The organism is Liquorilactobacillus oeni DSM 19972 (assembly GCF_001436275.1).
GTDB lineage: Bacteria > Bacillota > Bacilli > Lactobacillales > Lactobacillaceae > Liquorilactobacillus > Liquorilactobacillus oeni.
This window is the reverse complement of record NZ_AZEH01000039.1, coordinates 115,344-297,031: the sequence shown is the minus strand read 5'-3', so window position 1 is coordinate 297,031 and position 181,688 is coordinate 115,344. Positions and strand designations below refer to the sequence as shown.

General features: G+C 37.4%; 175 protein-coding genes, 2 tRNA genes, 1 pseudogene, 1 CRISPR repeat array, 1 riboswitch and 2 other annotated features (1 of these 182 only partly in view). Of the genes and pseudogenes, 36 read left to right on the top strand and 142 right to left on the bottom strand.

The genetic code is table 11. The annotated features are described in order from the left end of the window. The first annotated feature begins 950 nt into the window (after positions 1-950). The 15 genes and pseudogenes from FD46_RS06610 to FD46_RS06535 all read left to right on the top strand — a co-directional run bounded on the left by FD46_RS06610 (position 951) and on the right by FD46_RS06535 (position 13,011). Positions 951-2,147, top strand: a complete 1,197-nt coding sequence (locus FD46_RS06610) for an MrcB family domain-containing protein (RefSeq protein WP_057896371.1) — start codon at positions 951-953, stop codon at positions 2,145-2,147. Positions 2,148-2,193: 46 nt separating this feature from the next. Beyond that, positions 2,194-4,065 (top strand): RNA-directed DNA polymerase, encoded by a 1,872-nt coding sequence (locus FD46_RS06605; RefSeq protein WP_057896370.1) that lies wholly within the window; start codon positions 2,194-2,196, stop codon positions 4,063-4,065. A 21-nt stretch (positions 4,066-4,086) separates the two neighbouring features. After that, complete coding sequence (locus tag FD46_RS06600) at positions 4,087-4,440, top strand: DUF961 family protein (RefSeq protein ID WP_057896369.1); 354 nt, start codon at positions 4,087-4,089, stop codon at positions 4,438-4,440. Position 4,441: 1 nt separating this feature from the next. Further along, entirely contained in the window at positions 4,442-4,837 is a 396-nt protein-coding gene (locus FD46_RS06595; RefSeq protein WP_057896368.1) for a DUF961 family protein, read from the top strand. A 10-nt stretch (positions 4,838-4,847) separates the two neighbouring features. Beyond that, a complete protein-coding gene (locus tag FD46_RS06590; RefSeq protein ID WP_057896367.1) occupies positions 4,848-6,248 on the top strand; it encodes an FtsK/SpoIIIE domain-containing protein in 1,401 nt (466 codons plus the stop codon). A 171-nt stretch (positions 6,249-6,419) separates the two neighbouring features. Further along, positions 6,420-7,241: a replication initiation factor domain-containing protein gene (locus FD46_RS06585; protein WP_057896366.1), complete on the top strand. Its 822-nt coding sequence runs from the start codon at positions 6,420-6,422 to the stop codon at positions 7,239-7,241. Beyond that, positions 7,210-7,452: a replication initiation factor domain-containing protein gene (locus FD46_RS06580; protein WP_057896365.1), complete on the top strand. Its 243-nt coding sequence runs from the start codon at positions 7,210-7,212 to the stop codon at positions 7,450-7,452. Before FD46_RS06585 ends, FD46_RS06580 begins: the two co-directional genes overlap by 32 nt. Before the next feature lie 270 nt (positions 7,453-7,722). After that, positions 7,723-8,886: an FRG domain-containing protein gene (locus tag FD46_RS06575; RefSeq protein ID WP_057896364.1), complete on the top strand. Its 1,164-nt coding sequence runs from the start codon at positions 7,723-7,725 to the stop codon at positions 8,884-8,886. 293 nt (positions 8,887-9,179) lie between these two features. Then, positions 9,180-9,857: a conjugal transfer protein gene (locus FD46_RS06565; protein ID WP_057896362.1), complete on the top strand. Its 678-nt coding sequence runs from the start codon at positions 9,180-9,182 to the stop codon at positions 9,855-9,857. 2 nt (positions 9,858-9,859) lie between these two features. Then, positions 9,860-10,108 (top strand): TcpD family membrane protein, encoded by a 249-nt coding sequence (locus FD46_RS06560; protein ID WP_057896361.1) that lies wholly within the window; start codon positions 9,860-9,862, stop codon positions 10,106-10,108. Positions 10,109-10,114: 6 nt separating this feature from the next. Further along, positions 10,115-10,525 (top strand): TcpE family conjugal transfer membrane protein, encoded by a 411-nt coding sequence (locus FD46_RS06555; protein ID WP_057896360.1) that lies wholly within the window; start codon positions 10,115-10,117, stop codon positions 10,523-10,525. Beyond that, a complete protein-coding gene (locus FD46_RS10610) occupies positions 10,525-10,659 on the top strand; it encodes an antirestriction protein ArdA (protein WP_162257997.1) in 135 nt (44 codons plus the stop codon). The genes FD46_RS06555 and FD46_RS10610 overlap by 1 nt, the downstream gene beginning before the upstream one ends. Further along, positions 10,641-11,414 (top strand): ATP-binding protein, encoded by a 774-nt coding sequence (locus FD46_RS06550; RefSeq protein ID WP_083479382.1) that lies wholly within the window; start codon positions 10,641-10,643, stop codon positions 11,412-11,414. Before FD46_RS10610 ends, FD46_RS06550 begins: the two co-directional genes overlap by 19 nt. Positions 11,415-11,609: 195 nt before the next feature. Further along, a pseudogene (locus FD46_RS10750) lies at positions 11,610-11,861 on the top strand (site-specific integrase); the annotation flags it as partial. A 46-nt stretch (positions 11,862-11,907) separates the two neighbouring features. Then, positions 11,908-13,011 (top strand): IS30 family transposase, encoded by a 1,104-nt coding sequence (locus FD46_RS06535; RefSeq protein WP_420805347.1) that lies wholly within the window; start codon positions 11,908-11,910, stop codon positions 13,009-13,011. 506 nt (positions 13,012-13,517) lie between these two features. Here the strand turns inward: FD46_RS06535 and lepB (FD46_RS06530) are convergent. The 5 genes from lepB (FD46_RS06530) to FD46_RS06510 all read right to left on the bottom strand — a co-directional run bounded on the left by lepB (FD46_RS06530) (position 13,518) and on the right by FD46_RS06510 (position 17,095). Continuing rightward, positions 13,518-14,117, bottom strand: a complete 600-nt coding sequence (gene lepB / locus FD46_RS06530; protein WP_057896356.1) for a signal peptidase I — start codon at positions 14,115-14,117, stop codon at positions 13,518-13,520. Between the two features lie 80 nt (positions 14,118-14,197). Next, positions 14,198-14,644 carry a hypothetical protein gene (locus tag FD46_RS06525; RefSeq protein ID WP_057896355.1) on the bottom strand — a complete coding sequence of 149 codons (447 nt, stop codon included), beginning with the start codon at positions 14,642-14,644 and terminating at the stop codon, positions 14,198-14,200. Positions 14,645-14,765: 121 nt separating this feature from the next. Beyond that, positions 14,766-15,605: a sugar phosphate isomerase/epimerase gene (locus FD46_RS06520; RefSeq protein ID WP_057896354.1), complete on the bottom strand. Its 840-nt coding sequence runs from the start codon at positions 15,603-15,605 to the stop codon at positions 14,766-14,768. Between the two features lie 111 nt (positions 15,606-15,716). Then, the gene (locus FD46_RS06515; protein ID WP_057896353.1) at positions 15,717-16,580 is read right to left on the bottom strand and encodes a DegV family protein; all 864 of its coding nucleotides are present in this window, start codon (positions 16,578-16,580) and stop codon (positions 15,717-15,719) included. 92 nt (positions 16,581-16,672) lie between these two features. Beyond that, on the bottom strand, positions 16,673-17,095 hold the full coding sequence (locus tag FD46_RS06510) for a MarR family winged helix-turn-helix transcriptional regulator (protein ID WP_057896352.1): 423 nt from the start codon (positions 17,093-17,095) through the stop codon (positions 16,673-16,675). A gap of 192 nt (positions 17,096-17,287) precedes the next feature. On the opposite strand from FD46_RS06510, the gene FD46_RS06505 reads away from it, so the two are divergent. Beyond that, the gene (locus FD46_RS06505; RefSeq protein WP_057896351.1) at positions 17,288-18,997 is read left to right on the top strand and encodes an Rqc2 family fibronectin-binding protein; all 1,710 of its coding nucleotides are present in this window, start codon (positions 17,288-17,290) and stop codon (positions 18,995-18,997) included. Between the two features lie 429 nt (positions 18,998-19,426). Here FD46_RS06505 and parC read toward each other — a convergent pair whose 3' ends face one another. Together parC and parE are read right to left on the bottom strand one after the other, a co-directional pair. Then, the gene (gene parC / locus FD46_RS06500) at positions 19,427-21,865 is read right to left on the bottom strand and encodes a DNA topoisomerase IV subunit A (RefSeq protein ID WP_057896350.1); all 2,439 of its coding nucleotides are present in this window, start codon (positions 21,863-21,865) and stop codon (positions 19,427-19,429) included. A 2-nt stretch (positions 21,866-21,867) separates the two neighbouring features. Then, positions 21,868-23,871: a DNA topoisomerase IV subunit B gene (parE, locus tag FD46_RS06495; protein ID WP_057896349.1), complete on the bottom strand. Its 2,004-nt coding sequence runs from the start codon at positions 23,869-23,871 to the stop codon at positions 21,868-21,870. Positions 23,872-24,121: 250 nt separating this feature from the next. Here parE and plsY point away from each other — a divergent pair, with 250 nt between their 5' ends. Next, a complete protein-coding gene (gene plsY, locus FD46_RS06490) occupies positions 24,122-24,745 on the top strand; it encodes a glycerol-3-phosphate 1-O-acyltransferase PlsY (protein WP_057896348.1) in 624 nt (207 codons plus the stop codon). A 71-nt stretch (positions 24,746-24,816) separates the two neighbouring features. Here plsY and FD46_RS06485 read toward each other — a convergent pair whose 3' ends face one another. The 18 genes from FD46_RS06485 to dapB all read right to left on the bottom strand — a co-directional run bounded on the left by FD46_RS06485 (position 24,817) and on the right by dapB (position 43,400). Next, on the bottom strand, positions 24,817-25,695 hold the full coding sequence (locus FD46_RS06485; RefSeq protein ID WP_057896347.1) for an aldose 1-epimerase family protein: 879 nt from the start codon (positions 25,693-25,695) through the stop codon (positions 24,817-24,819). Between the two features lie 42 nt (positions 25,696-25,737). After that, positions 25,738-27,165 (bottom strand): ATP-dependent protease ATPase subunit HslU, encoded by a 1,428-nt coding sequence (gene hslU, locus FD46_RS06480; protein WP_057896346.1) that lies wholly within the window; start codon positions 27,163-27,165, stop codon positions 25,738-25,740. 26 nt (positions 27,166-27,191) lie between these two features. Beyond that, positions 27,192-27,737, bottom strand: coding sequence for an ATP-dependent protease subunit HslV (hslV, locus tag FD46_RS06475; RefSeq protein ID WP_057896345.1), 546 nt, complete (start codon positions 27,735-27,737; stop codon positions 27,192-27,194). Positions 27,738-27,786: 49 nt separating this feature from the next. Next, entirely contained in the window at positions 27,787-28,686 is a 900-nt protein-coding gene (gene xerC, locus FD46_RS06470) for a tyrosine recombinase XerC (protein ID WP_057896344.1), read from the bottom strand. 112 nt (positions 28,687-28,798) lie between these two features. Further along, positions 28,799-30,901, bottom strand: a complete 2,103-nt coding sequence (gene topA / locus FD46_RS06465) for a type I DNA topoisomerase (protein ID WP_057896343.1) — start codon at positions 30,899-30,901, stop codon at positions 28,799-28,801. 78 nt (positions 30,902-30,979) lie between these two features. Continuing rightward, positions 30,980-31,846: a DNA-processing protein DprA gene (dprA, locus tag FD46_RS06460; RefSeq protein WP_057896342.1), complete on the bottom strand. Its 867-nt coding sequence runs from the start codon at positions 31,844-31,846 to the stop codon at positions 30,980-30,982. 66 nt (positions 31,847-31,912) lie between these two features. Continuing rightward, a complete protein-coding gene (locus FD46_RS06455) occupies positions 31,913-32,683 on the bottom strand; it encodes a ribonuclease HII (protein WP_057896341.1) in 771 nt (256 codons plus the stop codon). Between the two features lie 18 nt (positions 32,684-32,701). Next, positions 32,702-33,547 carry a ribosome biogenesis GTPase YlqF gene (gene ylqF / locus FD46_RS06450; RefSeq protein ID WP_057896340.1) on the bottom strand — a complete coding sequence of 282 codons (846 nt, stop codon included), beginning with the start codon at positions 33,545-33,547 and terminating at the stop codon, positions 32,702-32,704. Between the two features lie 15 nt (positions 33,548-33,562). Then, positions 33,563-34,129 (bottom strand): signal peptidase I, encoded by a 567-nt coding sequence (gene lepB / locus FD46_RS06445; protein ID WP_187329030.1) that lies wholly within the window; start codon positions 34,127-34,129, stop codon positions 33,563-33,565. Between the two features lie 369 nt (positions 34,130-34,498). Beyond that, positions 34,499-35,941 (bottom strand): S41 family peptidase, encoded by a 1,443-nt coding sequence (locus tag FD46_RS06440; protein WP_057896339.1) that lies wholly within the window; start codon positions 35,939-35,941, stop codon positions 34,499-34,501. A gap of 30 nt (positions 35,942-35,971) precedes the next feature. After that, positions 35,972-36,196, bottom strand: a complete 225-nt coding sequence (locus FD46_RS06435) for a YozE family protein (RefSeq protein WP_057896338.1) — start codon at positions 36,194-36,196, stop codon at positions 35,972-35,974. A gap of 13 nt (positions 36,197-36,209) precedes the next feature. Next, positions 36,210-36,836 (bottom strand): YpmS family protein, encoded by a 627-nt coding sequence (locus FD46_RS06430; protein ID WP_057896337.1) that lies wholly within the window; start codon positions 36,834-36,836, stop codon positions 36,210-36,212. Next, complete coding sequence (locus tag FD46_RS06425; RefSeq protein ID WP_057896336.1) at positions 36,833-37,780, bottom strand: SGNH/GDSL hydrolase family protein; 948 nt, start codon at positions 37,778-37,780, stop codon at positions 36,833-36,835. Before FD46_RS06425 ends, FD46_RS06430 begins: the two co-directional genes overlap by 4 nt. Positions 37,781-38,002: 222 nt before the next feature. Then, positions 38,003-38,506: a dihydrofolate reductase gene (locus FD46_RS06420; RefSeq protein WP_057896335.1), complete on the bottom strand. Its 504-nt coding sequence runs from the start codon at positions 38,504-38,506 to the stop codon at positions 38,003-38,005. 17 nt (positions 38,507-38,523) lie between these two features. Further along, positions 38,524-39,480 (bottom strand): thymidylate synthase, encoded by a 957-nt coding sequence (locus tag FD46_RS06415; RefSeq protein ID WP_057896334.1) that lies wholly within the window; start codon positions 39,478-39,480, stop codon positions 38,524-38,526. An 18-nt stretch (positions 39,481-39,498) separates the two neighbouring features. After that, positions 39,499-41,388, bottom strand: a complete 1,890-nt coding sequence (locus FD46_RS06410; RefSeq protein ID WP_057896333.1) for an ABC-F family ATP-binding cassette domain-containing protein — start codon at positions 41,386-41,388, stop codon at positions 39,499-39,501. A 12-nt stretch (positions 41,389-41,400) separates the two neighbouring features. Beyond that, a complete protein-coding gene (locus FD46_RS06405; protein ID WP_057896332.1) occupies positions 41,401-42,615 on the bottom strand; it encodes a CCA tRNA nucleotidyltransferase in 1,215 nt (404 codons plus the stop codon). After that, complete coding sequence (gene dapB, locus FD46_RS06400) at positions 42,612-43,400, bottom strand: 4-hydroxy-tetrahydrodipicolinate reductase (RefSeq protein WP_057896857.1); 789 nt, start codon at positions 43,398-43,400, stop codon at positions 42,612-42,614. The genes FD46_RS06405 and dapB overlap by 4 nt, the downstream gene beginning before the upstream one ends. Before the next feature lie 167 nt (positions 43,401-43,567). Here dapB and FD46_RS06395 point away from each other — a divergent pair, with 167 nt between their 5' ends. Next, positions 43,568-44,470: a YitT family protein gene (locus tag FD46_RS06395; RefSeq protein ID WP_057896331.1), complete on the top strand. Its 903-nt coding sequence runs from the start codon at positions 43,568-43,570 to the stop codon at positions 44,468-44,470. Positions 44,471-44,731: 261 nt separating this feature from the next. Next, positions 44,732-46,346: a CRISPR direct-repeat array (repeat unit 29 nt; unit sequence AGGATCACCCCCACATACGTGGGGAATAC). 29 nt (positions 46,347-46,375) lie between these two features. On the opposite strand, the gene cas2e is transcribed toward FD46_RS06395, so the two are convergent. Genes cas2e through FD46_RS06355 form a run of 8 tightly spaced genes read right to left on the bottom strand, consistent with a single transcriptional unit; the run spans position 46,376 to position 55,796 of the window. Further along, entirely contained in the window at positions 46,376-47,266 is an 891-nt protein-coding gene (gene cas2e / locus FD46_RS06390; protein WP_057896330.1) for a type I-E CRISPR-associated endoribonuclease Cas2e, read from the bottom strand. After that, on the bottom strand, positions 47,263-48,216 hold the full coding sequence (gene cas1e, locus FD46_RS06385) for a type I-E CRISPR-associated endonuclease Cas1e (protein WP_057896329.1): 954 nt from the start codon (positions 48,214-48,216) through the stop codon (positions 47,263-47,265). The genes cas2e and cas1e overlap by 4 nt, the downstream gene beginning before the upstream one ends. A gap of 3 nt (positions 48,217-48,219) precedes the next feature. Continuing rightward, the gene (gene cas6e / locus FD46_RS06380; protein ID WP_057896328.1) at positions 48,220-48,888 is read right to left on the bottom strand and encodes a type I-E CRISPR-associated protein Cas6/Cse3/CasE; all 669 of its coding nucleotides are present in this window, start codon (positions 48,886-48,888) and stop codon (positions 48,220-48,222) included. A gap of 13 nt (positions 48,889-48,901) precedes the next feature. Beyond that, on the bottom strand, positions 48,902-49,645 hold the full coding sequence (gene cas5e, locus FD46_RS06375) for a type I-E CRISPR-associated protein Cas5/CasD (protein WP_057896327.1): 744 nt from the start codon (positions 49,643-49,645) through the stop codon (positions 48,902-48,904). Beyond that, the gene (cas7e, locus tag FD46_RS06370; protein ID WP_057896326.1) at positions 49,626-50,708 is read right to left on the bottom strand and encodes a type I-E CRISPR-associated protein Cas7/Cse4/CasC; all 1,083 of its coding nucleotides are present in this window, start codon (positions 50,706-50,708) and stop codon (positions 49,626-49,628) included. The genes cas5e and cas7e overlap by 20 nt, the downstream gene beginning before the upstream one ends. A 41-nt stretch (positions 50,709-50,749) precedes the next feature. Continuing rightward, positions 50,750-51,313: a type I-E CRISPR-associated protein Cse2/CasB gene (casB, locus tag FD46_RS06365; RefSeq protein ID WP_057896325.1), complete on the bottom strand. Its 564-nt coding sequence runs from the start codon at positions 51,311-51,313 to the stop codon at positions 50,750-50,752. Between the two features lie 9 nt (positions 51,314-51,322). Then, complete coding sequence (locus FD46_RS06360; RefSeq protein WP_057896324.1) at positions 51,323-53,044, bottom strand: type I-E CRISPR-associated protein Cse1/CasA; 1,722 nt, start codon at positions 53,042-53,044, stop codon at positions 51,323-51,325. Continuing rightward, positions 53,034-55,796, bottom strand: coding sequence for a CRISPR-associated helicase/endonuclease Cas3 (locus tag FD46_RS06355; protein WP_057896323.1), 2,763 nt, complete (start codon positions 55,794-55,796; stop codon positions 53,034-53,036). Before FD46_RS06355 ends, FD46_RS06360 begins: the two co-directional genes overlap by 11 nt. 1,273 nt (positions 55,797-57,069) lie before the next feature. On the opposite strand from FD46_RS06355, the gene FD46_RS06350 reads away from it, so the two are divergent. Beyond that, a complete protein-coding gene (locus FD46_RS06350; protein WP_057896322.1) occupies positions 57,070-57,288 on the top strand; it encodes a hypothetical protein in 219 nt (72 codons plus the stop codon). Between the two features lie 89 nt (positions 57,289-57,377). On the opposite strand, the gene FD46_RS06345 is transcribed toward FD46_RS06350, so the two are convergent. The 19 genes from FD46_RS06345 to dnaE form a co-directional block, all read right to left on the bottom strand. After that, positions 57,378-58,643 (bottom strand): tetratricopeptide repeat protein, encoded by a 1,266-nt coding sequence (locus tag FD46_RS06345; protein ID WP_057896321.1) that lies wholly within the window; start codon positions 58,641-58,643, stop codon positions 57,378-57,380. A 472-nt stretch (positions 58,644-59,115) separates the two neighbouring features. Next, positions 59,116-59,391, bottom strand: a complete 276-nt coding sequence (locus FD46_RS06340) for an HU family DNA-binding protein (RefSeq protein ID WP_057896320.1) — start codon at positions 59,389-59,391, stop codon at positions 59,116-59,118. A gap of 249 nt (positions 59,392-59,640) precedes the next feature. After that, positions 59,641-60,951 carry a ribosome biogenesis GTPase Der gene (der, locus tag FD46_RS06335; RefSeq protein ID WP_057896319.1) on the bottom strand — a complete coding sequence of 437 codons (1,311 nt, stop codon included), beginning with the start codon at positions 60,949-60,951 and terminating at the stop codon, positions 59,641-59,643. A gap of 113 nt (positions 60,952-61,064) precedes the next feature. Further along, positions 61,065-62,273 (bottom strand): 30S ribosomal protein S1, encoded by a 1,209-nt coding sequence (rpsA, locus tag FD46_RS06330; protein WP_057896318.1) that lies wholly within the window; start codon positions 62,271-62,273, stop codon positions 61,065-61,067. Between the two features lie 80 nt (positions 62,274-62,353). After that, positions 62,354-63,034 carry a (d)CMP kinase gene (gene cmk, locus FD46_RS06325; RefSeq protein ID WP_057896317.1) on the bottom strand — a complete coding sequence of 227 codons (681 nt, stop codon included), beginning with the start codon at positions 63,032-63,034 and terminating at the stop codon, positions 62,354-62,356. 51 nt (positions 63,035-63,085) lie between these two features. Continuing rightward, on the bottom strand, positions 63,086-63,727 hold the full coding sequence (locus FD46_RS06320; RefSeq protein WP_057896316.1) for a LysM peptidoglycan-binding domain-containing protein: 642 nt from the start codon (positions 63,725-63,727) through the stop codon (positions 63,086-63,088). 94 nt (positions 63,728-63,821) lie between these two features. After that, positions 63,822-65,282, bottom strand: a complete 1,461-nt coding sequence (locus FD46_RS06315; protein ID WP_157047099.1) for a RecQ family ATP-dependent DNA helicase — start codon at positions 65,280-65,282, stop codon at positions 63,822-63,824. Beyond that, complete coding sequence (locus FD46_RS06310; RefSeq protein WP_057896315.1) at positions 65,272-66,309, bottom strand: helix-turn-helix domain-containing protein; 1,038 nt, start codon at positions 66,307-66,309, stop codon at positions 65,272-65,274. Before FD46_RS06310 ends, FD46_RS06315 begins: the two co-directional genes overlap by 11 nt. 346 nt (positions 66,310-66,655) lie before the next feature. Beyond that, positions 66,656-67,234, bottom strand: a complete 579-nt coding sequence (locus FD46_RS06305) for an ECF transporter S component (RefSeq protein ID WP_057896314.1) — start codon at positions 67,232-67,234, stop codon at positions 66,656-66,658. Positions 67,235-67,336: 102 nt separating this feature from the next. Beyond that, a riboswitch (FMN riboswitch) is annotated at positions 67,337-67,457 on the bottom strand. A gap of 60 nt (positions 67,458-67,517) precedes the next feature. Then, complete coding sequence (locus FD46_RS06300) at positions 67,518-68,237, bottom strand: pseudouridine synthase (RefSeq protein WP_057896313.1); 720 nt, start codon at positions 68,235-68,237, stop codon at positions 67,518-67,520. After that, on the bottom strand, positions 68,227-68,844 hold the full coding sequence (gene scpB, locus FD46_RS06295; protein WP_057896312.1) for an SMC-Scp complex subunit ScpB: 618 nt from the start codon (positions 68,842-68,844) through the stop codon (positions 68,227-68,229). The genes FD46_RS06300 and scpB overlap by 11 nt, the downstream gene beginning before the upstream one ends. Next, the gene (locus FD46_RS06290) at positions 68,819-69,604 is read right to left on the bottom strand and encodes a segregation and condensation protein A (protein ID WP_057896311.1); all 786 of its coding nucleotides are present in this window, start codon (positions 69,602-69,604) and stop codon (positions 68,819-68,821) included. The genes scpB and FD46_RS06290 overlap by 26 nt, the downstream gene beginning before the upstream one ends. Next, positions 69,594-69,953 carry a GNAT family N-acetyltransferase gene (locus FD46_RS06285; protein WP_057896310.1) on the bottom strand — a complete coding sequence of 120 codons (360 nt, stop codon included), beginning with the start codon at positions 69,951-69,953 and terminating at the stop codon, positions 69,594-69,596. The genes FD46_RS06290 and FD46_RS06285 overlap by 11 nt, the downstream gene beginning before the upstream one ends. A 78-nt stretch (positions 69,954-70,031) precedes the next feature. After that, on the bottom strand, positions 70,032-70,919 hold the full coding sequence (gene xerD, locus FD46_RS06280; protein WP_057896309.1) for a site-specific tyrosine recombinase XerD: 888 nt from the start codon (positions 70,917-70,919) through the stop codon (positions 70,032-70,034). A gap of 128 nt (positions 70,920-71,047) precedes the next feature. Next, positions 71,048-71,917 carry a CvfB family protein gene (locus tag FD46_RS06275; protein ID WP_057896308.1) on the bottom strand — a complete coding sequence of 290 codons (870 nt, stop codon included), beginning with the start codon at positions 71,915-71,917 and terminating at the stop codon, positions 71,048-71,050. A gap of 18 nt (positions 71,918-71,935) precedes the next feature. Continuing rightward, positions 71,936-72,394 carry a DUF441 domain-containing protein gene (locus FD46_RS06270; protein ID WP_057896307.1) on the bottom strand — a complete coding sequence of 153 codons (459 nt, stop codon included), beginning with the start codon at positions 72,392-72,394 and terminating at the stop codon, positions 71,936-71,938. A 263-nt stretch (positions 72,395-72,657) separates the two neighbouring features. Next, entirely contained in the window at positions 72,658-74,418 is a 1,761-nt protein-coding gene (gene pyk, locus FD46_RS06265; RefSeq protein WP_057896306.1) for a pyruvate kinase, read from the bottom strand. 124 nt (positions 74,419-74,542) lie between these two features. Continuing rightward, the gene (gene pfkA / locus FD46_RS06260; protein ID WP_057896305.1) at positions 74,543-75,505 is read right to left on the bottom strand and encodes a 6-phosphofructokinase; all 963 of its coding nucleotides are present in this window, start codon (positions 75,503-75,505) and stop codon (positions 74,543-74,545) included. 116 nt (positions 75,506-75,621) lie between these two features. Continuing rightward, positions 75,622-78,969 (bottom strand): DNA polymerase III subunit alpha, encoded by a 3,348-nt coding sequence (dnaE, locus tag FD46_RS06255; RefSeq protein WP_057896304.1) that lies wholly within the window; start codon positions 78,967-78,969, stop codon positions 75,622-75,624. A 134-nt stretch (positions 78,970-79,103) separates the two neighbouring features. Between dnaE and FD46_RS06250 the strand changes: the two genes are divergently transcribed. Both FD46_RS06250 and FD46_RS10710 read left to right on the top strand, forming a co-directional pair. Then, positions 79,104-79,295, top strand: coding sequence for a YjzD family protein (locus FD46_RS06250; RefSeq protein WP_057896303.1), 192 nt, complete (start codon positions 79,104-79,106; stop codon positions 79,293-79,295). Between the two features lie 313 nt (positions 79,296-79,608). Further along, positions 79,609-79,938 carry an MFS transporter gene (locus FD46_RS10710; protein ID WP_338040985.1) on the top strand — a complete coding sequence of 110 codons (330 nt, stop codon included), beginning with the start codon at positions 79,609-79,611 and terminating at the stop codon, positions 79,936-79,938. Between the two features lie 114 nt (positions 79,939-80,052). Here FD46_RS10710 and FD46_RS10705 read toward each other — a convergent pair whose 3' ends face one another. Then, positions 80,053-80,196: a hypothetical protein gene (locus tag FD46_RS10705; RefSeq protein WP_338040984.1), complete on the bottom strand. Its 144-nt coding sequence runs from the start codon at positions 80,194-80,196 to the stop codon at positions 80,053-80,055. 71 nt (positions 80,197-80,267) lie between these two features. Between FD46_RS10705 and FD46_RS10700 the strand changes: the two genes are divergently transcribed. Further along, positions 80,268-80,762 (top strand): MFS transporter, encoded by a 495-nt coding sequence (locus tag FD46_RS10700; RefSeq protein ID WP_338040983.1) that lies wholly within the window; start codon positions 80,268-80,270, stop codon positions 80,760-80,762. A gap of 302 nt (positions 80,763-81,064) precedes the next feature. On the opposite strand, the gene clpB is transcribed toward FD46_RS10700, so the two are convergent. From clpB to rpsU, 17 genes are all read right to left on the bottom strand, one after another. Beyond that, positions 81,065-83,674: an ATP-dependent chaperone ClpB gene (clpB, locus tag FD46_RS06240; RefSeq protein ID WP_057896302.1), complete on the bottom strand. Its 2,610-nt coding sequence runs from the start codon at positions 83,672-83,674 to the stop codon at positions 81,065-81,067. Positions 83,675-83,784: 110 nt separating this feature from the next. Continuing rightward, the gene (gene pepT / locus FD46_RS06235; protein WP_057896301.1) at positions 83,785-85,032 is read right to left on the bottom strand and encodes a peptidase T; all 1,248 of its coding nucleotides are present in this window, start codon (positions 85,030-85,032) and stop codon (positions 83,785-83,787) included. A 27-nt stretch (positions 85,033-85,059) separates the two neighbouring features. Beyond that, positions 85,060-86,175, bottom strand: coding sequence for a Nif3-like dinuclear metal center hexameric protein (locus tag FD46_RS06230; protein ID WP_057896300.1), 1,116 nt, complete (start codon positions 86,173-86,175; stop codon positions 85,060-85,062). After that, complete coding sequence (locus tag FD46_RS06225) at positions 86,168-86,866, bottom strand: tRNA (adenine(22)-N(1))-methyltransferase (RefSeq protein WP_057896299.1); 699 nt, start codon at positions 86,864-86,866, stop codon at positions 86,168-86,170. Before FD46_RS06225 ends, FD46_RS06230 begins: the two co-directional genes overlap by 8 nt. A 179-nt stretch (positions 86,867-87,045) precedes the next feature. Further along, the gene (locus tag FD46_RS06220; protein ID WP_057896298.1) at positions 87,046-88,185 is read right to left on the bottom strand and encodes a trans-sulfuration enzyme family protein; all 1,140 of its coding nucleotides are present in this window, start codon (positions 88,183-88,185) and stop codon (positions 87,046-87,048) included. A 13-nt stretch (positions 88,186-88,198) separates the two neighbouring features. Beyond that, positions 88,199-89,116 (bottom strand): PLP-dependent cysteine synthase family protein, encoded by a 918-nt coding sequence (locus FD46_RS06215; protein WP_057896297.1) that lies wholly within the window; start codon positions 89,114-89,116, stop codon positions 88,199-88,201. Between the two features lie 280 nt (positions 89,117-89,396). Next, positions 89,397-90,524, bottom strand: coding sequence for an RNA polymerase sigma factor RpoD (gene rpoD / locus FD46_RS06210; protein ID WP_057896296.1), 1,128 nt, complete (start codon positions 90,522-90,524; stop codon positions 89,397-89,399). Between the two features lie 12 nt (positions 90,525-90,536). Further along, complete coding sequence (gene dnaG, locus FD46_RS06205) at positions 90,537-92,381, bottom strand: DNA primase (protein ID WP_057896855.1); 1,845 nt, start codon at positions 92,379-92,381, stop codon at positions 90,537-90,539. A gap of 137 nt (positions 92,382-92,518) precedes the next feature. Beyond that, positions 92,519-94,597 (bottom strand): glycine--tRNA ligase subunit beta, encoded by a 2,079-nt coding sequence (gene glyS / locus FD46_RS06200; protein WP_057896295.1) that lies wholly within the window; start codon positions 94,595-94,597, stop codon positions 92,519-92,521. Positions 94,598-94,599: 2 nt separating this feature from the next. Further along, positions 94,600-95,517: a glycine--tRNA ligase subunit alpha gene (gene glyQ / locus FD46_RS06195; RefSeq protein ID WP_057896294.1), complete on the bottom strand. Its 918-nt coding sequence runs from the start codon at positions 95,515-95,517 to the stop codon at positions 94,600-94,602. 284 nt (positions 95,518-95,801) lie between these two features. After that, the gene (gene recO / locus FD46_RS06190) at positions 95,802-96,581 is read right to left on the bottom strand and encodes a DNA repair protein RecO (protein ID WP_057896854.1); all 780 of its coding nucleotides are present in this window, start codon (positions 96,579-96,581) and stop codon (positions 95,802-95,804) included. Between the two features lie 40 nt (positions 96,582-96,621). Continuing rightward, positions 96,622-97,524 (bottom strand): GTPase Era, encoded by a 903-nt coding sequence (era, locus tag FD46_RS06185; RefSeq protein WP_057896293.1) that lies wholly within the window; start codon positions 97,522-97,524, stop codon positions 96,622-96,624. Between the two features lie 18 nt (positions 97,525-97,542). Then, positions 97,543-97,938 carry a diacylglycerol kinase family protein gene (locus tag FD46_RS06180; protein ID WP_057896853.1) on the bottom strand — a complete coding sequence of 132 codons (396 nt, stop codon included), beginning with the start codon at positions 97,936-97,938 and terminating at the stop codon, positions 97,543-97,545. Then, positions 97,922-98,401 (bottom strand): rRNA maturation RNase YbeY, encoded by a 480-nt coding sequence (gene ybeY / locus FD46_RS06175; RefSeq protein WP_057896292.1) that lies wholly within the window; start codon positions 98,399-98,401, stop codon positions 97,922-97,924. The genes FD46_RS06180 and ybeY overlap by 17 nt, the downstream gene beginning before the upstream one ends. After that, complete coding sequence (locus tag FD46_RS06170; protein WP_057896291.1) at positions 98,401-99,384, bottom strand: PhoH family protein; 984 nt, start codon at positions 99,382-99,384, stop codon at positions 98,401-98,403. Before FD46_RS06170 ends, ybeY begins: the two co-directional genes overlap by 1 nt. Before the next feature lie 195 nt (positions 99,385-99,579). Next, entirely contained in the window at positions 99,580-100,023 is a 444-nt protein-coding gene (locus tag FD46_RS06165) for a GatB/YqeY domain-containing protein (RefSeq protein ID WP_057896290.1), read from the bottom strand. 22 nt (positions 100,024-100,045) lie between these two features. Next, positions 100,046-100,231, bottom strand: coding sequence for a 30S ribosomal protein S21 (gene rpsU, locus FD46_RS06160; RefSeq protein WP_003690207.1), 186 nt, complete (start codon positions 100,229-100,231; stop codon positions 100,046-100,048). Positions 100,232-100,454: 223 nt separating this feature from the next. Between rpsU and FD46_RS06155 the strand changes: the two genes are divergently transcribed. Next, positions 100,455-101,264, top strand: coding sequence for a pyruvate, water dikinase regulatory protein (locus FD46_RS06155; RefSeq protein ID WP_057896289.1), 810 nt, complete (start codon positions 100,455-100,457; stop codon positions 101,262-101,264). A 10-nt stretch (positions 101,265-101,274) separates the two neighbouring features. On the opposite strand, the gene FD46_RS06150 is transcribed toward FD46_RS06155, so the two are convergent. From FD46_RS06150 to hisS, 6 genes are all read right to left on the bottom strand, one after another. Then, entirely contained in the window at positions 101,275-102,288 is a 1,014-nt protein-coding gene (locus tag FD46_RS06150; RefSeq protein WP_057896288.1) for a lipoate--protein ligase, read from the bottom strand. Between the two features lie 121 nt (positions 102,289-102,409). Beyond that, a complete protein-coding gene (locus tag FD46_RS06145) occupies positions 102,410-103,312 on the bottom strand; it encodes a deoxyribonuclease IV (protein ID WP_057896287.1) in 903 nt (300 codons plus the stop codon). 41 nt (positions 103,313-103,353) lie between these two features. Then, the gene (locus FD46_RS06140; protein ID WP_057896286.1) at positions 103,354-104,229 is read right to left on the bottom strand and encodes a YitT family protein; all 876 of its coding nucleotides are present in this window, start codon (positions 104,227-104,229) and stop codon (positions 103,354-103,356) included. A 40-nt stretch (positions 104,230-104,269) separates the two neighbouring features. After that, positions 104,270-104,800 carry a peptide-methionine (S)-S-oxide reductase MsrA gene (gene msrA, locus FD46_RS06135; RefSeq protein ID WP_057896285.1) on the bottom strand — a complete coding sequence of 177 codons (531 nt, stop codon included), beginning with the start codon at positions 104,798-104,800 and terminating at the stop codon, positions 104,270-104,272. 147 nt (positions 104,801-104,947) lie between these two features. Then, positions 104,948-106,711 carry an aspartate--tRNA ligase gene (gene aspS / locus FD46_RS06130; RefSeq protein ID WP_057896284.1) on the bottom strand — a complete coding sequence of 588 codons (1,764 nt, stop codon included), beginning with the start codon at positions 106,709-106,711 and terminating at the stop codon, positions 104,948-104,950. 18 nt (positions 106,712-106,729) lie between these two features. Then, entirely contained in the window at positions 106,730-108,019 is a 1,290-nt protein-coding gene (gene hisS, locus FD46_RS06125; RefSeq protein WP_057896283.1) for a histidine--tRNA ligase, read from the bottom strand. A gap of 414 nt (positions 108,020-108,433) precedes the next feature. Between hisS and FD46_RS06120 the strand changes: the two genes are divergently transcribed. After that, positions 108,434-109,300 carry an N-acetylmuramoyl-L-alanine amidase family protein gene (locus FD46_RS06120; protein ID WP_057896282.1) on the top strand — a complete coding sequence of 289 codons (867 nt, stop codon included), beginning with the start codon at positions 108,434-108,436 and terminating at the stop codon, positions 109,298-109,300. Positions 109,301-109,559: 259 nt separating this feature from the next. On the opposite strand, the gene FD46_RS06115 is transcribed toward FD46_RS06120, so the two are convergent. The 9 genes from FD46_RS06115 to FD46_RS06075 all read right to left on the bottom strand — a co-directional run bounded on the left by FD46_RS06115 (position 109,560) and on the right by FD46_RS06075 (position 117,311). Next, the gene (locus tag FD46_RS06115) at positions 109,560-110,177 is read right to left on the bottom strand and encodes an HAD-IA family hydrolase (protein ID WP_057896281.1); all 618 of its coding nucleotides are present in this window, start codon (positions 110,175-110,177) and stop codon (positions 109,560-109,562) included. Positions 110,178-110,192: 15 nt separating this feature from the next. Continuing rightward, the gene (locus FD46_RS06110) at positions 110,193-111,167 is read right to left on the bottom strand and encodes an alpha/beta hydrolase (protein WP_235805586.1); all 975 of its coding nucleotides are present in this window, start codon (positions 111,165-111,167) and stop codon (positions 110,193-110,195) included. Positions 111,168-111,179: 12 nt separating this feature from the next. Continuing rightward, entirely contained in the window at positions 111,180-111,632 is a 453-nt protein-coding gene (gene dtd / locus FD46_RS06105; protein WP_057896280.1) for a D-aminoacyl-tRNA deacylase, read from the bottom strand. Positions 111,633-111,645: 13 nt separating this feature from the next. Then, on the bottom strand, positions 111,646-113,865 hold the full coding sequence (locus tag FD46_RS06100) for a RelA/SpoT family protein (protein ID WP_057896279.1): 2,220 nt from the start codon (positions 113,863-113,865) through the stop codon (positions 111,646-111,648). A gap of 71 nt (positions 113,866-113,936) precedes the next feature. Further along, positions 113,937-114,263, bottom strand: a complete 327-nt coding sequence (locus tag FD46_RS06095; protein ID WP_057896278.1) for a hypothetical protein — start codon at positions 114,261-114,263, stop codon at positions 113,937-113,939. 33 nt (positions 114,264-114,296) lie between these two features. Further along, positions 114,297-115,052 carry a 16S rRNA (uracil(1498)-N(3))-methyltransferase gene (locus FD46_RS06090; RefSeq protein ID WP_057896277.1) on the bottom strand — a complete coding sequence of 252 codons (756 nt, stop codon included), beginning with the start codon at positions 115,050-115,052 and terminating at the stop codon, positions 114,297-114,299. A gap of 1 nt (position 115,053) precedes the next feature. Beyond that, entirely contained in the window at positions 115,054-115,953 is a 900-nt protein-coding gene (gene prmA / locus FD46_RS06085; protein WP_057896276.1) for a 50S ribosomal protein L11 methyltransferase, read from the bottom strand. 26 nt (positions 115,954-115,979) lie between these two features. Then, positions 115,980-116,477: a DUF3013 family protein gene (locus tag FD46_RS06080; protein WP_057896275.1), complete on the bottom strand. Its 498-nt coding sequence runs from the start codon at positions 116,475-116,477 to the stop codon at positions 115,980-115,982. Between the two features lie 153 nt (positions 116,478-116,630). After that, on the bottom strand, positions 116,631-117,311 hold the full coding sequence (locus FD46_RS06075; protein WP_057896274.1) for a TetR/AcrR family transcriptional regulator: 681 nt from the start codon (positions 117,309-117,311) through the stop codon (positions 116,631-116,633). A gap of 225 nt (positions 117,312-117,536) precedes the next feature. On the opposite strand from FD46_RS06075, the gene FD46_RS06070 reads away from it, so the two are divergent. The 4 genes from FD46_RS06070 to FD46_RS06055 all read left to right on the top strand — a co-directional run bounded on the left by FD46_RS06070 (position 117,537) and on the right by FD46_RS06055 (position 120,215). Beyond that, entirely contained in the window at positions 117,537-118,496 is a 960-nt protein-coding gene (locus tag FD46_RS06070) for a nucleoside hydrolase (RefSeq protein ID WP_057896273.1), read from the top strand. Positions 118,497-118,518: 22 nt separating this feature from the next. Further along, entirely contained in the window at positions 118,519-118,866 is a 348-nt protein-coding gene (locus tag FD46_RS06065; protein WP_057896272.1) for a hypothetical protein, read from the top strand. A 363-nt stretch (positions 118,867-119,229) separates the two neighbouring features. Next, positions 119,230-119,553 (top strand): heavy metal-binding domain-containing protein, encoded by a 324-nt coding sequence (locus FD46_RS06060; RefSeq protein WP_057896271.1) that lies wholly within the window; start codon positions 119,230-119,232, stop codon positions 119,551-119,553. A gap of 440 nt (positions 119,554-119,993) precedes the next feature. After that, positions 119,994-120,215, top strand: a complete 222-nt coding sequence (locus FD46_RS06055; RefSeq protein ID WP_187329024.1) for a CsbD family protein — start codon at positions 119,994-119,996, stop codon at positions 120,213-120,215. 688 nt (positions 120,216-120,903) lie between these two features. Here FD46_RS06055 and lepA read toward each other — a convergent pair. From lepA to FD46_RS05930, 25 genes are all read right to left on the bottom strand, one after another. Beyond that, complete coding sequence (gene lepA, locus FD46_RS06050; protein ID WP_057896269.1) at positions 120,904-122,730, bottom strand: translation elongation factor 4; 1,827 nt, start codon at positions 122,728-122,730, stop codon at positions 120,904-120,906. 149 nt (positions 122,731-122,879) lie between these two features. Then, positions 122,880-124,013 (bottom strand): molecular chaperone DnaJ, encoded by a 1,134-nt coding sequence (dnaJ, locus tag FD46_RS06045; protein ID WP_057896268.1) that lies wholly within the window; start codon positions 124,011-124,013, stop codon positions 122,880-122,882. Between the two features lie 114 nt (positions 124,014-124,127). Continuing rightward, positions 124,128-125,987, bottom strand: a complete 1,860-nt coding sequence (gene dnaK / locus FD46_RS06040; RefSeq protein ID WP_057896267.1) for a molecular chaperone DnaK — start codon at positions 125,985-125,987, stop codon at positions 124,128-124,130. A gap of 33 nt (positions 125,988-126,020) precedes the next feature. Next, positions 126,021-126,632, bottom strand: a complete 612-nt coding sequence (gene grpE, locus FD46_RS06035; protein WP_057896266.1) for a nucleotide exchange factor GrpE — start codon at positions 126,630-126,632, stop codon at positions 126,021-126,023. A 15-nt stretch (positions 126,633-126,647) separates the two neighbouring features. Next, positions 126,648-127,682, bottom strand: coding sequence for a heat-inducible transcriptional repressor HrcA (hrcA, locus tag FD46_RS06030; protein WP_057896851.1), 1,035 nt, complete (start codon positions 127,680-127,682; stop codon positions 126,648-126,650). Positions 127,683-127,794: 112 nt separating this feature from the next. Then, the gene (gene ribF, locus FD46_RS06025) at positions 127,795-128,736 is read right to left on the bottom strand and encodes a riboflavin biosynthesis protein RibF (RefSeq protein WP_057896265.1); all 942 of its coding nucleotides are present in this window, start codon (positions 128,734-128,736) and stop codon (positions 127,795-127,797) included. A 5-nt stretch (positions 128,737-128,741) separates the two neighbouring features. Then, positions 128,742-129,668: a tRNA pseudouridine(55) synthase TruB gene (gene truB, locus FD46_RS06020; RefSeq protein ID WP_057896264.1), complete on the bottom strand. Its 927-nt coding sequence runs from the start codon at positions 129,666-129,668 to the stop codon at positions 128,742-128,744. An 84-nt stretch (positions 129,669-129,752) separates the two neighbouring features. Further along, the gene (gene rbfA / locus FD46_RS06015; protein ID WP_057896263.1) at positions 129,753-130,109 is read right to left on the bottom strand and encodes a 30S ribosome-binding factor RbfA; all 357 of its coding nucleotides are present in this window, start codon (positions 130,107-130,109) and stop codon (positions 129,753-129,755) included. A gap of 35 nt (positions 130,110-130,144) precedes the next feature. Beyond that, entirely contained in the window at positions 130,145-132,490 is a 2,346-nt protein-coding gene (gene infB, locus FD46_RS06010) for a translation initiation factor IF-2 (RefSeq protein ID WP_057896262.1), read from the bottom strand. Positions 132,491-132,557: 67 nt separating this feature from the next. After that, on the bottom strand, positions 132,558-132,866 hold the full coding sequence (locus FD46_RS06005) for a L7Ae/L30e/S12e/Gadd45 family ribosomal protein (RefSeq protein ID WP_057896261.1): 309 nt from the start codon (positions 132,864-132,866) through the stop codon (positions 132,558-132,560). Next, a complete protein-coding gene (gene rnpM, locus FD46_RS06000; protein ID WP_057896260.1) occupies positions 132,853-133,158 on the bottom strand; it encodes an RNase P modulator RnpM in 306 nt (101 codons plus the stop codon). The genes FD46_RS06005 and rnpM overlap by 14 nt, the downstream gene beginning before the upstream one ends. A 15-nt stretch (positions 133,159-133,173) precedes the next feature. Continuing rightward, positions 133,174-134,298, bottom strand: a complete 1,125-nt coding sequence (nusA, locus tag FD46_RS05995) for a transcription termination factor NusA (protein WP_057896259.1) — start codon at positions 134,296-134,298, stop codon at positions 133,174-133,176. 25 nt (positions 134,299-134,323) lie between these two features. After that, positions 134,324-134,797, bottom strand: coding sequence for a ribosome maturation factor RimP (gene rimP / locus FD46_RS05990; RefSeq protein WP_057896258.1), 474 nt, complete (start codon positions 134,795-134,797; stop codon positions 134,324-134,326). A 142-nt stretch (positions 134,798-134,939) separates the two neighbouring features. Continuing rightward, positions 134,940-139,274 (bottom strand): PolC-type DNA polymerase III, encoded by a 4,335-nt coding sequence (locus tag FD46_RS05985; RefSeq protein ID WP_057896257.1) that lies wholly within the window; start codon positions 139,272-139,274, stop codon positions 134,940-134,942. Positions 139,275-139,370: 96 nt separating this feature from the next. Beyond that, positions 139,371-141,095, bottom strand: a complete 1,725-nt coding sequence (locus FD46_RS05980) for a proline--tRNA ligase (RefSeq protein WP_057896256.1) — start codon at positions 141,093-141,095, stop codon at positions 139,371-139,373. Positions 141,096-141,143: 48 nt separating this feature from the next. Further along, a complete protein-coding gene (rseP, locus tag FD46_RS05975; protein WP_057896255.1) occupies positions 141,144-142,421 on the bottom strand; it encodes an RIP metalloprotease RseP in 1,278 nt (425 codons plus the stop codon). 29 nt (positions 142,422-142,450) lie between these two features. Beyond that, on the bottom strand, positions 142,451-143,236 hold the full coding sequence (locus FD46_RS05970; protein WP_057896254.1) for a phosphatidate cytidylyltransferase: 786 nt from the start codon (positions 143,234-143,236) through the stop codon (positions 142,451-142,453). 7 nt (positions 143,237-143,243) lie between these two features. Continuing rightward, the gene (locus tag FD46_RS05965) at positions 143,244-144,023 is read right to left on the bottom strand and encodes an isoprenyl transferase (protein WP_057896253.1); all 780 of its coding nucleotides are present in this window, start codon (positions 144,021-144,023) and stop codon (positions 143,244-143,246) included. A gap of 185 nt (positions 144,024-144,208) precedes the next feature. Next, the gene (gene frr, locus FD46_RS05960; protein ID WP_057896252.1) at positions 144,209-144,772 is read right to left on the bottom strand and encodes a ribosome recycling factor; all 564 of its coding nucleotides are present in this window, start codon (positions 144,770-144,772) and stop codon (positions 144,209-144,211) included. Positions 144,773-144,777: 5 nt separating this feature from the next. Then, complete coding sequence (gene pyrH / locus FD46_RS05955; RefSeq protein ID WP_057896251.1) at positions 144,778-145,500, bottom strand: UMP kinase; 723 nt, start codon at positions 145,498-145,500, stop codon at positions 144,778-144,780. 283 nt (positions 145,501-145,783) lie between these two features. Further along, positions 145,784-146,662 carry a translation elongation factor Ts gene (gene tsf, locus FD46_RS05950; RefSeq protein ID WP_057896250.1) on the bottom strand — a complete coding sequence of 293 codons (879 nt, stop codon included), beginning with the start codon at positions 146,660-146,662 and terminating at the stop codon, positions 145,784-145,786. 88 nt (positions 146,663-146,750) lie between these two features. Then, on the bottom strand, positions 146,751-147,551 hold the full coding sequence (gene rpsB / locus FD46_RS05945) for a 30S ribosomal protein S2 (RefSeq protein ID WP_057896249.1): 801 nt from the start codon (positions 147,549-147,551) through the stop codon (positions 146,751-146,753). A 173-nt stretch (positions 147,552-147,724) separates the two neighbouring features. Then, positions 147,725-148,714 carry a D-2-hydroxyacid dehydrogenase gene (locus FD46_RS05940; protein ID WP_057896248.1) on the bottom strand — a complete coding sequence of 330 codons (990 nt, stop codon included), beginning with the start codon at positions 148,712-148,714 and terminating at the stop codon, positions 147,725-147,727. A gap of 92 nt (positions 148,715-148,806) precedes the next feature. Then, positions 148,807-149,118, bottom strand: coding sequence for a GIY-YIG nuclease family protein (locus FD46_RS05935; protein ID WP_057896247.1), 312 nt, complete (start codon positions 149,116-149,118; stop codon positions 148,807-148,809). After that, complete coding sequence (locus FD46_RS05930) at positions 149,108-149,821, bottom strand: tRNA1(Val) (adenine(37)-N6)-methyltransferase (protein WP_057896246.1); 714 nt, start codon at positions 149,819-149,821, stop codon at positions 149,108-149,110. Before FD46_RS05930 ends, FD46_RS05935 begins: the two co-directional genes overlap by 11 nt. Positions 149,822-149,943: 122 nt before the next feature. Here FD46_RS05930 and FD46_RS05925 point away from each other — a divergent pair, with 122 nt between their 5' ends. Further along, positions 149,944-150,576 carry a lysophospholipid acyltransferase family protein gene (locus FD46_RS05925; RefSeq protein ID WP_057896245.1) on the top strand — a complete coding sequence of 211 codons (633 nt, stop codon included), beginning with the start codon at positions 149,944-149,946 and terminating at the stop codon, positions 150,574-150,576. Positions 150,577-150,600: 24 nt separating this feature from the next. On the opposite strand, the gene FD46_RS05920 is transcribed toward FD46_RS05925, so the two are convergent. Next, complete coding sequence (locus tag FD46_RS05920; RefSeq protein ID WP_057896244.1) at positions 150,601-150,825, bottom strand: YneF family protein; 225 nt, start codon at positions 150,823-150,825, stop codon at positions 150,601-150,603. Positions 150,826-150,912: 87 nt separating this feature from the next. Further along, entirely contained in the window at positions 150,913-151,161 is a 249-nt protein-coding gene (locus FD46_RS05915) for a DUF896 domain-containing protein (protein WP_057896243.1), read from the bottom strand. 154 nt (positions 151,162-151,315) lie between these two features. On the opposite strand from FD46_RS05915, the gene lexA reads away from it, so the two are divergent. Further along, positions 151,316-151,939, top strand: coding sequence for a transcriptional repressor LexA (lexA, locus tag FD46_RS05910; RefSeq protein ID WP_057896242.1), 624 nt, complete (start codon positions 151,316-151,318; stop codon positions 151,937-151,939). Between the two features lie 169 nt (positions 151,940-152,108). Here lexA and recN read toward each other — a convergent pair whose 3' ends face one another. The 15 genes from recN to FD46_RS05835 all read right to left on the bottom strand — a co-directional run bounded on the left by recN (position 152,109) and on the right by FD46_RS05835 (position 162,849). Next, complete coding sequence (gene recN, locus FD46_RS05905) at positions 152,109-153,797, bottom strand: DNA repair protein RecN (protein WP_057896241.1); 1,689 nt, start codon at positions 153,795-153,797, stop codon at positions 152,109-152,111. A 52-nt stretch (positions 153,798-153,849) separates the two neighbouring features. Next, positions 153,850-154,302 (bottom strand): arginine repressor, encoded by a 453-nt coding sequence (locus tag FD46_RS05900; protein WP_057896240.1) that lies wholly within the window; start codon positions 154,300-154,302, stop codon positions 153,850-153,852. An 89-nt stretch (positions 154,303-154,391) separates the two neighbouring features. After that, the gene (locus FD46_RS05895; protein ID WP_057896239.1) at positions 154,392-155,207 is read right to left on the bottom strand and encodes a TlyA family RNA methyltransferase; all 816 of its coding nucleotides are present in this window, start codon (positions 155,205-155,207) and stop codon (positions 154,392-154,394) included. Next, the gene (locus FD46_RS05890) at positions 155,204-156,112 is read right to left on the bottom strand and encodes a polyprenyl synthetase family protein (protein WP_157047098.1); all 909 of its coding nucleotides are present in this window, start codon (positions 156,110-156,112) and stop codon (positions 155,204-155,206) included. Before FD46_RS05890 ends, FD46_RS05895 begins: the two co-directional genes overlap by 4 nt. After that, positions 156,099-156,335: an exodeoxyribonuclease VII small subunit gene (locus tag FD46_RS05885; RefSeq protein ID WP_057896238.1), complete on the bottom strand. Its 237-nt coding sequence runs from the start codon at positions 156,333-156,335 to the stop codon at positions 156,099-156,101. The genes FD46_RS05890 and FD46_RS05885 overlap by 14 nt, the downstream gene beginning before the upstream one ends. Next, positions 156,328-157,680 (bottom strand): exodeoxyribonuclease VII large subunit, encoded by a 1,353-nt coding sequence (gene xseA / locus FD46_RS05880; protein WP_420805346.1) that lies wholly within the window; start codon positions 157,678-157,680, stop codon positions 156,328-156,330. Before xseA ends, FD46_RS05885 begins: the two co-directional genes overlap by 8 nt. Continuing rightward, positions 157,649-158,527: a bifunctional methylenetetrahydrofolate dehydrogenase/methenyltetrahydrofolate cyclohydrolase FolD gene (gene folD / locus FD46_RS05875; RefSeq protein ID WP_157047097.1), complete on the bottom strand. Its 879-nt coding sequence runs from the start codon at positions 158,525-158,527 to the stop codon at positions 157,649-157,651. Before folD ends, xseA begins: the two co-directional genes overlap by 32 nt. A gap of 198 nt (positions 158,528-158,725) precedes the next feature. Continuing rightward, positions 158,726-159,151 (bottom strand): transcription antitermination factor NusB, encoded by a 426-nt coding sequence (nusB, locus tag FD46_RS05870; protein ID WP_057896235.1) that lies wholly within the window; start codon positions 159,149-159,151, stop codon positions 158,726-158,728. Continuing rightward, entirely contained in the window at positions 159,148-159,582 is a 435-nt protein-coding gene (locus FD46_RS05865; protein WP_057896234.1) for an Asp23/Gls24 family envelope stress response protein, read from the bottom strand. The genes nusB and FD46_RS05865 overlap by 4 nt, the downstream gene beginning before the upstream one ends. A gap of 19 nt (positions 159,583-159,601) precedes the next feature. Next, positions 159,602-160,159, bottom strand: a complete 558-nt coding sequence (gene efp, locus FD46_RS05860) for an elongation factor P (RefSeq protein ID WP_057896233.1) — start codon at positions 160,157-160,159, stop codon at positions 159,602-159,604. Between the two features lie 263 nt (positions 160,160-160,422). Continuing rightward, the gene (locus FD46_RS05855; protein ID WP_057896232.1) at positions 160,423-161,490 is read right to left on the bottom strand and encodes a M24 family metallopeptidase; all 1,068 of its coding nucleotides are present in this window, start codon (positions 161,488-161,490) and stop codon (positions 160,423-160,425) included. A 98-nt stretch (positions 161,491-161,588) separates the two neighbouring features. After that, complete coding sequence (gene rpmA / locus FD46_RS05850) at positions 161,589-161,870, bottom strand: 50S ribosomal protein L27 (protein ID WP_057896231.1); 282 nt, start codon at positions 161,868-161,870, stop codon at positions 161,589-161,591. A gap of 22 nt (positions 161,871-161,892) precedes the next feature. Continuing rightward, positions 161,893-162,213, bottom strand: a complete 321-nt coding sequence (locus tag FD46_RS05845; RefSeq protein WP_057896230.1) for a ribosomal-processing cysteine protease Prp — start codon at positions 162,211-162,213, stop codon at positions 161,893-161,895. A gap of 19 nt (positions 162,214-162,232) precedes the next feature. After that, positions 162,233-162,541, bottom strand: a complete 309-nt coding sequence (gene rplU, locus FD46_RS05840) for a 50S ribosomal protein L21 (RefSeq protein WP_057896229.1) — start codon at positions 162,539-162,541, stop codon at positions 162,233-162,235. Positions 162,542-162,557: 16 nt separating this feature from the next. Next, positions 162,558-162,648 (bottom strand) — a sequence feature (ribosomal protein L21 leader region). 127 nt (positions 162,649-162,775) lie between these two features. After that, positions 162,776-162,849 (bottom strand) — tRNA-Arg (locus FD46_RS05835). 174 nt (positions 162,850-163,023) lie between these two features. Between FD46_RS05835 and FD46_RS10680 the strand changes: the two genes are divergently transcribed. Beyond that, positions 163,024-163,155, top strand: a complete 132-nt coding sequence (locus FD46_RS10680) for a hypothetical protein (RefSeq protein ID WP_268872847.1) — start codon at positions 163,024-163,026, stop codon at positions 163,153-163,155. 432 nt (positions 163,156-163,587) lie between these two features. On the opposite strand, the gene FD46_RS05830 is transcribed toward FD46_RS10680, so the two are convergent. The 4 genes from FD46_RS05830 to FD46_RS05815 all read right to left on the bottom strand — a co-directional run bounded on the left by FD46_RS05830 (position 163,588) and on the right by FD46_RS05815 (position 167,273). Continuing rightward, positions 163,588-164,076 (bottom strand): dUTPase, encoded by a 489-nt coding sequence (locus FD46_RS05830; protein ID WP_235805583.1) that lies wholly within the window; start codon positions 164,074-164,076, stop codon positions 163,588-163,590. 7 nt (positions 164,077-164,083) lie between these two features. Further along, a complete protein-coding gene (locus FD46_RS05825; protein WP_057896227.1) occupies positions 164,084-165,085 on the bottom strand; it encodes a hypothetical protein in 1,002 nt (333 codons plus the stop codon). Next, entirely contained in the window at positions 165,078-165,968 is an 891-nt protein-coding gene (locus tag FD46_RS05820) for a hypothetical protein (protein ID WP_057896226.1), read from the bottom strand. The genes FD46_RS05825 and FD46_RS05820 overlap by 8 nt, the downstream gene beginning before the upstream one ends. 102 nt (positions 165,969-166,070) lie before the next feature. Then, positions 166,071-167,273, bottom strand: coding sequence for a hydroxymethylglutaryl-CoA synthase (locus FD46_RS05815; protein WP_057896225.1), 1,203 nt, complete (start codon positions 167,271-167,273; stop codon positions 166,071-166,073). A 326-nt stretch (positions 167,274-167,599) separates the two neighbouring features. Between FD46_RS05815 and FD46_RS05810 the strand changes: the two genes are divergently transcribed. Next, the gene (locus tag FD46_RS05810) at positions 167,600-168,352 is read left to right on the top strand and encodes an NADPH-dependent oxidoreductase (RefSeq protein WP_057896224.1); all 753 of its coding nucleotides are present in this window, start codon (positions 167,600-167,602) and stop codon (positions 168,350-168,352) included. A 346-nt stretch (positions 168,353-168,698) separates the two neighbouring features. Here the strand turns inward: FD46_RS05810 and FD46_RS05805 are convergent, their stop codons facing one another. Both FD46_RS05805 and FD46_RS10600 read right to left on the bottom strand, forming a co-directional pair. Next, positions 168,699-169,229 (bottom strand): GNAT family N-acetyltransferase, encoded by a 531-nt coding sequence (locus tag FD46_RS05805; RefSeq protein ID WP_057896223.1) that lies wholly within the window; start codon positions 169,227-169,229, stop codon positions 168,699-168,701. Positions 169,230-169,340: 111 nt separating this feature from the next. After that, positions 169,341-169,511, bottom strand: a complete 171-nt coding sequence (locus FD46_RS10600) for a hypothetical protein (protein ID WP_235805582.1) — start codon at positions 169,509-169,511, stop codon at positions 169,341-169,343. 507 nt (positions 169,512-170,018) lie between these two features. On the opposite strand from FD46_RS10600, the gene FD46_RS05800 reads away from it, so the two are divergent. Continuing rightward, the gene (locus FD46_RS05800; RefSeq protein WP_057896222.1) at positions 170,019-170,234 is read left to right on the top strand and encodes a DUF378 domain-containing protein; all 216 of its coding nucleotides are present in this window, start codon (positions 170,019-170,021) and stop codon (positions 170,232-170,234) included. A gap of 366 nt (positions 170,235-170,600) precedes the next feature. Continuing rightward, the gene (locus FD46_RS05795; RefSeq protein WP_057896221.1) at positions 170,601-170,912 is read left to right on the top strand and encodes a hypothetical protein; all 312 of its coding nucleotides are present in this window, start codon (positions 170,601-170,603) and stop codon (positions 170,910-170,912) included. Positions 170,913-171,637: 725 nt separating this feature from the next. Here the strand turns inward: FD46_RS05795 and FD46_RS05790 are convergent. From FD46_RS05790 to FD46_RS05750, 9 genes are all read right to left on the bottom strand, one after another. Continuing rightward, positions 171,638-171,725 (bottom strand) — tRNA-Ser (locus tag FD46_RS05790). 539 nt (positions 171,726-172,264) lie between these two features. Then, complete coding sequence (greA, locus tag FD46_RS05785; RefSeq protein WP_057896220.1) at positions 172,265-172,741, bottom strand: transcription elongation factor GreA; 477 nt, start codon at positions 172,739-172,741, stop codon at positions 172,265-172,267. Between the two features lie 34 nt (positions 172,742-172,775). After that, positions 172,776-173,429 (bottom strand): uridine kinase, encoded by a 654-nt coding sequence (udk, locus tag FD46_RS05780; RefSeq protein ID WP_057896219.1) that lies wholly within the window; start codon positions 173,427-173,429, stop codon positions 172,776-172,778. After that, complete coding sequence (mltG, locus tag FD46_RS05775) at positions 173,429-174,565, bottom strand: endolytic transglycosylase MltG (RefSeq protein WP_057896218.1); 1,137 nt, start codon at positions 174,563-174,565, stop codon at positions 173,429-173,431. The genes udk and mltG overlap by 1 nt, the downstream gene beginning before the upstream one ends. A gap of 119 nt (positions 174,566-174,684) precedes the next feature. Next, a complete protein-coding gene (gene pheT / locus FD46_RS05770; RefSeq protein WP_057896217.1) occupies positions 174,685-177,093 on the bottom strand; it encodes a phenylalanine--tRNA ligase subunit beta in 2,409 nt (802 codons plus the stop codon). Positions 177,094-177,100: 7 nt separating this feature from the next. After that, positions 177,101-178,147, bottom strand: a complete 1,047-nt coding sequence (gene pheS, locus FD46_RS05765) for a phenylalanine--tRNA ligase subunit alpha (protein ID WP_057896216.1) — start codon at positions 178,145-178,147, stop codon at positions 177,101-177,103. 57 nt (positions 178,148-178,204) lie between these two features. Beyond that, positions 178,205-178,409: a binding site (T-box leader), on the bottom strand. A 41-nt stretch (positions 178,410-178,450) separates the two neighbouring features. After that, positions 178,451-178,789 (bottom strand): winged helix-turn-helix transcriptional regulator, encoded by a 339-nt coding sequence (locus tag FD46_RS05760; protein ID WP_057896215.1) that lies wholly within the window; start codon positions 178,787-178,789, stop codon positions 178,451-178,453. A gap of 78 nt (positions 178,790-178,867) precedes the next feature. Next, positions 178,868-179,368, bottom strand: coding sequence for an HD domain-containing protein (locus tag FD46_RS05755; protein ID WP_057896214.1), 501 nt, complete (start codon positions 179,366-179,368; stop codon positions 178,868-178,870). 105 nt (positions 179,369-179,473) lie between these two features. Next, positions 179,474-180,247: a TrmH family RNA methyltransferase gene (locus tag FD46_RS05750; protein ID WP_057896213.1), complete on the bottom strand. Its 774-nt coding sequence runs from the start codon at positions 180,245-180,247 to the stop codon at positions 179,474-179,476. A gap of 96 nt (positions 180,248-180,343) precedes the next feature. On the opposite strand from FD46_RS05750, the gene FD46_RS05745 reads away from it, so the two are divergent. Next, a complete protein-coding gene (locus tag FD46_RS05745; protein ID WP_057896212.1) occupies positions 180,344-180,616 on the top strand; it encodes an acylphosphatase in 273 nt (90 codons plus the stop codon). Between the two features lie 359 nt (positions 180,617-180,975). Next, positions 180,976-181,688: the 5' portion of a membrane protein insertase YidC gene (yidC, locus tag FD46_RS05740; protein WP_057896211.1), read on the top strand. The gene runs 235 nt beyond the window's last position; the window shows 713 of its 948 coding nt (coding positions 1-713); the start codon lies at positions 180,976-180,978; the stop codon falls past the right edge of the window.

Below are 181,688 nucleotides of genomic sequence, written 5' to 3'. Positions count from 1 at the left end.
AGACAAAAAATGCATGAAATTGATCGAACCTTTGGTTATAAACAACATTTAAGATGCTCTAAAAACACTAAAAAACGGTGATTTAAAACAAATTTCATCAAAACTAATTAGTAAAATCCGTAGCAAGATTTACGTGTAAATCACAAAAAACAATGTTTTTTACATGAAAATCAAAAATAATCGTCAAAATTTATAACCAGCAAAAATAATTTGATTTGCTAGCCAAATTTTGACGATTATTTTTTCTACTGATTTTTTGCAATTTTTTTGAATTTATTTTTCTTTTTCAAATTTATTTTTTTGTTTTTGATGCGTTAAAACGTTGTTTTAACAGCACTTTCGGTCATGTATAAAAATAAGAGGGGGCTTAGGTTAAAATTCAGACTTGACCGCAGATGTCAAAATAGCAATATACGAAAGGGCTTTAAACATATACCACAGCAGCAATTAAACTATTTGATTGTTTAGTTAGATTTTGCCTATTTTCATGAAAATAATGAGTCTTTTATGAAAAGAACAATCTCTTAGGTTTATAAATTATCCGTTCATTTTCATGTATAAACTTTCGTATTTGTACTTTGACAACTGCATATCGAAGTAGAATTCGTACTTCACTGGTTAGATTACCAGATTCAAAAGTTAGTCATGGATAGAAACAATGCATGCTACGTCTCTGAGAGGCTCGTTGGTCAGTGGCCTACACATGCCAGCATAGCTGGGTGCGAAGCGCGATGATCCAAAAAATTGGGGAGCGAACAACAAAAACCAAGTTAACATACTATGCTATTTATGAAGAATAGATGATATTTTTATATAAATTTGAGATAAATGTATTAAATACTCTATTAAAATGGGAAGAGAATTTAATTGCTTTACTGATATTGTCAAATTTTCATTAAGTTATAAAATTAACTTAAAAACCAAATGATTTGGTCAAAGGAGAATATTTTATGACATTGCATGAAGTGATTGATAAAGTCCTTAATGAGTACTTAGATGAGAAAAATGGGCCAATCAAAAAAAACAATTTAGCCAAGATATTAAGAAATGGTTTAAATGAAGTTGTCAGTGATGATTTAATTGGAGGAAATTTAATATCAAAAGGTTCAGCCGGCGAAGGAACCTGGGCTACAGTACCTTGGATTGGAATTTTTGATAAGGATATTTCAACTTCAGCTCAAAAAGGATTTGACATTGTTTACTTATTTTCCCCTGATATGAAAGATGTATATTTATCTCTTAATCAAGGGTGGACCTTTTTTAAAAATAATTTTGGAAAAAAAGCATCAACTCATATCGAAAAGGTTTCTAGTTATTGGCAGACTACTCTCAAGGCCAGATCAAGTAGGATGACTCCTGCCTCCATTAATTTAACAAGAGGCTTAACAGGGAACACAAACTTGCCCAAAGGTTATGAATTAGGTAATATTTTGAGTGTTCATTATAAAAAGAGAAACTTGCCATCAAATGAACAGATGCTAATTGATTTAAAAAACATGATTTTTTGTTTAAATGAATTAAAAAATAATCTAATTGATAGTAGTAATTTTTATCAAAATATCAATTATATCTTATCTCTCAACATTGATGTAAAAGCTCCTGTTACTAGAAGCATAATAAAAACAGTCTCGAGAAAGACACCATCAATAAACTTAGTAGAAAGAAAACTAACAAATATTTCTTCAAAATTTCAGGGTCGAAAAAAAGATTTTAATGAAATAAATCAAAACAATTCTAAGATTGGATTTTTGGGTGAACAGGTAGTTTTTGAAAACGAGAAGAAAAAACTTGCTAATTTTCCTAATTTAAGAAATAAGGTAGAACACGTTTCACAAACTAAAGGTGATGGGTTAGGATATGATGTGCTATCTTTCGACGAAAAGGGAAATAAAATGTATATCGAAGTCAAAACAACTACAAAAAGTCAAGATGCTCCTTTTTTTATTAGCAGAAATGAATTAGATTTCTCCAAAACACATGGGAATGAATATTGCCTATATAGAATCTTTAATTTTGAGAAACTTGTTAATTCAAACAATGTTGAATTCTTCAAACTAAAAGGTGATATTAGTAAAATTCTTAGTTTTACTCCGGTTAGTTATCTTTCTTCTTTTGATAAAGATATTAAACTTTCTAACATTGATTAGTTAAATGATATAATGATTTTATTAACTAGTAGTGGAGGAAATGAACTTGACCGCAGAAACCAACCTATATAACCAGTTATTTACACTTAGTTTTCTTCTACGTTTCGGCTACTATGATGCTATTACAAAAAGCTCAAATAATGTTGCATCAGCTTATGCTAGGGCCGATGGTATTCTTCCAGATATCTTTAACATGAATGATTTTGCTAGTTATTTAGAACTTCATGTTGAATTCGATGAAAAATTTAAATACGAATTTAAGAACAAATTTTTCTCCCGAAAGTCTTGCGAAAACTGTGTGCGAACTGAACCGATTTCTTTTACAATACCTAAAACTGATATATCTAGACGTGAATATAAAATGCCAAATGTATATAGTTACTTAGAATTAGCTTACTATTTATCGTCTAAAAGTAGCTGTTTTGTAAAAATATTTACTGAAAACAATCATTCTACGTCTAAGTACTTTGGCCAATTAAATTTTGATTTTAAAACAACAAATGAAATTAAGCAAAATCAATTGGCTGGTGATAATAAATTATTACATGTCGATTTATCAAATTTTTATCCATCACTTTATACCCATACATTACCGTGGATAGTAAATGGTAGAAATAATGCAAAAATCGAAACAAGTGGAGGCTTTGCAAACTGTGTAGATAGCCTTATTCAAAACTGTCAGTTTGGAGAAACACATGGTATTCCAACTGGTAATTTAATAACTAGAATTATTGCTGAATTATATATGTGTTTTTTTGATAAAAGGCTGGAGGACAAAATAGGGAGTAAAATTAGATTTTCTAGATATGTTGATGACTTTTCATATGCATTCACTTCGGATGAACAACGAGATAAGTTTTTGCGCAGTTTTAGGTTTGTATGTCGAGAATATTGTCTTATAATAAATGAACACAAAACCGAAGTTACTACATTTCCTTTTTCACATAAAATGGATAAAGATACTATATTCAATTACTTTAACGAAAAATCTTTGACTAACAAGGGCAAACCTAAATATTGGATCAATGATATTTCCTCTTTTATCGATTTATGCGTTAAAGAAGAGAATTCGGGTAACAAAGGATCAATCAAAAGCTGTTTCCCCGTTATTATAAATACTTTGCATAAATTGCAAATGCAAAAAGTACTAACAAAATCTGATGTTAACTATATTTTCTCATTTAAAAATAAATTAACGAGTTTTAATGTTTTTAAAAAACTGATAAGCCTATCTTTGCATGATTCAAAATTAACAAATAGATTTATAAGTTTCACAAAATCAATTATAAAATTAGGCTTTAGCAAATTACAAGTCAAAAAATTAGTTAAAGAATACTTCACAGATAATAAAGAAGTCTTAGCAGACAAAGTAGTATTTTATAAAGAAAATCGTTACAATCAGGAAGTTTACCAAATATTGCTATATTTAGTTTTTTTTGGCTTTTATGATTTTTTTGAGGAAAAAGAATTACTTGCTTTTATCAATGGAGAATATGACGATTATACAATTTGCCTTAGCATAATTCTGTATTTAAAAAAGTTCAAATTTCAAACAAACAATCTAATTAATTGTATCTATAATGTATTTTTAGAAACAAATAGTTATTATAATGTTAATCATTACGATGTTAACAAAAAAACTCCTATTATGGCTGAAAAGTTTTGGCTTTTCAGATATTTTGTTTATGATTTAATAAAAAATAACTATATTAGCGAGAAGTGCGTTAATAATTTTTGCAGGAAAAAAAATCCTAATATTAAGAATTTTAAACGTGGTGGTCTTAAAACTTTATTAAATTACAAATATGCATTGATAGCAAATAAACAGTCAGAAATTAATAACTTTTATAAACTTTTATTAGAAAAAGATATTCATTTTGTTTCATTTGGAAAAAACAATAATTTTGATTATCTGTAATTTTTGTGCAACCGATCAAGGTTGCTTTTTTATTACTCAAAATTTGAAAGGAAGGTATTAAATACGCCATTAAAATATGTTATTCCGACTATCGAAACTTTCGGTAAATTAACTTTTGAAGGAAAAGATCGTGAAGTTACTAGCGGTCGTTCTCGGATTGCGACAGGAGTAGTTTATAACCTCTTGTCAGAAAAACAAGCTGAATTAATCGAAGTTCAAATTCCAGCAAGAGCTGGTTCTAAAACCTTTGAAACTGATACTGAGATTGAGTTGGTTAATCCAAAACTTGAACCTACTGGTCGTTCAACAGGTGACGAAGCAATCGCATCGTGGAAATTAACAGCCGAAAACATCAAGAAGAAGGGGGACAAGTAGTATGGTTAAGATCTTAAAATTGCGCAATGGTATTGAAATTGATGAAGAAAAATCATTAGGAAAATTAAAATTTTTGGATAAGAAATCTCCGTCATTGATCTTGGGTGAAGATGGTGAACCAACCGGGGAGATTAAAGATCGGCGTTATGATATTTTGTCTAAGCTGCAACATGATTCTTTTACAGTTGTTTTGCCAGCTGAAACTGAAGAGAAAGATTTTCCGTTCAATTCCAGTGTTAAATTAATCAATCCAGTAGTTGAGAATTATGCTATTCCAAATGGTCGCTATGTTGATGCCGGAATTCGAGTAACAGCTGATGATATTATTTTAGATGATAAGGGGGCGGTTATCGAAACAAAACCAAGTAAACCAACAACCAATCCATTAAAAAAATAGGGTGATTTAAATGTTCAAATATAAAGGAATTCGCATCAGGCGGTTTCATCGGGATATTGTGTTTATCTACTTATCCTTGATGTCACTGCCTTTTACTTTACTTTCAATTTCATTTCTCTATCTTATTTACGCTAGAAGTCCAGATGAACTTGTTTGGGCTACATTAGCTGCTGCTATTTTTGCTTTTTGTGGCGCAATTATCAGCTTTGCAGTATACAAGAGAAACGACAATCACAATGGCTTTTTTACTCGGGTAAAGCATAGACAACTACTTGCCAGAATGATTATTGATAATAAATTGTATCTTGCAAAAAATAGAAATCGTAATAATCCTCGACAGAAGATTATCTATTTTCCAAAAGTTTACTATCACTATAAGGAGTTGATTATTACGGTTAGATTCCCAATGGATCTTCAAAAAAATCAAGATAAGTTTAATCGGATTGGTGAACAGCTTGAACAGGCATTGTTTGCTGATCTTTTTGATATTGTCGACGAAAAAGGTTTTAAGGCATATAAATTAATCAATGATCCAATCCAAAATAGAATTAACATTACCGATATTAAACCTGATTCTGGAAAACTAGAATTAATGCAAGGCTTTACTTGGAATTATAATAAATTTCCACATGCTTTGATTAGTGGTGTTACCGGAGGTGGTAAAACTTATTTTATTCAAGCTCTCCTAAAATCATTTATTGATTTAGGTGCTGATTGTTATATCTGTGATCCAAAGATGTCTGATTTATCACAATTGGATCAAGTACCAATTTTAGAAGAGAGGGCCTTTTCAAGTACAGGACAAATCAATAAGTGTGTTCGTGAATTCTATGAACAAATGGTTGACCGTCAAAAAGAATACAAAGAGTTATTAAGGAAAGTAGGTGACATCGGCAAAGATTATCGCAGTTTTAATATGCAACCAAAGGTTTTGTTCTTTGATGAATATGTAGCCCATATGAGTAATTTAGATTTCAAGGAACAGGAGAAAACTCTAGGGTACATGAAACAGATTATTTTGTTGGGCAGACAATTAGGCTTTTTCTTGGTTGCTGGTATGCAAAGACCTGATGCCAAATATTTTGAAGATGGTATGCGTGACCAATTTGGATTAAGGGTTTCTTTAGGTCAAATGTCACGTTCTGGCTACATCATGATGTTTGGCGAGTCCGACAAAAATTTCAAGGTTCAAAGTGACGAGGTACATGGCTGGGGCTATGCTTCCATTGGTGGAGCTTATGTTCGAGCCTTTTTTGCACCCTTTGTGCCGCCAGAGTTTTCATTTTACAATTATCTACTCAACAAAGACGAGCCCTCGCAGTTGAGCGATCAGAGCCGACAGGCGATAGCGGAGCGTGGGCGTGGAACGCCCAGCGAGGCTGCGCGGGCGAAGTCTGGCGTGAGGAGCTGAAAGCTCCGAGCGCCAAATGTTTACCCCCGGTTGCTAACAGGGGGGTAACAAGGACGAAAACAAGTCAACCAAGGTAACGCTAGATGTTGATTTGACAGGAATAACTAAGTTTTGCAAAACTTCACTACGAAGTCGCAAAAGTGAAGTCCTGTTAAGGAGGTAATATTTTGAGTGAAAAAAGCCAAATATGAATGGCCAAATGAATATGTTAGAAGCCTTAGGCTTCAACAAGGATTAACACAACATCAAGTTGCTAAGGAAATTAGTATTTCAACCAGAGCATATATTAATTTTGAACAAGGACGAAGTCAGTTCAGAAAGCCAACACGAGAAAATATTGAAGCTTATTTTAAAAATCGTTTAACTCATGAAACCAAAATGGAGGTAATCATTGATTATTTAAGAATCAGAATACCCTTGCATGATTTGAATATAGTTTTCAACGAAATTTTAAAAATAAATCGCAAAGCTTTTGTCTTAGATGAAGTTAAACGATACGGTTATGTAGGGCGTTATAGTATTGATTTGATTCAAGTTTATCAATCAGTGCCAAACGATAACCGTGGAATTTTGATTGAATTTTCGGGCCAGGGCTGTCGCCAATTTGAAACTTTTCTCAAACAGCAACAACGAAGTTGGTTCAGCTTCCTCAAGAACTGTTACGCATTTCAAGCAAATGTGACTCGCATTGATATTGCAGTCAATGATTATAAAGAAGCCTTACCATTGAAAAGACTATTGCATAAAATGGAACGAAAAGAGTATAAATCAAAGTTTAAAACGTGCAGCTATCATTGGGGTACTCAAAGAAATGAAATTACAGATAAACTTCAAGCAGCTGGGCTTAGCTTGTATTTTGGATCAATGCAAAGCGAGTTTTACATGTGCTTTTATCAAAAAAATTATGAAATTGCTAAAAAGAAACACCTAAAGGTGCAAGAAACTCCTGTTAAGAATCGTTATGAGCTGCGTTTTAGTTCATCGAGCAGTTAAACAACTAATCAATGTTGAAGATCCAGTTAATATTTGCGATTTAGTTTTTGGATATATAAGCGAATATGTTACTTTTTTACAACCAGTTAAAGGAAAAGCCCGAAATAACTGGAATATTTATTCTGCTTGGTCATTGTTTCTGGGAGACGTCTCAACTTTAAAGCTTGTCACTGATCCAAAAGAATTATCCTTTGAACGGACTAAAACATGATTACAAAATCAAGTAATGCCAACGTTAAAGGCCTTCAAAATAATTGATGATACCTTTCAAACAGAAGAAATTGAGTCCATGTTAGCAGAGGCAAATTTAGGCGATAGACATAAAAAATTCATACAAAGCATGATTAATCCGGATTGTTCCATCACTGAGTAATTAAGAAAATTAAGTTCATTAAAATATTTTATATTTGCTTGGTGTTTTAAATACATTAAATTTGTACTACGATAAATTGTGTATATACCAATTAAAGAAGGTAATTTTATGTCCAAGTATCAAGAAAAAAATGTTGAAAATGTTTATTTTAATAAAGATAGTGCTAATTTCAACAAAGATGGAGAAACATTTTCCATGAAAATAGATTCTGTTGGGTCCTATATTAATGCTATTATGCAAGCAGGTATAGAAACAGAAAATAATGAACTTTTTAACCATAGTCAAGAGCAACGCATAGGCCATAAAGAATTTCAACCAAATAGATTAACAGAAAATCCTCATAATATACTTGCACCTGAGGATGTTCATGAGAAAATGAAAAAAAAAATAGGCTCATATTTGTTCTACAGAGGAGAATCTCAAAAATATGAATATACTAGGCCTTCAATTTTCAAAGAAAAAGATGGAGCTTTTTTAATGAAAAAAGAAAAAGAAATTTTAAAAAAAATGACTAGTATTTCCCCAGAATTGCAGAATGAAAAATATAGTACTTTTGATAAATTAGCTATTATGCAGCATCACGGTGTCCCTACCAGACTTTTAGATATATCATCAAATCCACTTGATGCTTTATACTTTGCAGTTTGTCAAGACGAAGGAGACGGTTCTGTACAAATATTTAAGCCATATCCTAACTCAGATAGCGATAAGAATAGAGTCAATTACCCAGATGGTGATAAAGTTGCTCTTTTATCTGCACTATCTCAGCTTTCGTTTAATGAACAAGTTCAAGTTTATAAAGATTGTCAAGAGTTAAATTCTGAACATAAAGAAATACTAAAATCAGAAAATCTTGCCCATGGTTTATCTAAAGGATCTATTAATCTCTATCATGCTATCTCTAAAAATAGCGGTAATTTTGAAAATAGAATAGAAGTAAAAGATTTAATAAGTCCCTTAATTGTAGTACCTAACAAAATTGATTCAAGAATTTCAGCACAAAATGCTGCATTTTTACTAATGGGATTAGTAAAAATTGATTATAACACTCCTCAAGAAAACATTTTGAAATTAATAAACGATAAACTACAAGAATATAGAGTAGGCTGTTTTAATTCAACTAAAAATATTTTAATAAGGATAGTTATTAAACAAGAATATAAAAAATTTATAAGAACAGAGCTTGAATTATTAGGAATCAATGTAGGTACTATCTATACAGATATGAACAATAAAATTTCTGCTATAGAAGATCAATTTTATTCTAAATAATTAAGGGGGGCATTTACAATTAAAATCGGAAATTTTGAATTTAAGAGACGAAGCTTTCGTCAAGTTGATGAAATTCCACGTAAGAAGAAAAAAGTAAATATGAAATCAGCTAGGATCATTGTTTGGATAACAATGATCTTTATTTTTTGTAGCGGAGTTATGGCTTTTTTATTAAAGCTAGTAATGTTTCCCAAACCAATCACAAATTACAAAAAGAAGTTCAAACTTATCAAACAAAGCTCGATCAAGCTTCAACTAATATTAATGGCTACAGCCCATGATTAAATAATTACATGCAAAAATTTTTAAAACTTTATCTTACTTATCCAAATAATACTGATGCCATGGATAAAAGAAATCAGACTTTGTCTGCTTACTGTGCGACTAACTTAACGGCCAGTGATCAAGCTGGAAAAGATAATCAGACTTTTAATAAAGCTTATATCCAAAGTATTTATACGCAACAAGGTGTCGAGATTGCACAATATTACGTCAATTACTCAGTTAATAATAACCAAACCAATGGCTACTTAAACATTCCTTTCAAGGTAAAGAATAGTAAATTCACTGTTGTTAGTTATCCATACTTTTCTAACAAAATTGATCCAGTTGGTCATATTGGCAAACTGCAAAGCAAATATACCAAAGAAAATCAAACGACTTCTGTTAGCTTAAATAACCGGGTCATAGATTTTACTAAGTCATTCTTGAAAAAATATGTGGCCGCTAAAACGAGTGATATGAAATTTATTATGGCTAGACCACAAGGATTAGCTGGCAAATATAAAGTCGCTAATATTCAGAACTTGTATGTTTATGGCACTAAAAATAAGCCAATTGTTCAATGCCTATTAACTTTAAAACGCAGCGATTCAGATATTGAACACTCAGAAAACGTCACTTTAAAACTTTCAAAACAACAAACAACTTATTTTGTTGATCAATTTAATCATAATATTGGAGGGGATTAATTATGCAACCTATTTTTTTAGCTTCTGAATTACCATCTTTAGGCAATGTTTCTGATTGGGTCGTTACACAAGGTAAATATGCGATTACGATCATTATCGCTATCTTGCTGGTCAAATTCATTTTCCGTCAAGAATTAGGTAGAGCGATTGGAATTGCTTTATTGACTGGTTTAACTTGGTTTGTCATTTCCAATTCACAAACTGTTTTTACTGCGATTGGTAATATTTTCAAAACAATTTTTGGGAGTTGATGATTATTGGAAAAACACAATTATAACTATCGCAATGTGTTTAACGAACCAATTAAGATTAAACAGTTAACACAAAATTTCTCACTACCATATTTCATTAAATTACGTGATGTTTTGATTTATCTGCTGACACTATTTAGTCTCTTTATTTTTTTTCATTCAATCGTAAGCTTTATCAGTTTATATGTTCCACTGTTTACCATGTTGTTTTATGTTGGTGTGCCGTACCTAACAGTACGTTTAGTTGAAAAAGTTCAACCTGACGGAAAGAATATTTTCTGGTATTTATTGGATTACGTAATCTTTTACTTTGAATATCTACAAAGTAAAAAGAAGATTTGTCATAATATTAAAGTCAATTATACTGATAAACCAATTGTTTTTGATGAATTTAACTACAGAAAGAAGGGCAAATAATGGAAAAAGAAATTAGTATCTTTGTTGAAAATCTTGCTCGGCGAAATGCTGGGAACACTAAAGGTGCTTGGTTCACTTTACCAGTTCCATTTAATACAATTGCTCGCAAAATCGGATTAAGTCGGCTATTTTAAAAGCTATTAAAAAAGTTATCAACCAACGTGAATTAGGTAAAAAGGTTGGCATGTTAAACGTTATTGAGATTTTAAAGGCTGCTGATGATCCGGAAATTAAAGGTGCTGGCAATCTTCTTTATCAAATGGTAACTGATTCTGTTTTACAGCTGGGTTTTTCTGATGGTTCAAATGATGGTGTCAATCTAGCAGATCGAATCAATATCCTAGAAGTATCTGGTTTAGAGCTGCCAAAGGAAGGTGATAATCCCGATAATTACTCTGATCTAGAGAAAAAATCGGTTGCTTTAATGATTCCACTAGGCAAGTTCTGTGAGAAATTTGGATCAAACGACAGTAATTCTTATACCGCTGAAATATTTGATGAAGCTTGGATCTTCTTCAATGTTGCAAAAAGTGGTAAGAAAATCCTCAAATCTATGAAACGTGTTGGTCGTTCGCAAAATAACATGTTGTTGTACGCCACTCAATCGGTGGCGGATATTTCCGACCAAGAAGACCATGGTCAGTTTGGGGTACTTTTTGCATTTGATGAACCCAGCGAACGTGAAGCAATCTTAAACCACGTTCAACTACCAATCAATGAAGAAAATCTTCATTGGTTATCTAATATGATTAAAGGACAATGCTTATTTCGTGATATTTACGGGCGCGTTGGGAAAATTGCTGTTCATTCACTTTTTGATGAAATGACTAGTTCTTTTAAGACTATCAACAAATCGGCTTCATCCAAGAGTGAAGAAACGTATCGCTAGGGGGGGTGACTATTTGAAAAATAAATTCAAAACATTTGGACTAGTTAGTGGTACCACACTGATTAGTCTTTTAATTTGCAAAATTTCCGTTCTGGCAACCACTAGTTCATCAATAAAGGACATTTTAGCTGGTTACGATATGAACAAAATCCTTTCCACTTTGGATTCTTTTAATCCTTATAAGGAGTTGAAATTATGAAACAGATTGTTATGCCAATTAAAGATTCAAATGTCTTGCAACAAGTTCAGAAATGTTTGCTAGAAGATTTTAAAGCTGGTCAGCGTAACTATATGATTTTTCAAGTTGGTAAAGCTACGCTTTTACGAGTAAGTGATATTATGCGCTTAAAGTACTAGGATATTTATAGTCCTGATGGTTCAATTAAACATAATGCCTATATTCGAGATAAAAAGACTGGTAAACCTAATACTTTATATTTAAAGCCAGCAGCGAAAACAAGCTTATCACTTAACGCCATTTGAGCGTGGTCAAATTGATTATTTATGGAATACCGAGGGAATTCATAATCAAGCCGAAATTGCGCGACGGTTACACCGAACAGTTATGACGATTAATAATGAACTCCGTCGGAGTCAACGCTTTTCGGATTATAAATTGAGACCACGTAAATGGCATGCTTATCGTTATAATGCCGAAGAAGCTCAACAATATGCCGACTTAAGAAAAGATCGGATTGGTACTAAAAAAAAGTATTCAAAGAAAAAAGCGCGGATTATTGCTAAAAGGATTTTAGATGATAAATGGTCACCGCAAATGATTGCTGAAACTCATAAAGAATTGAAATTGAGTCGTAATACAATTTATAACTGGATTTATCGAGGTATGATTCCTGGTGTTTCTGAATCTAATTTGCGTTATCGCCATAAATATCGAAGGGGGAGACCACAACGAACAGCTGAAATGGATACTAAAGAAAAGAGGGCGGCCGAATTAAAAGCTGAGAGAAAAAGGGTGAAACAAAAAGAAAAACAGCTGATTCGACCACTTAAACATTCAATTGAAGAACGCCCAGTAGGTGTTGATAAGCGTAAAATTTTCGGTCACTGGGAAGTTGATTGTGTTCTACCAAAAAGGGGCTATAAGCAAGTCTTTGTGACGTTTTGCGAACGTAAAACCCGTTATTATATTGTTTTAAAGGCTAAATCTCAATCTGGAAAAGCGGTATGTAAGGTCCTAGAGCAATTTATGGGCTTATTTGGTAGACGTGTGAAAAATATTGTTCAGTCATTCACATTTGATAATGGATTTGAATTTGCCAATCACTTTGTGATTAATAAAGTGCAACGTGAATACGAACTTATGGCGTATTTTGCGCATCCATATAGTCCGGCTGAACGTGGTTCGAACGAGAATGCTAATCGGATGCTGCGCGAATATTTTCCAAAGAGAACACATTTCGAATATGTTAACAATGATGATATTCGCCGGGTATTACATAAGATTAATAAACGGCCAAAGGCTGTTTTAAACTATAAAGCACCGAGAGATGTATTCAGACAAAAAATGCATGAAATTGATCGAACCTTTGGTTATAAACAACATTTAAGATGTTCTAAAAATACTAACAAACGTTGATTTAAAGCAAATTTCAGCAAAAATAATTAGTAAAATTCGTAGCAAGATTTACGTGTAAAATTCAAAGAAATCATTGAATAAATCACTAAAAAACATAATTTTTACATGAAAATCAAAAATAGTCGTAAAAATTTAGCTAGCAAACCAAATTATTTTTGCTGGTTATAAATTCTGGCGACTATTTTTTTTACTCATTTTTTACTATTTTTTTGCTTTCTATGCGTTAAAACGCTGTTTTAACAACACTTTCAGCGATGTATAAAAATAAGAGGGTACTTAGGTTAAAATTCGGACTTGACAAATTCTTTATTTTATCTAGTTTACATAATATATATTATCGAAAGTAGAGTTAAAAGTAAAAAGCCGCTTCTATGATTTTATTTGTTCTAAGATCATGTTTTTTAATGAAAAAGTGCAAAAAAATAAATAACTTACACAGTTATTTATTTTTCCAGCAACAAATTATTTTGCCACTTTTGCTACTAAAGAATATTTTAGAGAATATTTTAGTTTGCTGCTAAACCAGAATAAGAATTAATCAATTTTGCCTTAGAATTCCAAAAAGTTACTTTAACTACTCCAAAGACTTTGCTTTTAGGTACAAAACCATAATAACGGCTATCGTTAGAAACCTTTCGATTATCCCCTAAAACAAAGTACTTGCCCTTTGGAACCGTAAATGACTGATTAGATCCTAATGTCACGCCAGAAGCCTTTTTCAGCGTAAGTGTCAGTGTTCCTACCGTACGCTGTTTTTTTGAAATGTAGCCTTGCGGAAGATGTTTATTGTTAACATATACCTCTCCATTATTGCGATATTCAACCTTATCACCCGGAAGACCAATAACTCTTTTTACATATTTTGTATCTTCTTTTACAGTTGGGTTATTATTATCAACCCCTTTAGCATCAAAGACAATGACAGTGTTATGTGTTATATTAGCCTTTTTTAAAAGCATTACACGTTCCGTATCCTGCAGATTTGGTGCCATGGAATCACCCTCAACCTTGACAATTCCAAACCATAACTGACGTACAACCAAAGCAATCAGAACACCAATTACTACGGGCATAACCCAGCTCAAAACTTCCTTAAGTGCCTTCACTTAGTTTTCTCCTTCTATCCCTGTTCATTTTATTTTATACTTGTAATTATAATATAACTCTATTTTTACATATAGTTTATTTATTTGCTATTAGTTTTTAAATGATGTCCTTTGGAAACTGGAAAAAGTGCTTGACCAAGCCGCAAGTTATTCTCTTTTTTTTTCAATAATCTTAAATAATTCCAAAATAATCCGCAAAATAAAAGCTCATACAAGAGAAACCAAGCATTATTAACATATAAAAATGGCATGAACATTGCTATACAGTTAAAGAAAATTTTAAACAAGAAATTACCTTGCATAAAGTAAAACATATTACTAAAAATAGCAAGGAACCCAAAAATAACTAGGAAAATAGTCAATATTATAATTGTTGAAAAAATATCTACACTATTTGTTATCTTTTCCGCTGTCTGGAGAGAATATCCTTGATGACGGTATAATTTTATCATCAGCCTAAAATAGGTGTCGTTCAAAACGTACATGACGCCCAGACCACCGACAACAACATTAAAAAACTTGTTCAAACTTTCATCTCCTTAAACAACAAAGTTATTAACAACAAATTTCTCTTTTATAATCACCTTGTATTATATACTTTGGAAACTTGGAAAAAAGAATTAGAATATTTTTTAAACTAAATTTAAATTATTGAGCCTGCTTTGAGTTCAATTCATTATAGATTTTCGTAAGATACTGATGGCTTGCAACTTGTTCCTTTGCATCGTTTTCGTTATTAAGCTGCACTTCATAAATACTGGAAGCTTGCGGATTCAAACAAGGCAGAACATTTCTCCAGTCAATTGATCCCTTACCAAGTTGAAGGCTGTCATGGCTTTTACCAAGCGAATCAACTAAGTGGTAATGGACCACATGGTCTCTCAAACGCAACAAAGAAGCAGTAAGCTGTTCGTTTGAACCCTTATCCTTAATAAAGCAATGACTAACATCAAATGCCAGACGATAGCCCTTATTAAAGATATACTGATCCTCATCCTCTTTACCATAGTAAAAGAGCGGTGAAAATGAATTTTCAAACATAATATGCTTTTTTCCTAACTGAGCATACTTATCTAATTGATCATACACGTAGGCGCGTGCTTTTGCTTGCGAGGGGTAAAGTGAGATCATTTTTAAGGTGTGGCGCGCATAAGAACCGTGCAGGAGCGTCTGCACATCATGATCAAAGGATAATTGCAGCAACGCATCCGTACTACGCTGAACAAAATGACAAAGATCCGGAAAAATTGTTTGCGGTGCTACAAGTTCAGTAAATTCTCCCTTAAATCTCATCGGATGATGGAGCACTATCTTTGAAGTTGCTTCATTTTTAACCAGTTCGATCGCATACTCCAGTCTTTTCAGTCCCTCTGTTGTAAAATCATTTTCACTGGTAAAAAATTCAAAGACTTTTGGATGGTATTTCAGCCTGTTTGTAATTTGTTCTTTACTGCTGCTTGCCTTTAGACCTAACTCAGGTTTTTTCACTTCTTGTATCTCCTCTAAATTAATTAGAAATATTGAAGGCTGGGACAAATCTTTGATTGCCCCAGCCCGCTTAAAACTTATTAAAATAATTGCTAAATTATAAAAACCGCTTTATTTATCGATATCTTTCATCCAGGCGAGCGCTAAGGCCTTTTCACCTAAATGAACTCCTACTACAGGTCCGATATAACTTAAATCAACCTGGTAATCAGGGTACTTTTTTGCTAATTCTTTCTGCCAAAGCAGAGCGGCATTTTTGTCATTTGCATGAATCACGATTAAGCGAAGCGGGTAACTCACTTTTTGTTGTTCTTTATCAAATACGCTCTCTGCCCTTTTAATGGCTTTTTTCATGGAACGTACCTTATCAAAAGCTATAATTTTATTTGTCTTCCGATCAAAGGTCAGCAAAGGCTTAATTTTAAGTACACTCCCGATAAAAGCAGAAGCATTTGAAAGTCTTCCTCCACGAACAAGATTCTGTAGATCGTCTACAATAAAGCACTCATTTGTAGTATCCCGCAACTTGCGCAGATGTTCAAGGATCGTCTCAACATCAGCTCCCTTTTTAGCCATTCGAGCAGCCGCAATAACCATGTTGCCCATCAGCATAACAGTGATTTTAGAATCAAACGGATAAACCTTTGTTTCTTTAATTTCACCAGCCATACTTTTTAATGACTGTACAAAACCGGAGATTGATGCTGCCAAGTGAATACTGATAACTGCATCGTATCCTTTTTTTCCAAGTTCTTCGTAAAATTTAATCATTTCTCCAATTGGAGGCTGCGAAGTACTTGGAAATGTTTGAGATGTTCTTAGCTTTTGATAGAATTCTTCAGTTGAAATATCCACGCCTTCTTTGTAGACATGATTATCTATAATCACAGGTATTGGGATTACATAAATGTCATTTTCAGCAATCTGTTCCTGTGACAAGTATGCTGTACTGTCAGTAACAACAGCGATTTTCATTAAATGTGCACCTACTCTTTGCATTTTCTTTATATCAGTTATCATACCATAAATCTATTTACTGGGCTAGGACACCCAAACAGCTGTCCTTATCAGATACGTTCCATACTGGTATTTAGTCGATTTAATAAGATTTTCAAAAGATCTTGCTCTTCTTTTGACCAGTGTCTGAAAAGTTTTTCATTAAAGTTCTGGAACTCTTTTTTCATTTGAAAAATTGCACCCGTACCTTTTTTTGTTACTTCATAAACAAAATACCGTCTCCCGGGTTTCCCTTCGTCTTGAGAAGACTTGACCACAAATTCTTTTGCGGTGAGACGTGCTAATTGTCTGCTTAAAGTTGAAACGTTCAGTTGCATCAGCATAGAGAGCTTTTCTTGTGTAGCTACTTTTTTATCGATGTTTACTAATAACTGCCATTCAGCAAACGTTAAACCGACTTTTCGTGTCAAACCGACTACTCTTTCATGATACTGCCGTTCAAGTTCAAGCAAACTTTCTATACAAGATTTCATGAAAATATTTCTCCTTCCAAATTATAATATGTAATATGCAAATAACTTCTCCATTATTACGTATTGTCATATTTCTGGCAACTCAAAAGCTCAAAAGCAAAAAATATTTCTTCGTTTTGCTTCTTTGCGCATTTGGGACAATAAAGGTACAATTATATTCAGCAAATTTGTTAAGAAAGAGAGTTGAGTTTAATGCCCTTTGATGGACTTTTCACGCGTGCAATGATTAACGAGTTGGACGCACAATTAAGCAGTGGTCGTGTTGCTAAGATTTCACAACCTTTTCCTAACGAAATAATCTTGACAATCCGCGCGCAACGGCATAATTATCCATTATTGCTTTCTGCTCACCCAAGCTATGCGAGATTTCAAGTAACCACACTTCCGTATAATAACCCACCAGTTCCTACTAATTTTACAATGATGCTGCGTAAGTATCTAGAAGGCGCAATCTTGACAAAAATTTCCCAATTAGATAATGATCGAGTTGCGTACTTGCATTTTAACACTCGCAATGAACTAGGGGATCAGTTCTCACTTCTTTTAAGTATTGAGATCATGGGAAGATACAGCAACATCGTCTTAATCGATCAAAGAGAAGAAAAAATCATTGATACAATTAAACATATCGGGCCTGGTCAAAATAGATATCGTACGCTTCTTCCAGGTGCACGGTACCTAGAACCACCAAAACAAGATAAGCTTAATCCTTATACAGATCAAAGCAAGAGGTTCGAACAGTTGATGAAAACATATCCTAATAGAGAAATATTAGCTGTACAACTTCAAAAAAATTATCAAGGTTTTTCTCGTGAACATTCCCTGTTCTTTGCTGACAAGCTGCATGAGTATGCAGCCTCGCCGGACCAGGGCTGGAACATATGCTTGAATTATGTTAAAAGACCTACTCCCGTGATAGTTGCAGAAGGCAAAAAAAAATCATTTTCATTTTTACCTTATGCAAAAATTGTCATTCAAGCAACTGCTCCTACCTTAAGCAGCCTGTTAGACTTGTACTACCAAGATAAAGCCACTGCTGATCGTGTACAGCAGCAAGGTGCACAACTTTTTCATCTCGTTAAGCTTAATCTGCAAAAGAATAAGAAAAAGTTGAAAAAGCTGAAACAAACACTGGCCTCGACACAAAAAGCAGACCAATTTCGTGTCAAGGGAGAATTGCTTACTACCTATCTCAATCGGGTTAAGCGAGGAATGAAAGGCATTGAATTACCGAATTTTTATGATAACGAAAAAAAAATAACTATTTCACTTTCAAATCAGCTTTCACCTTCTCAAAACGCGCAAAAATATTTTAAAAAATATCAGAAACTAAAAAATGCTGTGGTTTATGTCACAAAACAAATTACTCTTGCCCAAAAAGAACTTGAGTATTTTGAAGAACTTGAGACGCAGCTGGAGCTTGCTGATCCCCAGGACCTCCCGGATATTAAGTTGGAACTGCAACAGCAAGGATATCTCAAAGCTCAAAAACGCAATAAAAGCGGTAAGACGCGTAAAAATAAACCCAGTTCTCCAGCTACTTTTTTTGCAAGTGATCATACTAAAATATCAGTCGGTAAAAACAACTTACAAAATGACCGGTTGACATTAAAAGTTGCCCATAAGAACGATATTTGGCTCCATGCCAAGAATATTCATGGAGCGCACGTTATTATTCATAGTGAATCTCCCAGTGAAAAAACGTTGCTGGAAGCAGCAACACTTGCAGCTTATTACTCTAAGTCACGATCTTCAGCCAATGTACCGGTAGATTACGTTACAGTTCGCAAAGTCCATAAACCTAATGGGGCTAAACCAGGTTTTGTAATTTACGAAGGTCAGCAAACCCTTTTTGTAACTCCATCCGCGGAAAAAATCGCAGGACTACAAAAAAATAAATAGAATTGCTGGGTAACTTTTAACCATAGTTCATCATTAGTGTCTCAATAAATCCTAAAACAGGGACTAATTCAAAAGTTAACTTTCAAATCAGCCCTTGTTTTTAATTTGAAATATACGAATTATAAACATACTTTGGCCTTAACTATGAGTAATTCGTGGTTAATGCTCCTCAAAGCCTAACGGCTATCGGCATATTTTCTTAGCTTCTTGAGGTTCAAATCTTTCATTTTCGGTGTTGGTACCCTAGTTAAAGTCATGTTTTTTCTTTTCTATTTATCTCTTTCACATAACAAAAATAACTAAAAAAGATCTAGTTTAAAGGAGTGAACTTAATCAATTCTTTAAGGCTAGATTTTTTTAATTTTTCTATGGACCAAATACTAATCTATCGATCAAATACTAAATAGATCAGTGTTGGTTATGCAGTTTTTATTCTTTTAGCTCTGGAAACCAATTTACAGAAACAGGATTTCCTTGTGAAAGCGGATCAAGTATAAACGAGCCGTTTGAATAACGATCTCCAAATGGATGTGTCAGTGGAGCTAAAGTAACTTTCTGACCTTTATCCGTTATAATTTCCATTTTAGAAGCTGATTTTAATTCTATAACAATCTCAATGCGATGCGGATTACGTTTAAGTTCACGCAGAATCTGTACACCCTTCCTTGCACGCGTGGTGGCAGAGACTTCCGCAACTTTCATCCGCTTGAAGGCTCCACGCTGAGTAATAATACCCAGTTGAGCATCCTCGTCTACTATCAAAGCTGCAGCAAGATAATCATCTTTTAATGAAATTGCACGAACACCAGCTGCTCTAGGACCGTTTACCGGAACTTCATCTAAAGGATAACGCAGCCCATAGCCATTATGAGTAGCTGCAAAAACAAATTTATTTGCAGCTACCTCTTCTGGGACATAGGTCACATTCAAAAGCTGATCACTTTTTGTCTTAAGTTTCATACACATACTTGCACGTGTTCTATAAGTTCTGCCTGGTTTCAAGTCTGAAAGTACAGTCTGCTTAATAAGCCCTTCCTTAGTCACTAGTACAAAATTTCCCTTTTCCTCAAAACTTTTAAAACAAAAAGCTGCTAAAATACTTTCATCTGCCGCTAATCCAACTGTTTGAGAAAGATGCTTACCGGTATCTTTCCATTTATCCTCCGGAATCTCATGAATTGGACGATAAATCAGATTACCTTCATCTGTAAAAATCAAGAGGTTGTCTAAAGTATTTACTATTCCTTGGTAAATTACTTTATCTTCTTCTTTTAATCCATTCTCCCTTGGACCTGAAGCCTTGAATGAACGCAGTGAACTGCGTTTTAAATAACCATCGCGACTGACCAGCAGCATCACATCTTCTGGTGCAACCATTACTTCAGTTTCAATTTTAAGTTGCTGTACCTCTTTTTGAATAATTGTTTTTCGAGCCGTTGTGTATTCTTTATCAACTATCAGCAGTTCTTTTTTTATAACTTTATCAAGTTCATTAGGATCGCTTAAAATCAACTCGAAATTGCTAATTTTTTTATGAAGTTCCTCGTATTCAGCTTGTAAAGCTGTTACATCAGTGTTCGTTAACCGATAAAGCTGTAACGACACGATTGCTTCAGCCTGTTCTTCGGTAAAATCATATTGAATAACTAAATTATCCTTTGCGTCTTTTTTATTTTTGCTGGCGCGAATTGTTTTGATTACTTCATCCAAAATAGATAAAGCTTTAATTAAACCTTTGACAATATGTTCTCTTTGCCTTGACTTTTCGAGGTCGAATTCCGTTCGTTTGCGGGTAACTGTCCTTTGGTGCGCCAGATATGCATCTAGAATGTCCTTCAAACCGACAAGTTCCGGACGTTTGTTGTTGATTGCTACCATGTTGAAGTTATAAGAAATCTGCAGATCAGTATTCTTAAATAAATAGTTCAGAATTCCTTTAGTATTGGCATTACGTTTTAACTCAACTACAACCCTTAGGCCTTCACGATCACTTTCGTCACGAACCTCTGCGATCCCTTCCACTTTTCTTAAAAGACGGATTTCATCCATTCTTTTTACTAAAAGAGCTTTGTTAACTTCGTATGGAATCTCATTAATAACAATCTGCTCCTTGCCTCCGCGCAGCTGTTCAGTCTGCGTTTTAGCACGTAAGACAACCTTACCGCGCCCAGTAGTATAAGCTTTGATAATTCCATCAATTCCTTGGGCTATGCCGCCGGTAGGAAAATCAGGTCCCTTTACAAACTCCATCAGCTTTTCTAAGCTGGCATTCGGGTGTTTCATTAGGTAAGTTAGCGCTTGAATCGTCTCATGCAGATTATGCGGTGGAATCTCTGTTGCATATCCTGCAGAAATTCCAGTAGCTCCGTTGACCAGTAAATTAGGAAAACGAGAAGGCAGGACAGTTGGTTCCATTTCTGTATCATCAAAGTTAGGCACGAACCCAACCGTCTTTTTTTCAATATCGCGAAGCATCTCAGTTGAAATCTTGCTTAAGCGTGCTTCTGTGTATCGCATTGCTGCCGGCGGATCTCCATCCATGGAACCGTTATTACCGTGCATCTCTATTAAGGGTTCACGTAGTTTCCATGACTGGCTCATTCTAACCATCGCTTCATAAATAGAGCTATCACCATGCGGATGAAAGTTGCCCATTACATTACCCACAGATTTAGCAGACTTGCGAAATCCTTTTTCATAGGTGTTTCCGTCTTGGTTCATTGCATACAAGATTCTTCTTTGAACGGGTTTCAAACCATCGCGAATATCCGGCAGAGCCCGTTCTTGAATAATATATTTGGAATAGCGTCCGAAACGTTCGCCCATAACTGATTCAAGCGAAAGTTCTTGGATATTATCTTCTTGCATAACTAAAGCCCACCTTCTTCTTCAACACTTGACTGGTTATCATTTTGTATTCCATGAGCACCCTCTACTACTGCATTATCTAAGAGGCTGCCATCTTCTTCTAAAGTAAACTTTACGTTCTTTTCAATCCACTTGCGCCGCGGTTCAACCTTATCTCCCATCAAAGTAGTAACCCGTTTTTCAGCAAGCGCATCATCTTCAATCTTAACGCGTACCAAAGTTCTTGTATCAGGGTTCATAGTGGTTTCCCAAAGCTGGTCGGCGTTCATCTCACCCAACCCTTTAAATCTTTGCAGAGTGTAACCCTTTTTCATTTCTTTACTTGCGTGATGCAATTCTTCATCTGTCCAAGCATACTTGATTACTAGCTTGTTTTTGACCTTCTTTTGCAGTTTGTACAACGGTGGAAGCGCGATATAAACTTTGCCGGTTTTAATCATCGGACGCATATATTTATAAAAAAAGGTAAGTAAGAGGGTTTGAATATGAGCCCCATCTGTATCTGCATCAGTCATAATAATGACTTTATCGTAATTGGCATCTGCTAAGTTGAAATCTGTACCGACACCGGCACCGATGGTATAAATCATTGTGTTGATTTCTTCATTTTTCATTATTTCTGGTAATTTGGCTTTTTCAGTATTTAAGACCTTGCCACGAAGCGGCAATATAGCCTGAAACTTGCGATCACGTCCCTGCTTAGCAGAACCGCCGGCAGAATCACCTTCAACTAAAAACAATTCATTGCGCTTAGCATTTTTTGACTGAGCTGGAGTCAGCTTGCCTGAAAGAAGACGTTCCTTTTTATGTTTACGTTTACCAGTCCGGCTTTCATCCCGTGCTTTGCGTGCTGCTTCACGAGCCTCACGGGCTTTCAAAGATTTGCGTACCAGTTCTTGTGCAAACTCACCATTTTCCATCAAATAATAGCCCAGCTGCTCGCTAACAACACTATCAACAATCGAGCGGGCTTCCGGAGTACCTAATTTACTTTTTGTCTGCCCTTCAAACTGCAGCAATTCTTCGGGAATTCTGACAGAAATTACTGCTGCCAATCCTTCTCGAACATCGCTTCCTTCAAGGTTCTTATCTTTTCCTTTTAAAAGTTCAACTTGGCGTGCGTAGTCATTAAAAGCCTTGGTCCAAGCAGATCGCATCCCTGCTTCATGTGTTCCGCCATCTTTTGTACGTACATTGTTGACAAATGACAGCAAGCTTTCAGAATAGCCATCATTATATTGTGCTGCAACCTCAACTTCAACACCATCTTTAATGCCATCAAAATACATGACACCTCCCAGCGTATCCTTATCTTCATTCAGATAAGCAACAAATTCTTTAATTCCTTCAGCAAAATGGAATACGTCTTCTTTGCCGGTACGCTCATCATTCAAAGTAATCTTGACGTTTTTCAGCAAAAAAGCAGATTCACGTAAACGCTCTGCTAAAATATCGTAATTATAATTGACAGTTGTAAAGAGTGCAGGGTCAGGTTTAAAAGTTACTGTTGTTCCAGTAGGCTTTTTAGTTTTCCCGAGTTTACGCAGAGTTCCCACTGGATGGCCGCCATTTTCAAAGTCTTCCTCATACTCGTTGCCATCCCTAATTGTTTTAACACTCAAACGGGTAGAGAGCGCATTAACAACGCTTGCCCCCACACCATGTAATCCGCCTGAGGTCTTATAGCCTCCTTGACCAAACTTTCCTCCCGCATGCAAGACAGTAAAAATGACCTCAACTGTGGGAATACCCATAGAGTGCATTCCCACAGGCAAGCCACGACCATGATCGACCACTGTAATACTATTATCCTTATGAATGATAACATTGATTTCATCTCCGAAACCTGAGAGTGCTTCATCAACTGCGTTATCTACTATCTCATACACCAGATGATGCAAGCCGCGGCTATCAGTTGAACCGATATACATCCCTGGTCGTTTGCGAACTGCTTCAAGTCCCTTTAAAACTTGAATAGAATCATCGTTATACTTATTTTTAACCATCTTTAAACCTCTTTGATTTTCTAAATATGTTCACCACTGCATAATTAATAGATCCGTGCATTTAATATGGTTATCTTTATCTATACAGTCCATATGATTACCAATCAATATCATACCCTATCAAATCAGTACCTGTAAAGTTATCCATGCACCCGCTTGTAATTTCGATTAGAAGTATAAAATAAAAATTGTAGCTGAAAGTAAAACAGTGCTAAAATAAGTCGTGTTACTTAAAGGAGGTTACACTGGGGTGGATTCAACAATAATTATTATGCTGGTGATCGCTTATCTTCTAGGATCAATCCCATCTGGTGTCTGGATCGGCAAGATATTTTATGGTAAAGATATCCGCCAATACGGAAGCGGTAATATGGGATCAACCAATACATTCCGCGTTCTAGGCAAAAAAGCAGGGATTGTTGTTCTTTTAGCCGATATGCTGAAGGGAACACTTGCTGCTTGTCAGCCCTATTTTTTTGATTCCCATATCAATGTGCTGATCATTGGATGTGCGGCAGTCATTGGTCATGTCTTTCCGCTTTTCGCGCGTTTTCGTGGCGGCAAAGCAGTTGCTACAAGTGCGGGGATCCTGCTAGCGTATAGCCCGCTTTTTTTCTTAGTTGCATGGATCATCTTCTTAACTACTCTTTATTTTTCAAGCATGGTAAGTATTGCCAGTATGGTTGGAATGACACTGATTACCTTGTTATCAGTATTTTTCTTTCATGACTATATTCTGACAACGATCGCGCTGATCTTAACGATTTTCGTTTTCTACCGCCACAAAGGGAATCTGGAACGAATTCGTAAGGGAAAAGAAAATCTGGTTCCTTTTGGTTTAGTTTACAAGCATCATCAAAAAGGAAAAAAGTAGTTTCTAAAATATTAAAAGACTGAGCTTTTCAAGAGCTCAGTCTTTTTTAAACGATCCGCTAAGAATCCTTACTAAAATACCGTAATAGCATAATTTCCAGTAAATTTTGCATAAGCGGGAAGAGCATGGATAGCTTGCTTTTCGCTTAATTTACCGCTTGCAGTCAAATCATCTGCCAACCCCCACCAAGGTTCGAGACAAACGAACGGTGCATCTGCCGGATATGGAGACCAAATACCGCAATACTGGGCATCTTCCATTTGCAAACGGACACCGCAGTCTTCTTTTTTATTAGTCAGCAAGAGAGTTGTCTGTTCTTCTTGCAACTCCAAAATCACTGCATCTTTGGAAAAAGTTTTTCGACTAAGCGCAATTTGGGCGATATCTTTTATCTGTGCATGGGCTAAATCTGTATAGTTTCCAACCAATCCAATTTGCTTGCGCTTTTTGTACGGTAAAATTTCAACATGATAATTCTCAAAAGAGTCTCCTTCTTTGGTTAAGGGAACGTTAAAAGCTGGGTGTCCCCCGATTGAAAAGTAAAGCTCCTTTGAAGATGGATTTTCAACATTATAACTGACGCTAACCTTATCGCTATATAGCTGGTAAGTAACGCGCAAAATAAAATCGAAGGGGTATTTGCTTTTTGAAACTTCAGAAGAGCTTAACGTGAAAGTAACAAGCTCAGCAGTTTTCTTCGTAAGTGAAAACTGCTGATCACGAGCAAAACCATGCTGATGAAGCTCATAAGATTGTTCTCCAAAACGATAGTGGTCGTCTTTTAAACGACCAACGATTGGAAATAGCACTGGAGCATGTCTACCCCAGAATTTGGGGTCGGCTTGCCAGAGATATTCAATCCGTTTTTCTTTTCCAAAGAGACTGACCATTTCTGCTCCGTTTTCAGTGAAAACAGCTTTAAGTTGTTCGTTCTCCAGAGTAACTGTCACTGTTAACCACACCTGCTTTTCATATTAACATTAGATTAGATACTATAAGATATATTGACTGAGGTCCTTATCCGCAGCAACGTCACCGATTTTATCATTAACGTATGCTTCAGTGATCGTGATTTCTCCCATTTGCATATCCGGTCCTTCAAACAAGATTTCGCCCAACAGTCTTTCAAGAATTGTATGCAAACGGCGAGCCCCTATATTTTCATTTTCATGATTTACACGATAAGCAATTTCTGAAATTCTGCGAACTGCTTCTATCGTAAAAGTAATTTTAATATTATCAGTACCGATCAATGCAATATATTGCTTAATCAAAGCATTGTTAGGCTCTGTTAGAATACGGACAAAATCCTCAGTCTTCAGTTCATCCAGTTCAACCCGAATTGGAAAGCGGCCTTGAAGTTCTGCGATCAAATCGCTGGGTTTGCTTTCATGAAAGGCACCTGAAGCAATAAACAAAATATGATCAGTGTTAACTAGCCCATACTTAGTCTGAACCTGAGAACCTTCCACAATTGGCAGAATATCGCGCTGAACACCTTCGCGAGAAACTTCACCGGCATTTTTTTGCGATTGAGAAGTTACCTTGTCAATTTCGTCAATAAAGATAATTCCGGTATTTTCAGCACGCTTCAAAGCTCGTTCAGCGATGTCAGCTGTATTTACAAGCTTTTCGGATTCTTTTTTAATTAATGCTTCACGTGCCTGTGCAACTGTCATTGTCCGCTCAACTTTCCTAGTTGGCGTTAACGAGCTTAATGCGTCTCCCAAATCAATTCCCATTTGGTTCAGCATCCCGTTTTGTCCTTGAAACTTACGGGTTGGATCATCAACCTTAAGCGTTACTTCCTGGTTCTCCAATTGACCGCGTTTAAGCTGCTCGCTTACAGATAAGCGTTCGTCGCGTACCTGGTCTGTGACTTCTTCTTCAACCGGCTGTCCTTGACCAAAGTTAGCAGGCATTTTTCCGCTTTGCAAATCCTGCAGCATTTGCACAAAGTTTTGCTGTTCGTTATTTTGCTTTTTCTTTTCCTTTCTTTTGGCCGGCACAAGCAGTTTAATTAATTGTTTTTCCGCATTTCTGCTTGCTTCGGGGCGGACCTGCTTAAATTCACTTTCTTCTTCTATTTTATATGAAACTTCTACTAAGTCGCGTACCATTGATTCTACATCACGTCCAACATAGCCGACTTCAGTAAACTTTGTTGCTTCGACCTTAACGAAGGGTGCCTGTACGATTTTAGCCAGACGGCGAGCAATTTCAGTTTTCCCGACCCCAGTAGGCCCGATCATTAAAACGTTTTTGGGCGTAATCTCTTCTTGCATCTGCCCGGATAACTGCATTCTGCGATAACGGTTACGTAAAGCAACTGCAATTGCCTTTTTAGCTTCATCTTGCCCGATTACATATTCATCAAGTTCTTTAACTATTTGTTTAGGTGTTTTATCAATCGGATTCATTTAACAAAGTCCCTCCTACATCAATTTTAAAGTTCTTCAGCAATAATATTATGGTTAGTAAAAATATCGATATCGCCAGCAATTCCAATCGCTTCTTTGGCAATTTCAACGGCACTCATCTCAGCAGAATGCTTCTTCATTGCTTTAGCTGCCGCCAATGCATAATTTCCACCAGATCCAATCGCGAGTATCTCGTCATCAGGAGCAATTACTTCCCCGCTGCCTGATACCATCAACAACTCATTCTTATCCATAACGATTAAAAGTGCTTCCAGCTTTTGCAAAGTCTGGTCACTGCGCCATTCCTGGGCCAATTCGACAGCTGCACGCTGCAAATTGCCGCTATATTCATTCAGCTTTTTTTCAAAACGTTCTTCAAGGTTAAAGGCATCGGCAACACTTCCGGCAAAACCGACTACAACTTTATTGTTATATATTCTGCGAACTTTACGTGCCGTTCCCTTCATCACTACTTTTTCACCCATTGTGACCTGTCCGTCTCCTGCCATTGCAGTATGTCCATTATGACGAACTGCACAAATTGTTGTTGCGTGAAAAGAAATTCCTGCCATCTTTATTTCCTCCTAAAATGTTCAACTGTTTTTCGTTTGTCATCTGTTCTTAAGCTCGTGGGAAAAACTTGCGATAATCCCGTTGCAGATGCTCTTTAGTAACATGTGTGTAAATTTGTGTGGTTGATAAACTGCTATGTCCCAGAAGCTCCTGTACTGCACGCAGATCTGCACCATTATTCATCATGTGGGTTGCAAACGTATGCCGCAGTTCGTGTGGATGAATTTGAGTTGTTAAACTGCTTCTGGAAACGATTTTTCTTAAAATATATGCTACTCCAGCAGTCGTTAACGGATCACCATAGTGATTTATAAAAACTGCATCATGTTCTCTGTGATATTTCTCCATCAATGGGGTTCTTGTTACGGTAAAATACCGCTGCAAAGCGCGTTGACAATATCCTCCAAAGGGAACATAGCGGTCCTTGCTGCCCTTTCCGTGAAGAAGCATTGCTTTCATCTCCATATCAACAGCCTGGACTGTCAGTCCTGTACATTCACTTACTCGCATACCGGTATCGTAAAGAGCCTCAAGCAAGGCATTATCACGAATCAGCATCGGTTCGTCTCCTTGAGTCGCTTCAAAAAGAGCGTTCATCTCTTTTTCATAAAAAAAATGCGGTAAGGGGCGCGGATGGCGTTTAAGCTGGACATAAGAAAAGGGATTATGGTCAGCATATCCGTTTTTTTCAAGGAAATGGTAAAAAGACCGCAGACTAGAAAGCATCCTAGCAATTGAAGTAGCTTGATAATCACAATCATACAAATAACTCATAAAAACGTGGACGTCAAAGCGGGTAATATTCTTAAAAGAAGAAACTCCGCCATTTTCTGCAATAAAACCACAAAATATTTTCAAATCATCAGTATACGCCTTGAGCGTATCAGGCGAATAACGACGTTCCACACTAAGATATTGTTTAAAATCATTAAGCCATTCTTGCTCCATCAAAAAACCTCCATCTTAACGCTACTACTTTAGCATAAAAAATGGAGGAACGCCTTATCTTAGGCATAATTTTATAAAGAACTAAGAAACGTTTTTTATTTAAAGAAAGCGACTACTTTTGAATGGCTTCAGTATAATCACAGTGGCTGCACTTGACTTGAAGACCTTTTTTAAGTTTCTTTTCCACCAAATAATGCTGGCATTTAGGGCAATTACGCCCAACTGGTTTATCCCAAGATACAAAATCACATTCTGGATAACGTGAACATCCATAAAAAACCCGGTTCTTTTTAGACTTGCGTTCCAAAATCTGACCTTTGTGACACTGCGGACATTCAACTCCAATTTCTTTTGTAATCGGCTTAGTATTCCGACAATCCGGAAAACGGCTGCATGCATAAAACTTTCCATAGCGTCCCATTTTGATTACTAATGGCGCTCCGCAAATATCACAATTAATTCCAGCTGGCTCATCCTTAATTTTAACTTTAGCCATTTGTTCATTTGCTTCTTCGACTTCTTTTGAAAAAGGATGGTAAAACTGGTCAATTACCTTCACCCATTCTTGTTTTCCCTCTTCAATCTCATCTAGCTGATCTTCTAATTGTGCTGTAAAATCAACATTTAAAATATCTGGAAAACATTTTTCAATCATAGCATTTACAATCTCACCCAACTCGGTAGGCTCGAACTTGCGTGCCGTGAGTTTAACATAGTAGCGTTTTTGAATAGTTCCAAGGGTTGGTGCATATGTGGAAGGCCGGCCAACACCATTTTCTTCCAGTGTTTTAATTAAGGCAGCTTCGCTATAACGTGCGGGTGGGAGCGTAAAATGCTGATTAGGCTGATTTTGTACCAGCTTGACTGTTTCACCCGTTGCTAAATCCGGCAAAATGTTATCCTTGCGTTTGCTTTCAGCATAGACTTTTGTAAAACCTGGAAATTTCATTTTTGAACCTCTGGCCCGATACATGACCTTATTTTGTTCTATGTCAACACTCATTGTATCAACGATCGCCGGGGTCATTTGACTGGCAACAAAACGTGACCAGACTAAAGAATAAAGTTTGAATTGATCCCTGCTCAAAAAATCTTTTAAAGATTCTGGAGTCCTGTTTACTGAAGAAGGCCGAATTGCTTCGTGGGCGTCCTGTGCGCCTTCTGCCAACTTGCCCTTGCGTGGTTTGACTGCTGCATACTCAGGTCCATGAGTCTCTGTAATAAAAGCTGCTGCTTCGTGCTTAGCAATATCAGAAATTCGCGTTGAATCCGTACGCATATAAGTGATTAAACCAGCAACGCCACCCTTACCGATATTAATTCCTTCGTAAAGCTGCTGAGCAATCATCATTGTTTTTTGTGTCCGAAAATTCAGCGTATTATTAGCAGTCTGTTGCATTGTACTGGTAGTAAACGGCAGTGCTGGGAACCGTTTACGTTCCTTCTTTTCGATCTTTGTAATAGTAAAAGGTTTCTTTGGTTCTATTCTTTTTACTACCTGCTGAACTTCTTCGTTATTATTTAATTTGAGTTTTTTGCCGTTAATTCCATAAAAATCAGCTTCAAACTTTGTTCTGCCATGCTGGAACTGTGAATCAATCGTCCAGTATTCCTGCGGTTTAAAGGCTCGAATTTCCTTTTCCCTTTTAATAATAAGATTAAGAGCAATCGATTGTACCCGCCCGGCACTTAAACCTTTTTTAATCTTAGACCATAAAAGCGGACTGATTGAGTATCCGACCAGACGATCAAGAATCCGTCGGGCTTGTTGTGCGTCAACGAGATTCATATCAATTGCACGCGGATTTTTAAAAGAATTTTTAACTGCATCTTTTGTAATTTCGTTAAAAACAACCCGGTTTTTATCTTTTGGATCCAGCCCAAGAATATAGGAAAGATGCCACGCAATTGCTTCTCCTTCACGGTCAGGATCGGCTGCCAGATAAACACGCTGGGCTTTTTTGGCTTCTTTTCTAAGCTCTTTTATTACATCGCCTTTTCCACGAATAGAAATGTAGTGCGGTTCATAGTCTGCATCAACATTGACACCCATTTTGCTTTTAGGCAGATCACGAATATGTCCTAGACTGGCCATTACCTTATAGCGAGTGCCTAAATATTTTTCAATTGTTTTAGCTTTTGAAGGTGATTCAACAATCACCAAATTCTTTTTTGTTTTTCTTCTTGTTTTTGTCTTTTTCTGGACCTTTGGCATAGACCAAACTCCTTTGATTATAATTCATTTTAACTGATAAAAATCGGTAATAATGTTATGCTATTAAGCCCATTTTTGTCAAGTATTAAGAAATTCTTCGATAATGTCTTGCGCTTTAAGTACCGGTTTTGCACCAGCTAAAATAAGTTCATTCGTACCTACTGAAAGCGTAGAAGTAATTGGACCCGGCACTGCCAAAACATTGCGATTTTCTTGCAATGCCAGATTGGCGGTAATTAAACTGCCGCTATGATGTTTTGCCTCAACTACCAGTGTTGTTTGTGCTAGACCTGCAATAATTCGGTTGCGGGCTGGAAAATGATATTTTCTAGGCTGCACTCCTAATCCATATTCACTCAGCAGCAAACCGGAGCGTGCAATCTGCTGTTGCAGTTCACGATTCTGCTTTGGATAAAAAACATCCAAACCGCTCCCTATAACCGCTATTGTTTTTCCGCCGTTAAAAATAGTTTGCCGATGGCAAAGACTGTCGACTCCATTTGCTAAACCGCTAAGGGTTACAATACCAGAAGAAATAACTTCTGGCAACAAAACACGTAAGACAGTCTGCGCATAATTCGAGTTTTGACGGGCTCCAACGATTGCCAAAATCAAGGGTTTATTAAGTAACCCAAGGTCACCCCTGCAAAATAAAACATTCGGTGGATCATATATTTCACGTAACTGTGGCGGATATTCCTTATCAAATAAGGTAATAATATGGCTATGATAATAATTTCGATCCACCATCAGTTCAAATTCTGATGAAGAAAATTTTTTCCAAAAAGAAAAGGTTGCAGCAGCACTAAGTCCCAAAATGGTTTCCAATTCTCTTTTTTGCGGGATCCGTTGCTTGTCTTTGATCCAAATGTAAACATGGTTAAGCGTTCTTGTCCCAACTATGCTACTTAGGTGAAGTCGTATGAATAATTCTTTTGCGTCCACTAAAAAACTCTCCTTTGCGTTGTTTAAGATAAGCTACGCAAAAGAGAAGATAACCGCAAAAAGCTATTACAAAAAGTGTGAACGAAGCGGTTCAAATGTTTTCCGATGAAGCGGTGTAATCCCATACTTTGCAACTGCCTGCAAATGTTTTGGGGTCCCATAACCGTCGTTATGTCTAAAATCGTATTCGGGATAAATCCTATCATAAAATGACATAAGATGGTCACGACAAACTTTTGCAACGATACTCGCAGCAGCAACACTTATACTCTTAGAATCTGCTTTAACAAGTCGCAATTGCGGCAGTTGGCTGTCAATCTGCATTGCATCTATGATCAGCTGTTGCGGTTGAATTCTTAAAGCCTCGACTGCATGCAGCATAGCAACTCTGGTAGCCTGATAGATATTGATTTGATCAATCATTTGGTTACTGACTGTCCCAACAGCGACAGCTAGCGCCTGATTTAAAATCTTATCATAGAGCTCTTCTCTTTTACTAACAGACAAAGTTTTAGAATCATTGACTTCTATTAAGTCGAAATCATGCGGTAAAATGACAGCTGCGGCTACAACCGGTCCTGCCAGCGGTCCTCGACCGACTTCATCAATTCCCGCAACAAGCCGATATCCTTGTTTCCAAAAACTTCGTTCATATTCAAACCGTTTTTTGAAAGCTTTAACACGCTGTGCGGCTTTCAGCTTTTTTTTTGTATAACATACTAATTGTTGTTGTACACCTTTACGTGAATCAGTTTTTAACTGGGTTAAAAAAGCAGCTGATGGTTCTTGTGTCAATTTTTCTTTAACTTCTGCAATTGTTAATTTAACATTTACCATTCGTTCATCTTCTCTTAATTAACTATCTTGCGGAACCTGATCAAGAGTATATCTGCCCAATTTTCCCCTGCGGCAGTCTAAAATCATGCGTTCGCTTGCTCGGTCGTAATCATCTCGCATGCCAATCTTTTGTGTAATCAGCAATAAAAGCTCCGGCAAACTTTCTTCAAGATCTTGGTTCTCAAGTTTATACCGTTCCTGCAGCTTTTTAGGAGCATCTGTGATAAAGTGTTCGAGCATATATAACGCCACATCATCTTTTGCATAGAGCGTGTCTTTGATGGCACCAGTTAAAGCTAATTTTTTCCCCACTAATGGATCTTCAAATTTAGGCCATAAAATACCTGGTGTATCTAGCAATAAGAGGTTTTCACCTGCTTTAAGCCACTGTTGTGCTTTGGTAATCCCCGGCCGGTTCCCTACTTGAGCCGCTCTTCGTTTCAACAATTGATTTAACAAAGTGGATTTGCCAACATTAGGAATTCCGATACACATTGCTTTGATTCTTTTGTGAACGATTCCCCTCTTTCGTTGGGTTTCTAATTTATCTTTTAAAACTGTGTAGATTTTTTGCTCTAAGGTATGCAGGTCTCCCTTTTGACTATTTACTGCAATTGCTGGTTGCTTTTTACCCTCATAATAATTTACCCAGCGATGTGTAATCTGTGAGTCTGCTAAATCCGCCTTCGTTAAAACCATAATACTGGGCTTATTCTGCAAAATTTCCACTAGTTGCGGATTTCGAGAAGATTCCGGAAGCCGCGCATCAACCAGTTCGAGTACGATATCAACCTGTTTCACATTCTCCTTGACTTGACGCAATGCTTTAGCCATATGTCCAGGGAACCATTGTATAACTGCCATAATATTATTCTCCTTTTAATTGTGTCCGATCCGCCTCAGCCTATTTATAGGCCAATAAATGATAATTGCTTTTCCTTTTATCCAATTATCTTTTACAGGACCGAAAGTTCGTGAATCTTTGCTGATCTTTCGATTATCACCTAAAACAAAATACTCGTTTGCCGGTACCCGGCTTGTTCCAATCAACTCCTTCAGTTTGAAATCTGAAGTGTAGGGTGAGTGCTTTCCTTTCAAAATTGACCGTAAAAACTTTTCTTCACGTACCTTGCCGTTGATATATAATTGATCGTTGCGATACTCAAGTTCATCTCCAGGCATACCTATTACTCGTTTAATATATGTCTGCCCGTCTGGCATCTTAATTGTTACAACATCAAAGCGATGAATCTTGCCGAAGTTCATCACCAATGCTTCCTCTTTTGAATACAATGTCGGCTGCATTGAATTGCCTTCAATCTGCAAAGGGACAATCAGATAGGTTTTCATGAAAAGAGCTGCCATAAAAGCAAAAAAAATTAATGGAAGCCAATAATCTAAATGCGCTTTTTTACGAAACCTTTTCAAGCTGTGTTTCAATGCCATATCCTCCGATTGTTTAAAGTTGTTTCTCATCCTTATTCATTCTATCAACTACTTCAACTGCTGGCAAAATTTAATTTAAAACAATCTTGCCTAAAAATAAGTTACAAAGTTTAAAAATAAACTTCAAATTAAGCTTCACATAAAATAAAGAATGGAAGTGTGCCAATGATCGTTAGGCTTTGAGTATTAACTGTGAATTACGAATATACGTCCGAATTTGACTATGAGTAATTCGTGGTTAAACGGGAAAGACTGACTATTGAAACACATTAACATGGAAGGCGCAAAAGAATACAAAAAAAACTGAGCCAAAACATAAGCTTTGACCCAGCCCACTCTCCTTCTTAAAAGTCTTCAAGTATTTTTACTTTAATTTTGTGTTACTTGTTTAACAGCAGTTTTATAAGCATTGTCACTGTTTGCGGCTTTGCTTGCGGCCAGCTCCTCCAGCTTTTCGACTGTATTCTTATCAGCCTTGGAACTTTGATCGAGTTTATTATCAGCTTGGAACTTCTTAAGCGCATCAGCAGTTTCTTGACTGAAATAGCCATTTTCTTTTCCTGGATTATAGTCTAAAGCCGTCAGCAAAGTTTGAACCTTTTTAATCTGCCCAGATACCTCACCCAATTGATATGTTTTTTTAGTATCAATCGCAGTTTGATACACGTAGCTGGGAAAATCAGCTTTAATATTCGGTTGCAGGCCCTTGTGATGTATCCATGAACCATCAGGTGTCAGCCATTTTGCAATTGTCATTTTCAGTTCTGTTTTATCGTTAAACGGCAAAGTATTTTGTACCGTCCCTTTCCCAAAGGATTTGGTTCCGATTAATTTAATGTTTGCCGATTGATTCAAAGCTGCTGAAAAGATTTCAGCTGCACTTGCACTGCCGCCGTTTATCAATACTACTGTTTTTTCATTAACTTTAAAACCACCATCATATTCTTTGCCGGCCTTGTAGATCTGTGCAGCTTGATCACGAGGCTGGACTTGCAGAATTGTTTTCCCATTCTTTACAAACATAGAAGACATCTTTAATGCCTGATCCATCAAACCGCCAGGATTATCCCGCATGTCTATTACAAACGACTTGGCTCCTTGTTTACGCAGTTTCTTTATTTCACTTTTGAATTCAGCAGCTGTCTTTTCTGAAAAAGTCGAAACTTGAATGTAGCCAACTGTTTTATGATCCTTATCAAGATGCCCAGTAACGGTTTTTACGGGTATCTTGGCACGCGTTAAGACTTTCGTGAAAGTTTCATCTGAACGACGGATCTTTAAAGTTACCTTTGTTCCCTTCTTGCCTCTAATCAAAGAAACAGCTTTGCTCAAAGAAACGCCTGTCATTGACTTGCCATCGATTTCTTCGATAATATCATTAGCTTTTAAGCCTGCCTTTTTAGCTGGAGTATTATCTATGGGTGCAATAATTTCAATATGTGAACCGTTCTTCCTGACCTCTGCTCCAACTCCTGTAAAACTGCTAGAAATTGTATTGTTCAAAGATTCAGTCTCAGTTTTTGACATGTACTCCGAAAATGGATCGCCCAAAGCATTTACCATTCCTGATAAAGCACCATTTTCTAGTTTCTGTCGACTGACCTTTTTATAGTAATTACTATACAAGGCAGAATAAACTGCCTCGATTTTTCCCATTGAACGGTTAGTTTGAACAGCTGCTTGCAGACGCTGATTCATAAAAGCAAAGACACCGGCTCCACCAATTAAAAGAGCAATAAATGCCGTAATAACAAGCGTCAGCAACTTGAACCTGCGCGGATTCTTTTGAGATTTATTATTTTTTTTGAACATACTAGAGCCTCTTATTCATTCAATTTATTTTTATTGCATCTTTTCAAGATATCGCTGCCAAGCACTATCAAAGATAGTCATTGTTGGCAGATAATTACCATTTAGTTCCAAATACTGGGATAATTTTTCATAGTTTTCAGAAAGTTTCGGGAAACTCTGATCATAAAAAGCATTGTTGGCAAATTGAGCAATCTCATCACTGCTGTCAGGATTTCGTTCAGTCATTAAAAACTGATAGAAGCTTTTTCGATACATCTTTATCCTTCTTTCACTTAGTCTGTTCAAGGGGAATATCTACTTGAAAACGAAAATCATCCTTGGACAAATCAATTTTTTGTGCACGTATGCGAATACCTTGTTTTAATGACATATCGTTTAAGTTTATTCTGATCGTTTTAGATTTGCTGTTAATTGTTGTCCATTTACCCAAATTGTAATTGTTTTTAACATAATTTAAAATAAATGAAGGCGGTGCGCTCAAAGATCCGATCGCTACTGATTTTGCATGCAGCAAAATATTCCCAGAGGAAGTGACTGTCGGATCAGTATAGAGCGAAAATGAAACGTTTTGTCCAAGAACCTTAGTTGTTCCTACCAACGCAACCGAATTTCCAACATTAAAAAAGTATTTAATCTGCTTTTTCTTCTGCTGCTGTACCAAATAATGGTTGATGGCTGCATTTAACTGTTCTTTATTCATCCGCACATTGATCGTAGTATATTTGCTGTTATCAAAATTTTGCTGTGCTACTTGTCTTTGAGCACTCGTAGTAGTAGTTGCTTGATGAAATAAGAACAGTAATGTTCCTAAAACCAACGCTAATAAAACGACGAAAGCCCATTTCCAATAATTCATTTTCTTCTTTTCTTTTTTTTGAGTTCGTCTATACATCATCTTGACGTTTCTCCTTTTTGCAATAACCAAGTGGTCTTATGCGTCAACATGGCAGCATATAGCCTGTCTGTCATGTAACCATAACCGCGAAGGTTTGGATGGAAATGATCACTCGCTGACAGATATTTATTTTTTTCTTTCTGATTCTTTAAAATCTTATCTAATTGAGTAGTGTTGACAGTATTAAGGTCTGTCAAGGTTGTTTGCTTAAGCTGGGCAGTCTTTCCTTGATATTGTCCTTCAGAAAGTTTTTGAGAAATATTTACCGGATAAACCTTCTTTTCTTTAGCAGCAAGAGATGCTGCCGTTTTATTCCATTCATCAGTGTACTGCTGCAGCTGTGTAAAGCTGGGAAAATAGACATAAAACGGATTGTACACACTGAATAAGAAAATAGGTGCTTTGTTATTGTAGCTGCGAACTTTAGTTAGTAATCTTTGTAAATTTTGCGCATACCTTTTTTGTGCACCGGGCATTGCACTTGCAAGTTCATTAGTAGTCAACAAAGAAAAGTTTTGCTGCAAGACTTGCATCAAGTCGTTACCACCGACAGTCATCACGATCACATCGGCTTTTTCTAATCGTTGCTGAAAAACAGTTTGCTGCTCAAGTCGTGTTAAGATTTGATCACTACGATCACCTGCTTTGCCAAAATTTTGAGTTTGAACGCTAACATCCTGTTTTTTTTGCAATCGCTCTTTAATTAGATTTACATAACCACCTTCTGCTGTCGGGTCCCCAACTCCTTGTGTAAGAGAATCCCCCAGTGCAACTAAACTGAGATGCTGTTTTTTAACCTTTACTTTCTTTACAGTCTTTAAACCTGTCGATTCAGTATGAGAATGTTCACCATTTCCAATTAAGAAACCAAGTATCATATAAACAAAGGCCGTGAGCACCGCAAGAATAAGCAAAAGGGCTAAAGAATTCTTTAAAACTTTCACATGTGCTCCTTTCTCACGTTAAGTTTCTAACTCGTGAATGCTGTTTAATTTTTTTATAAACGATATAAGTATACCAAAAATTCAGCATGATTTCTTTATAAAAGAGTTAAGTTAGAAAATGCTTAGTTATATTTTTAAAACATAACACAATTATCTTTAAAGATAAAAAAACAGCTGTATTTTAAGGGCTCCGTGCCGAAATACAACTGCCTTATTACTATACTAATCTTTCCTGCGATAAACTTTAAAAGTATGCGGATAACGATTCTTTTTGTCAACGATGCCCTCTTCTTGAGACAATAATTCAAAGTCTTCCATCTTAAGCGGCGGCATCGTCACATCTGCAGCAAATTGCGCATCAATCTGGGTTACATACAGATAATCAACGTCAGAAGCAAATTGTGCAAATAAGGATGCGCCGCCGATAATAAAGACAAGCCCGCTTTCTTCATTCATTTTTTTACGCAGCTCTTCAACGCTATGAACAATGCTAATTTGTTCATTCTTTTTATACTTCTGTGCAAAGGACTCCGAACGAGTAAGTATAAAGTGATGTCTGTGCGGTAAAATACCTGGCAGACTCTCAAATGTTTTGCGCCCCATTGCAATAGGATGATTCGAAGTCATTTTTTTAAAGTAAGCCAAATCAGCCGGTAAACTCCAAGGAAGGTGTCCAGCAATTCCGATATGATGATTACGGTCTTCTGCCCAAATATATGCCAGCATATTTCATCCTCCTTAAATTAAACAGCGACAGGGGCTTTAATCCCTGGATGAGGTTCATATCCTAAAACTTTAATATCTTCCATTTCAAAATCAAAAATATTCTTTTTTGATGGGTTAAGCCACAGCTTAGGAGCATCTTTTGCATCCCTAGCAAGCTGCTTTTTTATCTGTTCAAAGTGATTGTTGTAAATGTGTGCATCACCTAATGTGTGTACAAATTCTCCAACTTCAAGTCCAGTTTGTCTGGCAATCAGGTGTGTAAGAAGTGCATAGCTTGCAATGTTAAAGGGGACTCCCAAAAAGACATCCGCACTTCTTTGGTACAGTTGACAGCTCAATTTACCATTAGCAACATAAAACTGAAAAATAGTATGACAGGGCGGCAACGCACTTGCAGGCACGTCCTCAGGATTCCAAGCAGTCACTATTAGACGACGAGAATCGGGTTTTTCTTGAATATTAGTAATTACATTCTGAATCTGGTCAATTGTTTTTCCATCACGTGTTTTCCAGTGGCGCCACTGTGCACCATAAACATCACCTAGTTCGCCGTACTTAGAAGCAAAATCATCATTATTTAAGACCTGTTCGCAAAAAAAGTTCTTTTGCTTTTGATATTCAGCAGCAAAAGCGCTATCTAAAAGTGCACGATGACCGAAGTCTTGCATGTCAGGGCCAGAGTAATCTTTACTTTCAACCCATCTTTTAAAGGCCCATTCGTCCCAAATGTGATTATTGTGCTGCAGCAGATAGCGGATATTTGTATCACCACGCAAAAACCATAGCAGTTCACTCTTCACTAAACCAAAAGCCACTTTTTTGGTAGTTAATAGAGGAAAGCCCTTGCTAAGATCAAATCTCATCTGGTAACCAAAAAGACTGCGGGTACCCGTTCCGGTACGATCGTTCTTGGGATGCCCCTTTTCTAAAATATCACGCGCAAGCTGTAAATAAGGTGTTTCCACAATAGCCATTTTTACATCCCCCTGTTATTATTCAAATTGACTCAGATAATCCCAGCGCTGCATTTTTTCTTCTATTTTTTGATCTGTTTCTTCCACCTTATGCTGCAAGTCGCCGAGCTTTGTAAAATCGTCACCTGGTAAAACTGCCATTTCGTCTTGTAGTTTTGTTTTCTTTTGTTCAAGCCCATCAATCACACTTTCAACTTCTTTTAACTCAACCTTTTCAGCATAAGTCAGTTTAGTTTTTTCTTGCACAGCCTGTTCTTTATCTGGAACAGCAGGCTTTTCTTTTTTGGCAGTCGGTTGATATTTTTCAAAGTCTTGATGATCTTTAAGATAGTCGCTGAAATGCCCAGCGGCTCTTTCTATGTGCCCATCACCAGAAAAAATCAATAGCTTATCTGCAACCTTATCTAAGAAATAACGATCATGTGAAACAGTAATAACCGCTCCGTTGAAAGTGCTAAGATAGTCTTCTAAAACCGTTAACGTTGCAATATCAAGGTCATTTGTAGGTTCATCCAGTAAAAGAACATTGGGACTGCTCATCAACAATTTCAGTAGGTATAGACGTCTTTTTTCACCGCCTGAAAGTTTACGAATCAAGGTACCATGCATAAAGCGGGGGAAGAGAAACTGCTCCAACAGTTGCGTTGTACTGACATGCTGACCATTATCATCAACAACATTTTGTGCGTAATCATCCAGATAGCTGATCATTCTTTTATCTTCTGGAATAGGTTCAATCTGTTGTTTATAATATGCCATCTTGACTGTCTGACCAATCTCAAGCATACCTTGTTTCAGCGGTATCTCCCCAGCTAAAGCATTAAGGAAACTTGTTTTACCGGCACCATTTGCCCCAGTTATTCCAATCCGATCTTTTGCCTGCACAAGAAGATCAAAATTCTTAATGATTTGATGTGTCCCGATTTTAAGTGAAGCATTTTTTAACTCTAAAACCTTTTTACCAAGACGCTGTTGGCTTAAATTAATGTCAACCTTTTCTTCAAGGTGAGTTGCATGCAATCCACTTTCAAGTTCGTTAAAGCTGTTTATCCTAGCCTGCTGCTTAGTGGTACGAGCTTTAGCGCCAGTTCGCATCCAAGCCAGTTCTTTTTTATAAAGCTGTTGTTCCTTATGAGCAGTTCCTTCTTCCAATGCCACTCTTTCAGCCTTTTGCTGTACAAAATCCTGATAATTTCCAGTATAGCTAAACAAGGAACCGAAAGACAGCTCCATAATCTGAGTAGCAATTTGGTCTAAAAAGTAGCGATCATGAGTTACTACCAAGAGTGCTCCTTTATAATTTGCCAAATAGTCTTGCAGCCAATTAATCGAATCAAAATCCAGATGGTTAGTCGGCTCGTCTAAGACTAAAAGATCTGGAGCCTGAATCAATACCTGAGCCAAGCCAATTCTTTTTTTCTGGCCGCCTGAAAGTGTAGCAATTTTTTGATCCAGCTGTGTCAGATGCAACTGAGTCAGGATAGTCTTAACGTCACTTTCTGCACTCCAAGCATTCTCGCGATTCATTGCTTCTTCTGCATTTACATATCTCTGCTGTGTTTTCTTATCTTCAGGATTTTCTCCGTAAATCTTCAACGCTTCTTCATAATTACGAATAGTTTGAAAAACGGGGGCTGCACCTTCAAAAATAGCAGATAAAACAGAAACATGTTCGTCAAGCTCAGGATTCTGCTTTAAGTAACTGATACGGTAATTGCGCGGAGCAATTAGTTTACCACTATCAGGTTCATCACACCCAGTCAAAACATTTAATAAGGATGTCTTTCCCGAACCGTTTGTTCCGATCAGTCCTATTCTGTCGTGTTCGTTGATTATAAAATTCAGTTTATCGAACAGTGTTTTTTCCCCGTACGTTTTGCTGAGGTTTTCAACCCTTAATGTCTGCATATTGCCACTCTTTCATTCTAAATGATTTTGCACTGCAACTGCCGCTTGCAACAGTATCTTTCGTTCATTTGAAAGTTCACCTAAAACAACATTTCGTTCCAGCTGATCAAGTATTTGGCCCACAAAAGGACCAGGCTTGATACCTAAAAATCGGATCAAGTCTGAACCGTTAATTGCCAATTCGTGTTTGTTCTTGATTGGCAGCTGCATATACCTTTGCGTGATTGCTGCTATGCTTTGCCCTTTGCCTAAAATAGAAGCAGCTTCATTTGCGTATAGCAAACAATTCAACCCAGCCAGATATTCATCCCATGCTGACAAAGGCCCTTCTTCTTCCAGCCGCAGAATATGCAATGTTTTATAAATAGTGCTGATCAGGTCATTAGAACTCTTCCAAGCCTTTAGTAATTTAGCTGCTCTTCGATCTGAAAAATTACCAAGGAAAAAGAAAAGAGTCCATGCGCCTTCTTCAGTTTCCAAAGTAAAAGAAGGCAGTTCCAGCAATTTTTGCAGAAGTTTTTCCTTATCAAAAAACAAGGGGCAAAACTGATAGAGTTTAGTTTTAAGAAAAGCATTCAATCCGCGTTGCGGATTCTTGCCAAGCATTAACTTAGCCCATTCTACATGAATTCGCTCAACCGCGATTTTCTCTAGCAATTTTGCATTTGTTTGAATAGCTGCTAATGTTCTTTCTTCAATTTTAAAATCAAGTTTACTGGCAAAACGCACTGTCCGCATCATTCTTAAAGCATCTTCATGATAGCGTTCCTTAGGATTACCGACCGCTCGGATAACCTTATTTTGCAGGTCTGAAAGTCCTGTAAACATATCAATTACCGTACCATTTAAGTTCATTGCCAACGCGTTGATTGTCAAGTCACGACGTTTCAAGTCTTCTGCTAATGAGCGTACAAACTCAACCTTATCTGGGCGACGAAAGTCTTGATAAGTCGATTCAGTCCTGAAAGTAGTTATTTCATAAGCCCTTCCATGATCCATTACTGTCACAGTACCATGTTCAATTCCCGTATCGATAGTTTTCTTAAAAATCTGCTTAACTTCTTGAGGATACGCGCTTGTAGCGATATCGACATCATGCAAAGGTACATTCAGCAAAGTATCACGCACACAGCCTCCTACAAAATAGGCTTCGAATCCAGCTTGCTGGATTCTTTGCAAAATAATTTTTGCACTTTGAAACTGAGTGGGTAGATTTTGAATTCTCATAGGATATTCTCAAGCCCTACAAAAAGTTCGTTATAATTTTGAATTTTTGAAACTGCTACTGCTACACCGGACATGAACGAAATGCGATCAAATGAATCCTGTCTAATAGTTAGGGCCTCGCCTTGTCCGCCGAAAAGAACCTGTTCATGAGCAACGTAGCCAGGTAGACGTACACTGTGGATTTTCATTCCTTCATAATCAGCCCCTCTAGCACCCGGAAGCACTTCTTTTTCTTGAGGGTTGCCCTGTACCTTTTCTTTGCGTACTTTTGAGATCAGCTTTGCAGTATTCAATGCTGTTCCGCTAGGAGCATCCAGTTTATTGTTATGATGCATTTCAATTATTTCAACATCTGGCAGATATTTTGCGGCTTGCTGTGCGAACTGCATCAGCAAGACAGCCGAAATTCCAAAGTTAGGAGCAATCAAGCCACCAATTTTTTCCTTCTTTGCAAGTGCTTGCAGCTGTGAAACTTGATCGTCAGTCAAACCTGTAGTTCCGACAATAGGAGAGATTCTTTGTTCAAGAGCGTATTTTACATTTTCGAATACTGAATCGGGTGAAGTAAAGTCAATCCAGACATCGACTTCAGCACCGTTAATTTGCTGTAATTGATTATAAACAGGCACATCAAGTTCTTGATAGTCTGAAACTTCGTTGAGATTACTCTCCGTTGCCCTTGGGTCATAAACAGCGGTTAGTTCAAAATCTTTGTTCTTATTTACCATCTGTACTGTAGTGTTACCCATTCTACCCTTAAATCCTGCAACTAATACTTTTATCATGGCAATCATCCTTTTTCTTTTGATTCTCCCCCTTATTCTAACAGATTGTTTTGCTGCTTGCATCATCTCGCGGATAACGAAAAAGATCGGCGAAAAGCGCACTTCGGCAAAATTTGTGTTATGCTTTCCTGGAAGCTTTTAAAAAGACGTACAGGGGGAAAAATTTCATGTACCAAACTAATCTTAAAGTCCGTTGGCTGGACTTCATGATGATCTCACTAGGTTGTGCGCTATATGCGTTTGGACTTGTTAAAATTAATATTGCAAACAAATTAGCTGAAGGCGGAATAACCGGAATTACTTTGATCATTCGCTATTGGTTTCACATCGATCCTGCGCTTTCAACTATTGTACTTAATCTGCCGTTAATTATAATCGGTTATCGTTACCTTGGGAGAACTGCTCTTATTTATACTTTGTACGGTACGCTTTCGCTCTCTTTTTTTATTTGGTTTTGGCAACGGATTCCTTTCCAGTTAAATATTAACCATGATCTTTTTATCGCAGGCATCTTGGCCGGACTATTTGGAGGCATAGGTTCAGGCATTGTCTATCGCTTTGGCGGCACGACCGGCGGGACCGATATAGTCGCCCGGATCTTTGAAAACAGCCATGGAATTTCCATGGGTAAAACCCTGCTTTTTCTTGACGCACTTGTTTTAAGCGCATCGCTTAGCTACGTTGATATTCGTAAAATGATGTATACGCTGCTTGCTTCATATGTCTTCTCAAAAATCGTTACTTTCACACTAGAGGGCGCTTATGCGGCTCGTGGTGTTGTTATCATCAGCAGGCAGTATGATAAAATTGCCCAAGAAGTTATGTTGAAATTGGGACGCGGAGTCAGTTATCTGCAGGCAATGGGCGGCTACTCTAAGGAACAGTACCAAGCCATTTACTGCGTAATCAGCCCCAGCGAATTAATGACACTAAAGCATATCATAAATGATAACGATAAAAGAGCATTTGTCTCTATCCTGTCAGTTAACGAAGTACTTGGCGAAGGCTTCTCGTTTGATGTTCCGAAGTCAAAATTGAGTCTAAGAAAAAAGAAAAAAACCTATAAATAAGCAATTTTATTAAAAATAAGCTCATCTCATTTTAGAGATTGAGGCATAACCCCAAAAGTTTAAAGTAAGGGCTTTAACTCTGGAGGTATTTCTCAGATTGAGCTTATTTTTATTTATTTAAGCAAAATTTCTTTCCAATTTAAAGGAAAACCATACTCAGTACCTTTCACTTGCCTCTTATGCTTAAAATAACGATTTAGTTTATTTATATTGTAATTAAAGGGAATACCAAGTTTGTTGTACTTTACTGCAAAATCTTCGAGGATCACCCCCACATACGTGGGGAATACCTGCTACAACACAGCCAGCAGGCTAAATTTTAGGGATCACCCCCACATACGTGGGGAATACTCTTCATAATCTAAGAACAAATAAGCATTTTTAGGATCACCCCCACATACGTGGGGAATACTCATCTTTAAAGCATAATTTTACTTTAGTTACAGGATCACCCCCACATACGTGGGGAATACCTTACTTCTATCAAGACAAAATTGATAGTCATGGGATCACCCCCACATACGTGGGGAATACATGACTACATCCGTTGTATAGACTGTTTGACCAGGATCACCCCCACATACGTGGGGAATACTTTGAGTCATCTGCCTCCAATAATTTTGGATTAGGATCACCCCCACATACGTGGGGAATACGCAAGGTCTGTCTGCATACCTGAAACAGTGCTAGGATCACCCCCACATACGTGGGGAATACTGGAAAGTGTGATTATTGCAAGTCAGTCAAGCAGGATCACCCCCACATACGTGGGGAATACAAAGAAAAGATACCCGACAAAATGGCAATCAAAGGATCACCCCCACATACGTGGGGAATACAAGGATATATTAAACGAAAAACCGGTATTATAAGGATCACCCCCACATACGTGGGGAATACAATCAATGAAGTCACCCTCACAAGCAGCGGCAAGGATCACCCCCACATACGTGGGGAATACCAGAAAGCTCTTAAAGAATCTAATGCAACTAAGGGATCACCCCCACATACGTGGGGAATACTTAATTTACTAGATGATCCGCCTTTCATCTTTAGGATCACCCCCACATACGTGGGGAATACAATCATCCGAAATGTGGAGCTATACATCAGGTGGGATCACCCCCACATACGTGGGGAATACAGTGCATATGCAGATTTAACTCAAGATGGCACAGGATCACCCCCACATACGTGGGGAATACACCTCTATAGGATTTAACAAATATAATCTAGTAGGATCACCCCCACATACGTGGGGAATACGTGTATTACTCTGCTAATGGTAAAAATAGAACAGGATCACCCCCACATACGTGGGGAATACTAACAGTTTCTAAGAATAAGCTATCCATCATTAGGATCACCCCCACATACGTGGGGAATACAATGCTTTTCGACAAACTTCAGCAGCTCTTACAGGATCACCCCCACATACGTGGGAAATACCATTCTTGACTTGGATCCTATCGTTGATGAGCGGGATCACCCCCACATACGTGGGGAATACCTGAAAGGTTAGCAATCATTGCATCTTTGATTAGGATCACCCCCACATACGTGGGGAATACCTCGGTAAGAACTTTACAAGCCGTTATATGATAGGATCACCCCCACATACGTGGGGAATACTTAAAGCACAAATAGGTTCGGATTTAACAAGTAGGATCACCCCCACATACGTGGGGAATACTCTCTCTTATAAATCCTCTTCCTTGCAATATCAGGATCACCCCCACATACGTGGGGAATACTTTGCTATTGCTTTAGGGCTGTCCGAAAGGACAGGATCACCCCCACATACGTGGGGAATACCCTTTTAAAAGGTTAGTTCCTACTGCAGAATTAGGATCACCCCCACATACGTGGGGAATACACTAAACGATTCCCGTCATAACAGCATTTCTAAATTAGTAAATGTCCATTTTCTATGAGTTTGGTCTCCAATTCAAGGGTTGCTTGAGCATCAGATAATGCATGATGTGGTTTTGAATTTCTGACTGAGTATTCTTTAAGTACCGTACTTAAACGATAATTATCAAGAAATTTATTTGTTTTTTTTACAACTGGCATTAGATCTACCATTTGATTGGATAGGCCTGGTTGACCAATTTTCTTGAAACCATAGGACAGAAATTCTTGATCAAATCGCAAATTATACCCCACAATGACTGATTGTCCAACAAACTCTTTTAATTGTTGCAATGCTGAATCCAAATTAATTCCCCTTGTCTTTAGCAAGTCAGAAGAAATCCCTGTTAAGGTCGTTATTTTCGTTTGAATGTTATCGTTAACCTGAATAAGTTTATAAAATTGATCAATTTCACCATTTTCGACTTTTTTGACTGCGCCAATAGAAATAATTTTATCAGTTGCTACCTTTAGCCCGGTTGTTTCAAGGTCAATTGCCGTTACTTGTTTTTGAAGCTTATGTGCCCTTTTTCTATCAGTTCTATGTGTCATAACTTTGGCTCGATGAAATTTGGCTGCGTTACTGAATCCATGTTTAACAGGACCGGGAGTTGTGTTAAGGCGCATCATTAATGGAATTCCATCATAATCAATAACTTGGTAGTCTTTTCGGGTCGTTTCCATTTGATAGCCCAATTCACTGTTGGTATTGTAAACCATTGTTGCTTCACCATTGCCAATATTTTTCATGATTCGATCCCAAAGTAAGTCCCTGATTCTAGCACTAACGTTGCCGACATAAACGCCTGTTTGAACCTCCTGATACCACTTAGTCAAATCTCCCCGTAAGGATTGAGGAACTTTTGTCAGTGTGATGACAATCATGCACCATCATCTTCTTCAAATTCGTGATATTGAACACCAAATTTTTGCAAGCCCATTTTATCATCCCAGAGATTAATAACATCGACGCTAATATCAGTTTCAGTCACACCCAGAATTGATTTTAAATCTTTGACCATTCGCACTAATAACTTACCATTAGCAAAAGCATCTCGCATTGCTAATCGGGTCCTAGAACCAATGTCCCTATCATGACTGTATTTTGCGGCAATCTGAAAAGCAATTGGAATTGAAAATTCTGCTTTATACAAATCGGCAAAATCGTAAACAAATGATAAATCATGACCGGTATGGACAAACCCCAAACCAGCAGAGGCCCCCAGCGCTACAATCACACTATAACTCAAGCCATACAAAGCTTGGTGAGCAGCTGTAAGAGCCTTATTAATTGGTGTTCCTGCTTCGAAATTATCTGGATTATATTCCCGACGTGACCACTGGACTTTTGTTTTTTGAGATTGCATACGATACACGCCTCGCACCCGACTACCTTCCTTCCCGCGAAGCTCTTGCATTGATAACTCCGATACATCATCATCCGGGAATCGCATTTGGTACATTTTTCGTGCAACTGCAACGCGTGCCCGTTTATTCGAAACTAATCTTGCCTGAGCTTGAAGTAGTCGCGAAGAATGATTTAAAGATCGCCCATGAGCATATTGTCGGACACCTTGTTCGCCAACCCAGACAGCACCCATTCCAGCATCACCAATTAGTTCCATTGCTCGATGAGTAATGTCGACACCGGGACCAAGCAGCAGTACGCTAACAATTGCAACTGGCACAAAAACATTGCCCCGATTATCCGAAACCATAATGGCACTGTCTTGGCGATTCAATTTGGCGTGTTCAAGATAAAGAAACGTAATTCGGTCCCGCACCCGACTTAGTTCCGACAATTCAGGCTTTTTGGCACCCATATTTTTATTCATGATTTAACCTCTTGGAATAACTGTCATTAGGCCCATTCCAAAGGCCCTTTCGCGTCCAACTCCATTTTCCAATGTTTGTTTAAACTTTTCCAAATTTTTGACTCTTAAAAGGCCTTCAAAAGTAACCCGACTCAAACGAATTCTTCGACCACCATGTCGCAAAATCGGCCAATCTCGGTTAATAATATCAAATGCTGCCAGCTCTGGAACGCTCGAAAGCCTATCTTGATTTTGCTCAACTAGTTGAAATCCCAGCTTGTCAGCCCGATCAGCTAACCACTTTCCCTGCTGCTGAATTGTAATGTGAGGAACAATCCGTGGCTGTTTACTGTCTTGGCGTTTGATAGCATGGGTTGGATTGGCTGTTAATCGGAACTGCATAATTTGTCCTTCTTGAATTTGCATTAAAAATGGATCATAAGCCCGTGACATTGTTGTTTGGGGAACCCCATATTTTACAAGTTCAGTTAAATCCGGCCTTTCTTTGCTTAATAACAATAGGTACTTTTTATCAGCTAATTGATCAATTCGCCATAAATGGCGATAACGATTATGAGCCTTTATTTCATCTGGAAAGCAGTGTTCAATCCAGTCATGAAAAGCTCCAAGATGGGTTAGGTCCTTAGTTTTTTGACGATTATTAACGTCAATTTGAACTCTTGATAGATACATATTGCACTCCTTTCTAGAGAAATTGCATTGGATCATGATGGGTATTGGGATCTTGCGGATTAATTGCGGCTTGTGCTCGTTCAACATAGGGGTTCTTTAACCTAACCTCTTCAATAGCGATTGGCCTAAATCCGTGTCTTCGATTTCGTTGATCAAAAGATTCCACTTGGTCTTTTGCTAGTATGCTTCTTTTTTGGGGTAATAAATTGGCGTCGGCAATAATTTCAATGTGTTCCACAAATTCTTGCTTGGTTTGCCACCACTTTTTTTCTTGATACCATGGTGAAGCTTGCCACTTCAGTTCTTCTAAAGCCATAATTGGATTGGTATTAGAAATTGCTTTTAAATCTAGGATTCCAGCTGGCACATTCGATCGTCGTCCAAGAAATAATTGAAACTTTGGGTTTCTTAAGGCCTGTTCAATTTTATCAATCATTGCTTCATTTTCATGACCAATTCCAACCATAAATACTGCATCCTGCAAATAATTACGATACGTAATTTTTCGGGTATTTTTCTTCCACTCTACGGTTTGAAAATCGGTCAGATTTTTGCCGCGCTGATCGACTCGAACGGCAAAGCTTAATTCATTTAATTTAGAAATACGTTGATCATCTCGTCTGTACCCTAAAGCTGCCGCTATCATGCCAACGACAGCACTTTTGGATGGATAGTCTCCACTTGTTCTTCGAGCAAATGATGCTTCATTTCCATATGATTGCAATGGTGAAGTTAATCTAATCGTTAGCGTTTTCATCCTGTACCACCTCTGTTAACGTCTTGGTAACTTTATTGAGGAGTTCACCCAAGTTGGTAACTGATTCAGCAAGTTGAGAGTCATACTTACCATTTATTAAAACAACATTTAACGCTGGCTTGTTAATCAGCCCACTTTTCTGAATTGACTGATACTCGTCTTCAAGACCTTTAATTGATTTTTCAACATATCCATGATTTGACCTAACCGGATCTTCAAAAGCCGAAACTAAGTTAACGGGCGTATCTGTCCGAATAGTTATCATAATGTAGTTTGGTAGAGTCTTATTGGCAAAGGTATTCTGTTTACCGGTTGGCATTGAAAGAACAAATGACTTGATGAATGCAGAAATACCCTGAACAGCATCATCTTTACCCAAATTTCGCACCAGTTCGTTCACATTCACGTTAGCATATCGATATAAAGTAGCAGAGTTAAACTCAATTGTTCCCAACATTGCAGCTCCTGCGGAATCTTCTGATTGTAAGTCATCTAGAGCCGTGTAGTAATCAAATTCGGGAACAATTTCATGAGTAGAAATAGCATGGGCAACTTGAGCCGACGCATCAACGTTTAATTCAGGATTATCCGCTACCATTCGGCCAAAAAGGGCTAAGTCTAAAGAATCGTCACGCTTCAAGACCCTTTTGATCTCCTTCTTGTCAAATTTTTCATGTTCCGTTACATATTGGGCCAGCTTCCCAAGTTGACCCGGGCTAACTAGTAAGAGTGCTCCCGTTTCACCATCTTTATTGATCTTAATACCTGCAGTCTTAAATACTTCAGTGGCCTTTTTGATTGCAGATTCCCCATTTAAGGAGGAATCAATCACTACCATTTTGTCTGCCAATAATTTAACCGCTTTTTTAGTTCTGGTACCAATATCAACGTTTTCTGCTTTAAATGATGTTCGAATAGCGTGTTTCCAACTTTGAGAAGATACCCGAGCCCGTGTCACCCCACCATAAAGTGCCGTTTTAGGGGCTCCTGTATCATCTCGATTAATGTTGGATGATGGTACAGTTTGTAAAACATTCAGGTCAATATATAAATTTTTGCTCATTAGTTTTTCTCCTCTTTAAATTTAGTTGCGGATGTGATTACTCAAAAATACTGCTGCCCCCAAAGTAAGCGGACATTATTAGCATACTCATAGCTTAATTGGAACCAATAGAGATTCTCAGCTAATTTGGCAAAATCAATTTTTGGCAGATTAGGATTAGCTTTTAATATCTCAATCAAATGTGTAATCCCGTTAATCACGCTATTAATATTCGTCGTTCCCAAGATTGCTTGAACCCGACGATCCAATGCTACTCTAGTTTCGTCTCTCTTACGCAAATTTGCCAATGCTTGAAAAAGTTGAAGTCCATCTGCGCCTTCAGCTGGTCCAGCGGAACCATAGACAATTGTTTCTTTTCCTTGTTGATAAATGGCGTAAAAGTGAATTGCTGCATATATCGCAATTTCAGCATATGTTGGCTTACCAGTTTTACTAAGCATATTATCGTCCAGATTGGCCATCATAATTGGCCATACTCTTTGGGCTCTCTGACTATTAATAGTTGCTCCACTTCTTGCACTTGCCAAAACAGCTTTATCTAAACTGCCATTGCCATAAAGCTTCTGGATAATTCTGATAGCAGCATTTTGAATTTTATATGGCATAAACTTTGATCACCCTTTCCTCTCTATTTTAAGATCAACTTGTAATTTGTACCGTAAATGATTATTAACAGTAAAAATATTATTTACGAGCCCCTTATCATCTACCAAGCCACGGATATCTCTAGGTGAACTTGATTGGATAACTTGGCTTGCAGCATCCAAAACAAGTTTGCGGAGGGTTTCTTTCCATAATTCAATTTTCCTTTCTCGATCATCATGATTTGTTAAATGCGCCAGCCATGCTTTGAATGGTTCATTTAAGCTCTCATAAAATTTACTGCTCAAACGATTAGCAAATGAACGAGCATCATAATTACGAATCTGACCAATCGTCATTGCAAATCGCCAAAAGTCTTTCCCAATAACCTGGGTAAGTTCAATCGTGTCTTCAATTCGTTTTGGCCAATAATCGGGATTCCTTTCATCGAAAAGCACAGCCGCATTAATATGCATATCATCAGATACTTCGGCTGCTGGTGCCTGTGATGTTGCATTACCATCGCTTATCAAAATAGCCGAAGCAAGGGTTAAGTGGAAATTGTATGGTATGATTCCTTTATTTTTTAATAAGTTTAACCATTCAACGATTCCGGGCTCATGAATATCATCAGATCCATTTACGTTGACGTATTGACCAAAGTTACGCCACATTGCTGTCCCTAATGACTGAAGCCATTTAACAGCCGGTTTGTATCGATTAGTCTTTTTGTCAATCCTCCAAATCGTCATCGGTTCAATGAAAGCATCTTCGTTTTCAAACATTGGTATCCCAGCACTAAAAATTGTTGGCAGTCCCCCTTGATCCCAATCAATATGAAGTATCCGTGACCATGATGTATAGATTTCTGCTATGTTGTCTGGTATTTGTTGCTTTTTTCGTTTATTTACGTAGTTTTCAACACTTTCATATTCCCAAACAGGCTTTTGGGGATAATACATTTTGTCCTTTCTCACTAAAACCAGATTTAACATCAACGTTTGAAAAAGCGTATTACCAGCTGCAAATACCGAATTTAACTGATAGAGCCAACCTCGAGAAACCGAAAATTTTTCGGTAGTTTTAATCTTAGTTTTATCGGTCACACCGGTAAAATTCTGATAGGTAATTAACCAACGAACGAGTTCATCAAGTTTAATATCATTTTTAAATTCACCAACCTTGGGAGAAAAAACCGCCGGTGTATGAGCACTTTCTGAAATTTGCCGGTTAATCTGTTTAACGGCGACTGTTCCAGAACCCTTACCATCCTTAATTTGCTTCTTGGCTGGCACAAAAAAGTTATATTCGCTTTCAGTTACCTGATAAAATGGGTGCTCACCAAACAGACAAAAATGATCTTCATACCGTTTCAAATAGTTCGTTACAATTTCTGTGAAATGTCCATTTCCGTTCTGATATAACGTCTTCCAAGTATCAAAAAGATCATTCTCATCTTCTTGATCATAATCATCCTCATTGACACTTTTGCTCACTTGCATTGTGCTTTCATCAATTGTTAACCAATCATACGGTTCATTTTTGGCATTAAATCGCGAATAAACCGTCGTTAAAATTGCCAGTAGAAACCGCAAAATAGCCAAGTCCTGCGAACGCATCTCACCAGCCAATTCTCGATAATTATGAGCATTTTGAAACAGTTTTATTAATGAAACTGTTTTTTCTTGATTTGTATCCTTCTCAATCACTTTAAGCCAAGGATCAGTAGCCAAATTGAATTTCCTATCGCTCATTTTCATCCTCCTTTTCATAACTTAGTCCAAACTTTGAAGTGTACTTAAGGGACCATTCACCTAACCTTGCTGATGAGTTATCATCTAGTGGCAATGCTAGTGCCCCCCTTAACCATGAACTTTCCTGCCACTGGGGATAGTATTTGCTCGTCAAATTTTCTAAAGCATCAATTGCTTTATCAATCCTCGGTGTAACTGTTGAGGGAATTTTAATCAACTGTTCGGCAATCTCTTGTGGCGCAACTTTAGCCAAATGACGACCATCTAACAAAAAATCACCCTTATTTGTGTGTTTCAATAAAATAACTTCAAGGGTTTCTCTGATATCTCGGACCGCCGCATTGGCTTTTTGTTCATCTTTATCAACATCAGCTTGGCCGCGATTCAACCAACCATGAATGGTGGCATTTCTTCCATAGCTCGGTTTATCAATCTGAAAAGCATTGGCTTTATGTTTTTCTGTCTCAAAATTATTATCAAATTCTGCTTTAGCATCAGCAATGTCACCAACTTGATTGTCTGTATGGGGATCATAAACCTCCTGAACAAGTTTTGAAATATCATCTGGTAAAGTAATTTCACTTTTTAAAAAATAATCCGTTTTTATCAGTAAATATTTCGGATAGATCGCTTGGTTAGCATCTCCATAATCACCAAAATCATTGATCCCCATTACATATACCTGCGGTACTTTAAGTGCTTCTGGCCTTTTAATATCGTGCCGATGAAGACGACCGGCTCGCTGTAATATTAAGTCCATTGGTGCAATGTCCGTATACAAAACGTCGAAGTCAATGTCCAAAGACTGTTCCAATACCTGAGTACCAATGACGATCATTTTAGTAGGGCGCTGACCATGTTTACCAATTGAATTTTGTAAAGCCTCTTCCTGTTTCTCCCGATCTGGTGAAAGAAAAGCAGAGTGAAAAATCATCAGTTTGGTATCTTTGGGGACCAGCCTAGCAAGTGCCTGAGCCCGTCGGACAGTATTAACGATAATTCCGGCAATTCCGCCAGCACTAATTTTATGTAAAACGTGCTGTATCAACGTTTTATCGTCAAGATTGAGGCGTTTAACATACAATTGGGTTATCGGCTGATCGCTCTGCCCTGGAAAATTTGAAACTTGTGTTAACTTGCTGCCATCCAAAATACTTAGTAAAGGATAAGCTTGTGTATCTTGCCAACCTGTAGAAGCTTCAAAAATTTGTTTGTACTTTTTACCGTACTTACCCTTTAAATATGCAATTAAAAGCAAATTTCGTTTTTCTTTTGGCAAAGTTGCAGATAAAATCACGGTTGGCACATGATAAGCCCCCAGCCAATTTATTGCTTTATATAAGTATTGGTTCATGTAGCTGTCATAAGCATGAACTTCATCAATAATGACGACTTTGCCACTAAATCCCAGGTGTTTTAAAAATAAATGTTTTTGTTTTAATCCCATCAATAAGAGATTATCGATCGTTCCAACTGTAAATTTAGTTAAAATTGACTTTTTGCCGGAAAACCACGAATTGACAACTACGGATCCGGCCTTGCCTGAATCATCAGGATCATCAATGTTCGAAGCATAAGGTAGTTTTTGATAATTTTTATTAAATTGAGCTTTACCATGCATTAATTTAATTGAAAAATTTTCAACTTGATCTTCTGCCAGTTTTTCTAGCCAACTATCAACCCGATCAAACATAGCATTAGTTGTGGCCTGGGTCGGCAACCCCAAGAATACACCATCTTCACCCTTTTTATATGCTAATTGTTCAGCAGCAACTAAAGCAATCTCGGTTTTGCCAAGGCCCATCGGAGCTTCAACAATCACCATTCCTGGATCAATAGTGTCCCCAATTACGCTAGTCGTAGTCGACTGAACCGGGCGAGCATTGAACCCCCAGCGAGATTTGTATGGATCATTTTCAGTCAAAACACTTTGTGGCTGCCATTCACCGCTTAGATCCCAAGTTTCAATTGCGTGTTCAAAACGGCTCGTCATATCAATATCGGTAAAAGACTGATCCATTTGAATCAATGGGAAAAGCGGTTTTGACTCATCATCATTTAGATATTCACTTGATGCTAGCCAATCGGCCATAATTAAAAGGCCTTCTAAAAGGACTGCCTGTGGTTGATTAACCGAAGGAATTTGGTCAATACTTTCATATCCAGATAATTCTAAACCACAATCAAAGATGTCTGTTTGAACCTGTTTCCAACGCTTTTGAACCGCTTGATCAACATCACTTTGATAATAATTAGCCGTGTAGTCATTCAATTGTCTTCTGGGTGCATCCTGCAATGGTTTGCCATGGTGACCGCCAATAATAGCACCCACTGAAATAGGGACACCAAAATCTTCCAAAATTGCTTCACCAGCTTCAGCATGAGGTGACTTTGAAGCAGACATAAAAAGTGCATCATCTAGTTTTGCAAAACCATTTCTAACTAAACGCTCAATAATTTCATCATCAAGTGATCGTTCACGACCATATGATGGCTTTGTTTGAAATGCCGGTGTTGCTTTTCCAATGTCATGGGAGAATCCAATAAATTTCACTAATTTTTGGATTTCCTCATCAGAAAAGCCATTAGAAATTAATTGACTTTGTTCACCACTGAGCCAGTGATTAAACAGCCAATTAATTGTTTTTTGTACATCAATTAGGTGAGTAATTAATGGCAGCCATCGTTGACTACCGTTTTCGGACCTTTTTTTGGCCCATAAAATTTGCTCCCTTCTAGTTAGATCAACCATCTACTACATATCCCTTCACATTTAATTACACAATTTAAGTAACATTATTATACATCAGTTAGCAATTAAATCACGAATATAACTGAAGACACTTAAAGATCATCACTTTCATCTATTCCTAATCATCTAGGATAAGTTCGAATCTTAAATAAAATGAAGTCTCATTAACTGATGTAAGAAAGGGGCTTTTTTATAATTATTACAGCTAACTGAAATATTAACAGTAACATACTAAGGTTAAGTTACTAAGGTTAAGTTATTGTTTAATAATTTTAACTACTGTTCTAACCACTATTTTTTAAAATTTATTAATTCTATTTTAAGTCCTTTAATGCAAAAAATTAATATAGTATTTCTATTAGAAAAACAGTTATCTTTTGAGTTTAGTAGTTATCCAGTTAATTTAAATGAAGTGAAAGAAACTATTAATTTAGAAAATTCTTTTATTATGATTTTCTGCGTGCTTACCATAATTATTTAAAGGAAAGTTGCACCTTATTCATCAATATAAATAGTTATTATTCCTAATAATTTCAGTTTAAATAATGTATTATCATCGATAAAGCCGATTGTTTTAACTCTACCTACTGCTTTTAAAATTTCATTTAACAATAATGCAGTTTCAGAACAATCACAAACAGTTATGAACTAAAAAATATAGCTGTCGCTCTTTTAAGAAATATGTCTATTATGAGGCTTAAGAAAGCTACCTGCTGCTGAGAATGGGTGCTATTTTTTGTGTATAAAATAAAAGGACACACCTCTCCCCTTCCAAAGTTTGAGATGTGCTTGTGTGACGATACAGAGGACACTTGTCCTCTATGTTAAGTATAACCTTTGTGAATTACATTACAATTTATTTTTAACCTAACTTTACTGGAATATCTGTTCATCAATACAAGAAACGATTTTTATTTAATATTCAAACAAGCAAGTGGAATTTTAGTAGTATAATACTAGTTTGGAAACGATAATCATTCTCAAAAAACATTCCAGATTATAAAACAAAACTCCCTCCTGACAACTTACTTTGTTTAAAGACAATAAAAAATAAAGCTCATTGTCTTTTTGACTATCATTAAAAGCGGTTTTGAATTATGCTGTTAGAATAGCAGTAACAGAAATAAAGTTCATGCGTAATAAAAAAGGACAGAAACTTAGAATAAATTATCTTTCTGTTTGATCAAGTGAAGTAACAACACTTTTTTACTTTCATACTTCATCTTATGAATGACCACAAGTTATGCAATAAATTTACAAAGGATGCGTAAAAATGAAAGAATATGATCCAGATTTTTTAGATTTTGTTCAGCGGCTTGGAGAATGGTTTCATGAAGCAGAACAAAATCAGTATGATATCTCGCAGTCAGATGAAGCCTATGATGACGACCTCGCAATGATTGCCGTGATTTCGGAATTAAATGCATCCATTACTAAGAACGAAGAACTCTTAAAAAAACTCTTTAAAACCTATCGGCAAAAGCTGGAATGAAACATACAGCTCCAAATTTTTACTAGATAAAAACAGCTTCTAAAAATCATTTGATTTAAGAAGCTGTTTTTTTAAATTAAATTTATTTTTTAAAATTGTGTTAAAAGTTCATCCTGAAAATCCTGCATTTCTAAGTCATCAGGTACAAGCCGCAGGTATGCTGCAACGTTTTGCTTAGCACTTTCCAAATTACCTGTTGCACGGTTAATGTATGCAAATTCTCGCAAAAAATCAGGATTTTCGCTAAACGCATCGGCAGCAGCCTGATAGTTTTCAAGAGCATGTTTATCATCTTCAAGTGCGTGGTAAGCACGGCCGCTATTCCAATAAAGCTGGGGATCCACTTCATCTTCTTGTAAAAAGCTTCCTAAAAAGTCGAGCGTTTCTTCATACTTGTGTCGGCTTATCAATAAGTTGCTAAGTTCAATAACAAGAGTCAAGTTATCTGGATCAAGCTCGAGTGCCTTTTTCAAATACCCTTCAGCAAGCTGAGGCTGTTGAAGTTTTAATGAAACAGTACTGGCTTCTTGATAAAGTTTGGTATTATACTCATCAACGCGCAAGCCCTGCCTAAGAGCGGCAAGCGCTTCTTGCAGCAAGCCCTGTTCTTCATAAGCCTTAGCCAAATAAGGATACAGTGTGGAATAATCATTCTGATCCTTTTTTAATTTTTCAAAATTTTTAACAGCATCTTCATAATCCTTGAGTTGAAATTGAGTAAATGCCAATTGAAAACGGGTATCAGGATCAAAATCGTCCTCGCTGACCTGTTCGAAATAACCCAATGCTTGCTCAAGGTTCCCTGCAGAAGCACAAACTTGTGCCAATCTTTTTACCAAATGTACACCGGCAATTTCCGCTACTCCGTTTTTTACCAAAGACAAGTAAAAGTGAAGTGCTTTGTGATATTCTTTCATGTTAAAATACAGTTCAGCAAGTCCAAAAACAACTGCATTTTCCTGTGGAGCAATGCGATGAGCCTCAATTAATTTCTGCTCACTAGCTTCAAAGAGACCTTGAGTTTGGTATAAATCAGCTGCAACTAATAAAGCATTGAGGTATGCTTTTGAATCCGGCTCCACTTCTGAAAGATAATTTAACGCTTCATCGTCTTTGCCCTGACTAACAGCTAGGTCTGCAAGCTCTACTTTAAGAAGATCTTCTTCTGGAAACTTCTGCAATAAGTTGCGGTAAGCTTTTTCTGCTAAATCGGAAAAACCCAGCATATACAATTCCTCTGCCAAACTATAAATCAGATCAGGCTCATCAGTTTCCAAAGCTCTTTGAAACAATTTTTTGCCCTCATCAATTTTACCATCTTTAATTAGTTCAATTACTTTCAGTGAATAACTCATAAATACTCCTTTTAAAGTAAGCAATTAAATTCTTATTTAAATGCGATTAACTCTCCAAAACATTCTCATTCATTATCTCAAAGCTCCAAAAAGCTGAAATCAACCGTTCTAATCGTAATCTGTACCAGCTCTTGCATAGATAATACTAACATATTTTAACTGTGAGAGATAATACCATGCAATAATGCTACATTGCTAATACTTGTTATGTAAACCAAGTTTTTTTATTTTATACTCTGACAATATGCTTGTGTTTCAGATAATATACGTTATCAACATATTTAATTTTTAGTTTATTAGATAAAAGTTAATACAAAAGCTGTTCCCAGGATTTATTATAGATTTTCACAAAATATAAATGTGTAGAAATAAAAAAGCTGATAAATCAACGTTTTACGAAGATCTACCAGACTTTATCTGTATGTAGTCGGAACAAGGAAATCCCGACCTACGACGAGTAAAAGAATTACTACTACTTAACAGCATCCTTTAAAGCTTTACCTGGTTTAAATGCAGGTACCTTGCTTGCGGGAATTTGAATTTCTTTACCCGTTTGTGGGTTGCGACCCTTACGAGCTGCACGATCACGTACTTCAAAGTTTCCAAACCCGATAAGTTGAACCTTTTCCCCATCTGCTAATGTAGCTTGAATTGTTTCAAAAACTGCATCAACAGCTGTAGTTGCATCTTTTTTAGTCAATCCAGTTTTTGTAGCAACCGTTTCGATTAATTGTGCTTTGTTTGCCATGTGTTTCACCTCCTCAAATGAAGAAATATCCACAAACAGAATTATCTGTCAGCAATCATTTTGATAAAATCAAAATCATGAAACAATGACTAACAAAATCATTATCTCTGTTAATAAGATAGCATATAAAGCCTAATATGACAAGGTTTTTCGCCTCTTTTTTGGTTTTTTGAACTAAAATTTGCTAGTAAAAACAAAAGCCTAAAAGGGGTAAAAAGACAGTCTAACATAAGGAACATTATTTTAAAACTATTTACGCTTACGTTCAATTAAATGGATTGGAGTACCTTCAAAATCAAATGCATCTCGAATTTGATTTTCCAAAAAACGTGCATAAGAAAAATGCATTAAATCCGGGTCGTTTACAAAAACGATAAAAGTCGGCGGTTTAATAGCAACTTGAGTTGTATAGTATATCCTCAATCGTTTGCCATTATCTGTAGGAGTAGGATTTCGTGCTATTGCATCCATAATTACATCATTAAGAACAGAAGATGTTATGCGACGCTCATGATTATCGTTGATTCGCTTAATAAGGCTTGGCAGTTGATCTAATCTTTGCTTAGTAAGCGCGGAAACAAAAATAATTGGCGCATAACTCAAATATTGAAACTCTTGTCTGACCAATTCTTCAAATTCATGCATGGTGTGATTATCTTTTTTAACAGTATCCCATTTATTGACCAGAATAATAATTCCTCTTCCAGCTTCATGGGCATAACCAGCTACTTTTTTATCCTGTTCACGGATTCCTTCTTCAGCATTTAAAACAACCAATACAACATCTGAACGATCGATTGCTCTCATCGCACGTAAAACTGCATACTTTTCGGTATTTTCGTAAACTTTACCTTTTTTTCTGATTCCTGCTGTATCGATTACGGTAAATTCATCACCATTTTGTGTAATAAACGGTGTATCAATTGCATCACGGGTGGTTCCTTCAATATTAGAAACAATGACCCGGTTCTCTCCCAAGATAGCATTAACTAAGGAAGACTTGCCTACATTTGGCCGCCCAATCAAACTAAATCTGACAGTATTATTTTCAACTTCTTCACCCTTGGCAGGAAATGCTGCACAGACCTTATCTAAAAGATCCCCAATTCCAATACCATGTGTACTGGAAATTGGCAACGGATCCCCAAACCCTAGTGAATAGAAATCGTAAATCTCACTTCTTAATTCTGGGTTATCAACCTTATTAACTGCTACTATCACAGGCTTGTCCGAATGATAAAGAATTCTTGCAACCTTCTCATCAGCGTCAGTTACTCCTTCACGTGCACTAACCACAAAAACAATAACGTCTGCTTCATCAATGGCGATTTGAGCTTGTTCCGTGATTTGAGTTAAAAACTGTTCTTCACCAATGTCAATTCCACCTGTATCAATCAAGCTGAACTTTTGTCCTAACCATTCGCTATGAGCATAAATACGATCACGCGTCACTCCTGGGACATCTTCTACGATAGAAATTCTTTCTCCAGCAATTCTGTTAAATACTGTGGACTTGCCAACGTTTGGGCGTCCTACAATTGCCATAACTGGATTAGCCAATTTTCACACCTCTCTTACAAAATTATTCTATAAAACTATTAGCATAAAATTAGGGACTGAGACAAAGCTATACTTTTGTCTCAGTCCCAATCCGAACAACTTAACAGAAGAAATTATTTATCTTCATCTTTATCCTTTAAATCGCCAACAAGATCACCAAGAGTGAACCCTGTGCTTTCTTCAGGAATGTCACTTTTTTCTACCTTTGTTTCTTTCTTTGGTGCTTGACTGCCAGCACTCGGTTTTTCTTCAAGTGCCTTAATTGAAAGTGCTAAACGGTGTTCTTGTGGGTGAACACTCAAAACTTTCACTTTAATCTGGTCACCTGAATTAAGAACTTCATTAGGAGTAGCGATATGCTTATGGGAAATTTGTGAAATATGAACCAAACCTTCGACACCTGGGAAGACTTCCACAAAAGCACCAAAACTGGTCAAACGTTTTACAGTTCCTTCAATAACATCACCTTCGGCAACTTTTTCGCTTAAATTATCCCAAGGCTGTGGCAATGTTTGTTTGATAGAAAGCGAAATACGTTCCCTTTCTTTATCAACAGCAAGCACTTTAACCTTAACAGTTTCACCAACCTTTAACACATCAGAAGGTTTTCCGACACGTTCATATGAAATCTCAGAAACGTGAACTAAGCCATCAACACCGCCTAAATCAACAAAGGCACCGAAACTGGTCAAACGAGCAACTTTTCCTTCAACGACATCCCCTACAACCAACTTAGAAAGAGTTTCAGCTTTTTTAGCTTCACGTTCTTTTCTAACAATTTCTTTATGAGAAAGGATTAAACGATTTTCACTTGGTTCAATTTCAATAATTTTGAGTTCAAGTTCTTGTCCCTTATACTGGTTCAGGTCTTCAACAAAACGATCATCAACCATTGATGCAGGAATAAAACCACGAACACCAGCATCCACAACTAAACCGCCCTTTACAACTTGTGTAACAGGTGCAGTAATAGTCTCTTCAGCTTTAAACTTCGCTTCAATTTCATCCCATACTTTACGAGCCTTTAAACGACGTTGTGAAAGAAGGTAACTGCCGCCTTCTTTATCGGAGCCGATCCGAGAAATTACAACCAGATCCAACACGTCGCCAACCTTGACACTTTCTTCAACATTTTCATCGTTTTTAACACTGATTTCTTTAAAAGGAACTACGCCTTCTACACCAGTTCCTTCAATTCCAACGATGACCTGCTTTGCGTCATCAATAGCTAATACTTCACCCTTAACGACGTCCCCAATTTTAACTTCGTTAACACTATTTAATGCTTCTAATAAATCTTTATTTGATTCTGTTTCACTCATGGACAATGTCCTCCTTAACGACTAACTCTAACTTCCATTCTAGCCGAATTTTATAAAAAATTCCAGTTAAATTGCTAATTTCAAGCTTTTTCCAGCTTATTTTCTACTATTTCCATAATTTTAGAAACAACTTCTTCAATATTTAAACTTGTTGTATCGACTTTAGTTGCGTCTTCAGCCTGAACAAGCGGTGAAACCACTCTTGTTGAATCCTTGCGGTCTCTTTCCTCTATTTCACGCTCAAGTTCGCGAAGCGGGGTCGCAATTTTCTTTATTTGATTTTCCTTAAAGCGGCGTAAAGCACGTTCCTTTACACTTGCAACTAAGAAAATTTTGATTTCAGCATCAGGCAAAACAGTCGTTCCAATATCTCGCCCATCCATTACTATTCCGCCATTTACTGCAATCTCTTGTTGCTGTTGAGTTAGCTTTGTGCGCACACTTACTTGAGCCGCAACAGTCGAAACGTTATTTGTGATATCTGGCATCCGAATCTCTTTTGTTACATCATTACCATTCACAAAAACCAATTGTCCGTTTTTTGAAGGAACAAATTTGATCTCTATCGTCTTTAACATCTCAGCTAATGCAAGATCATCATTCAAAGCAACATTTTGCTGTATTGCCAGCCAAGTAACTGCACGATACATTGCCCCAGTATCACAATAGATATACTTTAATTTATGTGCTACCAGTTTAGCAACTGTACTTTTACCCGCCGAAGCCGGGCCGTCAATTGCAATTTTTAATTTTTTTGCCACCGTCCATAACTCCTCTAAAGTCACTAAAAAATTTAAAACATTTATTATATACTATTTAACACGGACCTTTTGTCCTGGTGTAAGCGTAGAGCCGCTGCCAAGTGTCGGATTAAGCTGCAGTAATTCATCAACAGTCAAACCATTGTTAACAGCAACACGATAAACACCCTGTCCTGCCCCAACTTCAACATAGCTTGCATCTGTACTGCTGGATGATGAACTGGAAGATTGCGATTGAGATGCAGATGAATCAGGCTCTTCCTGTTGGGTTTCACTTGAACTACCTGAAGCTGCGCTATCCGAAGCAGTACTGCTTGAAGCAGCCTCTGTAGTTTGTTGAATTTTTGAAGATGAAGAAGCTGAATCCTTAATCGCCTCCTTTTGTTTAGAAGTAGAAGCTGTTTTCTTTTTTGATGTGCTTTCTTTAGATGAGGTGGACTCAACCATTCCCACATCGTTATTTCCTCCGTCTGATTGCTTAGCCGAAGTATGCTGTGAAATAAAATATAATGCCACTGTTCCCAATATAATTGCGATAAAAATGACCAATAACGATGTTGTCAGTACCGTAGTCGCTTTACTTTTTTTACGTGTTGCAGTTCGTGAATAGTTTCCGCTATCATCACGTTCATCGTCAAATGTTTTGTCCCAAGGTTTTTGTTCTTCACCCTGGTCTTTTAATTTGCGGTTCATAGCATTTCCTCCTCAAATGATCATTTTTATTTTACCATAAGAAGATACTGCAAGTCATACTTGTTTACCTTAACCGCACCTCTCTTATCAATTCTTATCTCTTATTTTCATTAAAAAGGTGAGAAATCACCTTTCGATAATCCTCTAAACTTTTTGTGTAGTTATTACCCGGCTTGTGCAACAAAAAATTATCTAATACGAGCGGCTGTCCGGCAGGTTGACAGCAGTCTACATTATGGTCAGCTTTTTTTTCTTCGCCGAAATACTTACACAAAAAGTTTCTTCTGCATTTAGCAGTTTCAACATAAGCAATCAGTTCCTGCAGCTTTTTCTCTCTTTCAAACCGCCGCTTTTTGAAAATCTGTTTTAATTTTAAAGGTGTTAAAAACCGACCTGCATAATACTCTAACAGATTTTTCTTATCACTTCCCTGCAGACAAGAATTAATTAAATCTTTATGATTAAAATAATACTCTATTTCTCCATCATCTGGCAACGAATTACTACTTAAATGTCGCTGCAGATCAATGTCTGCAGGATTAAACAGTAAAAGTGCAAGGCTGCGCTGCCCGTCTCTGCCGGCACGTCCGATTTCTTGAGAGTAACTCTCCAAATCAGCCGGTAGATGATAATGGAGCACGCATCTGATATTTTTTTTATTTATCCCCATTCCAAAGGCACTCGTTGCGCATACTGCATCAAGCTGATCATTCATAAATTGTTGTTGAATAGAATAACGATCCTTTTTTGAAAGCCCTGCATGATAAGCTGCCGTTTTTAAGTCGGTTCGATCATTAAGCAGCTGACTTATCTCGTCAGCTTTTTTTTTACTGGAAAAATAAAGCAATATAGGTGTTGCCAATTGCGGTAAAATCTCTAGGAGATATTCATCTTTTTGCTGCTGGGTGTCAACTTGCTTTGCTGCTAAAAAAATATTTGGCCGATCAACGGACCTGCGAACGATTTTAATTGATTCATTCTCATTAAAAAGCTGTCTGCAAATATCTTGTTCAACCTCTGGTGTCGCAGTAGCCGTCAAAGCAAGTGTAACTGGGTTGCCAAGCTTTTGCCTGATTATTTTAAGATCCAAATAATCAGGCCTAAAATCAGGTCCCCACTGCGAAATACAGTGTGCTTCATCAACAACAAACAATCCAAGGGAGATAGTTTTCAACTGTTCAAGTACTTCTTCTTTTTGCAGCATTTCAGGTGCCATATAAACATAGTCATATTCACGAAGATGGTGAATAACGAAATATTTGTGTTGATAGGAAAGCTCCGAAGTGACTGCAATCGCCTTTTTTTCACCTATAAAATGTAATTGTTCAACCTGATCCTGCATCAAAGATAATAAAGGCGACACGATCAATACGGTCTGGTTTAAAAGCTTGCCTGCCAATTGATAGCACAAAGACTTTCCCGTTCCGGTTGGTAAAATTCCTAAAGTAGATTGTCTTTTCAGTAAAGAATCTATTATTTGCTTTTGACCCTCTTTAAAAGAGGTATACCCAAAGAAAGTATGTAGTTTTTTTTCTAAAAAATTGTCAGAAATCATATCTGCTCCTTTCAATCTGGAAAAGTCTGAACTTAAAAAAATCAAGTTGTATATTTTTTTCTTTAAGCTGCTGATAATTCCAATCGAGCGGTGCTTTCTCACTAAAGTTATCTGCTAAAATTTTATATTCATTTTGGTTTATAATTCTTTCAAACGTAAAATTATGTTCAAAGATAGCGGCTTCTAGAAGATGCTCTTTAACTGTACTTAATTTTACCTTGCGCAACTGTCCAATTTTTTCTAAAGACACTCCCTTATTAAAAAGTTCATACGTAGTAAAAGCACTATTGGAAAGTAAACTATTTTTCAGCAAAGGTTTTACTAAAGAATAAAAAACGTCATTTTGCTTTATCAAGTACATAGCAAACATCACAGAATAATCACGCCAAAGTGTATTAATATCCTCAACCGTGTAAGTTTCACTGCTTTTTGCTAACTGTACCGCAGTTTTTGCAATCACGCCATGACCATTAAAAGAAGCTGCAAAAATATCTGCTTCTTCTTGCAGCTTACCAGCTAAAAAAGAAAGTAAATTTTTTTTAATTGTCTTGCTCAAACCTGCACTTTTATTTTGTTGAAACCATCTTTTAAAATAAAACTGTGCTTTATAGGAAGTTGCACTCACATAATAACGTTTATTGCAATAAGAAAGTTCTGAACCGACTTGTATTAAGAGCTGTAAAACGTCTCCCCACATTTTTTCGTCAAGTTTTTGAAAAAACTCAGGATTCTTTGGGCGATAATGTATGTGTTCATAATTTTCTTTTTCCTTAAGTCCAATTTCAGTTAAAAGCAAGCCTGCTGGCTTTTCTTGTAAAAAATTTTCAGCTTTTAATTGCGTTATAAAATTATCAAAAGCACCTGCATTCAGCTGTGGAGCTGTCCCAAGCCATTCTAATAAATGATATTGCATTCCCCAAAATAAATTTGAAACTGTCCGCTTATTCAAAAGAACTTGTCTGATTACGGCTGGTCGCCGTGATTGGGTTCGTGAAAAAAAATAAAGCAGACTTTCTTTGCTTGGCAATTATTCTCTCTCCTTTCTTGCTACAAATTAACATACTTCTATTTTATCTTATTATCTACGCAAGAAAAGCAAAAAGATACCGCTTTTAATAGCAATACAAAAAATTAAATAAAGGGAGTGTACCAATAGTCGTTAGGATTTGAACGTTAGCTGTGAATTACTCTCATAGTCAGATTCGAACTATGGGAGTAATTCGTAGTTAAACGGAAAAAACCGACTATTGAACCATGTTAATATGGAAACCGCAAGAAAGTACAAAAAAGCTGAGCCAAAACATAAGTTTTGACCCAACTCCAGTTACCTATTCTTAAAAATTTGCTTCAAAGTCCGAAAATCACTACAAAATTTAATGCAGGACCATTGAACGACCTTTTAACCATACCCTCAATTTGACAAAAAAAAGCCAAAAAGCTGTTCCAACGATGATCCCTTTTAACAAATTAAAAGGAACAACTCCATATAATACTATCTGTTCAAGCGGCAATGAAAGTTTCATTCCCAAAACCGACATATATAAAGGAGTGATCACAAAATAATTTGCTACTGATAAAATGAACGTCAAACTTAATGTTCCCGAAAAAATAGTCCAAAATATGTTGCGACCACTCGTTGATTGATCTTTTCTCAAAAGATAAAAAATAGGTAAAATAAATGACAGAGAGGCAAGCAAGTTGGTAGAAACTCCAATTAAGTTGCTAATAGACGGTCCTGAAATCACAAAGTAAAGCAGTGAACGTAAAACTGCAATCTCAATACCCCCTAACGGACCAAAAATAAGTATTCCAAAGAGAAGCGGCAGATCAGAAAAATCGATCTTCATGTATGGTACAATCGGAATCACCGAAAAAGATAAAAACATAAGCAAATATGAAAGACCTGCCAAAGAAGCAGCAATGACATACCTGCGTGTAGCTGAATAAACCATAGAAAAACCTCCTATCGTTTATCTTCACAAGTGCGCCTATTCAAACAAAAAAGCTCTGCTGATCAGAGACCAACAGAGTTTACTTAATTGTCATTAAATAAGCCCTATCTTCTTTATCCAGACTTTACTGTCGGTACTGGGATCACACCAGTTCAACTGCATCACTGCAGGTCGCGGACTTTTACCGCCGGTCGGGAGTTTCACCCTGCCCCTGAAGATAAACTAATTATTTTTTACCTACTAAAAATATCATATTATTGTCGTGTTTGCAACAAAATACTTTTCACTGCTTTAAACGCTTGATTTCTTCTTGCGTCAGCTTGCGAAATTCTCCAGAATTCAATCCTGCTAAGGTTAAAAAACCATAACTTTCACGTTTAAGTTTTTTAACTGGAAAGCCTACTTTTTCCAGCATTCTTTTTACCTGATGATATCTGCCTTCATGAATAGTCAAAGAAATAATCGCAGTTTTCTTTTTGCTATCAGCAGATATTAAATGCGTTTTTGCTGGTGCGGTTTTTCTTTGATCCAACTGAATTCCTAACCGAAGTTTTTTAAAGATTTCATTATCAGGTATTCCTTCAACCTTTGCAACGTAAGTTTTTCCAACCTTATACCGCGGATGCATCAGTTTATTTGCGAGTTCACCATCGTTTGTTAATAAAAGGAGCCCCGATGTATCATAATCTAGACGTCCAATTGGGTACACTCTTTCTTGGATATCTTTAAAATAGTCTGTGACTACTTTTCTGCCTTTATCATCTTTTACTGCAGAGATAACACCACGCGGTTTATAGAAAAGATAATAAACTTTCTTCTCACGTTCAAGAGCCTTGCCGTTCACAACTACAAGATCAGTAGGAGCAACCTTGACTCCTAACTCCTCAACAATCTTGCCGTTAACTTGCACGTTACCAGCCAAAATCATTTTTTCGGAGGCTCTTCTTGATGCCACACCGGCATTTGCCATTACTTTTTGTAACCGTTCGCTTTCATTTGCCATCTTTTAACTCCTCCAAATTTGAACCGTCTTCTTGCAATGTTTCATTAAATAATTCAAGCAGATTTTCATTTTTTTCTGTTTCATTTTTCTTCGAATCCGGTTCTGGCAGCGGTGGCAGATCTTTTAATGATTGAAGCCCAAAATGATCTAAAAAGATTTCAGTTGTTTCATATAAGATCGGTCGTCCGGGTGCTTCCAATCTGCCAGCTTCACCGATCAGTTCAAAAGCAAGTAATTTTTGCAACGATCCATTAGAACGCACGCCTCTAATTTCTTCTATCTGAACCCGTGTAACAGGTTGCTTATAAGCAATGATAGCAAGAACCTCAAGAGCAGCGTGCGATAGGGAAGAAACATTTGGAGCCTCAAAGTAACCTTTTAAAAGAGAAGCAAACTCTTTCTTAGTCGCTAACCGCAAGCGTTCTTCAGTACTCAAGACCTGCAAGCAGCAATTTGAGTCATCCATATACTTTTTTTGCAGCTGTTTGATCTGAGCACTCACAGCTGGCTTAAGTAGTCCAGTAAACTCAGCAAGCTGTCCTAAAGAAATTCCTTCATCTCCGGCAGCAAAGAGCAATGCTTCAATTTTTGCTTGGTTTGTCTGCATTTTTTTTGCCACTCCTCAGTTTAATCGGACCTAATATCGTTGTTTGCCTTACTATTACAGTTCCACGCTTAACCAGTTCAAGCAGTGCAAGAAAAGTAGTAACAACTTGTTCCAGAATTATTTTTTCAGGTGAAAAAAGTTGAACAAATTCTATTTCTTTTTGGTTATTTTCCAAAATATGTTGTAACCGTTTCATTTCTTCTTCGATTGTAAAACTTTCCCTTGTAACTGTTTTACTGATTTTTATTTTTCCTCTTTGTCGGCTTAAGACTGAAAAAAAAGCCTGCTGTAATTTTTCAGGCTCTTGCCTTTTTCCTAATAATTGTGTACGCACGCTGCTTGGAGCCATTTCTTGTTCGCGTGTATAACTAAGTGCCCTAACATCCGCCATCTCTTGTAAATTATTTGAAGCAAGCTGATAACATTGATGAACTAACAGCTGCTGCACGAGCTCCAAACGTGGATCTTCCGTTTCATCAGATTCCAGCGTTTCAGGATGTTTCGGCAATAACATCTTGCTTTTAATATTTAATAAAGTCGCGGCCATAACTAAATACTCCCCAGCGATATCGAGCGACATTGTCTGCATTTGGTGCAGCTGTTCAATATACTGGGAAGTTATTTCAGTCATTTGAATATTGTAGAGGTCCATTTCATTTTTTTTAATTAGCTGTAAAAGCAGATCGAGCGGTCCTTCAAATGTATTCAGTTTAAAAGTAAGTTTCCGAGTCCCGCTCTCTGTAAAATTTTCATTTACCATTACGCTGTTCCCACTTCGTAATTAAAGCTGTTGTTTCAATACTTCCCATCATCTTTGCTTCTGGATAAAGAGCAGTAAGAGCGTTCAACATTTCGAAACTAACACCCTCATTACGTTCAGCTGGAGTTACTGCAACATGTCGAATCATTAAAACATCATTAATAACTTCAACTCCAATGACCCCAACAAAATCACCGGCATCATTTTTCCACAAAAACAAGCAACGTTCATCATCATCGCAATACCACTTAACTTCAGCTTGCAAGTGGGAAATTTCCTTTAAGTCAGGAATAAAGGAAAGTAAGCCCATAGTGATCTTTTCGTAATCATTTTTATACTTGTAAAGCATTATTGACCTCCTGTGGTCTAGATATCTAAAGTAAAATCGAACTTACTTTATCATAATTTTCTTTTTTACACAAATCAACTAGGCACGAGGATGATATCTATTATAAACATCTGCAAGCCTTTTTTTAGACAGATGAGTATAGATCTGAGTGGTAGAGATGTCTGCATGACCAAGAAGCTCCTGCACTACTCTTAAATCAGCACCATTTTCTAGAATGTGTGTCGCAAAAGAATGTCTTAGCGTGTGCGGTGTTACATTTTTTTGAATACCTGCTTTTTTTACTTCCAACTTTAAATTTTTCCAAATGCCCTGTCTGCTTAATTTGCGTCCATGATGATTTAAAAACAGAAAACTGCTTCTTTGGTTTTTCAACAATTTAGGGCGAACTTCATTTAAATAGCGCTCCAGCCAATGAATTGCCTGATCTCCAATCGGAATAATTCTTTCTTTCTGTCCCTTACCTAATGTCTGAATAAGTCCAAGACTAAGATGCAGATCTGAAAGTTGTAAGTTAATTGCTTCACTTACACGAAGGCCAGTCGCGTACATTAATTCCAAGATGGCTCTATTTCTGAGCCCAAGTGGTTTTGTGACATCAGGAGAGAGCAATAAGCGCTCCACTTCCTTGGTTGAAAGAACTTCAGGCAAGTGTTCCTTTCTCTTTGGAGCATCAATTAATTGCATTGGATCATTTTTAATTTTTTCTTCCTCCACCAAATACTGGAAGAATTTACGCAAACTAGTAATACAGCGTACAATGGAGCTATCAGCCTTCTTTTGCTCCCCCTCATCCTGGAGGAAAGAGATAATGACTTTACGATCTATCATATCAAAATTCGTAATCTTACGGCTAATTAAAAATGAAATGAACTGCTGCAGATCATTATGATAACTAGCAATAGTATTTTGAGAAAGTCCTCTTTCAACCTTTAAATAGTGCAAATAATCAACAACAGTTCCCTTCATAAGCTCACCCTCCATCAAAAGAAACTACAACCAGCTCAATCCGTCTCCTAAAATAAAAAGCTAACCTAAAACAGTAAATAAAGCTGATAATTGCGACGCATAACAATTTCAAATTAAATTTAATTAAACTATTGCTGTTTGTTTAAAATAAGTTTGCTGTCTTGTTGTTTTACAAGTCCTGCTTTCATAAGGTGACCGACTGCTCGCTTGAACTGACCTTTGCTAATTCCAAAAAAAGCCCGGATTTCCTCAGGAGTACTTTTATCTGTATAATCTAAAACTCCATTTTGATGTTTCAAGGCAGCAAGAATCATTTGAGCATCATCACCAATTGCTTCATAAGCTCTTGGCCGTAAAGACAAATTCAACGTACCATCTGGTTGAACTCCGATTACGCGTGCTTTCAATTCTTCACCTAAACGTGGTTCAGCATCTCTTTCGCTGGGATGAATAAAACCAAGGTGAAAATCAGAAGTAATAACATGAGTTCCTGCAATTTTAAGCCGATAAGCAACAGCAACCACATCTTTGTTCTGCATTGTTTTTGAAGCCTTAGCAGATATTTCTTGAAAAGCATCTTCTGGAGCTAGAGTTCCCCATAAACGATCCTTGGAATCAACTTTCAAAGCAATCATTAAATGATCACCCTTTTGAGGCCATAAACGCGATAATTCAGGAAGTTCGTCAAGTGAAACCAGTACATCTTTGTTTGGCAGTCCAATGTCAACAAAGACGCCGAGATTATGCCTACTTGAAACCACATCACCAAAAGCATAGTGATCTAGTCTGCTTTGAGGAATATTTGTTGTAATTTGCAGCTCGTGATCCTCATTTTCATAAACAAAGCCTGAAACGCTTTCGCCTTTTGCAAGTTTTTTTTCAAGTTCACTTTTTATAAGCCTCAAAGTAATCCCTTGAGCTTGCAGAAAATAAAAATCTTCATTTTCATCAACTGCTTTGGCTTCTACCTGATGACCAATTAATTCATTCATTTCCATATTTTATATTATCCTCCATTAGTTAAAGCTGATATGTAGTAAGCTTATAATACAATATGCTATTCCAGATGCAATTACCGGACCAGCTGCTACTCCCTTAAAGAAGACTACACCGATAATTGTTCCCAATACAAGTGCAACTGTTACTTGAGGAGTGTCAGCAAGCAGCGAAACCCCATTGCGTGATAAAATTGCAACAAGAATTCCGCAAAAAACAGCTATTAAACCGACGGGAGAACGAAAAACTCCTACTAAATCCGTAAAGGTTATTTGTTCGCGTGCAATTGGAATCAAAATTGCAATTGAGATGACCAATACTCCCCAATTTATTCCACGATTTTGAATAACCGGCAGCCACTTTTCCGAAAAAGGAAAAGCCTTAAGTCCGAGTACAACTAACGCAGCTATAGCTAAAGACGAATTTTTTGCTAAAACTGCAACAAAAAGAATAATTCCTAAGAAAAACCAGCTTTCCATCATTTCACTCCTGCTCAATAATATCTTTTTCTATTTTAACTGAAAAAAAGTAAAATTGCGAACAAACTAAAAATTATGAGTAATATATCCTTAACTATTTTAAACTTCTCACATTTTTTCAAATCGCTAGATCAATTAATTAATGCTTCCAATAAAAATTCTTTAAACAAAAAAAGCAGGAAAGTCATCACTTTCAAAGTGATTTCTATCCTGCTAGAAAGACTTTTAATCTTTTAAATATTCAGTGTACGTAATCCTTTATCTTAAAGAGCGTTTGATGCTCCACGATAAACGATTCCGCGGCGTGAATCAATAGTAACAACTTCTCCATCAGAGATAAGATCAGTAGCACCTGCAGCACCAACAATTACAGGAATTCCCATTGAAATACCTACAACAGCAGCATGCGATGTCAATCCGCCATTTTCAACAATCAACGCACTTGATTTTTCAATAGCAGGAAGATAATCCTTATCGGTTGTCTTTGTAACAAGTACGCCGCCTTCAACTGCCTTTTCATTAGCTTCTGCAGCTGATGTAGCAGTTACAGCTTTTCCGATTACTGTTTCATCACCGACACCTTGACCTGAAACAAGCTTTGTTCCAATCAATTGAATTTTCATTACATTAGTTGTACCCTTTTCGCCTACAGGTACACCAGCAGTAATTAAGATCAAATCGCCTTCTTTAGCAAAACCTGCTTCTTTAGCCTTTTCAGTAGCAAGAGCAAACATTTCATCTGTTGAAGCAGGTGCTTCAGCCATAACTGGATAAACACCCCAGTTAACAGCTAAACCACGACGTGTACGATCATCGAAAGTAACAGCCAAAATATCTGCATCTGGACGATACTTAGAGATCATACGTGCAGTGTGACCTGATTTGGTTGCTGCAACAATTGTCTTGATTCCAAGATTGTTTGCTGTTTCAGCAACTGCACGCCCAATTGCTTCTGTAACATCAGTTTTATCAAAATCATTGATAGAAAATGTGCTGTGCTGGCGCAAAGCATTTTCAGCCTTGATGTCAATACGAGCCATTGTAGCAACAGACTCAACCGGATAATCGCCGTTTGCACTTTCACCTGAAAGCATTGTTGCATCGGTACCATCAAAAACAGCATTCGCAACATCAGAAGCTTCGGCACGTGTAGGACGTGGATTTTCTTGCATGGAATCAAGCATCTGTGTTGCTGTAATAACAGGTTTGCCCAATGCATTACACTTTTTAATTAATGTCTTTTGAACCAAAGGAACATTTTCAGCAGGAATTTCGACACCCATATCACCACGGGCAACCATTAATCCATCTGAAACCTTAATAATTTCATCAAAGTTGTCAATTCCTTCTTGAGATTCAATCTTAGGGAAGATCTGAACATGTTCCATGTTCTTTTCTTCAAGTAGCTTACGAATGTCTAACACATCTTGAGGTTTACGAACAAAACTTGCTGCGATAAAGTTAATTTCGTGGTCTAAACCGAAACGAATATCACTTGAGTCTTTTTCGGTAATACCTGGTAAGTTAATTGAAACACCAGGAGCGTTAACGCCCTTACGTGATCCTAAGACCCCGGCATTCAAAACTTTACATACTAATTCGTTATTGTCGCGATCAATTTTTTCAATCTGCATATCAATCAGACCATCATCAAACAAAACATGACCGCCTTCATGCACATCATCAATTAAGCCTGGGTAAGTGACAGCAATTTTCTCATGTGTTCCTTCGATTGAAGCATCCATTGAGATCCGAACTTCGTCACCGATTTTGTAATTAATCTTACCTTCTTTTTGAACAGTAGTACGGATTTCTGCTCCCTTAGTATCAAGCATGATACCTACCATTTTCCCAGTAATTTTTTCAGCTTGATGTACTAATTTAAGACGACCTAAATGTTCTTCATGATCACCATGTGAGAAGTTGAAACGAAATACGTTAGCTCCTGCCTCGATTAATTTTACAATTGTATCTAAGTCAGAACTAGCTGGACCAAGCGTACTTACGATCTTGGTTTTCTTCATGAGTAAAATCTCCCCTTTGAAAAGTTTTAAAGATGACGTTTAAGTCAATTCTTTACCATATTTAAAAGTTGCCTATCTCACTTTTACTCTTAGAGTAAAAAATAAAAATCAGAAAAACCATTAGCTAAAAACGAACTCGTTCGCACAAATCATAGAGCGAAACGTCAGTCATATGCTTATGATTCTCCAGAGTATCAATAATATCTGTAGCAACAAGTTTGTTATTGTGGATTCCTATTGCAAGACCGCCTTTGCCTTCAAGAAGAAGCCGTACAGCATAGTCGCCGAACCGAGTCGCTAAGACACGATCTTTAGCTGTTGGGCAGCCGCCGCGTTGAACATGTCCCAGTGTAATTGCACGAGTTTCAAAATTACTGAATTTGTCCAGCTTATCTTTGAAATCAGCTGCAGACATAACACCTTCGGCAAGCACTACCAGACCATGTTCCTTACCATTAGCGTAGTTACTGTTAATCTTTTCAGCAATCTTTTTGATATCATATTCCCTTTCAGGAATAACAATTGCATCAGCATCGGCTGCGTTACCGGCCCACAAAGCTATATCCCCTGCACCGCGGCCCATAACCTCCACGATAAAAGTTCTTTGATGAGAAGTGGCTGTATCGTTAACTCGATCCAGTGCGTCTAATGCAACGTTGACAGCAGTATCAAATCCAATTGTAAAGTCTGTTCCTGGAATATCATTATCAATTGTTCCTGGTACACCAATAGAGTTGAAGCCATGCTGTGTCAATCTTTCAGCACCATGATATGAACCATCGCCACCAATAACAACTAAAGCATCAATACCAAACTTCTTCAGCTGAGCAATTCCCTTCAGTTGAGTCTGCTCTTGTGCAAATTCAGGAAAACGTGCAGAGTACAAAATGGTTCCTCCACGATTGATAATGCCATCCATTTCGCTTGATTCAAGTTTATGAATGTTTCCAGCTACAAGACCTGCAAAACCATAATTAATTCCGTAAGCCTCGAGTCCTGCCGAGATTGCAGAACGAGCAATGGCACGAATCGCTGCATTCATCCCGGAAGAATCCCCACCACTTGTTAAAATACCTATGCGTTTCATTTCTTCACCTCAGTAAATGTTATGGAACAACACACTCTCCACGCATTATATTATCACTTTTGAAGGAGAATGTCTTGCAAAAACAAAAATTAAATTCAATTTATCACAAAATGTTTTCAACTATTTTCATTTTGGAAAGCTACGTTTTCTTGTCCTAATATTTTCCCTAACGCAATATCGGTATCTTTATTTTTTTTAAGCCAATACTTAGAATCCAAAATCCACTTCTTGGCCTCTTTTTCTTCATAAAGTACCACTGGCGTTTCCCCATGATGCTGCAAAAGCAATTCCAGCAGTTCTCTTCTTTTAGCGGCAGGAAACGCCGCATCCAACCGTAAATAAAATGCACCTTTCATTTTTAATTTCAACTTTTTGGCGGGTACAATCTCGCTAGCAATCATGTGAATGCTCTGCATTTCACTTTCAGTCTTCCCTGTTACTAAAAAAACTTTATTGGTTTCTAAGATTCCCTGTACTTTGCGAAAAACATTTGGAAAAATAGTTATTTCTGCCTGAGCACTTTGATCTTCACCCATAGCAAATGCCATTTGTTCTCCTTTTTTGGTCCTGATTATCTTGATCTTTTTTAAATAAAGGAGAAGCTTACAGCTAGTATTTGGCCTGAGACGATTGGCCAATGTTGTACCCTCTTGAAGAGCCAATTGCTTAAATTTTTCAACTGGATGAGCTGATAAATAAATTCCGAGGTATTTTTTCTCATTTTCAAGACGTTCTTCCAAAGATAATTCTTGAAAATTTTCATATTTAGGTGCAAGAGCTGCAAAAAGTTGGAGATTATTTCCACTCAAAGTCACATTACTCAGCATTTTTGAAAGATTATTAAGCAACGTCGCACGATTTTGCTGAAAACTATCAAACACCCCTACAGAAATTAATGCTTCTAATGGCTCTTCTTTCAGAAAATTGTTATCAATTCGCTGCAGAAAATTCTGAAAACTACGGAATTTTCCGTTTTGTTTTCTTTCGATCAAAATTTGCTTGATAAAATCCCGTCTTAATGTTTTTATGCTTCCTAAACCAAAAACAAGTTCCTTTTTTTTCAAAATAAAGTAGTAGCTGCTTTTGTTTATATTGGGACTGCTGACAGTGACGCCGTGTTGTTTGGCTTCCACCAAGTAGTCATTTGTTTTGAGACTGTCGCCGATTACTGTATTTAACAATGCAGCAAAAAAAGCGGCTGGAAAATGACATTTAAGATATGCTAACTGAAAAGCCATCTTAGAATAAGCAACTGCATGAGAGCGGTTAAACCCGTAATTAGCAAATTTTTCAATATAATCATATACCTGCTTTGCCGTTTTTAGAGGGTAACCCATTTTTTGAGCGCCAGCTATAAACTGAGCCTGCATCTGTTGAATCACTGTTTTCTTTTTTTTGCTCATTGCTCTGCGCAAAAGATCTGCTTGTCCCAGAGAAAAACCGCCCATAGCCGAGGCAACCTGCATAACCTGTTCTTGATATACCAAGATCCCATAAGTATTTTGTAAAATTGGCTTCAAAGATTTATCTGGATAAACAATCTCTTCCTTACCATGCTTGCGCGCAATAAAATGAGCGATATTTTGCATTGGTCCCGGACGAAAAAGTGCATTAACAGCTGCAATATCTTCAAAAGATGTTGGGTGAAGCTGCTGCAACACGTTTTTGATACCTGCAGATTCAAATTGAAAGATGCCCGTTGTATCGGCCCTTTGAAACATGTGCAGCGTTTCTGCATCCTCCAGAGGTAATTGATGCGCCTGAAGCTTCAAGTCATAACCTCGTTTAACAAATGCAAGTGTTTGCGCTAGAATACTGAGGTTTCGCAGACCCAAAAAATCAATTTTCAGCAAGCCAATTTTCTCAACATCATCCTTGGCGTACTGTGTCAACATAATGCCATCATTACCAGGTTGAAGAGGGACAACCCTTTCTAAATCTTCGTCACAGAGAACAATACCTGCTGCGTGAATTGAAAAATGGCGTGGAAGTCCTTCTAATTTGTAGGCCGTCTTAAAAAGCAGCAAATTTTTTTCACTCTGTTTAACAAAACTGCGCAGTCGCTCAGAAGTATGATATGCTTCTCGCAGTGAAATTCCCGGTTTACGCGGAATCAATCCGCTCCACTTATTCATTTCAAATTGATTCAAACCCTGTACACGACCGACATCACGTAAAACTTGTTTAGCACCAAGCGTTCCAAAAGTGATTATTTGTGCCATATGATGGGCCCCATATTTTTTATGTACATAAGAAATTACTTCTTGCCGGCGGTTATCTGGAATATCGAGATCGATATCAGGCATTTGGGCACGCTCTTCATTCAAAAAACGCTCAAATAGAAGTTTATATTCCAGAGGATCCACATCAGTGATTGCGAGTGTATAAGAAACGAGTGAACCTGCTGCAGAACCGCGTCCAGGCCCGATAATGATTTTGCTGCGATGCGCAAAATTGGTAACATCCCAAACAATCAAAAAATAATCGGCAAAACCCATTCTATGAATGATTTTCAATTCGTGTTCTAGTCGTACATGGTAATCCTGCTCTTGAAAACTGCCTTTTTTTTCTGCTAACCTTTTTTTTAAACCTTCATAGCATAAACTCCTAAGATAATCATTGGCAGACGTGCTTTCAGGAGTTTTAAAACGCGGAAGCCTAGTTTTGGGGAATTTCAAATTTAAATTCAGCTGCCGACAAAGTTCGGTAGTATTTTTCAAAGACTGCAGCCGATTTTTATTACGATATTCAAAATTCAACTGTTCAACTGTTCGCAGCCATTCATTTCCTGTTGCTTTATTTGCGTATTGCAATTCTTTGATACCAAGCTGCTTACCAGTTTTAATAGCAGTTAAAGTTTTGAGTTCAAACACATCATCTTTGTTAAGATATCTGACTTGATCTAACGCTGCAGTTTTAATATTTTCCTTGTTTGCAAGCTGCAAAACACTTTCAAAAAGGGCGTCTGTCATTTGTGCATCGACACCGAGCAGAAACTTGTCTTTTCCACCAAGTGCTGTAATTATTTTCTTAATGAATTTTTTAGCTTTTTCCTTTTCACCTTGCGAAATAAACTTGATAAGTGAACTTTGAGAAACAGGCGTAATTATATAAATTCCTTCTAAAGGTAAACTGAACACTTCAAAATCAAATTTTCTTTCATTTCTTGCCAATAATTGCTGTTTTTTGGTTGAATATTTTATTAAATTACGATACCCGATTTCATTTTCAGCCAAAAGAACAAGGTTTTCGTTTGGGGCAACCTCAAGAGTCAAACCAAGGATAGGTTTAATTTCAGCAGCTTGACAAGCACGATAAAAAGCCAATGCACCATACATTACATTAATGTCAGTCAGGGCAAGCGCATTGTATCCTCTTTTTTTTGCTTCTTGCACTAGTTCGTTTATCCTTATAGTCCCCTGAAGGAGACTATAACTGCTGATTACTTGCAAAATACCAGCCACTTTGCTTCCCCCCTTGCCTTCTTTATCATTATAGCAACTCTTAATGTAAAAAACATCTTTGTAATTTTCAAGAAACAGATGCTAAATATAAAAACTTGTGCTAAACTACTGTTGTATTGTGAGGTGTAATTACTATGGCTAAACAATTGACAATCCTGTTTTGGGGCTTCATCTACGGAGAAGTTATCGGTTATATTAGTGCTGCTCTTTCAGGCTCATCCTTTTCACCGTTATACAGCGGTGTCTTTGTAATGATTGTGGGCTTTATTCTCGTTAATGTTCTTGATTACTTTATAAAGTCGCCTGTTAAAAAAGATCATGAATGAGATTTATTTAGGAAATGAGCATGTAATATTATAAGGATTGAGACAATAAGTTTTTCGTCTCAACCTTTTTTTATACACTTTTTTACTTAGAAAAAATATTTTTTTTATATATGGATAAAAATTAACGAGGTGTTTTTCTTGCTGGCTTGGATTTCTTTGCAACACTCCATCATAAACGTACCAGCACTCTAGTGAACTAGCTAAAATAAAAGTAATTCCGTACTCGACTATAGATATTGGTAGCTGACATTTTTAAACAATAAAACAGTTGCTGGTCATGTTTGCGGATTACTTCACTGGAGTGTTTAATGTAATGAAAACTAAATATCAAAGTAACATTGCAAACAGCTATGGCTACACTTTTTTCAGTTTTTTTGGAATTACAAGCCTCTGGGTTATCTATCTTCAAATGAAGGGACTAAGTCTAGTTAAAATCGGCTTATGTGAAAGTATCTTCCATGTCGCCAGCTTTATTTTCGAAATACCTAGCGGGATTTTAGCCGATCGCTTGTCTTATCGTTTTGTTTTACTTTGCGGTAGAATTGTGGCAATTATCTCAGCATTGCTTATGCTGTTTGGGAACAGCTTTACTTTCTTTGGACTAGGCTTTGTTTCAAGTGCACTCTCGTATATGAGTCTTTAGCAGCAATTAAACGAGCTGACAGCTACCCTAAGATAGTAAGCAAGCTGGTTATTATTAGTGAGTTTGCAGATACAACAGGTGTTGTGATTGCTGGTTTTCTCGTCCACTGGCAATTTAAACTAACATATGTGCCATCGTCTTAGAAATTTTAAGCATAATTACAGTAATTCTATTAAAAGAACCATCGTGAATTGCTAAACCAAAAAAAGGTTCAAAAGAATTAATCTCTATCAGGGCGATTTTTAAAACAACAGTCATTACACTGAAAACCAATGTTCCATTACGTAATTTAATGCTCTTTGACGCTCTTTGACGCTTTGTTCAGCACTATGTGTACAATTTATTACTTTTACTTTCAGTCTTTAATGGAGAAACATCATTTTTCTGGAGGCTTAATTTCTGCATTAATGATTACATCCTCGTTAATTAACATTTGCGGTCTCAGATACACTCCCCTAATCCAAGTGAAGTATTCCAAAAGACGTTTAATTTCTTTATTAAGCAGCAGTTTGATTAGTTTGCTGCTTTTGACTTGGATAAATTGGCTGCCTTTATTATGTCTTTTATTCTTATTTTCACAACTGCTGACTTCATTAATTGAGCCGATTTTTAGCAACTATTATAACCAACTGATTCCTTCATTACAGCGAGCGACTTTGCTAAGCGTTTCAAGTGCGCTTTTTTCTCTAGTGATGAGCATTATTTTTCCATTAACCGGTTGGCTGATTCAAAATATCGGTTTTTCATTTACCTTTGGTGCTATTGGAGTGCCTCTTTTGTTCTTCTTAACACTGGCAATCCTTCAAGGACAATTCAGCAAATAGTTTGTATAGAAACTAGAAAAACAGCCTGAAGATCTATCAAAAGAGTGTGTATCAAAAAGTAGCGGTAACCGATTGTCAGGCAAAAATGGTGATAGTACAAAAAGAGGCCGGGTCAAAACATATATTTTGACCCGGCCCCCTTTATTTTAATCTACAATATGCACATTAACGTGTTTCAATAGTCAGTCTTTTCCGTTTAACATGAATTACCTATAGTTAAATTCAGACTATGTTCGTAATTCATAGTTAATGTTCAAAGTTTAACGACTATTAACTTCTTTTTATAACCTTTATTTCAGAAGTTATACTTTTGCTGTTTCGTCTTTTTCCTCAGCTGTAAAAACTAAATTTCCTTGAGCTCCAAGGTCAATCGTCACAACTGAATGCGGCATTATTTTTCCACCAATAATTTGTTTAGCTAGCGGAGTTTCAACATAGTTAGTAATAAAACGCTGCAACGGACGTGCACCATAAGAAGGTTCATATCCATTTTGTGCAATCCAGTTTTTTGCCTTTGAAGAAAGGTTTAAAGTAATCTCCTGTTCTTCCAAACGTTTAGATAAACTGGAAATAAACTTAGCAACAATCAGCTTAATTGCATCCATGTTAAGCGGGGTAAACATGATAATGTCATCAATTCTATTAAGAAATTCGGGTTTAAAATGAGCCTGTGCCAACTTCAAGACCTGCTTTTTTACCTCCGGCGAGATCTGTCCATTCTTTGCCTGATCAAGCAGAATTCCAGAACCGAGGTTAGAAGTCATAATAATAATTGTGTTCTTAAAATCAACTGTACGTCCTTGACCATCTGTCAACCGTCCATCATCGAAAACCTGCAATAAAATGTTGAAAACATCAGGATGAGCTTTTTCAACCTCATCAAGCAAAACAATTGTATAGGGATTACGCCGCACTGCCTCTGTTAATTGTCCGCCCTCTTCATATCCGACATAACCTGGTGCAGCACCAACTAATCGTGAAACGGATTGTTTTTCCATATACTCGCTCATATCAATTCGAACCATATGCTTTTCAGAATCAAACAAATTTTCTGCTAATGCTTTAGCAAGTTCAGTTTTACCTACCCCAGTTGGACCTAAAAACATAAAGGTTCCCAAGGGCTGATTAGGATCTTGCAGGCCGGCGCGTGCACGTAAAACGGCGTTGGCAACTGCATCTACAGCCTCGTCTTGTCCCACAACCCGCTCATGAAGGCTTTTAGGAAGCTGCAGTAGCTTATCACGTTCACCCTGAACAAGTTTGGCTACTGGGATTCCTGTAGTTCTGCTGACGACCTGAGCAATTTCATTTTCAGTTACGGACTCTTCAACCAGCCAATTATCAGGCCGTTCAGTCTGTTCTAATTTTTTAAGTTCCTTTTCAAGCTCTGGAATAGTACCATGCTGCAGTTTTGCAGCTTTTTCCAAATCATAATTATTTTCGGCCTCTTCAAGTTCGTGTTTTGCACGATCCAATTCGCCTTTTTTATTACTTAAACTTTTAATATCTTCTTTTTCAGCTTCCCACCGCATTTTAAGCTTGTTTGTTTTTTCACGGGTTTCAGCTAACTCGCTTTGCAATTCTGTTAATCTTTTTTTAGAAGCCTCATCATTTTCTTTTTTAAGTGCTGCTTCCTCAACTTCAAAACGCATCAGCTGCCGTGTTGCTTGGTCAAGTTCAGTAGGCATTGAATTCATTTCAACTCTGATCGTAGCGCATGCTTCATCAATCAGATCAATCGCCTTATCCGGTAAGAAGCGATCCGTAATGTAGCGGTTTGAAAGTGTAGCTGCTGCCACAATTGCATTATCATGGATCCGCACTCCATGATGAATCTCAAAGCGTTCCCGCAAGCCACGCAAAATAGAAATCGTATCTTCAACGCTTGGTTCCTGAACCAGTACACGTTGAAAACGGCGCTCAAGAGCCTTATCTTTTTCCATATATTCGCGATACTCATCCAGTGTAGTTGCTCCGATAAGATGCAACTCTCCTCGGGCTAACATTGGTTTCAAGAGATTGCCAGCATCCATACTTCCTTCAGTCTTTCCTGCTCCTACTATGTTGTGAATTTCATCAATGAACAGAATAATTTGCCCTTCACTTTTAGTAACTTCCTTTAAAACTGCCTTTAATCGTTCTTCAAACTCGCCACGATACTTAGCACCAGCAATCAGAGAACCCATATCTAGAGAAAATAACTTTTTGTCCTTTAAGTTATCCGGAACATCTTTTCGAACTATTCGTTGTGCAAGACCTTCCACAATCGCTGTTTTCCCTACGCCAGGTTCTCCAATCAATACAGGGTTATTTTTAGTTTTACGTGACAAAATACGTATAACATCGCGAATTTCTTCATCCCTGCCAATTACAGGATCCTGTTTACCGCTTCTAACTTGCTTAACTAAATCAATTCCGTATTTTTCAAGTGCCTTATAGTTTTCTTCTTGATTTTTCGATGTCACACGCTCTCCTCCTCGTAAATCCTGGACAATTTTTAATAATTTTTTATATGTTAATCCTTTTTTTTCAAGATATAATTTTAGTGGCTGATATTGTAATTTCATTAATGCCAAAGCGAGCGTGTCAAGGGCAATATATTCATCATTCAGTTTCTTTCTGACCTCTTCGCTTTGTTGCAGTAACTGAAATAAATTCTGTCCAAAGGTCTGTCCATAAGCAACTTGACCTTCAACAACAGGAATTTGATCAAGTTCTTTATCAAGCTCATTTTCCAGCCCTGAAACTTTAATCCCAGCACGTTTAAAAAGGTTAGCTCCAAATTCATTTGGCTGAACCATTACTTTAAAGAGTTGTGGAATATCAATTTCTTGTTGTTTTCGTATTACAGCAATATGTTGTGCTTCTGCTAAAGCTGACTGTGCTGCATTAGTAAGTTTATCTTCTTGCATACTTTCTCCCTTCTGTGATGCTGAAAATCAAAAAACGCCAGAATTAATCTGACGGCTCCTCGTAATAACACCACTTCTTAACTATATTATATTACGAACGTGTGTTCATGTTAATTATTTTGATCTGCTGCTATCTTGATAATCTCAAGGATGACATCAACTGCTTTTTCCATTACTTGAACTGAAACAAATTCAAAACGTGAATGCATATTTTCTCCGCCTGCAAAAAGGTTAGGTGTCGGCAAGCCCATAAATGAAATCTTTGAACCGTCTGTACCGCCGCGAACAGGATAAATTACCGGTTCGATCTCTAAATTTTTCATTGCCCGTTTCGCCAGTTCAACAACCGTCATATCTTTTTCAATAACTGTACGCATATTGTAATATTGATCTTTCAGATCAAGCATCAATCTCTTTTGACCGGCTGCATTGTTCATTTTAGCTGCAATTTCACGAAAAAGCTGTTTACGTGCTTCAAATTTAGCACGATCGTGATCACGAATAATATATACCAACTCAGCCTCATCCACCGTTCCATTTAACTGGACAAGATGGAAGAATCCCTGGCGACCATCAGTTTTTTCCGGTACTTCATTAGAAGGCAATTGCTCATGAAAGTCAACTGCCAGCTGAAGAGCATTCACCATAACACCCTTTGCAGTCGCTGGATGCACATTCTTACCTTTAATTTTAAGCTTAGCCTGAGCAGCATTAAAAGTTTCATATTCTAATTCGCCGAGTGGCCCGCCATCAACAGTATAAGCGATTTGTGCACCAAAATCAGCAATATCAAATCTATCAGCACCTGTGCCGATCTCTTCATCAGGTCCAATACCAATCTCAATCTCACCATGCTTTATTTCGGGATGCTCTGTCAAATATTCCACAGCAGTTATAATCTCTGCCACCCCGGATTTATCATCCGCGCCCAATAAAGTATTGCCATCAGTAGTGATTAAATCATGACCTTTATAATCCTTTAAGTTTGGAAATTCCTGCGGATTCAGTTCATAATGCCCATTGCCTAACTTAATGACTGACTTGCCATCGTAATTTTTAACAATTTGCGGGTTTACATCTTTAGCATTAAAATCTGCAGTATCCATATGTGCAATAAAACCAATCTTTTTAACCTCCGCATTACTCTCAAGGTTACTGGGCAGAACAGCAAAAACATAACCGCTTTTTTCTGAAAGATGCACTTTTTCCAGTCCAATCCCTTTTAATTGTGCAGCAATCTTTTTGCCAAATTCCACCTGTGAGCGAGTTGAAGGAATCGTTTGCGAATTTTCATCCGAACGTGTTTCTTCTTTCGCATAGGCAATAAAACGCGGAACTAATTTAGTATATTTGGCCATTTTAAAAACTCCTTAATTAATTTTAATTTAAATAAATTTAAAAGGATCTGTATTCAGTTTAGAAGAAACAGTTTCTATCTGCCAATCCTCTTCTTTATTCCACACATCAAACTTTTGTTTTAACCTCGTTTTACAAATCTGTTCAATATGATGTCCTGGGTCAAACACAGATAACCCATTTGCCAAAATATCGTGCCCTGTATGATATGAAATATCTCCTGTAATATAAACCTGGGCGCCGCTTTTAAGCGCCTCAGGATAAAATTGGCCTCCGCTGCCGCCAAGAATTGCAACTTTTTTTACCTTCTGTTGTAAATCTTTACTAATTACACGCAGATGCGGAACGGAAAAGACCTGCTTACAAAACTCAGCAAACTCTATGATCGTCATTTTCTGCTTAAGTTCTCCGACACGTCCCATTCCGTATTTTTCCCCCAAACCTCCAACAGTAAAGAGATCAAAAACAGGCTTTTCATAAGGATGGGCGGACAGCATTGCGGTAAGGACCTTATCTTTAAGCCGATAAGGCAGGGTAACTTCAATTTTTTCTCCGGTAACCTGCTCTGGTCGTAAACTTTTTCCAATCACAGGATGTGCTTGAGCTGACGGAGTAAACCTACCTTGTCCTATTGATGAAAAGGAGCATTGCTGATACTCACCGATTTGACCAGCACCAGCTTCGCCAAGTGCTTTTCTCATACTTTCCGCTGCAGATTTTGGAACAAACACCGCTAGCTTAAGCAATGGAAGTTCATGTATCTGCAAAAGAGGCCTCGTAGAGTCCAGCTTAAGAGCAGCTGCCAGCCAATCGTTCATCCCGCCATTCGCATTATCAAGATTTGTATGCGCCGCATAGACGGTAATATTATGTTTAAGCAGTTCAGCATACATGGCGTTTTGCGGTACACTGAGATCAAAGCTTTTCACCGGGTGAAACATTGCTGGGTGATGTGCAAAAATAAAATCGACGTTCTCACGAATTGCCTCAGCAACAACTTCAGGTCGCACGTCAAGTGAGATTAGCATTCGATGAACATCAGCATCAAGGCTTCCAAGTTGCAACCCGATTGGATCGCCATGTTCTGCCATTTCCTTTGGTGCAAACAATTCAAATCTTTGAATAACATCTCGTACTTTAGTCACTTAAAACACCCTCAATCTGTCTTATTTCGTTTTGCATTTTTTGCTGCTGAGCTAGAGGCATTTCTCGCGCTTTTTCCAGCTGCTTTAATACTTTTTTTAGCTTAATTGCTTCTGCTTGCCATTTTTTTAAAAAAGCAGGGTCCCTTTGTTTGCGTAAAAACGGACCAAATTGAAAATCAAGTTCACTGGGCGTTTTCGCTTCAGGCTGATACTGAGCAACTAGAACCTCATAGATATGTTTATCTTCTTCAATAATCTCTTCAGCTGTTAAATGGTATCTGTTAATATTTAACCAGCGCCTGACCTGCGCTTCTCCAACATTCGGCTGTAAGATCAGTTTAGGATGCATTCTTAGTTTTCCTTTGCCATTTTCAAGGATATTTCTTATTAACGGTCCTCCCATTCCACAGATAGTGATTGTATCAATCTGATCTGTTTTCTCAACAGCGGCCAGTCCATCAGCATGCCTGACTTGAACAATTTTTGTCAGGTTTTCATTTCGAATCTCATGCAGAGTATTAAGATAAGGGCCCTCAGCAATCTCACCAGCAACAGCATATGTAATGCATCCCTTTAAAGCCAAATATGCGGGAAGATATGCATGATCAGAACCAATGTCTGCAAGCCTTGCATTCAGCGGCACATGTGCAGCTACCTTAAGCAACCGTTTGGATAAATGTCTAGCATCCATTTAGCACACTCCTTAGTATTATAATTTTAAGTATAGCGAAAATTTTCAAATAAAAAAAGCCCAAGCTTTTTTAATACAAGCAAAAAAGTTTCAGAAAAAGTATCTCTTTTAAAAGCTACACAATATGCTTTATAAAAAAGATATTTTCCCGAAACTCAGCTATTTATGCAAAATTCTCTTTATGCCTTTTCTAACGCATTCTTTAAATCTGCTAATAAGTCAGAAACTTCTTCTATTCCTACTGATAAACGTACTAGTTCATTTGAAATACCATTTTCTAACCTAATTTTTTCAGGGATTGATCCATGTGTCATAATTGCCGGCACCTCAACAAGACTTTCGACTGAACCGAGACTTTCAGCAAGAGTAATCAATTTAAGGCTCTCAATGAACTTTTTAACTGATAGTCCTTTCTTCAATTCAAAGGAAATCATCCCCCCAAAACCGTTCATTTGCTTTTTTACGATTTTGTAATCTGGTGCTTCAGAATCACCTGGATAGTAAATTTTCCCGATTTTATCATTAGCATGTAGAAAATCAAAAATTGCCTGCGTATTTTGTTCGTGTGCTTTCATTCTAACCGCTAAAGTCTTAATTCCTCTTTGCAGCAGCCAGCTATCCTGCGGCCCTAGGATCCCACCAATTGCATTTTGAAGATAGCCGATTTTCTGTCCTAATTCCTTATCTTTGACAACAGCAAGCCCTGCTACCAAGTCGCTATGTCCCCCCAAATATTTTGATGCACTGTGTACTACGATATCCGCTCCCAGATCTAAGGGCCGTTGAATGTATGGTGTTGCAAAAGTGTTGTCAACAATCGTCAAAAGCTTGTTTTGATGTCCAATTTCAGCTAATGCAGCGATATCTGAAATTTGCATTAAAGGGTTAGTCGGTGTTTCAAGATAGATAGCTTTTGTATTTCCTTTAATTGCATCTTTAACGGCTGCAAGATTTCGCGTATCAACGGTTGTAAACTGTAGTCCCAAGCGTTTAAGGACACTATTGATTAACCGAAAAGTTCCACCATAAACATCATTTCCAACTATAATATGGTCTCCAGCTGAAAAAAGAGTAAAAATCGTATGAATTGCAGCGGAACCAGATGCAAATGCAAAACCAGCAGTTCCATTTTCTAGATCTCGAATTAGCTTCTCAACTGCTTCGCGCGTTGGATTTCCAGTACGTGAATATTCATATTGCGGTGTACCGCCCAATTCCTGCTGCTTATATGTTGAAGTCTGGTAAATAGGTACATTAACTGCCCCTGTAGCTTTATCTTGACTAATACCTGCATGAATTAATTTTGTATTAAATTTCATTCTTTTCTCCCTTTTAATCATATATTTTTTGGCTAAGGTAACGTTCGCTGCTATCTGGAAAAACGGTCACGATATTGCTTTTAGGTGGTAAAATTGCTGCCAGTTTCAAACTTGCTGTAAGAGCAGCACCGCTTGAACTGCCAATAAATAGTCCTTGCTCTTTTGCAACTTTTTTTACCAATGTAAATGCATCAGTATCACTAATTGTAAAAATATGATCAACGTTGTCTTTTTCCAAAAATGGAGGAACAAATTCAACTCCGATCCCTTCAGTTCGATGGGCGTGCTGTGGGCCATCATTTAAGATAGATCCTTCAGGCTCAACAATTGCTGTTTGAATATTGACAGAAAGTTCTTTAAAATATCGTGCCATTCCCACAAACGTTCCCCCGCTGCCAACACCTGCAGCAAAGCCGTTAATTTCTAATCCATTTTCTTTCATTTCATGAGTAATTTCAGGTGCAATACTGCGATAATATGTCTCCGGATTATCTAAGTTCTTAAATTGCATCGGTACATAACTGTCAGGAATTTCTGCTGCCAATTCCTGTGCTTTTTTTATAGCCCCAACAATTCCATCTTCACTAGGCGTGTGTATTAATTTAGCACCTAATGCTTTCATCAGCGTTTGTTTTTCTTGACTGAATTTTTCAGGAACCACAAGGATTGTCTTCAGCCCATAGTGGCCAGCAGCCAAGGCAACTCCAATCCCGGTATTTCCTGCTGTAGGCTCAATAACTGTCATCCCCTGCTGTAATTTTTTCTCTTTAAATGCTTGTTCAATCATGTAAAAGCCAAGGCGATCCTTAATGCTCCCCCCTGGATTGTCCATTTCAAGTTTAGCAAAGATACGTGACCCCCTAGGAACTTCTATTTCAAGTTCAAACAAAGGTGTGTTTCCAATCAATTCTTTAACTGAATGGTAAATCATTTACATTTCCTCCTTAAAAATAACAAAAAAGCGCGGATCTAATTTAGATCCGCGCCTAGTGCGTTAAGGTTTTAATGGCAGTTTCTAACTTCTGAAGTCCCTCTTAAAATGACTCCACCCTAAAACGGCCGCATCCTTTCCACTAACACGCGGAATGCGACAGCTACAGCAGTTACTAGTCATTTTAAAAGTTGAAACAGTCATTACCATACCTCTTTTCTCATTATCTGAATAATACTATCTAAAACTTAAAAAAGCAAGTTCTAAATTCAACTATTTTCTATTCCAAAAAGTCCTTTAATTGTTTTGAACGTGAGGGATGACGTAATTTACGCAGAGCTTTTGCCTCTATTTGGCGAATCCGTTCGCGAGTAACACCAAACACTTTGCCTACTTCTTCTAAGGTCCTAGTGCGCCCATCATCAAGTCCAAAACGCAAGCGCAGCACATTTTCTTCCCGATCAGTTAAAGTGTCAAGGACGCTTTCAAGCTGTTCTTTTAATAGTTCGTAAGCTGCATGGTCAGCTGGGCTCGTTGCATCGCTATCTTCTATAAAGTCCCCCAGGTGTGAGTCGTCTTCTTCTCCAATAGGCGTTTCAAGAGAAACCGGTTCTTGTGCGATCTTTAAGATTTCACGTACTTTATCAGTTGGCATATCCATTTCAGCACCAATTTCTTCTGGCACCGGTTCACGCCCAAGGTCTTGGAGCATCTGCCGCTGGATTCGGATAAGCTTATTAATTGTTTCTACCATGTGAACAGGGATTCGAATAGTCCTTGCTTGGTCAGCGATTGCACGTGTAATTGCCTGTCTTATCCACCACGTTGCATAAGTTGAAAACTTGAAGCCTTTACGGTAATCAAATTTTTCAACAGCTTTCATTAAACCCATGTTACCTTCTTGAATTAAATCCAAGAATGACATTCCACGTCCAACATACCGTTTGGCAATGGAAACAACAAGTCTCAAGTTAGCCTCAGCAAGTCGTTGTTTTGCTTCATCATCGTGTTTTTCGATTCGCAGTGCCAAAGCCACTTCTTCGTCTGCAGTCAGCAGATTTACCCGTCCTATTTCTTTCAAATACATCCTTACAGGATCATTGATTTTAACTCCAACCGGCGCTGAAACATCACGGTCATTTGAAGCTTTCTTTGCTTCACTGGTAGCAGCCTTTAAACTTGCCTCGCTGGGCTCGCCCTTCTCATCTACCACAGAAATACCTGCATCTTCAACCACTTGGACTAGTTCATCCATTTGTTTTGCTTCTAATTCAAAAGGAGCAACCATCTTTTTGGTTAGATCATTATAATTAATCTGTTTTTTGGGCTTATATTCTTTAATCAAACTCTGTAAAGCCTTAGTATAAGCAGAATTTTTAGTCCCTTTGTTCAAATTTTCTTTTGCCATTGGATGGCCTCCTTATAATGATGCTGATTTTGCCTCTTGCTGCCGTCGCAGCAATGCGACTAATTCAATCGTCAATTTTGTTATAAGTTTCTCGTTATTCATCCTCTTAGCGTCTGCCAGCTGTTGCTTTATCTCTTTGATATGCTGTTCTAGGGGTGACTGTCGCATAATTACACTAACACAATCGGAAAATTCTTCTTCATTTTCCTCTCTTGAATAATTTTCAAGTTCCAGTTCAATCAAAAGCTGCCTTAACCCATCATCATCCAGAAAATCAAGAAAACGTGCAGTCTCATACTCAGGATAGACATTGAAGTACCCCTCCGCAATTGTATAAAGCTCTTGATAAGCATCATGAACAAAAGAATAACCAGTAAGCTGACGCAGCTTTAACCTAATATTAGCGCTATGCAATAAACGATACAATAACAAACGTTCAGCTTTTTCGACCTTGTCGTAACTTTTCTTTTTTTCTGGGTTAGATGCAAGCAACCCTTTTTTACCAGTAGCTTGAACTTTTTTCCTATTCTTGCCGGTCTTACGGATAAACTCATTGAGCTGCGACAAAAGACTGCTTTTTTCTAAACCGAAACGTTTCGCCAGCTGGTTAAGATAGATATCTTGTTCAACAGGCGAGATAACTTGTGCAAGTTGTTTTAAAACATCTGCTAAATAAGCAAGCTGATCATCCTCATTGTCAAGGTTGCGCCCCTGTTCATAGTAATGCAGGTAAAAAGCAAGCGCCGTTTCATGTGTATTCTGTGCAATTTCTTTAAAAGCATCCGTCCCATATTTCTGCACATATTCATCAGGGTCAAGTGCTTCAGGCATTCGAATAACTCCAAGTGTCATTTTCGTAACTGGATCCAATAACGAAAGGGCACGTGCAGTTGCAGTCTGTCCCGGAACATCTCCATCATAGCAAATATACAGCTTTTGAGTTGCCCTTTCCAGCAGATAGACCTGTTCGTTCGTTAAACTGGTACCCATAGAAGCCACTCCATTCTTGATACCTGAGCGATAGGCGGCAAGAACATCCATAAATCCCTCAAATAAAATAGCAAACTTCTTTTGCCTAATTTCACCCTTAGCTTTATCGAAGTTGAATAAAAGCTTGCGCTTATTAAAGATAGCAGTCTCCGGGCTATTGAGATACTTAGGCAAGTTTGAATTTTTTTCCAACAACCGACCGGAAAAAGCGACTGTTCTTTCTTGGGCATCCCGAATTGGAAAAATAATCCGATTTCTAAAACGTTCTCTTAATTTACCCTCGGTTGTTTCAATAAAAAGCCCTGATCTGTGCAGTAAGTCCTGATCCGCCTTTTTTTCCTGCAAAAAAGGCAGCAGTAATTGTTTATCAGGTGCAAAACCTAAGTTAAATTCTGTTATCATTTCAGCAGTTAAACCGCGCTTTAACAAATACTGCATTGCATCTTCACCCATTACAGTATTTACTAAAATATGATGAAAAAGCTTAGCTGCTTCATTATAAAGGTTTTTTAACTTTGTTGCGTCTGAAGATTCATTCTCAGTTGAATCTGAGCGAAATTTAAGCAGTTCATCATCCAGCTGGACATTGCCTAATTCTGCAACCCGTAAAACTGCCTCAGGGAAACTGACATTTTCGACTTCCATAATGAATTTGAAAACATTTCCTCCCCGATGACAGGAAAAGCAATGGAAGATCTGTTTTTCCTCACTAACTGAAAAGGATGGCGTCTTCTCTTCATGAAAGGGACACAAACCAAAGAAATTCTTGCCTGACTTGCTAAGCTGCACATATTGGCTCACTACATCAACGATGTTAACGTTCGATCTGACATTTTCAATAACTTCTTCAGGTATTCTGCGGCTCAAAAAGTCACCCCGCTTAACTTCCAAAAATACTTCAAGGACATAAAAGCCGCACAACTAGTGCGACTTTTCCAAAAATACAATCATAGTTAATTATACAATATCATTAATAAAAAGCAAATAATTACTTTTTTTCTAAACTACTTAACGTTTAATTTCGTCAAGTCGCCTAAACGAGCAGTCAGCTTAGCTATTTGTGAAAGCTGGGAAAGACGATTTTCTTGCAGTTTTTCGTCTTTCGTCATTACCATTGTTTGTTCAAAATATTCATTGATTACTGGACGCAACCTTTTAAGCAGCAGATAAAACTCCGTATTGTTTTTCCCTTTACTTTCAGCAGCAACTTTTACAATGCTTTCTTGCAATTGACGTTCTGCTTGATTCTCAAATAATTTTTCGTCTACAGCCGTCAAATCTTTCTTGGCAGCTTTTTTAGAAAGACGCAGTACCCGGGTTAAAGCTTCGATAGTTTCTTTAAAATCACTATCGTTCTTGTGATTTTGCAAAATTTCAGCATCACTTGTTATTGAAATAAATGAGTTATCAGTAAAGGCGGTAACTGCCTCCACCACGTCATAATCGTAAGGCAGAGCGTTCAAAAGTTTCTTGATGCGTTCAACAATAAATTCTTCAACATTTTTGGTACTCTTTTGCGGCGCGATTTTTTCATAAAGAGCAGGTTCCTCTTCAAAATTCTGCCGCACAGCGGCTGTCAAATCAGCGGCTGAAAGATTCCACTTTCGGGACAAGAGAATTCTGACGATGCCTGTAGCCTGTCTTCTTAAAGCATACGGATCATTTGAACCTGTCGGTACCATTCCTGCAGCAAAAAAAGCCATAATGCTGTCAAGTTTGTCAGCAATAGCAAGTACAGCACCAACAACAGTTTCAGGCAATTCACCTTCAGCTGAAACTGGCAGATAATGTTCACGAATAGCAGTTGCAACAGCAGGGTTTTCTCCTTGCAGCAATGCATATTTTTCTCCCATGATACCCTGCAATTCTGAAAATTCTCCAATCATACCAGTAACCAGATCAAACTTATAGATCTGTGCCGCCCGCAGCAAAGCTTCTTCTTCAGGAGCTGAAAGTTTAAGAATGCCGGCAAATTTCTTGCACAATAACCGGACACGCTCCATCTTTTCATAAACCGTGCCAATCTTATCATGGAGCATGACTTTTTTAAGCCGCTCCACATAATCTTTAATTGAATGTTTTTGATCTTCATGAAAGAAAAATGCTGCATCTTCTAAACGAGCAGTCAAAACTTTCTCGTTACCTGCAACAACATTCTCCAAATGTTCACTATTACCATTACGTACAGAAACAAAGTTAGGCAGCAAAGAACCCTTTTTGTCCAAGACATAGAAGAAACGCTGGTGATCTTTCATTGAAGTTATCAAGACTTCATCTGGAATTTCCAGATACTTAGAAGCAAAATGTCCTGTAAAAACAGTTGGATACTCTACAAGGTTGTTAACTTCTTCCAATAACTCCGGATCAACTACAATTTTCCAGTTATTTTTTTGAGAAAGCTCTTCCAGTTGTTTTTCAATCATCTGCTTACGCTCTTGGGCATCTGCAATTACATATTGCTTCTTTAAGACTGTAGGATATGAAGCGGCATCGTTTAAGTTGACTGCTTTTCCCAAAAAACGATGTCCTTGTGAAACGCGTCCGCTTTTAATATTCAGAATTTGAAACGGAATAACATCCTCATCTAAAAGTGCTACCAGCCAACGCAACGGACGTACATATTTAAAATCATTATGTCCCCAGCGCATCATAGTCGGGAAAGTCATTCCAGAAACAACATCGGAAACATTCCTTAGAATGTCCGCTGCGCTTTTTCCTGCAATAAACTTCTTAACATAAGCGTATTCGACTCCTTTTAACTCCTTAAAAAATATATCATCCGGCGTCATTTTCTGACCGCGCGAAAACCCGATTGCAGCTTTAGACCAATTTCCATCTTTATCTAGCGCAATCTTTTTTGCCGGTCCCTTTGCTTCCTCTTCAATATCAGCCTGTTTATCGGCAAGATTTTCAACCTTAACTGCCAATCGACGTGGAGTTGAAAAAGAGACTATGGTACCAAAAGTAAGGCGCTCTTCTTTAAAGAATGCAGTTAAACGTTCTGCAAGCTGTTTAGCACTAGGGGTAACCACATGTGCAGGAATCTCTTCTAATCCAATTTCAAGTAAGAATGTATGACTCATAATCACTTGTCCTCCTTCAACAATTTTGCACGTTCTTTTTCATCCTTAATCAACGGAAATCCAAGTTTTTTACGTTCTGCGACAAAAGCCTTTGCGACAGACTTTGCCATGTTGCGAATTCGGGCCAAATATCCCGCACGTTCCGTTACAGAAACAGCCCCCCGTGCGTCCAGAAGGTTGAATGTATGGCTGCATTTTAAAACGTAATCGTATGCTGGATGTACCAAGCCATTTTTAATTTGTTTTTTTGCTTCTGCTTCAAAGGTATCAAAAAGCTTGAACAGCATTTCCTGGTTGCTTTCTTCAAAAGAATATTTTGAATGTTCATACTCGGGCTCTCCGAAAATATCACCATACTTAACCCCAGCAGACCATTCAAGATCAAATACAGAATTAACATCTTGAATATAAGAAGACAGTCTTTCAAGCCCGTATGTAACTTCAGATGCTACAGGACGAACTTCCAGACCGCCGACCTGTTGAAAGTAAGTAAACTGTGTAATTTCCATTCCGTCGAGCCAAACTTCCCAGCCGACACCAGCGCAGCCCATTGAAGGATTTTCCCAGTTATCTTCAACAAAACGAATATCATGTTCCTTAGGATCAATTCCCAAAGCCCGCAAGCTGTCTAAGTACAACTCTTGAATATTTTCAGGCGACGGCTTCATAATAACCTGAAATTGATGATGTTGATACAGACGATTAGGGTTCTTACCGTAGCGGCCATCAGCAGGACGCCGCGATGGTTCTACGTAGGCAGCATCCCATGGTTCAGGTCCAATTGCTCTCAAAAAAGTATAAGGACTCATGGTACCAGCGCCCTTTTCAGTATCGTATGACTGCATCAGCATGCAGCCTTGTTTTGCCCAAAACTGCTGCAGTGTCAAAATAATGTCTTGCAAGGTTAATTTCTTAGACATTTTATCCCTCCTCATAATTTTACCGATTTGATCTCAAACAAGATGGAAGCATAAAAAAACCTATGCAACCACAATAAAGGTCGCATAGGGACGATTCGATATAATCGCGGTTCCACCCTATTTCCAGCTGAACGCTGGCAACTTAATTTCTTTAAGGCTCCAAAAACGCCAACAACAAACCAGACTACCCGCTTTCACCGCTTCGGGTTCGCTAATAAATCTGTTTTTGTCACTCTTTTTCATCATTGCCCTTATATTCCAAGATTAGAATAATTGACAAATAACTATTTGTCAATCCCAAAATGGGAATTCAAAATATTTTGTGATCCCTTCAACATCTCATCTAAAAAATGCTTGGGCTTTAAATTAAGCCCTACGTCATTGTTATATATCTGATCAAGTACATAACGCAATTTTTGTTTAGTTTCTTCTTTGAGACTGATTGAATTTAAACGCAGAAGATCAACACTTGAAAGAAAGCGTATAAAATAGACAGTACGTTTATCCAAATGCATCCGGTTAGTATCTACGGACCAGTGTTTCCGGCAAAGAAGACCGCCATAACTTTCAGAAAAATCAAATTCTCCTTGTGTTTGCCCACAAATGACACATCGTTTTAAGTTAGGTTTAACCCCGAAATTTGCTAGTAATTGCAATTCCACAATATTCGTCACGACCCCTGCATCCAGTCCGCGATCGATTGCTCCAAGTGCTGCAACAGTTTTCGGATACCATCTTCCAAGCGCACGCGCATCTCCAAAAGCTGCAGAAACCAGTCCTAAAATATAGGTAGCATATGCATTCAGCAATATATCTTGACAAATTTTTTGATATTGAGAAACATCTTTAGCAGCATCTATAAAAGAAAGTCCCTCGTCATTAATTGTGCCGGTATAAATGGCGGTGGTAAACGGCAGTATAGAGGCGCCCATTTTAAAGCCTCTTTTACGTGCGCCCCGAATAAAAAACATTTTAAACCCATAATGATCAGTTAGGATTTTGACCAGCATATCCCGTTCACGATAATCACGCCGAAACATGACTATTCCTTTAAACTCAGCCATTCTGGTTGTTCCCAAAACTGTCCACCTCCGTCGCGGCTAATTAATAATCATCTTGTTTATAACCAAAAGCTTGCAGATCAGCTTTTTTATCGCGCCAGTTATCCTGAACTTTAACCCATAATTCCAAATAAACACGATCACCTAAAAGATGTTCTATTTCCTTACGAGCACGTGTTCCAATCACTTTGAGCATTTTGCCACCCTTACCAATTAAGATACCCTTTTGTGAACCGCGTTCAACAATAATCGTGGCCTGCACTAATACTTTTTCATCGTCTTCACGTTTGATCCTCTCAACAATAACAGCCACGGAATGCGGCACTTCTTCACGAGTTAATTTTAAGACTTGTTCTCTAATCAATTCGCCCGCAATGAAACGCTCTGGATGATCTGTAATCTGATCATCAGGGTAAAATTGGGGACCTTCCGGCAATTCTTCGGCTAGAGCTGATACTAATTCATCACAATTATTGCCCTTAAGAGCTGAAATCGGGTAAACTTCTTTAAAGTCCAGTTCTTTGCGGTATGATTCCACAATTTTAAGCAGATCATCAGGGTGGATTTGATCGATCTTGTTAATTACAAGAAAAATAGGCTGTTTAACCTGTTTGAGGCGTTCGATAATAAACTCATCGCCCTTGCCCTTTTTTTCGACAGCATTAACCATAAAAATAAGTGCGTCAACTTCATTTAAAGTTGAAAGAGCAGATTGCACCATAAAATCACCCAAGCGGCTATGCGGTTTATGAATACCCGGAGTATCAATGAAAACAATCTGTGTATCTGCAGTTGTATAGATACCTTGAATCTTATTTCGTGTAGTCTGAGCTTTATCACTCATAATTGCAATTTTTTCACCGACTACCTGGTTCAAAAAAGTCGACTTACCGACATTTGGCCTGCCAATAATTGCAATAAAACCGGAATGCATTTTGCTTTCCATCAATTAACCTCTCTTCATTTACCAAAATAAAGTATATATATGCGGTATAAAAATAACAGCACCGCTGACAACTGCAAAAATTGCAGCAGCAAAAACTGCCCCAGAAGCTACATCTTTGGCTTTCTTTGCATAAGCATTGTATTTACAGTCAGTTATTAGATCTACCACATTTTCCAAAACGGTATTCCAAAGTTCGCTTATAAAAACAAGGGCAATACAAAGTAACAGCCAAAGCCATTCAAACTCAGTAACTTGCAAAAGCCACGCTAAACAAATTACTAAAACAGCTGAGAGTGAATGAAAACGCAGATTTCTTTCATCAAGCCAAGCCGTTTTAATACCCACACAAGCATGTTTGAACGACTGACATAGATGGCGGTGCTTCCACTTTTTTTTTCTATTTTTTAAGTCCATAAGCATCTAAAATCTTTCGTTGTAAGCCAAACATAACTTCTTCGTCTTCTGTACGCATATGATCATATCCATTAAGATGTAAGAATCCATGGACTATTAAAAAACCAAGTTCTCTTTCCTCGGAATGTCCAAGATATTTTGCTTGTTCCTTTACTTTATCTACAGAAACCATAATATCACCAATGTTTTTTGGAACGTCATATTCGGCACCAGCAGGCAAAATGATTGGTGTATCGTCATCACTTTCTTCTTCAATTGCAAAACTAATCACATCTGTCGGCTTGTCGACACCGCGATATTTTTTATTAATTTGGTGAATCTTTTCATTGTTCATTAACGTTACTGACATTTCAGTATTTTTAGGTAATTTAAGGTATTCTCCCGCAAAATCAAGTACTTCGCGAATCAATTTGATTCTTTCTGCTGGTACCTTTTTAGTATCATCAAAAATTTCTAAGTCCACTACACTTGCTCCTCTTTTTTTCCTTGTTCCGCATAAGCTTTAATGATTTGTGCGACAACTGGATGACGAACAACATCAGCCGCATCAAAATTCACAAATGCGATATGCGATTTCCCTTGGAGAACTTTTTGTGCATCTATCAAGCCGCTTTGGTTATGACCGCGCGGTAAATCAATCTGCGTCTTATCACCGTTCACTACCATTTTAGAACCAAATCCTAAACGGGTTAAAAACATTTTCATCTGAGCCCTTGTGGTATTTTGAGCTTCATCCAAGATCACAAAAGCATTTTCCAAGGTGCGCCCGCGCATGTAGGCAAGCGGTGCAATCTCGATAACCCCGCGATCCAGGAGCCGTTCTGTATGCTCTTTACCTAAAATTGCGTGTAAGGCATCATAAATAGGACGTAAGTAAGGATCAACCTTTTCTTTAAGGTCACCCGGCAAGAAGCCAAGAGACTCACCTGCTTCCACAGCCGGCCTTGTTAATATTACTCTTTCGACTTGGTTCTTTTTCAAAGCTGAAATTGCCATTACAACAGCAAGAAAGGTTTTACCAGTTCCCGCTGGGCCTATTCCAAAAACCAAATCGTTGTTTCTGATAGCTTCTACGTATTGTCGCTGGCCAAAACTTTTGACACGAATAGGTCGTTTTTTTTGGTCCCACAATAAAGTATCCGTATAAAGGTCTGTAAAATAGGTGAGCGTGCCGCGTTCTGCCATCTTAATAGCCGAAAGGACATCAGCATTTCCCAATGCCACCCCCTGCTTTAAAACAGCCGCTAACTTTTCAAAAATCGCTACTGTCTGTTCAACAGCATCCCTTTGTCCCTTTACCTTAATTTTATCACCAAAGGGACTTATAATTACATTTTGATTTTCTTCGATTAATTTTACATACTTGTCTTGTGCTCCGAGTAAAGCAGCGCTTTGTTGAGAATCCTCTAATTTAAATTCTTTTTCAACTAACTTTTCTTCAGCCAATACGCATAGGCTCCTTCAATTAAGCATTATATGCAAATCATAGCATAAAAAAGTTATCGGCGAAAGTATGGCTGCTTTATTAAGCTTTTTCTTTTTTAAGAACTTCATTTCAAGCTTGCACTGCAGCAAAAATAAAGACCCAGAACAAAAGTATTAACTTTGCTCCAAGTCCTTATTATATAAACATTATTAAAATTAGCCTAATAGCGATTTTACAGCGGAATTTACAAGCTTGCCGTCAGCTCTGCCTTTAACTTTCGGCATCACTGTTCCCATCACTTTCCCAAAATCAGCTTTTGAAGAAGCACCAACCTGCGAAATTGTTTCTTTAACGATCTGATTGATTTCTTGTTCACTCAACTGTTTCGGCAAATAACGTTCAACAACTTTAATTTCTTTTTTAAGTCCAGAAACCAAGTCATCTCTGCCAGCCTGCGAAAACTCTGTTAATGAATCTTTTCTTTGTTTCAACTCACGTGACAGAACACTGACCTCTTCATCAGAAGTCAAAGTCTGACCAACCTTGATCTGTTCGTTCATAACAGCTGCTTTCAGCATCCGTACAGTACTCAAAGTCTCCTTATCATGAGCCTTCATTGCAATCTTTAAATCACTATTCAATGAATCAAGCAAGCTCATCAGTTCTTATCCTCCTTAGGAATTAGAAACGACGCTTATTTTTACGCTTTCTTGCTGCTTCAGATTTTTTCTTGCGTTTCACACTAGGTTTCTCGTAAAACTCACGTTTACGGTATTCTTGTAAAGTACCAGTTTTTGAAACGGTACGTTTGAAGCGACGAAGAGCATCATCAAGAGATTCGTTTTTACGAACAACTGTCTTTGACATTTTGTTTCCCTCCCTCCGAGCTTAAAATGTAACCGTTATATTCTGCATAAATACACAAACTTTTAACAGTTCTTAACCATTATACATAAAGCTTTATAGTGCGTCAATAAAACTTCGCTAACAAATTAAAAAATTTCATTTTTTAGTTCTTTCTTCTTACTTATCCTTTTATCCTGTATAATCAGTATAAGATAAAAAATCGTAATTTGTTGGAGGTAAAAATATGGCAGAAAAGGAAAAAATGACCGTCTATATCATTTCTGATTCAATTGGTGAAACTGCGTACAACCTTGCAACCGCGGCAACTGTGCAATTTCCAGAAGTAGAATTTACTTATCATCGTTTTCCATTATCAAAAACAACTTCACTGCTTGCCGGCATCTTGGAACAAGCAAAGCGTGCTAATGCATTTGTAGTCCACACCCTAGTAGGTAAAGGCTTGGCAGGATATGTCAACCAATTTTGCAAAGACAATAATCTTTACGTTCTTGACGGAATGTCAAAACTTATCAATACAATCAGCCAAAAAACCGGTTTAACTCCGCTTTATCAAGCTGGCCGAAACCACAAGCTCAACAAAACCTATTTTAATCGAATTGAGGCACTTGAATTTGCTGTTACTTATGACGACGGTAAAGATCCTAAAGGCTTTTTGCAAGCTGACATTGTTCTCTTAGGCGTATCACGTACTTCTAAAACGCCGCTTTCTTTATACCTTGCTAATAAAAACTATAAAGTCGCAAACCTGCCGCTTGTCCCTCAGACAAATATACCAGAAGAACTATGGCAAGTTGATCCACAAAAAATCTTTGGTTTAACAAATGATCCGCAAGTCTTAAATAACATTCGTAAGGAACGTTTAGTTACTTATGGACTTAATCCCGAGACAAACTATTCTAATCTGGAAAACATTGAAGCAGAATTAAAGTTTGCTGAAAAGCTGTATAAAAAAATCGGTTGTTTAGTGATCAATGTTTCCAATAAGTCAATTGAAGAAACTGCTACTCTCATTACAGAAAGTCTGCCTCTTTAAAAATAAGTATTCAGCCTGCGAGAAAATCGGCAACTTTTCTTTGCGGAATCCCTGAAAAAAAGTCATCCAGTTTTTGACTATCTAAAATTGTAAAAATATGGGAATGATCATAAATCGTTCCTTTTATTTTTTCCTGCAATTCACTGACTGGACGAGTTCCAAAGAAATCACCGTAAAATTTAATTTCGCGTATCAAGCCTTTCTCTACCAAAAATCGAGCATCAATCGTACCATTTGTGAAGTGTTTTCTCTTTTTCACAGTAAACCGCGGAGACCTGCCGTAAACCCAGTCCCAATTTGCATAGTATTTTTCTACCAGCTTATCTATTTGTGAGTTATCTTCTTCATCCAGTTGATATTCAGACTGCTGTGCACTGCTCAAAGAATCAGCTTTAAGTATTTTTTGAATTAAAATATCCCGAAATTTATAAATGGAAATTTTTTGGTATTCCTTGTTCAAATAAAGTTTTAAGTTTGTGACTCTGCTGCGAACAGACTTAATACCTTTTGAAGCAATCTTATCTGCCGGAACATCCAGTGCTTTAACTACTTCAGAGGTATCTACATCAAACATTAAGGTTCCATGGCAAAAAGTCTTTTCTCCTTTTGTATACATTGCATTCCCTGAAAATTTTTTTCCTTCAATCACAATATCATTGCGGCCTGTAATCTTTGCTTTCACCGCTCCCATCTCATGCAACGCCGAAACAACAGGATTAACCAAACTCGCAAAGTCGCCAAAAATGCTTCTATCTTTCGGAACTACAAAACTAAAAGATAAATTACCCAGATCATCATACATTGCTCCGCCACCTGAAAGCCTACGGGTAATAACGATATTATGTTTACGGCAATAGTCCTCGTTTATTTCTTCAAGCGTATTCTGATTGCGGCCAACAATTATACATGGTTTCTGAATATAAAATAACATGAAAGGCGGCTTTATTTTATTGCTTTCCATCAAATACTGTTCAGTAGCAAGATTACGTCTGATATCCCTTGTGGGCATCACTACATACTTCATCAAAATCTCCTCCAATCAAAATATAAGCAAGTTTCAAGCATAAATTATAGCGCTTTCATATTGACCAATACAATATAAAAAGCCAAAATCTGTAAGAATCACAGGTTTCAGCCCTTATCAATTATAACTTTCCCTTTTGCTCAACAACCTTTTTCTGCATTTGTGGATCAAATGTCTGATTTTTAAACATTGCAATCTCAAACGCATAAGGCGCAAACTTGTTCTTCTTGTCTGGACCGACGTAAGGAGTTTCCATAATTTTCGGCAACTTTTCAAGTTGTGGATGGTGCACAATATAGTTCAAAGCTGGGAAGCCGATTGTACCAAAACCAATATTTTCATGCCGATCTTTATGCATTCCTCTTTCATTCTTTGAATCATTGATATGTACTACCTTTAACTTTTTTAAACCAATGACATGGTCAAATTCATTCAAAACACCGTCAAAATCTTCTTTAACATTATACCCAGCATCATTTGTATGACAAGTGTCCAAAGTAACTGAAAGCTTTTCATTGTAAGTAACCCCAGCGATAATCTGCGCTAGCTCTTCAAAAGTTCTGCCGACTTCTGTTCCTTTGCCTGCCATTGTTTCAATAGCTATCTGTATATCTTGTTTTGGTGTGATGACTTCATTTAGCCCTTTTATAATATTAGCAATTCCAGCTTGTACGCCAGCTCCAACATGCGCGCCCGGATGAAAGGTCATTTGTCTTGCTCCCAGTGCTTCTGCACGCTTAATTTCATCTTTTAAAAAAGAAACAGCAAAACTGAAATTTTCAGGCTTTTTCGTATTACCCAAATTAATGATATATGGGGCATGAATTACAATATTGCTTAAATCATGTTCTGCCATAAATTCTTTACCTGCAGGAATATTCATTTCCGAAATTGGTTTACGACGTGTATTTTGCGGTGCACCAGTATAAATCATAAAAGTGTTAGCATGATAAGAAAAAGCTTCTTGGGCTGAGCCTAGCAGCATTTTCGACCCCTTCATTCCAACATGAGAACCTAACAACATACAAAACACTCCTTTTTAATTTCCCTATCAAGTTTTAAAAATCAGGGTTCCGGTTCATAAAACCGTCCCATAATCTGTACATTTTCTGAAATGCTAACAAAGGCATACGGATCCGATTCTTCCATTGCATCTTTCAGCTCCTGCTGCTCATAGCGGGAAATAACAGTAAAGAGAATGACCTTTTTATCGTGTCTATAAGCGCCTTCAGCCCCATGCACGATCGTGATTCCACGCCGCATGTGGCTTTGAATGCAGTCCACTACACTTTTAGGCTTCGTCGTTACTATCACTACCTGCATTTTTTGCTGTCTTGTATAGACCATATCCATTACACGAGCATTAACAATAAGGCCCAGAGCTGAATAAAAAGCGTATGGCCAGCCGTAAACTGCCCCCGCAGCTAAAACAATAAATGCATTAAAGAAAATGTTAATTGTTCCAATACTTTTTCCGGTTTTTTTTCGCAGCGTAAGACCAATAATGTCCAGACCTCCTGTCGAAATTCCGTTCTTTAAAGCTAATCCGGTTCCAAAACCATTAATTGCCGCACCGAAAATAGCACAGATAATCGGGTCTGTTGTCAAAGTATTCGGCTCTAACAATTTGATCATAATACTGGAAAAGATAACTGCAAGAAAGGTAAAAAATGTAAAACGGTGCCCGATTTGAAACCATGCCAGCAAAAAAAGAGGAATATTCAATGCAAATAATAAAAAGGCTGTTGAAGGGTGAAAAGCCCCATGATTCCTGGAAATAGTCTCTAAAAGCTGAGCAAGCCCCGTAATCCCGGAAGAATAAATTTTCCCCGGAGTCCAAAAAAAATTCATTGCTATTGAAACAAGAATACCGTAGATAAAAGCTGTTGATGCTCGTGCTACATATTGATGTCTTCTCCAAATACGCTGGATTTCATCCATAAGGTGCACTCCTTCTTCTCTTTATGCTGCCTGATTGTTTTTATTTTTTCGCACCCCAATAATTATTCTTAAAGCGTTCTCTTTCTCCTTCTTCAAGGGAAAATCGAGCAGGATTTTTTTTATAAAATTCCTGATGATATCCCTCAGCTTTATAAAAAGGTTGTGCATCCTCAATCTTAGTAACAATCGGATCGCTAAACCGACCGCTTTCAGCAAGTGCTTTCTTAGAAGCTTCCGCGGTCTTTCTTTGTTCTTTACTATTTGTAAAGATTACAGGCCGATAACTATCTCCGCGATCTTGGAATTGGCCCATAGCATCAGTCGGATCTGTCTGCTGCCAATAAATTTCTACCAATCTAGCATAAGAAATAATCTCTGGGTCAAAGGTAATCTTAACAGCTTCGGTATGGCCCGTCGTATGTGCACAAACTTCTTCGTAGGTAGGATTAGGTACATGCCCGCCTGTATATCCAGAAACTACTTTAAGAATGCCCGGCTGCTGATCAAAAGGCTTAACCATGCACCAGAAACACCCTCCAGCAAAAATTGCAGTATCTTTTTTTTCACTCATTTATTTTTCTCCCAACTTAATTACATTTATAAGATAACTTAAATTTATTTTTTCAGCAAGAAACCCAACCCTTTTATTTTAACAGAAAAAAAAACAGCACTTATAAAAAATATCATGCTGTTTTTAACTTTAACATTTTATTACAGTTTAATCTTCATCAGAAGTTTCTAAGTGAAGTTCATCAAGCTGTTTTTGTGCAACAGTGCTTGGAGCATTTGTCAAAGGTTCAGAAGCCTTTGAGTTCTTCGGAAAGGCAATCACCTCACGAATATTATCCTTATGGGTCAATAACATAGCAAACCTGTCCAAACCAATTGCAAGGCCGCCATGCGGAGGAAAACCATAGTCAAGAGCATCAATGAAAAAGCCGAACTGCTTTTCAGCTTTTTCTTTAGTAAATCCAAGCGCCTTGAACATTTTTTCTTGAATTGAACGCTTATGAATACGGATTGAACCACCACCAAGTTCATAACCATTTAAAACAATATCGTAGCTTTGCGCATGAGCCTTATGCGGATCTGTATCCAGCAATTCAACATCTTCTTCATTTGGCATTGTAAATGGATGATGCGCAGCAATATAACGATGGAACTCTTCACTATATTCAAATAAGGGCCAATCTACAACCCAAAGAAACGCAAATTTGGATTCATCAATCATTCCCAATTCCTTTGCAATACTCGTACGCAAGTACCCCAAAGAATCTGCTACAACCTTCCCTGTGTCAGCAGCAAACAAAATCAAATCGCCCTTTTTTGCGTGCGCTGCGTCTTTGATTTTTGCAACACTATCCTTGAAGAACTTCGCAATTGGTCCTGAAAAACCGTCATCTGTAACTTTCAGCCAGGCCAATCCTTTGGCACCAAAACGTTTCAAATAATCTTGTTTAGCATCAATATCCTTACGAGAATATTTGTCAGCACCTTGCGGCACAGTAATTGCTTTAACACGTCCACCATTTTTTAAGACATTTTGAAAAACTTTGAAGTCAACATCTTTAACAGCTTCAGCCATATCTATCAGTTCCATGCCAAAACGAATATCCGGTTTATCGGACCCGAAACGTTCCATAGATTCATTCCAACTGATCCGCTGCAGCGGCAGCTGAATATCTACATCAAGGACATCTTTCATTACACGCTTAAGCAATCCTTCTGTTAAATCCTGAATTTCTTCAGCACTCATAAAGGAAGTTTCCAAGTCAACCTGAGTAAATTCCGGCTGGCGATCACCCCGCAGATCTTCATCACGAAAACAGCGAGCAATCTGATAATAACGGTCGAAACCCGCGCCCATCAAAAGTTGCTTGAATAGTTGAGGAGATTGCGGCAGAGCATAGAAGTGTCCAGGATAAACACGTGATGGAACTAGATAATCACGTGCTCCTTCAGGTGTTGACTTTGTCAGATAGGGAGTTTCAATGTCAATGAATTGCTGTTCATTTAAATAACGATGAATTGAGCTTGTCACTTTGCTGCGCAGAATTAAAGACTTCTGCATTTCTGGGCGGCGCAGGTCCAAATAACGATACTTAAGCCGCAAATCATCAGAAACATTAATTCCATCTTCAATATAAAACGGTGGGGTTTTAGCTTTATTCAATAAGTGAACTTCATGAATCTCAACTTCAATTTTACCGGTTTTCATATTTGGATTAGTTGCATCTTCTCCACGTAAAACAACTTTACCTTTTGCTTCGATTACATATTCACTGCGCAGATCATCAGCAGTTGCAAGCGCTTTTTCATCAAATTCATGGCTAAATACCAGCTGAACAATTCCTTCACGATCGCGCAAGTCGATAAAAATCAGGTTCCCTAAATCTCTTCTTTTTTGGACCCAGCCATTCAAACAAATTTCTTGCCCTAAATACGATTCATCTACTAAGCCGCAATAAGTCGTTCTCTTCATCTTTTTTCGTTCTCCTTTTTATGCACGTAATTTCGCAATCAGTTTTTCAAAGTCGGTATAAACATCCTCAAGTGCAACTTTTATTTCTTTACCGCTTGTCATTTCCTTCAAGTTAACCTTTCCTTGAGTCAATTCTTCTTCACCCAAGGTTAAAGTAAACTGGGCACCTAAACGACTGGCAGATTTAAATTGTCCCTTAGGCTTACGTTCTAAATAATCGCGTTCTGAGCTAAAACCAGCATTGCGCAGCGACTGCACCAGTTTAAGCGTTTCTGCATTAGTAACAGCCCCGATGCCTACAACATAAACAGCTAATTCATTATCAAGAGGCAGTCTGATACCCTCAGCTTCAAGAACCAGTAAAAGACGCTCAACACCCAGGCCAAATCCGATTCCCGGTGTTTCAGGCCCGCCGAGCTGCTCAACCAAGCCATTATAACGGCCTCCAGCACAAACAGTGGTCCACTTGCCACCAAAAGCCTTTGAATCACTCATAATTTCAAAAATCGTGTGGTTATAATAGTCTAGTCCGCGAACCATATTTGTATCTATTTCATATGAAATTCCCAAAGCTTCAAGCAGATTTTTCACGGTTTCAAAATGAACTGCGGCTTCTTCCGTCAAATAATCAAGAATCTGCGGTGCATTCGCTACAATCTCCTGGTCTTCTTTTTCTTTACTGTCGAGAACACGTAAAGGATTTTTATGTAAGCGTTCCTTAGATTCTGCGCTCAATTGCTCAGCGCGCGGTTCAAGATAATCAACCAATGCTTTTCTATAACGGCTGCGTGATTCATCGTCACCCAGCGTATTAAGAGCAAGTTTTAAATTTTTTAGACCGAAACCATGTAACAGTTCAACTGCCATTGCCATTACTTCAACGTCTAAAGCAGGGTTGTCTACTCCAAATGCTTCAACCCCTATTTGATGAAATTCGCGCAGCCGACCAGCTTGCGGCCTTTCATAACGAAACATCGGTCCCATATAAAATGTCTTGAACGGTTTTTGAATTTCAGGACCATATAGCTTATTTTCGACATATGCACGTACTACACCAGCTGTTCCTTCAGGCCTTAAAGTTATATGGCGTTCCCCTTTATCAAAGAAATCATACATTTCCTTAGTAACAATGTCAGAAGTTTCTCCTGATGTGCGGGAGAACACTTCGAAATTTTCAAAAATCGGTGTCCGTATTTCCTGATAACGATACCGCTTAAATATTTCACGAGCTTTTTTTTCAATGCTTTGCCATTTTTCAGTCTCACCGGGGATGATGTCTGTTGTCCCTTTTGGACGTTGATATTTCATATTATTTCCTCCTTATCAAATTCAGTTTGCTGCAAAAAAAAAACCTTGTCGAAACTATCTCCCGACAAGGGTGCATAAATGCACGGTACCACCTTTAATTATTACTCTACTTAGGATAACGTCCAATACGGCATGCAGTAAACATGCGCCTCGAAAGTGTCTTTCGCCAATTCTATCCAATGGGCTTACACCATTTCCCACTCGCTGCTTTGAATACTACAGGCTACTCTTCTTTCTTCCAGCTTTATATACTGTTGTAAATATACGCGAAAAACAGTATAAAGTCAAGATGTGAAAAAATTTGTAAAAAAAAGATAAGATGCTTTTTGGTTAAAAAATAATGCTACACTCCCTATTTTAGGATTGTTTTGCTATAATTAACTAGACAATAAATTGAGACATGGAGTCCTATTATTGAAAAACAAAAAAACAGAAAAACAGAAAAACACACTTATTTTGACCGCACTAATCATAGTTCTAAGCGGAATCTTAATTTTTCGTACACTGAATTACTTTAAACAAGTTACCATTGAAACCCCAACGGCCGCAGTAAAAAAAGGGCCCGGCATTGAGTATGCAAAGCTCAAAACATTAAAAAACGGCAGTCGAGTTACTATAATCCACTCAAAATATCATTGGTTTTATGTTAAGACCAATGATAATAAGTTCGGCTGGATTCCTGATTGGACCCTAGCAACAAAAGAACGAAACCAAATAAGCGACTTGTCCGATGCAACAATCGTGCTTGATCCCGGTCATGGTGGTAAAGATTCCGGGGCACTTTCTAGCAAGGGCAAGATGGAAAAAACCTACACTTTGCGTTTGGCTAAGAAGGTCGCCGCAAGCTTGCGAAGGCGTGGTGCTAAAGTCTATATGACACGAACTGCCGATAAGTTTGTCGATCTAAAACCGCGAGCGCAGCTTTCCAATGAAGTCCATGCAGATGCGTTCATCAGTTTCCATTTTGATTCTTCACCCGGTCAAGATGACGCATCAGGTTTCACTACTTACTATTACCATAAAACAACTTCTTTAACTTTAGCTAAAAGTATCAATTCGCAATTCACTGCCTTGGGTTTAGAAAATCGCGGAATTGACTTTGGTAATTTTTTAGTAATCCGGGATAATTCTTTTCCCAGCATTCTGCTCGAAATGGGTTATATCAATAGTACTCGCGACTTTGAGCAAATCAGATCTACTAGTTATCAAAATAAAGTCTCGGCTGATGTTGTCAGCGGTTTGAAGAATTATTTTGCCGAACAAAATAGCAAGACAAAATAGAAATCCGTCTTCCTTTGTATGCAAAAGATATTGTTTAAAAGCAGGAAAAGCGAGTGCGCCAATAGTCGTTAGGCTTTGAGCGTTAACTGCGAATTACAAATATAGTCTGAATTTGACTATGAGTAATTCGTGATTAAGCGGAAAAGACTGACTATTGAAATACGTTAATACGGAAACTGCAAGAATGTACAAAAAAGCTGAATCAAAACATAACTTTTGACCCAGTCCTCTAGTTTTTTGTTTGAAATTTGCATTAAACTTAGCTTAAAACATCCAACAAACTGACTAACCTTCTGTCATAATTGACTGGCTGAATAATAGTATTATCTGGATCAAATAAGTAACCTTTCATCCCTGCTCGCCTTCCAGCTTCTACATCAAGCGGCCGGTCTCCAATCATTACCGCATTCTTTCTTTCTATTAAGTATTTTCTGCACAGATAGTTCAAAGAAGAAGGATCAGGTTTGCGTGGAAAGTTATTTTGTGCCGTAACTGCTCCGCAAAAAAAAGCTGTCATTTTATCGCGCTTTAGCATTTGCAACGCACTCTTGTCCCGATGTGTCAGTAAAAAATTGCGCCCGCCTGCTGCAACAATTTGCCAGCATACTTCATATGCACCGTCAAATGGCAACTCGTTATTTCGTTCCGCACTCTCTTTTAACTTATAAAAATGTTTTATTTTTTGCGTCAGAGATTCCTCTAAATCTGCAGTATAAAATGCAAAAGTTTGTCCTAACGAAGTTCTCCTCATACGCAAATACACTTCATGCTCAGCAATTTCTATTTTTGCTTCTCTAAATGCATTGCAAAATGCCTTTACCATTGATGGGTAAGTATTATAAAGTGTCCCGTCAAAATCCCAGCAGTAATCACTCATAGAGCTAAACTCCCTTTACTTAATAGCTGATTTACGTCTTATCCAATCAACAGCAACATTCATTGCTAACCGACAAGCGTTTGTCTGATCAAGCATATTTTTAACCACAAAATCATGAATAATCCCTTGAAAACGAATTTGAGAAACGTTTCCTCCAGCATCGCGAATCTTACGAGCCAATGCTTCAGCTTCATCCCTGACAACGTCCGCCTCAGCAGTAACAATCAGTGTTTCTGGAAGTTGTTTAAGGTGTTCAAAAGAAGCCTGTAAAGGTGAATACAAGAAAGATGGTTTTCCTCCCTGCTCTGTTCCCAGATACTGCTGCCAAGACCATTTCATCTGTTCACGAGTCAAGTCGTATCCACCAGCAAATTGATGATATGAATTCGTATCGAAATTCTCGTTGGTCACAGGACAAAATAGAATCATCTTGTAAATCCGCGGAACATCAATCCGTTTGGCTTGAAGCAAAGCAAGCGAAAGTGCAAATGTACCTCCTACGTCATCACCGCCAACCAACAATCTTGATAGATCAAAAGGGTACCTAACAGCCAGCTCAGGAAGCTGTTCAAAAACAGACTGCAGCTGATTGAGTTGTATGGGAGCCTTAACCTCCGGGGCTAGTGAATAAGAAACAAAAACAGCGGCAACATGAGCCCTAAGGACAAGTTCACGTAAAAGCTTATCATGAGTTTTTACATTTCCAGAAATAAACTGCCCACCGTGAATGTAAAAAAGAATTGGTACTTTTTCATCAACCTTTAAATTTCGGGGGTACATTATTCTGACTGGGATTTTTCCTCCAGCTTTGGAACCGACGTCAATTTCTGTATCTTGGTAATAAACATCATGCAAATAAACTGCTGTACGTTGTTCAAGTTCAAAACGTTCACGAATTACCTTCACACCAAAAGTAGTAGGTACAAAAACATTGTTGCGTTGTTCACAAAGCTGCCTTGCTTTTTCTTCCAGTGAAATTAACTGCACCATTATCTGCCCCCTTTAAACCAGATTATCCGTATCATATATCAAAGTAACAGGCCCGTCATTCACTAGTTCGACTTTCATTTCAGCACCAAAGATTCCCTCTACTACCTGAATTCCCTGTGCACGCAGCAATTGATTAAATGTTTGATAATTCTGTGCCGCAAGTTCAGGCTTTTGTGCTGGCGTAAAGCTCGGTCTATTTCCTTTTTTCAGAGCAGCATAAAGAGTAAACTGTGAAACGGAAAGAATCTTTCCTTCAACCTGTTTGATGTTAAGATTCATTTTTCCTTCCTTATCAGGAAAAACACGTACGTTGCTGATTTTATGCACTAGGCGTTCGATTTGTTCTCTTCCGTCACCTTCTTCAAACCCGCACAAGAGTAAAAAGCCGCTACCGCTTATTTTGGAAATTACCTTTTTATCCACAGTAACACTTGCCTGGGAAACCCTTTGTAATACAACTTTCATCGTAATTTTCCCCCTAGTGAATAATTCTTTTAACAACGTAGACATCAGGTACTCTTTTTATGTTATCGATTACCCGTTGGAGATGGATCCGATCACGAATACCCACGGTAGCGTCCATTGTCGCTTGTTTGTTGTTATCAACCCGTCCGTTAACTGAGTTTAACTGACGGGTACTATTATTGAGAGCTTGCAAAACATCGTTTAAAAGCCCTGATCTATTATAGCCTTGAATTTGCAGGTCAGTATTGTAATAAGCTTTATTGTCATAAGTCATATCCCATGAAACTGCAATTAAACGCATCCCAGATTTTTCTGCGCTTTTAACATTTGGGCAGTCCACTCTATGAATTGAAACTCCTCTGCCCTTTGTAATATAACCAACAATTTCATCACCTGGAATCGGGTTACAGCAATGACTCAAACGAACAAGCAGATTGTCAACCCCTGCTATTACGATTCCCTCATCATTTTTGTGCCCATCCGGTTGATTTTCACGTGTTAATTCTTGGTGATCTTCTAGAAGAGCTTTTTCTTCTTGGCGCTTACGGTCTGTTTCTTTTTCTCGACGAATCTTTTCTGTCAGGATATTGATAACTCCTAGAGGAGCCAACTCACCGAAACCTATAGAAGCATATAAATCATTTGCACTTGAGAATTTTTTCTTACGCAAAACTTTCTTTAGATTCTCACCCGTTAGCACTTTTTTGGGCTCATATCCCATTTCCAACAAGTTTTCGTCAATTATCTCTCTGCCTTTGTCAATGTTTTCAACGCGATCTTGTTGTTTAAAAAAGCGTTTTATTTTATTACGTGCTTTACTGGTATGCACCAGTTTAAGCCAATCGCGGCTAGGTCCTGCTGAATTTACTGATGTTAAGATATCCACGATATCACCGTTTTTGACTTGATAATCCAATGGAACAATCTTGCCATTAACCTTTGCGCCAACAGTCTCATTGCCAATCTCTGTATGAATTGAATATGCCATATCCAAAGGCCCGGCTCCCTTGGGAAGCTCAAAAACATCACCCTTTGGGGTAAAAACATAAACACGGTCGCCAAAAAGATCACCCTTAACACTTTCAACAAACTCAGCAGCATCGTTACTTTCATCTTGCAGTTCAATAATTTCTTTAAACCAATTAAGCTTAGTACCTGTGTCATCCTGTTCTATTGCCTCGGTTTTTCCTTCTTTATACGCCCAGTGTGCAGCAATACCATATTCAGCTACCCGGTGCATCTCAGCAGTTCTTATCTGTACTTCAAACGGCCGGCCCTTGGGCCCGATTACTGTTGTATGCAAAGACTGATACATATTAGCTTTCGGCATTGCTATATAATCTTTAAACCTTCCCGGCATGGGCTTCCATTGTGTATGAATAGCACCTAGAACTGCATAACAATCCTTAATAGAATTAACGATTACCCTGACTGCAAGCAAATCATAAATTTGACTGAACTGCTTATGCTGATCTTTCATCTTTCGATAAATAGAATAAATGTGTTTAGGCCTGCCGTAAATTTCACAATCAAGATCTAACTCATTGATTGCCTTGCGAATTTCTTTAATGGCCTCTTCAATATACTGCACTCGTTCGGTTCTCTTAGAACTCATGAGATGTACAATCCGATAATATTGCTGTGGATTAAGATAACGCAATGAGCTGTCCTCGAGCTCCCACTTGATTGTACTAATTCCTAAGCGATCAGCTAAAGGTGCATATATTTCCAAGGTTTCATTTGCAATTCTGCGCTGTTTATCAGGACGCAAATGACTAAGAGTACGCATATTATGCAAGCGATCTGCCAGTTTTACAATGATTACCCGCAAGTCTTTTGACATTGCTAAAAGAAGCTTGCGGTGATTTTCTGCCAGCTGCTGCTGATGGGACTTATAACGGATTTTGCTAAGTTTAGTGACTCCGTCAACAATAATCTCAACATCATGACCGAAAAGTTCGCCTACATCTCCCAAAGTAACCGGTGTATCTTCGACGACGTCATGCAAGAAGCCTGCACAGACAGTTGCTGGATCCATTCTGAGGTCAGCAAGAATACCAGCCACCTGAATAGGATGAACAATGTAAGGTTCTCCAGATTGGCGCCGCTGTTCCTTATGCACATAGCTAGCAAACACATACGCTTTTTTTACTAGTGCTACGTGTTTTTCGTTCATATATTTACGGACCATTTCTAAAACGTCATCTGCGTTCCAAATTGTTTCTCTTTCCATTTTGTCCACTCCTACAAAAATATAAATAAAAACACGTACTTTCAAAAGACGTGCTTCTCACTGTGCATTAATTATGCTTTGGCTGCCCCATACGCAAGAAAAGCAACTATGATGTAAAAAAGCGAAAAATAATACGCGTAACTCTCAAAGAAAAGCTTTACTCCCATAAGATAAATTAACGGAAAAAAGAGAAGGTAAACTGCCGGCTGCTTTTTCACACCTATAAGTATTCCCGTAAAAACCGTATAAATTACATTAATTCCAAATAAAGCAAAACCGATTCGTGAAACGTCGCTTAAATTAAATTCCTCAAAAACTATAGGAACTACTAAAGAAATTGCAAATGCAAAAGCCAGATACCATAAAGCAGTAATTGAAAACAGCCGTTTAATATTCATTAAAATCCTCACTTTTTAATAATTTCCTTTATTTTAACCTAATTCAAGTGCGAAAGAAAGCGCGGAAAGTAAATACAAAGGCGCCGTTTCAGCTCTCATAATTCGTGGGCCCAAACCAGCTAAAACAAAATCATTTTGTTTTAAGAATGACACTTCATCTGCAGATAAACCACCTTCTGGTCCGAAAACTGCCAGCAAGCGTGGAACTTTTTGAAGTTTTTCACGCCAAAGATGCTCTGTTAAATTCCGCATTGCATTTTTTTCCCCTTTTTTGGCAGCTTCTTCATACGCAGTTAATCTATATTCAAAGTCTGTAAACGGAAAACTTTTAATGTTTGAAATAAATTCTACTTGCGGAGTTACCACTCGATGAGATTGCTGTGCTGCATTCTTTGCAATTTTTTGCAATCTGTTAAGCTTTTGAGGCCGCTTTTTTTGTTCCCACTTTGCAATCGAATAATCAGCTTCAAAGAAAACAAAATGTGCTGCACCTAATTCCGTACTCTTTTGCACAATCCATTCGGCTTTATCTTTTTTTGATAAACCGCACATGATCGTAACATCAACAGGCAGTTCAACTTGATGCTCAAAACTTTGGATTACTTTGACACTTGCTTTTTTATCTTCTACTTGAGCTACTTCCACCAATAAAACCTGCTTGTTTGCTGTCACAATTTCAAAACGTGAACCGGATTTCATCCGCAGTACAACTATTGCATGATGATAAATTTCTTCGGGAAGAATAAAACTTTGTGGCAAGTGATTTTGTTCAACAAAATATCTCTGCATGCTAATCACCACTCTTTTTTTGTAAAATAAAGCAAACCCATTTTCCGTCCGTTGAAAGTTGTCTAAGAAACAATCCGTATTTTTGTGCCTGGGTTAATATTTCGTTTTTATTCTTCATTATTATTCCAGACATAATAAGCTTACCGCCTGCCTTTAAATGAGCACCAATCTGCGGAAGTAACAGCAGTTGGATTTCTGGAAGAACATTTGCGATTATTAACTCTGCTTTTTTGGGAGCTCCTTCAAGCAAACTCGCCTGTCTTATTTCAATTTTTTGCGCGACAGCATTCAGTTTAATATTAAGATTAGCCGATGCAACAGCTTTTTTATCAATATCACAAGCAAACACCTTTGCAACTCCCAGCTTGCAAGCTGCAATGCTCAATACACCAGATCCAGTTCCCACATCGATAACTGATTCCTTACCGAACACACAGTTCTCCAAGGCACTTAATGCAAGTATAGTCGTGGGATGGGTCCCAGTTCCAAAAGCAGCCCCTGGGTTAAGTCGAATTACTAACTCTCCGCTTTGCTGCCGCTCATAATCTTCCCACGTGGGCACTACAGTTAAAAAACGAGTAATTCTTTGTGCATGATAGTATTTTTCCCATTCATGTGCCCACTTTTGATCATCAACATTGTTGAGCGTAACCTTCAAACCCTTAACCTCAAAACCAGCCTTTGAAAGTTGTGCTACCCGTTCTTTGATCATTTTAAACTGCTTTTTATCAATTTTACGGTCTTCACTAAAATAACTGCTTAAATAAAAGGTTCTTTTATTTTTAGTATTTGTTGTACTATCTTCTTTTTGAATACCAGTTGTTCCAATACTATACAAGATAGCTTCTATTGCAGATTCAGCTTCTTGAGTAGTTTCTATTGTTAACTTTTGCCAGTGCAATTTCTTCCTCCATATTTTAAATGTTGTTATTCAGAGTAAGGCAGCCATAACGGCCTATCTTGTGCCTGTTGTTTTTGGGCAAGTATCCGTGAAAATTCTTCGTCAGACCATTCCAGTTCAAATAAAGTCAATTCAGAGCTGTCACTGCTATTCAAAAAATCTATTAAGTCAGACTGGCTGTTATCCAGCAAGATTTGTAAATAAGTTAACAGGGCCTCCGCTTTTGCAACTTCCCAACCCTTTGTTCCTTCAAATGGCAGACAAGTCAAATATTCATCTTGTACTTTTGCTGGATCGAAATGGTAGCGGTCATAAAGAAGAATCGCATCTACAAATGTAATAGCGGGTTTAGGTGAAGTTTCACCCGTCATTTCCAAAAATAAAGCACGCGCTCTTTTTTCCATAACAAAAGTCATCTCAATTGTTAGTGTATACTGTTCTTTATTTTGGGTAAGTTCCAGCTTTCCATCAAAATCAAGTTTAGATAGACCATTTTTCAAAAATTCAAAAAGATCAATTTTCATTACTTCACCGCCTTAGCAAAAAATAATAGTACCGTAAATACCTGAATATTTTATCTTAATTTTTTTAGCTGCTTTATGCAGCAGCTCACAATTCAATATTAATATTTTTGACTGATTGTGACAACTATTAATAAGAAATGTTACAAATGTCTCTCATTGTCCTGCCTTATTTTTTGGAAAATCATACGGCTGTATTTTAAGCAATGTAATTAAAGCCTCAAATGAATCTTCCATAAAAGTTTCTGCCTCAATATGCTGGTATTTTTGCAGATAATCTTTTTTATACTTATCCAAAACAACTACGCCGATTATAAAAGACCACACAGTTGCTGCACTTTGCTTATTTGCAAGTTCAGAACAAAAATATTTTTCCGTGCATCCCTGTATTAAAGTATCCCTGATTATATCCAAGACTTCAGCATTTAATTCGTGATATTTATTTTTCAACCTCTTTCCAAGATGCAAGCCTGAAAAGTCTGTTTGTTCAAAGAAAATAATTGCAGTCAAGTACACTGGAAAATCATTTTTTAATATAAAAATACTATGAAGAAAAACTTGTAGTTTTTCTATAGGCGTTACAAAATTTCTTGCTAATATGTTTTCTTTGAAGATTTCAAGCAGCTGACGATAACCCCTTAATGCTACTTCTAAATAAATCTCTTCTTTACTACTAAAATAAACGTATAGCGTTTTTTTGCTGAATTCAGCGGCTCCGGCAATTTCATCAATAACAGCTTCTTCATAATTTTTCTTAGCAAAAACCTGCTCTGCAGCATTAATGATATCTTGCTGTTTTAATTTTCTTTCACGAAATTTTCTCTCAAGTTGACCCACTTGCTAAGCCTCCCATTATAGATATGCCTTTATAAACTTGTATTATCTTTAAGTAAACTACCAGTTACATTTAATATACAGCAGTTAACTTTTAAAGACAAAGTTATTGTTTCTCTTTCAAAAGTCTCCAGTAGTCTTACTCTTAGAGATTAACTGGTCAGAAACTTGTTTTTTTGCTAGTATTATCATGGTTACATTAATTTTTAATATTGCGGAGGTTTTTGCATGGCTAAATATAAAATGATTCTTGATCTTGACACGGGGATAGACGATGCACTTGCAATTGCCTATGCTTTAGCAGATCAAGATTGCGATCTAATTGGAATAATCGGCTCCTACGGAAATGTCTTAGTAGAACAAGGTGTCCGTAACAGCCTGGATTTACTGTATCTTCTTGGTGCTGAAAACGTTCCTGTTTATCAAGGCTCAGCATGTGCTTCAACAAAAAACAGATTTGCAGTTGAACCTGTCAGTGCTACAATTCATGGGAAAAATGGAGTTGCAAATCTTTCATTAAAACATTCTCCCCAGAAACCAGCAGTTGAAAACGGGGTAGACTTTTTAATTACAGCAATTCATAAATATCAAAAAGAGCTCATTTTTGTACCAACTGGGCCACTCACTAATCTAGCTGCCGCAATAAAAAAAGATCCAGCTATAGTAAATCTAATCGGTAATGTTACTTTTATGGGAGGCGCCCTAAGTGTTCCAGGCAACGTAACACCAGCAGCCGAAGCCAACATCCACCAAGACCCTGTAGCTGCAAATGAAGTTTTACGCAGCAGCCTTCCTTTAACAATGGTCGGTTTAGACGTGACAACCCGTACATTGCTCACAAAAAAAGAAACAAAAAAATGGCGCAGCCTTGGCACTTCTGCTGGTGAAATTTACGCTGATCTCGTTGATTATTATATTGAAGCGTATCAAGTTACAAATGCACATTTAGCAGGCTGTGCACTTCACGATCCGCTGGCAGTCGCTGCCGCTTTAGAACCTTCTTTACTAGACACTGTTTTCCTAAATATGAAAGTTGATACTGATTTACCGTTTGAAGGACGCACAATTGGGGATGAAACACGTATAAATAAACCTGCTGAAACTACTCAAGTAGCTTTAGACGTCAATAAAAAACGTTTTCTTAATAAATTTATGACTCGGCTTACAGGATTATTTGAAAAATATTGATTTTTTTAGTGGGGGTGTTTTTATGAAAGCTGCCGGTGTTGTTTTATATATTTTCTGGCTTTTTCTTCTGATCCTCAAGTACACAGTAATACCTAAGGATGAGAATTTTTTGTATCGCCACATTTTTTGGGGTAAACTCTCTTGGTACAGAAACTCACGTACCCTTATTTTACTTGCTGCTTTGTTTATGATTGAATTGTTTCTTCCATTACGCAGTCTATATGCCCTTTTTTTACTAACCGGCGTTATCATAATAATTATTTCGTTCGCAAACATACGAAATCATACAGGTAAAGCAGCAGCAACTTCACTTGTTTTTCTTCTCGGCCTACTAATTACTTCATTTTCTGCCTTCTTCGTTTTTAATTAAAAAACTACTATAAATAGATTTGTTTAACAACCAACTGAGCAAAACTTGTCTTTATATAATCTATTTTATTACAAATAAAAAGGCTGCGACAACGTTAAAAATCGTCACAGCTCTTTTTGGCAGTTAAAGTTTTTGTGTGAATTTGAGGATGACTTAATTATAAAGCACAGCTTTAATAAAGAAAGGTAATTTACCTATAATTTACCAAATTTACTTAAACATTACATTTTTTTACTCCTCAGTTGTTCATTAGCCTATCTGCAATCTTACAGTTTCTTTCGACTGTAAGACATCATTTGGTTGGTTTAGCTAAACTTTTTTGTTAAACTTTAGCTAAGTGTTAAATTAAAAGGAGCTAATCAAATGCCTATTATGCTAGTTGTCACTACTGAAAACATTCCCGGGAAAAATTATGAAGTTCTTGGTGAAGTCTTTGGGCTGACTACTCAATCAAAGAATATCTTTCGCAACATCGGCGCTGGACTGAAAAATATTGTGGGCGGAGAAATTAGAGACTACACTAAAATGCTGGAAGAATCACGCGAGGTTGCAATCAATCGGCTACGCGAAAATGCTGCTAAACTGGGGGCTGACGCAGTCGTAATGATGCGTTTTGACTCAGGTTCAATCGGTCAAGACATGCAGTCAGTAGCCGCTTATGGAACCGCAGTAAGATTTATTTCTTAAGCTTAGAACTTTGATGGCTGCAACCGCAACCGTCTTTAAAGAACCTGAAAACAAAAAGACCTGCGTTTATTGCAGGCCTAATGTGGTTTAAACAAGCATTATTATAAAACTGTGGACGCTATTACTACAACACTTGCTTCAGTTTTATGATACTATTTTTAGTAACCAAAAACATGTTATTTGTTTTTTCAAATAGCTATTACAAAAATTGCATTATAGCTGGGTTAACGTTTATCTATCCAAAAAAGTTTCCTTTTTAGGGCATTTGAAACATTTTCTAAGCAGTAATACTTTAAAAATTGTCTATTGCTTGTTCCAAAATTCTCTAATTATCATTAGTGATTCTTTTTAAGTGTTCTCTTAGTAAAGCTTATCGTTTGTAGCATGAGTGCTCTTTCATTTATAATTTAGTTAAGGTTACAAAACAAAGGGAGGTAATCATGGTGAGCTCAAAAGATAAATTTGAAAATACAAAAGATAAGGTAAGTGGCAAGGCAAAAGAAGTCGGCGGTAAAGTAACTGATGATAAAAAACTTGAAGCTGAGGGAAAAACACAAAATACTCTAGGTAAAGCAAAAGATGCACTCAATGATGCAAAAGATGCAGCTAAGGGAGCGGTTAAGAGTATTAAGAAAAAGTTGAACAAAAAAGAAGACGATTAATTTTTAACTTCTTAACCAAATAAATTTGCAAAAAAAGACTATGACGAACTGAAATTTTTGGTTTGCCATAGTCTTTTTATATAAATCTGTTACTGGATGCTATATTATTACTGATACAAATCGACTAAAAAACACTGCTGTACATCCCCCTATACAACTTCACAAATTATTTGTTTAAATCCTAAGTTTCTTAGGTATAAGTGTATTCAAAAGCCTTTGATTTTTACTATACAATTCAAATAATCTTCTGAGCAGCTGGTTTCTGTAAATTTTCAGTAACTTATGTAACGTTTAGGTAATCAATATTGAAACTTGGTTAATTTTCTTGTAGAGTAGTGCATGAGTCAAGATACTGTGTGGGAAATTTTGGCTCATGCAGAACCTCCAATGTCTTTTCTGTTCTGCTAATAATACTTTCAAGATCCTTTTCCATCGCCCTTTATACGTGCGATGGTTTTTAATATACAGAAAAAAAGACTGCACCAAATAATCCTTGATCCAGTCCCTCTACTTTATCTAAAAGACACTCGTTGATGTGTTCTGGTAGTCAGTCTTTCCCGCTTAACCACAAAATTACTCGTAAGCAAATTCAGACTATATTTGTAATTAGAAGTCAATTTTCAAAAGTTACCACCTATTAACACACTCTTTTAATAGAAACAATGCAAATCAGCGGTTATTTATACTATTAATTTTCTTCGTCAGTTTTTAATACTGCCATAAATGCTTCTTGCGGAACCTCAACTGTCCCTACAGCTTTCATTCTTTTTTTACCTCGCTTTTGTTTTTCCAAAAGCTTAGCACGCCGATCCGGATCACCTGTATGAATTCTAGCTGTAACGTCTTTTCGGTAGGCCTTGATATTTGTCCGTGCAATAATCTTAGCACCGATTGCAGCTTGAATTGGAATCTCAAAACTTTGTCGTGGAATTATTTTTTTAAGCTTATCAGTAATAACACGTGCCCTTTGCGGTGCAAATTTGCGATGAGTAATAAAACTGAGTGCATCAACTTTGCTGCCGTTTAAAAGAATATCAATCTTAACCAAATCTCCAGGTTTATTCCCATCCAACTCGTAATCCAATGATGCATATCCCTTAGTACTTGACTTTAAACGGTCAAAGAAATCAAAAATAATTTCTGATAAAGGCATTTCATAAATTACGTTTACTCGATATTCATCAAGATATTCCATAGTTAAGAATTTTCCCCGCTTATGCTGGCACAGCTCCATTACAGTACCGACATAATCATTTGGCACCATGATTGTAGCCTTAACGTATGGTTCATTAATTGTCTTGATACTTGAATTTTCAGGCATTTCCGCAGGATTATCAACCTCTTTATGAGTTTCGTCAGTTAATTCTACGTCATAAGTTACAGCTGGTGCAGTTGTAATTAAATCCATGTTAAATTCACGTTCCAAGCGTTCTTGAACAACATCCATGTGCAGCAAGCCTAAAAAACCGCAACGGAAACCAAACCCTAGAGCCTGAGAAGTTTCAGGCTCAAATTCAAGCGCAGCATCGTTTAACTGCAATTTTTCAAGCGCTTCGCGCAGCTCATTATACTTGGCATTATCAGTAGGATAAAGGCCAGAATAAACCATTGGATTCATTTCCCGATAGCCCTCAAGTGCTTTTTCCGCCGGCCGTTGCGCATTAGTCACCGTATCACCGACACGGGTATCTTGAATATCTTTGATACTTGCAGTCAAGTACCCTACATCTCCAGCCATAAGCAACTCACGCTTTATAGGTTTCGGAGAGTTAACACCCACTTCTGTTACTTCATATTCCGTTTTACTGTTCATCAAGCGAATCCTATCACCCGGTTTAACTATCCCGTCAAAGACTCTGATACTTAAAACTACTCCTCGATAATCATCATAAACTGAATCAAAAATCAATGCTTTTAAAGGAGCCTCTAAGTCTCCAGCCGGTGCCGGGACTTTGTGGACAATTTGCTCCAGCATCTCTTCAATCCCAATTCCCTTTTTTGCGCTTGCAAGAACAGCATCTGAAGCATCAAGCCCAATCACATCCTCAATTTCTTTACGAACTTTTTCAGGTTGTGCAGATGGAAGATCAATCTTATTGATTACCGTAACAATCTCCAAATTATCATCCAGCGCCAAGTACACATTTGCAAGTGTTTGTGCTTCAACTCCTTGTGCAGCATCGACTACAAGTACGGCTCCTTCACAAGCTGCCAGACTGCGCGAAACTTCGTATGAAAAATCCACATGTCCTGGAGTATCAATAAGATGAAATATATATGTTTTTCCATCTTGAGCGTGATAATGAAGTTCTACCGCGTTTAACTTGATCGTTATACCCCGTTCACGTTCAAGTTCCATAGAATCCAGTAATTGATCTTGCATTTCCCGCTTTGAAACAGTATCAGTCAATTCAAGAATTCGATCTGCCAATGTTGACTTTCCATGATCAATATGCGCAACAATCGAAAAATTCCGGATCTTTTTTTGGCGTCCCTTCAATTTTTCAATATCCATTCATAACTTCCTACTTTCCTGCTCAAAATCTATTCTGTTCAATTATACCAATGCGCTGATTCAAAAACAACGCATTGGTTTAGTCACAAAAGAAGACTGGTATTCCTCAAAAGGGGATACCAGTCTTCTTATTTTAACATATCAACTATTCAGCGTTTTGTATGTTTCTTAAGCCTATCAAAAAGTGATTCTTCTCCGCGGACTTTTTCTCCACTTGCTTCTGCAAATGATTTAAGAGCCTCTTTTTGCTTTTGATTTAAGGATTTTGGCGTCTCAACTTCTACAGTTACCTCTTCGTCTCCAGTTCCTTTACCACGCAGATAAGGTGCTCCTTTACCACGCAAACGGAAGACTGTCCCAGTCTGAGTACCTGCTGGAATTTTCATTTTTACGTCACCATGGACTGTCTTAACGTCAACTTCATCGCCCAATGCAGCCTGAACAAAACTTATCGGCAAGTTAAAGTAGATTTTTGCCCCATCACGTTTGAAAATGTCACTTGAAGCAACATTGAAAACAATATAAAGATCACCATAAGGCCCGCCATTTTCTCCTGCTTCTCCCTGACCTTGGAGGCGCATTTGGTTGCCATCTTCAACACCTGCTGGAATCGAAACTTCTACTTCATGTTTTTCTTGGACATGTCCGCTGCCGTGACACGTAGAGCATTTTTCTTTGATAATTTTCCCTTTGCCTTGGCAATATTCACATTCCTGCTGAGTGACTACTTGCCCCAATGGTGTCGCACGCTTTACACGCATGTAGCCACTTCCGCCGCAATGTGAACATGTTTCTGGTGATGTACCCTTCTTTGCTCCGCTTCCGCCGCAAGTTTTACACAGGGCTTCACGTGTATACTGGATACTTGTTTTTTTACCAAAAACTGCTTCTTCAAAAGTTAGGTCCATCTCATACTGCAGATCTCGCCCTTGACGCGGTGCATTTGGATTTCTGCTTGAACCGCCGCCACCTCCAAAGAACGAACTGAAGATATCCTCAAAGCCGCTTCCGCCAAAATCGCCGAACCCGCCGCTTTGATAGTTTCCTCCAAAGCCTTGTTGCCCGCCTGTAGAACCATACTGATCAAACTGAGCTTTCTTTTGCGGATTACTTAAAATCTCATAGGCCTCATTTACCTCTTTAAACTTTGCTTCAGCACCAGGTTCCTTGTTTAAATCTGGATGATATTTTTTGGAAAGCCTGCGGTAAGCTTTCTTAATCTCAGCAGCAGAAGCATCTTTCGATACACCTAAAGTTTCATATGGATCTCTGATTTCTGCCATTCTTTTCCTCCGTATATAAGAAATTCTTCTAAATTAAAGACTACCATATTGTGTGCTAAATAAAAAGTCAAAGTCCACTATGGCCTTTGACTTTTTATAGGCTGCCGTTAACGACTATTTCTTATCCTTGTCATCTGGATCAACTTCCTTGAAGTCACCATCGACTGTCTTATCATCACCGCTCTTTGCTGCATCGCCTTCTTGACCTTTAGCAGCACCGCCTTTTGCCTGTTGTGCCTGCTGTGCTTGTTGATAAAGCTTAACAGAAAGGTCTTGGATAATCTTGTTAAGGTTATCTTTTTTAGTTTTCATTTCTTCAACGTTGTTAGCTTCTTGCGCTTTTTTCAAAGCGTCGCGAGCTTCCTCAGCCTTCTTGATTTCATCTTCAGAAACTTTACCCTTAACTTCTTTCAAAGTCTTGTCAGTTGTAAAGATCAACTGGTCAACTTCATTCTTAAGGTCAACTTCTTCTTTACGCTTTTTATCAGCGTCTTCGTTTTCTTTTGCTTCTTTAACCATTCTATCAATTTCTTCATCTGAAAGGCCGGACGAACTCTTGATCGTAATCTTTTGTTCTTTGTTGGTACCCAGATCTTTTGCAGAAACATTAACAATCCCGTTCTTATCAATATCAAACTTAACTTCGATCTGAGGAACACCGCGTGGTGCAGGCGGAATATCCGTTAGTTGGAAACGACCAAGCGTCTTATTATCTGCAGCCATTGGGCGCTCACCTTGTAATACATGAATGTCAACAGCTGGCTGATTGTCTGCCGCAGTGGAGAACACTTGCGACTTGCTTGTAGGGATTGTAGTATTACGATCGATTAACTTAGTGAATACACCGCCCATGGTTTCAATTCCTAATGACAAAGGTGTAACATCAAGTAAAACAACATCTTTGACATCACCGGTAATAACACCACCTTGAATTGCAGCACCTAATGCTACAGCTTCATCGGGGTTAACTGTCTTATTAGGCTTGTGCGCTGTTTCTGCTTCAACAGCAGCTTGAACAGCTGGGATACGTGTCGAGCCACCAACAAGGATAACTTCGTCAATATCGCTGTTAGTTAAGTTAGCATCCTTCAAAGCATTACGTACAGGTACTTTAGTACGTTCTACAAGGTCTGCCGTTAATTCATCGAACTTAGCACGAGTCAAGGTTTTCTCTAAATGTAATGGACCATTAGCGCCTGCTGTAATGAAAGGTAAGCTAATTTGTGCACTTGAAATTCCTGAAAGATCCTTCTTAGCTTTTTCAGCTGCATCTTTCAGACGCTGCATTGCCATCTTATCAGCAGACAAGTCGATGCCGTTTTCTTGTTTGAATTCAGCAACTAACCAATCAATAATCTTGTTATCAAAGTCATCTCCACCTAAATGAGTATCACCATTAGTTGAAAGTACTTCAAAGACGCCGTCTCCTAATTCAAGGATAGAAACATCAAAAGTACCACCACCAAGGTCAAAGACAAGAATCTTTTGGTCTTTATCAAGTTTGTCTAACCCATATGCTAAAGCAGCAGCAGTTGGTTCATTAACAATTCTTTCAACTTTTAAGCCAGCAATCTTACCTGCATCCTTAGTTGCCTGACGCTGTCCATCATTAAAGTATGCTGGTACTGTGATAACAGCCTGCGAAACTTTTTCACCAAGGTATGATTCTGCATAATCCTTAATATATTGTAAAATCATAGCTGAGATTTCCTGAGGAGTGTATTCCTTATCTTCAACTTTTACTTTGTATCCCGCTTCACCCATGTGACGTTTGATTGAAGAAATAGTGTTAGGGTTCGTAATTGCTTGTCGTTTTGCAACTTCCCCAACTTGAGTTTCCCCGTTTTTGAAAGAAACGACAGATGGTGTTGTTCTATTACCTTCAGGGTTTGTGATGATTTTGGCTTCTTTACCTTCAAGAACAGCGACTGCCGAGTTAGTAGTCCCTAAATCAATACCAATAATCTTTGACATATTATTTTCAACCTCTTTTATTTTAATTTATTTTTACTGTGCAACTACAACCATCGCTGGTCGCAGTACACGGTCTTTTAACATATAACCATCTTGAAATACTTCAACAACAGTCTCAGCCTTTTGACCATCCTCAACTGGAACAGTCTTGACTGCCTGATGAATAACAGGATCAAATTCTTGCCCTAAAGCTTTGATCTTAGTTACATGATTTGCAGTCAAAGCTTTTTCCATGTCTTGATAAACTAATTCAATACCATGCTTCAACTGCTTTGAAGCATCATCGGTAACTTCAAATTTCAAAGCACGATCTAAATTATCAATTACTGGAAGAACCTCTTTAGCAAGCCCTTGACCATCATATTTTAGAAGACGTTCCTGTTCTTTTTTAAACCTTGTATTCATATTAGCCATTTCTGCTTCAGCCCGTAAGTACTTATCTTCAAGCGCATCATACTTACTTTGTAGCTGTGCGTAAAGCTCATGATAATCGGTCTTTTCTTTTTGTTGACTTGCTGTATTATCTTTTTTAGAAGCCTCTTTTTTTGGACTAGTGTCTTTCTTAGGAAAAATTTTCACTGTTTTCTTAGAATCTCCATCAGTCTGCAAATTTTCTTGTGCTTTGCTTTCATTTTGTTCTGTCACACAATCACCCCTTTTTTATTTCTCGTACAAATTATAGTAGGCCAGCAATTTACGGGTTAATTCTTCACGAAAGACTCGTATAAGACCAATCATTTTTGAATATGGCATATTGGTCGGTCCCAATAAAGCGATCAAACCCTGACCATGTTGTGCCACATCATAGGTTGCTGAAATCAGGCTGTAATTTACTAACGAGCTGTTAGTCATCTCACTACCTATCTTAACCTGAATCTTCTGATCAGAACCACCTACCAAATCATTAATATCATCCGAGCGTTCAATCAGTGAATACAGCTTTTTGATCTGCTCGACATCGCCATTTTCAACAAAATTAAGCAGATTCAGCTTACCGCCAACAAAAAACTGTTCACGTGCTGACCTTTCAAGAATATCACCAAAAATATCCAAGAAACCGGCCGGATATTGAACATAGTGCAACAACAAAGGAATAGTTTCATGAAGTCGATCAATTACCTGATCAAGTGGCAATCCAACAATTCGGTCATTAATAACACGAATAACAGCCTCTATTTCTTCTCCACTGAGATTTTTGGGAATATTGAATATCTGGCTTTCAGTATTTCCATCACTAGTAACCAAAATCATCATTACCTGTTGATTTCCCAAAGGAATTATTCTTAATCCCTGAAGCCGAAGATCCTTAACTTCCGGTTTAAAAGTAATTGCTGTATAGTTGGTCAACTCTGATAAGATTTTAGCCGACTCTTTAATGATTTCGTCAACCTTGTAATAATTACTGTCAAGAGAAAGCCGAATACTTTCAATCTCATTTTGATCCACAACATCAGGTTTTACAAGGTTATCAACATAGTAGCGATATCCCTTTAGTGAAGGAACCCTTCCAGAAGAAGAATGTTCTTTACCAATAAAGCCCGAGTGCTCCAATACTGCCATTTCATTTCGAATAGTTGCTGAACTGACATTCATCGATAATTGATGCTCCAAAAGTTTAGACCCAATGGGTCTGCCAGTAGTTGTATAATCCTGAATTATAGCTTCAAGAATTAACAATTGTCTTTCTGTAAGCAATTCAATCACCTCGATTAGCACTTAGCATGCTAGAGTGCTAAGTCAATTATTAATATACAAGAACTCTCAAAAGATGTCAAGAAATGGCTCTTTATTATCTCTGATAAACTAACTACTTTCCCTTAAAATAATCGCGCGTATCTCTTTCGTCTTGACCAAGCTGTGTTACTAAAGCAGGTACGTCCGAATATTTTTCTTGATCACGTAAATGCTGATACCAATGTACAATAACTTTTTGTCCATAAACATTTTGAGAAAAATCAAATAAATTTATTTCTAATGTCGGCTTATTATTTTTACCAAAGGTTTCATTACGGCCAATCGAGGCCATTCCCATAATTTCTTGGCTTAAAAGCTGAACCCTAACAGCATAGATCCCCTCAGCTGGAATGCGTTCACCTTTTGTAACTTCCACATTGATGGTAGGAAATCCTAACTTGCGGCCAATTTGTTTACCGTGGACAATTATCCCATCATTTTCAAACGGATATCCCAACAATTCATTAGCTTCCTCAATTTTTCCCTCATCCAGACAGCTCCTGATTTTTGTTGAACTTATTTTTTGTCCATTTTCTTTAAGATGTGTTATTTTAATTACCTCAAAACGCTTCCGCGCATACTTAGGCAAAAGTTCCATATTAGCAATTTCTTGTTTGCCGAAAGTATAGTCTTCACCAGCTACAACAACTTGTGCATGTAAAGCCGCCATGTATTTATCAACAAATTCTTGCGGTCCCATCGGAATTAGATACTGGTTAAGTACCGTAACATATCCAATATCAGCACCAAGATGTTCAAAAAGCGTTAATTTATGGTCTAAAGAAGTTAAGTAGGTAACCTTAGAGCTGGGAATATGCCGAAAAGCGACTGAAGGATGGGGAGTTAATGTCATGATTGCGAGTTTTATCCCTCGTTTTTTTGCCTCTAGCCGTGCTCGCTTAATTACCGCTTGGTGTCCACGATGTACACCATCAAAAAAACCCATCGCAAGTACAATCGGAGAGTCTGGGATTTTTTTTTGGTCAAAGGGTTCTTCTAACTTAATTATTTGCACAACTACTACTCTCCTTCACTCAAATCAATCATTTGCTCCGGCTGATATCTTTTCTTTTCAGTATTCAGCTTATAAATACAACGTACTTTTTTACCGTAAATTAAAACAATCTGGGGTGCTTTGCCAAAAAGCTTCTTAAGCTTGTTTTCCTCTAAAAAACCACCGTTTTTAACAATCTCCCACTCTTGGCTTTTTAGTTCGTAATGCGGAAAATTTTGAAGTGCATGGTCGGAATCAACTAAAAATCGCGAAAGTGTTCCTTCACCTGCTGCTTTTTCTAAATCTGTTAAGGAGATTGCTTCAGAAATAGTAAAACCGCCGCTGGCAAGCCTTGTCAGCTCTGACATTACGGCCGGAACTCCGAGCTTTTTTCCCAAATCTACAGCGAGAGTTCTGATATAAGTTCCCTTACCGCATCCAACTTCAAAGTAAATGCGCTGAAGATTTTTTTCTGAATCGTAAACTGTTTTTTTGACCTGCTTGAAATAATCTACTCGAATCTTGCGCTTGGGCCTTTCAACGGGATCTCCGGCCCGAGCATATTCGTAAAGCCGTCTGCCTTTTACCTTAATTGCGGAGTACAGCGGTGGAATCTGGATCATTTCGCCTGTCAGTTCTTTCATCGCATTTTCAATTGCAATCTCAGAAAAAGGCTGTACTATTTTTTGACGAGCAATAATCTTGCCCTCAAGATCCTCTGTAGCAGTCGCAAATCCAAGTGTTATTTCTCCTGTATACACCTTACCGGAATCCATCAGATAATTAACAACTTTCGTTGCGTTTCCAAGGCAAATAGGCAAGACTCCATCAACACCCGGATCAAGCGTTCCGCTATGTCCGATTTTTTTCATTTTAAAAATTCTGCGGCACTTAAACACACAGTCATTACTTGTCATTCCGCGTTCTTTATATAAAGGTAAGATCCCGTTCATTTTAAACCTCCGCTTTAAATAATTGAAAATTAAAAAAGGTGGTTAAAAACCACCCCTTTAACTTCAATTCATTTGCATTAAAAATTACTCTTCAGGGTGTTTCAGTTCATTTAACAACTGGTCAATCCGATCTCCATATTGTACTGAATTATCTCGTACAAATTTAATTTCAGGAGTGACATAGATACTTAAACGCGCTCCAAGTTCCCTACGGATTAACCCCGTTGCTTTATCTAGTCCTATCTGCGTTTTTTCACCTGTTGAAGCCAGGTCAGATAAGATACTGTAGTAAATAGTAGCCTGCTGAAGGTCTCCTGTAACATCAACACCGGTAATTGTAACTCCATCCACCCGCGGATCCCGTACCCGTTTCATCAAAATATCCGTGACTTCTCTTTGTATTTCCTGAGATAAACGACCAACACGATAATTTTGTGCCATTGCGTCTCCTCCTAACTTAAAGAACAGATTTTTTTTTATTCAGCGGGAATTTCCTGCATAATATATGCTTCGATCTGATCCCCAATTTTAATATCGTTATACTTTTCGATCATAAGGCCACACTCAAGCCCTTGTTTAACTTGTTTAACATCATCTTTAAAGCGTTTTAAGCTAGCCAACTTTCCTTCGTAGACAACGATTCCATCGCGAACAACCCTAACACCGCTGTCACGTTGAATATATCCTTCTGTAACATAACCGCCACCGATTGTCCCCAGCTTGGAAACTTTATATGTTTCTCTGATTTCAACCTGGCCTGTAACTTTTTCTTCGTATACAGGTTCCAGCATTCCTTTCATAGCAGTCTCTATTTCATCGATTGCCTGATAGATTACACGATGTAAGCGAATATCAACTTTGTCACTTTCAGCTTGTGCCTTAGCTTGAGGTGTTGGACGTACATTAAAACCGATAATAATCGCATTTGAAGCTTCTGCCAAAGTAACATCACTTTCATTGATACCACCGGCAGCCTGGTGAATAATATTTACCTTAACACCTTCAACTTCAATCTTCTTTAAGCTTCCAGCAAGAGCTTCAACTGACCCTTGTACATCAGCTTTAATAATTACGTTAACTTCCTTTAATTCACCTTCTTTAAGTGAATCAAAAAGGTTGTCGAGCGTTACCCGATGAGTATTACTACGTTCTTTCATCAAAGCACGCTTTGCACGTTCTTCCCCAGCAGCTCTTGCAGTTTTTTCATCATCAAAAACAACAAAACGGTCACCAGAATCCGGAACATCGCTTAGCCCTGTAATTTCAACAGGTGTAGCAGGTAAAGCTTTTGTAATCTGCTGCAGCTTATCATTAATCATTGTCCTCACGCGGCCAAAAGTATTTCCGACAACGATCGGGTCTCCGACATGGAGTGTACCCTGTTGAACAAGAAGAGATGCAACAGCACCTTTTCCTTTATCCAGTCGTGCTTCAATTACAGAACCAGCACCATGCTGTTTAGGGTTCGCACGTAATTCCAGTACCTCTGCCTCTAGCAAAATCATATCAAGTAATTCATCTAAATTTTTACCGAATTTAGCTGAAATTTCAACAAAAATTGTATCTCCGCCCCAGTCTTCAGGGATAAGCTCATATTCTGTCAGCTCTTCCATGACATGGTTAGGATTTGCACCTGGTTTATCAATCTTATTGACTGCCACAATGATAGGAACCTTAGCTGCTTTGGCATGATTAATAGCTTCAATTGTTTGCGGCATAACACCATCGTCAGCAGCTACTACAAGGACAGTAATATCCGTAATATCTGCTCCACGCGCACGCATATTTGTAAAGGCTGCATGCCCAGGAGTATCTAGGAAAGTTATTGTCTTGCCATCGTGCTTAACTTGGTAAGCACCAATGTGCTGTGTAATACCGCCAGCTTCGCCCTCTGTTACATGAGTATGACGCAGCTTGTCCAATAATGTTGTCTTCCCATGGTCAACATGCCCCATAATAGTTACAACCGGCGGACGAATTACTGAATGTTTTGTATTTCCTTGTTCTTCTTCAAAAAACTTGTCAATATCAGCAACATCAACTTCAACTTTTTCTTGTGCACCAATTCCGTAATCAGCAGCCAAAATTTCGATTGTATCTTTATCAAGGGATTGGTTTTGGTTAACCATAACTCCCATCATAAATAATTTCTTTATTATTTCAGCAGGTTCACGATGAATCTTTTTAGCAATATCTGCAACATTCATTCCCACTGTATACACAAGTGTTTCTGGGAGCGGCTTGTTTTTACGCGGTGGTACAGCCGGTTTTTTATTTTCCTGACGCCTGTTATTTCTGCGATTTTTTCGTTTTTTCTTGTTACCAAAATTATTACGTCCAAAGTTATTTTGACCATACCGCTTTTGGCCACGTTCGGAGAAACTGCTTCTTTCTCCTGATTGTCCCTGCCTGTTACTTGTCTGTTGTGCTTTATTACGTGATTCCGGTCTAGAAGTACGTTGCTGCTGGCTCACAGGTTTCTTTGCAGTTTGTTGTTTTTGTTGTTCACTTTTATGGTTGCTATTTGTCCGTTTTTGAATTGGCTTTGCCTCTTTATTTCGATTTTGATTTTTTGGTTTATCCTTTTTGGGAGCCTGTTGCTGAATCCTTTCCCGCGTGTTTTTCGACGGGTTTACGGTCTTTTTGGCTGCACCTTTTCCACCATCTTTGCGAAGACTTTCACGTAACTGCCTTTCTTCGTTTTCACCAATGGTAGACATATGATTGCTTACAACAAAACCCTTTTTACGTGCAACTTCAATCACTACTTTACTGCTAACACTTAGTTCTTTCGCTAACTCATAAATTCGCTTTTTTCCCATACATTCACGCTCCAATCTCAGCCCTTTTGCCTATTCGCAAAGAAGACTTAAAACTATCCAATAATTTTTAATCCAATAATTGTGCAATCTTTTTGCTGAACCCCACACCGGTAACTGCTACAACAGATCTTTGGGTCCCAATTGCAATACTAATTTCAGCACGGCTAAATTCAAAACTAACATTGATTTTATGGCTTTCGCACTTGTCTAAAAACAGCTTATGAGTCGTCTTGGAACTGTCGCGTGCCACGAAAACATATCTAGCCTGTTCCTTTTGAACTGCCCGCAATACAAATTCTTCTCCAGTTACCAGCTGATTAGCTCTTCTAATAAGTCCGAGCAATTGTAAAACATTTTGTCGTTTACTTTGTGCCATCGCCGAAAAGCTCCCGCCTTGCAGCCTGATGGTCAACATACTTTACTAGTTCTTCATAGAATTGCGCGGGGATCTTTATTCCAAAAACTTGATCAAAAATACGCTCGCCTTGAGCCTTCTTAGCTGCTGCAACTTCTAAAGAAAGATAGGCCCCCCTGCCAGATTTTTTTCCAGTAGGATCGATGCTTACCTCGTCTTCCTTATTTTTTACGATTCTGACTAATTCCTTTTTAGGTTTCATTTCACCTGAAACAATATCTTTACGCATTGGTATCTTTCGTTTTCGAGCCATTATGATCATCCCTTTCTATTCGTTTGCACCTTCGCTATCTTGTGGATTTTTTACAGGTGCTTCAACCTGTTTTGCTTCTTGTTCACCAGCATTTTCTTTTAGTTGTGCATAATCAGATTCTGATTTAATATCAATTTTACAGCCTGTCAATTTTGCAGCCAAACGTGCATTTTGACCCCGTTTTCCAATTGCAAGCGAAAGTTGATCATCAGGAACAACAACTGTGCAGGCACGCTCATTTTCAGGATCGAAGTGAACGTCCAAAACTTCAGCAGGATTCAATGCATTTGCAATAAATTCTGCAGGATCTTCGTTCCATTCAACAACGTCCATATTCTCGCCTTTAAGTTCATTAACAATTGTTTGAATACGTTCTCCCCGAGGTCCAACACAAGTTCCAACAGGATCCACACTATCGTTATTGGAACGGACAGCGACCTTTGCGCGATCCCCCGCTTCACGAGCAATCGAAACGATCTCAACAGTTCCATCAAAGATTTCAGGAATTTCTTGTTCAAACAGTCTTTTGAGAAGATCAGCATGCGAACGGCTTACAAATACTTGTGGCCCCTTTGCCGTGTTTTCAACTTTATAGATATAGACCTTAATACGATCATGAGGTTTATATTCCTCGCCAGGTATTTGATCCTGATGTGACAGCACTGCCTCGACTTTTCCCAGATTAACATAGACATAACGATGATCATGGCGCTCAACTTCACCCGTTACAATCTCATTTTCATACTGGATATACTCATTATATATGTTGCCTCTTTCAGCCTCGCGAACACGCTGCATAATAACTTGTTTAGCAGTTTGAGCAGCTATACGGCCAAAATTTTTAGGTGTTACTTCAAAACGGATGGTATCGCCGATCTCGTATGCACGGTTAATTTGCAGAGCTTCTTCAAGGCCCACTTCTAACCGTGAATCAAAGACCTCTTCTACTACCTCTTTAACCGCATAAACATGAATGTCGCCCACACTCTTATCAAATTCTACTTCGACATTTTGTGCCTGGCCATAATTACGCTTGTAGGCTGAAACTAGTGCTGCCTCAAGAGCCTCAACCACAACATCTTTTTTTATTCCTTTTTCTTTTTCTAATGCATCTAAGGCATTTAATAATTCTTTACTCATACTTACCTTAACTCCTTAGCAAATACTAAAATTTGATGGCCAACCGTGCTTTTGCAACTTGATTTCGCGGAATTTCTATCATTTTTTTGCGTGTCTTATCCATATACTCTAACTTTAAACTTTTTTCATTGACCTCTATGAGAGTTCCCTCGTAAACCTTAGAAGATCCAAGGGGCTGGTAAAGAGAAACATGAACATATTTGTTCACTGCGCGTTCAAAATCAGCAGGCTTTTTCAACGGCCTTTCAGCTCCTGGAGAAGAAACTTCAAGATAGTACGCCTGCGGAATTGGATCAGGTTCACAATTATCGAGTGCCTCACTTAAAGTATCGCTTACTAAAGCACATTCTTCAATATTAATGCCGCCTTCTTTATCGATAAATACCCTTAAGTACCAACTTTTACCTTCTTTAACAAACTCAAGATCCACTAGCTCAAAATTTTTTTCTTTTAAAATAGGCGTCACTAGTTTAGTAACTGTTTCTACAACGGTACTCACACACTGACCTCCTTTGTATTCTGATACACGCTTGCAGTTGCAATAAAAAGAGCGAGCATTACTGCTCACTCTCAACGAGTTATAATTCCATTTACTATTTTAACATGAACCCAGTTTCTTGGCAAGCTGACCCTGTCAGCTTTTAAAATAATGAATCGAATAAACTCAGCTGATTTTCATCTGGCAATTCATCTAGAACATGATTTTGCGACATATAATCGATTAATGTTTTAGAAACCTTACCTCTTTTTGCAAGATCTTCTTTCGAAAGAAACGGTTTTTCCTCTCTCGCTGCAACAATCTGTTTAGCAACATTGGTTCCCAGTCCGGGCATTGCATCAAATGGTGCCAGTAACGAATTATCTTCAATCAACCAATCAGAAACTGCTGACCGTTTCAAATCAACCATCTCAAAACTAAAACCGCGTTCCTGCATCTCATTTGCAAGCTCCAATACTGTTAAAAGGCTTTTTTCTTTAGCGGATGCATCCATTCCCTTATCAGTGATTTCTTTGATTGCATCTTTAATAGCCTGCTTGCCGCGCGACATCGCAACCAAATCAAAGTCATCAGCCCGAACACTAAAATAGGCCGAATAATAAACCAGTGGAAAATACACTTTAAAATAAGCAATTCGCAAAGCCATTAATACATAAGCGGCTGCATGAGCCTTAGGAAACATGTACTTAATCTTAAGACAAGCTCCAATATACCATTCAGGTACTTGTGCCTTACGCATTTCTTCTTGCCAGTCATCAGGAATTCCACGTCCCTTACGCACATGTTCCATTATTTTGAAAGCTCTGTCCGCCTCGACTCCCATATGAATCAAGTCCATCATAATATCATCACGGCACCCGATTACTTCGGGCATTGTGACAGTTCCATTCTTGATTAATTCTTCGGCATTGCCTAACCACACATCTGTTCCGTGTGAAAGACCCGAAATCTTAAGCAACTCTGCAAAAGTTTTAGGCTTTGTCTCTTCAAGCATCCCGCGAACAAAACGTGTACCAAATTCTGGAATACCCAGAGTACCAGTATTAGAACCAATTTGTTCAGACGTGACGCCTAAGACATCCGTACCAGAAAAAAGCTGCATCACCCCAGGGTCATCCGTTGGAATAGACTTAGGATTTACTCCAGACAGATCCTGCAGCATGCGAATCATTGTTGGATCATCATGTCCCAAAATATCAAGTTTTAAGATATTATCATGAATTGAATGAAAATCAAAATGCGTTGTTTTCCAAGTTGCCTCTACATCATCTGCAGGGTACTGAATAGGCGTAAAATCATAAATGTCCATGTAGTCAGGTACAACTAAGATTCCAGCAGGATGTTGCCCTGTTGTTCTTTTAACGCCTGTTGCACCTTTTACTAAACGATCAACTTCGGCGTTACGAAAAGTTTGTTCGGTGTCTCTTTCGTATGCTTTAACGAATCCGTAAGCTGTTTTATCTGCAACAGTTCCAATCGTACCAGCACGGAAAACGTTCTTTTCACCAAACAATACTTTTGTATAATTATGTGCAATCGGCTGATAATCTCCAGAAAAGTTAAGATCAATATCTGGAACTTTATTTCCATAAAATCCAAGAAAAGTCTCAAAAGGAATATCTTGTCCATCCTTGATTAAAGGAGTATTGCATTCAGGACAGTTTTTATCGGGCAGATCAAAACCCGACCCATATTCTCCCTTTTCATAGAAATGACTCCATGTGCACTTAGGACAGCGATAATGCGGCGGCAAGGGATTGACCTCTGTAATTCCTGTCATGGTAGCAACTAAACTCGAACCAACTGATCCACGAGAACCAACCAGATAACCATCCTTATTAGACTTGTATACCAGTTTTTGCGAGATCAGGTAAATTACTGAAAATCCATTTCCAATAACACTTTTAAGCTCCTTATCAAGTCGTGTTTGTACAATTTCAGGAAGATGTTCGCCATAAAGCCTGTGTGCTTCATTTAAAGTAAGACTGCGAATTTCATCCTCCGCACCAGGCATTTTGGGCGTATATAATTTGTCTTTGACTGGAGAAATATCATCAGTTTGTGCAACAATTTTGTTTGGGTCATCTATTACGACTTTTTTTGCTGTTTCTTTACCCAAAAAAGAAAAATCTTCCAACATTTCATTAGTTGTCCTGAAGTGTGCATCAGGCAGCTGCTTAAGTCTATTTAGAGGATTAGCACCACCTTGAGAATGTATCAGAATCTTGCGATAAACCGCATCTTCCTTATTCAAAAAGTGGACATCACCGGTTGCGGCTACCGGCAAGTGTAACTGTTCCCCTAATTCAACCATATTATTGACAATTTCTTCTAAATCTTGTTCATTTTTTATAAGGCTTTGTTCCATCAATGGTAAATAAAGCGGTTTAGGCTGCACTTCTAAATAATCGTAAAAACGAGCCTTTTCTTTTGCCTCTTCAAATCCCTTTTGCATCATAGCAGTAAATACCTCACCACTTGCACAAGCTGAACCAACAAGCAGACCTTCACGGTATTTAACAAGTACAGAGCGTGGAACCCGCGGTACACGATAAAAATATTTGATCATAGACAAAGAAGCCAGCTTAAAAAGGTTTTTCAACCCTGCTTGAGTCTTTGCAACAATTGTGGCATGGAAAGGATGCTCATGTTTGTATGCGTCATTTTCGCCAACATGTTCGTTTAATTGATCCAAAAAATCTATGTGATACTTTTCCTGTGCTTCTTTAAGCATTGCAAAGTAAATGTATCCGGTAGCCTCAGCATCGTAAATCGCACGATGATGATGTTCGAGTTCTACATTCAAAAACTTTGCCAGCCGATTTAATCGAAAACCCTTTAGTTGCGGATATAAGAAACGTGCAAACGGCAATGTATCTATCCATGGATTTGTAATTAAAGGTAACCCTTGTCTTTGATAACCAGTATTCATGAAGTCCACATCGAAGGTAGCATTGTGACCAACAATTACACTGCCTTTGCAAAATTCTTGAAAAAGAGAAAAAACTTCTTTTTCAGACTTTGATCCTCTGACCATTTCATCAGTTATACTTGTCAAGTTAATCGTTGTTTGCGACAAGGGGTGGCCAGGATCAATGAATTCATCAAATCGTTCCATAACCGTACCGTTCTGCATTTTTACTGCTGCAAGTTCGATCACTTTGTCGAAACGAGCTGAAAGACCAGTAGTTTCAGTATCAAAAACAACATAAGCTGCGTCCTTAAGCTGAATATGAGTTTCATTGTAGGCAATGGGTGTCCCATCATCTACAATATTTGCTTCAACACCATAAACAATCTTAACATTATTTTTTTGCCCAGCAGTATGTGCTTCTGGAAAAGCCTGCAGCGTAGCATGATCGGTAACGGCAATGGCTTTTTGTCCCCAAGAAGCTGCTTTTTCAACATAATCCGTAATACTGTTGGTAGCGTCCATCATACTCATATTTGTATGCAGATGCAATTCCACTCTTTTTTCATTATCAGGGCTATTATCCGTACGTTCCTTGTGAGCAACTTGGTTAATATCGTAAGCATTGATGACTAGGTCACGTAAAAAGTTGTCTTCTTGAACATTTCCGCGGACTTTGACCCACTGACCCTCTTGAATTGCATCAAAATAAGCCTCGTCTTCTTCATTACGTGAAAATTTCTTAACAACTAGTGAAGAACTATAATCTGTAACTTTTATGATTAAAAGCTTACGCGAAGAACGTAAACTCCGGACTTCTTTGTCAAAAACATATCCCTGAACTACAACTGAACGTTCTTCTTCCGTTATATCGTTCATTTGCCGGACTGGCTCTTTAGCATCAATCCTTTTTCCCAAAGTAATTGGACCAACAATTTTCACTGGATCAGTTTCTTTCTTTTGATTTTGTTGCTTAATAGCCTCCACTGCTTTTTGTGCTAGTTTTGCATCGCTTTTAGCCTTTTCTTGCTTAAACTCCGCAATCTTTTGCTGCGTTTGTGATTCATCAACAAGCGTATGAATTGCAAACTTTGGGAACCCTGCTTTTTGATATGTTTCTTCAATTGGTCCTAAAGCCTGGCTAACCAGAAAATGTTTGATAATCTCATTATCGGCAAGTAACAACACTCTTTGATTATCAATATAAGGAACCTTGCCAGTCTTTAAATCCTGAACAAATGGAGAACTAATTTCACAATTCTCAACAGCCCAGCTCCAGTATTCACCAATTCTTTTGTTATCCAATGTTTGTTTGACAGTTTCGATTTTAATGTCAGTTTGTGCAATTTGTGAAAAGCTTTCCTGCAAACGCTGCAGAAAAGTATGAAAAAGCCCAAATGGCCAAACTTCTTGTGTTTTAAGGTTAAAATTCCAGCGATTAGAAAGACGGTGAATCTCAACTTTAATTATTTGAGTCGATTCAAAATACTTTTTTTGTTCTGCCGTAGGAACCCAGTTCAGCTGCGCCAGCAATTTTTGAAACAGCGTTTTTTTATCAAGCTCCATTCATTTATCCCTTCTCTTGAATAAGCTATAAAAGACTGGAATAAATTATTCATTCATTTCAGCCTCTTTTAAAAACATTCATTATTTCTCTTGTTACTATAAAATTTTTTCTTTCTTCTCTTGTTTAAGTAAAATTGAAATTGCATTTTGAAGTTCTTCCGGTCGAACTTCAACTGTTTCTCCATTACGACGCAACTTAACTTCAACAATTCCTTCTTCAGCCTTTTTACCAACTGTTATTCTAACTGGCAAGCCCATCAAATCAGAATCTGCAAACTTAACCCCTGGTCTTTCCTTGCGATCATCAAACAACACTTTATAACCAGCATCTTCTAATTCAGCAGTGATCTTTTCAGCCAGTTTGACCTGTATTTCTTTCTTCACATTAACAGGAACAACATGAATGTCAAATGGAGCAATACTTTGCGGCCAAATAATACCATTTTCGTCGCAATTCTGTTCAATAATTGCAGACAGCAAACGTGAAACACCAATACCGTAGCATCCCATAATAACCGGAACCTGCCGACCATTCGCATCCAATACTTTAGCGTCCAAAGCATCAGAATATCTTGTTCCTAGCTTAAAGATATGTCCAATTTCAATTCCGCGTGTAAACTTAAGCTTTCCTTCACCGTCAGGGGATAATTCTCCTGCCTTAACCAAGCGCAAATCAGTATATTCTGAAACTTCAAAGTCACGCTTTACATTCGCATTAATAAAGTGAAAACCGTCTTCATTTGCACCTGTAACGCTATTACGCATTTTTTCAATGTCTAAGTCCGCAAGTACACGTATTTTAGCTGGGGATTTTACCGGCCCTAAAGATCCAAAAGAAGCTCCTAAGTATTGGACAGCCTCTCGATCCGTAGCTAAGCGAACACTGTTTGCTCCAAGAAAGTTAGTTAATTTAACTTCATTTAGTTCATCAGTTCCGCGCAATAAAACAATTACCGGCTCTTTGTCTGCAATTACCAATAATGTCTTTATAATATCTTTAGTCTTAACTTTGAGTAATTCAGCAACTTGATCAATTGTTTTAGCTTCCGGAGTAACTACCTTCACTAACTCTTTTTCTGGTTCGTGGGAAGGTTTCAGATCTCTCAGATTCCTTGCCATTTCAATATTAGCTGCATATCCTCCTTCATCTGAATAAACAATCGTGTCTTCACCAATATCTGCAATTGCCATATATTCTTTTGAATCATTACCGCCCATTGCACCCGCATCACCAATGATTGCACGAAAATTAAGTCCGCACCGCTCAAAAATTTTTTGGTAAGCACTCTCCATCTGTGTATAAACACTGCCCAAGCTTTTTTCATCAGCATGAAAGGAATAACCATCAAACATCAAAAATTCACGGCCACGCAATAGACCAAAACGAGGACGATTTTCATCCCGATATTTCATTTGAATTTGATACAGACTAAGCGGCAGCTTTTTGTAGGACTTGATGCTATCACGAATGATAGCAGTAAATGTCTCTTCATGAGTGGGGCCTAAAATAAAATCACGTTTGTGTCGATCCTGAAGCTTAAACATCGTAGGACCATAAGTTTTATAACGACCTGATTCTTTCCAAAGTTCAGCTGGGATAACCGCGGGCACAAGCATCTCAACAGCAGCTATTTTTGCCATTTCTTCTCTAATTATATGTTCGATATTCTTAAGGACACGAAAAGCAAGCGGCAAATAGGCATACATTCCTGCCGAAATTTGTTTCACATAACCCGCACGCAGCATCATCTTATGGCTTAAAGCCTCAGCATCACTGGGTACTTCCTTAATTGTTGGTATCAATAATTTTGACTGCTTCATAAAAATCCCCTTTTACTTATAACAACTTCTTTCAAGCTGCCTTGAATATTAATTAAAAAAATAACGCTGAATATCGTTCCAAGTAACAAGAATCATTAATAACATTAAAAACCCAAAACCGATAAGTGTGATAATTCCTTCTTTTTCTTGCGAAAGCGGCTTCTTTCTAATTCCTTCAACTATATTTAATACCAACTTTCCCCCATCAAGTGCAGGAATAGGTAATAAATTGACGATTCCCAAATTCAATGAAAGAAAAGCCAACAGATTAATTACACTGACCAGTCCGTATTTAGCGGCTTCTGAAGTATACGAGTATATTGCAACAGGACCGCCTAAGTCATTCAAACTAAAACCCTTTGTAAACATACCAACAATCGCAGTCAAAAGTGCAACTGTCATTTTCCAAGTTTGCACAAAACCATAACTAGCAATTGCCAAAAACGATTCTTCATGGTGCACCTTTGCTTCGATCCCGATATAGCCAATTTGCTGGTTATTTTGCTTTTTTGCCTTGGGAACAACCGCAATTTTTTTAGTTTTATTTTTTCTTTCAACAGTAATAACGGTTTTTTTAGCCGCACGCTTGCTGATTGCAGTTGCTAAACTTTCCCACGATGAAGTTTTAGTGTCTTCAACTTTTATAATTCGATCACCAGCCTTAACGCCAGCTTCTTTTGCAACGGAATCAGCACTAAAACCGCCAACAGTATTTGAAGTGTAGCTGACTCCACCTTGTAAAATTGCTACCAAAGTAAAAGCTGCAATTGCTAAAATAAAATTATTGAGTGGACCTGCAAAATTCGTGAGCATCCTTTGCCAAAGAGCGGCTGACTGAAACTGAACATCTTTAGGAGCTATTCTAACTTTTGTGCCGTCTTCTTCAATTACAGATGCATCATGAGAAACACTAAATCTAGTATATTGACTATCATCACCATTCTCATAACCCTCAATCCAAAGCTCATTTTCGAGATCCCATTTTGCAACTTGAAGAGGGATTCCACTTAATAATGTTTTTTTATGGCTCGTATTAATTGTTTCAACAATACCATCTTCATTTAAAGAAAGGCTTACAGGTGTCCCAGGTTTCAATGAATCATCATCGTCTTCAAGACCTGCCATTCGAACATATCCACCTAACGGCAAAAGCCTGATTGTATATGTCGTAGCATTTTTTTGGTATGCGAAAATTTTTGGTCCCATTCCGATTGAAAATTCTCTGACCAAAATACCGGATCTCTTTGCAAAGAAAAAATGTCCAAATTCATGGACGATAACCAGTATTCCAAAAACGATAATAAATGTTACGATTGTGAATAGCATATCGATATCCTCTCAGTTCATAAATCTTGTTAGAATAATCCCATAAAGTGTGCAAACGGCAAGACAAAAAGCAACGAATCAAAGCGATCAAGTATTCCTCCATGACCTGGTAATATTTTTCCAGAGTCTTTCACCCCATAGTATCGTTTAAGTGCTGATTCTACTAGATCACCTAATTGGGCTACAACCGCTAAAATTAATGAAATAAAAATCATCGGTACTAAAGAAAATTTTTGTGGAAAATATAAATTAAAAATTATACCGACAATTAACGCGACAATAACACCGCCAATTGATCCTTCCCATGTTTTATTGGGACTAATATGCGGAGCCAGCTTGTTCTTTCCAAATTTTCTTCCTACCATATAAGCCCCTGTATCTGTTGCCCAGACAGTCAAAAGGAGATAAAAGATCATTGAAATTCCAGTTTCACGAGCAGAAATCAAAAACCGAAAACCTACACTTGTATAAATAATACCTAGAGTTAAAACTGCTGCGTCATCAAACGAAAAACGATTACGCGTAAACACAGTATACACTAGTAAGAGTAAAACGAAAAAATAAAAAAGTGTATAGCGCGTACTTGTACTTGGCAAAAATGAAAGCCATCCCTGAGGTACCATTAATGCCAAAGAAGCAAGTACACCAAGTCCTGCTTCCGGCGAAACTAATAATTTTTTTCGCATTATATAGATTTCTGACAAGCCGATCAAGCCTAATAAAATAGAAAGAATTTCAAACGGCACTCCTCCAATAATCACCAAAGGAATGAAAATTATCAGCGCAATAACTGCCGTTAAAACACGTTGTTTCATTTTTAAACTACTCCTTCTTTAAACCGCCAAAACGACGATTACGATTTTGATACTCGTAAATGTTTTCCCGCAAAGTTTGCGGATTATAATCGGGCCAAAGAACGTCAGAAAAAACAAATTCACTATATGCAACTTGCCATAGCAAAAAATTTGAGATTCTTTCTTCACCGCTAGTTCTGATCAGTAAATCCGGATCAGAGTACTCTCCCAACTTTCCAGTCATTAAAGCTTTGGCAAAAACCTTATCCGTAATCTGTGAGATATCAAGTTCGTTGTTAACAACACTTTGAGCCAGCCTTTGTGCAGCAACCACTATCTCCGCTCGCCCTCCATAATTGATTGCAAAATTAAGAATCATGCCACTATTTTCAGCAGTTTGTTTAATCGCACGCTTAACTGCTTTTTTTGTATCTTCTGGCAAAGCTTCCATATCTCCGATTGCACTGACTCTAATATTATTTTTTATTAAATCTGGGACGAAGGTATCAAAAAAGCTGATAGGAAGACTCATTAGAAAATCAATTTCTTTCTTAGGCCGTTTCCAATTTTCTGTGGAAAAAGTATACAGGCTCAATACCTTAACGCCCAGGTCGCTTGCGGCAACGGTGATTTTTTTAACTGTTGTGAGAGCAGCTTTATGTCCAGCAATTCTTGGCAGATGTCTCTTTTGAGCCCATCTCCCGTTTCCATCCATGATTATTGCAATATGATTGGGTATCCTTGCTGGATTAAGTTCAACTGATTTTTTAGAATCAGCATCTTTGTTGTTAATAAATTTTGAGAACAAGAGTACACCTCCATTAAAATTCAAAACTTATTCTAGCAAAAAAGGAACAACGAGGCAAAATTGCATTGCCGTGAAACCTTTAACTCAGCAATCAACTTCATTAAGTAGTTGTTTGCTCAATTTTCTAAAAGTTCAACGATGCTGCCCCGTTGTTTTAACTGTCCGCTCAACAGTATTTTTAAAAATTACACATCAAGTATTTCTTTTTCTTTCTCTGCTTGAATTTTTTCAACATTACTAATAGAAGAATCAGTAACTTTTTGTGCTTGGTCCTCTAATGCGTGCAAATCATCCTCGGTCAGATCACCATTTTTTTGAGCTTTCTTCAAATCATCCATAATATCACGTCTAACATTGCGAACGGCAACTTTCGCCTTCTCAGATTCTGATTTTACTTCTTTAGCAATTCCTTTACGTCTTTCTTCTGTAAGCTGTGGAATTACTAAACGAATTGCTGACCCATCATTTGCAGGGGAAATTCCTAAATCTGATGCCAAGATTGCATGCTCAATATCTTGCAAAGAAGACTTGTCATAAGGTGTCACTAAAAGTACACGTGCTTCAGGGATTGTGATCTGGGCAATTTGGTTCAATGGTGTTGGTACCCCGTAATAGTCAACCATAATACGATTTAGCAAACTTGCATTTGCTCTCCCTGCACGAATATTCCCTAATTCCCTTTGAAAAGCTTCTTCAGCTTTAGTCATTCGTGATTGGCCGTCTTTAATAATTGGGTCATTAATTTTCATAAATTTTATTTTCCTTTCACAGTTGTTCCGATTGACTCTCCTTCTACAACACGTTTAATGTTTCCACTCTCATTCATATTGAAAACAACCAATGGAATGTCATTATCCATCGACAACGAAGAAGCTGTTGTATCCATTACATGGAGACCTTTATTGATAATATCAAGATGTGTCAACTCTGTAAACTTGACAGCACTCTGATCTTTTTGCGGATCTGCTGAGTAGATTCCATCAACACCATTTTTTGCCATCAAAATAACGTCAGCGTTAATCTCGGATGCTCGTAACGCAGCAGTCGTATCAGTTGAGAAATATGGCGATCCTGTTCCAGCAGCAAAAATGACAATCCTTCCTTTTTCAAGATGGCGAATTGCCTTACGCCGGATATAAGGTTCAGCAATTTGACGCATTTCGATTGAAGTCTGTACCCTTGTAGGAACATTTAAAGATTCAAGGTTATCCTGAAGTGCTAAAGCGTTCATTACAGTTGCCAGCATACCGATATAATCGGCCTGTGATCTTTCCATTCCCATTTGGGCGCCTGACTCACCACGCCACATATTGCCTCCGCCAACTACAATGGCAATCTGAACACCTAATTCGTACACTTCTTTAATTTCTTCAGCAACTTTACGGATCTCGGGAGGGTTTATTCCTATTCCCTGGTCACCTGCAAGAGCTTCTCCGCTTAACTTCAAAATCACACGTTTGTACCTAACATCTGCCATGATGTTCCTCCTATAATCGTTACTATTTCAAAGTGCACTATGAACACATTCACGTTAATTTTAACATATTTTGAACTTCTTGAATATAATTTATAATTGTCACTCTATAATCAAATATATTTTTATTTATTTTAACATATTGTTTAATGTTTTAAATTACAACAAAACCCCAAAATTAGACTAACATCCTAATTCTTGGGGTTTTAATTAAGGTCGTAATTTATGAATAAACCGTTTTTACGCTAAAATTTATACTAAGGTAAAATACCCAAGATAAGCAAAATTAATCCTTGATCTGGTTCATAACCTCGTCGACAAAATTATCTTCTTTCTTCTCAATACCTTCGCCAACTTCATAACGAACAAATGAATCAACTTTACCATTCTTAGAAGCAACATATTTGCCAACAGTCTGATCTGGATCCTTTACGAATTCCTGATCAGTCAGACTAATTTCAGCTAAGAATTTATTGAGACGGCCAACAACCATTTTTTCAACAATTTTTTCAGGTTTACCTTCGTTCAATGCTTCTTGTTTAAGAACTTCTTTTTCATGATCCAATTCTTTTGCTGGAACCTGTGTGCGATCGACATATTTGGGATTAATTGCAGCAACATGCATCGCTACATCTTTTGCAGTTTCTTTATCTGCACCATCCAAAAGAACCAAGGTAGCAATTTTTCCACCCATGTGCAAGTAAGCACCGAAGTTTTGATCATTGTTCTTTTCAACTACACTGAAACGGCGCAATGTTATCTTTTCGCCAATAACCTGAGTAGCCTCAATAATTTCATCCTTTACTGTTCCTTTATCAGTTGCAATTTTAAGTGCATCATCTAAAGTTGCAGGTTTATTTTCAGCAATTTTAGTTGCAATTTCCTTAACCAGTTCTTTAAAACGTTCATTCTGTGCTACAAAATCAGTTTCAGCGTTAACTTCGACAATTGCAGCAACATTACCAGCTACTTCGACATCAGCTAAGCCTTCTGCAGCAACACGATCACTTTTTTTAGCAGCTTTTGCGATACCTTTTTCACGCAGAAAATCAACAGCTTTATTCATATCACCATCAACGGCTACAAGAGCCTTTTTTGCATCCATCATTCCTACGCCGGTTTTATCACGCAATTCTTTAACTTGAGAAGCAGAAATTTTTGCCATTTCTTATGGCCTCCTTAAAAGTTATTAAAAAGCTGTCGCAAACTTCAGGCTTTTTTTATGCCCAATGTCTGAGACAGCCTAAGTTTATCTATTCAGCATCTTTTGAATTATTACCTTCAACAGCTTCAACAATGTCTTCGATTGAATCTACAGATTTTGTATCATCTTTCCCAAAAGACTTTTCTGTAACTTCTTCAGCCTCTTCTTCACCTTGACGAGCTTCGATAACTGCATCTGCTACCATAGAAGTGATCAGACGAACAGCACGAATAGCATCATCATTAGATGGAATCTTAACATCAATTTCATCCGGATCAGCATTAGTATCCACCATTGCAATAATTGGAATATTTAACTTGCGAGCTTCTTTAACTGCAATTCTTTCTTTACGAGGATCAACAATAAACAGTGCATCTGGAAGATGCGGCATGTCTTCAATCCCGCCTAAAAATTTTTCAAGCCGTTCTCTTTGCTTAATCAGCAAAGAAACTTCTTTCTTGGGTAAAACATCAAATGTTCCATTTTCACTCATTGCTTTTATTTCTTTAAGGCGCTTAATTCTTTTTTGAATTGTGTCCCAGTTGGTTAAAGTACCACCGAGCCAACGATGATTAACATAGAACTGCCCAGCACGTTTTGCTTCTTCTTCAATTGCATCTTGTGCTTGCTTCTTTGTACCGACAAATAGTACAACTCCATCGTTTGCTGCAACATCTTTTACAAAGTTGTAAGCTGCATCAATCAGCTTAACAGTTTTTTGGAGATCAATGATATAAATTCCGTTACGTTCCGTGAAGATATATTTTTTCATCTTCGGATTCCAACGCCGTGTTTGATGTCCAAAATGAACACCAGCTTCAAGCAATTGTTTCATACTAATTACTGACATAATTTAATTCCTCCATTTTGTTTTTTCCTCCCCCATGTTCTTTAACAAAAGGACTCCAAAAATAAAGAGCACCCCTTTGTCTGCACACAGAGTGTGAATTAGCACTCACAAAATAAGTACCTGTAGTAGTATAGCTTAAAAGATGTGAAATTACAAGCTGTTAATTTTCATTATTACTTAACCAAAGTTTCAGCTGTTCCCTTTTCACAAGCTTCGCGTGCACTGTTTAAAGCAATCGTAACCATATTTTCAACAGCAGTTTCAGTATAAAAAGCAACATGCGGTGTAATCAGAACATTGTCGAGTTCAAGCAATTGTTTAAATAAACTATCTGTAAGCTCCTTGTTTCTCAAATCATTGTTAAAGATAGGACTTTCGTTTTCGTAAGTATCTAGAGCTGCCCCTGCAATCTTTCCTTCTTTGATACCTGAGATCAACGCTTCCGTATCAATGAGTGCGCCTCGAGCAGTATTAATAATATATACACCATCTTTCATTTGTGCAATTGCCTTTTTATCAATCAGATGGTGATCTGAAGGCGTTGCAGGCATATGCAAGGTTATTACATCTGCTTGCTTGAAAAGTTCTTCATAGGAATCAACATAGATTCCTTCCTTTTCTAATGTCGGATTAGGATAAAGATCATATGCAATCACTTTGGCTCCAAAACCACGATAAATATTGATTGCTGCACGTCCAATCCTTCCAGTTCCTATTACACCGACTGTCAAAGTACGCAACTCTTTACCAACATAAGGTGCCCAGCGAAAATCATGTGCTGCAACTTTGTTTCTAAACAATGTAATATTACGCAAAAGCTGCATCAATTGTGTTACCGAGAACTCGGCAATCGCATTTGGTGAATAAGCTGGCACATTTGTGACCAAAACACCATTCTCTTTTGCAGCTTTCAAATCGATATTGTCAACACCAACATTACGAATTGAGAAGACTTTAACGCCATACTCTTTGAATTTTTTAAACATATCTTGAGGATATGTACCTGTTTGCAGTGCTAAAACTGCATCATAACCTGCAACGCTGTCAAGTTCATCATTAGTTAGAGGACCCGAAACACATCTAACCTGTAAATCATTTTGAGCTTCCCACGCTTTAAAATATTTCTCTTCGTCACTACGTACATTAAAAGCTATAAACTTCATAATGAACCTCCACAAAAATATCTATATAATACGGTGGCGCAGTTTAACCGAACATCTCTGCGCTTTTTTATTTTACCACGAAACTATTACCTTTACGTAATATTTGTCTTGTCAGACAAAAGCTTAACAAGAGATACACTGTGGGCTATTAAATATTCAATTTTTTTTTTGCGAGTTTGGTGCTTAAAAGCATATTCTGCTTTTAGAGCTTCTGATTTACTTTCAAAATTTTCAGAGTAAATCAGTTTAAGCGGCCTACGCTTACTCAATCTTGTATACTTTGCTCCCTTTCCTGCATTATGAATTGCTAAACGATGGCTTAAATTGGTAGTGAAACCACCATACAGAGTTTTATCTGCACATAATAAAACATAGAAAAAGAATTTTTTTTTATTATTTTCCATAAATCATCTTTCTTAATAGAGGCGTATATTCATTCTGTTCATCATACACAATAATCGGAGGCAAAAAACGTAAGCCGTTAGGATGTCCATCTTTAATGGCTTCTACCAAAATCATATTTGCTTCACGATCTTTTTTGGGATAGATCAATTGAATTTTTTTTGGTGAGAGTCTATTTTCCTGTAGCAAGCTAAAAAGTTCGGCGGCTCGTTCTGGACGATGCACAAAATAGGCTTTCCCATTCATCTTAAGAAGCCCACTTGAAACTTCAATAATTTTTCTCAAATTGACAGTGATTTCATGACGAGCAATTGCTAAGTACTGATTTTCATTCTTTTTGCTTAATGGAAGGTTTGAAAAATATGGCGGGTTACAAGTAACTGTATCAAAAGAATCTTTTTCAAGATACTTAAAAGATTCAGCCAAATCAATATTTAGTACTTTCATCTGTTCATCAAGTCGATTCAATAAAATACTGCGCTTAGCCATATCAAAAAGCTTTTCTTGAATTTCAACGGCTATTATTTTACCAGCAGTTTTTTTACTCATAAAAAGTCCCACAGCTCCATTGCCTGCGCATAAATCAACTATTTTAGCGCTTTTTTTACGTGGTGGACTCGCAAAATATGCAAGTAAAACAGCATCTAAGGAAAAGGAAAAAACATCCGGACTTTGAATTATTTTAATATTATTTGCATATAGCATATCAATTCTCTCGTTACTATATAAGATTACTTTCACCTACTCTAATTAAACTTGCAACTTTCCTCAAAATTTTGCATACTAAAAAAGGTAATACTAAAATTTAAGAAAGGAATGTCATTAAGATGTTCTATTCATTTGTTCGTATTGTAGCACGGGCTATTTTATTTTTGTTAAATGGAAATGTTCACTATAAAAACCGCAATAGGATTCCTAAGGGTAATTATGTTCTAGTTGGTCCTCATAGAGCATGGTTTGACATGATCTATTTTGCTTTGGGAGCTTCACCAAAAAAATTTTCTTTTATGGCAAAAGAAGAGCTCTTTAAGAATCCGATACTGCGATACATTCTTGTCCATGCCAACGCTTTTCCAGTAGATCGTAAAAATCCCGGTCCTTCAGTTATAAAGACACCAGTTAAATGGCTGAAAAAAAGAAGCCTTTCGCTGATTATGTTTCCTTCTGGCACACGACACTCTCAACAGTTAAAGGGCGGTGTTCTTTTAATTGCTAAGCTTGCCGGAGTTCCAATCGTACCTGCAGTATATCAAGGCCCGGCAAATATGAAGGGACTATTGAAAAGAAAAAAAGTAGTTGTCAACTTCGGAGATCCGATTTACATTGATCGCAAAAAGAGGTTAACCGACGAACAACAGCAGCTAGTTCTTTCACAAATGATTTCACGTTTTAAAGAACTTGATGATGAACTTGACCCTTCGTATAGGTATATTGATCCAATGAAACAAAAGAAAAAATAAAAGAAGCCCTTACTCGGGCTTCTTTTATTTTTTCTTACCTTGTGCTTTCATTGCGGACATCATCTGATGCAATTTCTTTTCAGACGGCTTTTGCCCCATTTGAAGCATCATAACCTTAAGCATACTTTCATTTATAGGCGGATTCTTTTTCAAATAACTTTCCATGTATTTGCGTGCTGCGAAAAAGCCGCCCACAAATCCTAAAATGAGAGCAAGGATGACAATTAACACCCAAATTGTGGTTGACATTGTATACTGCTCCTTTCAAATCAATTCAATATATAATTTTACACAATTATCCTCTAAAAATAAAGTGTAAACTCGATAATGAATAAATTAATCGTCCCTCAGATTACGTTCCCGTTGAATCTTACGAACCTTTTCAGGGGTTACTTCCTTACCATTTTTGTCAAAAACTCTTAAAAGTTCAACATTACTCCTAAATGTCTTACGAAAAAGAGCCAAATACGTTTCCCGCAAGCTCTTTTGTTCGTCTAATTCTTCTTGAGTCAGCCCCACTGTCTTCTTCTTTTTTGCCAGTTCATTGATTCTTTTTATTAATTTTTCTGGGATTTCTCCAGCCATACTGGCACCTCCCGCCATTTCTCTATTTTCTAATCATGACATATGATACATGAAAAAGCTCTTTGTTTCAAATATAATATACGAACGTTTGTTTGTAATAGTGGGTAAAGTATGTTAAAATAGTTGTAATAATTAGTGATTGAGGTGTCAGTTAATGACAAAAGCTTCCGAAAAAAGACAAATGGCTGTCTTACGTTTTATTTACGAACGTGTTAATGAGAAAGGCTACCCGCCGACTGTACGTGAAATCTGTCAAGCAGTTGACCTTTCATCAACCTCAACAGTCCATGGACATTTAACAAGGCTTGAAAAAAAAGGATATTTACAAAGAGATCCTACTAAGCCCCGCGCTATCGAAGTGACTGCTTTTGGTTTGGAAGCCTTAGGAATTCAAGAAGAAACAAATTCAATTCCTGTGCTTGGGACAGTAACGGCCGGTTCACCGATTCTGGCCGTTGAAGAAGCTTCAGAATACTTTCCTTTACCTCCAAGCATGAATTCAGCTGAAGGATTATTCATGCTTACAATTCGTGGAAAGAGCATGATTAATGCTGGTATTTTAAATGGTGATAAAGTGATTGTAAGAAAGCAGCGCAACGCTGATAATGGTGATATTGTTATTGCAATGACAGAAGATAACGAAGCCACATGTAAACGTTTCTTTAAAGAGGAAGGTTTTTACCGTTTGCAGCCGGAGAATGATTTGATGGATCCGATTATTCTTGATTCGGTTATGATTCTCGGCAAAGTAGTTGGTCTTTACCGTAATTTTGTTTAGACCATTCAAGTTGCGCTTAAATATCTTTCCATGCAGAAAATACACATCTTTAATGATATACTATAAAATTTAAAAAATAAGGGACCGGATCAAAAGTTATGTTTTTGACTCGGTCCCTTATTTAAACTCGTAAGATACGAGTTTAAATTCTTCTACCTTAATATATAAACTATTTGCTTTGCTTCTGCATGTTTGCCATCGTCAATAACTCCGCAGCGTGCTCCAAGGTAAGTTGCGTAATGGTTGTCCCAGCCAGCATTCTGGCTAACTCAGCTACACGTTCATTTTTTGTTAATTTTTTAACAATAGTCTCAGTTCTACCCCTTTTAGTATGTTTTGAAACCAGAAAATGGTGGTCACTAATCGCAGCAACTTGCGGCAGATGTGTAATACAAAGTACTTGAGAAGCTGCAGCAATTTGGCTGATTTTTTCAGCAATAGCTTGTGCCACACGGCCGCTTACACCAGTATCTACTTCATCAAAGATAATACTAGTGACATTATGATCCTGTGCAAAAATTGTCTTCAACGCCAGCATAATACGTGACAACTCGCCTCCAGAAGCAATTTTATTCAAAGGACCGCTGGCTTCACCGGGGTTAGTCTGTACATAAAATTCAACTTTGTCAATTCCACTTGTATCCAATTCATGCTCACTGTCATCAAAATAAACCTGAAAAACAGCTTTATCCATATATAAAGCTTTTAATTGTGTATGTACCTTTTTTTCAAGCAGGTGAGCTGATTTTTTTCTTTCTGCAGATAGAAGCAGCGCTTTTTGATACGCTGACTGGTACATTTTTTCTAATTCTTCTTCTTGTTTACCGCTATCTTCTTGCGCATTTTGCATTTTTTCAAGTTCAGCTTTGATCTGCTCGCAATAACTCAAAATCTGTGAAACAGAATCACCATATTTACGTTCAAGTTGGTTAATAAGCTCCAAACGAAGATTAACCTCGTTTAATCGTCCTTCATCCCATTCCATCCCATCAAGTTCACGTGAAATATCATGAGCAGAGTCTTGAAGAGAATAAAAAGCAGTAGAAAAAGTACTGCTGATTGTTTTTAAATTTTCAGAATAAGCCGCAATTTTTCCCATTATCTCGCTCGCACTTCCCAACCTGCTGAGCAAATCCTCTTCACCACCAGAAAGAAGCTGATAGCTTTGCAAAAGTGCTTCTCTAATAGTTTGAAAATTTTCTAATTTTTCTTTCTCACTATTCAGCTTATCTTCTTCACCGCTTTTTAAGTGTGCCTCTTCAATTTCCTTAATCTGAAACTTCAGCATATCTAGCCTTTGTACCCACTTTTTTTCGTCTGAACGTTTTTTTTCTATATCCTTTTTGTGCTCTTGATATTCAATGAATTCTTTCTGATAACTATGTTTCAGTACTTCGCTACGTTTATTAAATTGGTCCAATAATTTTAAGTGATTTTCAACATGCATTAACGCCTGATTATCATTTTGTCCATGAATATCAATCAGACGGCCGCCAATTTTACGTAAAACCGCCAAAGTAACAAGAGTATTATTAACTCTGCAAACACTATGTCCACTACGATAAAGCTCACGTTGTATAATTAAACCGCCGCGATCACCCTGAACACCGACCTTTTCTAAATAGTCAACGAATGTTTTATCTTGCGGTAAGGCAAAAAGTCCTTGCAAGATCGACTTTGAAGCCCCTTTACGAATGAATTCTTGTGATCCTCTCTCACCCGAAAGCAAACCCAAAGCATCAATAACGATTGACTTTCCAGCACCGGTTTCACCAGTCAAAACTGTCATATGCGAATCAAATTGAAGATCAAGTTTTTCAATGATTGCAAAGTCTCTGATTGTAAGTTCCCGCAGCATCAGTTCATCCCATTCCTTTATCCTAAACTACCAACCAGTATAGGAAATATTGTTATTCAATCATTTCAAGCAACTTTTGCAGAATATCATTTGGTTTATAAGACTCCTTAGTAATTATGAGTACAGTATCATCATCGCCTAAGGTTCCAAAAATATCCTTATAGCGCATCTGATCAATTAAACTTGCAATCACCGGTCCGTTGCCTGGAGAAACCTTAAGCAGTAAAAATTCTCCCTGAACTCTTGCTGTTATATATGCACCACGTAGTGTTTTGCGTAATTTCTTTTCGGTATTCATTTTTTTTTCAGCTGGAAAACTATATTTGTATTGGCCGGTTGGTGAAGGAAGTTTAATCAATTGCATTTCCTTTACATCACGCGAAATCGTGGCCTGGGTAACATTAATTCCCTGCTGTTTTAAAAGTTCCACAATTTCTTCTTGCCGGTCAATGTTATATTGCCGCAATAATTCTTTTATTGCATTTTGTCTTTCCTGCTTACGCATCATTTTCACCAAGTTTCTGAAAAATATTCACATTTTTGTATTAATGATAGCGTAATTTGAATAATTATTAAAGCAAAATTTTATAAAAATTACCTTTTAAAAGCTTTATGAGCATCACTAATTACTTTCTGAGGATCAACTTCCGCAGTTAGAGTACCTCTTGCGGTTGAACTTTTAAGGTGAATCAAAAATTCTATGTTTCCTTCTCCTCCTGTAATAGGTGAATAATCCAGCCCGCAAACGTCGAATCCTGCATCCAAAGAAAAACCAACTATCTTGTCCAGCACTGCTTTATGGACCTTTGGGTCGCGCACAATACCATGTTTGCCAACGTTTTCTCTGCCAGCTTCAAACTGAGGCTTAATTAGCGCAACAACATCTCCTCTAGGAATAATTATTTCATGCAAAGGCGGTAAAATCAGATCTAATGAAATAAAAGAAACATCAATAGTCGCGAACTCAGGTCTGCCGTTTTTAAAATCAGCCAGTTTACTATAGCGGAAATTTGTATTTTCCATTACCACAACGCGTGGATCTTGCCTGATCTTCCAAGCTAACTGATTTGTACCAACATCCAAAGCATAGCTCAAGGCTGCGTTATTTTGCAATGCTACATCTGTGAAACCGCCAGTCGAAGCGCCAATATCCAGAATTATTTTATCAGCAGTAGTTAACTGAAAAACTTTAAGTGCCTTGGCAAGTTTAAAACCCCCTCGACTTACAAAGGGCATCTTTTTCCCCTTAAAATGCAATTTTGTAGTGCTATCGATTTTCATCCCGGGCTTATCTAATCTTTCTTCATTAATACCTAAAATTTCACCAGCCATTACAGCTCTTTTAGCCTGTTCTCTTGTTTCAAAAAGCCCTTGTTGAACCAGTAAAACGTCTATTCTTTCCTTTTTCATGCATTGCCCTTCCTTGAAAAATAATCCAAGAAGTCCCATAATAATTCAGTATTTTTTCCGTTTTCTAAGTTTTTTTGCAATCCTTCTAATGCATTCTTTGCTTTTTGAACAACACGCTTAAGTTCAGAATAGGATTCTTTTAAACCTAATAAACCTGGATAAGTATTTTTATTTTCAGCCTGATCTTTATGGACTGCTTTGCCTAGTTTTTCTTGCGTACTAACTACATCTAAAATGTCATCGTTGATTTGAAAAGCAAGACCAAAACTTTGGCCAAATTGTGTCAAGTAAATCATTTGGCGAGCATTTGCATCTCCAATTAGACCTCCTGCTTGGCAAGCATATTGAATCAGGGCACCTGTTTTTCGCCGGTGTAATAATTGCAACTGAGCCAGTTTGAGTTCTTTATGCTCACCTTCAATATCAGCAACTTGTCCGCTCACCATTCCCTGTGGTCCTGCTGCTGTTGCTAAAAGCCCAATTAATTTTAACTTAAGTTCAGACGGCAATTGACAGTTTGCAAGCCATTCAAAGGAGGCAGTTAGCAGACCATCACCGGCTAAAACTGCTTCAGCCTGACCAAAAACCTTGTGATTTGTTGGACGGCCTCTCCTCAAATCATCATTATCCATTTCGGGCAAATCATCGTGAATAAGTGAGTAAGTATGAACAAATTCCAGACTCCCCGCTGCAGCAAATACCGGTTCATCAACACGTTTTTTTAAAACTTGACAAACAGCCAGCATTAAAAGCGGTCTAATCCTCTTTCCGCCGCTTTCAAGCGAGTATTGCATTGATTTCTGCAAACTTTTCTCTGCATCAAGGCCTTGTAAAAAGTTTTTCATCTGCTGTTCAAGCAATGGAAGTTTTTCTTGACGAAAACTATTCAGATCACTTTCCATCATCGTCACTATCCCTGTCGAAGTTTTCTTCTTTACCTGCCTCACCAATTACCTTTGTCAAAGTTTTTTCAGCCAGCTCCAGTTTTTGTTGTAAGTCTCCACTTAACTTTATGCCCTTTTGAAACTGTTCTACCGCAGCTTCTAACGGAGCTTCACCACGTTCTAATTGCTGCACAATTTTTTCAAGTTTGTTTAAGCTTTCCTCAAAAGTTTCTTCTTTAGCCATTTTGTTCATCCTCCGTAATATTTAGTATTTTTGCATCTATAGTGCCGCCCTGTATATGAAAAGATATTTTCTCGGCAGGTGAAAGTTGAGTAATAGACCGAACTACTTTTCCATCAACAGTTGCATAGCCATACCCTCTTGCCATTACCCTTAGCGGGCTTAGCATCTCTAAGTTTGCTACTGCCGAACACAGCTTTTGTCTTTTTGTTTTGAAATAATTTTCATATGCAGAAAAAAGCCTTTGTTTTAAATAAATAACTTGTTTAAGCAATAAATGCAACTTTTCAGTAGGTGCCTGTTTTTGCAATTGAGAGAATAGCTGCATCTGCTGCTGTTCTTTTTTGTTCAAATCGACCCGCATTAATTGAATTATTTGTTTTTGCAAATAATCCACTTTTTGCAAATAACTTTCATATAATCTACCAGGTTGTTTGAATACATAAGAGTTACGTAATTTTTGCAGTGCTTGTCTTTTAAGTTGCAATTGAGCCTTCAAACTATGATAGAGTCTTAAACGCAACTGCTCTATCTTAATTATTTCCTCACTCAAAACAGGAACTGCCAATTCTGCAGCTGCTGTTGGAGTTGCTGCCCGGACATCAGCAACTAGATCAGCTATTGTTACATCTGTTTCGTGACCGACAGATGAAATCACAGGAATCTTGCATTCATAAATCGCTCGTGCAACAATTTCTTCATTAAAGGGCCAAAGATCCTCTATTGACCCACCACCCCTACCAATAATCAGTGTTTGAAAATTGCCATACTCCTCAACTTGCTTGATTCTACCAACAATGTCTTTAGCAGCTCCTTCGCCTTGAACAAGTGCTGGAAATAAAACAATCTGCGCAATCGGATAACGTCTACGGACTGTTGTCATAATATCTTTGATAACTGCACCTGAACGACTTGTAATTACAGCAATTCTACGCGGAAAACGACAAATGTCTTTTTTAGGAGCACTAAAAATACCTTCTGCAGCTAATTTCCTTTTTAATTGTTCATAAGCCTGATATAAAGCTCCTACACCATCCGGTTCCATTTTTTCAACATAAATTTGATAATTGCCGCTAGCTTCGTATAAAGAAACACGTCCTACTACTAAAACTTTCATGCCTTCTTCTGGTTTGAATTTAACTTTATCAAATGCAGAACGAAACATAATGGCATTAATTTTAGCCTCCTTGTCTTTGAGACTGAAGTATTGATGTGCACGCGGACGCATTCGAAAATTTGAAATTTCACCAGTTAAATAAACACGGCCTAGATAAGGATCAACATCAAACTTTTTCTTCAGGTACCTTGTCAGCGCACTAACTGTTAAATACGTTTTTTCCGTCAAAATCAGCACTCCGTTCTGCAAAATTAACAGTTTGTTCCATCAGCATTGCAATTGTCATCGGACCCACTCCACCTGGCACAGGTGTGAGATAAGACGCTCTTTCATTAACAGAAGAATGTTCAACATCCCCTACTAGTTTTCCATTTTCATTACGATTCATTCCAACATCGATTACTATTGCACCAGGTTTGATATCTTCTCCTGTGATGAACTCAGCCTTCCCAATTGCAACAATTAAAATATCTGCCTGCCTCGTCAACTTCCTTAAATTTTTAGTCTTACTGTGGGTAATAGTGACAGTTGCATCATGATTCAGCATTATCGCAGCCATAGGCCTACCAACGATATTACTTCTGCCAACGATTACTACATGCTTGCCGCAAACCGGAAGATGATATTCTTCAAAAAACTGCAAAATTCCAGCAGGAGTACAAGGCAGTGAATGCGGATCATTCAAAAAAAGGGAACCTACGTTTTGAGGGTTAAATCCATCAACATCTTTTTCAGGCTTAATTGCATTAATTACCCCTTTTGCATCGATTTGCTCAGGCAATGGCAACTGGACTAGAATCCCATGTACAGAATCATCTGCGTTCAAGGTCTTGATTAGTGTCAAAAGTTCGCTTTCCTTCACTGTCCTTTGCAAACGAATGTCTTGAGTCTCAATTCCAAGTTTTTGCGCCGTGCGGTGCTTATTGCGTACATAGATTTTGCTAGCCTCATCACCTCCAACAAGTATCACAACTAACTTAGGCTTAATTCCTTTTGATTTTAAGTCTGCTATTCGTTGAATAAGCCTCGTTTTTACTTTTTCTGCAAGCTTTTTCCCATCTAACTTTATTGTCATCATTATTCCCCATTATTAACTTTTTCTATGTAACTATTTTAGCATATCTTGCAAGTGGGAAAATAATTATTTAAATTATTAAATTTCTTCAGCTTCGTAATTTATCAGCCTTAATTTGTCGGTGATAACGCATAAAAAAGCAGAAGCCATAACCGGCTTCTGCTCAAATTGCTACTATATCTATTCTATCAAGTGAAAAATTCATTTTTCGTCAGCAATAATTAAATTCGAAAGAATTCCATTAACAAAGCGGCGTGATTTTTCATCACTGAACTCTCTTGCTAATTGAAGTGCTTCGTCAACGGCTACTTTAGCCGGAACATCCGCCACATCTTGAACTTCATAGGCTGCTAAACGCAATAAAATTAAATCCGTTTTAGTAAGACGTTTCAAATTCCATTGCTTACTTAAATAACTTGAAATCACTGCATCAAGCTCTTCTTTATGTGAAACGACACCTTCAGTTAACTCAACCAAATATGGCGGTATCACTGCTGGAAGCGTCAATTTTTCATCATCGACACGTAACTGTTCGTAAAGAGCATTTATATCAGTATCAGGATTACTTTCAAGCGCAAAGAGTATCTGAAAAGCCACATGCCTAATAGAATGTCTGGTTATACTCAATTGTTATCACCATTTTCTTTTTCACTAAACAAGTCATTCGGGTTTACGGTTGTCTCTTGTTTTTCAGGCACAACACCCTGCACAAAAACATCGATACCCGTCAATTTAAGCCCTGTCATGAAAAATAATTGCTGTCTAACTTTCTCTTGGATTTCTAGCGCAACTTTAGGGACAGGCACTCCGTAATTCAAAAATACATAAACTTCAGCTTTTAATTTGTCATCTTTTTGCTCAAGTTTAACCCCTTTGCCGCGGCTTTTACGTCCAAAAAGTTCGTTTAAACTGCTTGCAAGTGAGCCGCGCATCGAATAAACACCATCAACTTGACTAGCTGCAATTCCAACGATTATCTCAATTACTTCCGGAGTAACTTCAATCTGGCCTAGTCTAGGGCTTTCAGTTTCAATTAAAATATTATCATTCTCAGCCATCGACACTTCCTCCTTTGAGCTAAGCTCTGGAAATATAGCTTCCATCCTGTGTATTAATTGTTAACACATCACCTTCATTTACAAAGAAGGGAACTTGAACAACCAATCCAGTTTCCAAAGTAGCAGGTTTGGACCCGCCGGAAGCTGTATCACCCTTAATTCCAGGTTCCGTTGCAGCTACTTTCAAATCAACAGTATTTGGCAAATCAACACCTAGCGTTTCATTTCCATACATAATAATATTAACAAGCATATTTTCTTTTAAGTAGTTTAATTCATTTTTAATCTGCTCCACGGGTAATTCAAGTTGTTCGTAAGTAGTCGTATCCATAAAGACATGATTGTCTCCATCTGCATACAAGTACTGCATCTTACGATTATCAATTTGTGCCTGCTCTACCTTTTCTCCTGCACGGAATGTTTTTTCCTGAACTGCTCCAGTACGTAAATTTTTTAGCTTTGAACGGACAAATGCTGATCCCTTGCCTGGCTTAACATGCTGGAATTCAACTACCCGCCAAATATCACCGTCAACCTCAATTGTTAATCCATTTTTAAATTCATTAACCGAAATCATAAGGTTCCTCCTACAAAAACATAATTTTAACACTACGCATATTCATTTTAACATATCGGGTCATAGTAATCGTAACTTTGCCTAAAACCTCTTAACCACCCACTGATAACAAATTTTTCACACTTAATTCCGAAATGCAATCAAATCAGTCTATAATACTCTCATCAATTCTGCTTGAACTTCAAAGTCTCACTTTAGCATACTTTCTTTTTTAATACCTATACACAATTTATAATAGCAATAAAAACAATAAAAATGCAAGCTTACCCCTTGATTTCAAAGTATTCCTTAGAAAAATCTGTTAGTATTTCATAGCCAGACTCAGTTACAAGAACATCATCTTCGATTCTGATCCCGGCTTTGTTTGGAATATAGACCCCAGGCTCAATTGTTATTACCTGTCCTGGCACCAAAATATCTTCATAACCCATACCAATATTGGGTAGTTCATGAATGCTCATACCAATTCCATGACCCATGCCATGATTGAAAAACTTTCCATAACCAGCTTCTGTAATTAAACTTCTTCCAATTCTGTCCAATTGGCTGCCCGTAATTCCAGGACGGATTGCTTCAATGGTCTTTTCCTGTGCTCTTAGAACAGTTTGATAAGTATCTCTAACATCTGATATCTGAGGCCCAATTGAAAATGTTCTAGTCACATCAGAAGTATATCCTTGATAAAAGTATCCAAAATCAAGGGTGACAATATCGTTTTGCCTAAGTTTGCGCATAGAAGCAGTCCCATGAGGCAAACTACTTCTGTTTCCACTCGCCACAATGGTAGAAAACGAACTTTCGGCTGCCCCCAATTTCTTCATTATATAATCTAATTCATTAGCAGCTTCAATCTCAGTTTGTCCTTTAGCAACTGTCTCTAAAAATTTTTGATAGCCCAAACCCGCTAAACTACAAGATTTACGGAGCAAAGCAATTTCTTGTGTATCTTTTACAGAACGCAGTTTTTCAATAACACCATCAAAGGCAACAATATCTGAAACCGCATTTTCGTCAAGAACTTCATATTCATTATAAGATAAGGAGCCTTCAAATGCCATAGCCAAAAGGTGTTTCTCAGTTACAAGGTGGCAAGCAGTCTTAAGGTATTCTCGAGTAATCTCACAGGACCAATATTTAACTTGTGACTTGATTTGCTCACCAAATCTTGAATCAGTAATCAAATACTGGTTATCTTCCGTCACAAGAGCTACTCCAGCATCTCCTGTAAAACCGCTCAGATAAAAAATATTGACCGGATTTGTAATTAAAAAAGCGTCCACACTCATTTTTTCCATTTCACTGCGAAGTTTTACAACTCTTTCTAATTGCATGATTGAGCTCCCTTCTTAATTTTGTTTCTGCAAAAATAAAAAGACCAACACAAAACGTTACGTTCCGTATTGATCTTATATCAAGTTTCTGAAATAGTTTATTCTGCCACTGGGTAAACAGATACCTGTTTCTTGTCGCGACCTTTACGTTCAAAACGAACTACACCATCAACTTTAGCAAACAATGTATCATCGCCGCCCTTACCAACATTGATTCCTGGGTAAATGCGCGTTCCGCGCTGACGGTAAAGAATTGAACCGCCAGAAACAATTTGTCCATCGGCACTCTTTGAACCTAAGCGCTTGGATTCTGAATCACGGCCATTAGAAGTCGAACCGCCACCCTTTTTATGAGCGAAAAACTGTAAATTCATTAACATAGTATTCTGCACCTCCTCAAATCTAGGAAATTTTTATATATTTAGGATAACTGAGCGCAATTTCTTTTATTCCAAGTTTAAAATTTGCAAATAGCAAAACTGCTGCTTCAGTTTCGTCATCTTTTCCAGCTGACTTTACTTTCATATAGCCGCCGGCTTTTTCATCCGTATGAATTTCAAGTTCTGCCTTTGCAAGCTTCTGCAGACCATTAACAGTACTGATAGCTAATGCAGAAACACCCGCACAAACAATATCCTTACCGTATTCACCTGATCCGGCATGTCCTGCTAATTCAAAACCGCTAACTTGCTTTTTGGTATAAAAAAAACGTACTGTAATCATTAACTTCGTCTTCCGTCAATTAAGCATTGATCGTATCAATCACTACTTTTGTATATGGTTGACGATGTCCCTGCTTTGTATGTGAATGTTTCTTTGGCTTATACTTGAAAGTTATGACTTTCTTTGCGCGGCCCTGCTTTTCAACAGTACCTGTAACTGTTGCGCCATCAACAAAAGGCTTACCGACAACAGCGTTATCGCCACCTACTAAAACAACTTGATCAAAAGTAACCTTTTCACCAGCTTCAGCATCAAGCTTTTCAACGTAAATAGCTTGACCTGCTTCAACCTTAAGCTGCTTTCCACCTGTTTTTATAATTGCGTACATAAAAGTGCACCTCCTTAAACTTACTTAGACTCGCCGCAATTTAGTGAATTATCAATTTCAGCTTGATAATTTCTTGCTTGACTGATTGCGTGCGGTTGCAGTTGTGGCATGCACAAATACAACATTGAAATCATACCAGAAAAAAAGATAAACGTCAATTAATTTTAAAAACATGAATGGTTACAAAAAGCCTGCTCACATTTCAGTGAATCAGGCTCTTAAAAAATTTTAAAATGGCGCGGGAGAGATTCGAACTCTCGACCGTCCGCTTAGAAGGCGGATGCTCTATCCAGCTGAGCTACCGAGCCATAAACAACATTAGCAATTATAGAATATCACTGACAAGCTGTCAAACTTTTTCTAAGCGAATTTATCAAAAAAAAATAGAGAGGTTCAAACCATTTTTGTTGAAACATTTTTGTAATCATGCAATAATGTTAATGTAATTTAAATGTAATATTAAAAAGAAAAGGGTGATTGTTATGATACCATTTTTTGCAATTGTTGGAATACTTATTTTTGCAGGTGTTATCCAATTATATGACGATCAACGTAAAGTACAGGAAAATTATAAACATTTCAAGCAAGATGAACGTAAAACTACGAGTTACTAATTTTTTAATCCAATATGCTGATTACTATTTTATACTAGCGTAAAAAGATAGTACCTGTATATGAGAATACAAACAGAAATCATGTTTCTTTCAATTTTTTAGCAATATGAAAATAAGCTAAACGAGGGATTGGGTCAAATGTTATATTTTGACCCAGTCCCTCTGTTTTAACCCTTAATATGTTCATTAAACCTTTTCAATAATCAGCCCTTTTCACTTAATTACGAACTGTCCATAACCGGGCTCAGACTACGTACGCTATCTGCAATTAATACTTAAAAGCTAATACCTACAAGTTCGTTTCTTCTTAAATTCTTCCAAAGATTAGGCAGAATCTAACTTTCATCACTCTCAACTCTTAAGAATAACAAAATATAAGCACGTTTTGCTTGCAAATAATTATAATGAAAAACTGCAACTTTAGAACTAAACTTAATTCTTTTTTCCTTCCATAAGCTTCTTCAAAAAAGCATTTTCAATTTCTGTAGCTGAAAACTTAAAATCCACCAGTCCAAGTTTAATAAAAATATGCCAAGCATGTACAAATGCTGGAGCATTACGTTCAAAATAGCTTTTATTAAGCATTTTTTGCAAAATCAAATAATCTTGCGCAATAAATTTACTTTTATCTTTTTGTTCCAAAATTGAAATTTTTTTATCCGTAAGCAGAACTAAATATGTCCATTTTTTTTCATTAGCAATTTTGAGAAAAGCTGCAGCTGACAGACAAAAATCATCCATAAAATCAATACCTTTTTTTCGATTAAAATTGCCTAATAATTCTGCCAGCCTAACATTAAGTTCGAAAAAAAGTGCCGTATCGCGCTGTTGCCCGAAAGACGGCTGTCCCGTAGTTCTTTGCAAACGTGCAGCATCCAGCATTTTTTTTACATCCAAGTAATTTTTTTCCTCCACTTTCATAAAGTAATCAATTGAAATAAAGTGAATCAGACTTTATTTCTAGACTCTCTAAATTATTCAAATACCAAGTCCTTAAAAAGGAATATTCAAGCAATACATCAAACCAAGATTCTTTGTGCAGCGGATCGCTGACTTTTATACTCCAGCCATTCGAGGCTCCTTCATTTACATTCTGAGAAAACAGCTTTACCACTATATCATCATCAAGTTTTAAGACTGCTTCGCCGTTAACACCTCTTTCAAGTATTCGTCCTCCTTGTGCTGTTTCAACAAAAAGTTTATCCAATATAGTTCTTGGAAGATTTGAGTCTGCAACTTGATAGACAGCACTATTTGAAGGATCTAGCAAGGTAAAATCAACGTCAAAACCAAAGTCTTCCTTAAGAAACTTACCAATGTCCAATAAATACTCTTCAAAACCGCGAAGTGTTTCTTTCGTTACGTCGTCTGTGTACTTCACAAGTAAGAGTTCAGTCAAAGCACGACTGTTAAAACGTAAAACATGTTTATCAAAACTAAGGTAAAAAAGAGTTTCACCTGTATTTTTTTCCGTGTAGTAAGCACCCTTTTGTGCGGTAGTTTCTAGTTGAAAAATAAAATATCCAAGCGTATTAATCCCCGGAAATTCATGGTATAATTCGTGAAATCTGTCCGAAGACTGCAAAATGACACGCTCTTTATCATGCAAAGCAAGAAGGCGATTTAAAAAAATTAAATAAAAATCAGATCGGCTGTATTGCTGAGGAAAAGTAATAAAAGAAGTGTCTAGATGATAAGAAACCAATTTTTGTGCTGCAGACAGCAATTCAGAAGGGTCATTTGTTTCAATCAGGCTGTCAAATAGTTCAGTAAATATCTTTCCATGTTTCAAACTATCTTTCAACTGGTCATTGTAAGTAATCAAACGGCCAGAAGTACTTAAAGTTGCTGCATCTTCGATTGTCCTCAACTGTCTTTGACTTTTTTGAGGTTCAAATATTTCAGTCGGCTGTCTATAATCCTTACTCATTTATATTCACCCGCCCTTTGGTAGCAATCAAATCAGCGATATAGTCACGATAAAGAGTCTTGTTTCTTGCCTCAAAATTTTCAAAGCTGCCGAACTTTGCAATGATACTCTGTTTTTCATAACCTATTAGTGTATCTTCTTTTGATAATGCCAATACTTGATCTTCATTCTCTTTAATCAATCTATAGGCAGTTTGTGCTTTTTCGTCTTGCTCTGTTAATTCTGAAAGGTGTTCAACTAATTGCTGCTTAGCATCTCTCAACTTGGCAGCTTCCCAAGGCATCACCTTTTCTTGGGCGTTTTTCTTCAACTGCAGTCTGACTTTCTCTTTTTCTGTATCACGTTGACCTTGAGAATCGATTAGTGCCTGCAGCTGATCTGCTTGATCTGACAAAGATGCTATTTTATCAGTATTTAAACGCTTATTTTCGGCGTCCAAAGCAAAAGCCCGTCGCAGTTTTTCATATTCAGCCTTATCAAACTCAAAAGATACACGCAAGACATCCAAGGAGCCAAAAAGTTTTCTATCCCACCAATTGCCAAAGTAAAACTGAAATAATCCCTTTTTTACTTGTTCAAAATAAAAAAACGGGTAAGTTTCATGGAGATATGCAAGCAAGTTACCGCTGAGATATTGACTAATAGTATCAGAAATATCATCAACTAGACTTTCATTTTTTGTATCCGCTGTACTATGTTTAGATTGCATTACCTTTTCTGAATACCGCTGTCCATCAATCAACTGATAGACTAACCGATCATTTTTATTCTCAACTGCCTGTGCCAAGGTTTGCAGATAGCGGATCTTAACTGCCACTGTTTTTGACAGCTGCTGTGCTGCTAAAGAATACTTCTGTGCGTTCACCTGATTTACATTTGTCACACTGATCTCCCCTTATATGCATGCGTCCAGATAACTTAAAGTAAAACCTTACGCACTGATTTTAAACCTTTAAAACCTTGAATCCATATTAATTATATCATTTTACACGTTTTTATCCCAAATGTTAGGAGATGGTTTTTTACCTCTTTTCTCATATTGACGTTTAAAGTCATGTACTCCAGAAAAGAAAAAAGGTGCTGGATCTTCTTTATAAGAGATAGCTCCTTCTTGTACCGAAAACAAATGCTGTTTAAACAGCTGTTCGTAATCAGAAACGCTGATTTCCTTTCGCAAATTTAAAATACGATTATAATCAACTTTGGCTAGACCTTTCTTAAAATCCGGCTGTATTATTCCTGTATAAAATTCAGCTTCTGCACCGGAACCGTAACTAAATAATCCTATTCTTTGGCCTGCTTTAGTCTTTTCACTATTGCACAGTAACGAAAGTAGACTGAGGTATAATGAACCGGTATATAGATTCCCTACCTCGCTGTTAAAGAAACGAGCATGTTCAAACTCTTGAGCCAGTCTGACTGTATCACTAGGCTGAGCATCTTTCAGTGCAATTTGCAAGGCCTTAAGCCCTAGTTTTGTGTACGGCAAATGAAAAAGAAGAGCTGCAAAATCGCTTAAACTGTAACCGGTTTTATCAAGATATGCCTGCCATGTTTCTTCAAAAAATTCTAAGTAAGTATTTTTAGAATATTTTCCATCCACCACTGCTTCAGTTTTTCCAAGCGGTCTCCAAAAATCCATAATATCCTGAGTAAAAGCTGTGCTGTCTTCTTCTAATGCTAGAATTTGCGGATTTTGGGAAATAAGCATAGCAACAGCCCCACCGCCTTGAGTAGGTTCCCCTGGAGTGTTGATTCCATAACGTGCATTATCAGCTGCAATCACAAGTACCTCATTCTCAGGATTCAGTGCTACAAAACCACGAGCAAGCTGGATGCCCGCAGTTGCACCATAACAGGCCTGTTTAAGTTCAATTGCCCTTATTTCATTTTTCAAACCCAGTAAGTGCGCCAAATAAACTGCTGCTGCTTTTGAATTATCAATTCCTGATTCAGTAGCAAAAATTACAAAACTAATTCTGTCACGGTCTTCTTTCGTAAGAATGCGAATTGCAGCATTGGCAGCCATCGTAACTACATCCTGACTTGGTGGAACAACGGCCATCTTTGACTGTCCAATCCCAATCAAATACTTATTAGGATCTTCGTTACGTGCAAATGCCAATTTCTTCATATCTACATATAAATGAGAGGTAGAAAAACCGATTTTATTAATTCCAATTTTCATTTTTTCACTTCCCTAAGAGAGTTAGTTCTATCATACCTGAAAACAATAAATACTAGTATACTTCTATTTTTACTTGCTGGCTTGTTAGTTTTCAACTAATGAGGTATTGCGGATATTTTTTTATGCATAGCTTATTTTATGATCGTATTTTGAAACTTATTCTTTCATTTAATATTAAAATAGTTAAAGTTGCAGTATTTTTTAACAACAATTACATAATTATTGTACACTTAAAATGAAACATAGATAATACCCTTTAGAATAATCTGTTTGTGCAAATATTTGGCTATCCAATATCTAATAAAAAGAATTAAGCGGAGGAAAAAATGACCGACAATTTTACTATTAACCGACAACTGCACCATAAAACCATCCGTTCCTTTGCACCACAAAACCTCACAAAAAAACAGTTTGATGCTCTCATGCAGGTCGCAAGGCATACCTCTACAAGTATGTTTATGCAACAATTCTCAATAATGCATATCACGGATCTAAATAAAAAGAAAATAATTAGGCAGGTTTCTAATCAGGAATATGTAGGCAAAAATGGTGATCTTTTCATTTTTGTTGTGGACCTTTATCGTAACCAACAAATTCGAAAACAATTAGGCAAAGATGATGGACGTTTACACATGACCGATGTCTTTTTACAAGGTGTTGAGGACACAGTTTTAGCTGTCCAAAACGTTGTTAACGCTGCGGAGAGTCTGAACCTTGGAGCAGTTATATTAGGTAGTATCATGAATGATCCTCAAAAACTAATTACGAACCTTAATCTGCCACCAATGACTTTCCCACTGCTAGGTTTACAAGTTGGAGTTCCTACACAAAATCCACAGTTAAAACCGCGTTTACCCTTAAGTTTTACCTTATTCGAAGATAGTTATCCAAAAGAAGTTGATATTCACAAGCTCGATTCTTACGATAAAGTTGTCAGTACATATTACGATCTGCGTGACACCAATAGACGAATCGATTCATTCACAAAACAAGTTGCATCAAAAAAAATGGATAAACACATTACTAACCGTAATCAAACCGTTGAAGTTCTTCACTCTCAGCAGCTATGTCTTGCTTAATAGTTATCATAAAATTTGATAACTGTTTATTATGAATTAATTGAGTCTATTTCTTAATATGAAATAGACTTTTTATTAACTACATAAAGGTATACTGGATAGAATCTTTTTTAACTTTTAACTATGTAAAAATAGGTTTATTTCATTTTAGAGATTCGGTCTATTTTATTACTCTCCAATTTTTATCGGTAAAACTACTGTATTTTTATAGGAAGATTAGTCAGCTTCTTCAATTCAGTAACAATATTTTCAAGATATATTACCTTCAATTCTTCAATCGTTTTGAGCTGAAATGAGCACGTCATTCTTTTAGGCTTTACCGTCACAAAAAGAATACGATTTTTAATTAGGGAAAATCATAATAAAAATAAATATCTTGTTTTCCCTTTTGAGAAGTATAACTATATACTTTAGTGTCAAGTCCACCAATTTCAAAGCCGTATTTCAAATAGAATTCACATGCTGCGACATTATTATTTTGTCCTATTGCCCAAAAACCCTTGTATCCTCTTTCTTTTGCAATCTTTTCTGCCAATTTCAAAAGTGAATGAGCAGTCCCCTTTCGTCTGTATTTCCCACTAACTTTTAAATCCTCTAAGTATAAGTATCTATTCCACTGATTATTAAAAATCGCCAAACCAATTGTTTCTTCACCCTTAAAAGCACCAATGGCAAACCCATTTTTATTTATATCTTCCAGTTTATAATCTTCATCCGGAAAGATCTGTTTTTTTATTTCTTTTTTATCATACTTTCTTATTTCGTAATTCCATTTTTCTTTATTTCTCTTTATAATCATCTCTCCCAAAATATCAAATGAATTATTTTTTAGAAGCAAACTTTGTTCATCATCTTTGCTTATTATCTTTAAGTTCATGCCGATTATTCCCCTTTTATATAATTTTAGATAATTATATAATAATGTTCTATAAAAAATAGATCTATTTTACCAACAGACTGCACAACAAATGTTTTCATCATATGAATACTAAACTACATAGATGAAATTACTATTACGAACATACTGCAATGTAATAATAATCTTTGAAACAATTGAAAAAGCGGTCTTAACCACGTTAGTATGGCTTTTGTTAACATGATTTTCTATCATTACACAATTTCCATTAGCTGCGAGAACATAATAATTCTTATTCTCCATGAACTTAAGAATGGGCGCACTGGAACCGCAATATTTATTTGCCGCAGTTCTAATATAAACAATGTTACCAGCACTTAATGAACCTGTGGTTGCAAAAGCAGTCTGTTAGTAATTCATTAGTAATTGCTTGTGCCGGCTTTGAATCATTAGACGTTTCTTTCTGAATAGTTCTGTAATATACCAAAGTTTCGCCCCGACATATTACAGTGTTGGAAATCAGATACCCATTGCCAATTATCATTAGATCGTTAGTTGAATAATGGTCTCAGTTGGAATACTTGGATAGTCCTCCGCTACCGCATGCAGTTCAGCTTCCTATTCCATATATTGTTGCTTAGTAATTCCATTTATATCATACCCACATCTCGCAAATATCAAGTTTTTATTTTTTTATAAATACTGTTTATTTACCTCCAAAATACTGTTCTATTAATGCTTTGCTGCGTATTGATAAACTATTATCCTAAAGGCTGTTATACTTTAATTGTACAGAAAGAAAGTGCTTTTTTGAAAACTCTAGATAATATTGCTCTTGCTTTACTAATTATCGGTGGTTTAAACTGGTTATTTGTTGGTTTATTTAACTTTGACTTGGTTGCTACAATATTTGGTGGTCAAACAGCCATTCTTTCCAAAGTTATCTATATTATCGTTGGTCTTTGTGCTCTATACTCGTTAAAGTTCTTTCCCCTTATTATGCAATCTTTTAAGCATGAGAATTAAATTAATTAAAAACCGGTACACCGGTTTTTTTTTGCCAAAAATTTTCATTTTATAAGGTCCTGGTTTAAACTATTGATTAGCGTTGTTCTTTTAAAACTCATTCAGCTGTTCAAAATAGATGTTTAATTGCCATTAAGACAGCTACGGTGAGGTACATCTTTCTATAGAAATATAGACCTGCATGCTTTTATGCCAACAGTTAAAAGAGGAGCTAATATACTGTCCTTAGAATTGTTAATTCCCATGCAAGATGAAAAATTCAGGTATTAACCAAGCATCAATTACTTAATTATTTGGAATTATCAGCTAAACAGAGAATCTTTTTAGAATGAAAAGGAACATACTTTCGAAACAGGAGAATAAAAAATGAATAAACAACAATTTCAGGAATATTTAGAGAACAACAGCCAAGCAATCAGCCTATTTAATAACAAAGCATTGGAATTCCAAGAAAATAAAAATAAGAAACGTCAGCCAGCTAAAAAATGGAATGAAGCTAGGCTCGAACGTGAATCTGAAAAAATGCTTGCTGCTTTTATAACTAGTGTATATGAAAAAATGAAATCACATGTAAAAGAAAATACGCTTGAACCTGAAAAATCGTGGATAGCATTTATCGACGAAAATGATATTTTAGATGAACTAGAAGAATCAATTATTGAAATGCAATTTGTTTGATATTTTACGATTGTTTAAAGTTTACAAATCCAAAGACTGGTAACTCTAAAAACTGAGATAGTACTTTCTGCTTTCAGTCTCCTCTTTCATTTGTATTAGTTGGTTCAGACTTAGAAGCTACATCTTTTGCCGATGCTTTAGCACGGTTACTATACTAAAAAATTTATAATTGGAATATTACTAGCCATTGTAGCTTTTGCACTCATCTTTCTTCCTAATAAACATTAAATTTTAAATTATTGGAGCGTTTATGAAATTTTAGGCGGAACTTATTTCATTGCAACTGGCTTTATATCCTTGATAAGAAAATAATTTTTTGAGGGTAACATTTGAAATTCAGCCCCATATTATGTCAGCAGTGGATAAAACACTCAAGCAGTCTTCGAAAACATGTGCGTACGATAGATAGTAAGACTAGTTTTCACGCTCACCCCCTTAGACACACTCATGCGACTTCTCTGCTCTCAAAGAATATTGATCTTTATATCAACTTCGAAGCAATTTGGCCACTCGGATATTTCAAATACCAATCACGTATATTCTTATTTAATCAATAAGTATAAAAAGTGCGCCGATACCGAAATTGAACACATATTAGATACTCTTAGTACACCAAAAGTGCACCAAACTTTTATAAATTAGCATAAAACAGCACAGACATAAAAAAAGAAATGCCTTTATACCGGCATTTCTAGTAATTATACATAAACTAAATTAACAAAATAAGGAGAGTACAGGATTTGAACCTGCGCGCCGGTATAAGCCGGTTCGCCGGATTTCGAGTCCGGTGCATTACCACTCTGCCAACTCTCCAACAACGATAAATATTATATCAACTAGTACAAAAAAAAGCAATGTTATTATAACATATTAGGCCTGCAGAACTGTTTAAAACCGCTTTTTCTTCGTATGTTGCTAAAGTTCACTTTTCTCATTAAGAAAAAGGGACAATATAATATTTTTACGCTAATTTGCGGTATGTCACTACATTCGTCCACGCTGTGATGGTATTTTTCAAAGTCCTTTATTATTTATTTTACAATTTAATTAATTTATACTTATTCGCTTTGTACTTGAGAACAAAAAAACTAAGATAAAGCGATTGCTTTATCTTAGTTCTGAAGTAAAGGTTAAATGAAATAATTGTATTCTGGGGGAATACAAAATGGAACATTTTTATATTACTCCACAACAATACTACGAGCATTAACATCTGTTGGTTTCAAATGTCAATGTCTTTAATAGTAGCCGTCTTTATTTTCTTATTGTAAAATATTTGCAGTTGACCATGTAGTGTTTCATTTGGTTTTGATAAGAGCAAAAAATAGATAACCTTTTCTTTTGATTCTTTATTATTTAACTTCGATTATTTTAACTTTCATAGCACCGCCGGGAGTTTCAATGTCAACATTTTCTCCTAGCTTGTGCCCCACAAGTCCCTTTGCAATTGGTGATTCATTCGAGATTTTACCTGAGAAAGGATCTGCTTCTGCTGCTCCGACAATTGTATAGGTCTCAGGCTCCTCATCGGGTAATTCCTTAAAGGTAACAGTCTTACCAACAGCAATTTCATTTTTGGCTACCTTGTCATTATCAATAATTTCAGCATGGTTCAGCATTTGTTCAACGGTTTTTATACGTCCTTCTACAAATGATTGTTCATCTTTAGCAGATTCATATTCCGAGTTTTCGGACAGATCACCGAATCCTCTTGCAATCTTAATACGTTCAATAACTTCTGCTCGTTTTGATGTCTTTAAAGTGTTTAATTCTTCTTCTAATTTTTTCTTTCCTTCAAGTGTCATCGGATAAATTTTTTCTTCAGCCATTTTTTTAACTCCTCTCATTTCTTAAATTATATTTTTAAGGTAAATTATGGTTATGACGCAAAACATCTTTTACCTTAGTGGATAATAAATCAATTGCCACTTGGTTTTCTCCGCCTTCCGGAATAATCAAGTCAGCATAGCGCTTAGTCGGTTCAATGAATTGATGATACATCGGCTTAACAGTCTGCAGATATTGTGCCACAACAGATTCCAATGATCGTCCACGTTCCTTAGTATCACGGATAATTCTTCTGATAATTCTAATGTCATCATCCGTATCGACAAAAACCTTGATATCCATTAAATCTCGTAGTCGTGGATCACTCAGTACCAAAATTCCTTCTATAATAATAACTTCTTTAGGATTTTCCAGAATAAACTTTTTACTGCGGTTAAGTGTTTTATAATCATACACTGGAACTTTAATTGATTTCCAGTTTAATAAATCCTGCAGCTGCTTAATCAAGAGGTCTGTGTCAAATGCATCGGGATGATCATAATTTACTTTTCGCCTTTCCACAAGGCTCATAGCATCTTGATTTTTATAATATGAATCTTCTTGCAGTATCAAAAGAGAATTTTGTTGCAACTGCTCAAAAATTGCTCTGCTAACCGTAGTTTTACCACTGCCTGAGCCGCCCGTCACGCCGATGATAACGGGCCGTCGTTTATTATTTTTCTCTGTCATTATTCGTTATTATCTTTCTGAAGTTTTTTAGTAAGTATCTGGTGTTCGGAATAAGTTTTAGAATAGTATACCTTGCCAGTTTTCATATTTGCGATAAAATACAGATACCCTTGCGCACGTCCTGAAGGGTTCAAAACAGCTTGTACAGAAGCAATACTTGGATTATTAAATGGTCCTGGACCGACCCCTTCATTTTTATAAAGGTTATATGGTGAATCGACTTCAAGATCTTTATAAGTTACATTCTTTTTATACTTTCCTAGTGCATAAAGAACGGAGATATCAGATTGAATCTTCATACCCTTATCCAAACGATTTTCAAATACACCGGCAATTCGGTATCTGTCTTTTTGTGTAACTCCCTCACGTTCAACTAAAGATGCCAAAGTCAATGTTTGCTGTACTGTCATTTTTTTTCTTTTAATCTCACTATAATAAGGTTTCAGCATTGCATCAGACTTAGTAACCATTTTAGTTACAAGATCTTTCAAACTGCCCTTTTTACCTGCATAATAAGTAGCAGGATAAAGGTACCCTTCTAATTTATAGCGTACACCCTTAGCATCAAGTGCAGAAGCAAGTAGATCTGGGTAATTTATCTTAAGTTCGTTTAAAAATTTCTGGTTGTTTAGCAGTGCCAGAAAATCTTTTTTCTTAAACCTGGTATTCTTTTGAATTACATCACCGATCTCATCTGCAGTAACACCCTCACGAATTAGTACTTTACCCGCGTTAAGCGGCTGGCTTGAACCACCTTTTTGCAAATTCTGTACAATTTTCTTCAAAGTCATTGATGGTTTAAATTCATAGTAACCAGCCTTAAAATGGGTGTACTTGTTAGTTTTAACATAATAATCAAATACAAAGCCGCTTTTAATAACTTTCTTTTCTTCTAAAATACTTCCGATCTGTTTTGAAGTGCTTCCAATCGGTACTTTTACCTCAATTTTTTTATTACTATTCGGGTTTAGCGGCTGTTGTGCACGGTTAAAGTAATGAAAACCGATGAATAATAATACAACTACCAAAAGAGCAATAACGAGTACTACACCGCGAACAATTCTATTTGCAAAAATATTTTTTGGCTGTTGCTTGTCATTATCGTCTAAGCCTTTATTCTCTTCCCCATTATTCAAGTTATCCCTCCATTCTCAAGAAAGCTATCTTTTCCATTATACATAAGAACAATTTAAATTGCACTCAAATATAAGGCAGTCTTTACAAAAAAGCAAGGGGCTTTACCCTTGCTTTAGAATTAGCGAATTACAGCATCAAATTTTGTCTCAATTTTTTTCATAACTCTTTCAAATTCTTCTGTCACTTCTTCATCAGAGAGCGTGCGACTTTGATCTTGATAAGTCATTTTATATGCAAGTGATTTCTTATTGTGCGCAATATGTTCACCTTCGTAAACATCAAAAAGCTCAATATTCACAAGATGTTTCCCACCGTTTTCGTTAATAAAATCAACTATTGCAGAATTTTCAATTTCTTTCGAAACAGCTAATGCAACGTCACGGGTAATTTCAGGGTATTTTGAAACTGAGACGTAAACTTCCTGCTCTTTCGGCAGATCAATAACCTTCTGCAAATCCAATTCAAACACATAAGTTCTATCTATTGAATATTCCTTGCAAATGTTTGGATGAACCTCTCCAAGAAATCCAAGAAAAGTATCCCCAGCATATATGTCAGCAGTTCTTCCTGGATGCATCTCTTCATGCCCGGTAGCTGCTTTAAATTGTATATGCTTAACACCTAATGAATCGAGCAGATGCTGCACAATACCCTTAACCAAGAAGAAATCTACCGGTTGTTTAGGATATTGCCATGATCCTGCTGCATAAAGACCTGTCAAGGCAGCAGCAACATGCTCTACTTCACGTGGCCGTTCGTTTTCTTCTTCACGATAGAAGACGCGTCCTTGTTCATACAAAGCAACATTCTTCACTTTTCTTGCAGTATTATAGGCCACATCGTCCAACAAACCGCTGATCAAGTTCATCCGAATGGTAGTTCTGTCAGAGCTCATTGGAAATGCAAGTTCAGTCGCAGCAGAAGGTTCCATCATGAACTGGCCAGCTTTTTCATGTGTTGTTAAACCATAAGAAATAGCTTGCGTCAAACCAGTTTCTTCGAGTAAACGTTTAGTAGCACGGATAACTTTTTGTTTGTAGGTGTAGAGTCCTGGTGTAAGTTCACCTTTTGGCAGAGTCGCTGGTAAGTTATCATATCCGTAGATTCGAGCAACCTCTTCTATAAGATCAGCTGGGATACTTATATCCCAACGATGAGGTGGAATTTCAACTGTAAATTTGTCTGCGGAGTTCATGTCCACCTTAAAATCAAGCCGCTCAAAAATATTTTTAATTTCAGCAGCGCTTATTTTTGTACCAAGCACATCATTTATTTTTTTTGACCCAATTGAAACTGAAACAGAATGAACTTCTTCTTTAGTAGCTGCAGCAATACCTTCAGCCACTTTTCCATCACCTAATTTTGCGATTAATTGGGCTGCTGCGTCAAGCGCTTCTTCAACCGTGGCATGATTGATTCCACGCTCAAAGCGCATCGAAGCTTCACTGTGCAGGTTGTGATAACGAGCAGTCTTTCTAACCAAGGAAGGATTAAAGACCGCACTTTCAAGTACCACAGTAGTAGTAGAATCAGTAACAGCTGTTCGTAAGCCGCCCATTGTGCCTGCCAGTGCGATCGGCCCTTTTTCATCAGCAATCACAATATCCGTAGGACGTAGAACACGTTCTTTTTCATCAAGTGTTTTAATTTTTTCCTGCGATTGTGCCAAACGAACCTCGACATTTTTGCCGCTGATTTTATCATAGTCAAATGAATGAAGCGGTTGTCCGTAATCCAGTAAAATATAATTTGTAACGTCTACTAGATTGTTTGTTGGTCTAATTCCTGCATTCCAAAGTCGTTTTTGAAGCCACATTGGGCTTGGCTTTACCTTTAATCCTGTGATAACACGCATCAGGTAAGTAGATGCTAGCTTGGAATCCGCACTAGGAATAACATAATGACCGACTGTATCCCCCTCTTCAACAACTTTGGGGTGTTTTAAAGTTAATTTTTTATCGTAAATTGCTGCCAATTCGTAGGCAGTCCCTCTCATACTAAGCATATCAGCACGGTTAGGAGTAACGTCTAAGTCAATAATGTTTTCGTTCATCCCTAAATAATCAAAAACTGGTTTTCCCACAACTGCATCATCTGGAAGAAAGTAGATTCCATCTGCAAATTCCTTAGGTACAACATTTTCAGAAAAGCCTATCTCTTGTAAAGAACAGATCATTCCTTCAGAAAGTTCTCCACGCAACTTGCCGCGTTTAATTTTAACATTATCTGCAATCCTTGAATTAGGAAGAGCAACAATCACTTTTTTATCTGCAGCAATATTTGGTGCTCCGCAAATTATTTGTAAAGGCTTATCTTCTCCCACATCTACTTTACAAATATGCAGATGATCAGACTGAGGATGCGCAGAAACATGTTGAGTATAGCCAACCACTATTTTCTTCAATCCAGATGCCAAGCAACTGACATCATCTACTTCTACTGCTGTACGTTCAATCTTTTCAGCTAATTCATTTGCTGGAATATCTAGTTTCACATAATCACTGAGCCATTTTGTCGAAATTTTCATCTGATACCTATCCCTTCTGTGAAAATTGTGTTAAGAACCGCATATCATTCAAATAGAATTCACGAATATCGTCTACTCCGTACTTAAGCATTGCAAAACGATCAGGTCCTAACCCAAAAGCAAATCCACCATAGACATCCGCATCAATTCCAGCCATTTTAAGAACATTCGGGTGAACCATACCGGCTCCCAATACCTCTATCCAACCGCTCTGTTTGCAAACGGCACAACCCTTTCCATCACATTTGAAGCAGGAAACATCGACTTCAACAGAAGGTTCAGTAAATGGAAAATAACTTGGACGTAACCGGATCTCACGACTTTCCCCAAAAATTGTTTTCGCCACAGCTTGAAGTGTTCCCTTAAGGTCTGCCATCGTAACATGCTTGTCAATGACAAGCCCTTCGACTTGATGAAATTGGTGTGAATGAGTTGCATCATCTGTATCGCGTCGATAGACCTTCCCTGGGGAAATCATCTTTAATGGGCCTTTGGAAAAATCATGTTTCTCCATTGTCCGAGCCTGTACAGGTGAAGTTTGAGTCCTCATAAGGATCTGATCATTAATATAGAAAGTATCTTGCATATCACGTGCTGGATGATCCTTAGGCAGATTCATCATCTCAAAGTTATAATGATCTTCTTCTATTTCTGGTCCATCAACAATTTGATAACCCATTCCTAAGAAGAGCTTTTCAATTTGTGAAATCACTTGCTCTATAATATGCGGTTGCCCCGCCTTAACTGCTGCACCCGGTAAAGTAACATCTATTTTCTCTTTTTCCAGTTTTTTTGCCGTTTTAATGATCTCAAGTTTTTCCCTGCGTTGCGCAATAGCTTGAGTTAAATCATCACGAACAGTATTAGCAAAGCTTCCAATCTGAGGTCTTTGTTCAGATGACAAATCCCGCATTCCTCTTAATATTTCAGTGATAGGACCTTTTTTGCCCAACAACTTAACACGCAAATCGTTAACCTTTTTCAAATCCTCAGTTTCTGTAATTTCTGCTAAGGCTTTTTTCTTTAAGTCATTTAATCGCTCTTTTAAATCCACCAAAGACATCCCCTTTACTTTCTCACATATTTGAGACACAAAAAAACCTCATCCCGATAAAGGGACGAGGCCACGCGGTACCACCCTTGTTCCGGAAAAAATTTTCCGACACTTAACATTTTAACGAATATTGATCCGGCACACCATTTCTGGCAGCAACTCTGAAAGTGAAATTCAAGGTCTTCTATGCAGGATACTCTCAGCAAATATACCCCTTCTCTTTAACTTAAAAACCCTTACTAGCTTTCATCACAGTTTTTCTCATTTAATAAGTCTATACCTGGTTTTTATAACCGTCAAGCTTTACTCGCAATCTTTTAGAGTATACCACTTCTCAGACCATTCATGAATACTCTTCATCACTTTTGTTAAATCTCTTCCACGTTCAGTAAGACGATATACAGTATAAGTTTCTCCCTCTAAAGTGACTCGTTCAAGCAGATCTTCTTCTTCAAGCTCTTTCAGCCTTTCTACTAAAACACGATCACTGCACTTATCAACTTTGTTAGCCATGTCTCTGAAACGTTGTGCTCCTTCAGTCAAGAGAACATCGATGATCAACCCGTTCCATTTGCGTCCAAGAATCCCAAAAGTTTTTTCGAATCTTGGACACTGCTTATAAGTAAGCAAAGTTTTCACCATTATCTCACCCCCAAAATAGTTCTTCATATCATTAAATTTATACAAAAAAGACTTCGCAGTCAATTAAAAAGCGAAGTCTTATTTCACAAGACCAAGATGTTGTTTTATAAAATTCTCATAACGAACCATCAAAGGTACACTCACTTCAGAGGTAGCTTCATACTTATCCACTGTAGTAACAATGTATCCTTCAAGGTACTTTGGCGGCGCAATAGTAGCACCCCACATATGCTTAATGATAATATCACGCTCTAATTTTGATAAATGAGTTATTTTCTCAGCGTTTCTAACTGCGATTCGCGGATGAATCCAAGCATGTGTACCATTATCAAACTTAGTTGTCCGCCAATCATAATAAAACAAATCATGCAGCAGTCCAGCACGTGCCGTTGCTTTTGCATTTAAATGCATTTTTTTTGCAATACGATAACTTACATACGAAACAGAAATAGAGTGCTCCAAGCGATTAGAAAAATAATGCTGTTTGAAATTAGCTAACCGTTGAACTTCAGGAGTAGCTAAAAGATCGCCTACATAATTCATATACTCTTGATCATCATGCCATTCACTTTTATTCATGCAATACCCCTCTTAAATATTTCTCCCCTTATGATACATGAAAGTATGAAATTTGCAATCAAATAAGCGTTGACTTTATTCTTTTATTAAACAAACTTAAAGTTTTCATTTTTTAAGCTGGAACATAAGAATTCCAGCTGCAACAGCAACGTTAAGAGATTCAGCTTTTCCTTTAATAGGAATATAAAGGTTTGCTGTAGACATTTTCAAAATATCACTCTGAACACCATTGCCTTCGTTCCCCATTATTAAACCAAAATTTTCAAATTTGCCAACCTCTGTATACGTTCTTGCAGTTTTACTTAATTCAGTACCAAAAACTGGAATTTTCCGTTCTTTCATTTCAGTAATATAGTCTAATAACTCTCCTTCAAGCAAGCTTATATGAAACTGGCTGCCCTGCATAGCTCGAATTACTTTAGGCTGATAGATATCGGCAGTCTTTTTCCCAAAAATAACACCCTTAAATCCTGCAGCATCAGCAGTTCTGACCATCGTACCAATATTTCCCGGATCTTGAACTGCATCAAGCAGCAGCCATGCACCGTTTTTCACCTCAGCAAATGAAAACACAGGTTTTTCAATAGACACAATCGCAAAGACTCCTTGCGGGCTTGGAGTATCACTTAAAGTCCGTGCAACCTCTTCAGAAATCAAGACCATTTCATTTTTACCATTATTTATTTCTTTTAACTTTTCAGTATACTTTGAGTTAGGAACAAGCAATAGCTGCGTTATCTTTTGTCCAGAGAGAAGGGCTTCTTTAACCAAATGCCAGCCGTCTAAAAAATAGCTATGCTGCAGTATTCTTCCTTTCTTTGTAGCTAGTTTATGCCAAGCTTTGACTTGTTTGTTTTGAACAGATCTGATAATTTTCATTTTTTACCTCTTTAAATCTTTAACTTCATGTAAGTATACCATATTCTTGGTTTTTAAAATTATTCTGGTAAAATTACCTTTAAAGGAGGTCGTGTTATGCAAGCTGTTACTATGAAAGTCTTTGGCAGAGTGCAAGGAGTCGGCTTTCGTTACTCCGCTAAATCAGTTGCTGATAATTATAAGATTTTGGGATTTGTTCGTAATGAACCAGATGGTTCCGTTTTTATTCAAGCTCAAGGACAAGAACAAGATCTCAAAAAGTTTATAGATCGTATTAAGAATTCACCCAGTCCGGCAGCTAGAATAGAACATGTTGAACTTAAGGAAAGCTCCTTACAAAGTTACAGGGAATTTAAAGTAGCATACTGAGAATGGTGTGAAAGTAGTCATACTTTTAGATATTAAAGCCCTAAAAAATAATTATTAAACGTGTTGGTCCAAAAATTATAAATAAAAGGCAAAGAAAGGCTGGATCAAAACTTATGTTTTGGCTCAGTTTTTTTGTGCTTTCTTGTAGTTTCCATATTAACGTGTTTCAATAACCAGTCTTGTACGTTTAACCACGAATTACTCACAATTAAATTAAAATTATGTTCGTAATTTGCAGTTAATGTTCAAAGTCTAACGACTATTAGCACACTCCCTTCTTTTTACCATAATGCTTGATTGAAAATAACTGACAGATAACGTATAGTAATAAGCGTAGTTTATTTGAAAGGAACTGAGCAATGAAAAAAACAAAACGCCTTGCTATTTTACCGATTTTTGTTACGCTTTCACTTATTTTAAGCGGCTGTGTCCAAAGAACAAAAAGCGGTAAACCATATGGCTTGATCTATGAAAACTTAGCAGTCCCCACTCAACACGTTATTGAGTGGCTATCTACCCTCTTTAATGGCAGTTATGGCTGGGCTATTATTACGATTACTTTTATCGTCCGGATGGCCTTAATGCCTTTAATGCTCAAGCAATCGCGTAATGCTACTGTGCAGCAAGAAAAAATGGCCTCTGTAAAGCCGCAGCTTGCTGACATCCAAGAACGGCAAAAGAATGCGAAGTCCCAAGAAGAAAAAGCAGCTATTAGTCAAGAAATGATGCAGATCTATCGTGAAAATGGAATTTCAATGACTGGTGGAATCGGTTGTTTGCCGCTGCTGATTCAGATGCCTATTTTTGCAGCGCTTTATGCTGCAATCCAATATTCTCCGGAACTTTCCCGAACTTATTTTATGGGAATTAACCTGGGAAAACCAAGCATCTTCTTTACAGGTCTAACATTTTTAGTTTACGCACTTCAAGGTTACTTAGCTACTTTAGGTATCCCAGAAGAACAAAAGAAACAAATGCAGTCTATGATGCTTATCAGCCCGATTATGCTGACCGGTATGACTTTCATTTCACCAGCCGGACTTGGCCTTTACTTCTTTGTAGGTGGAATCTT

Coding starts and splice junctions, on each gene's coding strand:
- FD46_RS06180 (WP_057896853.1), bottom strand. CDS start 97,938: ATGGACTTAAAAAATAGAAAAAAAAAGTGGAAGCACCGCCATCTATGT.
- FD46_RS05980 (WP_057896256.1), bottom strand. CDS start 141,095: ATGAAGCAGTCAAAATTATTGATACCAACAATTAAGGAAGTACCCAGT.
- FD46_RS06220 (WP_057896298.1), bottom strand. CDS start 88,185: ATGAAATTTAATACAAAATTAATTCATGCAGGTATTAGTCAAGATAAA.
- FD46_RS06580 (WP_057896365.1), top strand. CDS start 7,210: ATGAGCTGCGTTTTAGTTCATCGAGCAGTTAAACAACTAATCAATGTT.
- parE (WP_057896349.1), bottom strand. CDS start 23,871: ATGGTTAAAAATAAGTATAACGATGATTCTATTCAAGTTTTAAAGGGA.
- FD46_RS05755 (WP_057896214.1), bottom strand. CDS start 179,368: ATGAATAAAAGTGAATGGCATGATGATCAAGAGTATATGAATTATGTA.
- cas6e (WP_057896328.1), bottom strand. CDS start 48,888: ATGTATCTATCAAGAGTTCAAATTGACGTTAATAATCGTCAAAAAACT.
- efp (WP_057896233.1), bottom strand. CDS start 160,159: ATGATTTCGGTTAATGAATTTAAAAATGGATTAACAATTGAGGTTGAC.
- FD46_RS06140 (WP_057896286.1), bottom strand. CDS start 104,229: ATGGATGAAATCCAGCGTATTTGGAGAAGACATCAATATGTAGCACGA.
- FD46_RS05920 (WP_057896244.1), bottom strand. CDS start 150,825: ATGTCAACCACAATTTGGGTGTTAATTGTCATCCTTGCTCTCATTTTA.
- lexA (WP_057896242.1), top strand. CDS start 151,316: ATGACAAAAGCTTCCGAAAAAAGACAAATGGCTGTCTTACGTTTTATT.
- FD46_RS06305 (WP_057896314.1), bottom strand. CDS start 67,234: ATGGTTTATTCAGCTACACGCAGGTATGTCATTGCTGCTTCTTTGGCA.
- FD46_RS05830 (WP_235805583.1), bottom strand. CDS start 164,076: ATGAAAGTGGAGGAAAAAAATTACTTGGATGTAAAAAAAATGCTGGAT.
- FD46_RS06275 (WP_057896308.1), bottom strand. CDS start 71,917: ATGGAAATGAATGAATTAATTGGTCATCAGGTAGAAGCCAAAGCAGTT.
- hisS (WP_057896283.1), bottom strand. CDS start 108,019: ATGAAATATCAACGTCCAAAAGGGACAACAGACATCATCCCCGGTGAG.
- FD46_RS05805 (WP_057896223.1), bottom strand. CDS start 169,229: ATGAACTTAAAGATAATAAGCAAAGATGATGAACAAAGTTTGCTTCTA.
- cas5e (WP_057896327.1), bottom strand. CDS start 49,645: ATGAAAACGCTAACGATTAGATTAACTTCACCATTGCAATCATATGGA.
- FD46_RS06430 (WP_057896337.1), bottom strand. CDS start 36,836: ATGATGTATAGACGAACTCAAAAAAAAGAAAAGAAGAAAATGAATTAT.
- FD46_RS05760 (WP_057896215.1), bottom strand. CDS start 178,789: ATGGTGAAAACTTTGCTTACTTATAAGCAGTGTCCAAGATTCGAAAAA.
- FD46_RS06315 (WP_157047099.1), bottom strand. CDS start 65,282: ATGATTTCTGACAATTTTTTAGAAAAAAAACTACATACTTTCTTTGGG.
- infB (WP_057896262.1), bottom strand. CDS start 132,490: ATGGGAAAAAAGCGAATTTATGAGTTAGCGAAAGAACTAAGTGTTAGC.
- rpsB (WP_057896249.1), bottom strand. CDS start 147,551: ATGTCAGTAATTAGTATGAAACAATTGCTTGAAGCTGGTGTTCATTTT.
- FD46_RS06095 (WP_057896278.1), bottom strand. CDS start 114,263: ATGAATATTAAACGGCTGTTTTCAATTACTGCTTTATGGTATCTGGCT.
- FD46_RS06165 (WP_057896290.1), bottom strand. CDS start 100,023: ATGAGCTTGCTTGATTCATTGAATAGTGATTTAAAGATTGCAATGAAG.
- FD46_RS05865 (WP_057896234.1), bottom strand. CDS start 159,582: ATGGCTGAGAATGATAATATTTTAATTGAAACTGAAAGCCCTAGACTA.
- cas7e (WP_057896326.1), bottom strand. CDS start 50,708: ATGAGCAAAAATTTATATATTGACCTGAATGTTTTACAAACTGTACCA.
- rpoD (WP_057896296.1), bottom strand. CDS start 90,524: ATGGCAAAAGAAAATTTGAACAAAGGGACTAAAAATTCTGCTTATACT.
- FD46_RS06340 (WP_057896320.1), bottom strand. CDS start 59,391: ATGGCAAACAAAGCACAATTAATCGAAACGGTTGCTACAAAAACTGGA.
- FD46_RS06360 (WP_057896324.1), bottom strand. CDS start 53,044: ATGAGCGATAGGAAATTCAATTTGGCTACTGATCCTTGGCTTAAAGTG.
- hslU (WP_057896346.1), bottom strand. CDS start 27,165: ATGAATCCGATTGATAAAACACCTAAACAAATAGTTAAAGAACTTGAT.
- truB (WP_057896264.1), bottom strand. CDS start 129,668: ATGAACGGGATCTTACCTTTATATAAAGAACGCGGAATGACAAGTAAT.
- FD46_RS05895 (WP_057896239.1), bottom strand. CDS start 155,207: ATGAAAAAGGAAAGAATAGACGTTTTACTGGTTCAACAAGGGCTTTTT.
- FD46_RS05940 (WP_057896248.1), bottom strand. CDS start 148,714: ATGAAGTTTATAGCTTTTAATGTACGTAGTGACGAAGAGAAATATTTT.
- rpmA (WP_057896231.1), bottom strand. CDS start 161,870: ATGTTAATGAATTTACAGTTTTTCGCTCATAAAAAGGGTGGCGGTTCG.
- dnaK (WP_057896267.1), bottom strand. CDS start 125,987: ATGTCAAAGATTATTGGTATTGATTTAGGGACTACTAACTCGGCAGTC.
- FD46_RS06060 (WP_057896271.1), top strand. CDS start 119,230: ATGCCTATTATGCTAGTTGTCACTACTGAAAACATTCCCGGGAAAAAT.
- FD46_RS06270 (WP_057896307.1), bottom strand. CDS start 72,394: ATGGAAAGCTGGTTTTTCTTAGGAATTATTCTTTTTGTTGCAGTTTTA.
- lepA (WP_057896269.1), bottom strand. CDS start 122,730: ATGGATATTGAAAAATTGAAGGGACGCCAAAAAAAGATCCGGAATTTT.
- glyQ (WP_057896294.1), bottom strand. CDS start 95,517: ATGTCTAAGAAATTAACCTTGCAAGACATTATTTTGACACTGCAGCAG.
- FD46_RS06290 (WP_057896311.1), bottom strand. CDS start 69,604: ATGGTAAATGAAAATTTTACAGAGAGCGGGACTCGGAAACTTACTTTT.
- FD46_RS06565 (WP_057896362.1), top strand. CDS start 9,180: ATGCAAAAATTTTTAAAACTTTATCTTACTTATCCAAATAATACTGAT.
- FD46_RS06610 (WP_057896371.1), top strand. CDS start 951: ATGACATTGCATGAAGTGATTGATAAAGTCCTTAATGAGTACTTAGAT.
- casB (WP_057896325.1), bottom strand. CDS start 51,313: ATGCCATATAAAATTCAAAATGCTGCTATCAGAATTATCCAGAAGCTT.
- FD46_RS06090 (WP_057896277.1), bottom strand. CDS start 115,052: ATGCAGAGATATTTTGTTGAACAAAATCACTTGCCACAAAGTTTTATT.
- FD46_RS05885 (WP_057896238.1), bottom strand. CDS start 156,335: ATGGCTAAAGAAGAAACTTTTGAGGAAAGCTTAAACAAACTTGAAAAA.
- FD46_RS06300 (WP_057896313.1), bottom strand. CDS start 68,237: ATGGCAAATGAAAGCGAACGGTTACAAAAAGTAATGGCAAATGCCGGT.
- FD46_RS06575 (WP_057896364.1), top strand. CDS start 7,723: ATGTCCAAGTATCAAGAAAAAAATGTTGAAAATGTTTATTTTAATAAA.
- FD46_RS05915 (WP_057896243.1), bottom strand. CDS start 151,161: ATGGCTGGAGAAATCCCAGAAAAATTAATAAAAAGAATCAATGAACTG.
- FD46_RS06505 (WP_057896351.1), top strand. CDS start 17,288: ATGCCCTTTGATGGACTTTTCACGCGTGCAATGATTAACGAGTTGGAC.
- FD46_RS06405 (WP_057896332.1), bottom strand. CDS start 42,615: ATGAGAATTCAAAATCTACCCACTCAGTTTCAAAGTGCAAAAATTATT.
- aspS (WP_057896284.1), bottom strand. CDS start 106,711: ATGAAGAGAACGACTTATTGCGGCTTAGTAGATGAATCGTATTTAGGG.
- dnaJ (WP_057896268.1), bottom strand. CDS start 124,013: ATGGCAGAAATCAGAGATCCATATGAAACTTTAGGTGTATCGAAAGAT.
- FD46_RS06115 (WP_057896281.1), bottom strand. CDS start 110,177: ATGAGTGATTACTGCTGGGATTTTGACGGGACACTTTATAATACTTAC.
- dapB (WP_057896857.1), bottom strand. CDS start 43,400: ATGATAAAAGTATTAGTTGCAGGATTTAAGGGTAGAATGGGTAACACT.
- pfkA (WP_057896305.1), bottom strand. CDS start 75,505: ATGAAACGCATAGGTATTTTAACAAGTGGTGGGGATTCTTCCGGGATG.
- FD46_RS06070 (WP_057896273.1), top strand. CDS start 117,537: ATGGCTAAATATAAAATGATTCTTGATCTTGACACGGGGATAGACGAT.
- FD46_RS06435 (WP_057896338.1), bottom strand. CDS start 36,196: ATGTATCGAAAAAGCTTCTATCAGTTTTTAATGACTGAACGAAATCCT.
- topA (WP_057896343.1), bottom strand. CDS start 30,901: ATGCCAAAGGTCCAGAAAAAGACAAAAACAAGAAGAAAAACAAAAAAG.
- FD46_RS10600 (WP_235805582.1), bottom strand. CDS start 169,511: ATGGAGAATAAGAATTATTATGTTCTCGCAGCTAATGGAAATTGTGTA.
- FD46_RS06005 (WP_057896261.1), bottom strand. CDS start 132,866: ATGGCACAAAGTAAACGACAAAATGTTTTACAATTGCTCGGACTTATT.
- clpB (WP_057896302.1), bottom strand. CDS start 83,674: ATGCAAGAAGATAAACTTACTAATGCAGCACAGTCAGCTTTAGCAGAA.
- FD46_RS05845 (WP_057896230.1), bottom strand. CDS start 162,213: ATGATTACAGTACGTTTTTTTTATACCAAAAAGCAAGTTAGCGGTTTT.
- FD46_RS05815 (WP_057896225.1), bottom strand. CDS start 167,273: ATGAAAATTGGAATTAATAAAATCGGTTTTTCTACCTCTCATTTATAT.
- era (WP_057896293.1), bottom strand. CDS start 97,524: ATGGAAAGCAAAATGCATTCCGGTTTTATTGCAATTATTGGCAGGCCA.
- FD46_RS06350 (WP_057896322.1), top strand. CDS start 57,070: ATGAAAGAATATGATCCAGATTTTTTAGATTTTGTTCAGCGGCTTGGA.
- FD46_RS06455 (WP_057896341.1), bottom strand. CDS start 32,683: ATGGTAAATGTTAAATTAACAATTGCAGAAGTTAAAGAAAAATTGACA.
- FD46_RS06215 (WP_057896297.1), bottom strand. CDS start 89,116: ATGATTTACCATTCAGTTAAAGAATTGATTGGAAACACACCTTTGTTT.
- FD46_RS06285 (WP_057896310.1), bottom strand. CDS start 69,953: ATGCTTTACAAGTATAAAAATGATTACGAAAAGATCACTATGGGCTTA.
- tsf (WP_057896250.1), bottom strand. CDS start 146,662: ATGGCAAAAATTTCTGCTTCTCAAGTTAAAGAATTGCGTGATAAAACC.
- FD46_RS05930 (WP_057896246.1), bottom strand. CDS start 149,821: ATGCTATATGCAAATAATATTAAAATAATTCAAAGTCCGGATGTTTTT.
- cas1e (WP_057896329.1), bottom strand. CDS start 48,216: ATGAATAAAAATATGGGTGCCAAAAAGCCTGAATTGTCGGAACTAAGT.
- FD46_RS06440 (WP_057896339.1), bottom strand. CDS start 35,941: ATGTTCAAAAAAAATAATAAATCTCAAAAGAATCCGCGCAGGTTCAAG.
- FD46_RS10700 (WP_338040983.1), top strand. CDS start 80,268: ATGTGTACAATTTATTACTTTTACTTTCAGTCTTTAATGGAGAAACAT.
- FD46_RS06250 (WP_057896303.1), top strand. CDS start 79,104: ATGGCTAAACAATTGACAATCCTGTTTTGGGGCTTCATCTACGGAGAA.
- FD46_RS05750 (WP_057896213.1), bottom strand. CDS start 180,247: ATGAAAATTATCAGATCTGTTCAAAACAAACAAGTCAAAGCTTGGCAT.
- FD46_RS05855 (WP_057896232.1), bottom strand. CDS start 161,490: ATGCAATTAGAAAGAGTTGTAAAACTTCGCAGTGAAATGGAAAAAATG.
- FD46_RS06415 (WP_057896334.1), bottom strand. CDS start 39,480: ATGGCTATTGTGGAAACACCTTATTTACAGCTTGCGCGTGATATTTTA.
- FD46_RS06320 (WP_057896316.1), bottom strand. CDS start 63,727: ATGAACCGCAAATTAAAAGACCAGGGTGAAGAACAAAAACCTTGGGAC.
- FD46_RS10680 (WP_268872847.1), top strand. CDS start 163,024: ATGATACCATTTTTTGCAATTGTTGGAATACTTATTTTTGCAGGTGTT.
- scpB (WP_057896312.1), bottom strand. CDS start 68,844: ATGCAGACAAACCAAGCAAAAATTGAAGCATTGCTCTTTGCTGCCGGA.
- pyrH (WP_057896251.1), bottom strand. CDS start 145,500: ATGGCAGATGTTAGGTACAAACGTGTGATTTTGAAGTTAAGCGGAGAA.
- FD46_RS06145 (WP_057896287.1), bottom strand. CDS start 103,312: ATGTTGTTAGGTTCTCATGTTGGAATGAAGGGGTCGAAAATGCTGCTA.
- nusA (WP_057896259.1), bottom strand. CDS start 134,298: ATGAGTAAAGAATTATTAAATGCCTTAGATGCATTAGAAAAAGAAAAA.
- msrA (WP_057896285.1), bottom strand. CDS start 104,800: ATGAGTGAAAAAAAAGATACTGCAATTTTTGCTGGAGGGTGTTTCTGG.
- FD46_RS05970 (WP_057896254.1), bottom strand. CDS start 143,236: ATGAAACAACGTGTTTTAACGGCAGTTATTGCGCTGATAATTTTCATT.
- lepB (WP_187329030.1), bottom strand. CDS start 34,129: ATGGCATTGAAACACAGCTTGAAAAGGTTTCGTAAAAAAGCGCATTTA.
- FD46_RS06225 (WP_057896299.1), bottom strand. CDS start 86,866: ATGGATGCTAGACATTTATCCAAACGGTTGCTTAAGGTAGCTGCACAT.
- FD46_RS06100 (WP_057896279.1), bottom strand. CDS start 113,865: ATGGAAAGAGAAACAATTTGGAACGCAGATGACGTTTTAGAAATGGTC.
- udk (WP_057896219.1), bottom strand. CDS start 173,429: ATGACAGAGAAAAATAATAAACGACGGCCCGTTATCATCGGCGTGACG.
- xerD (WP_057896309.1), bottom strand. CDS start 70,919: ATGAAGGGAACTGTTGTTGATTATTTGCACTATTTAAAGGTTGAAAGA.
- FD46_RS05825 (WP_057896227.1), bottom strand. CDS start 165,085: ATGAGTAAGGATTATAGACAGCCGACTGAAATATTTGAACCTCAAAAA.
- FD46_RS06510 (WP_057896352.1), bottom strand. CDS start 17,095: ATGAAATCTTGTATAGAAAGTTTGCTTGAACTTGAACGGCAGTATCAT.
- FD46_RS06420 (WP_057896335.1), bottom strand. CDS start 38,506: ATGCTGGCATATATTTGGGCAGAAGACCGTAATCATCATATCGGAATT.
- FD46_RS06065 (WP_057896272.1), top strand. CDS start 118,519: ATGAAAGCTGCCGGTGTTGTTTTATATATTTTCTGGCTTTTTCTTCTG.
- FD46_RS06560 (WP_057896361.1), top strand. CDS start 9,860: ATGCAACCTATTTTTTTAGCTTCTGAATTACCATCTTTAGGCAATGTT.
- FD46_RS06515 (WP_057896353.1), bottom strand. CDS start 16,580: ATGAAAATCGCTGTTGTTACTGACAGTACAGCATACTTGTCACAGGAA.
- FD46_RS06590 (WP_057896367.1), top strand. CDS start 4,848: ATGTTCAAATATAAAGGAATTCGCATCAGGCGGTTTCATCGGGATATT.
- rnpM (WP_057896260.1), bottom strand. CDS start 133,158: ATGGCTCGAAAACGAAAGATACCAATGCGTAAAGATATTGTTTCAGGT.
- FD46_RS05900 (WP_057896240.1), bottom strand. CDS start 154,302: ATGCGTAAGCAGGAAAGACAAAATGCAATAAAAGAATTATTGCGGCAA.
- FD46_RS05745 (WP_057896212.1), top strand. CDS start 180,344: ATGCAAGCTGTTACTATGAAAGTCTTTGGCAGAGTGCAAGGAGTCGGC.
- recN (WP_057896241.1), bottom strand. CDS start 153,797: ATGCTGCGGGAACTTACAATCAGAGACTTTGCAATCATTGAAAAACTT.
- FD46_RS06080 (WP_057896275.1), bottom strand. CDS start 116,477: ATGAAAATTGATCTTTTTGAATTTTTGAAAAATGGTCTATCTAAACTT.
- pheT (WP_057896217.1), bottom strand. CDS start 177,093: ATGAAAATTTCGACAAAATGGCTCAGTGATTATGTGAAACTAGATATT.
- FD46_RS10705 (WP_338040984.1), bottom strand. CDS start 80,196: ATGACTGTTGTTTTAAAAATCGCCCTGATAGAGATTAATTCTTTTGAA.
- FD46_RS06110 (WP_235805586.1), bottom strand. CDS start 111,167: ATGGTGCAGTTAATTTCACTGGAAGAAAAAGCAAGGCAGCTTTGTGAA.
- recO (WP_057896854.1), bottom strand. CDS start 96,581: ATGGCTGAGTTTAAAGGAATAGTCATGTTTCGGCGTGATTATCGTGAA.
- FD46_RS06055 (WP_187329024.1), top strand. CDS start 119,994: ATGGTGAGCTCAAAAGATAAATTTGAAAATACAAAAGATAAGGTAAGT.
- pyk (WP_057896306.1), bottom strand. CDS start 74,418: ATGAAGAAAACCAAGATCGTAAGTACGCTTGGTCCAGCTAGTTCTGAC.
- FD46_RS05810 (WP_057896224.1), top strand. CDS start 167,600: ATGACCGACAATTTTACTATTAACCGACAACTGCACCATAAAACCATC.
- FD46_RS05985 (WP_057896257.1), bottom strand. CDS start 139,274: ATGGAGCTTGATAAAAAAACGCTGTTTCAAAAATTGCTGGCGCAGCTG.
- FD46_RS06345 (WP_057896321.1), bottom strand. CDS start 58,643: ATGAGTTATTCACTGAAAGTAATTGAACTAATTAAAGATGGTAAAATT.
- FD46_RS05925 (WP_057896245.1), top strand. CDS start 149,944: ATGTTCTATTCATTTGTTCGTATTGTAGCACGGGCTATTTTATTTTTG.
- glyS (WP_057896295.1), bottom strand. CDS start 94,597: ATGAGTCATACATTCTTACTTGAAATTGGATTAGAAGAGATTCCTGCA.
- FD46_RS10710 (WP_338040985.1), top strand. CDS start 79,609: ATGAAAACTAAATATCAAAGTAACATTGCAAACAGCTATGGCTACACT.
- cas2e (WP_057896330.1), bottom strand. CDS start 47,266: ATGATTGTCATCACACTGACAAAAGTTCCTCAATCCTTACGGGGAGAT.
- parC (WP_057896350.1), bottom strand. CDS start 21,865: ATGCAAGAAGATAATATCCAAGAACTTTCGCTTGAATCAGTTATGGGC.
- xerC (WP_057896344.1), bottom strand. CDS start 28,686: ATGGAGCAAGAATGGCTTAATGATTTTAAACAATATCTTAGTGTGGAA.
- rpsA (WP_057896318.1), bottom strand. CDS start 62,273: ATGAGTGAAACAGAATCAAATAAAGATTTATTAGAAGCATTAAATAGT.
- FD46_RS06355 (WP_057896323.1), bottom strand. CDS start 55,796: ATGGTTGATCTAACTAGAAGGGAGCAAATTTTATGGGCCAAAAAAAGG.
- rplU (WP_057896229.1), bottom strand. CDS start 162,541: ATGTACGCAATTATAAAAACAGGTGGAAAGCAGCTTAAGGTTGAAGCA.
- FD46_RS06150 (WP_057896288.1), bottom strand. CDS start 102,288: ATGAAGTATGTAGTGATGCCCACAAGGGATATCAGACGTAATCTTGCT.
- rbfA (WP_057896263.1), bottom strand. CDS start 130,109: ATGGCACAAAATTATCGTGTTGGTCGTTTATCTCAGGAAATACAAAGA.
- FD46_RS06595 (WP_057896368.1), top strand. CDS start 4,442: ATGGTTAAGATCTTAAAATTGCGCAATGGTATTGAAATTGATGAAGAA.
- pepT (WP_057896301.1), bottom strand. CDS start 85,032: ATGGCCAAATATACTAAATTAGTTCCGCGTTTTATTGCCTATGCGAAA.
- dtd (WP_057896280.1), bottom strand. CDS start 111,632: ATGAAAGTTGTATTACAAAGGGTTTCCCAGGCAAGTGTTACTGTGGAT.
- folD (WP_157047097.1), bottom strand. CDS start 158,527: ATGATGACAATAAAGTTAGATGGGAAAAAGCTTGCAGAAAAAGTAAAA.
- greA (WP_057896220.1), bottom strand. CDS start 172,741: ATGGCTGAAGAAAAAATTTATCCGATGACACTTGAAGGAAAGAAAAAA.
- FD46_RS05935 (WP_057896247.1), bottom strand. CDS start 149,118: ATGGAAAATAATAAAAAAAAATTCTTTTTCTATGTTTTATTATGTGCA.
- FD46_RS05795 (WP_057896221.1), top strand. CDS start 170,601: ATGAATAAACAACAATTTCAGGAATATTTAGAGAACAACAGCCAAGCA.
- FD46_RS10610 (WP_162257997.1), top strand. CDS start 10,525: ATGGAAAAAGAAATTAGTATCTTTGTTGAAAATCTTGCTCGGCGAAAT.
- rpsU (WP_003690207.1), bottom strand. CDS start 100,231: ATGTCAAAGACAGTTGTTCGTAAAAACGAATCTCTTGATGATGCTCTT.
- FD46_RS06410 (WP_057896333.1), bottom strand. CDS start 41,388: ATGCAGACATTAAGGGTTGAAAACCTCAGCAAAACGTACGGGGAAAAA.
- rseP (WP_057896255.1), bottom strand. CDS start 142,421: ATGCTATTCACAATCGTAACATTTATTATCGTTTTTGGAATACTGGTT.
- FD46_RS06395 (WP_057896331.1), top strand. CDS start 43,568: ATGTACCAAACTAATCTTAAAGTCCGTTGGCTGGACTTCATGATGATC.
- ylqF (WP_057896340.1), bottom strand. CDS start 33,547: ATGGCAGTTATACAATGGTTCCCTGGACATATGGCTAAAGCATTGCGT.
- frr (WP_057896252.1), bottom strand. CDS start 144,772: ATGAAAATTAATGACCCAATTATTAAAGACGGCCAATCACGAATGACT.
- hslV (WP_057896345.1), bottom strand. CDS start 27,737: ATGGCAGGAATTTCTTTTCACGCAACAACAATTTGTGCAGTTCGTCAT.
- FD46_RS06155 (WP_057896289.1), top strand. CDS start 100,455: ATGGCAGAAAAGGAAAAAATGACCGTCTATATCATTTCTGATTCAATT.
- FD46_RS05890 (WP_157047098.1), bottom strand. CDS start 156,112: ATGATGGAAAGTGATCTGAATAGTTTTCGTCAAGAAAAACTTCCATTG.